This is a genomic window from Bacillus sp. N5-665 (assembly GCF_022637375.2).
Taxonomy (GTDB): domain Bacteria; phylum Bacillota; class Bacilli; order Bacillales; family Bacillaceae_G; genus Bacillus_A; species Bacillus_A wiedmannii.
Window position 1 is genome coordinate 4,209,550 of record NZ_CP093325.1, and the last position, 230,686, is coordinate 4,440,235.

General features: G+C 35.9%; 236 protein-coding genes, 1 tRNA gene, 4 pseudogenes, 2 riboswitches and 3 other annotated features (1 of these 246 cut by a window edge). Of the genes and pseudogenes, 82 read left to right on the top strand and 159 right to left on the bottom strand.

The window, feature by feature from the left end; translation table 11 throughout:
- Positions 1-155 precede the first annotated feature (155 nt).
- Positions 156-734 carry a GNAT family N-acetyltransferase gene (locus MNO09_RS24200; RefSeq protein WP_000619522.1) on the top strand — a complete coding sequence of 193 codons (579 nt, stop codon included), beginning with the start codon at positions 156-158 and terminating at the stop codon, positions 732-734.
- A gap of 37 nt (positions 735-771) precedes the next feature.
- Here the strand turns inward: MNO09_RS24200 and MNO09_RS24205 are convergent, their stop codons facing one another.
- Positions 772-1,374, bottom strand: a complete 603-nt coding sequence (locus tag MNO09_RS24205) for a histidine phosphatase family protein (protein ID WP_000703110.1) — start codon at positions 1,372-1,374, stop codon at positions 772-774.
- 88 nt (positions 1,375-1,462) lie between these two features.
- The gene (locus MNO09_RS24210) at positions 1,463-1,618 is read right to left on the bottom strand and encodes a hypothetical protein (protein ID WP_002096778.1); all 156 of its coding nucleotides are present in this window, start codon (positions 1,616-1,618) and stop codon (positions 1,463-1,465) included.
- Positions 1,619-1,882: 264 nt separating this feature from the next.
- Between MNO09_RS24210 and MNO09_RS24215 the strand changes: the two genes are divergently transcribed.
- A complete protein-coding gene (locus MNO09_RS24215; protein ID WP_001165081.1) occupies positions 1,883-2,068 on the top strand; it encodes a YkvS family protein in 186 nt (61 codons plus the stop codon).
- Positions 2,069-2,123: 55 nt separating this feature from the next.
- Here the strand turns inward: MNO09_RS24215 and queF are convergent, their stop codons facing one another.
- The 4 genes from queF to queC are packed head-to-tail and all read right to left on the bottom strand — an operon-like array spanning position 2,124 to position 4,502.
- Positions 2,124-2,621 (bottom strand): preQ(1) synthase, encoded by a 498-nt coding sequence (queF, locus tag MNO09_RS24220; RefSeq protein WP_000918895.1) that lies wholly within the window; start codon positions 2,619-2,621, stop codon positions 2,124-2,126.
- Positions 2,622-2,639: 18 nt separating this feature from the next.
- The gene (gene queE, locus MNO09_RS24225; RefSeq protein ID WP_000036302.1) at positions 2,640-3,356 is read right to left on the bottom strand and encodes a 7-carboxy-7-deazaguanine synthase QueE; all 717 of its coding nucleotides are present in this window, start codon (positions 3,354-3,356) and stop codon (positions 2,640-2,642) included.
- A complete protein-coding gene (gene queD / locus MNO09_RS24230) occupies positions 3,349-3,840 on the bottom strand; it encodes a 6-carboxytetrahydropterin synthase QueD (protein ID WP_000368411.1) in 492 nt (163 codons plus the stop codon). The genes queE and queD overlap by 8 nt, the downstream gene beginning before the upstream one ends.
- Positions 3,840-4,502: a 7-cyano-7-deazaguanine synthase QueC gene (gene queC / locus MNO09_RS24235; protein WP_000711595.1), complete on the bottom strand. Its 663-nt coding sequence runs from the start codon at positions 4,500-4,502 to the stop codon at positions 3,840-3,842. The genes queD and queC overlap by 1 nt, the downstream gene beginning before the upstream one ends.
- A gap of 93 nt (positions 4,503-4,595) precedes the next feature.
- A riboswitch (PreQ1 riboswitch) is annotated at positions 4,596-4,639 on the bottom strand.
- A gap of 207 nt (positions 4,640-4,846) precedes the next feature.
- Here queC and kinB point away from each other — a divergent pair.
- The gene (gene kinB / locus MNO09_RS24240; RefSeq protein WP_002096779.1) at positions 4,847-6,055 is read left to right on the top strand and encodes a sporulation sensor histidine kinase KinB; all 1,209 of its coding nucleotides are present in this window, start codon (positions 4,847-4,849) and stop codon (positions 6,053-6,055) included.
- Between the two features lie 11 nt (positions 6,056-6,066).
- Here kinB and MNO09_RS24245 read toward each other — a convergent pair whose 3' ends face one another.
- The 4 genes from MNO09_RS24245 to MNO09_RS24260 all read right to left on the bottom strand — a co-directional run bounded on the left by MNO09_RS24245 (position 6,067) and on the right by MNO09_RS24260 (position 9,257).
- Positions 6,067-6,183, bottom strand: a complete 117-nt coding sequence (locus tag MNO09_RS24245; protein WP_000038254.1) for a DUF6254 family protein — start codon at positions 6,181-6,183, stop codon at positions 6,067-6,069.
- 100 nt (positions 6,184-6,283) lie between these two features.
- Positions 6,284-6,817: a DinB family protein gene (locus MNO09_RS24250; RefSeq protein ID WP_000941959.1), complete on the bottom strand. Its 534-nt coding sequence runs from the start codon at positions 6,815-6,817 to the stop codon at positions 6,284-6,286.
- 139 nt (positions 6,818-6,956) lie between these two features.
- Positions 6,957-8,651, bottom strand: coding sequence for a M3 family oligoendopeptidase (locus MNO09_RS24255; RefSeq protein ID WP_000008594.1), 1,695 nt, complete (start codon positions 8,649-8,651; stop codon positions 6,957-6,959).
- A 159-nt stretch (positions 8,652-8,810) separates the two neighbouring features.
- The gene (locus tag MNO09_RS24260) at positions 8,811-9,257 is read right to left on the bottom strand and encodes a MarR family winged helix-turn-helix transcriptional regulator (protein ID WP_000203345.1); all 447 of its coding nucleotides are present in this window, start codon (positions 9,255-9,257) and stop codon (positions 8,811-8,813) included.
- A gap of 194 nt (positions 9,258-9,451) precedes the next feature.
- On the opposite strand from MNO09_RS24260, the gene MNO09_RS24265 reads away from it, so the two are divergent.
- Positions 9,452-10,948, top strand: a complete 1,497-nt coding sequence (locus MNO09_RS24265) for a sensor histidine kinase (protein WP_088106963.1) — start codon at positions 9,452-9,454, stop codon at positions 10,946-10,948.
- Between the two features lie 29 nt (positions 10,949-10,977).
- On the opposite strand, the gene MNO09_RS24270 is transcribed toward MNO09_RS24265, so the two are convergent.
- Positions 10,978-11,259, bottom strand: a complete 282-nt coding sequence (locus tag MNO09_RS24270) for an aspartyl-phosphate phosphatase Spo0E family protein (RefSeq protein ID WP_000495533.1) — start codon at positions 11,257-11,259, stop codon at positions 10,978-10,980.
- 397 nt (positions 11,260-11,656) lie between these two features.
- On the opposite strand from MNO09_RS24270, the gene MNO09_RS24275 reads away from it, so the two are divergent.
- Positions 11,657-12,427 carry a divergent polysaccharide deacetylase family protein gene (locus MNO09_RS24275; RefSeq protein WP_001234117.1) on the top strand — a complete coding sequence of 257 codons (771 nt, stop codon included), beginning with the start codon at positions 11,657-11,659 and terminating at the stop codon, positions 12,425-12,427.
- Between the two features lie 67 nt (positions 12,428-12,494).
- Here the strand turns inward: MNO09_RS24275 and cbpA are convergent, their stop codons facing one another.
- From cbpA to ykzP, 11 genes are all read right to left on the bottom strand, one after another.
- Positions 12,495-13,118: a cyclic di-AMP binding protein CbpA gene (cbpA, locus tag MNO09_RS24280; protein ID WP_001264216.1), complete on the bottom strand. Its 624-nt coding sequence runs from the start codon at positions 13,116-13,118 to the stop codon at positions 12,495-12,497.
- 124 nt (positions 13,119-13,242) lie between these two features.
- On the bottom strand, positions 13,243-13,872 hold the full coding sequence (locus tag MNO09_RS24285) for a class II aldolase/adducin family protein (RefSeq protein ID WP_000895989.1): 630 nt from the start codon (positions 13,870-13,872) through the stop codon (positions 13,243-13,245).
- Positions 13,873-14,120: 248 nt separating this feature from the next.
- On the bottom strand, positions 14,121-16,379 hold the full coding sequence (locus MNO09_RS24290) for an NEAT domain-containing leucine-rich repeat protein (RefSeq protein WP_000750359.1): 2,259 nt from the start codon (positions 16,377-16,379) through the stop codon (positions 14,121-14,123).
- A gap of 429 nt (positions 16,380-16,808) precedes the next feature.
- A complete protein-coding gene (locus tag MNO09_RS24295; RefSeq protein WP_000117659.1) occupies positions 16,809-17,591 on the bottom strand; it encodes a DeoR/GlpR family DNA-binding transcription regulator in 783 nt (260 codons plus the stop codon).
- A 40-nt stretch (positions 17,592-17,631) separates the two neighbouring features.
- Positions 17,632-18,816: a saccharopine dehydrogenase family protein gene (locus tag MNO09_RS24300; protein ID WP_000862179.1), complete on the bottom strand. Its 1,185-nt coding sequence runs from the start codon at positions 18,814-18,816 to the stop codon at positions 17,632-17,634.
- A complete protein-coding gene (phnW, locus tag MNO09_RS24305) occupies positions 18,813-19,910 on the bottom strand; it encodes a 2-aminoethylphosphonate--pyruvate transaminase (protein ID WP_088106961.1) in 1,098 nt (365 codons plus the stop codon). Before phnW ends, MNO09_RS24300 begins: the two co-directional genes overlap by 4 nt.
- A 15-nt stretch (positions 19,911-19,925) precedes the next feature.
- Complete coding sequence (phnX, locus tag MNO09_RS24310) at positions 19,926-20,720, bottom strand: phosphonoacetaldehyde hydrolase (protein WP_088106960.1); 795 nt, start codon at positions 20,718-20,720, stop codon at positions 19,926-19,928.
- Positions 20,721-20,741: 21 nt separating this feature from the next.
- The gene (locus MNO09_RS24315) at positions 20,742-22,499 is read right to left on the bottom strand and encodes a putative 2-aminoethylphosphonate ABC transporter permease subunit (protein WP_000425408.1); all 1,758 of its coding nucleotides are present in this window, start codon (positions 22,497-22,499) and stop codon (positions 20,742-20,744) included.
- Positions 22,500-23,501, bottom strand: a complete 1,002-nt coding sequence (locus MNO09_RS24320; protein ID WP_000006169.1) for a putative 2-aminoethylphosphonate ABC transporter ATP-binding protein — start codon at positions 23,499-23,501, stop codon at positions 22,500-22,502. It lies immediately after the preceding gene.
- Between the two features lie 20 nt (positions 23,502-23,521).
- Positions 23,522-24,598 carry a putative 2-aminoethylphosphonate ABC transporter substrate-binding protein gene (locus tag MNO09_RS24325; protein ID WP_000750911.1) on the bottom strand — a complete coding sequence of 359 codons (1,077 nt, stop codon included), beginning with the start codon at positions 24,596-24,598 and terminating at the stop codon, positions 23,522-23,524.
- A 228-nt stretch (positions 24,599-24,826) separates the two neighbouring features.
- Entirely contained in the window at positions 24,827-24,979 is a 153-nt protein-coding gene (ykzP, locus tag MNO09_RS24330) for a protein YkzP (protein WP_000240799.1), read from the bottom strand.
- Positions 24,980-25,126: 147 nt separating this feature from the next.
- On the opposite strand from ykzP, the gene MNO09_RS24335 reads away from it, so the two are divergent.
- Entirely contained in the window at positions 25,127-25,462 is a 336-nt protein-coding gene (locus MNO09_RS24335) for a DUF3905 domain-containing protein (protein ID WP_002096783.1), read from the top strand.
- A 38-nt stretch (positions 25,463-25,500) separates the two neighbouring features.
- Here the strand turns inward: MNO09_RS24335 and MNO09_RS24340 are convergent, their stop codons facing one another.
- From MNO09_RS24340 to phaR, 5 genes are all read right to left on the bottom strand, one after another.
- Positions 25,501-26,850: a TrkH family potassium uptake protein gene (locus tag MNO09_RS24340; protein ID WP_001204688.1), complete on the bottom strand. Its 1,350-nt coding sequence runs from the start codon at positions 26,848-26,850 to the stop codon at positions 25,501-25,503.
- A 24-nt stretch (positions 26,851-26,874) separates the two neighbouring features.
- Positions 26,875-28,068, bottom strand: a complete 1,194-nt coding sequence (locus MNO09_RS24345) for an NAD(P)/FAD-dependent oxidoreductase (protein ID WP_000772556.1) — start codon at positions 28,066-28,068, stop codon at positions 26,875-26,877.
- A 94-nt stretch (positions 28,069-28,162) separates the two neighbouring features.
- A complete protein-coding gene (gene phaC / locus MNO09_RS24350) occupies positions 28,163-29,248 on the bottom strand; it encodes a class III poly(R)-hydroxyalkanoic acid synthase subunit PhaC (RefSeq protein ID WP_000206842.1) in 1,086 nt (361 codons plus the stop codon).
- An 83-nt stretch (positions 29,249-29,331) separates the two neighbouring features.
- Positions 29,332-30,075 carry an acetoacetyl-CoA reductase gene (locus MNO09_RS24355; RefSeq protein ID WP_000250411.1) on the bottom strand — a complete coding sequence of 248 codons (744 nt, stop codon included), beginning with the start codon at positions 30,073-30,075 and terminating at the stop codon, positions 29,332-29,334.
- Between the two features lie 153 nt (positions 30,076-30,228).
- On the bottom strand, positions 30,229-30,711 hold the full coding sequence (phaR, locus tag MNO09_RS24360; RefSeq protein WP_000566955.1) for a polyhydroxyalkanoic acid synthase subunit PhaR: 483 nt from the start codon (positions 30,709-30,711) through the stop codon (positions 30,229-30,231).
- Between the two features lie 198 nt (positions 30,712-30,909).
- Here phaR and phaQ point away from each other — a divergent pair, with 198 nt between their 5' ends.
- The 7 genes from phaQ (at position 30,910) to MNO09_RS24395 (ending at position 36,384) form a co-directional block, all read left to right on the top strand.
- Positions 30,910-31,362, top strand: coding sequence for a poly-beta-hydroxybutyrate-responsive repressor (gene phaQ / locus MNO09_RS24365; protein WP_000903018.1), 453 nt, complete (start codon positions 30,910-30,912; stop codon positions 31,360-31,362).
- Positions 31,363-31,404: 42 nt separating this feature from the next.
- Positions 31,405-31,929, top strand: a complete 525-nt coding sequence (gene phaP / locus MNO09_RS24370) for a polyhydroxyalkanoic acid inclusion protein PhaP (RefSeq protein ID WP_000448584.1) — start codon at positions 31,405-31,407, stop codon at positions 31,927-31,929.
- Positions 31,930-32,030: 101 nt separating this feature from the next.
- A complete protein-coding gene (locus MNO09_RS24375; RefSeq protein ID WP_001067917.1) occupies positions 32,031-32,474 on the top strand; it encodes a MaoC family dehydratase in 444 nt (147 codons plus the stop codon).
- A gap of 147 nt (positions 32,475-32,621) precedes the next feature.
- A complete protein-coding gene (locus MNO09_RS24380) occupies positions 32,622-32,807 on the top strand; it encodes an alpha/beta-type small acid-soluble spore protein (RefSeq protein WP_000241212.1) in 186 nt (61 codons plus the stop codon).
- A 114-nt stretch (positions 32,808-32,921) separates the two neighbouring features.
- Positions 32,922-34,241 carry a TrkH family potassium uptake protein gene (locus MNO09_RS24385; protein WP_088106958.1) on the top strand — a complete coding sequence of 440 codons (1,320 nt, stop codon included), beginning with the start codon at positions 32,922-32,924 and terminating at the stop codon, positions 34,239-34,241.
- Positions 34,242-34,279: 38 nt separating this feature from the next.
- A riboswitch (yybP-ykoY riboswitch) is annotated at positions 34,280-34,445 on the top strand.
- A 90-nt stretch (positions 34,446-34,535) separates the two neighbouring features.
- Positions 34,536-35,330: a TerC family protein gene (locus tag MNO09_RS24390; protein ID WP_000383306.1), complete on the top strand. Its 795-nt coding sequence runs from the start codon at positions 34,536-34,538 to the stop codon at positions 35,328-35,330.
- 202 nt (positions 35,331-35,532) lie between these two features.
- Entirely contained in the window at positions 35,533-36,384 is an 852-nt protein-coding gene (locus MNO09_RS24395; RefSeq protein WP_000893044.1) for a formate/nitrite transporter family protein, read from the top strand.
- Positions 36,385-36,411: 27 nt separating this feature from the next.
- Here the strand turns inward: MNO09_RS24395 and MNO09_RS24400 are convergent.
- The 9 genes and pseudogenes from MNO09_RS24400 to MNO09_RS24440 all read right to left on the bottom strand — a co-directional run bounded on the left by MNO09_RS24400 (position 36,412) and on the right by MNO09_RS24440 (position 44,570).
- Positions 36,412-36,724: pseudogene (locus MNO09_RS24400) on the bottom strand (cyclic-phosphate processing receiver domain-containing protein).
- Between the two features lie 14 nt (positions 36,725-36,738).
- Positions 36,739-37,461, bottom strand: coding sequence for a prepilin peptidase (locus tag MNO09_RS24405; RefSeq protein ID WP_000495729.1), 723 nt, complete (start codon positions 37,459-37,461; stop codon positions 36,739-36,741).
- A gap of 112 nt (positions 37,462-37,573) precedes the next feature.
- Positions 37,574-38,284: a LutC/YkgG family protein gene (locus MNO09_RS24410; protein WP_088106957.1), complete on the bottom strand. Its 711-nt coding sequence runs from the start codon at positions 38,282-38,284 to the stop codon at positions 37,574-37,576.
- The gene (locus tag MNO09_RS24415; RefSeq protein WP_000061930.1) at positions 38,284-39,705 is read right to left on the bottom strand and encodes a LutB/LldF family L-lactate oxidation iron-sulfur protein; all 1,422 of its coding nucleotides are present in this window, start codon (positions 39,703-39,705) and stop codon (positions 38,284-38,286) included. Before MNO09_RS24415 ends, MNO09_RS24410 begins: the two co-directional genes overlap by 1 nt.
- 16 nt (positions 39,706-39,721) lie before the next feature.
- Positions 39,722-40,441, bottom strand: a complete 720-nt coding sequence (lutA, locus tag MNO09_RS24420; RefSeq protein WP_000869144.1) for a lactate utilization iron-sulfur protein LutA — start codon at positions 40,439-40,441, stop codon at positions 39,722-39,724.
- Between the two features lie 168 nt (positions 40,442-40,609).
- Positions 40,610-41,266, bottom strand: a complete 657-nt coding sequence (locus MNO09_RS24425; RefSeq protein ID WP_000594434.1) for a FadR/GntR family transcriptional regulator — start codon at positions 41,264-41,266, stop codon at positions 40,610-40,612.
- 261 nt (positions 41,267-41,527) lie between these two features.
- Positions 41,528-42,928, bottom strand: coding sequence for a sensor histidine kinase (locus MNO09_RS24430; protein WP_000494801.1), 1,401 nt, complete (start codon positions 42,926-42,928; stop codon positions 41,528-41,530).
- A gap of 3 nt (positions 42,929-42,931) precedes the next feature.
- Positions 42,932-43,603: a response regulator transcription factor gene (locus MNO09_RS24435; protein WP_000049878.1), complete on the bottom strand. Its 672-nt coding sequence runs from the start codon at positions 43,601-43,603 to the stop codon at positions 42,932-42,934.
- Positions 43,596-44,570 (bottom strand): YncE family protein, encoded by a 975-nt coding sequence (locus MNO09_RS24440; RefSeq protein WP_001234161.1) that lies wholly within the window; start codon positions 44,568-44,570, stop codon positions 43,596-43,598. The genes MNO09_RS24435 and MNO09_RS24440 overlap by 8 nt, the downstream gene beginning before the upstream one ends.
- A gap of 136 nt (positions 44,571-44,706) precedes the next feature.
- Between MNO09_RS24440 and MNO09_RS24445 the strand changes: the two genes are divergently transcribed.
- The 4 genes from MNO09_RS24445 (at position 44,707) to MNO09_RS24460 (ending at position 49,969) form a co-directional block, all read left to right on the top strand.
- Positions 44,707-45,822, top strand: a complete 1,116-nt coding sequence (locus MNO09_RS24445; protein WP_000898634.1) for a CdaR family transcriptional regulator — start codon at positions 44,707-44,709, stop codon at positions 45,820-45,822.
- 117 nt (positions 45,823-45,939) lie between these two features.
- Positions 45,940-47,352 (top strand): glycolate oxidase subunit GlcD, encoded by a 1,413-nt coding sequence (glcD, locus tag MNO09_RS24450; protein ID WP_070168561.1) that lies wholly within the window; start codon positions 45,940-45,942, stop codon positions 47,350-47,352.
- The gene (locus MNO09_RS24455) at positions 47,349-48,677 is read left to right on the top strand and encodes a (Fe-S)-binding protein (RefSeq protein ID WP_078182924.1); all 1,329 of its coding nucleotides are present in this window, start codon (positions 47,349-47,351) and stop codon (positions 48,675-48,677) included. Before glcD ends, MNO09_RS24455 begins: the two co-directional genes overlap by 4 nt.
- Positions 48,678-49,141: 464 nt before the next feature.
- Positions 49,142-49,969 carry a CAP domain-containing protein gene (locus MNO09_RS24460; protein ID WP_000747579.1) on the top strand — a complete coding sequence of 276 codons (828 nt, stop codon included), beginning with the start codon at positions 49,142-49,144 and terminating at the stop codon, positions 49,967-49,969.
- Positions 49,970-50,009: 40 nt separating this feature from the next.
- On the opposite strand, the gene MNO09_RS24465 is transcribed toward MNO09_RS24460, so the two are convergent.
- The 11 genes from MNO09_RS24465 to inhA1 all read right to left on the bottom strand — a co-directional run bounded on the left by MNO09_RS24465 (position 50,010) and on the right by inhA1 (position 63,146).
- The gene (locus tag MNO09_RS24465; RefSeq protein WP_000241832.1) at positions 50,010-50,615 is read right to left on the bottom strand and encodes a DUF1648 domain-containing protein; all 606 of its coding nucleotides are present in this window, start codon (positions 50,613-50,615) and stop codon (positions 50,010-50,012) included.
- A gap of 91 nt (positions 50,616-50,706) precedes the next feature.
- Positions 50,707-51,630, bottom strand: coding sequence for an RluA family pseudouridine synthase (locus tag MNO09_RS24470; protein ID WP_241950062.1), 924 nt, complete (start codon positions 51,628-51,630; stop codon positions 50,707-50,709).
- 100 nt (positions 51,631-51,730) lie between these two features.
- Complete coding sequence (locus MNO09_RS24475) at positions 51,731-52,147, bottom strand: YodN-related protein (RefSeq protein ID WP_000490304.1); 417 nt, start codon at positions 52,145-52,147, stop codon at positions 51,731-51,733.
- 101 nt (positions 52,148-52,248) lie between these two features.
- Entirely contained in the window at positions 52,249-54,441 is a 2,193-nt protein-coding gene (locus MNO09_RS24480) for an MMPL family transporter (protein WP_000856429.1), read from the bottom strand.
- Between the two features lie 111 nt (positions 54,442-54,552).
- On the bottom strand, positions 54,553-55,200 hold the full coding sequence (locus MNO09_RS24485; RefSeq protein WP_000727811.1) for a phosphatase PAP2 family protein: 648 nt from the start codon (positions 55,198-55,200) through the stop codon (positions 54,553-54,555).
- 59 nt (positions 55,201-55,259) lie between these two features.
- The gene (potD, locus tag MNO09_RS24490; protein ID WP_000772499.1) at positions 55,260-56,309 is read right to left on the bottom strand and encodes a spermidine/putrescine ABC transporter substrate-binding protein PotD; all 1,050 of its coding nucleotides are present in this window, start codon (positions 56,307-56,309) and stop codon (positions 55,260-55,262) included.
- Positions 56,310-56,347: 38 nt separating this feature from the next.
- Positions 56,348-57,148 carry a spermidine/putrescine ABC transporter permease PotC gene (potC, locus tag MNO09_RS24495; RefSeq protein ID WP_000714200.1) on the bottom strand — a complete coding sequence of 267 codons (801 nt, stop codon included), beginning with the start codon at positions 57,146-57,148 and terminating at the stop codon, positions 56,348-56,350.
- A gap of 6 nt (positions 57,149-57,154) precedes the next feature.
- On the bottom strand, positions 57,155-58,003 hold the full coding sequence (potB, locus tag MNO09_RS24500) for a spermidine/putrescine ABC transporter permease PotB (protein ID WP_000715495.1): 849 nt from the start codon (positions 58,001-58,003) through the stop codon (positions 57,155-57,157).
- On the bottom strand, positions 58,000-58,983 hold the full coding sequence (gene potA / locus MNO09_RS24505) for a spermidine/putrescine ABC transporter ATP-binding protein PotA (RefSeq protein WP_088106956.1): 984 nt from the start codon (positions 58,981-58,983) through the stop codon (positions 58,000-58,002). Before potA ends, potB begins: the two co-directional genes overlap by 4 nt.
- A 236-nt stretch (positions 58,984-59,219) precedes the next feature.
- Complete coding sequence (locus tag MNO09_RS24510; RefSeq protein ID WP_000116791.1) at positions 59,220-60,587, bottom strand: aldehyde dehydrogenase; 1,368 nt, start codon at positions 60,585-60,587, stop codon at positions 59,220-59,222.
- A gap of 171 nt (positions 60,588-60,758) precedes the next feature.
- Positions 60,759-63,146 carry a M6 family metalloprotease immune inhibitor InhA1 gene (gene inhA1, locus MNO09_RS24515; protein WP_001035922.1) on the bottom strand — a complete coding sequence of 796 codons (2,388 nt, stop codon included), beginning with the start codon at positions 63,144-63,146 and terminating at the stop codon, positions 60,759-60,761.
- 342 nt (positions 63,147-63,488) lie between these two features.
- Between inhA1 and MNO09_RS24520 the strand changes: the two genes are divergently transcribed.
- Positions 63,489-63,623, top strand: coding sequence for an anti-repressor SinI family protein (locus MNO09_RS24520; RefSeq protein ID WP_000276217.1), 135 nt, complete (start codon positions 63,489-63,491; stop codon positions 63,621-63,623).
- Between the two features lie 79 nt (positions 63,624-63,702).
- Positions 63,703-64,026 carry a helix-turn-helix domain-containing protein gene (locus MNO09_RS24525; RefSeq protein ID WP_000578867.1) on the top strand — a complete coding sequence of 108 codons (324 nt, stop codon included), beginning with the start codon at positions 63,703-63,705 and terminating at the stop codon, positions 64,024-64,026.
- A 75-nt stretch (positions 64,027-64,101) separates the two neighbouring features.
- Here MNO09_RS24525 and calY read toward each other — a convergent pair whose 3' ends face one another.
- The 6 genes from calY to MNO09_RS24555 form a co-directional block, all read right to left on the bottom strand.
- Positions 64,102-64,695 (bottom strand): biofilm matrix protein CalY, encoded by a 594-nt coding sequence (calY, locus tag MNO09_RS24530; protein ID WP_000053717.1) that lies wholly within the window; start codon positions 64,693-64,695, stop codon positions 64,102-64,104.
- 297 nt (positions 64,696-64,992) lie between these two features.
- Positions 64,993-65,817 carry a DUF4047 domain-containing protein gene (locus MNO09_RS24535; protein WP_000921207.1) on the bottom strand — a complete coding sequence of 275 codons (825 nt, stop codon included), beginning with the start codon at positions 65,815-65,817 and terminating at the stop codon, positions 64,993-64,995.
- Positions 65,818-65,951: 134 nt separating this feature from the next.
- A complete protein-coding gene (locus tag MNO09_RS24540) occupies positions 65,952-66,539 on the bottom strand; it encodes a CalY family protein (RefSeq protein ID WP_000172832.1) in 588 nt (195 codons plus the stop codon).
- A gap of 62 nt (positions 66,540-66,601) precedes the next feature.
- Positions 66,602-67,171, bottom strand: coding sequence for a signal peptidase I SipW (gene sipW, locus MNO09_RS24545; RefSeq protein WP_000767786.1), 570 nt, complete (start codon positions 67,169-67,171; stop codon positions 66,602-66,604).
- A gap of 191 nt (positions 67,172-67,362) precedes the next feature.
- Positions 67,363-68,649, bottom strand: a complete 1,287-nt coding sequence (locus MNO09_RS24550; protein ID WP_078182922.1) for a D-alanyl-D-alanine carboxypeptidase family protein — start codon at positions 68,647-68,649, stop codon at positions 67,363-67,365.
- Positions 68,650-68,804: 155 nt separating this feature from the next.
- Positions 68,805-69,032 carry a hypothetical protein gene (locus tag MNO09_RS24555; RefSeq protein WP_000251865.1) on the bottom strand — a complete coding sequence of 76 codons (228 nt, stop codon included), beginning with the start codon at positions 69,030-69,032 and terminating at the stop codon, positions 68,805-68,807.
- A gap of 285 nt (positions 69,033-69,317) precedes the next feature.
- On the opposite strand from MNO09_RS24555, the gene MNO09_RS24560 reads away from it, so the two are divergent.
- Positions 69,318-69,542: a hypothetical protein gene (locus MNO09_RS24560; protein ID WP_000090228.1), complete on the top strand. Its 225-nt coding sequence runs from the start codon at positions 69,318-69,320 to the stop codon at positions 69,540-69,542.
- A gap of 189 nt (positions 69,543-69,731) precedes the next feature.
- Positions 69,732-69,804 (top strand) — tRNA-Val (locus MNO09_RS24565).
- A 64-nt stretch (positions 69,805-69,868) separates the two neighbouring features.
- Here MNO09_RS24565 and MNO09_RS24570 read toward each other — a convergent pair.
- The 6 genes from MNO09_RS24570 to MNO09_RS24595 all read right to left on the bottom strand — a co-directional run bounded on the left by MNO09_RS24570 (position 69,869) and on the right by MNO09_RS24595 (position 72,258).
- Positions 69,869-70,465 (bottom strand): hypothetical protein, encoded by a 597-nt coding sequence (locus tag MNO09_RS24570; protein WP_140399211.1) that lies wholly within the window; start codon positions 70,463-70,465, stop codon positions 69,869-69,871.
- 219 nt (positions 70,466-70,684) lie between these two features.
- Positions 70,685-70,954, bottom strand: a complete 270-nt coding sequence (locus tag MNO09_RS24575; protein WP_001195377.1) for a hypothetical protein — start codon at positions 70,952-70,954, stop codon at positions 70,685-70,687.
- A gap of 18 nt (positions 70,955-70,972) precedes the next feature.
- The gene (locus tag MNO09_RS24580) at positions 70,973-71,332 is read right to left on the bottom strand and encodes a hypothetical protein (protein WP_001036553.1); all 360 of its coding nucleotides are present in this window, start codon (positions 71,330-71,332) and stop codon (positions 70,973-70,975) included.
- A 125-nt stretch (positions 71,333-71,457) separates the two neighbouring features.
- Positions 71,458-71,640, bottom strand: coding sequence for a DUF3976 domain-containing protein (locus MNO09_RS24585; protein ID WP_001178300.1), 183 nt, complete (start codon positions 71,638-71,640; stop codon positions 71,458-71,460).
- 28 nt (positions 71,641-71,668) lie between these two features.
- The gene (locus MNO09_RS24590; RefSeq protein WP_001109910.1) at positions 71,669-72,046 is read right to left on the bottom strand and encodes a hypothetical protein; all 378 of its coding nucleotides are present in this window, start codon (positions 72,044-72,046) and stop codon (positions 71,669-71,671) included.
- A gap of 2 nt (positions 72,047-72,048) precedes the next feature.
- Complete coding sequence (locus tag MNO09_RS24595) at positions 72,049-72,258, bottom strand: helix-turn-helix transcriptional regulator (RefSeq protein ID WP_000428520.1); 210 nt, start codon at positions 72,256-72,258, stop codon at positions 72,049-72,051.
- An 823-nt stretch (positions 72,259-73,081) separates the two neighbouring features.
- On the opposite strand from MNO09_RS24595, the gene odhA reads away from it, so the two are divergent.
- The 5 genes from odhA (at position 73,082) to MNO09_RS24620 (ending at position 82,891) form a co-directional block, all read left to right on the top strand.
- Positions 73,082-75,949, top strand: a complete 2,868-nt coding sequence (gene odhA, locus MNO09_RS24600; protein WP_088106953.1) for a 2-oxoglutarate dehydrogenase E1 component — start codon at positions 73,082-73,084, stop codon at positions 75,947-75,949.
- 133 nt (positions 75,950-76,082) lie between these two features.
- Positions 76,083-77,342, top strand: a complete 1,260-nt coding sequence (gene odhB / locus MNO09_RS24605) for a 2-oxoglutarate dehydrogenase complex dihydrolipoyllysine-residue succinyltransferase (protein ID WP_000569906.1) — start codon at positions 76,083-76,085, stop codon at positions 77,340-77,342.
- 125 nt (positions 77,343-77,467) lie between these two features.
- Positions 77,468-79,387 (top strand): putative thiazole-containing bacteriocin maturation protein, encoded by a 1,920-nt coding sequence (locus tag MNO09_RS24610; protein WP_001061542.1) that lies wholly within the window; start codon positions 77,468-77,470, stop codon positions 79,385-79,387.
- Positions 79,384-81,333 carry a TOMM precursor leader peptide-binding protein gene (locus MNO09_RS24615; RefSeq protein ID WP_088106952.1) on the top strand — a complete coding sequence of 650 codons (1,950 nt, stop codon included), beginning with the start codon at positions 79,384-79,386 and terminating at the stop codon, positions 81,331-81,333. Before MNO09_RS24610 ends, MNO09_RS24615 begins: the two co-directional genes overlap by 4 nt.
- Positions 81,334-81,349: 16 nt before the next feature.
- Complete coding sequence (locus MNO09_RS24620) at positions 81,350-82,891, top strand: SagB family peptide dehydrogenase (RefSeq protein ID WP_088106951.1); 1,542 nt, start codon at positions 81,350-81,352, stop codon at positions 82,889-82,891.
- A 30-nt stretch (positions 82,892-82,921) separates the two neighbouring features.
- On the opposite strand, the gene MNO09_RS24625 is transcribed toward MNO09_RS24620, so the two are convergent.
- From MNO09_RS24625 to MNO09_RS24635, 3 genes are all read right to left on the bottom strand, one after another.
- Positions 82,922-83,332: a DUF3908 family protein gene (locus MNO09_RS24625; RefSeq protein ID WP_000996799.1), complete on the bottom strand. Its 411-nt coding sequence runs from the start codon at positions 83,330-83,332 to the stop codon at positions 82,922-82,924.
- Positions 83,333-83,571: 239 nt separating this feature from the next.
- Positions 83,572-84,060 carry a GNAT family N-acetyltransferase gene (locus MNO09_RS24630; RefSeq protein ID WP_000498239.1) on the bottom strand — a complete coding sequence of 163 codons (489 nt, stop codon included), beginning with the start codon at positions 84,058-84,060 and terminating at the stop codon, positions 83,572-83,574.
- A 99-nt stretch (positions 84,061-84,159) separates the two neighbouring features.
- Positions 84,160-85,494, bottom strand: a complete 1,335-nt coding sequence (locus MNO09_RS24635; protein ID WP_001110256.1) for a CoA-disulfide reductase — start codon at positions 85,492-85,494, stop codon at positions 84,160-84,162.
- A gap of 200 nt (positions 85,495-85,694) precedes the next feature.
- On the opposite strand from MNO09_RS24635, the gene MNO09_RS24640 reads away from it, so the two are divergent.
- A complete protein-coding gene (locus MNO09_RS24640) occupies positions 85,695-86,117 on the top strand; it encodes a hypothetical protein (RefSeq protein WP_241950063.1) in 423 nt (140 codons plus the stop codon).
- Positions 86,118-86,158: 41 nt separating this feature from the next.
- Here MNO09_RS24640 and MNO09_RS24645 read toward each other — a convergent pair whose 3' ends face one another.
- The gene (locus MNO09_RS24645; RefSeq protein ID WP_001099920.1) at positions 86,159-87,391 is read right to left on the bottom strand and encodes a zinc ribbon domain-containing protein; all 1,233 of its coding nucleotides are present in this window, start codon (positions 87,389-87,391) and stop codon (positions 86,159-86,161) included.
- Between the two features lie 19 nt (positions 87,392-87,410).
- A complete protein-coding gene (locus MNO09_RS24650; protein ID WP_000389019.1) occupies positions 87,411-88,196 on the bottom strand; it encodes a zinc ribbon domain-containing protein in 786 nt (261 codons plus the stop codon).
- Positions 88,197-88,391: 195 nt separating this feature from the next.
- Here MNO09_RS24650 and MNO09_RS24655 point away from each other — a divergent pair, with 195 nt between their 5' ends.
- On the top strand, positions 88,392-89,225 hold the full coding sequence (locus tag MNO09_RS24655; protein WP_000424503.1) for a hypothetical protein: 834 nt from the start codon (positions 88,392-88,394) through the stop codon (positions 89,223-89,225).
- A 14-nt stretch (positions 89,226-89,239) separates the two neighbouring features.
- Here the strand turns inward: MNO09_RS24655 and MNO09_RS24660 are convergent, their stop codons facing one another.
- The 10 genes from MNO09_RS24660 to trpE all read right to left on the bottom strand — a co-directional run bounded on the left by MNO09_RS24660 (position 89,240) and on the right by trpE (position 98,426).
- Positions 89,240-89,923, bottom strand: coding sequence for a DUF2278 family protein (locus tag MNO09_RS24660; protein ID WP_001978345.1), 684 nt, complete (start codon positions 89,921-89,923; stop codon positions 89,240-89,242).
- 90 nt (positions 89,924-90,013) lie between these two features.
- Entirely contained in the window at positions 90,014-91,513 is a 1,500-nt protein-coding gene (locus MNO09_RS24665) for an L-lactate permease (RefSeq protein WP_000996218.1), read from the bottom strand.
- A 110-nt stretch (positions 91,514-91,623) separates the two neighbouring features.
- The gene (locus tag MNO09_RS24670; RefSeq protein ID WP_000946155.1) at positions 91,624-91,983 is read right to left on the bottom strand and encodes a DUF4029 domain-containing protein; all 360 of its coding nucleotides are present in this window, start codon (positions 91,981-91,983) and stop codon (positions 91,624-91,626) included.
- Positions 91,984-92,057: 74 nt separating this feature from the next.
- On the bottom strand, positions 92,058-92,834 hold the full coding sequence (trpA, locus tag MNO09_RS24675) for a tryptophan synthase subunit alpha (RefSeq protein ID WP_000537818.1): 777 nt from the start codon (positions 92,832-92,834) through the stop codon (positions 92,058-92,060).
- Positions 92,835-92,837: 3 nt separating this feature from the next.
- On the bottom strand, positions 92,838-94,031 hold the full coding sequence (gene trpB / locus MNO09_RS24680) for a tryptophan synthase subunit beta (protein ID WP_001105013.1): 1,194 nt from the start codon (positions 94,029-94,031) through the stop codon (positions 92,838-92,840).
- On the bottom strand, positions 94,028-94,642 hold the full coding sequence (locus MNO09_RS24685; protein WP_000865135.1) for a phosphoribosylanthranilate isomerase: 615 nt from the start codon (positions 94,640-94,642) through the stop codon (positions 94,028-94,030). Before MNO09_RS24685 ends, trpB begins: the two co-directional genes overlap by 4 nt.
- Positions 94,639-95,400 carry an indole-3-glycerol phosphate synthase TrpC gene (trpC, locus tag MNO09_RS24690; protein ID WP_000536681.1) on the bottom strand — a complete coding sequence of 254 codons (762 nt, stop codon included), beginning with the start codon at positions 95,398-95,400 and terminating at the stop codon, positions 94,639-94,641. Before trpC ends, MNO09_RS24685 begins: the two co-directional genes overlap by 4 nt.
- Before the next feature lies 1 nt (position 95,401).
- Entirely contained in the window at positions 95,402-96,427 is a 1,026-nt protein-coding gene (gene trpD, locus MNO09_RS24695) for an anthranilate phosphoribosyltransferase (protein ID WP_001067358.1), read from the bottom strand.
- Positions 96,424-97,011 (bottom strand): aminodeoxychorismate/anthranilate synthase component II, encoded by a 588-nt coding sequence (locus MNO09_RS24700; protein ID WP_000636340.1) that lies wholly within the window; start codon positions 97,009-97,011, stop codon positions 96,424-96,426. The genes trpD and MNO09_RS24700 overlap by 4 nt, the downstream gene beginning before the upstream one ends.
- A complete protein-coding gene (gene trpE, locus MNO09_RS24705; protein ID WP_002203426.1) occupies positions 97,008-98,426 on the bottom strand; it encodes an anthranilate synthase component I in 1,419 nt (472 codons plus the stop codon). The genes MNO09_RS24700 and trpE overlap by 4 nt, the downstream gene beginning before the upstream one ends.
- 52 nt (positions 98,427-98,478) lie before the next feature.
- Positions 98,479-98,723: a binding site (T-box leader), on the bottom strand.
- 42 nt (positions 98,724-98,765) lie between these two features.
- Positions 98,766-99,003 (bottom strand) — a binding site (T-box leader).
- A 306-nt stretch (positions 99,004-99,309) separates the two neighbouring features.
- Here trpE and putP point away from each other — a divergent pair.
- Together putP and MNO09_RS24715 are read left to right on the top strand one after the other, a co-directional pair.
- Positions 99,310-100,788 (top strand): sodium/proline symporter PutP, encoded by a 1,479-nt coding sequence (gene putP, locus MNO09_RS24710; RefSeq protein ID WP_000107193.1) that lies wholly within the window; start codon positions 99,310-99,312, stop codon positions 100,786-100,788.
- Positions 100,789-100,950: 162 nt separating this feature from the next.
- The gene (locus MNO09_RS24715) at positions 100,951-101,349 is read left to right on the top strand and encodes an Ig-like domain-containing protein (protein WP_000878738.1); all 399 of its coding nucleotides are present in this window, start codon (positions 100,951-100,953) and stop codon (positions 101,347-101,349) included.
- Between the two features lie 24 nt (positions 101,350-101,373).
- On the opposite strand, the gene MNO09_RS24720 is transcribed toward MNO09_RS24715, so the two are convergent.
- Both MNO09_RS24720 and MNO09_RS24725 read right to left on the bottom strand, forming a co-directional pair.
- Complete coding sequence (locus MNO09_RS24720; protein WP_000395654.1) at positions 101,374-101,769, bottom strand: PH domain-containing protein; 396 nt, start codon at positions 101,767-101,769, stop codon at positions 101,374-101,376.
- Positions 101,770-101,845: 76 nt separating this feature from the next.
- The gene (locus tag MNO09_RS24725; protein WP_088106949.1) at positions 101,846-102,757 is read right to left on the bottom strand and encodes a DMT family transporter; all 912 of its coding nucleotides are present in this window, start codon (positions 102,755-102,757) and stop codon (positions 101,846-101,848) included.
- Positions 102,758-102,960: 203 nt separating this feature from the next.
- Here MNO09_RS24725 and MNO09_RS24730 point away from each other — a divergent pair, with 203 nt between their 5' ends.
- The 6 genes from MNO09_RS24730 (at position 102,961) to exsF (ending at position 108,184) form a co-directional block, all read left to right on the top strand.
- Positions 102,961-103,692, top strand: a complete 732-nt coding sequence (locus MNO09_RS24730; protein ID WP_001076857.1) for an alpha/beta hydrolase — start codon at positions 102,961-102,963, stop codon at positions 103,690-103,692.
- A gap of 92 nt (positions 103,693-103,784) precedes the next feature.
- A complete protein-coding gene (locus MNO09_RS24735) occupies positions 103,785-104,303 on the top strand; it encodes a YjcG family protein (protein WP_000765870.1) in 519 nt (172 codons plus the stop codon).
- A 1-nt stretch (position 104,304) separates the two neighbouring features.
- On the top strand, positions 104,305-104,727 hold the full coding sequence (locus MNO09_RS24740) for a GNAT family N-acetyltransferase (RefSeq protein ID WP_000543285.1): 423 nt from the start codon (positions 104,305-104,307) through the stop codon (positions 104,725-104,727).
- Positions 104,728-104,826: 99 nt separating this feature from the next.
- Positions 104,827-106,893 carry an ATP-dependent helicase gene (locus tag MNO09_RS24745; protein ID WP_070168551.1) on the top strand — a complete coding sequence of 689 codons (2,067 nt, stop codon included), beginning with the start codon at positions 104,827-104,829 and terminating at the stop codon, positions 106,891-106,893.
- Between the two features lie 143 nt (positions 106,894-107,036).
- Positions 107,037-107,513 (top strand): spore coat protein CotY, encoded by a 477-nt coding sequence (cotY, locus tag MNO09_RS24750; protein WP_002096791.1) that lies wholly within the window; start codon positions 107,037-107,039, stop codon positions 107,511-107,513.
- Between the two features lie 167 nt (positions 107,514-107,680).
- The gene (exsF, locus tag MNO09_RS24755; protein WP_000492937.1) at positions 107,681-108,184 is read left to right on the top strand and encodes an exosporium protein ExsF; all 504 of its coding nucleotides are present in this window, start codon (positions 107,681-107,683) and stop codon (positions 108,182-108,184) included.
- Between the two features lie 77 nt (positions 108,185-108,261).
- On the opposite strand, the gene MNO09_RS24760 is transcribed toward exsF, so the two are convergent.
- Together MNO09_RS24760 and MNO09_RS24765 are read right to left on the bottom strand one after the other, a co-directional pair.
- Positions 108,262-108,447, bottom strand: coding sequence for a hypothetical protein (locus MNO09_RS24760; protein WP_033657682.1), 186 nt, complete (start codon positions 108,445-108,447; stop codon positions 108,262-108,264).
- Between the two features lie 101 nt (positions 108,448-108,548).
- Positions 108,549-108,908: a DUF1360 domain-containing protein gene (locus tag MNO09_RS24765; RefSeq protein WP_000899661.1), complete on the bottom strand. Its 360-nt coding sequence runs from the start codon at positions 108,906-108,908 to the stop codon at positions 108,549-108,551.
- Between the two features lie 125 nt (positions 108,909-109,033).
- Here MNO09_RS24765 and exsY point away from each other — a divergent pair, with 125 nt between their 5' ends.
- Complete coding sequence (gene exsY, locus MNO09_RS24770) at positions 109,034-109,492, top strand: exosporium assembly protein ExsY (RefSeq protein WP_001277728.1); 459 nt, start codon at positions 109,034-109,036, stop codon at positions 109,490-109,492.
- Between the two features lie 60 nt (positions 109,493-109,552).
- On the opposite strand, the gene MNO09_RS24775 is transcribed toward exsY, so the two are convergent.
- The 10 genes from MNO09_RS24775 to MNO09_RS24820 form a co-directional block, all read right to left on the bottom strand.
- A complete protein-coding gene (locus MNO09_RS24775; protein WP_070168550.1) occupies positions 109,553-110,083 on the bottom strand; it encodes a spore coat CotO family protein in 531 nt (176 codons plus the stop codon).
- 141 nt (positions 110,084-110,224) lie between these two features.
- Entirely contained in the window at positions 110,225-110,995 is a 771-nt protein-coding gene (gene fabI / locus MNO09_RS24780; protein WP_000421885.1) for an enoyl-ACP reductase FabI, read from the bottom strand.
- A 109-nt stretch (positions 110,996-111,104) separates the two neighbouring features.
- Positions 111,105-111,959: a dTDP-4-dehydrorhamnose reductase gene (rfbD, locus tag MNO09_RS24785; RefSeq protein WP_070168549.1), complete on the bottom strand. Its 855-nt coding sequence runs from the start codon at positions 111,957-111,959 to the stop codon at positions 111,105-111,107.
- An 11-nt stretch (positions 111,960-111,970) separates the two neighbouring features.
- The gene (gene rfbB, locus MNO09_RS24790) at positions 111,971-112,942 is read right to left on the bottom strand and encodes a dTDP-glucose 4,6-dehydratase (protein ID WP_070168548.1); all 972 of its coding nucleotides are present in this window, start codon (positions 112,940-112,942) and stop codon (positions 111,971-111,973) included.
- A gap of 16 nt (positions 112,943-112,958) precedes the next feature.
- Positions 112,959-113,504: a dTDP-4-dehydrorhamnose 3,5-epimerase gene (rfbC, locus tag MNO09_RS24795; RefSeq protein ID WP_000869423.1), complete on the bottom strand. Its 546-nt coding sequence runs from the start codon at positions 113,502-113,504 to the stop codon at positions 112,959-112,961.
- 8 nt (positions 113,505-113,512) lie between these two features.
- Positions 113,513-114,250, bottom strand: coding sequence for a sugar phosphate nucleotidyltransferase (locus MNO09_RS24800; RefSeq protein WP_000676171.1), 738 nt, complete (start codon positions 114,248-114,250; stop codon positions 113,513-113,515).
- A gap of 14 nt (positions 114,251-114,264) precedes the next feature.
- Positions 114,265-114,945, bottom strand: a complete 681-nt coding sequence (locus MNO09_RS24805) for a glycosyltransferase family protein (RefSeq protein WP_000651509.1) — start codon at positions 114,943-114,945, stop codon at positions 114,265-114,267.
- Between the two features lie 12 nt (positions 114,946-114,957).
- A complete protein-coding gene (locus tag MNO09_RS24810) occupies positions 114,958-115,644 on the bottom strand; it encodes a glycosyltransferase family protein (RefSeq protein ID WP_000100683.1) in 687 nt (228 codons plus the stop codon).
- A complete protein-coding gene (locus tag MNO09_RS24815) occupies positions 115,641-116,330 on the bottom strand; it encodes a class I SAM-dependent methyltransferase (RefSeq protein WP_070168547.1) in 690 nt (229 codons plus the stop codon). Before MNO09_RS24815 ends, MNO09_RS24810 begins: the two co-directional genes overlap by 4 nt.
- A gap of 152 nt (positions 116,331-116,482) precedes the next feature.
- Complete coding sequence (locus tag MNO09_RS24820) at positions 116,483-117,583, bottom strand: glycosyltransferase (RefSeq protein WP_000932898.1); 1,101 nt, start codon at positions 117,581-117,583, stop codon at positions 116,483-116,485.
- Positions 117,584-117,748: 165 nt separating this feature from the next.
- Here MNO09_RS24820 and MNO09_RS24825 point away from each other — a divergent pair, with 165 nt between their 5' ends.
- The 7 genes from MNO09_RS24825 to MNO09_RS24855 all read left to right on the top strand — a co-directional run bounded on the left by MNO09_RS24825 (position 117,749) and on the right by MNO09_RS24855 (position 125,119).
- Complete coding sequence (locus MNO09_RS24825; RefSeq protein ID WP_098717654.1) at positions 117,749-118,645, top strand: BclA C-terminal domain-containing protein; 897 nt, start codon at positions 117,749-117,751, stop codon at positions 118,643-118,645.
- 122 nt (positions 118,646-118,767) lie between these two features.
- Positions 118,768-119,613, top strand: a complete 846-nt coding sequence (locus MNO09_RS24830; protein ID WP_070168545.1) for a TylF/MycF family methyltransferase — start codon at positions 118,768-118,770, stop codon at positions 119,611-119,613.
- A gap of 140 nt (positions 119,614-119,753) precedes the next feature.
- Positions 119,754-120,512 (top strand): class I SAM-dependent methyltransferase, encoded by a 759-nt coding sequence (locus tag MNO09_RS24835; RefSeq protein ID WP_001004737.1) that lies wholly within the window; start codon positions 119,754-119,756, stop codon positions 120,510-120,512.
- A 6-nt stretch (positions 120,513-120,518) separates the two neighbouring features.
- On the top strand, positions 120,519-121,454 hold the full coding sequence (locus MNO09_RS24840; RefSeq protein WP_070168544.1) for a glycosyltransferase family 2 protein: 936 nt from the start codon (positions 120,519-120,521) through the stop codon (positions 121,452-121,454).
- Between the two features lie 146 nt (positions 121,455-121,600).
- Positions 121,601-122,761 (top strand): FtsW/RodA/SpoVE family cell cycle protein, encoded by a 1,161-nt coding sequence (locus MNO09_RS24845; RefSeq protein ID WP_000654715.1) that lies wholly within the window; start codon positions 121,601-121,603, stop codon positions 122,759-122,761.
- A 74-nt stretch (positions 122,762-122,835) separates the two neighbouring features.
- Positions 122,836-123,576 carry a bis(5'-nucleosyl)-tetraphosphatase PrpE gene (gene prpE, locus MNO09_RS24850; protein WP_088106947.1) on the top strand — a complete coding sequence of 247 codons (741 nt, stop codon included), beginning with the start codon at positions 122,836-122,838 and terminating at the stop codon, positions 123,574-123,576.
- A gap of 154 nt (positions 123,577-123,730) precedes the next feature.
- Complete coding sequence (locus tag MNO09_RS24855; RefSeq protein ID WP_070168543.1) at positions 123,731-125,119, top strand: peptidase G2 autoproteolytic cleavage domain-containing protein; 1,389 nt, start codon at positions 123,731-123,733, stop codon at positions 125,117-125,119.
- A 48-nt stretch (positions 125,120-125,167) separates the two neighbouring features.
- On the opposite strand, the gene MNO09_RS24860 is transcribed toward MNO09_RS24855, so the two are convergent.
- The 4 genes from MNO09_RS24860 to MNO09_RS24875 are packed head-to-tail and all read right to left on the bottom strand — an operon-like array spanning position 125,168 to position 127,933.
- On the bottom strand, positions 125,168-126,061 hold the full coding sequence (locus MNO09_RS24860) for an RluA family pseudouridine synthase (RefSeq protein ID WP_001079117.1): 894 nt from the start codon (positions 126,059-126,061) through the stop codon (positions 125,168-125,170).
- A 15-nt stretch (positions 126,062-126,076) separates the two neighbouring features.
- Positions 126,077-126,874, bottom strand: coding sequence for an NAD kinase (locus MNO09_RS24865; RefSeq protein ID WP_000673190.1), 798 nt, complete (start codon positions 126,872-126,874; stop codon positions 126,077-126,079).
- Between the two features lie 18 nt (positions 126,875-126,892).
- The gene (yjbM, locus tag MNO09_RS24870; protein ID WP_001081480.1) at positions 126,893-127,531 is read right to left on the bottom strand and encodes a GTP diphosphokinase; all 639 of its coding nucleotides are present in this window, start codon (positions 127,529-127,531) and stop codon (positions 126,893-126,895) included.
- Positions 127,532-127,561: 30 nt separating this feature from the next.
- Positions 127,562-127,933 carry a UPF0738 family protein gene (locus MNO09_RS24875; RefSeq protein WP_001180000.1) on the bottom strand — a complete coding sequence of 124 codons (372 nt, stop codon included), beginning with the start codon at positions 127,931-127,933 and terminating at the stop codon, positions 127,562-127,564.
- A 146-nt stretch (positions 127,934-128,079) separates the two neighbouring features.
- Here MNO09_RS24875 and MNO09_RS24880 point away from each other — a divergent pair, with 146 nt between their 5' ends.
- The 4 genes from MNO09_RS24880 to MNO09_RS24895 all read left to right on the top strand — a co-directional run bounded on the left by MNO09_RS24880 (position 128,080) and on the right by MNO09_RS24895 (position 130,534).
- Positions 128,080-128,658 carry a CYTH domain-containing protein gene (locus MNO09_RS24880; protein WP_070168542.1) on the top strand — a complete coding sequence of 193 codons (579 nt, stop codon included), beginning with the start codon at positions 128,080-128,082 and terminating at the stop codon, positions 128,656-128,658.
- 180 nt (positions 128,659-128,838) lie between these two features.
- Positions 128,839-129,237 (top strand): globin domain-containing protein, encoded by a 399-nt coding sequence (locus MNO09_RS24885; RefSeq protein ID WP_000043382.1) that lies wholly within the window; start codon positions 128,839-128,841, stop codon positions 129,235-129,237.
- On the top strand, positions 129,237-130,130 hold the full coding sequence (locus tag MNO09_RS24890; protein ID WP_000360654.1) for a ClpXP adapter SpxH family protein: 894 nt from the start codon (positions 129,237-129,239) through the stop codon (positions 130,128-130,130). The genes MNO09_RS24885 and MNO09_RS24890 overlap by 1 nt, the downstream gene beginning before the upstream one ends.
- A 230-nt stretch (positions 130,131-130,360) precedes the next feature.
- Positions 130,361-130,534 carry a hypothetical protein gene (locus tag MNO09_RS24895; RefSeq protein ID WP_002096793.1) on the top strand — a complete coding sequence of 58 codons (174 nt, stop codon included), beginning with the start codon at positions 130,361-130,363 and terminating at the stop codon, positions 130,532-130,534.
- Between the two features lie 129 nt (positions 130,535-130,663).
- Here the strand turns inward: MNO09_RS24895 and pepF are convergent, their stop codons facing one another.
- The 4 genes and pseudogenes from pepF to mecA form a co-directional block, all read right to left on the bottom strand.
- Entirely contained in the window at positions 130,664-132,490 is a 1,827-nt protein-coding gene (pepF, locus tag MNO09_RS24900) for an oligoendopeptidase F (protein ID WP_000003387.1), read from the bottom strand.
- 50 nt (positions 132,491-132,540) lie between these two features.
- Positions 132,541-133,756 (bottom strand): annotated as a pseudogene (locus tag MNO09_RS24905) (competence protein CoiA).
- A gap of 80 nt (positions 133,757-133,836) precedes the next feature.
- Entirely contained in the window at positions 133,837-135,381 is a 1,545-nt protein-coding gene (gene cls, locus MNO09_RS24910; RefSeq protein WP_000799207.1) for a cardiolipin synthase, read from the bottom strand.
- A 72-nt stretch (positions 135,382-135,453) separates the two neighbouring features.
- On the bottom strand, positions 135,454-136,137 hold the full coding sequence (mecA, locus tag MNO09_RS24915; RefSeq protein WP_000350712.1) for an adaptor protein MecA: 684 nt from the start codon (positions 136,135-136,137) through the stop codon (positions 135,454-135,456).
- 342 nt (positions 136,138-136,479) lie between these two features.
- On the opposite strand from mecA, the gene MNO09_RS24920 reads away from it, so the two are divergent.
- Positions 136,480-137,154 (top strand): TerC family protein, encoded by a 675-nt coding sequence (locus tag MNO09_RS24920; protein ID WP_000362605.1) that lies wholly within the window; start codon positions 136,480-136,482, stop codon positions 137,152-137,154.
- Positions 137,155-137,203: 49 nt separating this feature from the next.
- Here MNO09_RS24920 and spx read toward each other — a convergent pair whose 3' ends face one another.
- Positions 137,204-137,599, bottom strand: a complete 396-nt coding sequence (spx, locus tag MNO09_RS24925; RefSeq protein WP_000258267.1) for a transcriptional regulator Spx — start codon at positions 137,597-137,599, stop codon at positions 137,204-137,206.
- Between the two features lie 592 nt (positions 137,600-138,191).
- Here spx and MNO09_RS24930 point away from each other — a divergent pair.
- A complete protein-coding gene (locus MNO09_RS24930) occupies positions 138,192-138,395 on the top strand; it encodes a hypothetical protein (protein WP_000559978.1) in 204 nt (67 codons plus the stop codon).
- A 28-nt stretch (positions 138,396-138,423) separates the two neighbouring features.
- Here the strand turns inward: MNO09_RS24930 and MNO09_RS24935 are convergent, their stop codons facing one another.
- Positions 138,424-140,070, bottom strand: a complete 1,647-nt coding sequence (locus MNO09_RS24935; protein ID WP_000728618.1) for a peptide ABC transporter substrate-binding protein — start codon at positions 140,068-140,070, stop codon at positions 138,424-138,426.
- Between the two features lie 353 nt (positions 140,071-140,423).
- Here MNO09_RS24935 and MNO09_RS24940 point away from each other — a divergent pair, with 353 nt between their 5' ends.
- Positions 140,424-141,869, top strand: a complete 1,446-nt coding sequence (locus MNO09_RS24940; protein ID WP_002096798.1) for an MATE family efflux transporter — start codon at positions 140,424-140,426, stop codon at positions 141,867-141,869.
- A 131-nt stretch (positions 141,870-142,000) separates the two neighbouring features.
- Here MNO09_RS24940 and MNO09_RS24945 read toward each other — a convergent pair whose 3' ends face one another.
- The 5 genes from MNO09_RS24945 to MNO09_RS24965 all read right to left on the bottom strand — a co-directional run bounded on the left by MNO09_RS24945 (position 142,001) and on the right by MNO09_RS24965 (position 147,715).
- On the bottom strand, positions 142,001-142,936 hold the full coding sequence (locus MNO09_RS24945; RefSeq protein WP_000166352.1) for an ABC transporter ATP-binding protein: 936 nt from the start codon (positions 142,934-142,936) through the stop codon (positions 142,001-142,003).
- A complete protein-coding gene (locus tag MNO09_RS24950) occupies positions 142,929-143,972 on the bottom strand; it encodes an ABC transporter ATP-binding protein (RefSeq protein ID WP_000854348.1) in 1,044 nt (347 codons plus the stop codon). Before MNO09_RS24950 ends, MNO09_RS24945 begins: the two co-directional genes overlap by 8 nt.
- An 18-nt stretch (positions 143,973-143,990) precedes the next feature.
- Positions 143,991-145,007: an oligopeptide ABC transporter permease gene (gene opp3C / locus MNO09_RS24955; protein WP_000974097.1), complete on the bottom strand. Its 1,017-nt coding sequence runs from the start codon at positions 145,005-145,007 to the stop codon at positions 143,991-143,993.
- Positions 145,004-145,933 (bottom strand): oligopeptide ABC transporter permease, encoded by a 930-nt coding sequence (gene opp3b / locus MNO09_RS24960; RefSeq protein ID WP_000534165.1) that lies wholly within the window; start codon positions 145,931-145,933, stop codon positions 145,004-145,006. The genes opp3C and opp3b overlap by 4 nt, the downstream gene beginning before the upstream one ends.
- 126 nt (positions 145,934-146,059) lie before the next feature.
- Positions 146,060-147,715 (bottom strand): peptide ABC transporter substrate-binding protein, encoded by a 1,656-nt coding sequence (locus MNO09_RS24965; protein WP_070168540.1) that lies wholly within the window; start codon positions 147,713-147,715, stop codon positions 146,060-146,062.
- Between the two features lie 319 nt (positions 147,716-148,034).
- Between MNO09_RS24965 and MNO09_RS24970 the strand changes: the two genes are divergently transcribed.
- Both MNO09_RS24970 and trpS read left to right on the top strand, forming a co-directional pair.
- Entirely contained in the window at positions 148,035-148,415 is a 381-nt protein-coding gene (locus MNO09_RS24970) for a DUF3899 domain-containing protein (RefSeq protein ID WP_001044992.1), read from the top strand.
- A gap of 105 nt (positions 148,416-148,520) precedes the next feature.
- Positions 148,521-148,737 (top strand) — a binding site (T-box leader).
- A 74-nt stretch (positions 148,738-148,811) separates the two neighbouring features.
- Positions 148,812-149,801 (top strand): tryptophan--tRNA ligase, encoded by a 990-nt coding sequence (trpS, locus tag MNO09_RS24975; protein WP_000110999.1) that lies wholly within the window; start codon positions 148,812-148,814, stop codon positions 149,799-149,801.
- Between the two features lie 282 nt (positions 149,802-150,083).
- On the opposite strand, the gene MNO09_RS24980 is transcribed toward trpS, so the two are convergent.
- The 7 genes from MNO09_RS24980 to MNO09_RS25010 form a co-directional block, all read right to left on the bottom strand.
- Positions 150,084-150,830 (bottom strand): YjbA family protein, encoded by a 747-nt coding sequence (locus tag MNO09_RS24980; protein WP_000966120.1) that lies wholly within the window; start codon positions 150,828-150,830, stop codon positions 150,084-150,086.
- Positions 150,831-150,973: 143 nt separating this feature from the next.
- Positions 150,974-151,762 (bottom strand): DUF2268 domain-containing putative Zn-dependent protease, encoded by a 789-nt coding sequence (locus tag MNO09_RS24985; RefSeq protein ID WP_000513285.1) that lies wholly within the window; start codon positions 151,760-151,762, stop codon positions 150,974-150,976.
- A gap of 106 nt (positions 151,763-151,868) precedes the next feature.
- Complete coding sequence (fabF, locus tag MNO09_RS24990) at positions 151,869-153,107, bottom strand: beta-ketoacyl-ACP synthase II (protein ID WP_000412643.1); 1,239 nt, start codon at positions 153,105-153,107, stop codon at positions 151,869-151,871.
- 31 nt (positions 153,108-153,138) lie between these two features.
- Entirely contained in the window at positions 153,139-154,071 is a 933-nt protein-coding gene (gene fabH / locus MNO09_RS24995; RefSeq protein WP_001100551.1) for a beta-ketoacyl-ACP synthase III, read from the bottom strand.
- A 231-nt stretch (positions 154,072-154,302) separates the two neighbouring features.
- Complete coding sequence (locus tag MNO09_RS25000) at positions 154,303-154,479, bottom strand: ComZ family protein (RefSeq protein ID WP_001986215.1); 177 nt, start codon at positions 154,477-154,479, stop codon at positions 154,303-154,305.
- A 53-nt stretch (positions 154,480-154,532) separates the two neighbouring features.
- The gene (locus MNO09_RS25005) at positions 154,533-155,405 is read right to left on the bottom strand and encodes an NAD-dependent epimerase/dehydratase family protein (protein WP_000486167.1); all 873 of its coding nucleotides are present in this window, start codon (positions 155,403-155,405) and stop codon (positions 154,533-154,535) included.
- Between the two features lie 29 nt (positions 155,406-155,434).
- A complete protein-coding gene (locus MNO09_RS25010; RefSeq protein ID WP_000028696.1) occupies positions 155,435-156,169 on the bottom strand; it encodes a lipase family protein in 735 nt (244 codons plus the stop codon).
- 156 nt (positions 156,170-156,325) lie between these two features.
- Here MNO09_RS25010 and MNO09_RS25015 point away from each other — a divergent pair, with 156 nt between their 5' ends.
- Entirely contained in the window at positions 156,326-156,508 is a 183-nt protein-coding gene (locus MNO09_RS25015) for a YjzD family protein (RefSeq protein WP_001211113.1), read from the top strand.
- 38 nt (positions 156,509-156,546) lie between these two features.
- Here MNO09_RS25015 and clpB read toward each other — a convergent pair whose 3' ends face one another.
- Together clpB and MNO09_RS25025 are read right to left on the bottom strand one after the other, a co-directional pair.
- Entirely contained in the window at positions 156,547-159,147 is a 2,601-nt protein-coding gene (gene clpB, locus MNO09_RS25020; RefSeq protein WP_000365366.1) for an ATP-dependent chaperone ClpB, read from the bottom strand.
- A gap of 211 nt (positions 159,148-159,358) precedes the next feature.
- The gene (locus MNO09_RS25025) at positions 159,359-159,538 is read right to left on the bottom strand and encodes a YjzC family protein (protein WP_000531420.1); all 180 of its coding nucleotides are present in this window, start codon (positions 159,536-159,538) and stop codon (positions 159,359-159,361) included.
- A 492-nt stretch (positions 159,539-160,030) separates the two neighbouring features.
- On the opposite strand from MNO09_RS25025, the gene MNO09_RS25030 reads away from it, so the two are divergent.
- The 3 genes from MNO09_RS25030 (at position 160,031) to MNO09_RS25040 (ending at position 161,283) form a co-directional block, all read left to right on the top strand.
- Complete coding sequence (locus tag MNO09_RS25030; RefSeq protein ID WP_001041226.1) at positions 160,031-160,840, top strand: Cof-type HAD-IIB family hydrolase; 810 nt, start codon at positions 160,031-160,033, stop codon at positions 160,838-160,840.
- A gap of 104 nt (positions 160,841-160,944) precedes the next feature.
- Complete coding sequence (locus MNO09_RS25035; protein ID WP_000516816.1) at positions 160,945-161,085, top strand: hypothetical protein; 141 nt, start codon at positions 160,945-160,947, stop codon at positions 161,083-161,085.
- Positions 161,086-161,283, top strand: coding sequence for a DUF3813 domain-containing protein (locus MNO09_RS25040; RefSeq protein ID WP_000527398.1), 198 nt, complete (start codon positions 161,086-161,088; stop codon positions 161,281-161,283).
- Between the two features lie 34 nt (positions 161,284-161,317).
- Here MNO09_RS25040 and MNO09_RS25045 read toward each other — a convergent pair whose 3' ends face one another.
- Positions 161,318-162,175, bottom strand: coding sequence for a YitT family protein (locus MNO09_RS25045; protein WP_000364455.1), 858 nt, complete (start codon positions 162,173-162,175; stop codon positions 161,318-161,320).
- A gap of 100 nt (positions 162,176-162,275) precedes the next feature.
- On the opposite strand from MNO09_RS25045, the gene MNO09_RS25050 reads away from it, so the two are divergent.
- Both MNO09_RS25050 and prsA read left to right on the top strand, forming a co-directional pair.
- A complete protein-coding gene (locus MNO09_RS25050) occupies positions 162,276-162,407 on the top strand; it encodes a DUF3941 domain-containing protein (RefSeq protein ID WP_001120851.1) in 132 nt (43 codons plus the stop codon).
- A gap of 130 nt (positions 162,408-162,537) precedes the next feature.
- Positions 162,538-163,395 carry a peptidylprolyl isomerase PrsA gene (gene prsA / locus MNO09_RS25055; RefSeq protein WP_070168539.1) on the top strand — a complete coding sequence of 286 codons (858 nt, stop codon included), beginning with the start codon at positions 162,538-162,540 and terminating at the stop codon, positions 163,393-163,395.
- Between the two features lie 52 nt (positions 163,396-163,447).
- Here the strand turns inward: prsA and MNO09_RS25060 are convergent, their stop codons facing one another.
- Positions 163,448-164,302 (bottom strand): CvfB family protein, encoded by an 855-nt coding sequence (locus MNO09_RS25060; protein ID WP_000281275.1) that lies wholly within the window; start codon positions 164,300-164,302, stop codon positions 163,448-163,450.
- A 238-nt stretch (positions 164,303-164,540) separates the two neighbouring features.
- Here MNO09_RS25060 and MNO09_RS25065 point away from each other — a divergent pair, with 238 nt between their 5' ends.
- Complete coding sequence (locus tag MNO09_RS25065; RefSeq protein ID WP_001040146.1) at positions 164,541-165,032, top strand: YajQ family cyclic di-GMP-binding protein; 492 nt, start codon at positions 164,541-164,543, stop codon at positions 165,030-165,032.
- A 530-nt stretch (positions 165,033-165,562) separates the two neighbouring features.
- Here the strand turns inward: MNO09_RS25065 and MNO09_RS25070 are convergent.
- Both MNO09_RS25070 and MNO09_RS25075 read right to left on the bottom strand, forming a co-directional pair.
- Positions 165,563-166,450 (bottom strand): helix-turn-helix domain-containing protein, encoded by an 888-nt coding sequence (locus MNO09_RS25070; protein ID WP_070168538.1) that lies wholly within the window; start codon positions 166,448-166,450, stop codon positions 165,563-165,565.
- A 381-nt stretch (positions 166,451-166,831) separates the two neighbouring features.
- On the bottom strand, positions 166,832-168,133 hold the full coding sequence (locus MNO09_RS25075; protein WP_050552146.1) for an alpha-amylase family glycosyl hydrolase: 1,302 nt from the start codon (positions 168,131-168,133) through the stop codon (positions 166,832-166,834).
- A gap of 213 nt (positions 168,134-168,346) precedes the next feature.
- Between MNO09_RS25075 and MNO09_RS25080 the strand changes: the two genes are divergently transcribed.
- Positions 168,347-169,579 carry an ammonium transporter gene (locus tag MNO09_RS25080; protein ID WP_001055859.1) on the top strand — a complete coding sequence of 411 codons (1,233 nt, stop codon included), beginning with the start codon at positions 168,347-168,349 and terminating at the stop codon, positions 169,577-169,579.
- Between the two features lie 186 nt (positions 169,580-169,765).
- Here MNO09_RS25080 and MNO09_RS25085 read toward each other — a convergent pair whose 3' ends face one another.
- The 4 genes from MNO09_RS25085 to asnB form a co-directional block, all read right to left on the bottom strand.
- Positions 169,766-170,062: a hypothetical protein gene (locus MNO09_RS25085; protein ID WP_002096801.1), complete on the bottom strand. Its 297-nt coding sequence runs from the start codon at positions 170,060-170,062 to the stop codon at positions 169,766-169,768.
- Positions 170,063-170,191: 129 nt separating this feature from the next.
- Positions 170,192-171,658: a catalase KatB gene (gene katB / locus MNO09_RS25090; RefSeq protein WP_001069186.1), complete on the bottom strand. Its 1,467-nt coding sequence runs from the start codon at positions 171,656-171,658 to the stop codon at positions 170,192-170,194.
- 59 nt (positions 171,659-171,717) lie between these two features.
- Positions 171,718-172,677 carry a ferrochelatase gene (gene hemH, locus MNO09_RS25095; RefSeq protein WP_088106945.1) on the bottom strand — a complete coding sequence of 320 codons (960 nt, stop codon included), beginning with the start codon at positions 172,675-172,677 and terminating at the stop codon, positions 171,718-171,720.
- 187 nt (positions 172,678-172,864) lie between these two features.
- A complete protein-coding gene (asnB, locus tag MNO09_RS25100) occupies positions 172,865-174,712 on the bottom strand; it encodes an asparagine synthase (glutamine-hydrolyzing) (RefSeq protein WP_000333990.1) in 1,848 nt (615 codons plus the stop codon).
- Positions 174,713-174,952: 240 nt separating this feature from the next.
- On the opposite strand from asnB, the gene MNO09_RS25105 reads away from it, so the two are divergent.
- On the top strand, positions 174,953-175,507 hold the full coding sequence (locus MNO09_RS25105) for a DUF2777 domain-containing protein (RefSeq protein WP_000616065.1): 555 nt from the start codon (positions 174,953-174,955) through the stop codon (positions 175,505-175,507).
- A 129-nt stretch (positions 175,508-175,636) separates the two neighbouring features.
- On the opposite strand, the gene MNO09_RS25110 is transcribed toward MNO09_RS25105, so the two are convergent.
- A complete protein-coding gene (locus tag MNO09_RS25110) occupies positions 175,637-176,002 on the bottom strand; it encodes a YisL family protein (RefSeq protein ID WP_000233492.1) in 366 nt (121 codons plus the stop codon).
- Between the two features lie 150 nt (positions 176,003-176,152).
- On the opposite strand from MNO09_RS25110, the gene rocD reads away from it, so the two are divergent.
- Together rocD and MNO09_RS25120 are read left to right on the top strand one after the other, a co-directional pair.
- Positions 176,153-177,343: an ornithine aminotransferase gene (rocD, locus tag MNO09_RS25115; RefSeq protein WP_000616651.1), complete on the top strand. Its 1,191-nt coding sequence runs from the start codon at positions 176,153-176,155 to the stop codon at positions 177,341-177,343.
- Between the two features lie 110 nt (positions 177,344-177,453).
- Positions 177,454-177,738, top strand: a complete 285-nt coding sequence (locus tag MNO09_RS25120) for a hypothetical protein (protein WP_000926860.1) — start codon at positions 177,454-177,456, stop codon at positions 177,736-177,738.
- Positions 177,739-177,772: 34 nt separating this feature from the next.
- Here the strand turns inward: MNO09_RS25120 and MNO09_RS25125 are convergent, their stop codons facing one another.
- Positions 177,773-178,672, bottom strand: a complete 900-nt coding sequence (locus MNO09_RS25125; protein ID WP_001241733.1) for a fumarylacetoacetate hydrolase family protein — start codon at positions 178,670-178,672, stop codon at positions 177,773-177,775.
- A gap of 246 nt (positions 178,673-178,918) precedes the next feature.
- Between MNO09_RS25125 and MNO09_RS25130 the strand changes: the two genes are divergently transcribed.
- The 7 genes from MNO09_RS25130 to gerPF all read left to right on the top strand — a co-directional run bounded on the left by MNO09_RS25130 (position 178,919) and on the right by gerPF (position 181,180).
- Positions 178,919-179,098, top strand: coding sequence for an aspartyl-phosphate phosphatase Spo0E family protein (locus tag MNO09_RS25130; protein ID WP_000462847.1), 180 nt, complete (start codon positions 178,919-178,921; stop codon positions 179,096-179,098).
- A gap of 95 nt (positions 179,099-179,193) precedes the next feature.
- The gene (gerPA, locus tag MNO09_RS25135) at positions 179,194-179,415 is read left to right on the top strand and encodes a spore germination protein GerPA (protein ID WP_001111187.1); all 222 of its coding nucleotides are present in this window, start codon (positions 179,194-179,196) and stop codon (positions 179,413-179,415) included.
- A gap of 14 nt (positions 179,416-179,429) precedes the next feature.
- Positions 179,430-179,636 (top strand): spore germination protein GerPB, encoded by a 207-nt coding sequence (gerPB, locus tag MNO09_RS25140; protein WP_001055456.1) that lies wholly within the window; start codon positions 179,430-179,432, stop codon positions 179,634-179,636.
- A gap of 68 nt (positions 179,637-179,704) precedes the next feature.
- The gene (gerPC, locus tag MNO09_RS25145; protein ID WP_001070745.1) at positions 179,705-180,319 is read left to right on the top strand and encodes a spore germination protein GerPC; all 615 of its coding nucleotides are present in this window, start codon (positions 179,705-179,707) and stop codon (positions 180,317-180,319) included.
- Between the two features lie 6 nt (positions 180,320-180,325).
- Complete coding sequence (gene gerPD / locus MNO09_RS25150; RefSeq protein WP_001102341.1) at positions 180,326-180,520, top strand: spore germination protein GerPD; 195 nt, start codon at positions 180,326-180,328, stop codon at positions 180,518-180,520.
- Between the two features lie 15 nt (positions 180,521-180,535).
- Positions 180,536-180,922, top strand: a complete 387-nt coding sequence (locus tag MNO09_RS25155) for a spore germination protein GerPE (protein ID WP_000902339.1) — start codon at positions 180,536-180,538, stop codon at positions 180,920-180,922.
- Between the two features lie 42 nt (positions 180,923-180,964).
- Positions 180,965-181,180: a spore germination protein GerPF gene (gene gerPF, locus MNO09_RS25160; protein WP_001141570.1), complete on the top strand. Its 216-nt coding sequence runs from the start codon at positions 180,965-180,967 to the stop codon at positions 181,178-181,180.
- A gap of 79 nt (positions 181,181-181,259) precedes the next feature.
- Here the strand turns inward: gerPF and MNO09_RS25165 are convergent, their stop codons facing one another.
- The 6 genes from MNO09_RS25165 to MNO09_RS25190 all read right to left on the bottom strand — a co-directional run bounded on the left by MNO09_RS25165 (position 181,260) and on the right by MNO09_RS25190 (position 191,238).
- Positions 181,260-181,547, bottom strand: coding sequence for an RNA polymerase alpha subunit C-terminal domain-containing protein (locus tag MNO09_RS25165; RefSeq protein WP_000447115.1), 288 nt, complete (start codon positions 181,545-181,547; stop codon positions 181,260-181,262).
- Positions 181,548-181,559: 12 nt separating this feature from the next.
- Entirely contained in the window at positions 181,560-185,285 is a 3,726-nt protein-coding gene (gene addA / locus MNO09_RS25170) for a helicase-exonuclease AddAB subunit AddA (RefSeq protein WP_000572284.1), read from the bottom strand.
- Positions 185,282-188,797 (bottom strand): helicase-exonuclease AddAB subunit AddB, encoded by a 3,516-nt coding sequence (gene addB / locus MNO09_RS25175; protein ID WP_000058581.1) that lies wholly within the window; start codon positions 188,795-188,797, stop codon positions 185,282-185,284. The genes addA and addB overlap by 4 nt, the downstream gene beginning before the upstream one ends.
- A gap of 116 nt (positions 188,798-188,913) precedes the next feature.
- On the bottom strand, positions 188,914-189,477 hold the full coding sequence (gene lepB / locus MNO09_RS25180; RefSeq protein ID WP_000751908.1) for a signal peptidase I: 564 nt from the start codon (positions 189,475-189,477) through the stop codon (positions 188,914-188,916).
- 197 nt (positions 189,478-189,674) lie between these two features.
- Positions 189,675-190,268, bottom strand: coding sequence for a TVP38/TMEM64 family protein (locus MNO09_RS25185; protein ID WP_000347517.1), 594 nt, complete (start codon positions 190,266-190,268; stop codon positions 189,675-189,677).
- A gap of 388 nt (positions 190,269-190,656) precedes the next feature.
- Positions 190,657-191,238: a competence protein ComK gene (locus MNO09_RS25190; RefSeq protein WP_000444424.1), complete on the bottom strand. Its 582-nt coding sequence runs from the start codon at positions 191,236-191,238 to the stop codon at positions 190,657-190,659.
- Positions 191,239-191,521: 283 nt separating this feature from the next.
- Here MNO09_RS25190 and MNO09_RS25195 point away from each other — a divergent pair, with 283 nt between their 5' ends.
- Positions 191,522-191,707 (top strand): hypothetical protein, encoded by a 186-nt coding sequence (locus MNO09_RS25195; protein ID WP_000391440.1) that lies wholly within the window; start codon positions 191,522-191,524, stop codon positions 191,705-191,707.
- Positions 191,708-191,959: 252 nt separating this feature from the next.
- Here the strand turns inward: MNO09_RS25195 and cspA are convergent, their stop codons facing one another.
- Positions 191,960-192,163, bottom strand: a complete 204-nt coding sequence (gene cspA, locus MNO09_RS25200) for an RNA chaperone/antiterminator CspA (RefSeq protein ID WP_000301522.1) — start codon at positions 192,161-192,163, stop codon at positions 191,960-191,962.
- Between the two features lie 374 nt (positions 192,164-192,537).
- Here cspA and MNO09_RS25205 point away from each other — a divergent pair, with 374 nt between their 5' ends.
- A complete protein-coding gene (locus MNO09_RS25205; protein ID WP_088106942.1) occupies positions 192,538-193,329 on the top strand; it encodes a phosphotransferase in 792 nt (263 codons plus the stop codon).
- 91 nt (positions 193,330-193,420) lie between these two features.
- Here MNO09_RS25205 and aceA read toward each other — a convergent pair whose 3' ends face one another.
- The 12 genes and pseudogenes from aceA to MNO09_RS25260 all read right to left on the bottom strand — a co-directional run bounded on the left by aceA (position 193,421) and on the right by MNO09_RS25260 (position 204,577).
- The gene (gene aceA / locus MNO09_RS25210; RefSeq protein WP_000787349.1) at positions 193,421-194,698 is read right to left on the bottom strand and encodes an isocitrate lyase; all 1,278 of its coding nucleotides are present in this window, start codon (positions 194,696-194,698) and stop codon (positions 193,421-193,423) included.
- 23 nt (positions 194,699-194,721) lie between these two features.
- A complete protein-coding gene (aceB, locus tag MNO09_RS25215; RefSeq protein WP_000107301.1) occupies positions 194,722-196,311 on the bottom strand; it encodes a malate synthase A in 1,590 nt (529 codons plus the stop codon).
- A 215-nt stretch (positions 196,312-196,526) separates the two neighbouring features.
- Positions 196,527-197,297 carry an S-layer homology domain-containing protein gene (locus tag MNO09_RS25220; RefSeq protein ID WP_116480629.1) on the bottom strand — a complete coding sequence of 257 codons (771 nt, stop codon included), beginning with the start codon at positions 197,295-197,297 and terminating at the stop codon, positions 196,527-196,529.
- A 138-nt stretch (positions 197,298-197,435) separates the two neighbouring features.
- Positions 197,436-198,092: an S-layer homology domain-containing protein gene (locus MNO09_RS25225; protein WP_000727108.1), complete on the bottom strand. Its 657-nt coding sequence runs from the start codon at positions 198,090-198,092 to the stop codon at positions 197,436-197,438.
- A 359-nt stretch (positions 198,093-198,451) separates the two neighbouring features.
- A complete protein-coding gene (locus MNO09_RS25230) occupies positions 198,452-199,354 on the bottom strand; it encodes a DMT family transporter (RefSeq protein WP_000482318.1) in 903 nt (300 codons plus the stop codon).
- A gap of 213 nt (positions 199,355-199,567) precedes the next feature.
- A complete protein-coding gene (locus tag MNO09_RS31085) occupies positions 199,568-200,521 on the bottom strand; it encodes a methyl-accepting chemotaxis protein (RefSeq protein WP_417852388.1) in 954 nt (317 codons plus the stop codon).
- A 42-nt stretch (positions 200,522-200,563) separates the two neighbouring features.
- Positions 200,564-201,295 (bottom strand): annotated as a pseudogene (locus MNO09_RS31090) (MCP four helix bundle domain-containing protein); the annotation flags it as partial.
- A gap of 135 nt (positions 201,296-201,430) precedes the next feature.
- Complete coding sequence (locus tag MNO09_RS25240; RefSeq protein WP_001233330.1) at positions 201,431-202,699, bottom strand: M48 family metallopeptidase; 1,269 nt, start codon at positions 202,697-202,699, stop codon at positions 201,431-201,433.
- 134 nt (positions 202,700-202,833) lie between these two features.
- Positions 202,834-203,022 carry a hypothetical protein gene (locus tag MNO09_RS25245; RefSeq protein WP_000949426.1) on the bottom strand — a complete coding sequence of 63 codons (189 nt, stop codon included), beginning with the start codon at positions 203,020-203,022 and terminating at the stop codon, positions 202,834-202,836.
- 11 nt (positions 203,023-203,033) lie between these two features.
- Positions 203,034-203,333, bottom strand: a complete 300-nt coding sequence (locus MNO09_RS25250) for a hypothetical protein (protein ID WP_002096806.1) — start codon at positions 203,331-203,333, stop codon at positions 203,034-203,036.
- A gap of 31 nt (positions 203,334-203,364) precedes the next feature.
- Complete coding sequence (locus tag MNO09_RS25255) at positions 203,365-203,721, bottom strand: hypothetical protein (RefSeq protein ID WP_000750607.1); 357 nt, start codon at positions 203,719-203,721, stop codon at positions 203,365-203,367.
- A gap of 1 nt (position 203,722) precedes the next feature.
- Positions 203,723-204,577, bottom strand: a complete 855-nt coding sequence (locus MNO09_RS25260; RefSeq protein WP_078182908.1) for a CPBP family intramembrane glutamic endopeptidase — start codon at positions 204,575-204,577, stop codon at positions 203,723-203,725.
- A 134-nt stretch (positions 204,578-204,711) separates the two neighbouring features.
- On the opposite strand from MNO09_RS25260, the gene MNO09_RS25265 reads away from it, so the two are divergent.
- Both MNO09_RS25265 and MNO09_RS25270 read left to right on the top strand, forming a co-directional pair.
- Entirely contained in the window at positions 204,712-205,416 is a 705-nt protein-coding gene (locus MNO09_RS25265; protein ID WP_000272689.1) for a response regulator transcription factor, read from the top strand.
- A 9-nt stretch (positions 205,417-205,425) separates the two neighbouring features.
- Positions 205,426-207,168 (top strand): sensor histidine kinase, encoded by a 1,743-nt coding sequence (locus MNO09_RS25270; RefSeq protein ID WP_001010474.1) that lies wholly within the window; start codon positions 205,426-205,428, stop codon positions 207,166-207,168.
- Positions 207,169-207,365: 197 nt separating this feature from the next.
- On the opposite strand, the gene MNO09_RS25275 is transcribed toward MNO09_RS25270, so the two are convergent.
- A complete protein-coding gene (locus tag MNO09_RS25275) occupies positions 207,366-208,268 on the bottom strand; it encodes an AraC family transcriptional regulator (RefSeq protein WP_000446838.1) in 903 nt (300 codons plus the stop codon).
- A 137-nt stretch (positions 208,269-208,405) separates the two neighbouring features.
- Here MNO09_RS25275 and MNO09_RS25280 point away from each other — a divergent pair, with 137 nt between their 5' ends.
- Both MNO09_RS25280 and MNO09_RS25285 read left to right on the top strand, forming a co-directional pair.
- Positions 208,406-208,891: an RNA polymerase sigma factor gene (locus MNO09_RS25280; RefSeq protein ID WP_000823984.1), complete on the top strand. Its 486-nt coding sequence runs from the start codon at positions 208,406-208,408 to the stop codon at positions 208,889-208,891.
- 5 nt (positions 208,892-208,896) lie between these two features.
- Positions 208,897-210,015, top strand: a complete 1,119-nt coding sequence (locus tag MNO09_RS25285; protein ID WP_000501951.1) for an anti-sigma factor — start codon at positions 208,897-208,899, stop codon at positions 210,013-210,015.
- 40 nt (positions 210,016-210,055) lie between these two features.
- Here MNO09_RS25285 and MNO09_RS25290 read toward each other — a convergent pair whose 3' ends face one another.
- Complete coding sequence (locus MNO09_RS25290; protein WP_000017201.1) at positions 210,056-211,435, bottom strand: MFS transporter; 1,380 nt, start codon at positions 211,433-211,435, stop codon at positions 210,056-210,058.
- 135 nt (positions 211,436-211,570) lie between these two features.
- Here MNO09_RS25290 and MNO09_RS25295 point away from each other — a divergent pair, with 135 nt between their 5' ends.
- Positions 211,571-211,903 carry a winged helix-turn-helix transcriptional regulator gene (locus MNO09_RS25295; protein WP_088106941.1) on the top strand — a complete coding sequence of 111 codons (333 nt, stop codon included), beginning with the start codon at positions 211,571-211,573 and terminating at the stop codon, positions 211,901-211,903.
- Positions 211,904-211,942: 39 nt separating this feature from the next.
- Here the strand turns inward: MNO09_RS25295 and MNO09_RS25300 are convergent, their stop codons facing one another.
- On the bottom strand, positions 211,943-212,920 hold the full coding sequence (locus MNO09_RS25300; protein ID WP_000587082.1) for an HD domain-containing protein: 978 nt from the start codon (positions 212,918-212,920) through the stop codon (positions 211,943-211,945).
- Positions 212,921-213,260: 340 nt separating this feature from the next.
- Between MNO09_RS25300 and MNO09_RS25305 the strand changes: the two genes are divergently transcribed.
- Both MNO09_RS25305 and MNO09_RS25310 read left to right on the top strand, forming a co-directional pair.
- On the top strand, positions 213,261-213,614 hold the full coding sequence (locus MNO09_RS25305) for a DUF5412 family protein (protein ID WP_001225806.1): 354 nt from the start codon (positions 213,261-213,263) through the stop codon (positions 213,612-213,614).
- Positions 213,615-213,795: 181 nt separating this feature from the next.
- Entirely contained in the window at positions 213,796-214,686 is an 891-nt protein-coding gene (locus MNO09_RS25310; RefSeq protein WP_033657826.1) for a CPBP family intramembrane glutamic endopeptidase, read from the top strand.
- A 138-nt stretch (positions 214,687-214,824) separates the two neighbouring features.
- Here MNO09_RS25310 and MNO09_RS25315 read toward each other — a convergent pair whose 3' ends face one another.
- Together MNO09_RS25315 and MNO09_RS25320 are read right to left on the bottom strand one after the other, a co-directional pair.
- Positions 214,825-215,931: a metallophosphoesterase gene (locus MNO09_RS25315; protein ID WP_088106940.1), complete on the bottom strand. Its 1,107-nt coding sequence runs from the start codon at positions 215,929-215,931 to the stop codon at positions 214,825-214,827.
- Between the two features lie 146 nt (positions 215,932-216,077).
- Positions 216,078-216,995, bottom strand: coding sequence for an alpha/beta hydrolase (locus MNO09_RS25320; protein WP_000301562.1), 918 nt, complete (start codon positions 216,993-216,995; stop codon positions 216,078-216,080).
- A gap of 168 nt (positions 216,996-217,163) precedes the next feature.
- Between MNO09_RS25320 and MNO09_RS25325 the strand changes: the two genes are divergently transcribed.
- Complete coding sequence (locus tag MNO09_RS25325) at positions 217,164-217,709, top strand: TetR/AcrR family transcriptional regulator C-terminal domain-containing protein (RefSeq protein WP_088106939.1); 546 nt, start codon at positions 217,164-217,166, stop codon at positions 217,707-217,709.
- A gap of 489 nt (positions 217,710-218,198) precedes the next feature.
- Here the strand turns inward: MNO09_RS25325 and MNO09_RS25330 are convergent, their stop codons facing one another.
- From MNO09_RS25330 to MNO09_RS25385, 12 genes and pseudogenes are all read right to left on the bottom strand, one after another.
- A complete protein-coding gene (locus tag MNO09_RS25330) occupies positions 218,199-219,203 on the bottom strand; it encodes an ABC transporter permease (protein ID WP_000263306.1) in 1,005 nt (334 codons plus the stop codon).
- 1 nt (position 219,204) lies between these two features.
- Positions 219,205-220,083, bottom strand: coding sequence for an ABC transporter permease subunit (locus MNO09_RS25335; protein ID WP_000723897.1), 879 nt, complete (start codon positions 220,081-220,083; stop codon positions 219,205-219,207).
- A 308-nt stretch (positions 220,084-220,391) separates the two neighbouring features.
- Entirely contained in the window at positions 220,392-220,574 is a 183-nt protein-coding gene (locus MNO09_RS25340) for a hypothetical protein (protein ID WP_001104600.1), read from the bottom strand.
- A gap of 5 nt (positions 220,575-220,579) precedes the next feature.
- The gene (locus MNO09_RS25345; RefSeq protein WP_001002422.1) at positions 220,580-221,170 is read right to left on the bottom strand and encodes a MauE/DoxX family redox-associated membrane protein; all 591 of its coding nucleotides are present in this window, start codon (positions 221,168-221,170) and stop codon (positions 220,580-220,582) included.
- The gene (locus tag MNO09_RS25350) at positions 221,167-222,876 is read right to left on the bottom strand and encodes an ABC transporter ATP-binding protein (RefSeq protein ID WP_241950203.1); all 1,710 of its coding nucleotides are present in this window, start codon (positions 222,874-222,876) and stop codon (positions 221,167-221,169) included. Before MNO09_RS25350 ends, MNO09_RS25345 begins: the two co-directional genes overlap by 4 nt.
- A gap of 689 nt (positions 222,877-223,565) precedes the next feature.
- Positions 223,566-223,727 (bottom strand): hypothetical protein, encoded by a 162-nt coding sequence (locus tag MNO09_RS25355; RefSeq protein ID WP_000073169.1) that lies wholly within the window; start codon positions 223,725-223,727, stop codon positions 223,566-223,568.
- A gap of 1,232 nt (positions 223,728-224,959) precedes the next feature.
- Positions 224,960-225,160, bottom strand: a pseudogene (locus tag MNO09_RS25360) (S-layer homology domain-containing protein); the annotation flags it as partial.
- Between the two features lie 99 nt (positions 225,161-225,259).
- Complete coding sequence (locus MNO09_RS25365; RefSeq protein WP_000435468.1) at positions 225,260-225,511, bottom strand: hypothetical protein; 252 nt, start codon at positions 225,509-225,511, stop codon at positions 225,260-225,262.
- 112 nt (positions 225,512-225,623) lie between these two features.
- Positions 225,624-227,156 carry a fatty acid--CoA ligase family protein gene (locus MNO09_RS25370; RefSeq protein ID WP_001055158.1) on the bottom strand — a complete coding sequence of 511 codons (1,533 nt, stop codon included), beginning with the start codon at positions 227,154-227,156 and terminating at the stop codon, positions 225,624-225,626.
- Positions 227,157-227,302: 146 nt separating this feature from the next.
- A complete protein-coding gene (locus MNO09_RS25375; RefSeq protein ID WP_000832623.1) occupies positions 227,303-227,746 on the bottom strand; it encodes a hypothetical protein in 444 nt (147 codons plus the stop codon).
- A gap of 173 nt (positions 227,747-227,919) precedes the next feature.
- The gene (lplA, locus tag MNO09_RS25380; protein ID WP_000897292.1) at positions 227,920-228,909 is read right to left on the bottom strand and encodes a lipoate--protein ligase; all 990 of its coding nucleotides are present in this window, start codon (positions 228,907-228,909) and stop codon (positions 227,920-227,922) included.
- Between the two features lie 9 nt (positions 228,910-228,918).
- Positions 228,919-229,653, bottom strand: a complete 735-nt coding sequence (locus MNO09_RS25385) for an MBL fold metallo-hydrolase (RefSeq protein ID WP_000784673.1) — start codon at positions 229,651-229,653, stop codon at positions 228,919-228,921.
- A 180-nt stretch (positions 229,654-229,833) separates the two neighbouring features.
- On the opposite strand from MNO09_RS25385, the gene yhfH reads away from it, so the two are divergent.
- A complete protein-coding gene (gene yhfH, locus MNO09_RS25390) occupies positions 229,834-229,962 on the top strand; it encodes a protein YhfH (protein WP_000567010.1) in 129 nt (42 codons plus the stop codon).
- A 39-nt stretch (positions 229,963-230,001) separates the two neighbouring features.
- On the opposite strand, the gene MNO09_RS25395 is transcribed toward yhfH, so the two are convergent.
- Positions 230,002-230,686: the 3' portion of a LacI family DNA-binding transcriptional regulator gene (locus MNO09_RS25395; RefSeq protein WP_000103724.1), read on the bottom strand. It continues 332 nt past the right edge of the window; only the last 685 of its 1,017 coding nucleotides appear in the window; its start codon lies beyond the right edge, outside the window; it ends in the stop codon at positions 230,002-230,004.

Sequence of the window (230,686 nt, forward strand, 5' to 3'; positions counted from 1 at the left end):
TTTTCATTATTCACAAACGATATTACTTTACTATATGTCCACTAAATATCATATACTAACATAGCTACTTCTCTATATCAAACATTTCGACATTCAATTATGCAAAGTTCCATACCACTATGCTACAATATATAAATAGAACTAGGAGGGATACTATGATTCGGAAAGCAAAAAAGACAGATGCGAAGGCAATTGCGCCTTTATTGTATAACGCTCTGCACGAAATTGCTGAAAAAATCACAGGTAGCACTGTTGAAACAGAAGTATTACTAGGACTTGAAACATGGTTCTCAAAAGAGAGAAATCGACTGAGCTACGAAAACTGTTTTGTATATGAACAAGACGGAATTGCGGTCGGAATTATTGTCGCTTATCACGGTAGTGAAGCAACAATGCTTGATGCGCCAATTGTTCGTCACTTAAGAGAATTACATAAAAATGAGTCGATTACGTTAGAAAAAGAAGCTGAGCTTGATGAATATTACATTGATACATTATCAGTTTCAAGTGCATATGGCGGAAAAGGAATTGGTTCTAAATTAATTGAAGCTGCTGAAATCCATGCAACTGAAAAGGAGTATGAAAAAATCGCATTACTTGTTAATTTAGAAAACAAACGTGCCTATTCACTATATGAAAAACTAGGTTATAAAAAAGATCAAATCGTTATGCTTGTAGGCGAACCTTATGCACATCTCGTAAAAACATTAAACATCAAAATTTCTATATCTTAACATAAAAGCACACGATTTATATATAAATCGTGTGCTTTTATGTTAATTTTGTATTTAATACATTTCCATCCATCGCTTCGTGGAATGTATAGGTTGTACATCCCCATGGCTTCCTATGTAAAATAGGAGAACCAGACCATCCCATCGCTCTCAGCTCCGCACCAACCATTGCATTAATGTAATTATGACCTACAAGAGCAATACTTCCATGTACGAGAGCATAACGGTGTAATAAGTAAGCTGCTTGCCTTGCCCTCTCTCTTACTTCCTTATAAGACTCAACACCTTTATGGTAACCAAGTATCCATAATGTTCGCCCGATAAACATCCATACGTTAGGTTTACATTTCAACCATGTTGGAGCATAAAAACTCGTCGGAATTTCAGCTTCCCTAAAAAGAGAATTTTGCATAAAAGATAAAGAATTCATTAATTCAGCTGCTGACTGTATAGCACACCTTTGATCACTCGTTACAATCAACTTTGCTGCTTCAACCGCTTCCATTGTTTCCATTGGTATAGGTGCTTTTTCTGTTATAGTATGTAAGTCATATCCTTTCATCCATTCATGAAAGGATGTAACCGTCATTGGTTCTATAGTACGATCTAAGCGGCCATGACGAATAAAAGAAATCTTCATTCTTTCCACTCTCCATTCATCACTTACGAACTCTATTATGTACTATTTTTAAATATCATACCACGCAAAAAAAGAAAGTTATACACCTTTACATATCCCCGCCACTCTCATGTGTGACCCCAGCATGTATACCATCCATCCCATCAAAATATGTAGTCGTTTCATGATGACGAATCTTTTTTAAATTTATATAAGAAAATACAAATAAAGTTAATGCTATAACACTCCCCACAAATTCAAACATCATTTTACCGCCTCTAATTTCTCCCACTTTAGTAGGTTATTGTATATTTTTCATTATACCCCTATATAAAGATACACGCATTTAAACCGTTCTTTTTTTCTAATAACTTGGAGTTCTTGCATATTTTCTTACAAAATGTGAATATTTTTCGAATTTTTACTTTGGAAACATTTACAAACTAGACAATATGGTTCAAAATAAGAGGAAATAAAAAAAAACCAAAATTATTCTTTTTTTGGAAAACTGTAACAAGGAGAGTTGCTTATGCAGATCGCAGAAACTGGAGATATCATTGAATTTAAAGGTGGAATGCAAGGCCGTGTTCAAAAAGTAAATCAAAACTCCGTTATTGTAGATATAACAATTATGGAAAATTTTAGAGAACTAGATATGGAACCTCTTACAGTTGTAAGTCATAAAAACTATACTGTCATTAATCAAAATGCATAATATAATAGAAAGAAAGGATCTGTATGTTATACAGATCCTTTCTTTCTATTATATATTAACGATTATCAATTGTTTCTGGATATAGATCATGGTTCATCATGCGGTAGTCTGCCATTTGTTCATACTTCGTGCCTGGGCGACCGTAGTTGCAGTAAGGATCAATTGAAATCCCTCCACGTGGTGTGAATTTCCCCCATACCTCAATGTAACGCGGATCCATTAATTTAATTAAATCATTCATAATAACGTTCATGCAATCTTCGTGGAAGTCACCATGATTGCGGAAACTAAATAAATATAGCTTTAAAGATTTACTCTCTACCATTCTTTGTTCTGGAATGTAGCTAATATAAATTGTTGCAAAATCTGGTTGACCTGTTTTCGGACATAAGCTTGTAAATTCAGGGCAATTAAATTTCACAAAATAATCACGGTTTGGATGATTGTTATCAAATACCTCTAAAATTTCTGGGCTATATTCAAATAAATATTTTGTATTTTGATTTCCTAATAATGTTACATCTTTTAAATCTTCATCTAATCTTCCTGCCATTTTAAACATCCCTTCTCATTATACTCCGCGTTTATTTCCCCATACTAACGCATGAAGCTGTGGCAATACTTTTGCATTATTCATTTCTTTACAGTTAACCGCTTTTTCAATAAGCCACTCATATTTATCTAATAATTTTTTAATCAACATCGCATCATCCACAGTTTTTGTATCATCATTCCCTACTTGTAAGAAGAATGGAACATCTGGATAACGTTCGTGCATCTTAACTGCATACTCAAAGTCATAATCGTCAAATACTACTACCTTTAAACTAATATCTTTTCCTGCTAGTTTCTGAATAACAGCATCTAACTTCTGAAAATCAGTATTCATCGTCGAACTTGGTGGTTTTGGAGAAATCGTTATCTCATCAATTTGAAGTAACCAATCTTGCCATTTACTCCCTTGCGTTTCGATTGCCGTCCGCATTCCATTCTCTTTTAATATAGAAAGAAGAAACTCAATATTTTTCAACAATGCTGGATTTCCACCTGAAATCGTAACATGAGAAAAATTTTCGCCACCAATTTCTACAAGCTCGTTCCAAACGTCCTCTGCTGTCATCTGTCTAATTTGTTCCTTAGCCGATCCATCCCACGTAAAAGCAGAATCACACCATGCGCAACTATAATCACAGCCAGCTGTACGGATAAACATCGTCTTTTGTCCCACAACCATTCCTTCGCCTTGAATAGTCGGACCAAATATTTCTAAGACAGGAATTTTACTCATCGAGCATCCACTCCCGTCTTACTTCCGCATAACTAGTTGGCGTCTCGAAAAGACGAACAAATTCAACACGAGCTCCTTTATATTCGTTCGCACGATTATCTTTTAGTAATGCTTCTGCCATCTTTTCATAAATCCAAACGACCATGTTTTCAGCAGTCGTATTCATTGCTGGTAACGTTTCGTTTAAATAACGATGGTCTAAATAAATTTCTATTTCATTCTTCCAAATTTCTTTTATATCTCCAAAGTCAATCGCAAGACCTATTTCATTTACATATCCACTAATCCCAAATACAACTTTATATGTGTGACCATGTAAGTTTTTACATTTCCCCTCATAACAGTGTAAATGGTGTGCTGCATCAAATGTAAATTCCTTGCTGACCATTACTCTTTTATTATGATATTTGAGCTGTTTACGCTGAATATCCTTGTCCATTTTTTGCAAATTTTCTACGATGCGAAATCCAAAGAAATTATCCATTAGTTATTTGCTCCTTCGCGTTCTTGTAGGTACGTATCTAATCCTGCTTTACGAAGCTGACATGCTGGACATTCACCGCAACCATCACCAATGATTCCGTTATAACATGTTAATGTTTTTTCTCGAACAAATTCGAATGCTCCAAGTTCATCTGATAATTTCCATGTTTCCGCTTTATCAATCCACATAAGTGGTGTATGAATTACGAACGGATAATCCATGGATAAATTTAAAGTAACGTTTAACGATTTCACAAACACGTCACGGCAATCTGGATAACCACTAAAATCAGTTTCACATACACCGGTTACAATATGACGTGCCCCAACTTGTTTTGCTAATACAGCAGCAAATGATAGGAATAGTAAATTTCGTCCATCTACAAACGTCGATGGCAATTCACCTTCTTCATGTGTAATCTCCATATCCGTTCTAGTTAACGCATTTGGAGCAAGTTGATTTAATAGACTCATATCTAGTACCGTATGTTTAATTCCTAGCTCTTTTGCAATTTCCGCTGCACAATCAATTTCTAGCTTATGACGTTGATTGTAATTAAACGTTACAGCTTCTACTTCTGCAAACTGCTCTATTGCCCAAAATAAACATGTCGTACTATCTTGTCCTCCACTAAAAACAACAACTGCCTTTTCTTTTTTCATTTCACTCATTCTCCTTCTCTACTACGAATAAGAAGAAAGAACGTTCTTGAACTGTCACAATAAAAAAACAAAACAATACCTAAAGATATTGTTGTTTCCATAGTTTTTTATAGAGGGAGTTCGCGAACCTCTCCCGTGCAATGCACGGAATTCCTTCTTTCATTGACAAAGCTTATTGTAACATATTGTATACTACCATAAAAAATTTCTGATTTTTCCGCTATTTTTCATTTCATTTCTTTCATTTTATAGTATGATTAATTTAATGCGAGAAGAGAGGAGGCATACCACTGAAACCCTTTATTATTTATCTCTTTCTAAATATATTATTCATCCTTGTTACAATGCTCGTATACCATCTATTTTGGAATCAAAAAGGGAAACGTTCTCCTAAATTAAATTCAGCTATATTTATTGCATTATGTTGCCTCGCTACCATACTATGTATTACTTTCGGAGCAAAAACAAATTATGGATTTCAATTTGATATGCGCCATATCGTATTAATTGTCGGTACATTAACAGGAGGCCCTATTGCTGGTGCTTCCATCTTAACTGTATTAAACATATACCGCTTCTTATTAGGGGGAATAGGTGTTTTCCCATCGCTTATCGGTTCTATCCTTCTATTTATTGTCCTACTATTTACATATAAAGTTTTCAATCGAACTTCTAATCGTATAAAAGTAGCACTTGCCATTATCTACAGTCTCACATACGGATTTAGTTGGATACCTTTCTTCCTTTCAAAGGTTACAAATAAGACTGATTATATACCACATATTATTGTGTATGAGTTATGTACGATACTTGGTACGATACTTATTTTATATTTACTACACATATTACAAACTCAAGTTCGTCTTCAAAACGAACTTATGAATGCTGAAAAGTTTCATTTAATTGGAGAAATGGCAGCGTCCATTTCTCATGAGATTCGTAATCCATTAACTTCAACAAAAGGATTTTTACAACTTTTGCAGTCAGATACATGCACTGAGCAAGAGCGAAAATTATATATCGACATAGCCATTAACGGAATCGAACAAGCAAATCACGTTCTTACAGATTATTTAACCTTTGCAAAACCAAGTATTGAAAAAGAACAAACATTACAGTTAGAAGAAGAACTACTACACGCATTAGCGTTAATTACACCTCTTGCTAATTTAGCAAATGTGCGTACTCATTATATAAAGCAAAGCACTTCTTTTTTTATCGCGGGAGAAAAACAAAAACTAAATCAATGCTTGTTAAATATTTTAAAAAACTGCATTGAGGCCATGCCAAAAGGCGGTGATCTTTATTTCTCATTAGTTCCTGATCATAAGCATATTCAGTTATATATAAAGGATACAGGAGTTGGTATGGATCAAGAACAAGTAAAACGCCTTGGATCCCCTTTCTACTCAACGAAAGAAAAAGGAACTGGTCTTGGAATGATGGTCGTATTCAGTGTTATTCAAGCTATGAACGGAAAAATTGATATTATAAGCGAAAAAGGTACAGGTACAACCTTCTTATTAACTTTTCCACTCATACAAAAAACGTGATGAAATACTCATCACGTTTTTTCTGTTCCTTCAACTAATTCAGCAAAGGCTTTCACTTTACCATGTGGTTTTTGATTTTCTTTACGTGCTTTCCACGCGCGCTCTTCTTCTTTCTTTTTCTTGGACATACTTTTCAACTCCTTCTGTTCTTTCTCCATGTAGTATTCCAAAATAAGAAAGAAAACTATGCACGCATCAAAAAAGAAGTGGTCTCCCACTTCCTTCTGATTATCGTTGCAAAATTGCGTGTTTCGCCTCTTTTAACTGCGTAAGATGTCTTTGTTCATGCAAATCAAGAAATTGAACCCACTGATACAAATTCAAATCATTAAAAATAGGATGCTTTAATCCATTTTCAAATAAATCTTTTTCATCTATCACACTATGAAGCGCGTGTAATAGTTCTTGTCGTGAATGCTCTAGTAATTGAATTCCTTGCTGTTTTTTCATTAAAGTTTCTGTTGGTTCCATTTGCTGAGGAGCTTCTCGTTTATGTGTGCGATCAAGCGTAAGTTGGAGGTCTTTAAATGGAGTCGTGTTTCTTTCATTTTTTTGTAAAGCATATACAAGGGCAGATGTAACTGATTGTTCAACTAAATGCAAGTGATGCAAAATTTGAATAATACTCCATTTATCACGGCGTGGCTTTACATTCACTTCTGTATCATTTAACATTTCAATTTCTGATAATAGCGTGCTTCGAGTAGACTTTAATGAGTTCACCAAACTTTCTAAACTCACATCCATATTAGATTGAAGCATACTTCTTTCCCCCCTTTTTGTTGGTGAAAAGAGGTGCTCCTTATTAGAAACACCTCTTTAGTATTCTGAATTTTCTTTTATTATCTCATCATTTTCTCGTTATGTCGATGTTAAACATGTGAAAAAAAGCGCATGTTTTTTACAATTTTGTGTCGTCAATCGCACGTAGCCACGCTTCAATTTCTGTAATGACACTTTTCACACAACCTTCAGCAAATGGTGATGTTAAATTTGCAACTTCTACTAATTCCAAGAATGATTTACTTCCACCTTGTTGACACAGATTCACATAATCTTCCCATGCCTCTTGTCTATTATCTCTTGCACGTTTCCAAAATTGCAGTGCGCAAATTTGTGCTAATGTGTAGTCGATATAGTAGAACGGCGAGCTATAAATATGACCTTGACGTTGCCAGAATCCACCGCGCTCTAAATAATCATTATCTTCATAATCACGATGCGGCAAATACTTTTTCTCTATATTACGCCATGCTGTCTTACGCTCTTCTGGTGATGCTTCTGGATTTTCATATACATAATGTTGATATTCGTCAACAGATACACCATACGGTAAAAACAGAAGTGCTGAACTTAAGTGAGAGAAATAATATTTATCTGCATCTTCTTCAAAGAATGACTTCATCCATGGCCATGTAAAGAATTCCATACTCATAGAATGAATTTCACATGCTTCATACGTTGGCCAATTGTATTCTGGAATTTCAAACTTACGACTTTCATATACTTGGAAAGCATGACCAGCTTCATGTGTTAATACATCAATGTCGCCAGATGTTCCGTTGAAGTTTGAGAAAATAAATGGCGCTTTATAATTCTCAATATATGTACAATATCCGCCACCAGCTTTTCCTTTTTTCGCAACTAAATCTAATAAATCATTATCTAGCATGAAATTGAAAAATTCATCCGTTTCAGCCGATAACTCTTTATACATCGTTTTCCCATGATTAACAATCCAATCCGCATCTCCTTTTGGAGTTGGATTACCAGTAGCAAACTCAAAGTTTTCGTCGTAATATGCTAACTTCTCTACACCGATACGTGCTTGTTGTCGTTTTCTTAATTCCGTTGTAACGGGAACGATATAATCAAGTACTTGCTGACGATAATTCGCGACCATTTCCGCATTATAATCTGTACGGTACATTCTTGCATATCCAAGTTCAACAAAGTTTTTGAAACCTAAAGATTTGGCGATTTTCGTTCTCACTTTAACAAGCTCATCATAAATACGATCTAACTCTTGCTCATTCTCAGCTAAAAATCCGTAATATGCTTCACTTGCTACTTTACGTTCACTTCTTTCTTTCCCTTGCATAAATGGAATAAGCTGTGATAACGTTCTTTCTTCTCCTGCAAAGTCAATTTTTGCAGATGCCAATAACTGCGTATATTGTGAAGACAATTTATTCTCTAATTGTAAATCTTTCACAACTTCATCAGAGTATGTTTTTAAATCACACTCCGCTAAAGCAAATAATTGCTTTCCATAATACGCTTCTAATTCTTCACGGAATGGAGAATGAATTAACGCATTATAATACTTTGTACCATATCCTTGTACAACTGGAGAGAATTCATCAAAGAAATCTTGCTCTTCCTTATAAAAAGCATCTGTCGTATCAACAGAATGACGAATGTAACAAAGATTCCCCATTGTACCGAAGTCGTTGCGAATTTCATTAATTGAATTGATGACTTGTTTTTGTTCTTCTACCGTTTTTACGTTATCAAACTTCTCTAAAGCAACAGTAAACTTTTCTTTTAATTCTTCAATATTTGGCCGTTTATATTCATAGTCTTTAAATGACATGAACGAGCCTCCTCTCCATTATGTGCATCCTTATATAATTCAATGCTTACGTACAAATCTCCTCTTATTCTTCAACAAAATACGGCAGATGCTGTCATAATTACATGTAAACAAAAGAGCCTTGGATTTCTTTATCCAAAGCTCTTTTGGAACATACTATTATTTTTCATATTTTCCAATCTTTTTTAATAGATCAAGTAATTCATCCTTTTCCTCTTTCGTTAACATTTCAAAAGACTGATGTATAACTTGCTCATGCCCTGGAAAAATAGAAGCAATAAAGCTCTCTCCAGATTCAGTTAGTTGTGCATAAATAACACGTCTGTCATTCGGGCACGGAATTCTCTTTACTAGTCCCTTTTTCTCTAGCTTATCTACAACATATGTAATGCTGCCACTAGCTATTAAAATACGCTCACCAATTTGCTGAAGTGGTTGACCGCCTTTATGATATAGCAGTTCTAATACAGCAAATTCAGTTGGATTTAACCCGTTACTTTGTATAGATTTATTTGTAGTATCCATAACAGATCGATGTACACGAGATAATGCAATAAATACTTTTAAAGATTGAGAAATATCTTCTCGTTCATTATTTGATGTCATACAACTTTCAACCCTTCACTTAAATTCTCAGTAATAAAAAGAAAAAACAACTTAGTACTTCATGTAAATTCCGAATGAGTATTCACTCATTCATTTCCTCTCCCCAAATATATTATGAATGATTCTTGAATAAAAACATGACAATTTTAACATAGTTTATATATAATGATAATAAAAAAGAAGGAGTACCAAATTTGAAAGTCAAATTCCACAGCATAGTTTTATATATATTGCTTGTTATCCTACCAACAATAGGAATTGGTGCTACATTTTATTCATATCATTCGTATAAAATGAAACAGGAAAACAAACTATCTGCTCACACGGTTCTCTTTTTATATAGAGACTATTTAGATCATCACCTTGGTGAAGCAATTTCCGCATTAGAAATGCTCTCAAAGGTCGTAGGAACCGAGACTGGAAATATAAATGGAGTTAAACAAATTGTACATGATACAGATGGAAACGATGCACGTTTTTCTGGTTTATATTACGCTACACCAGAAGGCATCATTACAATCGCATCCGAAGGCGACCGACCACCTGTTGATGTCTCAGATCGCAAATATATTCAAGACGTATTGCAAACGAAGAAAACAACTGTATCATCAGTCATTACAGATCGTGTTCTTGGACATCAAGCTATTATGATTGCTTCTCCCATTTTCAATAAACAGAAGGAAATCTCAGGCTTATTGTTAGCAAGTTTACGCTTTGACTACATTTCATCATCTTTAAATGCCATTAAGCCACAATACCATTTTGAAGTAACTGATAAACATGATGTAGTTTTTCTCACCGATGATAATAACGAAACAAGTGATGCGCATTCTAATATGCTTACTACCCCACTCAAAAGATTAAATTGGAAGGTCTCTGTTTCTCCATTGCCTATCCATCAAAAAACTTTATATCAGTGGGTTGCAATAGAGTGTATAGCTACTTTATTTTTAATGTCTATTTTATTTTTACTTGCTCAATATATGTTGTTAAAACGTCAAACAAAACTGGAAAGACAACAAAATGAACTACAAAAAATTGAATTGGTTGGAACTTTTGCAGCTAGTACAGCCCACGAAATCCGTAATCCTCTTACCGGAATTAAAGGGCTCGTCGCTCTATTAAAAGAGAAATATAAAGATGAACAAGATCAGTTTTATTTTTCTGTCATCGAACAAGAAATAGAACGGATTAATGAAATTGTAAGCGAATTTCTTATTCTTGGAAAGCCAACTGCTATCATTGAACAAACATATGATGTGAGAACCATTCTAAATGAGGTAGCATTAATTATTCAATCTGAGGCGAATCTACATAACATTGTGTTCCATTTACATTTGCCAGACCATCCTGTTCATATCCGTTGCTCAAAAGACCATATGAAACAAGTGGTTTTAAACATTACAAAAAATGCAATTGAAGCCATGAATTCTGGTGACACACTGACCATTTCCGTAACAAACAATGAAACACACGCACAATTGAAAATTACAGATAATGGAAAAGGGATTCCAAAACATATTCAAAAACACCTCTTTCATCCGTTCTTTACTAATAAAGATACTGGAACCGGTCTTGGACTTGTCATATGTAAACGAATTGTAGAGATGTACAATGGGCATATTTTTATTGATAGTATAGAAAACGAAGGAACGACAGTTCATATCGAAATTCCGTTACACCTAGTATAATTATCCTTATCCCAAAAGGGTAATTATACTTATTTCATAAAACCAGCCACAAGCATTCGCCAAAAATTACTTGATTTCCCTTCATATCCAATTTGAAAAATAGGTACCTTTATAATTGATAACCATTTTGGTGTTTGTTTTTCTTTATAACGCTGGTACTGTAAAATAAGCTTGTCCAATTCTTGACTCACTTGAATTGTCTCCATACTATTTAACCCACTTGTTAAACCTAATTGAATCATTTCTTCACGTTTCATATGAATATCACGTGAAAGCTTTTCTAATGTGTACTTCCTTTTTACAGTAAACATTCATATCCCCCTTATTATACTTCCATGCTCTCAACTTTACTTCTCCATTGGCCTTTTAACTACTTAATCATATTTGAATTTGAAGAATCAGAAAATTTAACATTTTCTCCCTGTAATTTACAAATCTTTACCCTCACTTTGAGAATTATTACAAATTATTCTATCTTTGTAAATACATTCGCAATAATAGACATTTTTTTCATCTTCTTTTTTTACAAATACCAATTAAATAGCGGATTTTCTATTTTCCATATACTTTTCTTCGACATTTTTTGTTTAATTTATATAAAAACGCAAAACATAATGATGATTGATAAAGTGAAATTTAATCATTGGGGATTTTGTCCATTCCTCACTGCTCGCAAATAGCGGGATAAAATAGAAAGGAAATATTTATATGCGCAAATATACGATTGCATTGCTTATATTTACTATGTTCTTACCATCCTTCTTGTTTCCTGTTCAAGCAAAGGCACATACAAACAAAGTCGCTATTGTCATTGATGACTTCGGCAATAATATGAAGGGGACTGATAAAATGTTATCACTTCCTATTCCACTGACTGTTGCCGTTATGCCTTTTCTCCCTTCCACAAAGGAAGATGCGATAGCTGCTCATAAGAAAGGGCACGAAGTTATTATACATATGCCAATGGAACCTATTAAAGGTAAAAAAGAATGGCTTGGACCAAAAGCAATTACAACTGATTTAAGCGACGAAGAAATAACTAACCGACTCGAACAAGCGATTCAAGAAGTGCCACATGCAATTGGCATGAACAATCATATGGGATCAAAAGTGACCGCGGACGAAAGAATTGTACGACTTATACTTGCAGCTTGTAAAAAACACGGTTTATTTTATTTAGATAGCAAAACAAATCCTAAGAGTGTTGTCCCAAAAATCGGGAAAGAATTAGGAGTGCCCATTATTGAAAATCAATTATTTTTTGATGATGTGTATACAGCAGCCCATATTTCAAAACAAGCCCAATTACTCATTAAAAAACTTCAAGAAAAACCGATTATGGTTGCTATTGGACACGTTGGACCTCCAGGTGAAATTACATCACGTGTTATAGAAACTTCTATTCCTAAAATTCGCGAACATGCAGATTTTATTTTTTTATCTGATTTAGCGTTATCTCCGCCTCCTGTTTCAAAATAAGATTCATTACTCACACTAAAAAAGGTACCAATCTGCATATAGCAAATTGGTACCTTTCCTTTTCACCTTAAATATAATCTACATGACTCACCCTGAATCCTTTTTTCTCTATTTTTTCGATTAATTGCTTTAATCTTTTTTCATTTAACTCATCTGCTATATTTACGATAACGCGGCGAATATATTGATCACCGTTATCTAGCGTAAATAATCCACCGATATTAAATGCTTTCAACAATGTCCCAAGTTCTTTAATCGTTCCCTTACAATCTTGTGTTGCAATTGTTAATATATAACCACCCGTCCGCATACCGAATGAATCTTCAATAACATCAAATATATTGGAATGCGTTAAGATACCGACAAATTCATTATAGTCATTTAGCACAGCTAAAAATGGAAGTCGACGAATAACATAAAATGCTCTAAAAAAAGAATCCTTTTCAAAAATAAATGCAGAGGAATCTCCCAGCATCTGTTCCGTACTTAATTTCTCTAATCCGCTATTACACTTCTTTTCTAAAAGATCTACTTTATAAATAATCCCTATAAATTTCTTTTCATCTTCTGCTAATACAGGGATTGCTCGAAATCCCGTTTCATTCATAATGCGCAAAGCCTCTTCACCTGAATCGTTCATTTTGCAAAATGTTACTTGCTGTTTTGGCAGAAAATGATATTTAACTCGCAAAATATGTTCCTCCTTACATGTCAACATGTAATCTATATATAATAAGGAGACCTATATTTTATGAGTGAAATTATTTTTAAAACGCTTTCATTTTTTATTGACTTGTAACGACGTCACAAACATTTTATATAACAGAGCTCTTTGCACCTTTTATCATTAACAACTTTACATGGTAATTCATTAAATATTCTATACCCTCTAGCCATTTTTTCGCTTCTTCTGGAGTTTTCCCCCACACAATCATGCCATAATTATGAACAAGAACTACTCCTCCACCTTCAATAAAATTCGGTACATTATTTTCTAATAAATCAGCGAATTTTTTCTCATCTTCTACAATGGGAATTGTCATTTCTGTTATACCTTCTTTTCCAAAAACACGTTCCACGCTACGTTTATCGAATGTTACGTCCCCTTCTTCTCCATATAACTCTGATATTAAATGGCTATCTACAGTCTGCACTTGTAAAATACATTCTGCACTACTTTTTTTATAAATATCCGCATGCATAAACGATTCTGCAGCTGGTTTTTCTTCATTTTCAAATACTGGCTCACACATACAATTAACAACAATAAAGTCTTCTTCTGAAAATAACCCTTTATCTCTTCCCTCAACGTTTACTAAAAAAGTTAACGGCTCTTTTGACGTACAGAGTGATAAACTAATTTTTGTACCATAAAACCAATCACGAAGTGCCAATTCAGATTTCACATCTTTTAATTCATTCCATTTCTTTAGAAAAAATAACATTTCGTCACCCCCGGCATAATATTTATATAATGTTCGAATCCTTTCTATGTAAAAGGAGTATTTTTTGATTATTCTAAAAATTTAATTGAATTATCACATGAGAACGCCTTTTTGTCAATATAGTTTCACAGCTCTTCTTTAAAATGGGCCCTTCATATATCTATAATTCTGTCTATTCCCTATTTCATTTTGTACATAAAAAATACGTTATTCTTTTTAAATCAAAGAATAACGTATTTTCTCATCTTTTATTTCTTTATTGCATTATATAAAAACTGTGCATATTGTTCACGTGTTACGAAATCATCACCTAAAAAGTTTCCTTTTCCATCACCTTTTGATATATTATTATCCGCTAAAGCTTTCACATATCCTTCTGCCCAATGACCTTTTGGCACATCAGTAAAGCTCTCTACACTCTTTTCACTTCCCTTTAACTGAAATACTTTTTGTAATACTACTGACATTTCATATCGAGTTAATACTCCATCTGGACGGAACTGACCATTATCGTATCCAGTCATAATACCGGCTTGTGCAACTGACTCAATAGCCCCTTCATACGCATTTCCTTTCGTATCTATAAACTTAATTTTTTCTTCCAGATTACGCTCCAACTTCAAGTACTTTTGTATTAAAACTGCTACTTGACCACGCGTAATATTGTCACCAAATCCAAATTCCCCATTTCCATAACCTACAAATAATTTTTCTTTCGCTAAATGATTAATTGCTTTCTCTGACCAATGGCCCTTTGGTACATCTTTAAACTCTATTACTTCTTCAGCTACTTTTTCATTTACAACCTTTTGAATCACAGAACCAGTGAAGAAAATACCTGTATCTGCAAATGGATCTTTCACTCCAAATTCATATACTTTCTCACCTGGTGTACTCCATTTCACTACACCATTACTATACGTACCACCTTCACTCTTCAGACGGATTTTTGTAGATACTTCACCGTCTTTTTCGTATATAGGTACTTTCACTTCTTTATTTACTTCTGTATCCTCTAAAAAGACTTTTTGATTTTGAACATTGATATAAGCCTTCTTACTTAGTTCTATTACTGGTCTAACATCGCGGATTTCATTTGCAACAAAACTTAAATATACTAACTTATTCAACTTACTAACTGGCGATAAGTCTGAAATATAATTTGCTTCTAAATCAAGTTTTTGTAAGTTTACTAGATTTGATAATGGAGTAATATCCTTTAACTCATTATTAGGTAAATCTAATTCTGTAAGCTGAGTCATTTTAGCAAGTGGTGTCACATCTTCAATTTGATTTTTACCGATAAATAATTTATTTAATTGATTCATTTGATCAATACCCGATAAATCTTTAACTTTATTACGTGTTAGTACTAAATCTTTTAAAGGTAATGAATATAACGGTTTAATATCTTCAATTTGATTACCTGCTAAAGTTAAGTATGTTACATTTTTCAACGCGCTTAATGGAGCAACATTCGTAATTTTATTATTTGCTAAATTCAAGTAATCTAGTTGTTCCATTTTCGCTAATGCTGTTACGTCTTCTATTTGGTTGCCTGATAGATATAAACTTTTTACATTTTTCATTTCAATGAGTGGTGCAACGTTTGTAATTTTATTATTACTCAGATCAAGAGATGCTAAATTATCCATCTTAACAAGTGGTGTTACATCTGAAAATTCATTACCACGCAAAGCTAAATGATTTAATTGCTTTAAATTCGCAAAGAACGATGGATCTGTTATCTTCGCATTCGCAACTGTTAAAGATTTTAAATTTGGCATATATTTTAATGCACTATAATCAAGAATCTCATTCGTGTTTAAAAACAAGTCCTTTACTTGTAATAACTCCTCTTTCGTAATTGGTGTATTTAAATCTTTTCTATTAAATACTTTTTTATTAACAAGTTCTCTTAATTTGTTATCTGTTATCATATTTTGACTATCAACTGGATGATCCGTTTCCGTATTGCCTGAATTAGAGTTATCATCTGGTTTCTCTGTTTCTTTGTCACCTACAGTTGGATCTTTAATTTCAAATTGAACTTGATATTTGTGATCATATCCGATGGCAGGAATAAGTATATGCATTTGCATATTATGCTTCTTCTCAAATTCGCCAATTTCAAATTGGACTACTTTCGTTCCATTTTTCCTCTTATCTTCTGATAAAACTTTCACATCTTGAAATACACCAGGTTGGTTTTTATCCTCTATTCTAAGATATTGAAAATAATCGCTATCTTGTATTGTTACAGTAACGATTTTTTTCCCATCTTCAATTGCTACTTTAGGATTTTTTATGTACTGAGAAACCATAGATGGCTCATCTTTTTGATCCTTATATATTTTAATCTCAGTATCGTATGTACGTTCACTAGCTGCTGCCACCGACTGGTTTGCTTCAGCTTTTAGTGCTGCTAATGCTGGAGTAGAGTATGTAGCAAATGGAATTGCTAATGTTGTGGCTACTACTAGCGCCTTAATATAACTTTTTTTCAAAATAATATCCCCTATCATATATAATTTTCGCAATTGATAAATGTTATCAATTGTCTACAAATAAATGATAATGAATATCATTATCATTGTCAATGGTAATATTACATTAAGTTTATATTTCCAAAGATAAAAAATAAAAAACCCTTTAATCAAAGGGCCTTTTTACCTAGCGTATGAAGAATTTCACTTTTTTCTTTTTCATTAATAAAACCAATTTTTTGCAAAATATTTGCATACAATACAAGTTTATTATATATCCGTTCTGACATGCTTCTCCCTTCTTTCCTTCGACCAACTTTTTTTGTATTGGTAAATTATATGAAAGAGATAAGAAAATGTGTCCACTTTTTGCATACATACAAATCTTTTATCCCTCTATTTGCGGACAGTAAAACTCCCACCTCAAAAATAGGTGGGAGTTCAATTTATTTAGCAAATTGTCCATTGAATATTATGATTTTTGACTTCCTCTTCAAAACTATAGGGCATTTTCTTATCACAAATTACATGTTGAATACGTGAAAATGCTGCTATTCGGTAATTTCCTTTTACCCCTACTTTTGTATGATCACATAAAATATATGTTTTCTCCGCTAATTTCAGCATCGCTTCTGACAGTTTCGCCTTTTCTAATTCAAAACTAGAAACCCCAAAACCAGGTAACAATCCATCAATCGAAACGAATGCTTTATGAAAATGAAATTGCTGGATTACTTGCTGCGAAATAGAACCTGACACACGTGAATGCTTTGGAGATACTTTTCCACCAATAAATAAAACTTCACCGTGAAACATCTTTTTATTAATAGAAGAAATTAATTGTGTAGCTACTGGAAATGAACTTGTTACAATCGTTAAATTTTTACGATGAACAAGATATGGCACCATTTGAAGTGGTGTACTTCCATCATCAATCGCAATCACATCTCCATCTTCCACAAACGTTGCTGCTTTATACCCAATTCTCTTCTTCTCTTCTATATGCAGCATCTCTCGTTCTAACATTGGTGCCTCTATTCCAGCTCCCGGAAGTTGCACGGCTCCACCATACACTTTCTTCAACTTCTTTTCACGATCCAATTCTTCTAAATAACGACGAATCGTCTCTGTTGATACAGCAAACTCTCTTGCTAACTCTGAAACTTTTACTTTCCCTTTAAACTCTACCTTCTCAAGAATGGTTCGCTTTCTTTCTTCACCTACTACAGACATAGCTTCACCCCATTGATTTCTACCTCATAAACTGCCTTACTTATACAAAGTTATAACTTTCTTTTTCAGTGAAAACTTCTTCATGAATATGAATACCACGTTTTTTTAGTTCATCAAAAATAATTTGTGGATTTACAAAAGCTTCCTCAGGTGTCACAACACCAACTTTATTTACATTCCCTTTTGCGATTAACTCTGTAGCAATCCCAAATGGAATACCGACGTTTCTCGTATAAGCTCTTAATTTTTCCCATCCTACAACAGAACCATCAGATAACGGGTGTGTATGATATAATACGTGCCTTTGTTTCTCATTATTTTTCATACCTATTACTTCTACATGAAGTGCATAACCGTAAATTTCTGTTTCTTGCCCTTCTTTTGATTGCAATAAATACTTCGAAATACAATCCATAATGCCAATTTCTTTCCCATTTATGTCAACCCGATCATTACGCAATATACCATAATCATATAAAGCACGTACGAGCTGCATATTTTTCTTTGGCCAAGTTCCTCTCGTCTCTATCAGTTTGACGCCTTTATGTTCTAGTGCTTTTGCTAACGTAATCGTTTCAGAATGCGGTATTATATACTGCGTTGCCTTACCATAAGGCGCCGGTAATTCAATTTCTCTTGGACGCGCAAAAGGAGGTACTTGCTTAAATTCACCATCTTCATATACTGTACGCGATGGTAAATGTGGATCATATTCATATGTCGTTGTTTCTGTAATGGATGCAGAAAAAGCAATTGGACGGTACGAGCCATGACTTACACGTACTGACTCTACAGTATCTAGCTGATTTGTTGCATGCATTGCCATCATTTGCGTTACACCTGGCGTCATACCAAAACCAGGTAGACACGTTTTTTCATTTTGAGCAAATATAGAATGAGATTCATTTTCTTCACCAAACCCATTCAAATTCACACCGTGACAACCTGCTTCTGCAATACATCGAGTAGACAATCCATTTAACTTAATTGTCGTACCGTCCATTACAATGTCATAACCTTTCATTTTTGCAACCGTATCCTCGTGATTCGTTACATCTACTTTCACAAAATCAACACGAGGATCGTTGAGCCATTCTACTACTTTCAGGCCCTCTTCTTCATTAAAATCAGCTACTGTAATCACCTCAAAAGATGAAAATTGCACTAAATCTAAAATTGCTTCACGACAAATTTTACCTGCTCCACCTAAACAAAATACTTTCAACCTATAACAACTCCTTTAGCGATACTATAAACTAAGCGATTGATATCTGCCTCATGTACATCACCGATATTTCCAATGCGGAATGTATCTACTTTTGAAATTTTACCTGGATAAATAACAAACCCATCACACTTTAATTCATTATATAACTGCCCAAAATCGAACCCCTCTTCTGGATAAATGAAGGATGTAATAATAGGCGATTGATATTTTTCATCTACTAGTGGCTTAAATCCGATTTCTCTCATTCCATTCACTAATATTTTTTGATTGTTATAATATCGATTGTAACGCGCTTCTACTCCGCCCTCTTTTTCTAATTCAAGTAGTGCTTGATAAAAAGCGTGTACAACATGTGTAGGTGACGTAAAACGCCATTTCCCATTTTGATTTTCCATCGTTTCCCACTGATCAAATAAGTCTAATGATAATGAACGTGCCTGCCCTTTACATTTCACCAATTCATCGCGCTTTGCAATAACAAAGCCGAATCCAGGAACCCCTTGAATACATTTATTCGCACTACTAATTAGAAAGTCAATTTGCAACTCAGCGATATCTATTTCAATACCACCAAAACTACTCATTGCATCAACCAGTGTTACTTTTCCGTATTGCTTCCCTAATTTACATACATCTACAATTGGATTGATAATACCTGTTGTTGTTTCGCAATGAACAACTGCAATATGTGTAATCTCTTTATCTCGTTGCAATATCTTTTCTACTTCTGCAATATTAGTAGGCTCCCACTCTTCTGTTTGACTGACCACCACATCTATATGTAACATCTCTGCCATTTGTACAATTCGCTTACCATACGCACCATTTGTACATACGAGCAGCTTTCCATCTTTAGGAACGACAGATCCAATCACTGCTTCAACTGAAAACGTACCGCTTCCTTGCATGAGAACAGTTGTATATGTCTCTTCTTCCTTCGTTGCTAACGATACAAGCTTAGCTCTTACCTCTTGTACCATTGTGCTATATTCATCATCCCACGTACACCAATCGTATAACATAACTTCTTTTACTGTTTTGGTTGTTGTTAATGGTCCAGGCGTTAATAATAAATAGTGATTTTCAGTCATGATCCTATTCCCCTTTTATGAAATAATAAGTTCTTGTTTCTCGATATGTTCCATTACGGTTTCAAGTTCCTGCATCGTTTCTATCGTAAAGTGCGCCCCATTTTCAACGAAACGATTGCGAACTACTTCTATTTTTTCACGAAGTTCTACCGGATCCATATTCTCCACTTCCTCTTCAGTTAAGCCGAGTTCGCTACTGCCAAGAATTACACCAACTGTCCACATACCAGCATTTCTTCCCTCTTTCATATCTGATACCGTGTCTCCAACTTTTATCATATGATTCATTGGATATACACCAAGCTCCATCGCATTTTTATAGCACATCCACGGATACGGACGACCTGCTGGAACATCATCTGGTGTTACAAGAAAATCAGGTTTATACCCTTGTAGTGCTGCTTCTTTTGCTACAATGTCCATCATTTCTCTCGTATAACCAGTCGTTGAACCAATTTTAATTCCTCTTTCACGTAAAGAAGCAATCACTTCTTTTACGCCATTAATCGGCGACGCATAGCGCGGTAAAACAGCGAAGAGAATCTTTTCGAATTCTTCATACATCTCCTGAATGTCTGCTTCTGTTGGTAATTGTCCGAAAATACGATTCCAATCACTCGCAATACGAGGCATCTCTGTTAATGCCCTAACATGATCAATTTTCAATAATCCCATTGGCTTACGGGCTTCTTCTGCAGTAATTGCAACACCGCGTTTATGGAAAATCTCCATAAATACTTCCAGTGGTGCAAAACATCCGTAATCAACTGTTGTACCTGCCCAATCAAAAATAACTGCTTCTACTTTCATTCAATCCATCACCCTTCTTATTTATCTTTTTTGCCATTGTGACGTTCGGTTACGAAGTGCTTTCGTTCCCCATTCATATACAACTCTCACTACAATATTTGTAACAACAATAAGTACACTCATTGCAGCTGCTGGTGCTACATTTCCTGCATCATCCATATTTACAATTGATACGGCAGCTAGTTTAAAATCAGCTGCATACAGGAATACAACTGCTGAGACGGTTACCATTGAATTTACGAAGTAGTACATTACCATTTCTAAAATGGCTGGTAAACACATCGGTACCGTAACTCGAAAGAATGTTTTATAAAACGGTATCCCCATCGACTGTGAAACAAGTTCAAACTCTCGATCTAATTTCTTTAAAGCTGTCGTTGCCGTAACAAATGTTACAGAATAAAAATGAATGATATTGACTAGTACTAGCACAGCAATTGTTCCGTATAGAGAATGGAACGGGTTCGTTACGGAAAGTCCAAAGATTTGTATTGTTGGTTGACTAAAGAAGAAGACGTAGCCTAACCCAAGTACTAAACCTGGTATCGCTAAAGGGACGATAGAGAAAAAGTAACCTGCTTTTCGGAAAAATTGTAGCTGATCTATTTTCTCAATCGCATAAGCGAACATAAATGTTAAAACCGCTCCAATAACCGCAGTAATTGCTGAAACAATTACGCTATTTTTAAATGCTTCCAGTCCATCTCCTGTTAAACTGGAAAAATTAAAATGCTCAAATGTAAAGCCCATATTATATGGCCATACTTTCACACTTGCAGCAATACCAACTGCCACAAATAATAGAATGATCATAAGCGTTACTACGCTACAATATACGAATGAAATAACATCTCGTTTCTTATTATTTATTATTCTGTAAGGTACTGATTTGGAAGATAAGAGATTCGCCTGCTTTCTTTGCGTAATGCGATCAACTGCAAAGGCAAATATAGCTGGGATTAATAAAATCATTCCGACAGTTGCACCCATCGGCATATTTTGCTGCCCAATTACTTGCTTATATACATCAGTAGCAAGTACATTATATTGTCCACCAACAATTTTTGGTGCCCCAAAATCAGTGAAACTAAGTGTAAACACAACGAACATCGCACTAATTAATCCGTACTTTACACTAGGTAAAGTAACAGTGAAAAATTGCTTTGTTTTACTCGCTCCTAACATATTAGAAGCTTCATATAAACGATAATCAGAGCCTTGAAAAGCAATTAATAATATAAGAAATGCTTGCGGAAATGTATACATGACTTCAGCCATTACAATTCCTACTGGTCCATATAAAGGGATTTGTATCCCTTCAAACAAACCAAACATTCCTTTCGTTACTAACCCTTGATTACCAAATAAATATGTAAGTGCGATACCATGCATCATCGTTGGTGCGAATAATGGTAACAAAGCAATATATTGGAATACACGCTTTCCAAACACATTCGTACGAGCGATCGCATAGGCGTAAGCGAAAGCGAGTGTCACTGCAATAATTGTTGTCGCGCCCGAAATCCATATCGTATTTTGTAATGATTGAACTAGCGTTGGTGTTGTAAAATATTTACTGAAATTCGCAACACCAATGAAAGCTCCATCTTTATCATAAAAAGCTTGTGTAAACAATTGTAATAAAGGTAATACAAGCATGATCAAAAACGCGAGAAGCATACCAATAATTAATAGTCTTTGTATCCACTCTTCTTTACCGATACGTCTCTTAATCTTTTTTTTCGTACTTTCTACCTTGAAATCTTCTAACATCTCCATCTATACAATGACCTTCTTTCCATATGACAACATATGATTTTCTGAGAAAGAGATTTGAATCGGCTTTCCTTTTCTAATTGCGGTTGCTTCTACTTCTGATGCCAATATATCCACTACAATTTTCTCGTTATAAAGATGTGTGTTTTCTTCTACGACCCGCACTTCCGTCCGATATACAGATCCGCGAAATTCCATGCTTTCCACAACCGTTTTAATACCATCCTTTTGTACAACTGTTACATGCTCAGGACGAATTGCATGTTCTTCATTGTTTTTCGAAAAGAAATTAATAGAACCAATAAAATCTGCCACAAATGGATTGGCTGGTCTTTGATAAATCTCCTCTGGTGTGCCAATCTGCATAATTTCCGCATGATTCATTACAACAATTTTATCGGCCATCGTTAATGCCTCTTCTTGATCATGCGTAACCATAATAGTTGTTACTCCTACTTTTTCTTGCAAATCACGCATTTCTCTACGTAACTTTTCACGCACTTTTGCATCTAAAGCAGATAATGGCTCATCGAGTAACAAAATATCCGGAGACAGAGCGAGCGCACGTGCAAGTGCTACTCGCTGCTGTTGTCCACCAGACATTTGAGCAGGATATTTATCTTTTACATTCAGCAAATCTACAAGTTCTAACGCCTCTAGCGCTTTCTCTTTTACTTCTGCTTTTCCATATTTTTTTGTCTTTAAGCCGTATTCAATGTTTTCAAGTGCTGTTAAATTCGGAAATAACGCATACGATTGAAACACCATTCCGAAATTCCTCTTTCCAGGAGGTAATGCTGTAATATCTTTTCCATCCACAGCTATACTACCTGTTGTTGCCTCTTCTAGCCCTGCTAAAATTCGAAGCAATGTTGTTTTCCCACAACCACTTGGGCCTAATAAACATACAAACTCATTTTTTTTCACAGTAAAAGAAATATCTTTTAACGCTGTAAATGCATCAAACTGTTTTTGAATATGTTGAATTGATAAATATTCGCTCATTTTTTCTCTCTCCCACTCACTTACTTTTTCGGTTCTGCTTTTTGGCCAAACTCTTTTTCCCATTTTTCTAAAATTTTGTCGCGATTTTCTGCTGCCCATTTAAAGTCATTCTTTTTGTATAACTTTTCTGTCACATCTTTAGGGAATCCATCTGGAAGTTTATAATCATTTTTTATTGTCGCGAATCCATTTTTCTCAAAGTATAACTTCATTACATCATCAGTAATTGCCCAATCTAAAAATGCTTGCGCTAATTTTTCATTTTTTGCATTATCTTTTTTAATAAGTGCGTTCGCTTCTACTTCCCAACCTAATCCTTCTTTCGGCAATACAACTTCAACTGGTGCACCTTTTTGTTTCTCTTTCAAAGCACTATAAACCATTGATACGCCAACTGGATATTCACCTGCGCCTGCTAATTTCGCCGGTTTTGAACCTGAATGAGTATAAGTTGCCATATTATCATGAAGTTTTTTCATGTAATCCCAGCCTTTATCTTCACCCATAATTTGTAACCATGCAGAAACTGTTAAAAATCCTGTTCCAGAAGAAGCTGGATGTGGCATAATAAGCGTTCCTTTATATTCTGGTTTCGTTAAGTCTTCGTATGATTCTGGCATCGGTAAATTTTTCTTCTTTAATTCTTCTTTATTTATAGCAATCCCCGTCATAAATGCCGTATTACCTACCCATTTTTCTGGTTGCTTATCATCTTTAAATTGCGTAAGAACACGATCTGCTCCTTTTGGAGAGTAACCTTTTAACATATCTTTTTTATCTAAAGCTAATAGACTAGACGCTGCTGTTCCCCATACAACATCTGCTTGTGTATTTTTTCCTTCAGCTAGCAATTTCGCTGTAATAACTCCAGTTGAATCACGAACAATGTTCAGTTTCACATCTGGATACTTCTGTTTAAAAGAATCAAGATAAATTGGTACAAGTTCTTCTTCAATCGCTGTGTAAACAGTTAATGATCCAGATAATTTATCATCCTTTACTTTTGCCCCAGCACTTTCTTCTTTCTTTGCACCACAACCCATTAATAACGAAAATACCATTCCAGTTGCTACAGCTTTAAAGATTGTTTTTTTCACTGTCTCTCTCTCCTTTTATAAATCTTATGTACAACTCCAATATAAACAACTAGTGTAAAAGCAGTATTAAACCAACATTAATCTTTTGTTTGTTGTTTGTTTTTGTGTAATACGTTGCTACTTCTATGTTTTTTCGCATTTTTCTGCCAATAACGAACACTAAATTTACAAATAATTAAAAAAACCTTTATAATCCCACAAAAAAATGAGGCGTTTGTAAAAAACGCCTCATTTTTGTTTACCTTTTTTTGAATTACGATTTGCATACTTCGCGCTATTTTCTCCTTCATACTCTAATGCAAATTCTGCATCTGGTAAGCTTTCTTTCGGAGTTTTATTATTGTTGATTGCCGCATTTTGTTTCACTTTTCTTTTTACCAATACATTCACCTGCTTTCAAGAATTCACTTTCTACTCTAGTTTGAAGCAACATTAAATAATTATTACTGGCAAGTGTTAACAAGTACATAAGAGCCACTAGATGGAAATACTACCTATGAAGAAAGTATTATAAAAGGAGCGATTATTTTGAAGAAGAAAGATAAAGTTCAGTCACCAATTTTAGATGAAACGCTCCCGCATCAAATGAATTTCCCATCTTTTAAAGGAACAGGAAAGAAGATGCAACAACCTTTCATAAATCAATATGACGTCGTAATCGGAGACAGTAAATATGATTCCGAGAATAGTCCACTTCACAATTGGAGTGATGAAGTAGACCCTGCCATTATGGCTGGAGAAGAATGGATTCATCCTACAAATGATATTGGGTGGATTTCAGAAGAAAATCAAGAGTTGCTAAAAAAAGAAGTGGATAATAAGAATGACGCTTTTATGCATCCGCAATTTGGCATTAACGACTAAAAAACCATTCTACCTAACATAGGTAGAATGGTTTCATACTATCCAATAATAATTCTCTCTTTCGGGTATTTATAGCGAGGTGGCTGTTCTCTTCCCCCACTAGCCAGTATAAATGTTAAAATACCGACACGCCCAATAAACATAAGTACAATGAGTACAAGTTTACCAACAGTTGTTAAATCTGGCGTAATACCTGTCGATAGTCCTGTCGTCCCGAAAGCAGAACACACTTCAACAATCAAACTCATAAGCGGTACATTTTCCGTAATAGATAAAATAAAGAGTGCTGTGGCACATAATAAAATCCCCATCGTCATAACGACAGATGCTTTCAGCACGTCCTCTTCATGTAGCTGACGTTTGAAGACTCTAACTGTTCTCCCGCCTCTTGCAAAAGTGTATAACGATAATATACTAACAGCAAATGTTGTTGTACGTATTCCGCCCCCAACCGAACTTGGAGATGCCCCTATAAACATTAATATACTCATAAATAAAAGCGTCGGTTGTGACAATTCACGTATATCCATTGTAGCCAGTCCACCACTTCGCGTCGTCACAGATTGAAATAATGTATAGAAAACTGTTTCATGCCATGACTTCCCTGCTAAAAACTGATTTCGTTCTAGTAGAAAAATCATAATTGTTCCAACGATAACGAGTGCAAAAAATGTCGTTGTCGTCAATTTTGTAAACAACGAAAAGCGGAATAGTTGCTGTCTCCTTTTACTAAAGAATTGCTTTACTTCCATTAACACCGGGAAGCCAATCGCTCCTAAAATAATAAGTAACATATGAATCATTTGCACAATATAATCTTTTTTGTACGGAATTAGTGATTGTCCAGTTAAATCAAATCCTCCGTTCGTAGTTGCACTAACAGCGGCAAAGAAACCGTGGAAATAAGCTTCTTGCCAAGTTGGAAAATAAAGTAGAAATCTTGTACCTAATAGTATTGCTCCAATAAGTTCTATCGAAATAATTACAATTAAAATAGAACGCATCAATTCTACAAGGCCTGATAAATTCCCTTGATTATGGTCTGCCATAATGAGTCTTCTTCTCTGCAAACCGATTTTTTTCCCCGTTATAATCCAAACAAATGTACCAAGTGCCATAATTCCTAAGCCGCCTAATTGTAAAATAAGGGCTAACATAATAATTCCTGCCGTAGTAAATGTATCTGAAATTGTAACAACAGACAGTCCCGTAACACTTACCGCACTAACAGATGTAAAGAGGGCATCGATAAATGTCCATTTCACACCAGCCTTCGTAACAAACGGGAAACTAAGCAATATCACCGATACAACTACTGCTAATAAATAAAACAAAACAATAAGTTGTACAGGACGTAATTTTTGTAAAAACTTTTTTATATCTCTCATTCCATCACTTCGCTACCTTTTTTTCTATCGATTAAATAAAGAAAAATCTTCACTTTCTTTATTTGTAAATAACTGCTCAAATAATTTGGCAAATACCATTCCATACACAGTTCCATTACCTCCATACGGCAATGCGTAAAATAAATTATGTATCTCTTTGTCTTCTTTTAAAATAGGGAGACCATCATGACTACCGCCAAATGCTGCCGCCCAATAGTACTCTGCCTGTATATTCTTATACTGCGGGAACATCTCTTTTACAATGTTAATAAGGATATCACGCTTATGCAATAATTTCGTATCACCGATTGTTTGAATTTTCATCGCTTCATCTAATCCGCCTACAATAATACGGTTTTGATACGTTCGAAAATATAAGTAAGGCCGTGCTGTTTCCCAAATTAATGATTGTTCATGCCAGCCTTCAAATGAATCTACCTTATTTGTCACCACTGCATATGATGTTTCCACTGTTGTATTTTTTTCTTTCTTTCCGAAAAGTGCTTCATATCCTGTCGCCATAATAATATTCTTTGCTACAATTTGATTTCCTGTTTTCGTGTAACAAATTAAATCATTTTGGCGTTTTTTTATATGTATGGCCTCTGTATGCTCAAGTATAGTAGCTCCCATTTGATTTGCTTTATGCAAAAGGCTATGCGCTAATAAATACGGATTCACTTCGGCATCACCATGCGTATATAACGCTGCTTGTTTTATAAATGAATACTTCTTCTTCATATGTGAATCGGTAAAATATTCAACCGGGAATCCATAATGGCGTAACGTATTATATTCTTCTTGTAAAAACGATACATCCTCATTTCTACTTGCATAATACAAACTACTTCGCGGAATAAACTGGGGATCAATATCGAGAGTCGGTACAACTTGCTCCATTGTTCGTAGCGCTTCGTAACAAAGCTTATATGCTCGTACCCCTTTTTTTTCACCAAATGTATGAATAAGTGAAGTTAATGATTTATCATGAAGAAATTGTAGTAAACCTGTATTAGCAGCTGTGCTACCACAGGCGATTGCTCGTTTTTCAATGAGCGTAACACGCATTCCAATTTTCGCTAACGAATACGCTATATGAGCACCTGCTTCTCCGCTTCCGACTACAAGCACATCACATATCATATCATTTTCTAACGCTGGATAACAAGGTATAGAAACTCCTGTATTCCAAAACAACTTACCAGTCATAAGTTTCATAATTATACTCCTAAAATATAAATTTCTCCTTTCTATCTTTTGTTATTTCCCATAAAAAAATCCAACTAACATACGCTAGTTGGATTTTTTATTTTTAATTAGAACGCTCCTCCAGCCAATTTCCAACCGTCGGATATGTTTGTTTTACCGCTGTTCCACCGTAAACGATCGACATATGTCCCGTTGGTAAACATACATATTGTTTATCTGTGCTAGAAATATGATCTAGCAAAGCTTCTACTTGGCATGGCAGGGCGATATGATCACGTTTCGCAGAAATATTTAAGACATTCGCCTTAATATTTGCAAGGTCTACCTTTTGTCCGCGAATAACGAGTTCACCTTTCACTAATTTATTATTTTGATAAAAATCACGAATCCATTGTCTATACGATTCACCTGGGAATGGAATACCGTCACCAACCCACTTTTGAACTAATTTCCAGCTTTCGACGAAGCGCTCATTTTCTGAACGATCGAGTAAAGCAACATATGGACCTACAAAGTTTGTAATTGGTTTTAACATCTTATTTCCGAAATCAATCATTTCTGGCGGAATATTTCCGAATGTATCAACCGCTTTATCTAAATTGAAGTATTTCTCATCTAATAAAGGACCGTATAATCCTGTTTCGGAGAAATCAAAAGGACTTGTCATAAAGATTAAGTTGCGAATTGGCATGTGCGGATGAAGTGCTGCATAAATAGAAGTTAGCGTTCCACCCATGCAATAACCAAGTAAAGAAATCTCGTCCGATTTCGCAGTTCTCATTACTTTCTTCACTGCTTTTGCAATATAATCAAACACGAAATCATCAAATTTCAAATGACTATCTTCTAAACCAAATGTGCCCCAATCAAGCATATACACATCAAAACCACGATCTACTAAATATTCCACTAAACTATTTCCTGGAGTTAAATCCATAATATACGGTTTATTAATAAGCGCGTATATTAATAGGATTGGAACTCTCTGTGTTTTTTCTTGTTTTGGAATGTAACGATACAGCTTCGTTTTATTCTTCGTCCAAATAACTTCTTTCGGTGTTAAACCAACTTGTGGTTCTGGTTCGCGTAATAAAACTTCGCTCGCTCTTTTCACACGGCGATATGCTTTACGATATTCTTCTGGGTACAACTCCAATTGCTTTTCCCATTCCGTTACGAATGTAGTCATTTTTCTATCTCCTTTTCGGTCGATTTATTTCTAAAAAAAAGAAGTGCATTCCTGCTATGGATATGCACTTTTTTCTTACTTCATTACATGTATAATCCGCCGTTAATGTTTAATTGCTGACCTGTGATATACGCACCGTCACGGCATAGATATACTACACCTTTTGCAATTTCATCAGCTTGACCAAAACGTTTTTTCGGGATTTTCGCAACGATTTTTTGACGCACTTCTTCTGGTACTTCTGCTACCATTTCAGTATCAATAAATCCTGGGCAAATTGCGTTTACAGTTACATTTGTTTTTGCAAGCTCTAATGCTAATGATTTTGTAAATCCTAACATACCTGCTTTTGCTGCAGAGTAGTTTGTTTGTCCAAATCCACCAGCTTGGCCAATAATAGAAGAAATACTAATGATTCTTCCTTCTTCTGCTTCCGATATGTATGGAAGTACCGCGCTTGTTGTATTAAATACACTGCTCAAGTTCACGTCAATTACGCGCTCCCAATCTTCACGATTTAATTTTTTGAATGTACGATCTCTTGTAATACCAGCATTATTAACAAGAATATCAACTTTACCAAAATGATTCACAGCTTCTTCTACAAGTCTGTTTGCATCTTCTACTTTAGAAACATCCGCTTGAACTGCATAAACGTCATGTCCTTCTTTTCCTAATTCATTTACTAAGTTTTCAGCTGCTTCTTTACTGCTGTTATAGTTAATAACTACTTTTGCTCCCTCTTGTGCTAATGCTACTGTAATTGCTTTTCCAATTCCTTTTGCCCCACCTGTTACGATTGCTACTTTGCCATTTAATTGAACCATTTCTTTTCCCCCTTAAATGAATTTGTGAACGATTGTTATGAATCATTTTGGTACTCATATGAATAGAGTCCATATATTAATTATGTTTCGTTGTTTATATATGAAAAAGAGATTCTCCCTTTCCCTTTTGCACGTTATAAACAAACGCTATTATCATTTTTTATTTTCCGGCTTATTCGCAGGTTTTACTTCTTCTTTTGCAGGTACTTGTAGTTTCTCTAGTACTGCATTTTGCTTTTCTAGTAACTCTAAAATTTGATCAACTTTCGTTTCTAGCGTGCGAATATCTTGTTTTACTTTCGTAACATCACGCTTTAATGTAGGAGCTTGTCCTAATGAATCCACTTTCTCTTCTAGAATTTCCTCAATGTTATCAACTTTATTTTCTAAATTGATAACAAGCGTAGCTACTCTAGCGATATCCTCTCTCGTCGGCACATTCACCTGTTCTAAATAATTTTTTGTCGTATCATTTAATGCTTTTTGATAAAACAAATTCAAATCTAGAACGCTGCCCATCCAAGCAGAATATTCTTCTGTTTTAATTGTTTCATTGAGCGCTTTTCCCCAAAATGTTTCGGTTTGTTCATAAGCATTTTTCCATGCTTGCAATGGATCGAATTTTTGATCAATCACTTCGCCTACACTCCCTTTTTTGTTTTTGAAACAATTCAACCTATTCACTATTTTCTAATATTCTGAATAAAACTTCAAGTCTATATTTTATTTTTCTTTATTTTCCAATAAATGTGTTGACATTAAAAACAGATAGGTGTAAATTGCACTTATAAGCAAAAAATTCCATCTAACTGATTCATGAGGTGATGCACAATCATGCTACATAATGAACCAGAACACCCAGAAAGTTTGGAAAAAAACCAAGCGAAACAACCAAACTCCATGCCAAAAAACTTCTTAGTTCCTTTCTTACTTCTCTGTCTAAAAGACTGGAGTCTTCATGGTTACAAACTCATTCAAATGCTAATGGACATCGGCTTTTCTTCTGTTGACCAAGGTAATGTGTATAGAACACTACGCAAATTAGAAAAAGAAAACCTTATTTCTTCTACTTGGGATACAAGCGAAGGCGGGCCAGCGAAACGAATTTATTCTTTAACAGAATATGGAGAGCAATATTTAACAACATGTGCGACTTCTTTTGAACATTATCAAAATATGTTGCGGACGTTTTTTACGTTATACACCAATGCATTCTTTCCATTTTCTACTTCTCCAGAAAAGGATGAAAAGGATTCTTCATCTTCACCTGGTGGTACAGCAGAGTAATCTGCGTTCACAATATGCAAAAAAACATTTGGAGGTCAAACAATGGAAACTAAGCCATACGAATTAGTCGATGCATTTTGGAAAAACTGGTCTCAATCTCTTTCCCTCTTCTCTTCAGCTGGGAAACAATTAGAGCAACTTACTTTAGAAACTTTAAAACAACAACAAGACGCTTTGCATAAATTAACATCAGGAGTAGATGAACTAGAAAAAGAACTACAACAATTCACTGCTCAGTTCAATAACCAATATACAGATTACGTGAAGCAATTAACTGGAAACTCCTTAAATGATCAAATTAACGAGTGGCAAGGAAAATGGAATGAACTTTCTACTCAAATGCACCAACTTACTGTTTCTCCTACGAAAACATCTTTGTCTATTCTTACTCAAACTAGCGGTCAATTTGAAGAAACAACAAAACAATTTATCGAACAACAACAATTACAACGTGACGAGGTTCAAAAACAGTTAGATGTTTTTTTGGGAGAGTTCAAGTCCAAACAACTAGAACTCGCAAAGCAGTTCGAGGAAAACTCAAAAAATTTATTTACTTCCATCAAGTAAGAAAGATGTGGGAGCTAACTGCAGCACAAACAAAACTCTTTCTTCCTCCTACTACATCAAGATGGCTGGCATTTTTCGATATGGAAAAGAAGGAGGCCAAAATGAATCCATTTCAAGAAGCACAAACTGTTCCGGAGCTTCGTTATGATGAGATTCAAGTCGGTGATCAAGCATCCCTTACAAAAACTATTACGGATGAGGACGTTATTAATTTTGCAAAATTGACTGGAGATGTGAATCCTATTCATATTTTAGATTCTTTTGCAAAAACGACAATGTTTAAAGAACGTATTGCTCATGGCATGCTCGTTTCCAGTTTCATTTCGACGATTCTTGGAACGAAACTCCCTGGCAAAAACACGATTTATTTATCTCAAAACGTTTCATTCCGTGCTCCTGTCAAAATTGGTGATACACTTCGCGTTGTGGCAGAAGTCATTAAAAAACGAGACGATAAAAAAATCATTACGTTGCAAACAAACATATATAATCAATCCGGTGATATTGTCGTGGAAGGTACAGCGACAATACTGAAAAAAGAGTAGCAAATTTGCTACTCTTTTTTCTATCCAATAACTTCTAATCACACCGATTACTTCCGCGTATGAGTACGTCGTTTCCACATAAAATAACGTTACCAGTTTAGATAGGTACTTAGCTGAACTGGACTACTTATAAGGATGTGTATCAACATGGTAAAAACAAACAAATTACTAGTTCCAGGTGCAGAACAAGCGCTTGAACAATTTAAATATGAAATCGCACAAGAATTCGGTGTTAGCTTAGGTTCTAATACAGCATCTCGTTCTAACGGTTCAGTTGGCGGTGAAGTAACGAAACGACTTGTTGCTTTAGCTCAACAACAATTACGTGGATAATACTATACCATATGGCTTAGAGGCAGATATTCTCTGCCTCTTTCTATTTTTAACATACATAATCGTGCTTTTTCACATACTAGTAAGAGCAAACTGAAAGGAACGATATGTAACATGAAACGGATTAATATTAGCATGAGTCCTCCCCGTGTTCTTACTTTGTCTTTTATTATGTTATCAATTATCGGTACATGCTTATTAAAGCTACCAATTGCTACAACAACGTCTATTTCATGGCTCGATGCTTTATTTACAACCGTTTCTGCTTGTACGGTTACAGGGCTTGGTGTTGTAGACACAGGAAAAGTATTTACCTTATTTGGCCAATGTGTCATTTTAACGCTTATACAAGTGGGCGGACTTGGCATTATGAGCTTTGCCGTTTTAATTGCGATTATGCTCGGCAGAAAAATTGGTCTTCAAAACCGAATTTTGTTACAACAAGCGTTAAATCAAACGAACATTGGTGGCGTCATTCGTCTTGCCAAAGCATTATTTTTATTCTCTTTTACAGTCGAATGTATCGCTACTTTAATTCTTTCTTTTGAATGGGTACCAAAATACGGGATTGCTAAAGGGGTCTATTATAGCTTTTTTCATTCAATCTCTGCTTTTAACAATGCTGGTTTTTCTGTGTGGAGCGATAATTTAATGTCCCATTCTCATAGCATTCTTGTCAATCTCGTTATTTCTTCCCTCATTATTTTAGGTGGAATTGGTTTTACAGTAATCGTAGATATAAAAAGAAAGAAAAATTTTAAAAACCTTACATTACACTCAAAACTTATGCTCTCTTCTACTCTAATCGTCAATATTATTGCGACTGTTTTTATTTTTATATTCGAGTTCCACAATTCCCTTTCTATGAGAGAATTTACCCCATTTGAAGAAGGAATGGCCGCTTATTTCCAGGCGGTTTCAACTCGTACTGCCGGGTTTAATACAGTTGATATTTCTGTATTATCAAAGCCTTCCCTACTATTAATGATGCTCCTTATGTTTATTGGCGCTGGTAGTGCTTCAACCGGTGGTGGAATTAAGTTAACAACATTTTTAATCATGTTTTTTGGGGTGTTTAAATTTTTACAAGAACAAGATGATATTGTCGTTTTTAAAAAATCTATTAAAGATACTCTCATTGTCAAAGCATTGACCATCACTATTATTTCCATTTCATTTATCTTTTTTGCTATTTTAATTTTAAGTATTACTGAGCGAGTTCCTCTATTGATGAGTGCTTTCGAAGTATTTTCAGCATTTGGGACTGTGGGTCTCAGTATGAATTTCACACCACACTTAACTATGATCGGAAAAGCTATTATCATCTTTATGATGTTTTTTGGGAAAATGGGACCTTTAACATTGGCTTTTTCATTTGCACGTAAAAAGAACCGAAAAATAAAATATCCAAATGAAGATATTTTAACAGGTTGACAACCGTATAAATTATCCATATAATGAGAGTACAATAGCATATCTCCAAAGGGGAGTAGCGTCCAAGAATATTTCTTGGAAACAAAGTCGTCATTACGTAGAACTTAGTTCTTCCGGCTTTGTTGGCATTTTCATTACATATGTCTAGCAAGACCTTTGCCTATTAACGGCAGAGGTCTTTTTTGTATTAATTTCCAAATTCTTCCAAAGTTAATAGGCAGGAGTATGGGGAAACTAAATAGTGGGGAAATTCTTCACTTATTTAGTACTTATAGAAATGAGAGGAGAATGTACATGGATGTATCATTATTATTGGAGTATGGTTGGGTATTACTCATCCTAATTGCACTAGAGGGGATTTTAGCGGCTGATAACGCTCTCGTTCTTGCAATTATGGTAAAACATTTACCAGAAGAAAAACGAAAGAAAGCACTATTTTACGGATTAGCGGGGGCATTTGTTTTCCGTTTCGGATCGTTATTTATGATTTCGTTCCTAGTCGACGTATGGCAAGTGCAAGCAATCGGTGCCATTTATCTTATGTTTATCGCTGGTAATCACTTATTTAAAACGTATGTTAAAAAGAATTCGGATGAAGACACAGAAGAAAAAGAAGCAAAGAAAAAACAAGAGAACTTTTGGTGGACTGTATTTAAAGTTGAGGTTGCTGATATCGCCTTTGCAGTTGATTCAATTTTAGCTGCTGTTGCATTAGCAATGACTTTACCAAAAACAGGCTTAGGTACAATTGGTAGTCTTGATACTGGGCAATTCGTTGTTATCTTTGTAGGTGGACTTATCGGATTAATCATTATGCGATTTGCAGCAACTGCTTTCGTACAAATATTAAAACGTAAACCAGGACTTGAAACCGCAGCATTTTTAATTGTAGGTTGGGTTGGTGTGAAATTAGCAATTTATACATTAGCACACCCTGCATTAAATGTAATTCCGCATTCATTCCCAGAATCTACGCCATGGAAACTTACATTCTGGATTGTATTAGTTGGAATCGCAGTTGGTGGCTGGTTCTTCTCGAAAGAAGTAGAAGTAAAAGTAGAAAAGAATTTAGACGAAAAAGCGCTGTAATTACAGCGCTTTTTCTTTTTCCCTTCCCCCTCTCAATGTCCAGAAAAAATTCCATTATACTATCTTTTGTAAACGTTTTCTTAATCTATGTATGTCCTTTTTGTGAAACATTGCACAAACTTATTGAAACTAAGAACGATTCCATGTACTTTATTCATATAAGGAGTATTTATAGATGATGTACTAAAGGAGCGTATTACTCATGCTAGAACAAGGATTAGATTATGTTGTCAAACTGGCTAAGAGCAAAAAACAAATGCTAGATACAAACCCGATGCAATATTTCATTCGTGCCGCACTTGCGGGTATTTATATCGGTTTTATTATTGTACTATGTTTTAAATTAGGTAACTTTTTTCACATTGCAGATTCACCAGCAACTTATTTAGCTGCTTCTATGTTTTTCGGAATTGCTCTCGTTCTTATTATATATGGCGGTGCTGAATTGTTTACTGGAAACACAATGTACTTCACTGTAGCAACTTTAAGAAAAGAAACAACGATTTCTGATACACTTCGTAACTGGTTCGCTTGTTATGCAGGGAATTTAGCTGGAGCTTTATTCTTTGCCTTACTATTTTATGCAACTGGAATTTTCGAAGCAATTGATCACGGCCATTTCATGAATAAAGTAGTAGAAGGAAAAATGAATACACCTACAATGCAATTATTCTTTAAAGCAATTTTATGTAACTGGCTTGTATGTCTTGCGTGTTTCTTACCTTCTCAAGTTAAAGGTGATACAGCAAAAATTATGATGATGATGCTACTCGTTTTCACATTCTTCTTATCTGGTTACGAGCATAGCATTGCAAACTTATCACTGTTTGCTCTATCTTTAGTTTCACCGCATCCGGAGACAATTTCTTTTGCAGGTGCTATTCATAACTTAATTCCAGTTACAATCGGTAACATTATTGGCGGGTCCGTCTTTGTCGGTATGGTATACCATTACTTAACAAAGAAAGTACCTGACGTGAAACAAGAAGAAACTGAATTAGTAGCAGCTCAACAAGAAGAAATCATTCCGTTACAAGCACATATGAAACATTAAAAACTCCAAAGTTTTACTTTGGAGTTTTTAGCTCCCCACATATTTAACAACAAGGTGCGGATTAATTTCTCCTTCTTCCTTTCCCTTATTAATTCTCTGTTTCATCTTGTGCATACCGATGACATCATTCGTATGAAGGTGAATTTCATTTACATATAAACCCTCTTTACAAAAAGCCTCTAGAAAATCTAATCCATTTCTTTCCCCCCCATCCCATATTAAAATCAAGGGAAAGAATATTCACATCATAATCCCGAACCATGTGCAAAGCACATTCTACTGTAGTGGCGGGCACATACCCGTACGGACAACTTCTTTGATCATCCATATATACATTCATTTTCTATCCCCTCTCTATTTTATATACGTGACCAACATGTAACATATTGCTCCAAGACTAATAAAAGGACCGAACGGAATTTGGCTCCTCATTTTCATACGTTTTAATACTATACCAACTCCAAAGAAACAAAGACTAAAGCAAGATGCTAAAAATAAAATCATAAAAATCCCTTTCAGTCCCACTATAAATCCAAGTAACGAAAGTAATTTTATATCCCCTCCACCAAGCCCTTCTGGATATATCTTTTGCATGCAATATAACAAAATGAATATAACGCCACTACCAACTATACTATCTGTCCAAGTCACTAACGGTACAAAAATACATTCTAAAATGAGTAAACAGGCAAACCAAGCTAAAATACGATTTGGGATTAACATATATATGTAATCTGTAACTGAAATAATAAGAAGTAGCGAAAATAGCGATAAAATGATGATAAGCTCTCGTTCCACCCCAATCATATATACAGTAAGAAAAAATATCATTCCGGTTACAAGTTCAAATACTACGTACAAAATTGAAATTTTCCTCTTACAATTCGTACAACGTCCCCGTTGTATACAAAATGAAATGATTGGGATCAATTCTTTTGGCTTTAGCACATACTTACAATAATGACAATGTGAACGAGGGGTAATGATAGACTCACCTAGCGGCACTCTCATCGCAATTAACATAAAAAAAGAACCAAACACCATCCCCACTAACAATGCATATAAATAAGTGAACATCCCTTCCTCTCCTTTCCAGAAGAACATAGCAAAAAAAGGAGAGAAATTCTACTTCATATTATTTCTATTCTATTAAAAAAGCAGGCCATTTTCTGGCCTGCTTTCCCCTCTTTTATACGATGAAATATACTGCTTTTAATGGTCCGTGTACTCCGACAACAAGATTCATTTCAATATCTGCCGAGTTACTAGGTCCTGTAATAAAGTTAATACAAGATGCTACTGCCTCGCCATTTTCTACACGTGTGTTCATATCCTGAACAGCTTGTGTAATACGAGGCACAAGTGTTTCACGTGGAATAATAGCAAAGTAAACAGTTGGTAAAAAGTGTAAAGAACGACCTTGACCTTTATGACTTTGTACAACAATCGTACCAGATTCAGCTAAAGTATAATCACTAAATGCGATTCCAATATTCGCTCTTTCTGCGATACGCATATTCTCTTCTTTTTTCTCAGGATCCCATACATTCACTTCAACATTTTGCTTTGGAAGCTCTTCTTTAAATAAAGAAGTCAATCCATAAGAATCAAAACGTTCATCTGCCGATAACATAATAGGTCCCCCGCCGTTTTCCACGATTACTTTTTGAATATCTTCACGTAAACGGTCGTTTGTCGTTTCCACTACAGTTGTATGAATGTTTGTACATTGATTTTTAAATACTTCTAACAATTCTTCTTGTAAATAATCTTTTAGCGTTTCTACATTCACATTACTTTTCCATGCTGGGCGCTTTACGCCTTCCGTTTTCCGCTCACGTCCAAGTTCTTTTGCAATATTATCTAGAAAGGACTCACGGTTTTGAATTAATCCTGTCATTATTTGTCCCCGCCTTTCTTATGATCTTTATACCAATCACGGAATCGTTCTTTACTTGGAGCCGGGAATTCACGAATATCTGTCCAGTTTTTAAGTGGCCCAACACCTTTTGATACACGGTTGCCAGATGTAAATGGACTCATTGCTGCTGGCGCCATTTTTGATCCCATTTTATATAAAGCTGCTGAAGATGCACCCATACTAAACATTTTCATTGCTAATTTTTCTGCAAGTGGTGCACGTCCTTCTTGCTCAACAATTACTTGACGATGTTTTAATAATAAATCATGCAATGGTATTTTTACTGGACAAGCTTCTGTACACGCTCCGCATAAACTAGAGGCATATGGAAGCTCTTTGTAATCATCATATCCGCCTAAAAGTGGTGTTAATACCGCACCGATTGGTCCTGAGTATATAGAACCATACGAATGTCCACCAACGTGACGATATACAGGACATACGTTAACACAAGCAGCACAACGAATACATTGCAATACTGAGCGGAATTCAGATCCAAGAATTTGAGAGCGGCCATTATCAACAACAACTAAGTGGAATTCTTCTGGTCCATCTACTTCCTCTTCTTGAATTGGTCCCGCTACAGTTACATAACTTGTTAATTTTTGCCCTACTGCACTACGACATAGTAAACCAACTAAAACATCTAATTCTTCCATTGTCGGAACCATACGTTCCATACCCATTACTGCAATTTGAGTTTTCGGAATCGACATAACAAGATCGGCATTACCTTCGTTCGTTACTAAACAAAGAGAGCCAGTATTTGCAACTGCAAAGTTACAACCTGTCACACCAATTTCTGCATCCATAAATTTCTCACGAAGTTGTTTACGAACAAACTTTGTCATTTCATATGGATCATCAGAATTTTCATAGCCAAGCTTTTCTTTAAATACATCACGAATTTGCGTTCTGTTTTTATGAAGTGCGGGCGCAATAATATGTGAAGGTGGATCGTTATCTACTTGCAAGATATACTCTCCTAAGTCACTTTCTAACACTTCACAACCAATCTCTTCAAGGGCATGATTCATACTAATTTCTTCAGTTACCATTGATTTTGATTTTACAACTTTCTTCGCTTGTTTCTTTTTTGCAACGTCTTGAATATACTTTGCTGCTTCCTCTTTCGTTTTCGCAAAGTACACATGTCCGCCTCTTTTTGATACATTTTCACTTAACTGCATTAAGTAATAATCAAGATTTTCTAACGTATGTTGGCGAATTTGTTCACCTAGTTCACGCCACTCTTCCCAGTTTCCTAATTCGTCCGCTGCTTTTAAGCGATTCGTATATAAGCGCGTTTGCGCAGAAGATACTGCTCCGCGCATAAAAGAATCTTGAATTCCATCGCCAACGCGATCATTAAATTTTTTCTCACTGATTTTCATAGACATAGCTTATGTTCCCCCTTCATGAGCGACTATTTAGTACCTCAGCAATATGCATTACTTTTATTTCTTTTCCTAAACGCTCAATACGTCCGCCAATGTTTAACAAACACCCACAATCTGCACCGATTAAATAATCAGCACCTGTTTCCATTGCACTATCTACCTTTTCATCTACCATTTGCTCAGAAATTGGAGTCATCTTCACTGAAAACGTTCCCCCAAACCCACAACAATTTTGTTCGTTTGGCAGTTCTCTCACAGTTAATCCTTTTACGTTTGATAATAAAATTCCTGGTGCCTCTTTTACTCCAAGCAGGCGTGTCATATGACAAGATTTATGAATAGTTGCTATCCCTGGTAAGCTTGCACCAACATCTGTCACTTTTAAAACATCTACAATAAATTGTGTAAATTCATATGTTTTATCGGCAACCTTTTGTGCACGTTTAGCCCACTTCGGATCATCTTTAAAAACATGCGGATACTCATGAAACATTGTCGCACAAGAACCAGATGGTGTAACGATATATTCTGCATCTTCGAAAGTTTCAATCATATGTTTCATCGCTTCTTTTGCTGCTTCTACATGGCCGCTATTATAAGCAGGCTGACCACAACAAACTTGTGCTTCTGGAAATTCAATTTCACAACCTAAACGCTCCAACACTTCAACTGTTGCTTTGCCGACGTTTGTTTCAAACATATCGACTAAACAAGTAACAAATAAAGTAACTTTCATAATTATTACTCCCCCTTTTTACAACTCCACCAACAAACATATGGTCATCAGATGACTAAGAAAAGAAGAAGTAGGCTCAACCATGGCCTATCCTCTCCCTCTTCTAAAGAAAACGCTTACTTAATCTTCCTCTATTTTATCAAAAAATTTGATTTTTAAAAGATTAAATTACGAATTTATATCGTTTTTACCTGTGACAATATGTTCTACATTTGTTAAATGATCTAGCATTGCTTGCTGCGCTAATTCTACATCTTGCTTTAACACTGCATCATATATAACTTGATGCTCTTCTATAAGTCGTTCTGATGTTGTTTGTTCACCATATAAAATAATGCGTCTTGATTCACCAATCGTTTCAGCAATCATCTCTGAAACGTGATTCATGAGTTCAAGCAAAATGTTGTTATGCGAAGACTCCGCAATTCCCATATGGAACTGAAAATCTGCTTTTTCGCCAGCCTTTTCATCTCCAATGCTCTTTGCCATTTCATCTAACCAATGCTTCATATTTTGCAAATTATCTTCCGTACGTTTTGCCGCAGCTGCTCGAACTGCCCCCACTTCAAGCACCTTTCGTACTTCTAATAAGTTCAAAATATCTTCTTTCTTCATTAATAATTTATTGTTTAATGATTTTGTTAATGAAGAAGAATCGAAATTCTTCACATATGTACCTTCTCCTTGTTTCATCTCAATTAAGCCCATTGCTCTTAGCGCACTTAGCGCTTCACGAACAGCAGATCTACCAACTTGAAACTGCTCAGCTAATTGATGTACAGGAAGTAGTTTGTCACCAGGTTTTAACGTACCATTTTTAATCATTGTTAAAATAGCTTCAGATACTTCTTCGTAAATCTTTTTCGGTTTAATAGATTTGTACTCCAGTTAAATCACCTCAGTATCTTCCAAACAACAATTGAAACGATTTATAAGAACTTTGCATCATAACTATTTTAGAACGAATTGGTAAGAAGTACAAATGTTTTGTTCATAAAATCGTCAAATTTTTAATATTTATTCGATATTAATTTATATGTATTCCTCTATTCGTTTGCACTCATGAAGAAAAGCATGTCCTTCACGTTAGAACATGCTTTCTTCAACTTGTATTTTCAATTTAATACTAACCGTCGTTCCATGCCCTTTTTCACTTTCAATTCGCCACTGTCCATCATGTATATGAACAATTTGTCTAACAATGGCAAGGCCTAAACCTGTTCCACCATGTTGACGACTTCTCGCTTTATCAACGCGGTAAAAACGTTCACCAAGATTTTCTAAATGCTCTGTTTCAATACCGATTCCTGTATCTTTTATGTTTAATTCACAGTAATCATCTATCTGCCTGAGTGTTATCACAATATCCCCATTTTGATTTGTATACCGTATCGCATTATCTAACACGTTATGAAGCACTTGTTGCATACGATCCTCATCAATCATTACAATGATTTCTGGATTTAAATTTGTTGAAATACGAATTTTCTTTTCTATAAACTTAATCTCATACGTATCTAACACATCTTCAATCAGTTGTGAAAAAACGATAGGTTGTTTCTTTAACGGAAAATGTTCACCTTCTAATTGTGCTAAATCTAATAAATCATGAACGAGACGCTGCATACGACCCGCTTCTTTATGAATGAGCTGTGTTACTTTTTCCTGCTGTGGTCCCTTCGCTACACCATCTAAAATAGCTTCACTATATCCTTTTATATAACTAAGCGGTGTTCTTAGTTCATGCGAAACGTTAGCTAAAAATTCCTTACGCTTTACGTCTTCTGTCTCTAAAGAATTTGCCATTTTATTGAATGCTTTTCCTAATCGTCCAATTTCATCTTCGGAAGAAATTGTAATCCGTTCTGAGAAATCTCCCGTAGCCAAATGATTGGCAACTCGTTCCATTTGCGAAAGCGGTCTCGTAATAGCAATAATAATCTTTCTACCAATCCATATTGTCAGTAAAGTCATAGCAAGTGCTAACGGTGCTAAAATAAGGCCCATATCATATATTAAGTCTTTTATACTTTTTAAAGGAATATAAGAATATACAATGCCAACTAACTTTTTATTTTCTAAAACAGGGATGACAACCCCCATAATATTTCGGTCAAAATGTTCCTCATACCCTATCTTTGTCACAGTTTTTCCATCTAATAATGCTTGTCTGTCCCCTTCACTTATAAGAGAATGATGATGCACATCAAAAGGTAAACACGCGCTTAAATCACGCGGATTAGATACGAAAAGAACATCTGAACTAGATATTTGATCAAATGCTCTTACTTTCTCTTCAAAAGTTGCTATTCCTTCACGCTTATCATATTGCGCAGCAAGACGCTTCCCTTCCATTACTAATGAATCTTTTAAATTATCAACGTATAGTTTTTCATACGAGTATAAAGATACAAAATAAAGAAAGGAAACTGTTACACATACTGCACATACTACTGTAAGCCAAAGCTTCTGTACCATCGTAAACATACGTTACACCTCAAATTTATAGCCTACACCCCAAACCGTTTGAATGTAGTTTCCACTTTCTCCAAGCTTCAAACGCATCGTTTTCACGTGCGTATCCACTGTTCTTGTACTTCCGGCATAATCATATCCCCATACCTTTTCCAGCAATTGTTCCCGGCTAAATACTTGTCCCGTATGTTGGCAAAGAAAATAGAGTAAATCAAACTCTTTTACTGTAAGAGAAATTGGCTCACCATCAGCCTCAATCTTCCTACTTTTTTCATTAATAAGGATCGGTCCAAACTGAATCTCCTCTTGTTGCTCTTGCTTTGTATAACGTCTTAACACAGCTTCCATACGAGCAATTAATTCTCCAGGACTAAATGGCTTTACAATATAATCATCTGCTCCCATACGTAAGCCGTTCACCCTATTCCACTCTTCACCTTTTGCTGTTAAAAATATAATTGGTACATCCGACGTTTTTCTAATTTCTTTACAAACTGAAAGTCCATCCATCTCTGGCATCATAATATCTAATACAACGAAATCATAATGATCCGTCTCTAATTTTTTTAGCGCCTCTTTTCCATTTTCAGCTTCTCCCCACTCGTATCCGAAATTATCTAAGTACATTCCAACAAGCTGCCTCATATCACTTTCATCATCTACAACTAGCACCCTATATTTACTCATTGTCCTTCCCTTCCCTCTCTATGAGTTGAAACGGCCCTTTTCCGACTTTAATTGTTTGTTTTATTTTCAAACTCTTCATATCCATGACGCACAATTCATCACTATCATAGCTTGCTACGTATCCTTCTGCTCCGCTCTTCAAAAATGCAAATGGATTCGATCCTACTTCTACAGAAGCCACCTCTTTATACGTGCGAACATCAAACTTTCTAAGCGTATTCGAACCGTGACTTAATGCATATACATTCTTATTATCCTTCGTTATATTCACAGGCATAAACGGAGCATGTAAAGAACGTACCATTTCTCCGCTCTGCAATGAATACACTAATACTTTCTCATTGACTTGATTTCCATCACCATGTCCGCCAATCCATATTTCTTTCCCATCTGGGCTAATTGTCGCTCCCGTTGATGCTGGGGGAATCATAAAGGATTGTATCACTTCTTTTTTCTTTGTATCAATGGTCGTTAGCTTCGTATCATAAAAATTTAATACCGATAACTGGTTATCGTGCTCTACCATCGTTATTGGCCCTTTTCCTGTTGATACACTCCCTGTCTCTTTCCCTTTTATCGTAAAGAACCTTACCTTTTGAGCAGTTTGATCAGCAGCAAATAATTGTTTTTTATCCTCGGATACAATCACATTTACAATGCCTTTTCCAGTTTTATATTTGTCCACTTGCCTTCCTTCTGCTAGTGAATATACATACATGTACTCTAACTGCTTGCCATATACAAGTATGTCCTCACCGTTTGGAAGTAGTGCAACTCCTGCCATTGGTTCATTAAGTTCCCATGTCGTAATTAACTTTTTAGTTTTTTCATCAACAAAACTGATACTACCTTCTTTTATATTCGTTGTTATAATAACACTTTTATCTTTAGCAATCGGTGTATATGAACTTCCTTGACACCCTACTAATAGAAATAAAAAACAGAGAAGAAAAACATACTTTCTCAAAAGATTCCCTCCATCTTCGGATGATTTCGTTATAATTGTAAAATAACAAATAAATGTGTGGAAAGTGTGAAATTTTCCTTTCTTACTGCATTTACATATATAATGTACAACAAATAGAATTTGAGGTGTGCAAATTATGCTTTTTCCTGATTTAGCGAATAAAATTGTACGAGAAGTACGCAGACTAATTAAAGAAAATATTATTATCATTAATATACAAGGTGTTATTATCGCGAGTACAGATGTAGAAAGAATCGGCCAATTTCATGAAGGTGCACTCCGGTGCGCGAAACAAAAGAAAACTGTCATTATTACAAAAGAAGATGAACGACGTTTGCAAGGCGTAAAGGCGGGTATGAACCTCCCCTTACTATTTCATGACGAAGTAATTGGTGTCATTGGAATTACAGGCGAACCTGAAAACATTTCACAATACGGGGAAATATTACGTAAAATGACCGAACTACTCATTCACGAAAACTACTTTTTAGAACAACTAGAACTTGAACACCGTTCTTATGAAGCATTTGTCTTTGATTGGCTTCAAAATACAGACTGGTCTCCAAGCTTTCTCGATCGTGCAAAAACACTTGGTATTGATTTATATAAGAAGAAACAACTTATTTTGTTCTCTATCGATCAAAATGACACGATGCTTCAGCGTAAGATTTGGCAACACATACGCAATCTATTAACAAAGGAGCATCTATTTGTTCGTTGGGGAAATGATCGATTCATTTTATTTACAGCCACAAACTCCAAAGAGCAAACGTATCAATTTTTAAAAAGATTAAAACAAGACTGTGAAACTTTGTTTTCTATTCCTTTATATATTGGGATTGGACAATCCGTTACACCAAGCAATATGAACTTATCATACGAACAAGCATTACAAGCTCTTTCCGTATCAATTGAAACGAAAAAAATTATATTTAATGAAGATTTACGTTTAGAAATGTGCTTACAAGATATTTCTGCTGAAACGCGGGAACAGTTTCTAAGGCGTACGATCGAAAACTTACTATCATCTCCTGAGCTTATGCACACTTTACGCTTATTTATTGATTATAACCAATCCTATAAACAAACAGCTGAACAATTACATATACACATTAACACATTGCATTACAGACTTAAAAAGATTGAGGAGCATACAGGGCTTGACCCGAAACAATTCAAAGACTTAAACATTTTATACTTCTCGCTCCTCATATTAGATAATCATACAAAAAAGAATGATAAAAAAGATTAATCTTTAGATGATTATACATAGAAAGAATCCCCCAACTTTTTTATCATTATAATGAAAGCACTGTTACAACGTTTTTTATGATGACTAAATACGTTAACAGTTTGAGGGGGATTTCCAATGTTAGAAAAGCAAATTATTCATTCATTCGTATCCATTGTTGGCAAAGATAATGTAGATACATCCAATATGGGGCGTTTAACGTATAGTTATGATGCCACTCCAAACTTCCAAGCAATGCCTGATGCAGTCATTGCTCCTCGTAATACAAATGAAGTAGCTGAAGTGTTAAAAATATGTAACACTCACAAAATCCCTGTATATGTCCGCGGTTCTGGAACAAACCTTTGCGCGGGGACATGTCCACTTGAAGGCGGTATCGTCCTTATCTTCCGCCATATGAATAACATTTTAGAAATTGATGAAGAGAATTTAACAATTACTGTACAAGCTGGTGTAATTACACTTGATATTATTAAAGCGGTAGAAGAAAAAGGTTTATTTTATCCACCAGATCCAAGCTCGATGAAAATTTCTACAATCGGCGGTAACATTAATGAAAACTCAGGTGGATTACGCGGATTAAAATATGGCGTAACACGTGATTATGTGATGGGTCTTGAACTTGTCTTACCAAATGGCGATATTATTCGTACTGGCGGTAAATTAGCAAAAGATGTAGCTGGTTACGATTTAACTCGTTTATTTATCGGTTCTGAAGGCACACTTGGCGTCGTAACAGAAGCTATATTAAAACTTATTCCTATGCCCGAAACGAAGAAAACGATGCTTGCACTATATGAAGATATTAATGAAGCTGCACGTGCTGTTTCTTCTATTATTGCAAATAAAATCATTCCAGCGACACTTGAGTTTTTAGACCAGCCGACAATTGAAGTAGTAGAAGAGTTTGCACAAATCGGTTTACCAACTGATGTAAAAGCAATTTTATTAATCGAACAAGATGGTCCGCCTGAAGTTGTCAATCGAGATATTGAAAAAATGGCTAACGTTTGCCGCTCTATGAATGCAGTCGATGTTCGCATTGCAAAAGATGAAGCGGAAGCAGATGCGCTTCGGACAGCTCGCCGTAGTGCACTATCAGCACTTGCAAGATTAAAACCTACTACAATATTAGAAGATGCAACGGTACCACGCTCACAAATAGCTCCGATGGTTGAAGCTATTAATGCGATTGCAAAAAAATATAATATTCCTATTTGTACGTTTGGGCATGCTGGCGACGGCAACCTACACCCAACTTGTATGACAGATGCTCGTAATGAAGAAGAAATGCACCGAGCTGAACAAGCTTTTGCTGAAATATTTGCGAAAGCAATTGAACTTGGTGGCACAATTACTGGTGAACATGGTGTTGGTGCGATGAAAGCTCCTTATTTAGAAATGAAATTAGGTAAAGAAGGTATTGCTGCCATGCAAGGAATTAAACAAGCCTTCGATCCAAATAACATTATGAACCCTGGCAAGATGTTCGCGAAAGACACTCGCAAAAGAGTGGTGGTTGAACGATGACAACATTAAATAAAGAAAACATTCAAAAAGAATTTAAAGAAAGATTAAGTGAAGATGAACTACTAAACTGTATGCGATGCGGTTTCTGTTTACCTACTTGTCCTACTTACATTCAATCTGGATATAAAGAATCACATTCACCACGAGGACGTATCGCAATAATGAAAGCAGTCGTTGACGGTTTAATCGAACCAGATGAAGATGTTGAAAATACATTGAATGTTTGCCTTGGCTGCCGTGCTTGTGAACCTGTTTGTCCATCAGGTGTAAATTACGGACATTTATTAGAAGAAGCTCGTGATATTATAAATCAAAACAAAAAGTTCTCGGTGCCAGTGAGAGCCGTTCGTAAAGTCGTTTTTGAAGGGCTCTTCCCGCATCAAAATCGAATGAGAACATTAACAGGGTTAATCGGATTTTACCAACGTTCCGGTTTACAAACACTAACACATAAAATGGGTATTATGAAGTTATTCCCTGAAACACTTGCAACGATGGATCTCGTTTTACCAAAAGTCCCTAAAATGAAAGCAATGAAAGATCGTCCTGAATTTTTACCTGCTGAAAGTACAAAAAAGAAACAAGTTGCATTCTTCACAGGCTGTTTAATGGATACGATGTTTTTAGAAACAAATAACGCAACGATGAAACTTCTTCAGTTAGCTGGTTGTGATATCGTTATTCCGAAAACACAAAGTTGCTGCGGTGCATTACATGGGCATGCTGGTGAGAAAAGTGGAGCAAAAGAATTAGCGAAACGCAATATAAAAGCATTCGAAGATTTAAATATCAACTATATTATTACGAATGCTGGTGGTTGCGGAGCTTACCTCGTAGACTACGATTATCTTTTAAAAGATGATCCACAGTGGGCAGAACGTGCAAAGCAGTTTGTTTCTAAAATTAAAGATATTACCGCTATTCTAGTAGAACTAGATTTCCATAAACGAAATGACTTACGACTCACACCGCAAATTATTACGTATCAAGACTCTTGTCATTTACGCAATGTTATGCGAACATCTTCAGAACCTCGTATGTTACTAGAAGCAATTCAAGGCGCAACATACCGTGAAATGAAAGATGCGGATCGCTGCTGTGGTTCTGCTGGTATTTACAATATTGTTCATTCAGAACTATCCATGGAATTTCTAGATTATAAAATGGACCGTGTACATGAAACAGAAGCAGCAACTATTGTTACTGCAAATCCAGGTTGTCTACTACAAATGAAATTAGGCATCGAACGAGAAGGACTTTCTCATAAAATGAGAGGAATTCACATTGTAGATTTATTATTAGAAGCAATTGAAACCAACTCGTAATAACTCGTAACATACGTAATAATAGAAAAACGGCTATCTCCTTCGTCTATGTAAAGAGATAGCCGCTTTTTTGTCCGCTACAAGATTAAGAATATGTTACTTTATTATAAAAAAGAACAACAGAAACATTACAGTTTTGTAAAAATCAATCCAGTATATTCCTCAAAAAAACGCTCAAATCATTGATACAATAGGATTCTTCATTTTCAATATAGGTACATTTATCCAAAAACCCCCTCTTAAAACGAAGTATAAAAATGCTGAAAATTCCTTTTATACTCTATGTTTCTCTTATTTTTTCCCTTTTCTTCACTTAGGATAAATTAGGTAATTTTAAAGTCTATGAATTTTTTTCCATCTTTTTTCTCGCAAATTGTATGCTACGATGAATTTGTCAGTCAGACAGGCTGTCAAAACAAATCGTGTGAAAACAAATTAAAACTTTATATAGGGGGACACACATCATGAAAAAGCGTGTTTTATTATCTGTAGCTGCTGCAACAGCTCTTACTTTAGGAGTATCATCTTTAGATGCACAAGCTGCAACTGTACAACCATCTAACATAAAGGTTCAAAATATTCAGCATTCAAAAGTGATGATGAAGCAAATGAGCCAACAAGAATTACAAGCATTCTTACAATCTATGGGCGTTGAGTCATTAGCACAATGGCAACAAGGAAATTTCCAACCAAACTGCTTCATTCCTGGTCAACAACCAACTGAAAATGTTGTAACTGAGCAACCAACAGCTAAGCCAGAAACTCAAAAGCCCGCTGAGCAAAAACCAGTTGAGCAAAAGCCTGCTGAAGAAGTTCAAAAACCAGAAGCTCAAAAACCAGCTGAAAACAACAATACTCAAAAACCTGCTGAACAAAAACCTGCTGAGCAAAAGCCTACTGAAGAAGCAAAATCTTTAAGCGAATTCGAACAACGTGTTGTTGAATTAACAAACGCTGAACGTGCAAAACAAGGCTTACCAGCACTAAAAATCGATACTGAATTAAGCAAAGTAGCACGTGTTAAATCTGAAGATATGCAGAAGAATAACTACTTTGATCATAACAGCCCTACATATGGGTCTCCATTTGACATGATGAAGAAATTTGGTATTTCTTATACATCTGCAGGTGAAAACATCGCTCAAGGCCAACGTACACCTGAAGAAGTAGTACAAGCTTGGATGAACAGTGCTGGACACCGTGCAAACATCTTAAATAACGGCTTCACCCACATCGGTGTTGGCTATGTAGAAAGCGGCAACTACTGGACACAACAATTTATTACGAAGTAAATAGATTAAAAGAGTCTTCTCATAATGAGAAGACTCTTTTTTACGTTTCATAACTTTCTATTATGTATGAGTACAATATGTAGAACATAAACAAAATAGAGCCACAACTTATTACACTAAGTAACACATAAAATCCCCATTTCAAGTTCAAAAACAAGGAAAACAATATACTACATGCCATCACTTGAAAAATCCGCCTACTCACTAAACGAATTTTTTGTAATTTGACTGGGTCCTTTTCCGTACTCTTAACTTTTTTAAATCCTTTACTAAGCATAAAAAGAAACATACTAATTCCAATTGTTAGTCCTGTCTGAAAGGATATCATGCTTCCAAAATTAATAAAGAGAATGAGCATATGGATAAACAACATAAATAAAGTAATCGTCTTTAGAAATCCACTTATAATGACATACTCGCCTTCATTAAGCTTATATACATAATGTGAAATAATATACACGAATCCATGTAAAAAAATAATAAGACAAGGAATAAATGCTATAACAACTTGTTTACTCATAAACTCGTTTGGCTCACCCTTTTCATTCCAATGTACTGCCATAAGGTTTGGTAAGTATGGATAGAGGCATAGAGTAACTAAAAGACAAGCGAAAAATATTCCTAGTATATATTTATATTTGACCAAGTGATTCTCACCTCTCTTTTCTCTTAACGGCTTCGCTTCTTTTAGAGAAATTCCTGCAAGAATCTACTTTTCTCAAATTTAAACTTACACTTTATGCATTCATTCTTTGAAATTCTTTCATTGTATTATTTAATTTTATTGGAAATGGTACATCCACTTCGATCTCTTCTTTCGTAATTGGATGCAAGAAATGAATCTTCATCGCATGTAATGCTTGCCTGGACATATATTTCGTTTGTCCACCGTATAATACATCTCCAACTAATGGATTACCATGATAGCTCATATGAACACGAATTTGATGTGTTCTACCTGTTTCTAATTGTAACGTTACGAACGTAGCATTTTGTTTTTTAAAATACTTCTCTACTTTATAATATGTGATTGCTTGGTCCCCCTTTGGAGAAACACGTCGTCTCGTCGCATGATGGCGATCTCTTCCAATAGCTGCGTCAATTGTTCCTTGCTTACCTTTTACTTTCCCTTCCACAAGCGCCGCATATGTTCTTTTAATTTTTCGTTCCATTAATAAACAATCCATAATTGCACCAGCAATTCTATGCTTAGCAAACACGACACCACCTGTCGTATCTTTATCTAACCGATGAATATGACGAACCTTCGTCTCTAAACCTTGCATTTGAAAATGAAAAGCAACAAGGTTTGCAAGTGTTCCCGTTCCACCTTTTTCCGCAGGATGCGTATCCATCTTCTCAGGCTTATTTACGATGAGTACGTGATCGTCTTCATATACTACATCTAATTCACCATATTCAGGCTCTACATCGTATTCTTCTTCCATAAACATATGCACTTGTAACTTATCGCCTTCTTTTAAAAGCTCATTCCATCTTCTCTGTTCTCCGTTAACGGTAATACCTTTTTCCATACGAAGCTGATGTAACAACTTTTTCGGTATTTCCCATTCTATTTTTAATAACGAATCAATACTTATGCCATTCCATTTCGCTGGAACAGTAATTTCGCACCATTCGCCCTTCTTCTTCGTTTCCATACTGTATCACCTTATTTCTATTGATTCTCTCATTGTAACGGAAAACACAATTTGATGCACCGTCAAAAATAGAGGACAGTCTTATAGTAGACTGTCCCCCTCACGCTCTACGCCGTTTCATTTCCTGCAATACTTCTTCCGCTTTTTGCTCATACGATAAATCTTTAAAGAAATCCGCCAATCTTTTATAATCATTATACGTATCTAATAAGTCATCAATTTTTTCTACTTTCATCACTTGTTGTTTTTGCTTCATTTTTACTGGATAACGATAGCCTGATACTTCTTGTATTTTGTAATACTCATTCTCTACTTGAATGACCTTTACAAGTTCCTCCTCTTCCGCATCCATCGTATACCCATCAAAATCTCTAAGCAATTCATAAATGATATGAGTCCATTCATCTTTTGGATAATATCCTTTTTCTAACCGATAACCGACAATGCGATACATATGCCCATCGTTTTCTGCAAACTGTACTGTATCATTTAGCTTAAACTTAAAATAACGAAACATTGCCTTCACCTACTTATATGTAATGTTCTTATCACATACTATTTGCAAAATGTAGGTCTTGCTATTCATAAAAAAATACTCATCTATAAGATGAGTATTTTTTACGATGATTTTTCTCTTTTCTTTCGAAATGGTAACCACCAGTTCCAATCTCCAAACAGTTTCATTAAACTTGGTACAAGCATAAGACGAATAATTGTTGCATCAAGGAATATCGCTAATGCAACACCAAGCCCCATTTGCCGTACTGGTAAAATATCAGTAAAGGCGAACGCACCAGTTACAACAATCATAATTAACGCAGCTGATGTAATGATTCTACTTGTTGACACAAGTCCTTCTAACGTCGCTTGATCGTTATCTCCTGTTTCTTCATACAGTTCATGAATACGTGAAATAAGAAAGACTTCATAATCCATGCTAAGCCCAAATACGAGACCGAAAATGAAGATAGGTAAGACAAATAGAACAGGACTCGCTTCTAAACCAAAATGCCCACCTTCAAATAACCAAACAACAATTCCGATTGTTGCACTTAAACTAAGTATATTCATAATAATCGCCTTAATCGGAATGAGTATAGATCGGAATGCAAATAATAATATAACAAAGGTCGATCCAAATATAACAGACATACCAATTGCAACTTTATCTTTAATTTCATCTTCTAACTCTTGTTGGAACGTCGTCATCCCGCCTAAATAATACGTAACATCTGTTTCTTTATAATTTTGTTTAAAATCACGAACCCACTGTTTAGCAGTTTCAGTACGTGGTTTTGTTTTCAAAAAGATTTCTATCGTCGTCTTATTTCCTTTCGTATATGCTTCAAATATAGGAGCTAGTTTCGCTGCTTCTGGCGACTCTAACATTCCAGCAACTTGATCTGCTTTCATACCAGTTAACTCGTCGTATAAGCTTCTCACTTCATATACTTTCTTATCATCTTTTAACTTTTGAACGACTTCTTCTATCTTTTGTAAACTTTCTTTTTCTTTCATATCTTTTTTCGTCTCTACTACTAACGTAACATCAGCATGTTTTTTTGCAGTTTTATTAAATGCCTCTTCGTACTTCTCATATGCAATTCTTGTATCACTTTGTTTAGGTAGAGCTTCTACGTCAGGGAACTGCAAATTAGCTGTACGTAACGGTAATAAGCAAATCACAATAAATGTTGTAACAACAATAATCATTGCGATTGGATGTTTCATTACAAATTGTGCAAACTTACGCCACGCCTTTGCCGGCGTATGCGCTACTTGATTCTTTTTTAATATTCGTTTCCCAATTAATGATAATAGCGCTGGAAGAAGTGTGAGTGAGAATAAAATACTCATAATCACAACAATCATTCCGCTAATTGCGACAGACTGAATATAATCGATTTTAAAGAAAAATAAGCCGGATAATCCAACAAATACACATAATCCTGAAAATACGATTGCGCGCCCTGCTGTCTGATATGTAATTGCGATCGCTTCTTTTACCGTTCGCTTTGCAACTTCCTCTCGAAAGCGATTTACAAATAATAGTGCAAAATCAATAGATAGCGCAAGTCCAATCATGGGTGCAACATTTAACACAAAGATAGATAGTTCCTTATCGCTACCTATAAAGTATAATATGCCCATCGTACTAATAACACTAAGTGCCCCATTTACAATTGGTAAAATAGATGCCAAAAGACTACCAAATGAAAATAGTAATACGAGAAATGCAATTGGTAACCCAATCATCTCTGCTACTTTTAAATCATTTTGCGTTCTTTCATTAATCTCTTGATTAATTTTTGGAAACCCTGTAGGCGTTACTTTTAATGCTGCATTACTTTCCTTTTCGATTTTATCAGCAAATTGCAATGTCTTTTCCATTCGTTCTTTATTTGTTTTCCCGGAAAATAAAATTGTCGCATAGCCGATATCATCTTGTAACATTTCTTTATTTTGCACTGGGTGATGGAAAGATTCATATGTCTCTTTCTCTTGTACATTCTTTACAATTCCCTCTACTTGCTTTTGAAATTCCTCATGTGAAGCACCCTTATTTTTTTCAAAAACGAGTAGAAGTGTGTCTTGAGACCTCTTAAAATCTTTATCTAAAATTTCTTTCGTTTTTTGATAGTCCCCTTCCGTTTGGAAACCATCACCACCTAATACTCCCGGCAGCTTTGGAGCGAAAATACCGAGTGCGATCGCAACCAATAGTAATGCTACAATTACTGTATAACGAAACTGATACAAAAAAGCTCCTAATTTCCCCCACTTATCTACTTTATGTACATTTGTTTTCACACATTTTCACCTACTTTAAATAATTCAATTGTCATTTATACTGTATCACATCTTCGTACAAACAAAAAACGTCTGGAAACACTATATTGATAGTTTTTCCAGACGTTTTTTTTATCTCTCTTTATTAAGTCCCAATCTCTCCGTAAGTAAACGATGGCAGTAAATCGCCATAATTAACAAAATACCACCTACGCAATAACCAGCTAAAATATCAGTTGGATAATGTACATTTAAAATAACTCTACTTAATCCAATCGATACAATTACTATTCCCATCAAAATCGTTATAACATATTTCCCTGTTACACTCTTCAAATTTGCCGCAATGATATAAGTAAGAAATCCGAATGTCATAATAGATAACATTGCATGCCCACTAGGGAAGCTATATCCAAGCGCATCCAACGCTTCATTTAACGACGGACGCTCTCTTTTCACAATTTCTTTTATCCCTTTATTAACAAGATGTGTTATTAAAATGCCCATTGGATACACGATCATCGCAGCATAATAACGTTTTCTCCAAAAAACAAGTAAACTTATAGCCAGCGTAGTTACGATCCCGATAGCAGAACCTAATTTTGTATAGTGTGAAAAAAATGTAAGCGAACCTTCTGTTTGTAATCCTTTTACTAATGCTCGGACATATGTATCCATCACTGTAACGCCACCCGCATGTACACGCCAAGCCACAATGCCAAATACAGCAAGTAATAAAACGATACATACTACCTCATATTGATGCAACTTCTTTTTCAAGCGATTTCCTCCTACTATGAAAAAATGCGATTTCTATTTTAGAAACCGCATTTCCTTACTTATTTACCTTTTGTTTTTAACTCTGTCCAGTAACGATCATAGTCTTTTAGCTTATCGTCTACATCAACAAGCCATTCTGTACGATCTAATTCTTCTTTCGTTAAGAAGATCATATGATTATCACGATATTCTTTACTATGAAGAGGATGAGCTTTTTCATTAGGATTACTGTATCCAATTGACTCGTAGTTTTTCACACTTACTTTTTCATCTAATAAGTAGTTCATAAACTTCTCTGCAAGCTCTTTGTTTTTCGCACCTTTTGGAATTGCTAACGTATCAGCCCAAATTGTGCCACCTTCTTTTGGTACAACGTACTCTACATCTTTATTATCTTTTGCGATAAACGCTGCATCTCCAGACCAAACTGTTCCGATCCAAGCATCTTCTGTAATGAATTTTTGTTTAATATTATCTGTATCAAATGCTAATAAGTTTGGAAGCAGCTTCTTTAAATCATCTGCTGCTGTCTTTAACTGTGTATCGTCTTTCGTGCTGTTTGAGAATCCATGCTTTTTAAGACCCATTCCTAACACTTCACGAGAATCATTTAATAAAGTTACATGCCCTTTATATTTTTCATTCCATAGGTCAGCCCAGCTTGTAGGAGCTTCTTTCACATACTTTTTATTGTATGCAATACCTGTTACGCCCCAAGTATATACTAAAGAATATTTATTCTCTGGATCAAACGCCGGTGTTTTGAAGTTAGAAACCATATTTTCGATATTCGGGATATTCTTTTTGTCTAACGGCGCTAATAAATCCATTTTCGCCATTGTTTTAACCATGTAATCAGACGGCTGAATTAAATCATACTTCGCGCCACCTGCTTGTAATTTCGCAAGCATTTCTTCATTACTTGCATACTTATCATAGTTAATTTTCACGTTATATTTCTTTTCAAAATCTCTTAGTACTTGCTCATCAAAATTGTCAGCCCAGCTATAAATGTTTAACTCTTCTTTCTTTTCACCACAACCAGCAAGTACACCAGCAACAAGGCTAAAGCTAATTGCTGCGCCGGCTAATCTTTTCATTAATTTCATCGGTTTATTACCTCCTCGTACTTTCTATATCGTTCGTATTATAAAGGAAGGTGTCCTCCAGAGTTTTCTTCACCATCTGCACCTTTGTTACGGAAGATTTCAGATAGAACCATTAATCCTACGATAGCTACAATTAAAATTGTAGAGAGTGCATTAATTTCTGGTGATACTCCGCGCTTAACCATACTGTAAATGTATAATGGCAATGTTGTTGATCCTGGTCCTGATACGAAGAAACTAATTACAAAATCATCAATTGATAATGTGAATGTTAATAATGCGGCTGAAATGACCCCTGGTGCAATTGCTGGGAACGTTACAAAACGAAACGTTTGCCACGGCGTTGCTCCTAAATCATTCGCAGCCTCTTCTAAATCACGTCCCATACCAGAAAGACGTGCTGCTAAAATAACGACAACAAATGAAATACTAAATGTAATGTGCGCAATAATAATTGTTGTTTTACCAAGTTCCATACCTAATTGACTAAATAAGATAAGTAAAGATAATCCCATTAAAATATCAGGAATTAAAATTGGTAAATACACAAGGCCGTTAATAGCCCCTTCATAACGATATTTATAACGATGTAATGCAATCGCGAAAATCACACCAAGAACTGTCGTTACAACCGTCGTTACGATCGCAATCGTCATACTATTTACAAACGCATCAATAACATCTTGCTTTTGAAATAAATCTGTATACCAATGGAATGTAAAACCTTCCCATTCCGCATTAATGCGAGAATCATTGAAGGAATATACCATTAAAACCATCATTGGAAAATACAAGAACAATAAAATTAACCAAGAATAAGAAACTAAAAACTTCTTCATCTTTGCCTATTCCCCTCCGTTTCCATCATATTTATATACTTTCGTTGCACGATAATATAAGTAAATTAACAGAACAGAGAATAGAACAACAATCATAGATAACGCAGATCCAAACGGCCAGTCACGCGCTCCTAAGAATTGATTTTGAATTACGTTTCCGATTAATGCTACTTTCGATCCACCCATAACGTCTGATACAACAAACATTCCGATAGAAGAAACAAACACTAAAATAGAACCAGTAGCAATCCCTGACATCGTCATTGGTACTGTTACATTCCAAAATGCCTTTGCTGGTGTTGCTCCTAAATCATAAGCTGCTTCTAGCTTACGCTTATCAAGCTGCTCAATCGCTGCATACACCGGTAAAATCATAAATGGTAATAAAGAATAGACCATTCCGAGTATTACAGAAGGTGTGTTATATAGTAAATTTAAAGGTTCACTTATAATACCTAGTTTCAATAGCAATGTGTTTACAAGACCTTGTGAACGTAAAATAACAATCCATGCGTATGAACGAACAAGGAAGTTAATCCAAAACGGGATCGTTGCCAATAATAAAAGAATTGAACGGTATTTGCGATCAACAATTGTAATTGTATAAGCAAATGGATAACCAATTACTAAACAGATTACTGTTGTAATAACTGCAATCTTAACAGTTTCCCATAACGTTCCCATGTATAGTGGATCAAACACACGAGCTATATTCTCTAACGTAAATTGCATTTCCACTGTCCCATATGCCCCGCGCTGCATAAAGGCAAATGCCAATACAAACAGAAGGGGAATTAGGAAGAAGATTAACAGCCACGCGACTGTCGGTAGTGCGAGTAATTTCCCTTTTTTCAATTTAAGGTCACCTCGTCCTCTTGCTCCCAGCCTACGTATACATTATCTCCAATGCTCCACTGCGCTGCTTCTTCAGCAGTTTGATATGCCATTATTAATTCTGATGTTTTCTCGTCACGTACATATAGCTTTTCCATATTTCCAACAAACTCAACGTCTTCAATATGTCCAAGATGGTATTCTTTTAAAATCGGCTCTTCAACCGAACGTACCTTTACGTTTTCAGGGCGAATTGCTACATAGCCTTCCCCATTTTTCACAATATTATTTTCACCGATAAATGTCGCAACGAACATTGTTTTCGGCTTATTGTAAATTTCTTTCGGCGTTCCAATTTGCTCAATATGTCCTTTATTCATAACGACAATACGATCACTCATGCTCATCGCTTCTTCTTGATCGTGCGTTACGTATATGAATGTAATTCCTAAATTACGTTGTAAGTTTTTCAATTCACGTTGCAAATCTTTTCTTAACTTAAAGTCTAACGCCCCAAGTGGCTCATCTAGTAATAATACACGCGGGTTATTTACAATCGCTCTCGCAATTGCTACACGCTGCTGCTGTCCACCAGAAAGCTTTGCAGGTTTACGATTACGGAACTCAAGTAACTGCGTTAAACGCATTGCCTCTTCAGCACGCTCTTTCTGCTCTGCTGCCGGTACTTTCTGCATTTTCATACCGAAACAAATATTTTTCTCCACATTCATATGTGGGAATAGCGCATAATGTTGGAACACTAAGTTCATATGACGCTTATATGGTGGCAAGTCGTTAATCTTTTCATCATCTAATAAAAGATTCCCTTTAGTTGGCGTTTCAAAACCTGCGATCATGCGAAGTAACGTTGTTTTCCCGCAACCACTCGGCCCTAAAATCGTTAAAAATTCCCCTTCTTTAATGTCTAAAGAAAGAGGTGGGATAATCACTTGATTTCCAAAATGTTTTTCTACTGCTTCAACTTTAATAATCTTTTTCATTTTCCCGTCCTATCTACCTTAAATTTTAATTTTTATATTCATGAATAAATATTTATGTTTTATAGACTATTTTTTGTTTCGATCCAAACAAAAATGGTTGTTTAGCAGCGTTCTCTTCTATTCTTTATGTAGTATGTTTGATTCATTTTTGCATGATACATATGTCGAACAGAAAAACCCCTTCCATTGCGAAGGGGCTATTATCATACGGCTAGGCCTACTGATAAACACCATCATCATTTTAACAACTTTCGTATGAATTTTAAAGCACTTTTTGTAGAAGAGTAACGAATTTTCATATCGAATGCCGTAGATTGGGCTAAAATGCTTTTATAATGTGAAAAAGTCCGAAAACTTTCTTCCCCATGATAACTACCTAATCCACTACTTCCAACACCACCAAAAGGTAAATATGGCGTTGCAAGATGATAGACAACATCATTAATACAGCCTCCGCCATATGAAATATTACTTGTCACTTTCTTTTGTATTTCTTTATCTTCAGAAAATACATATAACGCTAACGGCTTCGGATGTTGCTGAATTGTGCCAATTACCTCTTCTATGTTGTCGTATTCTACAATTGGTAAAATCGGACCAAAAATTTCATCTTCCATAACAGTACTTTGCCATGTAACATTCGTTAACACTGTTGGTTCTATATGTAAAGTTTCTTTTTTATAGTTCCCACCGATTACCGTTTTACCATCTTTCAAAAATGCACATAAACGTTCAAAATGACGTTCAGTCACAATTCGTACATAATTGTCATTGTTTAGTGGATCTTTTCCATACTGCTCCGCAATTTCGTGTCTTAATGCCTCGATTAACTGTTCTTTCACCGAAGTATGCACATACATATAATCAGGCGCTACACACGTTTGCCCCGCATTTAAAAACTTACCCCAAACAATTCGTCTTGCTGTTACATCTATTTTTGCATCTTTATGTACAATACATGGGCTTTTTCCCCCAAGCTCTAACGTGAGTGGCGTCAACCGTTTCGCTGCTGCTTCCATCACAACTTTTCCAACACCGACACTACCTGTAAAGAAAATATAATCAAACGGTTCCTTTAACAATTCCGTACTCTTTTCTACACCGCCTTCTACTACCGCTACAAGCTCTTCTTGGAATAATTCCTCTAACATCCTCGTAAGCACTTCGGAAACGTTTGGCGTTAGCTCTGACGGCTTTAAAACAATTGTATTTCCAGCCGCCAACGCTCCTACTAGAGGTGCAATTGCTAATTGAAACGGATAGTTCCACGGTGCAATAATAAGTGTCACACCGTACGGTTCAGGCACTACTTTCCCCTTTGATCCAAAGTGAGTGAGTGCTGTTCGAACCCGCTTCGGTTTACTCCACGATGAAATATGCTTCAATTGAAAGGAAATTTCTTTTAATACATATCCAACTTCCGTTGTAAACGACTCATGAACTGACTTATTTAAATCTAATTTCAATGCCTGAAATATCTCTTCTTCAAAGCGCTGAATGCCTTTATAAAGCTTCTTCAAATTATTCTTTCTCACTTCTATACTTCTCGTATGACCATTATAAAAATATGCCTTTTGTTTATTTACAATAGAAGAAACACTCATTCATTCACCTTCTCCCACTATTTTTATCCAATTCTTTCATTATTTATATAGACTTCATATATAATAAATTTCTATTCGTAAAGTTACATTATATATAATTTCTTCTTGCATATAAAATTCATTGCTCACAAAAAAACTACCGAAAGAAAATCTTTCGGTAGTTTTACTGTATTAACGATATAAACGAACAGCACCTGCAGAATTATCATCAGCTTGTCCTACTACTTCAAACTTCAGGCCAAGATTCGGTAAAATACGTCCTGCATCTGGAATCTGTTTATTAATATACGTTTTCGAATCATCAAACTTCGGTACGCCTGCTAAGCCATTATACGTATACGTTCCGCGCGTTGGAGATACAACTTTCCAAGCTGGCGTTTTATCAAATGAGAACGCCGCATCAGCGATTTGGAATCGTGTACTACTTGCTACTGTTGGTTTACCATTTAAAGTTCCAACAATTGCTTCTGGATGAGAATCAACTACGCCAAGGAAACCATGTCCTGGATGTAAACCAACCCAGTTATCTGTATAAGCTGAGTCTGCATACCATACAACCATACCTGTGTTGTATTCTGGACCGCGAGCATATTTCAATGCGTTATCTGAACCAGCATAGTTTCTCCACTCTACATAATAGTTATGTTTTTTCTTCTCTGTTCCATTAGATACAGCGAATCCATCTAATTTGAACTGCGGTGTACCTTCTGCATCATCAGAGAATACTACTTTACCGTCTACATTTAGTGATGCATTATCAAGTAGGAAACCGTTTAATGCTAAACCACCATCTGTAATGTACTCAAATGTTAATTTTACTTTCTTACCTTTGAATTGGCTTAAATCGTATGATTTGTCAATCCATTTTCCATTTGTTGAATGTGCATTTCCACTATTTGCTTTCTCACCAAGTTTTTCGATTAATGTTTGCTGACCATCTTCTGTTACAGCATGTACTTCAAGGAAATCATACTCTGCTTCAATTTCATACAATGACTTGAAATCAAATTTCGCAGTCGTTGCATTTGTTAAATCGAACAGTGGCGTCTCCATTTTTGTGTGAAGATTGTCACCTTTTGTGCTGTAGTAATACTGCTTACCAAATGCTGGAGCAATTGTTTTTATATCTTTATCTGGCAAGTTAACACGAATCATACCTGGGCGGTTAGATTTCGTAACACTTTGGTCTAAATATGTTGCTAGACCGATACCTTTATTTAATTTCTCGTAATCTACTTCTACGATATTTGCCCAGTTACCACCGATTGTTTTTTGGAAAAACTCTTTATTTTGTGGTGAGAAACTCGTTGGCGTTGTTCCTGCAATGTTACCAGCCCAGCTTCCGCCACTCATAACAGACCAAGCTTGAATTGGTTCACCGTCACCAGTATAGTCAGTATCATACTCATCTGGAAGACCTAAATCATGACCATATTCATGTGCGAATACACCAACTGCGCCATCTTCTGGTTCAATTGTGTAGTCGAATGCTGCGATTTTTCCGCCCCAATATGGAACTTTCGCTTGTGTGCCTTCAATTGGGAATGGTTTTGGTCCAACAGTCCAGCGATGTGACCAAATTGCATCGTCACCTAATTTACCGCCGCCTGCTTCTTGTCCAACACCCGCATGGATAATCATTAAGTGATCGATTAAACCGTCCGGTTGTTTTTGATTTCCATCGCCATTTACATCATATTGATCGAATTGGTCAAACTCTGATAAATCAATACCGCTATCTACAGCTGCTTTTAATGCATCTTTTACTAAATCACGTGGTCCTTTTGGTCCTTTATTATCATGACCTGTCGCACCATCTGCACCGTAATCAGCAGCTTTACCAGGAACTGTTAACCATTTTGTAACTGTTCCGTCTACTGTATAACTACCGCCAGATTGCTCTTCGTAATATTGTTTAAACGTTTCGATTTTGCTACCATCCTCTAATGCGAATGGCTCATTACCGAATAACATTTTTTCATAATGTTCTTTGTTAAAATCGTCAGTATACATATAACCAGGTTCTTTATCAATATTGTTATGTTTAAAGTCAGCGTACTCTACAAGTAAAACGAGTACTTTATCTTTACGAACTTCACCGTTATATTCTTTTCCCTTTGCTGGAGAAGTTGGTACTTTACCATTTAGACCACCCTTAACTGGGCCTGTCGCTGCAGGTGTTCCTGTTGCTGGTTTGTCTAACTTTTCTTTCGTATCAGCTTTCGCATCTTTCACTTTCTTTAAAAAGTCAGATGCTTCTTTCGTAAGTGGGTCCCCATTTGATACTTCTTTCCCAGGATTTTCACCCTTTTTGTTCTCTACGTATTTTTCGACGGCTTTCTTTGTTTCTGTCTCTGAAGCCTTCGAATCAATTACCCCACGGTTTTTTAGCGCATTTGCTAAACGTTCTTCTGGAATTAAATGATCATCGACTGGGCTCGTAGCTGTCTTATTCACAGGTGTTTCAGCATATGCAGACTGGCCACCCGCTCCGAATGAAAGACCTAACACAGCTGTCAAAGCGATTGATGACAAAACTTTGAACGGTTTCTTGTTCATCCCTTATTTCCTCCCCTAATAAAAAATATGTATTACAAATTGAATTTTATTAAAAATTCAATATTTTTTCAATATTTAGTTATATTATGTAATTTTTTTAACATATTTGTAAAAATTCCATAGTTAGCATACGAATATATCACAATTCAACAATGTTTTCTGAAAATATTGAAAATATTTGTCAGAAACTTTATAATCGCCATAGAGGGAATTTAATGGGGATTTTATCTTTGTTTTATCTACAAAATATTTGATAATTCACTATATAAAACACAAAATGCGATTGCATTATCATATATTCTGTAGCAGCAGTTATGACCGATAATTAGGGAGGAATTACATTTGTACAAAGATAAGACTGACGCACTGGACCAAGAATGGATTGATTTAATACTTGAAGCTCTAGACGCTGGTATCGCCCTGCAAGATATCGAACATTTTTTCCAACGTATGAAGCCATCCAGTCAGGCTCAATAGGCTTGTTCTTTTTAACGAAGTTTATGTTATAATAATGACATCATAAGACGACTACATATTGATAGAAAGGTGCGCAAATATGATTGGAGAACGTATAAAACGCCTTCGCTTACAAAAAGGTATTTCATTAACTGAACTTGCCGAAAAAGCTGGTGTTGCTAAATCTTACATTAGTTCTATAGAACGTAATTTACAAAAAAACCCTTCCATTCAATTTCTTGAAAAAATCGCAGCAGTTCTACAAATTCCAGTTGATACTCTACTTCATGATGAAACAGCAAAGGAAAATCACTTAGACTCCGAATGGACACAACTCGTTAAAGATGCGATGAGCTCCGGCGTCTCCAAAGAACAATTTCGTGAATTTCTTGAATTTACCAAATGGAAGCACGATCAAAAATAATAAATAGAAAGAAGTGCTTACAACCAGCACTTCTTTTTTCTTTATAAAAAAAAGCGGGGAGTCCCCGCTTTTTTATTATCTTTCAGTGCCTTCTTCTTGGTTAGCATTGAATGTCCATTCTAAATTCAATGAATCACCTTGGAAAATATTTTGGTCTTGTCCATTATCTACGAATTCAAACTGTACCCATAAATAATCCTCTGTACCAGCTTCTAATCCACCCTTTTCTCCCCACTCAGGAGCAAAGATGTCTTTAGCTAAAAGATCTGGATCAGTTTTTTGTAAGTCTGCTAAAGTTGTTTCATATACAGGCTCACTTTGTTTATCCCAGTTCCAAAGGAATTTCACTTTAACGTGCTTACCAAAGTCTTCACCAGCATTATCGCCTTTTGCATCTTTCACAGTATACTTTGTTGCTAGTTTAACGTCTTTAATTGTTAATGAACCGCTATTCTTTAATAAGAATTCTTTCTTAACAGAATCCCCTGGTTTTAAATCTTTAATATCTACAAGCGTTTTAGGGTCTAATGTAAGATCTAACGTCCCAGCTGCAAATGTATTATTTGATACTTCTTTATCGCTAAAGAATGCAAACGTTCCTCCACCAATTAAAGATAACCCCAATGCTGCTGATGCAACTCCCATACCTAATTTCTTTTTCAGACTCACAATCAATTCCCCCTAGCTGTTTTTTATATTTTTGTCTCTTATTTTTCAATAAGAGATATAAAGAAAACTATATTAGCTTAGCTAATGTTTGTTCTCTTTTAAAAACCTTAAGTTCATTATAACGAACATAACTCTATAAATACAACAAATATTTATTAGTATTTTCAATTATTTTTATTTCTCAATATTATTTTGTTTTTTCTGAATTTTTATGTTTATATTTTAAGAAATACAATAAGTGCGGGGGCAAATACTCCCTCACACTCATATACATCATTTTTTATATCGGTCGTCAGTTTATTCTGATGATTTCTCATTATGATCTGTGGTAGTAGCCTTTTCATGAGTTCCTTGCTCAGGCTTTTTAGCTGTCTCTACTTGTTTCTGTTCTTCTATCTTCTTCTGTTCTTCTGCTTTTTTCTGCTCTTCTACTTTCTTCTGTTCTTCTACTTTCTTTTGCTCTTCCGCTTTATTCTGCTCTTCTACTTTCTTTTGCTCTTCCACTTTATTCTGTTCTTCTACTTGTTTCTGTTCTTCTACTTTCTTCTCCTCTTCTGCCTTCATTTGAACTTCCGCCTCTATCGCATCATTTAATTGTTGGTGAAGAATCTGAATTTGTTCATCAATCGCTTGCAAACTAACTTCTTTCGCAATATAATCGTGGTTCTCTTTTATACTATGAAAACCTTCATTCACATATAGGGCTACTTGTTGAATCGATTCACTTTTATTCACTTTTAATTCTTCTTGTATTTGATTATAAGGAGCTTCGATTGTAGTATATACATTTTGCAGCGCTTCCTCCTCAGAAGCAATTTTCTCACGTCCTTGTTGCCACACTACAATTGCCTGTTCAATTTCTTCTATAGAAGTTACTGCCAACTTCCCCTTCATTTCTCCATACTGATGCTCAATAAACTGTTTATGTTGCTCAGCTTCCTCTTTTAACGTATCAACTGTCTTTGGAAATATAATCGCTGTAGAAAGAGCGGCTTCCACTTTCTTTTCATTAATAAATGCAGCTTCTGTATACGTCATTATTTGAGAGCCTAAATAAAACGTAATGGAGCATATACAAGGCAATATAAGCATCTTTTTTAATTTGCGAGGTGTTTTCAGCATCTTAATCTCTCCCATCGAACAAAATGTTCTCTATACAGAACGTTACTTTTATTATAATAAAGAACGATACAAAATGATAGCTATATACTAGAAAAATAGAAAAAGGACTATCCATTTGATAGCCCTTTTTAATATTATTTTGCTTCACCTTCTGTTTGTTGTGCATCAAACGTCCAAGTTAAATTTAGTTTATCGCCTTGGAATTCATTTTGGTCTTTTTTATTATCAACAAACTCGAATTTCACTGTGAATTTATCAGACTTACCTGCAGAAATACCTTTTTCATCCCAGAACCAAGCAGCTAAATCATTATCTACCGCTGTAAGTGTGTCACCCTTCAATTTATCTAGCGTTGTTTCTTTTACGATTGTTTCATGCTTGTCTACATTTTTTAAGAATGTTACTTTAATATGTTTACCAAAATCATCTTTATTGTCGCCCTTCGTATCTTCTACCTTATAATCTGTTTTCAATAGAACCTTTTTAATATCTAAAGATCCTTTATTTTCTAGTTTAAAATCTCTTTTAATTGTATCGCCAGGCTTTAAATTCGATACATTAACAACTGTTGATGGATTTAATGCTAAATCCAGTGTACCAGCCGCAAATGTATTGTTTGACACTTCTTTATCACTGAAAAATGCAAATGTTCCTCCGCCAACTAATGCAGCTCCTAATACAGCTGATGCGATACCCATTCCTAATTTTTTCTTTAAAGTCATGTCCATATCCCCTTAATCTATATATTTGTTAACTTCCTAAACGGAAAGTATAACCAAACGAACTAGACGGATTGTTCTACTTTTTTCTCTTTCTTTTCTCCGTCAATGCTACGAATCGCACCAAAAATAGAAATCGCGGAATAGCCTAATAAAAAGACTCCTGGAATAATAAGAAGCAATGCAGCTCCAGCCTTTGAACTAGCATAATTTAATGCATATCCTGCATAAGGAACTGTAATATCTGCATATTTCCCAATTACATTCTCCGCACGTACTGGTTCTAAATCAGGACCGTTGTTGTTATCACCTTTTGTTTCATACATTACTTTTCCATTTGTATCTTTCACACCGATAATACGGTGAGTGATAATTTTTTCATCTTTCTCTTTAAAGGTAATAACATCACCTTTTTGATATTTAGAACCATCTTTCGTCGGTTCTATCGCAATGATTGATCCTGTTAAAAATGTCGGTTCCATTGATCCTGATAGCACTGATTTAAATTGATATCCCATCACTGTTGGATCTCCGCCACTCGCTTTTGACGAAATAACTACAAAAGCTAAAAAAACCATTAATGCAAATAAAACAAATGAGATAACGTTGCTAATCGCTTTCCAAATTAATTTCATCGTCTCTCTCCCTCTCCGTTGTTTTATATTATTTGGAGTATATAATACCCAACTCGTTCTCTAACAAGAACACAACTAAATAATATAACGAACAATAAATAAATGCAATAAGAAAATTTACAATTATTAGTTATTTTATATATACAAAAAAGACTGTGACAAAGTCTCTTCACAGTCTTTTTACTAGTAATTTATTTTTCTTCTGATTTCATTCCTGTTGTATTTCGGCGTAGCACTACAAATAAAATGGCTCCAAATAGTACAGCGGCACCTATCCCAATGCTTATTATTTTCACATTTGATTCATTTACTTCAGGCGTACCCGTATCTTTTTTAGGCATCGCAAAAGTAACATCTTCTTTTGAAAGAACATTTATCGTCGCAATTGTTTGATTATTTTTCGTGATGTCAACTGCACCAACTACCTCACCACGATGAATTCCTTTATGGTACAAAGAATCTTTATCTAATGAAGCCACACGGAAAATCGTCCTCACATTTTTACCTTCATCTTTTTTAAGCATAAGCTCTGCACTTTTTTCAAGCTCGCTATCAATATCTTTATTTAAATACGTTGCCTTTTGATGCCAGCTATGTTTATCTAATACAGTTTGCTTCACAAATTGACCGAAAGAATAGTCCGCCATCTGCTTCAAATCTTCATAAATTTCAGGTCTTTGGGAAGCCATTACTACATTTATAATGCGATTGCCATCCTTCTCATTTAATAGAACGAGTGTATTACGCGCTTCATTTGTAAAACCCGTCTTCCCGCCAATGCTATATGGATTTTCAAAATAAGTAGACTTATTAAAAATAGACACCGTCTGTCTAGATGTCGTAACTGTCGTTCTTTTCGTATTCATCGCTTGCAAAATTTCAGGATATTTTTGCACACCTCTCGTAATCATAGCCATATCATACGGCGTCGTATAATGGTTTGGATCATGCAATCCATTTGGCGTTACAAAGTGACTATCTGTAGCCCCTAATTGCTTTGCTTTCTCATTCATCATATAAGCGAAATTCTCAACATTTCCGCCAATACGCTCCGCAATCGCATAAGACACATCATTTGCACTCAGCACCATTAAAATCATAAGCGCAGTATTTCTATTAATCGTCTCACCAGGTTGAAATTCAATTTGATAATTACTCTTCTCTTGATCTAATGCTAATTGTGAAAACGTAAATTGATCCTCTGGCTTCGTATGCTCCATAAGTAAAATCGCTGTTAACACTTTCGTCATACTAGCCGGAAATGCACGATGATGTGCGTTTTTGTTATACAAAACATCTCCAGTTTTCCCATCAATCGTAGCTGCAAACTGACTAAAAACATTTGGTCCTTCCGCAGGTGGTGGTGCCACTTGTTCTGGATTCACTCCAACATTCGTCTCAGCACGTAACGTCATAGGTGTCAAAAAAAATAAACAAATAACAGTAACAAAAGCCAAAATTTTCTTAAAGTTTACCATATGACTCTCCCTTTTCACTATACTCTCACAGCTTAAAAACTGAATCTACCAATCTATATGTAAATTGTATTAAATTGGAAGAATATTCACTGTTTTTTACTATATCATACTTTTACGATAAAGAACATAAATATACAATAAAAAATAAGAAGGAATTACTCTTTCTTATCCTTCTCATCAATCAATGAATCTATTAAATTTTGACTAGCTTCCTCGGGTGTAATCTCATCTGTCATCCCCATAAACGACCAGCCTTTAGAATCGACCCACTCAACAAACTCTTGTAAAAACTCATCATGTGTAACATCCACATCAAGAATTGAGCCATTAATCGAAATCGTTCTATTTCTAGATACACGCATCTTGAACGTTTTCCTTACCATTACAATAATTCTCCCTCTACTCTTGAATAATTATAAAATAATCTTGTATCTCTGTTATACATGATTTTAAGTAAATTGTAAAAAGGATATATTGGCCAATTTGCATATTGAAGCTGAAAATCTATCATCCTGCAAAAACATGAAACGATATGTAATTGATCATAAACGACTAAATAAATCCACATAAAAACAAAACAACTTACATTTTATGACACCAAATACAAATGCCTTTCGTACAATAGAATGGTATATACTAGAAGAAACCTTAACATGAGGAGGAACTCTATGGCGCGTTGTACATATTGTAAAACGAAGTGGACAATAAAAGATGTATGGTCGATACTCGTGACATTTGAAAAAGATTGTCCGTATTGTTTTGGGAAGCAGTATCTATCAAAGAAAACATTGAACGCTATGCCAGAACTTATTAGCTTACCTTTACACTTCTTATTCCCTTTTCTTGTTGATTTAAGTGATGAAGGTCCTTTAGATTGGTATCGAAAAAAATAATATAACCACTTTATTCGAACTCACTTTTCATTACATTATCTTCTTATGTATTCCTTAATACACGACTAGCGCCATTCCAACTACTTTCCCTTCAAAAATCTAATATAAAAATATTGAAAAATTTCAGTTAATTATATATAATTGCTTTAGCATAACGATTAAAGATGCTATTACATACGCATTTTTGAAGGTCCCGTAGCTCAGCAGGGAGAGCGCCACCTTGACAGGGTGGAGGTCGTGAGTTCGAGCCTCTCCGGGGTCATAACAAAAAGAGAAACCATATCAACCTTCTACGTGATATGGTTTCTCTTTTTTATCTAAGCTAATCACTTCCCGCCAAACATCTTCTCCAAAGACTTCGCATTAGCAAACAATACTTCTTTCAAGTTATCATCTGCAACGATTTTATAGTCGCCATCTTTGTTTTTCTTTAAGTTCAATGTAACTTCGCGAGTTACCATTGCTGCATCTTTATCTGCTAAGTTTTTGACGATAGTTGATGTCATTGTTTTTTCGATTGCTTTTTCAGATTGCTCTTTGTCTTCGCTAAAAGCGCTAGCGAAGGCCATTGGCATAACTTCTCCCACTGCTTTTGTTACAGCAACGGATAGATCTGCAGATGTAATTTTCACTTTCACTTCTGCTTTGTCATCTTTTTTCGATACTTCTTCTGGCTTTTCAAATTTAAAGTTTTTCGTAATTGCACTCAGCATTGCTTTTGCCTCAGCATCATCTGTTTTTTCATTTAGTTTATTAAATTCCTTGTCACTCTCAACAAATGTACGAGCCTTTTCAACATCATCTTTTTGTATCGCTGTTAAAAATTCTTCTGTCGTATCTTTCGGATTTGCACATCCTGCTAAAACTCCTACTGTTAATCCTATTACCATCATTAACAGCAATAATTTTTGTATCTTTTTCACGTTCATTCTCCTCTTATCTTTTCTAGTAAGTCATCACTATATAATAGTATGAAACTGACATTACAAACATTTTTTAGTATAGCATTTATATGAGTCATTCGTTTCTATTTTTTCAAACGTCCCCTCTTTCCATCTCATAACGCTCACTACTCTCTATTAAAAATTTGTTTCTTCATTATAAATAGCAAAATAAAAACCAGCAACTTTAAGATTGCTGGCTTATCTATTATTCATATTCGAAAAAACAATAACAATTGCTCCAAGTACATAATGCCCTGCTACCATCCACATACTCCGATCAAAGATCATAAGCGATAACCAAAGCGATATATTAATAGCAGCAAATAATACATATAAAATGACGTCTCTCTTTTGTAGCGCCTCTCTATTCATCAAAATATAAATTGCACCGATTGGCGGAAGGATGAAGCAAAGGAAAAAAACAAACATTTTTCTTAACGACCATGGATATGAAGTTACTGTCTGCATATGAGTCTCCTTTTCACTTTATAGTACATGTAACATCGGTCTTACTACTCTATATTCGTCACTATCATGCTCCTTTATGATTAAAGGTGAGTGAGGATTTTTTTCTTCTTCTATCATTGTGAATACTTCTGTTTTTTCTTGTAATGTGTTGGATTCACTGTTTTTAGTAGGTTTTTTACTTATTTCGATTTTCTTCGTTACTTCTCCGAGCCTTTGCCCGACTTCTTCAGCTTTAGCAGGTTCATTCGTAACGTAGTATTCCTGGCCCTCCCATACTAACATAGGTGGCACTGGTTCTCGTTTGTTACATATTATATAAGTAATACTAGCTATAAGTAGTAGGCATGTTAATAAAAAGAAGATAGTTTTTTTGTTCATATAGTATGCTCCCTATCTATCATTTTATTAAATTATATAATATCCATTATATGTAGTAAATGGATATCTTGGTAATTTTCGGATTTTATACCAAAAAGAAAAACCTTACTCAAGTAAGGTTCATTCTATAGTGACTGATTTATTAAAACGATCATTACGATGATCGCTATAAACATAACGACTAAACAGCCGATCATTTTATAAAAGCCTCTTTTCGTTAACGTCCCACCTTGAACGTCTTTCCGAATAAATAAGAATACGGCTAAAAATAATACAAGTCCAATGCCAAAAGCATACATCATTTGCATATGTTAATCTTCCTTTCTCTCTTCCATCTTAATATCTTTTCGATAAAACAACAAATGAGATAAAAACTGTACTCATCGTAAGTGCCATAAGTATGTTTAATAGTTCAACCGCAGATAGTGTAATTACGTGTAGATTTAAACCGAAAGAGAAAAGAAGGTAATATGCCGTTAGCGCAAAAAAGCTGAAGAACATTCCTTTATAACGAATGAGTTTCATTCGCTCATCTTTTTCTTTAAATTGCGGATGTAAGTAACTTAGGCAGAAACTCATAATCATCATCCCAAGCAATGGATAAGTTATTTCTGGTGGTGCAGAATGCGTCATTATACCTGTTAATATCATAAATCCACTCATGAATAGAAAAATAATTCCCATGATTACAAAGTACTTTTGTGAATAATTCATCCCTATTCCCCCTCTTCTTTTCCTTCATAAATAAATACATGTTCTATCGTTGTCTGAAATGTTTTTGCTATTTCAAATGCTAACGGAAGTGATGGATCGTATTTTCCCTTTTCAATTGAAATGATGGTTTGTCTGGAAACTCCAAGTTTCTCAGCCAATTTTTCTTGAGATAGTCCAAAATTTTTTCGGTATTCGACCATTTTATTTTCCAAGGAAATTTCTCCCTCCTCCCTTATATCGAGTATAAATGTAAAGCAAACTTTACGTCAAGTTTCCTTTACATTTATTTTGTTTATTTTTCGTTCTATTTATATAGAAGAAACTTTTTCATTTTCAGCACGTCTATTTTGAAATGAAACATGGAACACTGTAATGAACCGTTACTATATCTCCTCCTCTCTATTTTTAAAATTTAATATCTCCCTATTTGTTTTATCCTTTTAAAATATTTCATTCATCTCTTTATTCCACGAAATGCGTTATTGGTTTTACGGTGTTTTTCGTCATATTTATAGAAACTAACTGTTTATGAAGCATTTTTTATGTTTAGCAACTTTTTTTGTAGAAATCCTTCACTTTCCTTTCAATATTTAACACTATCTAAATAAAGTTTACGATAAATTCATAATTTTTTATTTTTTATACTATATTCCGTTATATTGTTGTATAATATCAATGAAAGCGCTTATTATTTCAATATACATAATTCGAACTCATTTTTATCAAAACATTCTAATTATTATACTTATATTTACATGCAACAATTTTAGTTATTCGTGTAGGTATACCAAATATATCCACCCCATTTTTCTGTAAAATTACTTTATAACATGAAAGATTAACTTGGGTGATAAGTTATTGTGAATGTTTTTTTACAAAACAGATAAGTAATAGTGTTTGGTATTATGTAAATTATTGTAATAACATAAGAGTAAAGAAAACATTTACATTGATTATTGATTCATCAATTATTGAAAAGAGCAAAATGCACCTTTTGTAAGGAAAAGGATTATATGCATTGGGAGGTTTAAACAAATGACGAGGAAGAATACAACGACAAACCCTTGGACCAAGTTCCATGGTCCGAACCTTGGTTATGTTATTGAGCAGTATGATCTTTACGTAACTGGAGCAGGTTCTGTTGATCCGGAATTACAAGAGCTTTTTGAAATTTTTGGAGCTCCTTCGTTTCAAGATGATGTCGTAACAGGGGACAACACAGCAACACATTTTTCTCCTCAAAACACAGGGAACATTGAAAAAATTCTTAAAGTCGTTCAGCTTGTTGAACAAATTCGTTCATTCGGGCATACGTTGGCTCACATCAATCCGATGGAAGATGCTGCTAATGGACAATCTCTTCTTGAGAAAGCAATGAACGAACTGAGCGATGCTGACTTGAAAGCGATTCCAGCAAAAACAGTATGGCAAGATGCACCAGAAGGTATTCACACTGCACTTGATGTAATTCATAGATTAAAAGACGTTTATACAAAATCTTTAGCTTATGAATTTTCTCATATACAAGATAGTGAAGAACGCGCGTGGTTGCATCAAATGGTGGAATCAAATTCATTGCGTCAACCACTATCAAATAAAAAACGAACTGCTCTTTTAAAACGTTTAACAGCTGTTGAAGGTTTCGAGCAATTCTTGCATAAAACATTCGTTGGGCAAAAGCGTTTCTCTATCGAGGGCGTTGATATGCTTGTACCTGTTCTAGATGAAATTGTTCTAGAAGGTGCAAAGGGCGGCGTAGAAGATGTCATGATTGGTATGGCTCACCGCGGTCGTCTAAGCGTACTTGCACACGTATTAGAAAAACCATATAGTCACATGTTTGCTGAGTTCAAACATGCAAAAATAGAAGGCGCAGTGGCAAATTCTGGCTGGACTGGCGACGTGAAATACCATTTAGGTAGAGAACAAGTCGTTAGTAACGAAGAAGTTAGCACTCGCGTTACATTAGCAAATAACCCAAGTCACCTTGAGTTCGTTAACCCTGTTGTAGAAGGTTTTGCACGTGCGGCTCAAGAGAATCGTAAAAAATCTGGTCTTCCAGAACAAGATACTTCAAAATCATTCGTAATTTTAGTTCATGGTGATGCTGCATTCCCTGGTCAAGGTATTGTATCTGAAACGTTGAACTTAAGCAGATTGAACGCGTACCAAACAGGCGGAACAATTCATGTTATCGCAAACAATGCAGTTGGTTTTACGACTGATAGCTATGATTCTCGTTCTACGAAATATTCAAGTGACCTTGCAAAAGGTTTCGATATTCCGATTGTTCACGTGAACGCTGATGATCCAGAAGCTTGTCTTGCTGCTGCTAACCTTGCGATTCAATATCGTACATTGTTCAAAAAAGACTTCTTAATCGATTTAATTGGTTACCGCCGCTACGGTCATAACGAAATGGATGACCCAGCAGTTACGCAACCACAAGTGTACAAAAAGATTAAAAATCACCCAACTGTAAGAGCGATTTATGCAGATCAATTACAAGCTGCTGGTGTTCTAAATGCAGATGAGGTTGAAACAATGACTCAGTTTATACAAGAGCAATTAAAATCTGACTATGCACAAGTACCGCCAGCTGATACGAGCGCTGCAACAATTCACGTTAAAGTGCCAGATGTTGTTGCAAAAGGCATTCAGCCAATTGATACTGGTGTTGAGATTGACTCACTTCGTGCAATTAATGAAGGTCTACTATCTTGGCCAGAAGGCTTTAACGTATATCCGAAAGTGAAGAAAATTCTTGAACGCCGTAAAGACGCTCTTGAAGAGAACGGTAAAATTGAATGGGCACTTGCTGAGTCATTAGCATTCGCTTCTATTTTACAAGAAGGTACGCCAATTCGTTTAACTGGTCAAGATTCACAGCGTGGTACATTCGCGCACCGTCATATCGTATTACACGATACTGATACAAATGAAACATATTCACCATTACATCGCTTACCAAACATTTATGCATCCTTCTCTGTTCATAACAGTCCGTTATCAGAAGCTGCTGTTGTTGGTTACGAGTATGGTTATAACGTATTCGCTCCAGAAACTCTTGTTATGTGGGAAGCGCAATATGGTGACTTCTCAAATACTGCGCAAGCATTATTTGATCAATATGTTTCAGCTGGAAGAGCAAAATGGGGTCAAAAATCTGGTTTAGTTCTTCTATTACCGCACGGTTATGAAGGTCAAGGACCAGAGCATTCTAGTGCACGTCCAGAGCGATTCTTACAGTTAGCTGCTGAGAATAACTGGACAGTTGCAAACTTAACGAGCGCGGCACAATACTTCCATATTTTACGTCGTCAAGCATCTATCTTAGGAACAGAAGCTGTTCGACCATTAGTATTAATGACGCCAAAGAGTTTATTACGTCACCCACTTACGCTTTCAACTGCTAGTCAGTTAAGCGAAGGACGTTTCCAACCTGCTCTAGAACAAGAAAACCTTGGTACAAAACCAACTAAAGTAAAACGTCTTGTTTTAAGCACAGGTAAAATGGCGATTGACTTAGCAGCAGAAATTGAGTCTGGTAAACATGAGTATAACTTAGATGAAGTTCATGTCGTTCGTATTGAACAGCTGTACCCATTCCCTGCTGAGAAAGTTCAATCTATTATTAAACGCTTTAAAAACTTAGAAGAAATTATTTGGGTTCAAGAAGAACCTCGTAATATGGGTGCATGGCATTACATGGCTCCAATTCTGTTCGAACTTGCTGGAGATAAAGTGAAAACAGGTTACATTGGACGCCCAGATCGCTCTAGCCCATCTGGTGGCGATCCATTCGCTCACAAAGCTGAGCAAGAACTAATTGTTGCACACGCTTTAGATGTAAAGTATAACTTCCGTCAAGATAAACAAGAAATTGAAGTTTTCAGCAACTGAAAGTAACAATGAAGGTTTCTAGCTTGCTCCCCGGACAGATATTTTGCCCGGGGGGCAGGCTAACAAATGGAGATTACCGAAGACAAAAGAAGAAAAAACACACCGTTAGGCAAATAAGGGGAGGACATTTAAAATGATCGAAATTAAAGTACCTGAGCTTGCAGAATCTATTACTGAAGGAACTATCTCACAATGGCTTATCAACGTAGGCGACAAAGTTGAGAAAGGTGGCAGCGTTGTTGAGCTTGAAACTGATAAAGTCAATGTAGAAATCATTGCAGAAGATTCAGGTATTGTATCGAAGTTACTAGGCGAACCTGGGGATACAGTTGAAGTTGGTGCAACTATCGCAATTTTAGATGCAAACGGAGCACCAGTTGCAGTAAGTACACCTGCACCGGCTGCTGAACAGCCAAAACAAGAAACAACTGAAGCACCGAAAGCTGCGGCACCAAATGCTGAGCAAACTACAACTTTACAAGGTTTACCGAATACGAACCGTCCTATCGCATCACCAGCTGCTAGAAAAATGGCTCGTGAATTAGGTATCGACTTAAACGACGTACGTAGCACAGATCCACTTGGACGTGTGAGACCACACGATGTACAAGCTCATGCTGCCGCACCAAAAGAAGCACCAGCTGCTCCAAAAAGTCCAGCTCCTGCTCCAGTTGCAAAAACGGAATTCGAAAAACCAGTTGAGCGCGTGAAAATGTCCCGCCGCCGTCAAACAATTGCAAAACGCCTTGTAGAAGTTCAACAAACATCTGCAATGTTAACAACATTTAACGAAGTTGATATGACTGCAATCATGGAATTACGTAAAGAGCGTAAAGATGCTTTCGAGAAAAAACATGATGTACGTCTTGGTTTCATGTCATTCTTCACAAAAGCAGTTGTTGCAGCATTAAAACAATTCCCATTATTAAATGCTGAAATTCAAGGCGACGAGCTTATCATTAAAAAATTCTATGATATCGGTATTGCAGTAGCAGCTCCAGATGGATTAGTTGTTCCAGTTGTACGCGATGCTAACCAATTAAACTTCGCTGAAATCGAAAGTGAAATTCGTAATTTAGGTATGAAAGCACGTGACAACAAACTTTCATTAAAAGAACTACAAGGTGGTACATTCACAATTACAAACGGGGGTGTGTTCGGTTCTCTAATGTCAACACCGATCCTAAACAGCCCACAAGTTGGTATTTTAGGAATGCACAAAATCCAAGTACGTCCAGTTGCAATTGATGCAGAACGTATGGAAAACCGTCCAATGATGTACATCGCTTTATCTTACGATCACCGCATTGTTGATGGTAAAGAAGCAGTTAGCTTCCTTGTTGCTGTTAAAGATATGCTTGAAGATCCAAAATCATTATTATTAGAAGGTTGATAGATTAATAATCTATTAAAGGCTGTAGAATAAATTATTCTACAGCCTTTTTTTATTGCATTCATACGGGACAAATTTCATAACATAAGCTAATAATGTATGCCTAAAACGTAAGGAGGATTAAAATGAATAACCTTCCAATTGATGCAAAACTTAAAGCAAATAAGGATACTTTTTTCCTCCCCGACTCAAACGGGGGTGTCTATTTTCGAAATAATGCCAGTTCATTTCGTATGGACGGTGATGGAATTTACAACTGGATTGAAAAATTAATGCCAATGTTTAACGGGAATTATTCTTTAGCAGAAATAACCGATGGTCTCCCTCTCCCCTATCAAAATCGTGTATTTGAAATTGGAGAGATTTTATATGAAAATGGTTTCGTTCGGGATGTAAGTCAAGATGCACCTCATGAATTAAATAGCGCATTACTTGATAGATACGCTTCACAAATTGAATTTTTAGAAGCTGATTCTCATTCAGGCGCTCTAAAATTCGAAACGTATCGCGCGGCAAACGTCCTTATAATTGGTTCTGGAGATATGCTTACTTCCTTAGTTTCTTCTTTATTAGAATCAGGATTACCTACCTTTCATTACCTTGTTACAGATTATGAGGAAACAAATTACGATCGCATTCATGAGCTAATAGAACTTGCACATGAAGTGGATGATCATGTCCTTGTTGAGGAAATAGATACGACAATTGATCGTCCCCTGCATGAAGTTTTCGAGCCTTTCGACTGGATTTTGTATGTTTCTCAAAATGGAGATATTGAAGGCCTAAGAGCAGTTCACACGATTTGTAGAGAAGTAGGAAAGAACTTCATACCTGCCGTCTGTTTATCAGCACTTGGTATAGCCGGCCCTATCGTAACAGCTAATCGTGAAGAATGCTGGGAATCCGTATGGCATCGGCTACATGAAACAACTTTACAAAATGAACATTCATCAGCATCATTTTCACCACTTCCATCTGCAATGTTAGCAAATATAATCGTATTTGAATTACTTAAGCATGTCGCTGATGATTCTTACCGAGAAAAAGAACCACAATTCTTTTTATTAAATTACGAAACACTCGAAGGAGCATGGCATCCTTTTATAAAACATCCTCTCGCAACTGATGAAAGTTTTACAATTGATACGATAGAAAATCTTTCTGAACAACTTGAGCATCGATCCAACCAACATACCTCAACTGATTTATTCCGCTTTTTCGACTCATTAACTTCTAAAGAAGCTGGTTTATTCCATGTATGGGATGAACAAGATTCATATCAATTACCGTTATCACAATGCCATATTCAAGTAGCTACTCCACTATCAGATGGTCCTGCTTCCCTCCTGCCTCTTATGACTTGTGGTGGTTTAACTCATAATGAAGCGCGCCGAGAAGCTGGTTTAACAGGAATTGAAACATATGTAGCGGAAATTATGCACCGCCTTATTCCTGAACATAATGATATCGGTATTGGCGCTGGAGAAACGATGACAGAAGGTGTATACCGGGCGCTACAACAACATTTAAATAATAAATTGTATGAGCGGCAGTCACATATGCTGGAAGAAATTACGACGATTGATTTAACTGAAATTCATGATAAACATTGTAGATTTTATTACGATGCTCTCTCTACAATTCATGAAACACCTAAAATAGCAGTAAGCGAAGAGATTCTCAGCTTCCCTGTCGTTTGGGTCGGTATAAATGATCGCTGGTACGGTGCATCTAATATTAATATGACGTTAGCGTTACGAAACGCACTACAACTATCACTTCTTCATATTCAAAATGAAGAGACTCCTTACAGAGCTAATATCTTGCCTGAATCCTCTATTATTTTATATGACACGGATTCTTTTAGAGTGGAAATACAAGCGGAAGAAGAAGTTCCAGGTGTGCAATCTGTGCAGCTTGCCTTGCAACATTTAGAAGAACATAATTTTTATCCATTCGTGTTTGATTTAGCCATTGAATCATTTTTGAAAGAAAACTTAGATGGTGTGTACGGTGTATTAATTGCAAAGGAGGACAGTCTATGACTCAAAATATATTGCTTATAGGAGATGGCCTTCTGGCAAACTATGTACACGATCAACTATGCAATCAATATTCTATCATTCGCCAACATAGCCTTACAGAAGAACTCCCTGAAAATATTCATCTCGCTCTCGTATTACATGATGGCTCTCCTTCTGCTATTCATCATGATGCCGAGCTAATTTTTCGGTCGAATCATATTCCATGGTTACGCGGGTTTACTTCATTTGGTGAAGGTGTTATCGGTCCTTACATTCATCCCCCTGCAACTGGTTGTTCCCACTGCTCTGATGGGCGCCGGTTTATCGCTGGCTTTGATCAACAAGAAATGTGGGAACTACAGCGGAAATATGCATTAAAGACAGATAATGTAACGAGGCGTGATGTACGTGCCACCCAAAATGGCATGTTACAAATGTGCCATCTTATTCGTGCAGAAACAGAGAAAATATTAACTCATAACCATTCCTCTTTAGAAAATGAACTCATTTTACTAAACTTACAAACACTGCAATGTACGCGGCATTCTTTTCTTCCAGATCCGCTCTGCCCTGTATGTAGCAATTTGCCTGATGATACGGCAGATGCAGCAACGATTTCATTACAACCGAGCTTAAAAACAAGTGATGCAACGTATCGCTGTCGTTCCATTCATGAACTAAACACATTTTTAACGAGAGATTATTTAGATTATCGGGTCGGTATGTTGAACGGAAAAATGCAGCATTCTTTATTACCATTTGCTGACGTTATTATAAACATGCCATTAATGTTTGGAAATGAAGGTGTTGCAGGCCGAACTCATTCATTTGCAATGAGTGAAGCAACTGCTATTTTAGAAGGTTTAGAACGATATTGTGGTATGTCACCTCGAGGAAAAAAGACGAATGTACACGGCAGTTTTCGTGAGTTAGAGGATCATGCACTGAACCCCCTCTCTCTCGGTGTACATACAAATGAACATTATAATCGTGATAGTTTTCCGTTTAAGCCATTTGATCCTGACTACGAACAAAACTGGGTATGGGGATATTCTTTATTACAAAACCGGCCGATTTTAGTTCCTGAATCAATTGCTTATTATAGCCTCGGTCATCGTGATGCTTTCGTGTATGAAACATCAAATGGATGTGCCATTGGTGGTAGTTTAGAAGAAGCAATTTTTCATGGCATTTTAGAAATTGTAGAGCGTGACGCCTTTTTGCTCACTTGGTATACAGAATTACCTCTCCCTCGTCTTGATCTTAGTTCAGCAAATGATACGGAATTACAATTAATGATTCAGCGGCTGTACACGATTACTGGGTATGAGTTACATGTTTTTAACGCAACGATGGAACACGGTATCCCAAGCTTATGGGTAATTGCGAAAAATACGCGTGAAAATGGAATGAACGTTGTTTGTGCGGGAGGCTCTCATTTAGACCCTGTCCGCGCTTTAAAGAGTGCCATCCATGAAATAGCAGGCATGTTACTAATAGCAGACGATGAACTCGAACAAAAAAGAGAGCATTACGAAAACTGCTTACACGATCCTTATCTCGTTAATAAAATGGAAGACCATAGTATGCTGTACGGATTAAAAGAAGCAGAAGAACGTCTTCATTTTCTTTTACGTGACGATGCCCCGGTGCAATCGTTCCAAGAAATGAACGGGTTACAATCAGTTGATTTAGATTTAACATCCGATCTTCATCAACTTTTAAACCGTCTGCAGCAGTCTGGACTTGAAGTAATCGTTGTAGATCAAACAGTACCTCTTATAGAAAAAAACGGATTACATTGTGTAAAAGTCATTATTCCAGGCATGCTCCCGATGACGTTCGGTCACCATCTTACTCGGGTTACAGGACTAGATAGAGTATATACAGTACCGATGACACTTGGATATAGCGCTGAGCCTTTAACGAATGAACAATTAAATCCACATCCGCATCCGTTTCCATAGTAAAGGAGGGGATTCTATGCAGCTGGATACTTTTTTACATCATCTCCATTTTTCTATAGACGAAATTATGCCGAACCATGAAGTGGACTGGGAAGATGCACCGCTTCCTTATAAATTATATCGAAATGTACCTGTTATCCCTCTCCCTTTAGAAATACCATTATCTTTACCTAACTCTTCTACTACACCAACTTTGAAGGAAATTGGTCATTACCTTTGGTACTCATTCGGTTTAACACAGTTATGTCAGCTAAATAGCGAGAAAACTTTATTCCGAAGATCTATCCCTTCAGGTGGTGCTTTGTATCCAAATGAATTGTATATATATTTAAAGATTGATGATTATCCAGACGGTATTTACCATTACGACGCTGCGCATCACCGACTTATCTTACTTCGGGAAGGAAATTTCGATTCTTATCTTTCGGAAGCACTCGGGAATCGTTGTAACATACAGTCTTGTTTTGGTGCTGCATTCGTATCCACTATGTTTTGGAAAAACTTCTTTAAATACAATAACTTTTCATACCGTCTTCAAGGCTTAGATAGTGGTGTTCTCATCGGACAATTACTTGCGTGTGCCAAACAATTCGGCTACACAAATGGCGTATATTTTCAATTTCTAGACCGTGCAATCAATCATTTACTCGGATTGTCAGAAGGCGAGGAAAGCGTATATGCTGTTGTTCCTTTAAGTACAGAACCGCAAACTAATTGGTTTCACAATGATTACCGTGAAAATAAAACAGTTACTTCTCATGAGTTGTTACAGCAAATTCCGCCGTTAGCACACGAATATTTTGTTCGATCAAAGCAAGTATATAAACATCCTATGCTAACAAAAATAAATGAAGCTTCTATGATCGAATCGACAACAAACTTCCACACACTACATCATGAAGAGCACTATCAACATCATGCGTACGCTGTACAGTTGCCGCAAGTAGAACGGTTATCGTATGATTTCTTACAACTTTGTAAAGAACGGTATTCCCCTGATGCTGACTTCACTTTAACGAAATGGGATGCAGCAGGGCTCGCTACTTTACTACAAGAAGCGAGCCTCGCCTTCCCTTATTACAACGACCTTGATGGTCAGTATGTAAATGAAAATGCGCGCGTCTCCTTATATGGATGTTTTTATAACGTAAAAGATATAGAAAACGGCGCTTATTCTTATAACAGCAAAAATCATTCCATACAGCCACTTCGATATGGAGACCTTCGTTATCCCCTTCAATCCAGTATGACGATGGATAACGTAAATCTTTTTCAAGTACCGCTTTGCCTACATGTAGTCGGAAAGAAAGATTACTATACACGTGCATTAGGCTATAGAGGATACCGTATTCACCAAATGGAAGCTGGTATACTCGTTCATAAACTCGTTTTCGCCGCGACCGCGATGGGGATGGGCGGGCATCCATTACTAAGTTTTGATACAAATTCATGTGATCAGTTATACGGGATAGATACTGGAACTGAAACGTCTCTCATTCAAATTCCTGTTGGGGCGTATCGAGCGCGGAATTGGTTAAAAGGGGATTTGCGTAATTAGAAGCACGCCGGTGGACGGCGTGCTTTTTTACTAGATTAATTTAAAAATACTCTTAATTTGTCTCGCGAATAACCAATTTTTCGTACCGTAGTTATCATTTAAACTATCTAAATTGATAGATTGTCCATTAGCAAACTTTAATTCTAACGTTGTATTTTTGTCATTTGTTTTTAAGTTGCTATGTGTAATTGCTTCATACTTTAATTTTTCGATTTCAACATATTCATCTTTTTCTTGTCCAATCACGACATGATCTTGGAAGAAGAACAATACTTCTACTTTCTTACCGAAACAAAATACATTTTTCGTATAAATTAATGTCGCATTATCAAGTCCGATGCATACTTCTTTCATCTCTTCTACAACGTTTCCAAAGTCTTCTTCTTGTCTTGCATTTGATTCAGCAATCCATTCTTCGATTGTTTTCATATTAATTGCCATACTGTACCCCCTGGTTCGTCCATTGCTTTATTTAAAAATAAATACTATATGAAAATATAAGCGATAAGCACTATGTTTTCAAGGGTGAACGGTATATTCGAAATAAAGTGAAACTTTAATTAGTGGAGGTTTTCTTCATCCCCCACTGATTATCACCCCTCACTAATCGGGCTCTTACTGCCCGCAAATAGTGGGATAAAGTTAAATTTCAAAGTAATCTACTAGGGGCACCGATTTTATTATATTTTAAACGTTTGAACGAGACATTCTTCATCATCGATTAACTTTGTTTTTTCATCAAATTCGATGTTTAGCCCCCTATATACTTTCTTCCAAAAAGAAACAGCTGGTACATTTTTCACAAGTTCGATAACGAAATATTGTCCTCGTTTCTCTTTTAGTACATTCTCAATAACTTGTTTACCGATTCCTTTTCCTTTGTACTGATTCAATATGAAAATGTCATTTATGCCAAAGTCGTTTTCCTTCTTCAAAAACGGGCGTTCCAACAATAATAAAAATCCTACAATACTATTTTCAGCTTTTATAAAATACGGAGTGATTCCGTCATTTTCCCAAAACATGTGTAAATCTTCGTATTCAAAAAATCCATTTGCCCCAATCTTTATATTAGGAGTGAATGTAGAGAGGTCATGAAGATATAGTGCGTACAAATTACGTAATATTTCTTTTTCTGATTCTTGAACTGTTTGAAGTGTTACAAACATTTTTAATATCCCCTTCCCTATATGTAACTGTTTCTCCCTCTTTATTATTCGCTAAAAAAGTTTACCTACCTTTGCAAAAAAAATAGCACTTAAAAAGTGCTATTCTGCTCTCCTTGCCGCTTGCTGAATTGGATCCCAAACACTGTTATATGGCGGTGCGTAACTTAAGTCGACATCTTCTAACTCGTGAATGCTCATTTTATTGAAAAGCGCCATTGCGATTACGTCAATTCGCTTATCTACACCTTCTTCTCCAATTACTTGTCCGCCCAATAATTGTTTTGTGTCCGACCGATATAGTAATTTCAAGTGAAGTGGCCTAGCACTTGGATAATAACCGGCCATATTTGTTGAATCTACATGAACCGTCTTATACGGGATGTTTAGCCCTTTCGCTTCTTTTTCATTTAAGCCTGTTCTTGCGAGCGTCAAATCCATAAATTTAATAATACCTGTTCCTAACGTTCCTTTGAAGGCTCTTCGTTTATCAAGCATATTCAGTCCAGCGAGTCGGCCTTGTTTATTAGCAGTCGTTCCGAGCGGGATATGATCATGAATTTCCTTTATAACGTGGTAATGTGTTGCGCAATCACCAGCTGCATATACGTCCTGCACATTCGTTTGCATATATGCATTTACTTCAATTGCTCCTTTATGATTTGTACGTATATTTGTTCCTTCAAGAAAATCAGTATTTGGCTTCACTCCAACCGATACTAGAACAAGATCTGCTTTATACGTCCCTTTATCCGTTTCAATTTGTTCCACTCTTTCATTTCCTTTAAACGCTTTTACATTTTCATTCGTTAAAATTTCAATATGATGTTTATCTGCTTCTTTATGTATATATTCAGCCATATCTGCATCATAAATCGTACCGATATGATCATTTCTCTCAATCATTCTTACTTTCTTACCAAGTTCGACGAATGTTTCTGCCATCTCCAGTCCAATCGCACCACCGCCAATAATCGTTACATCCTCAACTTTATTCGTTTCTAGCGTTTTTAATATACGCTCAGCATCAGGAATTGTTTTTAAAAGATGAACGCCTTGCAAATCTCGGCCTTCCCATTCTGGCATAACAGGACGCACTCCAGTCGCAATTAATAAACGATCGTACGGAAATTCAAAAACCTCTTTCGTCTCCGTATGCTCTGCGTACACCATTTTCTTTTCCGTATCTACTTTCGTTACTTCATGACGCACTTTCGCATCAATTCCGTATTTATCACGAAACGTCTTTACATTACGCGCGATTAATTTTTCCGTTGAAGCGATAGCACCACTAATGACATACGGTAATCCACACTGAGCGTACGAATAAATTTCACCTTTTTCTAACGTTACAACATTTGCATTTTCATCACTTCTAACAATTTGCATAGCTGCACTCATACCAGCTGCATCTCCGCCAATAATGACATAGTTCACTTTACCACTCCTTCTTTTTTACATACCTCTTTACGATTTCCATATTTTTCAGAAATAACACCTACTTCCATTGTAAAGAAAGAGCATTTCATCTTCAAATTTGGTGCACAAACCTATGCCTTAATAGGTAGCCGTCGTGTCTTATAAACAACATGTTTAATATGCTATAACAGTTACTATTGAAAGTAGGTGAAACATACATGTGCGCCGGCCTTCTCGCCCAGCTTCCAGATGAACCGCAAGAACCGAAACCCGCCCTCTCACTTGACCAAGAATTTTCCATTAATGCAACAATATATAGTGCTCGTGCTTGGTTATCTAACGATGATACGTTTGCGCAAGATATTTGGAAAGCTACCCAATTTGCTTCAGCATCACATGCTGGCAAGTCCATCTTTCCAGTCGGTTCTGTTAAAATTATGAACTTTTCTGATGATACAATAACCGTTACTGCCTCACCAGAATCAGATCGTGCGCTCAAAATAGTCGTACCACCCCATTCCGAGGCAGCTCTAACGTCTGGTCCATTATCCCATATACAAGCTAGTACATCAGGAGGATCAAGTAAAGTCACATTTCTCTTTCACATCTTTTTCTCAAGGGATCCTGGTTCAGATAAATAACCATAAAAGGTACAGTTATGCACTGTACCTTTTTCACGTGTTTATTCTCTTGATCTGATCAATTCAACATTATAAGTTTCAATATCTGTTAGCTTTCCTGTAAAATACGGATTTTCTCTATACCAAGACTGTTTTGAAAAATACTCTTGCATATCTTTCGTTTGAAACATATGTCCATGTCTTGCGTATATTTCGTTTCTCGCTATTTTCAATTGTTCTTTCGATAAATATGTTAAGTCCGTACTCGTTAATTTTCGAATATCACTATCAGGGAAGATGAAACCATTATATACATACCGAGTCGTAGGCGGGGTAAAATTGTAAACAACTGTTTTTTCTGTACTTTTCTTTTGGAATGGAAGGTTATAAGACGGAAGTGCCGTTACCGTTTCTACCTTCGTCGTTTCCCTTCCATTTTCTCCATTTCGTTCTAAATAAATCGTCGTACTTCCATCAGTTGCTACCGGTCCCCACGTAATTTCTTCCCCAGCCAGCGCTGTAACTGGTTTTTGATTCACATACAATGTTGCACCAGGTGCATTCGTTTGCACTGTAATATATTGCCCTTGCAACGTTAAATCTATCGTTACGTTATTTTGACCTTGTTTCATAAGTACAACCTTTTCTTCACGTGATAGTTTTACATAGTCATTTTTATATTCTGCTTGAAACACTTGAGCCCCTGGAAGAAACGGGCCATATTGCTTCTCAAACTTTTTGTCATCAGACTTATCAATTTCTTTTCCGTTCATTTTTAAAGATGTACCTTTTTCATTTGTAAGCACCGTCGTATAATACGTCTTCGCTTTCAATTTATACCGATCAAAGATAAAGAAATACTTTCCGTCTTTCGTTAACGAAAAATCTGCTTTTTCAATTCCATCCCTCTGTTTTTCACCTATCCTCAAATGTTCTTTCAATTCATCCACGTAAGATGGGTTTTCTTTTATATACGAAAAAAGTGGCATTAAACTCTCTCTCGTTACAATAACTGATGGATCATCTGCCGTGACGATTTCAGCTAACTTCTCCCCGTCTCTCTCTTGTACAATAGTAATCATTCGATCTACTTGTGCCGCCTGCTTATAATACGATGATCCGTACAAATACAGTCCCACAATCACTACAGCAAGTAGTGCTAAAAGTATAATGCCAACTTTTGTACCGCTGCTCATTTTCTTCTTTACCACAAGGTTTTCCCTCTTCTGACCGCAGCTTTGACAAAATTGCACACCGTCTTCAAGCTGATTCCCACACTTTGTACATACATTCATCCATTCAACCACCTTTTCTTTAGAGGCCAGTTAATCCCTGAGTAATGGTTTGAATTATCGTGCTAATGTAAGACCAAAGTACAATGAACGTTGCGATTCCAATTAAAACATTTGCGATAATAAGAGTGTAAACAAGATCTAATCCGCCGTTGTCTAATTTTAATATGGCAACAGTTACACTAATCCCTATATAAGTTGTAGCTATAGATAATAATATCGGTAAGAAAAAAATTAATAGAAAACTAAAAAGAAAAGTAAGAACTAATATAGCGATAGCCGGCGTTGCTATCGTTCCCCATACGCCAAATACTTCAAGAAATGAAAAAGAAGATTTCATCATCTTACCACTTACAAAAATAATAAATCCGACAAACGAAGTTAAAATCAATAAAAAGAAAAAGACCGTTACAGCTTCTCCAAAAAATGTAAGAGTAGAAACATCTGGCACTAACGTTCTCGTAACTGCTGCCCCAGCACTCATCATTCTATAAAAAATACATGCCCCTAAAAAACAAATAAGAACAAGACTTACAATTCCATTTCGTACTTCAACCTTGCCGCTTTTCATAATCGCTGTCGGTGCTTTGAAAGCATGTTTAAAGAACTGAAAATAGCCACTTGCAAACCGCTTCGCTTGCTCTACTGTTTCATTTTGTCGAGTTTCCTTTGCTGGTGCTACGCGTGCTTGTTGCTCACCTTTTTCTTGTGCACCACTCGCTACTGCTTCCTCCGTCAACGAATGTCCACAATTCCCGCAAAACTTTGCCTCTGCTGCATTTTCCGTCTGACACGCCGGACATTCCATTCTCTCATCCCTCCTTAAGTAAATACCATATAGGGTGTTACAAGTTCAATATATGACTTGGGACATAAAACATGACTACAAGAAAAAGATTATGAAATCCTTCTTTCAAAAGAAATATATGTGCTAGCAATCTTGAAAAATAATGCTATTATGAAACAGAACAAATAACATTTTTAATAGATTGGATGACTGGCAATGGAATTGGTAAACTCAATTTTTCAAATACTCCTTACAAGCATAATCCAATTATTTTCTTTAATTGGCGTTATCATTGTAATTGGATTTCTATTAGGCTATTTAGAATCTCTCACACGCATGTATTGGTCGAGAGCTTTCGGAAGAAAAGGATTCCTTTTAACGGCGTGGATCGGTGTTCCTATTCATGAACTTGGACATGCCATTATGTGTGTACTATTTCGTCATAAAATTGTAGCAACGCAGTTTTTCCCAACGGATACAAGTCAAGGTGCTTTAGGCTACGTACAACATCAATACAATCAAAAAAGTGTATATCAACGAATTGGGAACTTCTTCATTGGAATCGGTCCTATTATTTCCGGTATTACTGCGTTAATCCTTTTAATGCGCTATTTCGTACCAAATTCATATTTCTTATTTAATACAACTCTCGAAAAAACAATCGCTTCTACTTCTATTAATATAGAAATGGTTCAAAACATGCTTTTATCGACGTTTGTATTATTGAAAAGCTTATTTACAATAAGCAATTTATTGAATCCTTCCTTTTGGCTATTTTTATTTATCGCCATTTGTATTTCTGCACATATCGCTTTAAGTAAACCAGATATTAAAGGATCAATAGACGGTGTTATCGTCATGTTTATCTTTTTATTTTTATTCAACATAATCGCAGGACTATTTCAGTACGACAGTAACCAGCTCATTGGAAAAATGATGAAGTATAATATGTATCTCATTGCATTTTCTAGTGTAGCATTGCTGTTCTCTTGTATTTCTACACTTGTTAGTTTTGGGTTTTATAAAATAAGAGAAGGGCGTTCGTTGTGAACGCCCTTCTCTTATCAATTATTTCCTTTATAATCACAATGTTCAACCGGAACACGAGCATGTCCCTCTTCATCGGTACACCATGACTGCGATTGGAAGGCAAGAAAGATACCAATCCATTTTTCTTCCTTTTCAAAATGAATGAGTATTCCTCCGTCTTGCCATATACCATTATCACCTTTCCATTTCTCTACATTTCCTTGATTCATGTGAATATCATGTATCCCGTTTCCTGGTTCGAAATGAAAGTAAGAATCGGGTGTATTTTCTTCTGGTCCCCATCTTTCACCAAACGCGTAAATAATTGCTTTTTCTTCTATTGCTCGTTTTATATAACGTTCTATTTTTTCATTTAAATCATTATCCACTCCTGCTTTTTCAGCAGGTAAAGGAATCATTTGTTTCGAATCAAATACATTACCTCTTACGTAGTCTAAAGCTACTTTCGGTTCATTGTTTTTTATTTCTGTAAAACCAAATGGTAATGTCGGTAAAATATGAATCGCCTCTGACCGAATATTGTCGCTCGCAAAATATAAAACTTCTGACGGGTAACTTTGCGACTTTACGTTAATTGCAATACGATAATCTACTTCTGCTTCGCCTTGTAAATGAACTTGATAATGAGGTGTTTTCCCTTTTCCAATCTTTGATTGTATAACGGTACCTTTTAACACGCCGTAGTTTTTTAGGGGCATACATTTCATCTCCTATTCATTTAGTAGAAGCTTTTCATATTTAAAACATTATCCAATCATAAAGAAAATCCTCCTATGTTAGGAGGATTTTTAATTTCTCAACATATACCAAACAATAACCTCTACCACTACTAGCAAAATTGCACCAAAGATCATTAGCGTCGTCTTCTTTAACAATTCATTTTCACGATAAGGAATGTTACATAAATACGCCCCTAGTGTAATCCGTGACGGGCAAGCGATTGTCGCTACTGACGATGCGGTGTTTTGCAGTGTTGTGACATATTGCCACGGAAGCGCTACGTTTTGCGCAGTTTGCATTTGTAGTTTTATAAACATCGCATTTGATCCGGCGTTACTACCTGTTAAAAAGCCACCGATTCCGCCGATAAATGGGGCAACGAAAACGAAAAACGTTCCAAATGTTTCACCAGCTGTTTTTGCCAGTAATGCATGCATGCCAGATGCACCCATTAGTTCTGAAATGGCGATAAACATCGTCGTTGTAATCGCAAAAGGAATCCATTGTTTTATCGTTTGCGAGAGTGATTGTTTAATAATATGAGATGGAATACGGAAGAAGATAATAGTAAATAAGCATGTCATACCGAGCCAAAATCCTGGTGAATATAGTAGCTCTAGCTTGTAAGAGTATGATTTCAAATCAAGAACGGCATATGATCTGAATACATCATGTAATGCTGGTACAAGGCGAGAAAGCAAAATACAAACAGTTAAGAATATATAAGGGCTAATAATTTTTATAATAGATACTTCTCTCTCCGTTGCTGCAGCATGTTCTGTTATTAAATTTTGCTCACTTTTTCCTTTTAATTTAATGATAAGAAAGCCAAATGTAATTGTAACGATAGAACTTAATATACCTGCTAGTTCAACACTTACGTATGCGTTAGAAAGATAGATTCCGAGAGAAAATAATAGAAAGAAACCGAATCCTTCTTTCCACTTTTCAATTACGGCCCGCCAGCCACCAACAACGTGTAAAGAAAGAATGACGAAATAAGCAAACATCGGAATACTTAGTAGTGCCGTATTTGTACCAAGTGTTGTAAGCGGCATATTTATTAGCTGCGAACCGATAATCGTACCAGTTGCCATTGCGCCCCACGAACTAGCTAGTAAACCGATAAATGAAAGCAGTACAGCCTGAAACGGTTTATAGCCCAATGAAAGAAAGATAGGTGCTGCAACCATGAAGCCAATTCCGAATCCACTTACTGATTCGATTAGCGGACAAATACCAAAACACATAAGGAGCATTTGTAATAAACGATCGTGCGTCACTTCTTCTAGAAAACGTGCTACTTGATCGATGTACCCCATTTTGTTCATGAGGTGAAATAAAAAAATACCGAAAAACAAAACGTACCCGACAATAAAACAAATTAACCAACCTTTAATCGTTGCGTGCACAGTTTCACTTATCCCTAGTTGAAACGTTGGCGAGAGTAAAACGATTCCAACAGACACAACGTAAGCAATTAAAGAGGACCTTAATGACGTTTGTTTAAATAAAAATAAACAAATGAAAATCATCATAATTGGGATAAGTGCCAACAATATGGCCATGTTATCATCTCTTTTCATTAAAAATACAATTTTTAACTATTATATAACAGATGTCATATTTTTCAATTGTTTTTACAACAGTTGTAAAAAAGAAGCCAAACGGCTCCTTTTCACTCCCATTTTCTATTATCCTGAAAAACCGTCTGCTGTCCGACTATTTTGTCTAACACAACAAGCACAAGATAAGCACATATTACTTGCAATACAACGTTACCAAATTTCATTAATTCAAATGCATGGATCCATCGGAATAATTCATTTAATAATACAATTGAAACGATACTAAATAGTTCTATACTAATCGAAAATATACATATTTCTAAAATAGATTGCTCTTGAATGCGAGTTAAGTTGGAAAAGATGAATACATATCCTAAAAATAGAGCCATCAACTCTATTTTCGTCATGCTAATGAGCCAAGCGTATAGTGGTACGGTTAAAAGAAGATATAGTAGTTTTCGTCTTAGCATGCTTTTTCACCCTCTAATTTATATGTATTTTCTGTATATTTTAACATTTATTACACAAAACAAAAAGAAGAGACTCACGCCTCTTCTTTTTGTTTTACTGCCTGTATTAACTCACATATTTCTTCGCGTTTTTCATTTTCTAACAGCTCAATGACCTTACTTCCAACGACAACTCCGTCACATATTGTAATCATTTCTTCTACATGTTCCTTCGTTGAAATACCAAACCCTGCCACTACCGGTAAATGCGTATGTGATTTTACTTTTTCTAAGTAACTATGAATCTCATCTTTAAAGTTTTGACGTACTCCTGTTACGCCCGCTACTGTAACAGCGTAGACGAATCCTTCTGATTCACTCGTAATTTTTTCGATTCGCTCAATTGGGCTCGTTACTGTAACGAGTGGAATTATCGCAATGTTTGCCTCTCGAAGTAACGGGGCAATAATATTTTGTTCTTCATACGGTAAGTCTGGAACGATGATGCCGTCTACACCTGCTTCTATACAGTTTTCGATGAATCGTTCTTTTCCGAATGCGAGTACTGGATTTAAATATGTCATGAGTACAAACGGAATTTGTACTTCTTTCCTTACCTCTATTAATGCTTGAAAAATGCCTTTTAATGTTACACCGCTATCTAGCGCTCGTTTCCCTGCTCTTTGAATCGTTGGACCGTCTGCGACTGGATCTGAAAACGGGATGCCGATTTCAACGATGCTCGCTCCTGCTTCATCTAGAAAACAAATTCTTTCTTTTAATTTTTCAAGGCCACCATCTCCGCCCATTACGTACGGAATAAATGCTTTCTTACCATTTTCAAACGCTGCTTTTATTTTTTCTACTCCCATTTTTTACACCTCTTCCATATAACGTTTTATACTCTCTACATCTTTATCCCCGCGACCAGATAAACAAATGACAAGTCCTTCGTCTTTCTTCATTTGCGGCGCTAATTTTAATGCGTATGCGACAGCATGTGAGCTTTCTAACGCCGGAATAATCCCTTCTTTTTTCGTTAATAATTGAAATGCTTCTAACGCTTCATCATCTGTAATCGAATGATAAGAAACGCGGCCAATATCTTTTAGCAAGCTATGTTCTGGCCCAACACCCGGGTAATCGAGTCCTGCTGAAATAGAGTGAGCTTCTTGAATTTGTCCTTCTTCATTTTGCAGAAGATACATCATCGATCCGTGTAAAACGCCAACGCTTCCTTTCGTTAAAGTAGCTGCATGCTTTTCTGTATGAACGCCTTTTCCAGCTGCTTCTACGCCGTAAAGAGCAACTTCTTCATCGTGTACGAACGGATAAAACATACCCATCGCATTACTCCCACCACCAATACATGCAACGACTGCTTCCGGTAACTTTCCTTCTAACGCTTCATATTGTTTTTTCGTTTCTTTCCCAATTACACTTTGAAAATCACGAACAATTTGCGGGAATGGATGCGGTCCAAGAACGGATCCCATAATGTAGTGCGTATCATGTACGTGTGAAACCCAGTAGCGAAGCGCCTCGTTTACCGCATCTTTTAATGTACCGCTACCTGCGGCTACGCTTTCTACTTTCGCTCCGAGTAATTCCATTCGGAACACATTTAATTTTTGACGTCTCACATCTTCTTCTCCCATAAAGATGACGCATTCTAATCCGAGTAGGGCACATACAGTAGCGGTTGCCACTCCGTGTTGTCCTGCCCCTGTTTCAGCGACAACTTTTTTCTTGCCCATTCGTACTGCAAGAAGTGCCTGACCAATTGTATTGTTAATTTTATGAGCTCCTGTATGGTTCAAATCTTCACGTTTTAAATAAATCTTTGCACCGCCGCAATACTTCGTCATATTGTCAGCGAAATAAAGCGGTGTTTCTCTTCCGATGTATGTCTTTAAATAATGATTTAATTCCTTTTGAAACGCTTCATCTTGCATCGCTTCTTTATATGCTTCTTCTAGTTCTAATACAGATTGCATTAACGTTTCTGGAACGTATCGTCCTCCGTATATACCGTAGTGACCTTTTTCATCTGGATATGCGTAATTCATTTGGAACACTCCTTCGCTTTTATAATAAATTGTTTTATTTTCTCTACATCTTTCTTTCCTTCTGTCTCCACTCCGCTACTTACATCGACCATGTATGGCTGAATAGTTCGAATCGCTTCTTCTATATTAAGAGCGTTTAATCCACCAGCTAATATCGTTTTCTCTCGCGACTCTTTTGACATATGTGCGAGTAACTCCCATGAAAATTTCTTTCCATTTCCCCCGTGAAACTTTTCTTTCGGACTATCAAACAATATATAATCCGCTTCATATGTTTGAGCGTTTTTCATATCTTCCTCCGAAGTCACTCCGAGCGCCTTTATAGACGGAATATTCAATCTTTTGATTTGATGATTATCTTCATCCCCATGTAGTTGCACATGCGTTAACCCACACTCATCTGCAATTTCCTGGATCACTTCTACTGATTCATTTACGAAAACACCAACCTTTAACACGTTTGCTGGAATCTCCTGAATGATTTCTTTCGCTAGCCTTGGAGTAATTTTTCGCTTACTTTCTGCAAAAACAAATCCGAGTGCATCAGCTCCGTATTCGCAAGCACGTTTTGCCGTTTCAACATCAGTGATACCGCAAATTTTCACTTTCATATGTTCACCTTACAATCTTCAAAAAAGGTAAGAATAGAAGATGATGTCATAAGTGCTTCTCCAACTAATACACCTTTCGACCCAGCTCGTTTGACGCGAATAATATCTTCTTTTGAATGAATCCCGCTTTCACTAATCCAAAGTAAATTCTCCTCGTTTAATCGTTTTCCAAGCTGTTCTGTTTGGCTTAAATCAACTTCGAATGTTTTTAAATTACGGTTGTTAATACCGATAACGTGCGGATTTAATTGGATCGCAATTTCTAATTCCTGTTCATCATGAACTTCAACAATTGCTTCTAATCCTTTTTCTAGTACGTAGCTATACAGTTCTTTTAACTTCTCTTTCGTTAACGCCGCTACGATTAGTAAAATAATATCTGCGCCAGCTTCATACGCCCTATCAATTTGAATCTTATCGATTATAAAATCTTTACATAAAAGCGGAATGTTGCTTTCTGCTCTTGCCGTTTGTAAATCATGAAATGACCCTTTAAAAAATTGACCGTCTGTTAAAACAGAAACTGCTCCTGCGCCGCATTCTTCATATGTTTTCACTTGTTTTCGTACATCAACGTGTAAATTGATATCTCCTTTTGATGGTGATGCTCGCTTTACTTCTGCAATGACAGTAAACTGCTGTAATGCTTCTACAAGTGAATGTGTCTTTCTATTTTCTTTTAATGGTGTATATGTTTCATATAATGCCGCAACTTCCTTTTTCTTTTGGTCTACAATTTTATCTAAAATCGTCCCCACTTTAATTCACCCTTTCTAATTTTTCATTACTTGCTGCAATTAATAAGTTTAGTTTGGCTAATGCTTTTCCTGAGTCAATACTATGCACCGCTAGTGTAATTCCTTCTTCAATCGTTTCTGCTTTTCCATTTGCGAAAAGAGCTAGACCTGCATTTAATAAAACAGTATCACGGTAAACACTCTTTTCTCCACTTAATACGCCAAGCGTAATCTTTGCATTTTCTTTCGAATCCCCACCTCTAATCTCTTCGTTTTTCACTATTGAGAAACCATATTTCTCAGGATCAATACTCGTTTCTACTATTTCATTATCTTTTAAAATGACAACATGATTCTCTCCTTGTAATGATGCTTCATCTAAAAATCCACTTCCGTTTACGACAAGCGCTTGTTTTCTTCCTAGTTTCTGTAATACTTGCGCAACTGGTAGTAACATATCTCGTTTATAAATGCCGACAAATTGTGTTTCTAAATTTACCGGATTTGTTAAAGGACCAATTAAATTAAAAATCGTCGGCACATTCAATTCTTTTCTTATTTTCATAATGCGTCTTAATGCTGGGTGCATCGCTGGCGCGAATAAAAATGCGATGCCGACATGCTCTAATAAATAATCAATTTCGTTTGGCGTACTGCTAATATTTACACCGAGTTCTTCTAATAAATCTGCACTTCCTGTTTTACTGGATACAGCACGGTTACCGTGTTTTGCAACCTTTACGCCAGCTCCTGCGAGTACAAATGCCGATGTTGTACTAATATTAAACGTTTGGGCACCGTCACCACCTGTCCCGCAATTATCCATTGCTCCTTGTATATGGTTCGAAAACGGTAATGCCTTTTCACGAAGAGCTCGAACAAGGCCGTATATTTCTTCTGCCGTTTCACCTTTCGCTTTCAGTAAGACTAAGAAAGCTGCAATTTCACTTTCTAATATGTTTTCACTTAATAAAAGTAGTCCTGCTTTATACATTTCCTCTTCTGTTAAATGTTGACCCTCCACTAATTTACGAAGATAGTTATTCATACTCTTTCCTCCTCTTTTACTTCTGTTAAAAAGGCACTTATTAACTTTCCGCCTTCTTCTGTTGCAATTGATTCCGGATGAAACTGTAGTCCGAATAGCGGATAATAATTGTGACGAACTGCCATAATTTCTCCATCGTCCATCGCTGTCGCAAGTATGTCAAAACACTCTGGCAAACTCGTTTGTGCTGCAACAAGAGAATGGTAGCGCATCGCTGTTAGCGGCTGTGTCACGTATGAAAAGATTGACGTTCCGTTATGTTTCACACGAGATGTTTTCCCATGTTTAATGCGCTCCGCTCTAACAATGTCTCCTCCGAATGCTGATATAATTGCTTGATGACCAAGGCAAATACCTAATATGGGAACGTTCTTATAAAAATGACGAATCACTTCGATACAAATGCCAGCATCCTCTGGTTTTCCTGGTCCTGGTGAAAGCACAATTCCTGTAGGATTCATCCCTTCTAGCTGTTCTATCGTTATTTGATCATTTCTTACGACTACAATATCTTCTTCGTATTCACCTAACAGTTGATACAAGTTATATGTGAATGAATCATAATTATCAATTAGTACAATCATTTCATTACCTCCAATAGTGCTCTCGCTTTATTTAACGTTTCTTCATATTCAGCTACTGGGTCTGAATCATAAACAATTCCCGCTCCTGCCTGAACGTATGCTTTTTCATCCTTTACGACCATCGTTCGAATGGCGAGTGCCATATCAAGATTTCCAGAAAAACTAACATACCCCACTGCACCGGCGTATACATTTCTTTTTTCATTCTCTAGCTCATTTATAATTTCCATCGCTCTAATTTTCGGAGCTCCCGACACTGTTCCTGCTGGTAGGCAATACGCTAATGCATCAAATCCACTCATTTGTTTTCGCAATGTTCCGTAAACTTCAGATACAATGTGCATAACGTGGGAGTATTTTTCTACTTTCATATATTTATCTATCGTCACGGATCCAATTTCACTTACTCTGCCAATATCATTTCGCCCAAGATCTACAAGCATCATGTGCTCCGCTCGTTCTTTCTCATCTTCTAACAGTTCTTTTTCAATTTCCGCATCTTGCTCCTTCGTTTTCCCTCTCGGCCTCGTACCCGCAATTGGATTCGTCATCACCTTATCTTCTCTAACTGATAACAAGCTTTCCGGCGAAGAACCGAGTACAACATAATCTTGAAAATCGATATAGAACATATATGGTGACGGATTGGCAATTCGAAGTTTTCGGTATAACGCGAATGGATCACCGATACATTCACTTTGCAAACGCTGAGATAATACGACTTGGAATATGTCCCCGGCCCCAATGTATTCTTTCGCCGTTTCTACCATCGTGCAAAATTCTTTTTCTGTTATAGAAGAAGTGAATGATAATGTTGATCTTATTTCAGTTACTTCTGCTTCTTCTCCTTGTAACACTTCCTCTTTGTATACTTGCAATCTTTCATATACTTCTTCATAAGAAGCTGCATCATCTTCCCTGCATACATATACAAATGATAATTTTTGGCGTAAGTGGTCATACACGATAAACTCACGGTACAGTAAAAGGTGTACTTCCGGAATATTCAATGGATCGTGTAAATCTTCTCCAATGTTTTCATATTGCCGAATGACGTCATAACCAATATAACCAACTGCTCCTCCGCAAAACGGGAATGGACTGTCTACTTGAGCTGACGCGATTTCTTCTTCTAACACTTGTAGTACGTTACCTTGCAACTTTTCTGTTTGGCCGTAAATCGTTCGTTCTACTTCCGTACCAACACTTTTCACTTCACCATATGGATTACATCCTAAGTAAGAATAGCGTCCTTTATCTTGATGAAGCTGCGAACTTTCTAATAAAAACTTTTTCTTTCCTTTCATACGTCTATATAAAGAAATTGGCGTAATGCTATCTCCTTCTTCTTCAGAGATTACTAAAAATGCTCTTCCCTGTTCTTTTTTCTTCATAAATTCCTCTTTTGTCATCATGCCTTTCACCTCAATCTGAAAAATAAAAAAGTCCCCTACATATCGAAAATATGTAGAGGACGATAAATTTACCGTGGTACCACCTCATGTTGGACGCAAAAGCATCCCGCTTTGTTCAGGTACAAAATATATACCTTATCCTTGTAACGGCGGAACCCGGGTTGCCTACTGAAAATAATTGTTCAGCATACCTCTCGTAAGCCCATTCCGTATATAGCACCGCACCGGGCTCCCACCTATCCCCGGCTCTCTGTAACGTCTCCAATATACGTACTCTTCTTACTTCAACGATTTCATTTATTTAATTTTTTGTACACAAAAAGGGAGTACTCATCCTATAGAAAGGACGGGTACTCCCGTGGTGCCACCTTAATTCGTTACGAATGTAACGCACTTTACCGTATCAAAAACAATACGTGTCTCTTGTATCGATGAGATCATGTCGCCAAAGCCTACTTCTTTCGTTTCGGTTTGGAAGCTCCGAAGCCCATTCCACATCAATCCCATACTGATTCGCACCAACCATCAGCTCTCTGACATGTTCATCATGTGTACTCTTCTTCATCAACGCTTGCATTTTTTTAAGTTGCACTCATTATAGACCTGACTTTTTTCACAAGTCAATACTTTTCAAAAAAAATTATTTTTCTTTCCTTTCAATATTATATTGACAAAACAACCTCTTTTTATGTAAATATAATAAATACTCTATTAAAAATAAGGTTTTTTGTATGAATATTATATATTAAAAAAATAAAATGATGGCAAAAAACGCTTACATTTCTGAAAATTCGTATTTCTGTATGGATTTTTCAGAATAATCATGATAGATTATAAATATGCATAACGCATCAAAAGACATGACAAAAGGAAGGGGAACTACATGAGTACGCAGATGTTAACTTTAACTTCTATCTCTATTTACATGCTCGGGATGTTAGTAATTGGCTATTTCGCCTATAAACGAACGTCCAACTTAACAGATTATATGCTTGGCGGGCGTACACTAGGCCCCGCAGTAACAGCATTAAGTGCTGGAGCAGCTGATATGAGTGGTTGGCTTTTAATGGGCTTACCCGGTGCAATGTTTAGCGTTGGATTAAGTAGTAGTTGGATTGCGATCGGCCTAACATTAGGCGCATACGCAAACTGGATCTATGTCGCTCCTCGCTTACGTACCTACTCTGAAATTGCAAACAACTCTATTACTATCCCAGAATTTTTGGAACACCGTTTCCACGACAAATCCCATATGCTACGCCTAGTATCTGGACTTGTTATTATGATATTTTTCACGTTTTATGTAGCTTCAGGATTTGTCTCTGGCGCTGTATTATTTGAAAATTCATTTGGACTCAATTACCATGTTGGTCTTCTTATCGTTGGTGGAGTTGTCGTAGCTTACACATTATTTGGTGGATTTTTAGCTGTAAGTTGGACAGACTTCGTGCAAGGAATCATTATGGTAGTCGCTCTTATTCTTGTTCCAGTCGTAACAATTATGCACGTAAATGGACTTGGTCCAGCATTTGAAACAATTAAATCTATCGATCCAGCATTATTAGATATTTTTAAAGGTACTTCTGTATTAGGAATTATTTCATTATTCGCATGGGGCCTTGGTTATGTTGGACAACCACATATTATCGTACGCTTTATGGCGATTTCTTCTGTAAAAGAAATTAAAAGCGCACGACGTATTGGTATGAGCTGGATGATTTTCTCTGTTGTCGGAGCTATGTTTACTGGCCTTATCGGTATTGCATACTATTCAAAAGCAGGTTTAAAACTTTCTGATCCAGAAACGATTTTCGTTGAACTTGGCACTATTTTATTCCATCCACTTATTACTGGATTTTTATTAGCAGCTATTTTAGCAGCGGTTATGAGTACAATTTCATCTCAGTTACTCGTTACTTCTAGTGCTATAACAGAAGATTTATATCGTACATTCTTTAAACGTTCTGCTTCTGATAAAGAACTTGTATTTGTCGGTCGTATGGCTGTACTTGTTATTGCATTAGTTGGGTGCGCATTAGCGTTTAAACAAAATGATACGATTTTAGCTCTTGTTGGATACGCTTGGGCTGGATTTGGTTCTTCATTCGGACCTGCTATTTTATTAAGCTTATATTGGAAACGTATGACGAAGTGGGGCGCACTTGCTGGCATGATTTCTGGTGCCGCTACTGTTATTATATGGACTCAGTTTAAATTCTTAAAAGAATTCTTATATGAAATGATTCCTGGTTTCACTATTAGTTTACTAGTAATCGTAATTGTTAGTTTACTAACACAAGCTTCAAAAGAAATTGAAGAGCAATTTGAGGATTTCGAAAAACAACATAGTCATAATCTATAAAAGAAAGCTCTGCTGTTATCATATCAGCAGAGCTTTCTTTTTATGAAAGTTCGACAATCTTCTACTCGAATTTAACAATTTCTTTATGTTTCGTTAAATTAAACATAACACTACTCCTTTATAGTAGTACTATCAGCACTTATACAGAAAGGGGACTCCAACATGTTAGCAGCTTTCCAGCAACAACAAACACGAAAATTTTCACCTATTACAAATACTTCTGCGTCTTGTTTGAACGTACAACCTAATCCACCTAAAATTTCAATCGCTCCTTCTGTTATTTCAGTCATTGGTGTTCATATGGAAAAAAATAAGTTGAAAGTAAGAACTGGACAAAGCACTGATTTATCAGCTTCCGTTTTGCCAGTGCAAGCAACGAATAAAGAACTTATTTGGACAAATATGAATGCTGATGTTATCACAATGTATCCAAAAGGTGATACAGTAACGATTACTGGAAAAAGTGCCGGAAGAGCAGTCATAATTGTCACAACTGCTGAAGGAAAGTTCCGTGACTTATGTATTATTCATGTACAACCTTATATGACAAATCCAAAGTAAAAGAGTGGCTTTCTAGCCACTCTTTTACTTAATTTCAATGTGTGAATTTTTACTTGTAACAAGATTGATGAATTGGTCTTTATCTTTAGGAGAAATAATCTCTGTTTTATGTGCGCCGTAAACAATTTCAAGTCGATCAAATGACAATGCATGAGCAGCTATTGGATTTTTCGTATTTGAAATTTGTTTTATATCTTGTATAAATATGCGTTTTTTAACGAGACCTGATCTAATTGTAATTGTTTCTTCTCCGACGATGTATTTTGTCGAAAACCAACTCCACATAAATAATATTGCTAACGGAAGTGTAAAAAATAAAAGAAAATATTCTCTTCCTACAAATATGGGGGCAAAACACGCTCCAATGACAACGAAAAAAATCGGGTATAACCATACATCTTTTTTTGATGGAAATTCCACTAAACTCCCCCTCCTTCAACTAAATTTCTATAAAACAAAAAGAGAAGTATCACAACTTCTCTTTTCTCCTCTAACATTATATTTCCTGTGTATAAGCCGGTTCGTTCACTACATTTTTTGCTATTCGTTTTTGTTGCTGTAGTAAGAAAACAGATACACCAAACAATACGAGCATGCTACCGATAATTTGCATGGCATTTAGTCTTTCACCTAGTAAAAAGAACGCTAATATAGATGCTCCAACTGGTTCTCCTAAAATACTCATTGAAATTGTTGTTGCATTTACGTAGTTTAATAACCAATTATTAATGACGTGTGACACTGTTGGCACAACTGCAAGTAAAAGAAAAACGGTCCAGTCCCACTTCGTATAACCTGTAAAAGGCACTTGCAATACTATATTATAAATCCCCATAAAAATACCTGCGAATGCAAAGACTGTAAAGCTGTAAATCCAGTGTGATACTTTCTTTACTGTCGTTTGCCCGATAAATAAATAACCAACAACCGCTATTACACTTAAAAAGGATAATATATCTCCATAAATTGCTTGTTCACTTAACCCTAAATCTCCCCACCCAATACACATTACGCCTAGTATCGCTATTCCCATTGTAGCAATGGCTGAGTATGTTGTTCTTTCTTTAAATAAGAAAAAACCTCCAACTAAAGATACGATTGGTTGAAGCGCTAAAATAATCGTCGAACTAGCAACTGTCGTATGCTTTAAAGATTCAAACCATAAAAGAAAATGAAGCGCTAAAAAAAAACCAGATCCAATTAAAAATCCCCAATCTTTTATTTGAATCTTACTAAACTCTTTCCGTTTTTTCCAAACGATAGGCAGCATAATAAGCACGATAATCCATAATCGATACATACTTAATATTGAAGATGGTGCTGAGGACATCTTTACAAAAACTGCTGCGAATGAAATGGCTATAATGGAAATTGCTAATGGTAGTGCGATTGATCTTTCTTGTTTCAAATTCAGTCTCCCCTCTCACCTGTCAAAAATCCCACTTCATTATATCCGTTTTCTTTCACAACTTAAATACTAATTTTTTAGATTCTTCGTACCATTATGGTAAAATAGAAACGAAAGCACCTATTAGTGAATATTTCTTTCTTTTTCACTACAAGCGTCGCTCTTACAATCATTACAGTAAATTTTTATTTAGGGGGATCCACATGAATCAAACAATAGGGAGAATTGAAGAAATTTCATTTTATAGCGCATCACTTCAAGAAGATGTTACACTTCTCGTTTACTTACCGGTAAATTACACACCACTGCACAAACATACAGTTGTAATTGCACAAGATGGTAGAGATTATTTTCAGCTTGGTAAAGCGCACCGTGTACTTGAGCGCCTTCGTGAAACTGAAGAAATTGACCGTACAATTATTGTCGGTATTCCATATAAAAATGTACACGATCGTAAAGAAAAATATTTCCCAAATGAAGTGAAAAACGCTGCTTATATTCGTTTCCTTGCTCATGAACTTGCACCATATATCGATGAAAATTATCCAACTTACCAAATGGGAAAAGGTCGTGTGTTAATTGGTGATTCTCTTGGCGGGACAGTTTCCTTCATGACTGCACTTATGTATCCGCATACATTCGGTAAAGTCGTTATGCAATCACCATTTGTGGATGAAACAGTGATGAGCTTAGCAAAAGACTTCAAAAATCCGGAGGCGCTAGACCTTTATCATGTCATTGGGACAGAAGAAACAGCTGTAAAACGCACTGATGGACAAGTTTCTGATTTTGTACAACCGAACCGTGAGCTCAATACGCTTCTGACAGGTAGAAATTTCATCACGCATTACGAGGAGTTTGAAGGTAACCACACGTGGAAATATTGGCAAACTGATTTACCGAAAGCTTTCTCTCATATTCTATCAATGAAATAATAGAGAGCAGTATTCAGAATAATTTGATATAATAGATTAAGAGATTTATTTTCTCAAAATCTAACTAGACTTACAAAGGGAGGAATTGGAACATGAAATTAGGCATTGTAATTTTTCCATCTAAAATGATTCAAGATAAAGCGAACGGATTGCGTAAACGTTATGATCCGCACTACGCATTAGTTCCGCCACATATTACATTGAAAACACCCTTTGAGACGCAAGATGAACAATTAGAATCGATTGTAAAAGAGTTACATACAATCGCAAGTAAAACGAACCCTTTCACCCTTCATGTCGGAAAAGTTGGTTCATTCGCACCTGTTAATAATGTTCTTTATTTTAAAGTAGAAAAAACACCTGAACTTACTTTCTTAAATGAGGAAATGCATAGCGAATTCTTTATACAAGAACGCGAGTACGCTTTCGTACCTCATTTAACAATCGGACAAGGCTTATCAGATGCAGAGCATGCTGATGTATTAGGTCGATTACGTATGAAAGATTTCTATTATGAACAACCAATTGATCGCTTCCATCTTCTATATCAATTAGAAAACGGAACGTGGACTGTATACGAAACATTCCACCTTGGAAAGGGGAACAACTAATTTGCACGCACAGATCGTACAAACGGACGAACAACTAAGAGATGCATTCTCTGTACGTAAACAAGTATTTGTAAATGAACAACAAGTTTCTGCTGACGAAGAGTATGATGAGTTTGAAGAAACTTCAACACACGTTGTTATATATGATAATGATGTTCCAGTTGGTGCTGGTCGTTTTCGCATACTGGATGGAATAGGAAAAATGGAACGTATTTGCGTACTAGCTTCCCATCGTAAAAAAGGCATTGGAAAAATTGTTATGGATGCACTTGAAGCGTATGCGAATGAAAACTCGCTACCAAAATTAAAGTTGCATGCCCAAACACATGCTGAAGATTTCTATAAGAAACTTGGATATGTAACGAATTCTGATGTATTCATGGAAGCAAATATTCCTCACATCGTTATGATAAAAGAATTGTAATTTGAAAACAGGAGGTATCCCCTCCTGTTTTTTACATTGCTATTTTCTTTTTCTTCCGCTAAAGTTAAATGTTGATGCTATAGTTTTGAAGGTGAATATATGACACAAGAAAAATTTTCACAAAAATCATTAACGCACGCTGATATTCCGCGTGCAACATACCATATTCCAAAAACATCTACCCATTTAATTATGGAAGAAGATGCAGATGCGGCGTATTTTCGCGCTCTCGAACAACAAAATGTTTTTTTAAATGAAAAACAATTAGAGGCCGTACGTACGACAGAAGGCCCTGTTCTTACATTAGCTGGTGCCGGAAGCGGGAAAACATCTGTTTTAACAACCCGCGTAGGTTATTTAGTAAATGTAAAACAAGTTCATCCACGAAATATTTTATTGCTTACATTTACACAAAAAGCAGCTGAAGAAATCCGAAACCGTGTAGCAAATTTACCAGGTATGAATCGTGCTACAAGTAGCTACGTTGTTGCTGGTACATTCCACTCTGTCTTTTTAAAATTGCTTCGTAGTCAAGGATATAATCAGCAAATTTTAGCAAACGAAAAACATAAACAAATTATGATAAAGAAAATCTTGAAAGAATTGCGTCTAAAAGACGATTATGATGCTGAAACAATGCTCGCTATGATTTCACTTGAGAAAAACAAATTGAATCGTCCGAAAGATGTAAAAGCAAAAACACCCGTTGAACAAGAGTTTAAAGAAGTATACGAGCGTTTTGAAGAAGTAAAACAACGATATAATTATATTGATTTCGATGACATCTTATTAGAAACATATTATATGTTAGAAAATAACGTTCCTTTGCTTACCCAATTACAACAACGGTTCCACTATATTGAAGTAGATGAGTTCCAAGATACATCGTATGCACAATATGAAATTGTAAAATTGTTAGCCACGCCAAGAAATAATTTATTTATCGCAGGTGATGACGATCAGGCGATATATGGCTGGCGAGGAGCAAGTCACCAAATTATTTTATCTTTTCCAAAAGAATTTGATAACACTACGATTATCGCACTTAATACGAATTATCGATCCAATCCTTTTATCGTCGGACTTGGAAATGAAGTTATCAAACTAAATCAGGAGCGGTTTGATAAAGAGCTATATTCTGTGCGTGAAGAAGGTGTACAACCTTTTTACGCAAGACCTGCTACGACTCTTGATGAAGCAAATCAAATTTTGCAGCTCATTCAAGAAAAAGTAGATAGCGGCGAACGCAACTTTAAAGATTTTTGTTTACTGTATCGCACACATTCTGTAAGCCGTTCGTTACTTGATCAGCTTACAATTCACAAAATCCCGTTTATTAAGCACGGGGCGAGTCAATCATTTTATGAACATTCTTTAATTAAACCTGTATTAGATCATTTAAGACTGGTGATTGAACCGTTTCGACTAGAATCACTTTCAAATATATTGCCAACGATGTATATCGGGCGTGATGATTGTATTTCATTTATTGAACGTGAACAATGGAAATATGGTGAGGGGCGGTTCCCTTCTCTTCTTCATTTCTTATTATTAAATCCTAGCTTAAAACCTTTTCAAGTGAAAAAGGTAAATGAGCGTATCGATTTTATTAAATTTATAAAAGAATTAGAACCGAAAAAAGCATTAAAAGAAATTATTCATGGTAAAGGAAAGTATTTAGAGTACTTACAAAGTAACGATCGTTCTTCCTTTACGATGCATAAAGATATACAAGAAGAAATGTTAGAAGAATTAATGGAGTCAGCAACTCGTTTCACCGATATTCCAGCATACTTACAATTTATTGATGAAGCAATTCAAGGTCAAAAAGAAATGGAAGCATTAAAAACAATGCCGGAAAAAAATGCTGTTTCGCTTATGTCTATTCATAACGCAAAAGGCCTTGAATTTCCATGCGTCTTTTTACTTGGAGCGAGCGATGGTATTCTCCCCCATACTTCTTCTTTAAAAGATGCAAATGATCGTGTTACAGAGACTTCTGAAGCTTTAGAGGAAGAACGCCGACTACTTTATGTCGCAATTACACGTGCGAAAGAAGAACTTTACATTTCCTCTCCTCAATTTTTTAGAGGTAAAAAATTAGATATCTCTCGTTTTTTATATACTGCGCGAAAAGATTTATCTGAAAAGACATCCACTAAATAAGGATGTCTTTTTTTGTATTGCATTATGTACATCCCTCCTAATATAAATTACCTGTTTTCGTCATGATAATTAACGTAATATCAACCATATCTCATTCATATTGTAATAGTGTATGTCAGAACTCACGATAAGGAGTGAACATAATGAGCTGCAATTGTAACGAAGACCATCATCATCATCATCACGATTGTGATTTCAACTGTGTATCAAATGTCGTTCGTTTTATACATGAATTACAGGAATGTGCAACCACAACCTGTGGATCTGGTTGCGAAGTTCCATTTTTAGGAGCACATAATAGTACATCTGTAGCAAATACACGCCCTTTTATTTTATACACAAAAACTGGAGAACCTTTTGAAGCATTTGCACCAACTGCAAGCCTTTCTAGCTGCCGATCTCCAATTTTCCGTGTCGAGAGTATAGATGATGACGACTGTGCTGTATTGCGTGTATTAACTGTAGTATTAGGTGATACTTCTCCTGTACCACCTGATAATGATCCAATTTGTACTTTTTTAGCTGTACCAAATGCAAGATTAATATCGACCAACACTTGTCTTACTGTTGATTTAAGTTGCTTCTGCGCTATTCAATGCTTACGTGATGTTACGATTTAAAACTAAATAATGAGTTAAGCATGGATTGGGTGGCAGAATTTTCTGCCACCCAATCCATGCTTAAAAGGTATTATTATGTATTTTTTATAAAATTGGGAACTTGTCTAGAACATAGAACCTGTCCTTTTCATTAACTGAAAGTAGAAACAGATAAAGGAGTGAAAAACATGTTCTCTTCTGATTGCGAATTTACTAAAATCGATTGTGAGGCGAAACCAGCTAGTACACTACCTGCCTTCGGTTTTGCTTTCAACGCTTCTGCCCCTCAGTTCGCTTCATTATTCACACCATTACTATTACCTAGCGTAAGTCCAAACCCAAATATTACTGTTCCTGTAATAAATGATACAGTAAGTGTCGGAGATGGCATTCGAATTCTACGAGCTGGTATTTATCAAATCAGTTATACATTAACAATTAGTCTTGATAACTCACCTGTTGCACCAGAAGCTGGTCGTTTCTTCTTATCATTAGGTACGCCAGCTAACATTATTCCTGGATCAGGTACAGCAGTTCGTTCTAACGTTATTGGTACTGGTGAAGTAGACGTATCCAGTGGTGTTATTCTGATTAACTTAAACCCTGGCGATTTAATTCAAATTGTACCAGTTGAGTTAATTGGAACTGTAGACATCCGTGCTGCAGCATTAACAGTTGCACAAATTAGCTAGTAAAAAGCGGTATTTCTTCCTTAGAAATACCGCTTTTTATATTTATAATAAAAAACACTCACAGTAATATGAGTGTTTCATTCTTCATAATGTTTTATTGTGTTCTTCTTTTTCCCGCAATTACATCCCTTTTTCTTCACAAATCCTTGTTGTTGTAATTGTTCTTGGTATGCCTGTTGTTGTGCTTGGTGTTGTTGCTGTATATGATACCATTGCTGCAGGTCATATGAATTTTGCCTTGGACTATTACTCACAGCAAACATCTCCTCTACTGTCAATTCTGTCTATTTACTATATGAACAACTTTTTATTTCCGTTCCCTCATTCTTTTAAACTCCGCTTTTTCTCGTATTATGAAAATATATTATTCTCCTATAAAGTATCCTGTAATCGTTTCAATGATTGCTGCTGCTCCTGCAATAGCTAATAATGCAAGTAACGGCTCTGCAACGATAGGAATCCAATTATATAAAACTAATAAAAAAGCACTAACCCATACACCTGTACACCAATAACAGCTTAATAATTCTCCAATCCATTTTCTTAATCCTTTACCTTTTACTTTTGTAAAAGTTGATACACTTCCATCCGGCTCTGTAATCTCTAATTCATCAATAAACGGTCTTCGCAAAAAAGCTGTAATTTTATCATAAACAATTAAACGGGTGAGCCTAAAAGCAGCTAACGCGAAAATGAAAAATAAAAGCCAACTTGTAAACAGCATGATTCCACCTTCCCTTATCTTCTTTCGCCTATTTAAAAAAAAAGCTCTTGAGATTGTGACCAAATCTCCTCGACTCCAATATCTTATTAATGTAAATACAAACAAGAAGATAAGGAGTGACATTAATGAGTTGTAACGAAAATAAACACCATGGCTCTTCTCATTGTGTAGTTGACGTTGTAAAATTCATCAATGAATTACAAGATTGTTCTACAACAACGTGTGGATCTGGTTGTGAAATTCCATTTTTAGGAGCACACAATAGTGCTTCAGTAGCAAATACACGCCCTTTTATTTTATACACAAAAACTGGAGAACCTTTTGAAGCATTTGCACCAACTGCAAGCCTTTCAAGCTGCCGATCTCCAATTTTCCGTGTGGAAAGTGTAGATGATGATAGCTGTGCTGTATTACGTGTATTAACTGTAGTATTAGGTGATACTTCTCCTGTACCACCTGATAATGATCCAATTTGTACGTTTTTAGCTGTACCAAATGCAAGATTAGTATCGACTAACACTTGTCTTACTGTTGATTTAAGCTGCTTCTGTGCGATTCAGTGCTTACGCGACGTTTCTATCTAATAAGTGAAGTAAACTAAAAAACTATTGGGGTGGTAGAAGATTTCTACCACCTTTACATATTTAAAAGCCGGCCATACTAATCGATTGGATATCATCTATAGACAACTTAATATCTCTCATACTATTTTGCGGCATAATGGATACAATGCCATTACGATACGATATGATTGATCCAATATAAGAAACTGTAGCCGTTTTTATTCTGCACCTTACTTTCGGAATGTAATGAGGACGGTTTAATAAGAAATGAATTTTCTCATCATTATTCATATCCTTAAATGATTTATTATACGGAACAGTTCTAACTGGCTCTTGCTGTTCTTGTACTTGTTCCTCTTCTTCTATTTTTTCTTCTACTTGTTCTTCTTGTTGCTCTTCTTGTTGTTCTATTACTTCTTCCACAGCACTACTTACAGCATTTTCGTTTCTATTACTTCGCTCTTTTCGATCCTCATTTTCAAAGTTTGTTAAGATAATCCTTTTTATTTTCGGTGCAGCAAGTTCCATACTTACTTGCGCAATATATAACAACGGTTTTCCAACTGTTGAACTTTTATTTTTATTCTTCACACTCGTCCCTCCCACTTCCATACGTAGCTGAATAAATCGTGTACTATTATAGTTATATTCATAACGTGGTAAGAACTTTCGTTAAAAATCATTCTTTCTAAGAACAAATAAAAAGGACAATCTCAACATTTAGAGATTGTCCTTTAAAAATTAAAATTATATTTATCCTAGGATATGATACCCTGAATCAACGTGAATGTTTTCTCCTGTTACGCCGCGTGCTAAATCACTGAATAAGAATACTGCTGTATCCCCAACTTCTTCTGGAGTTGTTGTACGACGAAGTGGTGCGCGCTCCTCAATTTCTCTTAAGATTGAGTTAAAGTCGCCTACACCTTTTGCAGATAACGTACGAATTGGTCCTGCAGAAATAGCGTTAACGCGAATGCCATGTTGGCCTAAATCGTTAGCTAAATATTTTACACTCGCCTCTAATGAAGCTTTCGCAACACCCATAACGTTATAGTTTTTCACAACGCGCTCGCCGCCAAGGTATGTTAACGTTAAAATATTTCCGCCTTCTGTCATTACTTTCTTCGCTTCTCTTGCTACAGCTGTTAAAGAGAATGCACTAATATTTTGTGCAAGTAAAAATCCATCGCGAGAAGTATCTACAAATTCACCTTTTAAATCATCACGATTTGCAAAAGCAATACAGTGTGCAACACCGTGAATTGTACCAACCTCTTGCTTGATTGTTTCAAAGCAAGCTGTAAGTTCTTCATCATTTGTTACATCACAAGGTAATACAAGTGATTCTTGTCCTTCTAATGTGTCCGCTAATTCACGAACGTTTCTTTCTAAACGTTCTCCTGCATATGTGAATATTAATTTTGCACCTGCATTATGCAAAGAGCGAGCAATTCCCCACGCAATACTTCTTTGGTTCGCAACGCCCATAACAACAAATGTTTTCCCTTGTAATAGTTCCATGATATATCCTCCCAGAATTACTTATACTTGTTATTAGTACCTGATACTATAATTATAGTACCATAAAACCTCTTAAAGGCAAACAAAAAAGTCATTAACTTAAATTTTGTTAATGACTTTTTGTTTCTATAAAAAACCGCTCTAATCCTTCTTCCCAAGAAGGCATTTGTGAAAAACCATTTAATCGTAGCATGTTATGTTGGAAAACAGAATATTTCGGTCTCGCTGCCGCCGCTCCAAATTCTTCGGTTGAAACAGGTAATACATTCACTTTCATATTTGCATCCGAGAATATTTTTTTTGCAAATTCAAACCAAGAACATGAGCCTCTATTTGATACATGATACGTACCGTATAAAGAAGTGTGAATGAGCTTATTAATCATCACATTTAAATCCGCCACATAAGTAGGAGAACCAATTTGATCCGCTACAACAGATAATTCTGCTCTTTCTTTTCCTAACCGCATCATCGTTTTCACAAAATTGTTTCCATACTTACCATATAACCACGATGTTCGAACGATAAAATATTTATTATGTAACTCTTTGACAAACTGCTCTCCCGCATACTTAGAAGCCCCGTATACATTTATCGGTGATGGATTATGAAACTCATGATAGCCATCTGGTCTGTCACCTTGAAATACATAATCGGTACTAATATAAACTAACTTTGCCCCTACTAATTGTGAAGCAACCGCTACATTGCGAGCTCCTATTGCATTTATTACATAAGCAAGGTCTTGTTCTTTCTCAGCATGATCAACCTTCGTATACGCTGCACAATGAATAATTATATGTGGCCTTATCTCTTGTACCACTTGCTGCATTCGGGATATATTTGTTATATCTAGTAACTTTTTATCAAATGGATATATGTCATATTCTTCAGGATTTAACTCTTCTTGTAGTTGCTTTCCCAATTGACCATTTGCTCCCGTTATGATAATCCGTTCTTTCATTTATATGCCCCTTATTTTTCTTTTAGTGGTTTCCACCATTCTATATGATGTTCATACCATTCCACCGTTTCTTTTAGCCCCTGTTCAAACGTATACTGCGGTTCCCAACCGAGCTCATTCTTCATCTTTTGTGCATCAATCGCATAACGACGATCATGACCTAAACGATCTGTAATATACGCAATATCTTCTTTCGTTTTTCCTAAGAGAGAGATAATTTGTTCCACAACATCTATATTCGTTTTTTCATTATTTCCACCTATATTATATACTTCTCCTATACGTCCCTTATGCAGAACAACGTCAATCGCACTACAATGATCCGTTACATGTAACCAATCTCTTACATTTAATCCATCGCCATATAACGGTAGTTTTTTTCCTTCCAGCGCATTCGTAACCATTAACGGAATTAACTTTTCAGGATATTGATACGGCCCATAGTTATTGGAGCAACGCGTTACTATAACTGGTAATTGATATGTTTTATAATAAGATAAAGCTATCATGTCGGCGCTCGCCTTGCTTGAAGAGTATGGACTATTTGGAGCTAACGGGGTTTCCTCGGTAAATCGCCCTGTCTTCCCTAAAGAGCCGTACACCTCATCTGTTGATACTTGCACGAGTTTGATATGTGGATATTTTTTTACTAATTCTAATAAGGTGACTGTCCCAATTACATTTGTATCATAAAAAGGGATCGGATTTTCAATACTACGGTCCACATGTGATTCAGCTGCGAAATTTACAATCACATGGACGTCTCGCTCTTTTATGACATGCTCTAGCAGCTCTCCATTTTGAATTTCCCCTTTTACAAAAGAGTAATTCGGATGCCCTTGAAGAGACTTCACATTATTTAAATTCCCGCTATATGTTAATGCGTCAAAATTAATAATTTTATATGTTTCATATCTTTGTAACATGTAATTAACAAAATTACTTCCAATAAATCCGGCCCCACCTGTTACTAATATATTCATATAACAACTCTCCTACTCAAAAGCTATCTTCACATTCCTGAAGTAACGGTAATATTCGATCTTTATCAGACAAAATAGGACTCGTTACCGGCCATGGAATTGCTAATTCTTTATCTTCCCAAAGTAACCCTGAGTCATGTTCGGCACTATAATACTCATCTACTTTATACATAACAATAGTATGCGGGACAAGTGTACAAAAACCATGTGCAAATCCTTTTGGCACTAATAGTTGCCGGTGATTATCCGCGCTTAAAATATATCCTCTCCACTGTTTAAACGTTGATGAATCTTTTCGCAAATCAACGATAACGTCATAAATTGCTCCTTGCATAACTTGAATAAGTTTCGTTTGTGCTTTCGGATTCTTTTGAAAGTGTAATCCCCGAATCGTTCCCGACCTAGCTGAATAAGAGACATTATCCTGTACAAACGAATACGTAATCCCTAATATTTCTAGCACCTTCTTATTATAACTTTCTGTAAAAAAGCCACGCTCATCTCCAAATAACCTCGGTTCTAACAATTTCGCGTCGGTAAAATTTGTTTCTACAACTTTCATATTCTCACCTATTCTCCGTTAAACTGTTTCCCAAAGTTTATATCCTGCGCTAACGTATTCGCCCTTTGAAGTGAACCATGAGTTCCTGCATCAGTCCACCAACCGCTCATTTCATTATAAGTAAGTACCCCTCGTTTTAAATACCAATTATTGATATCTGTAATTTCAAGTTCTCCCCTCGCGGAAGGTTTTAATTCTTTTATATAAGAAAAAACTTTCGAATCATACAAATAAATTCCTGTAACTGCATAGGAACTTTTTGGCTCTTTCGGCTTTTCTTCAATTTCAATTATTTTTCGGTTTTGAATATTTGCTACACCAAATCTCTCCGGATCATCTACAGATTGTAGCAGTACTTTCGCACCTTCTTTTTGATTTGCAAACTCTTCAACGTACGGACGAATATCATCTGAAAAAATATTATCCCCTAATATAACTACCATACGATCTTTCCCGACGAAATCCTCACAAAGCCCTAATGCTTGTGCAATTCCCCCAGCCTTATCTTGCACACGATACGTAAAGGACACGCCAAACTCTTGACCGCTTCCTAAAAAACTAACAACATCTCCCATATGCTCTTTACCTGTAATAATCATAATATCTGTAATCTCGCATTGTTTTAGCTTATATACCGCATGATATATCATTGGATAACGTCCAACAGGAAGCAAATGTTTATTTGTTACTTTCGTTATTGGATATAATCTCGATCCAGTTCCACCTGCTAAAATAATTCCTTTCATCCTGCATCTCTCCCTTATGATGGAGATAGTATATCTTTGTAATGTTCTACAAACACTTTCCGATACTTCTCATATGTATCCGCATCAAACTCATCCCCGTTGTAATGAATACACCATAAATTTGCTTGATTAGGGATACCAATTAAATAACCCGCCTTTTGAAACTCTAAAGACTGCGACACATCATAAAAGTGGAATCCTTGAAACAAGTCTTCTCGCCATGGAATATCATATTGTGTGGCCATTAATAATCCATCAATTGCCTGAACTGACATAAATGATTGATTCTTATAAAACAGCTGATCCAAATTTAATAATTGATAATTCTGTCTTCTGTACTCAATCACTTTCCCTACCAAATTTTTTCCTTCCCACCATATCCCGTTGCTCGGTAAAAATTGAGCACCAGCTACGCCAATTAAACCAAGTTTTTCATTATCTTTAAAAAGAGAAATGAGTGTATAAAACATCTCTCGATTAATAAGATAAGTATCTTGATGTATATAAACCTTATACTTCGCGGGATATGAAAGTGCTCGGTTATATGCACTTGCCATACTTTTCGCATCTCGTATCGGAAAAATTTGTACGACATAACCAGGGGGAACAAAAAGGTTTTGTATTTGTCTCTCGCATTGTTCAAATAGCTCTTCATTATTTATACAAACAACGACTAATATTGTATGATCCTTCATCTTGTAGCCCCTCTATTCGTCTTGATTTACATCTGACATATAGTGCTCTACAAATATCTTTCTGTACTTTTCATAGTTGGTCATATTCACATCAATATGATAATGAATGCACCACGCATCACGCTGTACAGGAACCCCAACTGTATAGCCAGCTTTTCTAAATTCAAATGATTGAGATACATCATAAAAATCAAACCCATCAAACAAGTCTTCCCGCCACGGAATATCGTATTGCGTTGCCATTAATAATCCATCAATACATTCTACAGGCATAAATGTTTTTGACTCATGGTACGGCTTTTCTTGACTTGCCATATAATATAAATCATTCATATAACCAATTACTTTCCCAACAACTCCTCTGCCTACATTCCATGTTCCATTTGGAGGAACATATTGGGCTCCAACCATACCGATCATTCCAAGATGCTCATGTTCCTGAAACAATTGAAGTAATCCATATAAAAATCCTACATTTACAATGAAAACATCTTGATGTATATACACTTTATATTTTGCTGGATGCGAAATTGCTTGATTATATCCGCTCGTCATACTTTTCGCATTCCGAATCGGCATAAACTGTATCGTATATCCTGGAGGAACTGGCAATTGTAATATATGTCGCGCACATTGTGCATACATTTTTCGATCATTTATACACGTAACAAATAATATTGTTTTATCTGCCGTACTCATAATTGTGATTTTTCTGCTTCAATAATATATTGAAATACAACCGTCTCAGCCATGAAGCCACTTCCAAGACGATATTTTTTACAAATTCCATATAACTCCTCGATAAGCGGTTCATACATTTTATGATCAACATATACACGATCTACTTTACTAATCGAATAACCTGCTTTTAAAAACATTCGTAGCATTTCATTAAATGTAAAGAAACGAATATGTGTTTTATCTAATAGACCATATTCTGTATACGTCCAGTTTCCAGCGAGTAAGGGAGCTAATACTGAAATGTGAGAAATGTTCGGTATACTAGCCAAAATTACACCATTTTGCTTTATATATGGTTTTACTTTTTCTATTACAGCCCACGGATCAAATAAATGCTCTAATACGTCACCAAATATAACGCAATCAAATTGCTCCTCCTCATACGGCATATCCATTGTTTCTATATCGCCTAAAACAACATGATCTAGTTTTTCTTTTGCTTGTTCTGCCGCCTCTCGGAATGCCTCAATTCCTGATACATGTGTGCCATTTTCTTTTATGGCAGCTCCCAATGCACCACTCGAGCAACCTATATCAAGAACTTCTTTCCATTCCTTTTTTATATGCTTTAATAAATTCGGATTCACTGCATTATAATAATGCCCGGACTTTTCTTCGTATAAAGAATTTTTTGGGGAATTCATTTTACACACTCCTTATGCAAATTGAATTTGAAATATAAATCTCATCTAAAGTCTATAGATGTAACCAGTACTGGTTACATTGCCGATACTTTACTATATAGCCAATCTATTAGAGTTAGAATCGTGATACATCATTTCTAGAAAAACGCAACCTACAACGATTTATATTGTTTATCAAAAACACTCCGAAAATATTTGCGGTTATATTCAATTGCAGCATTATTCGGAACATAAGAAGCTGCTAATTCATTGTAATAATAAGCTTTATCTTGCTCGCCTAACTTGCTATAACAAATACACATTTGTAAATAGGGAATCCATGTGTAGCTAGCTGGACTGTGAAAAGGACTCTCTGTTGCCATTGTCACTTCTGTTGCAAGTTTAAACCAAAAAATTGCTTCATTGTATTTTTGTTGATCCATATATATATATCCTATTCTTGTACAATTCTCTCCTCTAGGGACATCATACCGAAATGACTTTACACAAGATTCAACTGCCTTCTCCCACATTCCAAGCTTTGCATAGCAATCTCCTAATTTACCACATGCATAAATTTTCTCTTCATACCAACCTTCATCTTGATTAAGAAATGTTTTATAAAGTAAAACTGCATCATCATATTTTTGATTATCCATAGATTCATTCGCGTAATAAAACAAATCTCTCGGACTCAATTCTTCTCCAGCTGCTACAGCATCCTGAAAAATTTTCAAATTGCGGTTCGTTACTTTCTTTTCTTTTTTATGCGTAACCGCAACATTACTATTAAAAATCTCACCAAAAATAGCTAAATACTCATGCACCTTTCCAAACCATTGAAATTCTTTTTCACGCTTTACAAGCCGATATCTTTTTGTACAATATAAAGGTTTCCCATTAGAATCCATTACAAGATGATAAGGCATCGAAACAGCATCCACATTAGAATCTAATTCTTTTTTTAATAGCTTCAATGCCTCTTGAGCATCTTCTAATAACACATCATCAGCATCTAGCCATAATATATATTCTTGCGTTGCTTTTGAAAAAGAAAAATTTCTAGCTGCCGCAAAATCATTAATCCATGGAAAGTCATATATGTTAGAGGTATATTGAGCTACAATTTCTTTCGTTCGATCAATGGAACCTGTATCAACTATAATAATTTCATCAACGATTTTTTCTACTGCGTCTAAACATCGACCGATTGTATCTTCCTCATCTCGAACAATCATACATAAACTAATTGTAATTCCTTGCTTGTTCAACATAATCACCCTCTTCCAAATCAATCATATGTTATACATACAATAAACTTTCCACTTTTTTAACTTGCACAAGCAGTTTAAGATTTCTTTTCAATAATTCAAATGTCCGTGTCATTTTCTTCCGGTTTTGCATCTACTATATAATGAACGCTTTATGGAGGTGAATTTATGTCAAATAATAATTATTCAGATGGATTAAATCCCGATGAATCTTTATCAGCTAGTGCATTTGACCCTAATCTTGTAGGACCAACATTACCACCAATACCACCGTTTACCCTTCCTACCGGGCCGACTGGACCGACTGGACCAACTGGGCCGACTGGGCCAACTGTACCAACTGGACCTTCTGGACCAACTGGACCGACTGGACCAACTGGACCAACTGGGCCGACTGGACCGACTGGACCGACTGGACCAACTGGACCAACTGGACCAACCGGGCCGACTGGACCGACTGGACCGACTGGGCTAACTGGACCGACTGGACCGACTGGGCTAACTGGTGCTACTGGTGCTACTGGACCGACTGGGCCAACTGGTGCTACCGGACCGACTGGACCGACTGGTGCTACTGGCGCTACCGGACCGACCGGACCGACTGGACCAACTGGACCAACTGGACCGACTGGGCCGACTGGGCCAACTGGACCTTCTGGCTTAGGACTTCCAGCAGGATTGTATGCCTTTAACTCAGCTACAGTTTCTTTGGCTCTTGGGATTAATGATCCAGTACCATTTAATACCGTTGGATCTCAGTTTGGTACGGCAATTTCTCAAATGGATGCCGATACTTTCGTAATTAGTGAAACTGGCTTCTATAAAATTACTGTTATTGCTTATACAGCGGCAGTAAGTTTATTAGGAAGTCTTGGGATTCAAGTTAATGGAGTTAATGTACCGGGTGCGGGCACAAGCTTAATTTCACTTGGAGCTCCTATCGTTATCCAAGCCATTACACAAATTACTACAACACCATCACTAGTTGAAGCAGTTGTTACAGGAATTGGATTATCGCTAGCTCTTGGTACAAGTGCATCAATTATCATTGAGAAAATCGCTTAATTTTGTACGTAGCAGTAAGACTGATATCAGTTTTACTGCTTTTTCATTGTTAAATTCAATCATTAAATCTTTCTTTTCTACATAGTCATAATGTTGTATGACATTCCGCAGGAGGCACTTATATGGAAAATAAATCAGCTGTTCAGCTTTATCTTGAGCTATTAAAGAAAACAATTTTATTTGAAATATGGTTAGAATACGAACCATACTTACCTGCTTCGTTACATATATCTAAAGAGCTATCATATGAACCAGTTACAGTTCCGCTTCCTTTATTTCTTAAGCAATACGTAGAAAATCACAATTTGAAAATCGTTGATCCTAACGTTTCAAAAAGTGAGCGTCAAGGTGGCAATGATTGGCCAAGAGCAGCACACAGTATGGTTGGCCGAAAACGTATGAATCAATTACATGAGGCTATGGAAACTGTTGTAAGGGAAAATATAGAAGGTGATTTTATTGAAACTGGTGTATGGCGCGGAGGATCATGCATTTTTATGAATGGTTTTTTACAAGCAAACAACATTACGGATCGTACTGTGTGGGTTGCCGATTCGTTTGAAGGTCTGCCAGCACCTAACTTAGAACAATATCCGAAAGATTATGGTGATTATTTGCACACATTCGATTACTTACGAGTTTCTTTAGAAACAGTGCAAGAAAACTTTAGAAAATACGATTTATTAAATGATCAGGTGAAATTTTTAAAGGGTTGGTTTAAAGATACCTTGCCTTCAGCACCGGTAGAAAAAATTGCAATTGCTCGCCTTGATGGTGATATGTATGAATCAACGATGGATAGTCTTGTAAACTTATACGATAAAGTTTCAACAGGCGGCTATATTATTATTGATGATTACGGATTGGTAACATGCGCAGAGGCTGTAACAGATTTCAGAAATGAAAGAAACTTACAAGCTCCTATTACTAAGATTGATGATTTCGGTATTTATTGGCGAAAAGAATAGAATATAATTTTATTTTTTGAGGGGTTCTATTACACTACTTATTCATAAGAACTAATTGTGTAAAGTTCCCCTCACTATAAATGATTAACTTATATATACAATAGAAATCCCCTACTTTACTACAAGGACGGAGTGAATGTATGAACGAAAACGAGAAAAAAATCACATTAATTCCACCCCCAGAACTCGTTCAATATGTAGGTGGTGATTTTGAAGAAGTTGGAAAAGAGTTTATGCAGTATTTTATTGAAATTGGCAAATTAAAATCAAATGAAACAGTGCTAGATGTAGGCTGTGGTATTGGCCGAATGGCGGTTCCATTAATGAACTATTTAAGCGATGAAGGTACTTATTATGGATTTGACTTATTCAATGCAGGAATTACATGGTGCAAAAATAACATTTCTACACGCCGTAACAATTTCTATTTTGAACATGTCGATATATATAATCAATTCTACAATCCCGATGGAAAAGAAGATGCTTCCCAATACAAGTTTCCATATGAAGATGAATCATTCGATTTTATTTTTTTAACGTCTGTATTTACCCATCTCCTTCCGAAAGAATTAGAACATTACGTATGCGAGATTGCACGAGTTCTGAAAAAAGATGGGAGATGTTTTATTACTTTCTTTTTAATTAACCCTGAATCATCCTATTACTTAAATGTAGGATTAAGTACGTTAGGTTTTTATCATCAAATTGACAATTGTTATGTTCTAAATAAAGATATCCCTAATTTCGCAGTTGCCTATCCTGAGGACGATATTCGTACCCTATTAAATAAATATGGGCTAGAAATACAGTCCCCTCCTCACTATGGTTCATGGTGTAGCAGAACCGAACACACAAGTTATCAAGATATTATTCTTACACAAAAAACTTCTGAAAGGTAGTTGTATATGAATAATATAAAAAATCTGCCTCTCGTTTCCATCCTTATTCCCACCTATAATCGACCACATTATTTTAAAATTGCTTTAGAAAGTGCATTAGCGCAAACGTATTCAAATATTGAAATTATTATAGGGGACGATAGTACAAATAATGAAACAGAAAAATTAATATACAGACATTATTTACATAAGCATAAACATATAACATACATTCGAAATGCCTCTACTCTAGGACAATTTAATAACGCCCTTATGCTCTTAGAACAGTCAAATGGAGAGTACATAAATTTCTTAATGGACGATGATACATTTTATAATAATAAAATCGAAAAAATGATGTTTTATTTCCAACAAAACCTCAATAAAAATCTCGCACTTATCACATCCTATCGCGCTTGGATTGATGATAATGGAGATATAATTGAACAACATCCCTCCATGAAAAAATTATATGATGAAGATACTCTACTAAATGGGAAAGATTTTGGAAACCGTATGCTTATGTCAGGACAAAATATTATCGGTGAGCCTACAATCGTACTCTTTAGAAAAAGCCTATTAACGGAACCTTTCGGCACTTTAAATGGCAGAAAATATGGTTGTAGTGTTGATATGGCCTCTTGGATAAGTTTACTTTCAAAAGGTGATGCGATGTATATAACTGAGCCCTTAAGTTCATTCCGTCTTCATACTGGACAGCAAGTACGTAACAAATTCCTTGAGGGCTGTGAAGATTTTTCTCAGCTCGTTTTAACCTCGAAAAAGTATGGTTTCTTACAAGACGCCAAGTATTATAAAAAAGGTTTGATAAGAGCTTACGGATGGTATAAAAATGCGACCAAATTTTACGATCTATTTCCAAACCTCATTCCAGATAAAAATACACATGCACGACTTTCTTATTGTTTAAATATCATTACAAAAGAGCTCCGTGCAATATAGTCCATCACAAGGGAGGAGCTATTCCTTCCTCGTGATGTATGACTTCCCACAAATAGTGGAATAAATGTATGCATAGTCTGCTTGTATATTATTTTTATCATGAAATGATCCATATACTTACTAGGCGATAGAAAGGAATACATACATTGAAAGATCCAAATTCTCAATATCAAATAGACTACGTATTACTATTCATCTTATTTGCCATTGGGACTGTTAGTTGCTTTGCAATTGCAAGTGCACAAGCCTCTTTACCACCATTTTTGCAAAGCGTAAATTTTGTATTAAAGCAAATCCAATGGTACTTCATTGGATTTATAGCCATTGGTATGATTATGATTATTGATTTCGATCGTTATCAAAAAATTGCTTGGTATTTATATAGCTTTGCATTGGTACTACTTATTGGACTAGAACTTCAAGTACCAGGTGCCGTTACAATTAAAGGTGCTACCGCTTGGTACAGGCTTCCCGGCATCGGAAATTTCCAGCCGTCTGAAATCATGAAATTGTTTTTAATTATCGTCACTGGACGAATTATAGCAAATCACAATGAGAAATATTTTTTCCGGACAATACACGGCGATTTTTTATTACTCGGAAAAATATGTGCAACAAGTTTGCCACCCCTACTACTTATTGCAAAGGAACCTGATTTAGGAAACACAATGGTAATTTCAGCTATGCTCGCAGCAATGATACTAGTTTCTGGTATACGTTGGCGGTTTATTTTCGGATTAGTTTCCGGTATTTTTGCAGCTGGCGTTACATTAACGTATATTTTTTTTACTCACACAAAATTCTTTAAAGCACACATTTTACAAGAATATCAACTAAATCGCTTCTACGGCTGGTTAGCACCATACAAATATGATGCACAAGGCTATCAATTAAGACAAGCTTTCTTAGCTACTGGATCAGGGGAAATGCAAGGAAAAGGTTGGGAAAATGGACAAGTATACTTTCCAGAACCACATACAGATTTTATTTTCACCAATGTCGCTGAGCAATTCGGCTTTTTAGGCGCAAGTGTCATTATTTCACTTTTTTTCCTACTTATTTTCCGCATGATTCATATCGCCTTAGAAAGTAATGACCCTTTCGGTAGTTACATCTGTGCTGGTACAATCGGAATGTTTACTTTTCAAGTATTTCAAAATATCGGGATGACCATCGGATTACTACCTATTACAGGAATTACATTACCCCTTATGAGCTATGGAGGAAGTTCCTTACTCACATACATGATAGCGATTGGATTCGTTTTAAACGTTCGCTCAAGAACGAAAATCTTTATGTTTAAATGACGAGCAAAAACAGTATATTTTTATCTCTATCCTTTTTTAGATATACTAATGAAAAATATGGTGGAGGTTTAAATATGAAATTTGACATTATAGGGGATATTCATGGATGCTTTCAAGAGTTTCAAGATTTAACGACGAAACTCGGATACAACTGGAATAGTGACCTGCCGTTTCACGCTGACCAACGTAAGCTTGCATTTGTTGGTGATATTACAGATCGCGGCCCTCATTCATTACGTATGATTGAAATTGTATGGGAACTTGTCATAAATAAAAAAGTAGCTTATTACGCTCCGGGAAATCACTGTAATAAACTATACCGTTTTTTCCTTGGGCGTAATGTGACAATCGCTCATGGACTCGAAACAACTGTTGCCGAATATGAAGCACTGCCTTCTCATAAACAAAACATTATAAAAGAAAAATTTATCACCCTTTACGAGCACTCTCCTTTTTATCACGTACTCGACGAGAAAAGGTTAATTGTATGTCACGCTGGAATTCGGCAAGATTACATAGGAAGACAAGATAAAAAAGTACAAACCTTTGTATTATATGGCGATATTACAGGAGAAAAACATGCTGACGGCTCTCCTGTCCGTCGCGACTGGGCACAAGAATATAAAGGAAAAGCTTGGATTGTATATGGACATACACCCGTTAAAGAACCTCGCTTCGTAAATCATACAGTCAATATTGACACTGGCGCTGTATTTGGTGGCAAACTAACCGGACTACGTTATCCTGAGATGGAGACCGTTTCCGTCCCTTCCTCCCTGTCTTTTGTCCCTGAGAAATTTCGCCCAATTTCATAACGATCCTTATATAGATATCATTCACAAATTACGAGGATTACCGTATCATTTAGGCGGCTCTCCTATAAAAACTAGGTAAAGTAATTAAAAAAAGATGCAATAAAGTGCATCTTTTTTTAATTACACGGCATATACTGTCGCAGGAGGTGACAGAATGAAGAAAAAATCTTCTAAACAAAAAAGAAAATGCCCGCCTTTTTATCTGCCCATGTACGGAATTAACAACTGGTGCAGCATTCGAGCTGCAGCTTTAGAAGAACCGGACGGACAAGGGGCTTCCCCCAAAAACAAAGCTAAACCAAAATATGTCTCTTTAGAAAATGCTGTAATGAGCCGCATAATCGATAATAGAAAAACAAAGATGCAGCAAAAAAATAAACCTCTCTCTACTCACACTGAACAGATTGTGCCTTCTGAGCAAACAGAGAAAAATACAGAAGAAGACATCCCTGTAGCAATAAATAAAAAAGTAGAATCAGAAATTCCAGCTGCTATTATAAATCAAGTGAAAAAAATAAGAGAAGCATTAGCACCATCCAATGATATACAAACAGAAAAAACGATCATAATTCAAACTCCTACACCTGAAAATACAAAAGTAAAAAAAGGGGGACGGTATGCACATGCAGAGGGGCTTCACTCTAATGCAGAGGGTTCAGCTTCACATGCAGAAGGACTTCTTACACACGCAAAAGCTTCTTTCTCTCATGCGGAAGGATCAAAAACGAAAGCAACTGGACATAGTTCCCATAGTGAAGGAAGTGAAACGACAGCAGGTGGCTCTTATTCTCATGCGGAAGGTAAACATACAATCGCTTTAGGAGAAGCAGCACATGCAGAAGGAACCTCGACTATCGCTAACGGATTCTCTTCTCATGCGGAAGGTAATCATACATCAACAGCTCATTTTGCAGGTAGCCATATTATGGGGCGCTTCGGCACTGCAGAAGAATCTTATTCTTGGTTTATTGCAAACGGCACAAATGAAACCGATCATAATATCGGTGCAAAGTGGCTTGCTCATAATGGGGAAATGTATATTGATGGCGCTTCTTACAATGCAAGTGGAACTGATTTTGCACAAATGTTTGAAACAATAGACAATAATTTTATTGATGTAGGTTATTTCGTTACATTTAGTAGCGAAGAAAAAATTCGGATCGCTACTTCAAACGATTCATTCATTTTAGGAATATCTAGTGCAACCCCTGCCCTTATAGGAAATAGCGGTGCTTTAAGTTGGCAAAAACGCTATAAAACAGATAACTTTGGAAAACGCCAATATGTGCGTACGGAATCGCAAGACATACAACCTCTTTTAAATACAGGATGGGATCCGACTTGCAAATATATAGCAAGAAAAGATCGTACCGAGTGGCTTCCTGTCGGATTAATTGGACAAATGTTAGTACGTGATGACGGCACTTGCGAAACGCATGGATATTGTCGTCCAAATAACGATGGCATTGCTACAAAATCCGAAAGTGGCTTTTTCGTTATAAAGCGCACGGGTGAAAATCAAATTTTAATATTATTCCGCTAAGAAAAAAGGGAACAAAATTCTTCGTTACATAAGAATTTTGTTCCCTTTTTAAGTATGCCTTAATACCTCTTCCATATCGCTTGGAATCGTTGTAGTGAAAGACATTTCCTTCTCTAAAATAGGATGATAAAAAGTCAAAGATGTACTATGAAGTGCTTGACGTTTTATCACATCTCTTCGTCCTCCATATAAATCATCACCAAGTAACGGGTGGCCTATATGAGCCATATGTACACGAATTTGATGCGTTCTTCCGGTCTCAAGCTCAAGTGATACATGCGTCTTGTGATTGGCGCTATCCATCACTCTAAAATGAGTAACTGCTCTTTGCCCATTTTCACAAACGGTTCGCTCAATAATGCTATCCGATTTTCGTCCAATCGGTGCATCAATCGTTCCTTCTCGTTCTATCATCTCACCGTGAACAATTGCTTCATATGTTCTTTTCACAGCTTTTTGTTGATGCTGTTTCGATAAAAGATGATGCACGAAACGATTTTTTGCAATAAGCATAAGCCCTGAAGTATCACGATCTAATCTTGTTACGATGTGCACTGTACTTGCAAGATGCTGCTTATCATAATGAGATAAGAGCGCATTCGCAACACTCCCTGCCGGATGTTCTCTAGACGGAATCGTTGACATGTTCGCCTCTTTGTTTATGACAAGAACCGCATCATCTTCATATACAATACATAAAGGGATATCTTCTTTAATCATCCCTTCACTTCTTTCTTCCACTGGAAAAAAGACACGTAATTCTTCACCAGCTTGCAACTGATGACGAACACTCGCATGTTGATTATTTACTTCAATAGCTCCGCCGCGAAATTTTATATCCGTTAAGGCGGCTTTAGAAATCCCTTTTGTTTTTAAAAATTCTCTAACTAAAGTTCCCTCTTCGGCCGATTCAATATCCCATTTCAATGTAAATCTGTTCAAATATATAAACCCTTTCTATTTATCTGCAACAAACGAGTCACGAACCCGTTTCCAGAACGGGAACGGACGGAAACGAACAAATCGTACTTTCTCGTTTGCAACGCGATACTGGATTGATTTCACATCTTGATGAACCATCGTTAAATGGTCCACCGTAATTTGTAAGTTCATTCCTGCAGCCGGCTTCAACACACATGTATGATGCTTCGGCAATACGAGTGGCGAGCCTACAGTACGAAACACGCGGTTATTAATAGATGCCATTTCTGCAATTTGAATCGCTTCAATAGAAGGGTGAATAATCGCTCCGCCAAGCGCCTTATTATACGCAGTACTTCCCGAAGGAGTAGAAATACAAAGGCCATCTCCGCGGAATGTTTCAAAGTACTCTCCGCGTATTTCTACTTCTGTTACTAATGTACCTTCTGCACTTTTTACAGTTGCTTCATTCATCGCCAAATACTGTGATTCTTTACTCCCATTCACATAGCGAATAATCACTTCTAAAAGCGGATATTCCACCACTTGGAATGGTGTTTTAGCAATTGCAATTACTAATTTCTCTACTTCTGTCGGTAACCAATCTGCATAGAAACCTAAATGCCCTGTATGTACACCAACAAATGCTGTTTCATCCAATCGATTATAATAACGATGAAACGCATATAAAAGCGTTCCATCTCCCCCAACAGAAATTACAATATCGGGTTCCTTTTCATCCATTATAAATCCAAAATCTAGCAAGTATTCTTTCATCGTGCTTGCCAGTGTATCTGATGATTGATCTCCCTTTGACATAATTGTAAATTTCATCGCCCAACACCCTTTAGTTTATGATTCGGAATCTTTCGTTTCTTGTTTTCTTGAAAAAGCTTTCTGCGCTTCTTGAATCTCAAGACGAATAGAAGACATTTCTTCATCTAATAAAAACGCCGCTTCCGCTGCGCGTTGCAAGCGTATTTTAATATCTTCAGGAAAACGTCCACTATATTTATAATTTAAAGAATGCTCAATTGTTGCCCAAAAATTCATTGCTAACGTGCGTATTTGGATTTCTACCAATACTTTTTTTTCTCCCTGAATCGTTTGAACGGGGTAACTAATGACAACGTGATAAGAGCGATAGCCGCTATCTTTCTTTTGCGTGACATAATCACGTTCTTCCACGATTTCAAAGTCATTTCGTTTTCGAAGATATTCTACAACAGGCTTAATCTCATCAACAAATTGACACATCATTCGAAGGCCCGCGATGTCTTGCATATCTTCTCTCAGCCGATCTAGCGGTACATTTCTCTTCTCCGCTTTATCAATAATACTAGCAACCGACTTTACCCTTCCTGTTACAAACTCAATTGGAGAATGCTCTGTTAACATTGCAAATTGAGTACGCATTCCTTTTAGTTTCACTTTCAGCTCTGCCACCGCTTGATGGTAAGGTGCTAAAAATTCTTCCCAATTTCGATTCATTTCAACCACCACCAAAATCAATCCATTTGCTTATAGAAATACTTTTTCTACAGCAGTTACTAGTTCTTCTCCGTAATTTGCATTACCTTCAATATTTTCAACTAAATATTCTACTTCTTCTTTTAAATTTTCTAATTCCATTTCAACGTCATTCACACGAACGAACATTACTATATCGTTATTCATCGCTTCATGCATTGCTTCCCAGCATGTGTGCGGAATACTTACATAAATGAAAGATGATTCGTTTTCTAAAATATATAAAAATGATAAATTGTCTGAGTCTACAAGTACGTGATTACGCGCACTTAACTCCTTTACCTCTATTTCACTATTTTCCGCACAAAAAATAAGCGCATTCTCTCTCTTTTCTACGCTCTTAACTTGAATTTTATTTTGCATGCTCTAACTCCTCCATCTCAACTTCCTGTCTTACTTAACAGTATTATTGTATCATAACATGGACGCAAACAAATAAAACATTGAACCAAATTTATGAAAAAGCGATAATGTGTAAAGAATTATTTTTTAAAAGGAGCGCGCATACAATGACACAAGAAATTGAAATTGAATTTAAAAATATTGTTACAGAAGAAGAATTCGATACATTATGTAAATCATTCTCTATTGAAGTATTTACGGAACAGGTGAATCACTACTTTGAAACACCGGGCTTCTCGTTAAAAGAAGCTGGCTCTGCACTTCGTATTCGTCATAAAGGAGAAACTTATACATTAACATTGAAACAACCTGCAGAAGTCGGCTTGTTAGAAACGCATCAAGTCGTAACAGAAGCCGAAGCAAGAATGATGATGGAAACAAACGTAATCATTTCAGGGGCTGTAATGGATCAACTACACAAATTACAAATTCCTGTTTCCACTTTAACTTATATGGGTAGTTTAACAACTGAAAGAGCCGAAACACTATTTGAAGGCGGAACGCTTGTCTTTGATCATAGTTTCTATTACAATCACGATGATTATGAAATTGAATTTGAAGTGCAAGATGAAGAAACAGGAAAAGCTGCATTTATTCATTTATTAAAACAGCACGACATACCAATCCGTCATACAAATAATAAAGTAAAACGCTTTTTCCTTGCCAAACAAAACAAAGCACGCTAAAGTGAAAATTCCACTAGTGAATACGTTCTACTAGTGGATATATCTCACTTTTTAAAAGGAAAAGATTCTTTTACATTTGAAAAATAAGCAAAGAACGTTATGAAGGCTGTTTATTTGCCCTCTAGAACATTCCATTGCTACAATAGATATACATTTCATGGAAAAAGGAGTTTATAAAGGATGAGCAAGCAACCGATGACACCATTTGAAGCAATTGGCGGTGAACAATGCATTGCAATATTAGTAGACACGTTTTATTCCTATGTCAGTAAACACCCTGACCTCTCTCCCATCTTCCCGGATGATTTAACAGAAACCGCTAGGAAGCAGAAACAATTTTTAACGCAATATTTAGGTGGTCCTAATTTGTACACTGAAGAACATGGTCATCCTATGTTAAGAGCACGCCATCTTCCGTTTGAAATTACTCCAAAACGAGCAGAGGCTTGGCTATCATGTATGGAGCAAGCAATGGATGACACAGGAGTGCACGGTCATATAAGAGAGTTCGTTTTTGAACGTTTAGCGTTAACTGCTCAGCATATGGTTAATACTCCAAACGAAACAGGTGAAGTGTAATGGATAAGCAGGAAGCAAAGCATATAAATATGCCATCTCCTTCCGCATGTGAGCATAAGTCTGTAGAAGCATATTTATTTATTGATCCACTTTGTAAAGATTGCTGGGAAATTGAGCCCTTTATTATTAAACTATGGCTTGAATACGGGAAATACTTCTCTATTCGTCATATCGTAACTGGAAAAGTGGACGGAACGAACGCTTCCTCACACAAATGGAATAAACCTGCTAATATTCGATTTGTGTGGGAAAAGACAACAAGTTTACAAGGTTTTTCATGTGATGGAAAGGTACATATGCAAGAAGCATCGTCAACACCATATTTAGTTTCGATGGCAATTAAGGCAGCGGAGTTACAGGGCCGAAAAGCAGGTTCGAAGTTTTTGCGAAAACTCCAAGAATACATTTTCCTTGAAAATGTATCAAACCCTGACTGTGAATTATTACTTGCATGTGCAAGAGATAGCGATATTGATGTAGAAGAATTTAAAAAAGACCTACATTCCGCTAGCGCAAAAAAAGCTTTCCAATGTGACTTAAAATTTACAAATGAGATGCATATTACAGAAATACCTTCTCTCGTATTCTTTCATGCGAATTCAGATGAAGAAGGTATTAAAATCGCTGGAACTTATTCCTACGACGTATACGTACAATTATTGAAGGAACTTGTAAAATGTGAAATTGAGCCAGAACCATTACCACCTTTAGAAGTGTTACTAGAAGCAACGCAATTTATATCTTCAAAAGAAGTAGCATTTATATATGACTGCTCACAGCAAGAGATCGAGCGTGAACTGAAAAAATTACAACTGAAACGAAAAGTACAAATGATTGACGTAAAATGTGAGCGTTATTGGAAATGGATAGCAAAAGAAAAAGACCTGGTGTAAAACACCAGGTCTTCTTCTTTACGGCTTATAAAAATATTAAAGGGGATGGGAGAAATTTTCACGTTCAAACAAAGGGGTATATGTTTGTATGTGAATTCGTTCACGCTTATTATATTACAAGATTCGACGTCAGATGACAACCCCTTTTGTCGAATTTCACACTTTTGTCACATTCTAAACGTTTTCATTTCTGAATAAGCTATAAAAAAGCTATTTTGGAGGTGTTCTGTATGAAAAAAACGTATATTTTACTTATCTTACTAGCTGTCATCGTTTCTTTTTTCTTGTACATCCTCTCTCTACTACAAGCTTTTCCTAAAATTATTGCCTTCCCTCTTTTATTTGTAGTCATTGTCATCGCTCTCTCTTATTTCAACCATAAAAAACGATTTAAAGGGTTTTAACTACAAAAATCACCTGTAAAAATGCCTTCTAATTTAGAAAAAAGAAAGAAATTCACCTTATTTTTTCGACAAATATCGACAAAAATATTTAAAACAAAAAAAGACGAGGTAAATTCCTCGTCTTTACAATTACTTCTCTTCAAATAATAATGCTTCTAATTCATTTAATTTCTCTTCAAATACTTGTAGCGCTTCTTTTACCGGTTCTGGAGATGCCATATCTACTCCAGCTTTTTTCAGCACTTCAATTGGATAATCTGAGCTTCCTGCTTTTAAGAACTCATTAATGTAACGTTCTACTGCTGGTTGCCCCTCTTCTAAAATTTGTTTAGATAAAGCCGTTGCTGCACTAAATCCTGTTGCGTATTGGTATACGTAATAGTTGTAGTAGAAGTGCGGAATACGAGACCACTCTAAACCAATTTCTTCATCGATTACTAAAGCATCACCGAAATATTTCTTATTTAAATCATAGTAGATCTCCGTTAACATGTCTGGCGTAACCGCATGTCCTTCTTGTACTTTCTTATGAATAATATGCTCAAACTCTGCGAACATCGTTTGACGGAATACAGTACCACGGAATCCTTCTAAATAATGATTTAATAAGTATAGACGCTCTTTCTTATCTTCTGTCGTTTTTAATAAATAATCGTTTAGAAGTGCTTCATTACAAGTTGATGCTACTTCCGCAACGAAGATTGAATAATCACCGTATACGTGCGGCTGCGTCTTTCTTGTATAGTAACTATGCACGGAATGACCGAACTCATGAGCAAGTGTATATAAATTATTTACATTATCATGCCAGTTCATTAAAATATACGGATTTGTTCCATATGCACCAGATGAATATGCTCCGCTTCGCTTTCCTTTATTCTCATACACATCTACCCAGCGATTTTCATATGCTTCTTTTAAAATGTCAACATACTCATCACCAAGTACGTTTAAAGACTTTAATAACATGTCTTGTGCTTCTTCATACTTCACGTTCATTTTCACTTCTGGTACAAGTGGTGTATATAAATCATACATATGAAGCTCATCAAGTCCTAGTGCACGCTTACGAATATCAATGTAACGATGTAGCAAGTGTAAATTATCATTTACAGATTCAACAAGTTGATCATACACCGCTTCAGGAATATTATTATTACTTAATGCAGCTTGACGTGCAGAATCGTATTTACGAACACGCGCATTGAAATTATTACGTTTCACAGCTCCGCTTAACGTGCTTGCAAATGTGTTCTTATATTTCCCGTATGTTTCATATACAGCTTTGAATGCATCTTCGCGCACACGACGATCATCACTTTCTAAAAACTGAATGTAACGACCATGTGTAATTTCCACTTCTTCTCCATCCTCACCTTTAATAGATGGGAATTTCAAATCCGCATTATTCAACATACCAAATGTATTACTTGACGCACTCATTACTTCAGATGCTTCTGCTAATAGAGCCTCTTCCGCTTCAGATAATACGTGCGGGCGTTGACGCGTAATTTCTTCTAATGCATGTTCATATACACTTAAGTCTCTATTTTCTTTCAAGAATGTTTGCAGTGTATCTTCTGAAATCGATAAAATTTCAGGCACAATATATGCTGTGCTACTAGATACTTGTGAATATAAATTTGTTGCGCGGTCATTTAACGCTTGATACACAGAGTTTGTTGTATCTTGATCGTAACGCATATGTGCATATGTATATAGCTTACCTAATCGCATTGAAATTTCGTCTTCATATTGCAATGCTTCAAGTAAATTGTTCGCAGAGTCACCAAGTTTCCCTTTAAATTCAGTTAACTTCGGTAATAGCTCTTTAATAGCTTGGAATTCTTTTTCCCATTCTGCATCTGTTTGGAAAATATCTTCTAATCGCCACGTACTTGATTCTTCAATTTCTTTGCGATCTGGTAATGTTTTTGCTGTGTTTTGTTCAGACATCCTTTAAGCCCTCCTTTAAATATCTCTACTTACATACAATTCGATTTTTCTTATGTAATTCCTTCACGATCAGTCTTTATTATATCCCCTTTTCCTTCTCTCATGTTGTACTTTGCCTCAAATAAAGATAAGGCATACGCTAAGCAAATTTCATCATATTTCATAACTTCCTCCTCTGTTTTTAACATAACTACCTCTCTTTTTTTCCGGTACTTATAAGTCCCTACTTTCTGCAATACACCTGTATAACATAAAAATGTCATATATTCAGCAACTGCTACTTTCCATATATGCCGTGAAAAGTACGGGAGCATGCGCCTTTTCACATACATTTTCACATAACTACATACATATTGAAGGGAAATACAATCCCCTACCGCAAGCTCACCTATACACTTTATATATAGAAAAGCTTGCCATATAAATGGATTTGTTTGAAAAGCAAATGAGGACGGGAGTGGCACACCGATTTCAGAAGGAAAATTTGCTGGGGTACATTTACATTGATATAAGAGGCGTAATAGTGACTTATGATTGTAATTCCAAATCGGCAGAGCATTTTGCCGAAAATAGCTCTTTCGCTTTTTCCATTCCTCACCTAATGTTTCTTTTCGGAAAGAGACGGGAGAAAAGAGCATTTCAAAAGTAGTCGTTTCAGTTGGTAAATAGATAATATGTGAGAAACGCGCATTTCATAAATGATTTTTGTTTCGAACAGAAGAAAATAAGAAATGGCTGAGGATAAGATTGTAAGGAGAAAGCCATAAGTGAGGAGAATTTCATCCAATATGCTGATTGCCTTTTCAATTGATTTCCACCAATGATCCAAATGACCTGTATACCAGCTCGCCAATACGAATAGGTTCGTTTGTACAGCTGCTCTATAGAAAGATTGGCGCATTGGTATTCAATCGCAATTGTTCTCCCTGCTCTCTCTATGAAAATATCTGGTCGTTGCTGAATTTCTGGAAGATAGTGCTCTATATACACAGGAAAGTTTTGACGTTTGAACCACCTATATAACAATTCTTTACCGTGCATATGATACATAGATTCTGCTTCATAAAAGGCAAGACACGCGTCCATTTTCTTATGAGCAAAATGCCAACTTTTTTGTTTCCCTAATTTCATTTGCACTTCCTTCCCGCAAGCTATGCAAAAGAAGCTTTCCATTTTACGCATACGATGTAAAAGCTCTTCATCATGATGATAGAGTAGATGAATTTTTTCTCCGTTTTCTCTTTTGGCGATAAACATCGGAATCACACCCTTTCAGCTCCTTATATTCTACAATTTATTACAAATTCCTTTTAAAAAAGAGATGTCCCAATTTCGGACATCTCTTTTTATAATAAAGGTGATAATAATCGATACGTCGATTCAACAATTCGTCTATGAAGACGCCTTTTATGAAAACGATCGACATGAATTTCACTTGATTCTTCTATATCCTCTTTATAATCTTGAACAAGTTTTCGAATGCTGTCTGTATCATATAAAAAGGCATTTACTTCAAAGTTCAAATGAAAACTTCTCATATCCATATTAGCAGTCCCAATTGAAGCTAAATCAGAATCGACAATGACAACTTTACTATGGAGAAAGCCTTTTTCGTATTCATATATCTTTACCCCTGCATCTAAAAGCTCTGGAAAGTACGATCTCGATGCGTAAAAGACGGTGCGCTTATCAGGCTTACTCGGCATTAACAAACGAACATCAATACCAGCAAGTGCCGCTACCTTTAATGCGGATAAAATATCATCATCCGGAATGAAATACGGCGTCGCAATCCAAATGGATTTCCGCGCAGAAGCAATCATGGCAAAGTATAAATGTTTAATTGTTTCCCATTTATTATCTGGTCCACCTGCAACGAGCTGTACGCCTCCCCAATGATCACCCTCAACTGCTTTCGCTTGTAAATATTCAGGGGCCAGCACAGCCTCACCAGTCATATAAAACCAATCTTGAAGGAAAATAAGTTGCAAGCTTTGAACAGCTTCACCACGCAAATATAAATGCGTGTCTCGCCAAAAACCGAAATATTTATCCTTTCCTAAATATTCATCACCAATATTTAATCCACCGACAAACCCTTCGTTTCCATCAATAATAACGATTTTCCGGTGGTTTCGATAATTAATCTTATCGTTTAAAATCGGAAAGCGCACAGGGAAAAACGGAATCATTTCTACTCCTGCATCATTCAATTCTTCAATATATGAATTCGATAATCTAAAACTTCCAACCGCATCATATAAAAAACGAACGACAACACCTTCTTTTGATTTCTGTATTAAAATATCTTTAATTTCTGTTCCAAGCTTATCATCACGCACAATGTAATATTCCATATGAATGTGGTGTTTCGCTCGTTTTAATCCATCTAAAATGGCCTGAAACGTTTCATCTCCATTTGTTAATGTTCTCGTTTCAGTTTGAAATGAAATATTTAAAGCGCCTAAGCGGTCCGCTAAACGAAATAACAGCTCTTGATGCTTATGATTGCGCAAAATCCGTTCTTCGTAATCTTCATGCCCCTTATACTGTAAAAATGCTTGTTCATCGAGCAACGCCTTCTTTTGGAACATTCTCTTCCTCCGAAAGTTCTGTCCAAATAATAAATAAGCGAAGAATCCAAATACCGGAAAAATACCTAACACAATGAGCCATGTAAGTGTTTTAGACGGATGACGGTTCTCTAAGAAAATAACGCAGCCAATTAAAAATGCAGATACCGTAAATAAAATACTAATAATACCTAAAATCGAAACATCTTTTATCCCAATTACATCCGAATAAAATGCTACATCAATAAACATACGTAACGAAACAAATAATGCGAACAATAGTAGAACAAAGAAAATCAACTTTAATGTATTTTTCATCTCTTACCTCCTTACTAAGAAAGCTTTCCTATTCTTCATATAAAAAGCCGATTTCATACTACAGAAATCGGCCTACGTTTTAGCAGGAAAATTATTGCGAATTGTTTCAAGCGCACGCTCTTTCACAATTTGTTTCCCATACTCACTTACACGATGAATTGTTAAAGTTGATTCTTCTCCGTATTCTAAAACAATACTTAAAATACGATCAATTTCTTCTTCATCATGTAGCACTTCATCGAATTCCACATATACATAATAGCGGTTCTCAAATGAATACAGCTCATCTTTTATATCTTCAAAGATAAGACGGTGGCTTAATGAAATTACATCTTCAAAATCATTAAACTTAATTAAAAAGCCAAACGTACCATCTTCGTTAAAGTTTGTTCCTGCTTGTTCTTCTACCTCTTCCACTAATTCTTGCTGGAATAATGATTCAATGCCTTCATCTAGAGGAATGTCTATAATTTTATCTACACCTATTGGTAGTTCTAGCTTTTGTCCATCCTTTGAAAGCTCTGCTTTCGTTACAAGTACTTCAATCCCTTTATCGACTGCTTGCACTTGAATCCATAACGGTCCATCAATAAAGAAATCATCATGATCACGAGCTTCGTCCATCATCTCCCAAAAGAGCTCTTCACTTCGTTCGCGGTCATACCAAATTTCTTCACGATTAAACCCTCTATCCTCTATATCAATGTACGTAATAAAAAATTTCATCGTATGGTCATTAATTCTTTCAATATCCAAAATACAACTCTCCCTTCCTGCTTAGAATTGTTATGAAGGGATTCCCCACTCATATGACAAATCAATAGATTCTTGTACTCTCATTTTATGATAAGATTCTCCAGAATGGAAATAAAATCGATTTATTTTACAAAAATAGTTATATGCCTATCTTCATTCGACCACCTACACAAATATATCATTATAGCGATTTCTCACTTATGAAAAATTTGGACATACATTTCCACCCTCCCCCGTACACTGTAATAAAGTGAAACTTTTATTAGAGAAGATTATTTAGTCTCTCTCTTCACCACATACATACAGTTCGCTTATTAAAACATCATAAATGGAGGCAGACGAATGGACTTAGAGTTTTTAACATCTGTACTAATGATTGTCGGTATCGATGTTGTATTAGGTGGTGACAACGCAATCGTCATCGCACTAGCTAGCCGAAATTTACCTGAATCGAAACGAAATAAAGCCATTTTGATTGGTACTCTTTTAGCAATCGTACTAAGAATTATCCTTACTATACTAGCTGTCTATTTACTCGACATTCCATTTCTACAACTTATCGGGGGCGTTTTACTTACATTAATTGCAGTAAATTTACTAACTGATAATAGCAACGATCTTTCTGCTATTCAGGGGAAAACAACTTTATTTCAAGCTGTGCGTACAATTGTATTCGCGGATCTCGTTATGGGGTTTGACAACGTTATTGCCATTGCAGGTGCAGCTCACGGAAGATTTTTACTCGTAATAATCGGCTTACTCATTTCTATCCCGATTATTATTTGGGGTAGCAAACTTATTTTAATACTTATGGAACGCTTTCCATTCCTCATTTATTGCGGAGCAGCGATTCTCGCCTATACAGCAGGAAAAATGGTTACACATGAAGACAGGCTTGCAACGTTCTTTCATAATAATCCAAATTTCACCACAAGCATGCCTTTCTTATTCATTTTCACTGTTCTATGCATCGGTATTATCGTGCAACAAGTTCGATTACGAAACGTGAAACATTAAAAAAAACCTTCTACTATATAATAGGTAGAAGGTTTTCATATTATTATAATTAATTTACAAGACGCTGTGCTTCACGTAATTGAAACGTTCTTACTGTACGTGGTAAGAAACGACGGATTTCGTCTTCATTGTAACCTACTTGAAGGCGTTTCTCGTCAATCATAATTGGACGACGTAAAATCCCTGGATAGTCACGAATCATCTTATATAAATCTTGAAGTGGTAAAGACTCTAAGTTTACATTTAATTCTTGGAAAACTTTCGAACGAGTAGAAATAATCTCATCCGTTCCGCTTTCTGTCATACGTAAAATCTCTTTAATTTCCTCAATCGTTAATGGATCTGAGAAAATATTACGTTCTGTATAAGGAATATGATTTTCCTCTAGCCATAATTTCGCCTTTCTACAAGACGTACAGCTTGGAGAACTATATAATGTTACCATACAAAGCTCACTCTCCTTAAAGAGTACAAATTCTGTACTAATTACAGTTTAAATTTCTAAATTCAGCAATTTTTTGCGATACCTTGTCTTAAAACAAAGTGCAAAAATCGCATTTCATGTAAGCAACAACTTTTAGCAAACAACAATTACTTTTAATAAGTAACTTCTATAATCATTATACAATAGATTTTGCAAGAAATATACAGTAAATTTCCTTCTAATTGAGAAAACTCTTCCGTGTATTCCACTGCTATGTAACATGATCACACTCACTTCATCTGTACTTTAACAATACCTCCAACCCTCTTAACGCTTGCTTTTCATAGATTATTCATATGATATATAGTTATTTTCCCAGAATCTTTCCTATAAAAAAGAGAACGTTTTCTTACCTTTTCTTGATAAATCAATTAAGAAATGTAAGACTATACAATTGAGAATTAAAAGGAACATTTGTTCTTATTTTAACAAATATTCTCATTCATGTCTATACGATTTCTAAAATAAATCAATTATTTTTCTGACATTTCTTTCTTTTTTACCTTTTATCTCATACAATAAAAATACAGACAGGCAAAGGGGGAATTTGCAAATGATTGCTTTTTTTATTGATTTTGTCACGGTTGCTGCCCTCATCATCGGAATAACAGCATTGATTGGTGTCATTACAAATAGCATTGGTGAAAAACTCTTTGGCGGAAAAGAAAAGATGAAGTTTGTTAATAAAAGTTTGGATGTGCAATCCGGCTGGAATCAAGTTGGCGGGAAAGGTATTTATAAGAAACGTACGTATTAAAAAAAGCAGGCAATCACCTGCTTTTTTCTTATTTCTCTACTGACGCCCATTTAAAGCTTAAATCGCCGCCATATTTATGGTTGTACATATTTTTAATTGATTCCCTTTGTATATATGCTCTACCACGTTGATATACTGGAACAATTGCAGCGTCATCAAGTAACATTTTCTCTGCTTCTAGTAAGTTTTTCCAACGAGCATTTACATCGCTTCCATCTTTCTTCGCTTTCATGATAATTTCATCATATTTCGGATTAGAGTATTTCATTTTATTTTGCGATCCGTCCGTCACAAACATATCAAGGTATGTAACTGGATCTGGGAAGTCTGCACTCCATCCAGAGAATGACATCACATAATCGCCCGCATCTTCTAGTTTTAGTTTTTGCGCAAATGGTTGTTGTTTAATTTTCACTGTTAAACCTGGTAAATTCTTTTCTAATTCACCTTTTAAATATTCACCTGTTTTCTTCGATAATTCAACATCTTCATTTAATAACTCTAATTCGATTTCATTTTTACCAAGCTCTTTTTTACCAGCTTCCCAATATTTCTTCGCTTCTTTCACGTTTGGTTTTACAATATCTCCATTTACAGCACGGAAGTCTTTCTTATCTGGCCCTTTAATGAAGTTATCAGGAATTAATCCTGTTGCTGGCTTAGAACCGTTATTTAATAATGTATCAACGAACGGCTTACGTTCAAAAGCAAGTGAAATTGCTTTACGAATATTTTTATTTGCTAAAGCTGGGTCTTTTTGATTTAAACGAAGGAAGAATACAGATGTATCTTCTACTGTTTGGAAATCTGGTTTTCCTTTATATTTATCGATGAACTCTGCTAATAACGTCGCTCGATCGACTGCGTTTGTTTCATATAAATTAATTGGCGTAGACGTATCTTTTACAATATTAAAGTTTACTTCCTCAATCTTCACTTCTTTATTGTCCCAATATGACGCGCTCTTTGTCATTTTAAAGCTACGTTCATGTTGCCAATCACTTAATGTAAATGGTCCGTTATAAAGTGTTGTATTCGCTTCCAAACCAAACTTCGTACCTTGCTCTTTCACAAACTTTTCATTCACAGGATAGAAGATTGGATATACCATTAAATCTACAAGGTATGGAATTGAATTGTCTAATTCCACTTCTAATGTATGATCATCAATCGCTTTTACGCCTAATTGATCTGGACTCATCTCTTTTTTATTAATTTTCTCTGCATTTTTTATATCATACATAATGTACGCTGATTTCGCAGCTGTATCTGGGTTAATCGCTCTTTGCCATGCGTATACGAAATCCTTCGCCGTCACAGGTTCACCATTTGACCATTTTGCGTCTTCACGTAATTTAAATGTATATTTTTTACCGTCTTCTGACTTTTGGAATTCCTTCGCTACACCAGGAACTAGCTTATCATCTTTTCCTAAACTGTATAAGCCTTCCATCGTATTAGTCATTACTCTTGAAGAAACTGCATCAGCTGATAACGCTGGATCCATCGTTGGAATTTCTTGTGTTTCAATTAAGTTAATAACTTGCTTCGCACCGCTTTTCCCGCTATCCCCTTTTGCGTTCGCTTGCGGCTCATCTTTTTGGTAGCTACATGCCCCTAACATCATGCTCATCGCTACTGTTGATACTACAAAAACTGGCATCTTTTTTTTCATACTTCCACCCTCCACAAAAAATGTTAGCCCTTTCATTTTCAAACAAATAGAAATATATATATGTTCTAACAATTCATATTATACATACAAATATATTTTTTGTATATTTATATTTCTATTTTATTAAAATTTTCTGTAAAAAAATAAACCTTTGTAAACGTTTCATATTGCCGATTATCCTTACTAAAGTGTTAATAATAACTGTTTTTATATTTTTCTAAATTATCAGAGAAAAATAAATTTTATATATCATAATACTTTGTGCATAATTATCCTTCTCTATTTATCATAAAATGGCGCTCCCTTCATAATAAAGATATGTAGGTTAAAATGAGTGCAAAGGATAAGAAAGTATGTTACGATACACTTTGCTAAAAATAGATATCGGTAAAGAGGGGACGGACATGACAGCAATTCAGGCAAAAAACGGGCCGACAGAGAAATTAAGTTTATTCTTATTAACATGGCCTATTTTTCTAGAAGTTTTTCTATTTATGTTAATGGGGATCGCTGATACTTTCATGTTAAGTGCATTATCAGACGATGCTGTATCTGGGGTTGGTGCAGCGAATCAATACCTCCATATCGCTATTTTGGTACTTGAAGTCATCGGGAACGGCGCAGCTATCGTCGTATCTCAATACCTCGGTTCCAAACGTTTTATGGAAGCATCTAAAATATCAGCTTTAGCCGTCACATTAAATTTAGTGGTCGGACTCGTTATAAGCGCTGGTTTTCTATTATTTTCAAAACATATGATGATGACAATGAACTTACAAGGCGATGTACTCATGTATGCACAAAACTATTTATCCATCGTCGGAGGAGCTATTTTTCTTCAAGCTATTATTAATTCATTAGCTGCAATTATCCGCGTACACGGCTTCACAAAGCAAGCGATGTTTATTTCACTTGGAATGAATATTATTCATATCGCTGGAAACTACGTACTCATTTTTGGGAAATTTGGTTTCCCAGAGCTCGGTGTACAAGGGGCTGCCATTTCTTCTGCTGTCAGCAGATTAATCGCACTTATCGTTTTCTTCTGGTTACTGTACCGCGTTATGGAATACCGTGTGAAATTACAATATTACTTCACCTTATCTAAAGAATACATCGGGAAAATTTTAAAGATCGGGATTCCATCTGCATTTGAGCAGGTTATGTATCAAGCTTGTCAAATTGTCTTCTTATACTATGCAACATACTTAGGAACGGAATCATTAGCGGCTAGACAATACGCTACGAACATTTCTATGTTCACTTATTTATTCGCGATTGCGATCGGTATGGGAACAGCCATTATTATCGGACGCCTCGTTGGCGGTGGTGAAAAAGACGAAGCGTATGAACGCGTATGGAAAAGTGTAAAGTGGGCAATTGGAGTCACTTTATGTATGGTCGCTCTCGTTATTACATTCCGTACACAATTAATGGGACTATTTACAGATAATCCGCACATTATTACGTTAGGTGCATCAGTTCTTTTACTAAGTGTACTACTTGAAACGGGACGTACAATGAATATCGTCATTATAAATTCACTTCGCGCAGCTGGTGATGCAAAGTACCCCGTTTTAATCGGTGCATTCTCTATGGTGTTAATGAGTTTACCACTCGGCTACTTTTTCGCCTTCCATTTAGATATGGGGCTCGTTGGTATTTGGCTAGCGATTGCTATTGATGAATGGACACGTGCCATCATTATGTTCTTCCGCTGGAAAAGTAGAGCGTGGGAACGTTATGCACTCGTTAAACCTGAAGAACAAGAGGAGAGTGTTTCTGTTCAGGCACAGTAATACTCGTTTAATTAAAATGCATTCATCGGAAAATAACATTTATATTCACTTACCGACAAATGTTAACAATACAACTGTTTATAGAATAGAAAAAGAGCCATCCTTCTGTAGCGGAAGAATGGCTCTTTTTCTTATTGATAAATCTCTTTATATTTCTTATACTCTGCTTCAGAACATAATACGAAATGTCCTGGGCGAATTTCACGCATTGTTGGTGCTTCACTAGCATAATCATGCTGAGATGGATCGTATACGATACGTTTACGATTGCGCTCATAATCTGGATCTGGAAGCGGAATTGCTGATAATAGTGATTTCGTATATGGATGAATTGGATTCGCATATAACTCTTCACTTGTTGTTAGCTCAACGATTTGACCACGGTACATTACGCCGATGCGATCACTAATGTATTTTACCATTGATAAATCATGGGCAATGAATAAGTATGTTAAACCTTTTTCTTTTTGTAACTTTTTCAGTAAGTTTACAACTTGCGCCTGGATTGAAACATCAAGTGCTGAGATTGGCTCATCGGCAATGATAAATTCAGGTTCTACAGCAAGTGCGCGAGCGATACCGATACGTTGACGTTGTCCACCTGAGAATTCATGCGGGAAACGGTTTGCGTGCTCTTTATTTAAACCAACTGTGATTAATAATTCATGAACACGGTCCATACGCTCTTTTTTGCCTTTTGCTAATCCGTGAATATCAATACCTTCTGCAATAATATCCCCTACTGTCATACGAGGGTTTAATGATGCATATGGATCTTGGAAAATCATTTGCATTTTACGGTTGAACTTCTTCAGTTGTGCGCGTGATTTTTTACCATGTACATTTTCACCATCGAACAATACTTCACCAGCAGTTGCATCATATAAACGAATAATCGTTCTTCCAGTTGTCGATTTACCACAACCTGATTCTCCTACAAGACCAAATGTCTCTCCGCGGTAAATATCAAATGAAATATCATTAACCGCTTTGACAACACCACCACTCACGTCGAAGTGCTGCTTTACATTTTTTACTTCAATTAATTTCTCACGTTGTTTAGTCATGTTGTTCACCTGCTTTCATTTGAAGAATGCGTTTTTCAACAACTGCCGGCGGTCTTACTTCTGGAGCTTGCTCGTGAAGTAACCAAGTTGCCGCGTAGTGTGTATCACTTACTTTAAATAAAGGTGGGTCCATTTCAAAATCAATTTTCAGTGCCTGCGGGTTACGTGGTGCAAAAGCATCTCCCTTTGGCGGCTTTAATAAATCTGGAGGCGTTCCAGGGATTGCATATAACTCTTCTTCTGAACCATCTAAACTTGGCATAGATGCGATTAGGCCCCAAGTGTACGGATGTTTTGGATTGTAGAAAATTTCATCAACCGTTCCAATTTCAACAACTTTACCAGCGTACATAACTGCTACGCGGTCCGCAACGTTTGCCACTACACCTAAGTCATGCGTAATGAAAATGATTGCCGCTTCTGTTTTTTGCTGAATGTCTTTCATAAGCTCTAAAATTTGCGCCTGAATTGTAACGTCTAACGCTGTTGTCGGCTCATCGGCAATTAATAATTTCGGGTTACAAGCTAACGCCATCGCAATAACTACACGCTGTCTCATACCACCTGAGAATTGGTGAGGATATTGTTTTAAGCGCGCTTCTGGATTCGGAATACCTACAAGGTCGATTAATTCTAACGCAACTTTACGTGCATCTGCTTTACTCATCCCTTGGTGTTTAATAAGGCCTTCCATAATTTGATTTCCAATGGTCATCGTTGGGTTTAATGATGTCATTGGATCTTGGAAAATCATCGCGATATCTTTACCGCGCACTTGTTGCATTTCTTTTTCTGTTAATTTCGTTAAGTCACGACCTTCAAATACGATTTCACCGTTTTTAATACGTCCTGGAGGATTCGGAATTAATCCCATTAACGCTTTAGAAGTAACTGATTTACCAGAACCAGATTCTCCTACAATCGCTAATGTTTCTCCTTTTTTCAAATCAAAAGTAACACCGCGTACAGCTTGTACTTCACCTGCATGTGTATCAAAGGAGACTTGCAAATCTTTTACCTCTAGCAATGTTTTCATTTTTACTTCTCCCCTCTTTTACTTACGCATTTTTGGATCTAACGCGTCGCGTAATCCGTCTGCCATTAAGTTGAATGCTAAGATTAACATACTGATGACAACCGCTGGGATGAACATCATATGTGGATACGTTTGAATTGATTTATAACCATCGTTTACAAGAGAACCAAGTGATGCGAATGGTGGCTGAATACCTAAACCGATAAAGCTTAAGAACGCCTCACCAAACACTGCTGTTGGAATTGTAAACATTGTCATTACGATAATTGGTCCCATTACGTTCGGGATTAAGTGTTTTACAATTAACTGTGTATTTGTTGCACCTAATGTACGAGATGCTAATACGTATTCTTGATTTTTTAATTTCAGGATTTGTCCACGAACGATACGCGACATCCCTATCCAACCTGTAATCGCCATTGCGAGTGTAATTGACCATATACCAGATCCCATAATGATTACCATTAAAATAACGATGATTAAGTATGGAATACCGTTAATAATCTCCATAATACGTTGCATAATATTATCTACTCTACCGCCATAGAACGCTGAAATACCTCCATAAGCAACTCCAATTACTAAGTCAATCGCCGCTGCTAAAAGAGCGATATATAATGATACACGCGTACCTTCCCATGTTCTTGTCCATAAATCGCGTCCAAGATCATCTGTACCAAACCAGAAATACTCTTTAATATCACGTTTTTCATATTGGTCAACACCATATTGATCTGTACCGTCAAATGGTAGCCAATGAACATTTTCAATAACAGGAATTTTCGGTGGTAATTTCGCACGACCTAAGTCTTGCTCTTTATAAGAATGCTTACTTACCATCGGTCCTAAAACTGCTAGTAATATAATAAGCGCTAATAAAACGAAACCGAACATCGCTCCTTTATGTTGGAACAAACGTCTTCTTACATCTTGCCAAAACGTTAAGCTTGGACGGGCAATGACTTCATTATCCACATTATTTTGATTGGCTTGTTGAAATAAATCTGGAGATAATTTTTGTACATCTTTCATCATTTTTTCCCTCCCGCTAAACGAATTCGAGGATCAATAATTCCGTATAAAATATCGACAATGAAAATAACTAAGATGAAAATCGCACTATAGAAAATTGTAGTTCCCATAATAACTGTATAGTCATTTACTGTAATAGATTTAACGAACTGTTCCCCCAGTCCTGGTACAGCATATATTTGCTCAATAACTAATGTCCCTGTAATTAAACCTGCAACCATTGGTCCTAAAATTGTTACAACTGGAATTAACGCGTTACGAAGTGCGTGTTTGATAATGATAACGCCTTGGCTAATTCCTTTCGCTTTCGCTGTTAAAATGTAGTCAGCTTGCATAACTTCAATTAACTCTGCACGAGCGAAACGTGCGATTGTTGCGATAACTGCCATCGATAAAGCGATTGTAGGCATTACGGTAAACTCTGGTCCTTTCCAGAATGCTACTGGGAACCATCCAAGTTTTACCCCTACGAAATATTGTAGTAATGCGGCGAATACGAACGATGGTACCGACATCCCGAGTACGGAAATAATTGTCGCCCCATAATCGACCCACGTATTGTTACGAAGTGCCGCAACGATTCCTAAAATTAAACCGATAAATGTTCCTAATATAATCGCCTGTAAACCAAGTTGTGCTGATGGTCCAATGCGATCCACAATCATATCTGTTACTGGACGGTTATCATATTGGAATGATACCCCTAAATCACCTTTTGCTAAGTTACCTAAGTAACGTGCATATTGAACTGGTACTGGATCATTTAAACCATATTTTTCAAGAATGATTTCTTTTTGTGCCGGTGATAGTTTCTCCTGGTTTTTAAGCGGAGAACCCGGAAGTAATTTCATCAAAAAGAAAGTCAGTGTAGTAATTAAAAATAATGTCAAAGCCATGTACACGAAACGTTTTAATACATAACGTCCCATAGTCAAGCACCTCCCCGTTTTTCTCAAAAGCAATAAGATAGTTTAAAATATTCTTACTTTTATTTTTTTAAAATAAGAGCATATGCCCATCATAGGCATATACCCTAGTAAACGATGGAAAAAAGATTATTTTTGTTCAACAGATGCCCATTTGTAAGTTAATTTACCACCATAGTTAATTGGGATAATATCTTTTACGGCACCTTTTACTACATACGCTGAACCTTTTTGGAAGATTGGAGTGATAACAGCATCCTCTTTAATTAACATCTTCTCTACTTCTAATAGGTTGTCCCAGCGTGCTTGTAAATCTTTTGTATCTGTTTTAGCTTTTAGAATTAACTCATCATATTTCTGATTAGAATAGCCTGTTTTATTTTGAGAACCATTCGTAACAAACATATCTAAATATGAAATTGGATCTGGGAAATCTGGTCCCCAAATACCAAACGCAATATCATATTGCTGAGAATCTTCTAATTTATTTTTTTGTGCGAATGGCTGCTGTTTAATTTTAATCGATAAACCTGGTAAGTTCTTTTCCATCTCACCTTTTAAGAATTCACCAACTTTTTTCGCATCTTCATTATCGAAGTTTAAGAATTCTAGTTCGATTTTATCAGTGCCAAGCTCTTTCTTCGCTGTTTCCCACAGCTTTTTCGCTTCTTTTGGATCTGTTTCAACTAACTTTCCATTTTCAGCTCGGAAATCTTTTTTATTCGGACCTTCAGCGAAATCTTTTCCAACAAATCCATAAGCTCCAATTGCACCATTATTCAAAATAACTTTCGCAATGTTATCACGGTCAAAGGACATTGAAATTGCTTTTCTTAAGTTTTTATTGCTTAAGTATTGATTACTTTGATTAAATCTTAAGTAAGCAACCCCTGCTTCTTTTCTTGTGTGGAATTCTGAGCTTTGTCTAAACTTATCAACAAATTCTGAAGATAGAGCCGCACGATCAATCGAGTTTGTCTCATATAAATTTACATCAGTAGATGTATTTTTTACAATATTAAAGTTAATTTCTTCGATTTTAACCGTTTTATTATCCCAATATGATGGGTTTTTCTTAAACTGGAAGCTTTGTTCATGTTTCCAATCACTCATAACAAATGGCCCATTATATAATGTTGTATTTGCCTCTAATCCAAACTTCTCACCTTGTGCCTTTACAAAGTTTTCATTTAGTGGATAAAATACTGGATACACTGTTAAATCAACAAAGTAAGGAACGGGATTATCTAATTCCACTTCTAATGTATAGTCATCAATTGCCTTTACACCTAATTGGTCAGCAGGTAATTCTTTTTTATGAATCTTCTCTGCATTTTTAATGTCGAACATAATGTACGAATACGTCGCTTTTGTATCTGGATTTACTGCTCTTTTCCATGAATACACAAAGTCTTTTGCTGTTACAGGTTCCCCATTCGACCATTTCGCATCTTTTCTTAATTTAAATATGTATTTCTTCCCATCATCTAACTTTTGAACATCTTCAGCAACTCCTGGCATTCTCTTTTGATCTTTGCCGATACGATATAAACCTTCCATCGTATTATTTAATGCTGTAGAAGATGCAGAATCAGATGCTAATGATGCATCCATTGACGGAATTTCAGATAACTCTGTTAAATTAAGAATCTGCTTTCCATTACTACTACTCGTAGCATTTTCTTTCCCTTTTGCTTTTGCGTCATCTTTTTGGTAGCTACACGCGCCAAGCAACATACTTGCAGTTAACGTCGATGCAAGTAATAACGGTATCTTTTTCTTCATGTTGTGTTGCCTCCCCTAATTGCACTTCCTGTACCCTCACTTGTAAAAAAGTAGAATTGAAAGAATAATCTCCAAGTTTCTACAATTTTCATTATACATATAATATAACAATTGTGAATATAGTTTTTTGTTTTTTTGTTAAAATTTTTAATAAAATATTTATTTTTTTATTTTTTTGTAAAGGGATACGTTAACATTGCTACCATCATCTTGAAATCAGACCTTTAATTGCGTATAATTTTCAAAAAATTAATTCTAGTACATATTATAGCTTTTATAGTATAATAATTCTAGTAATATTTTGACGGAGGGGAACATTTTGAATAAAGTTTTTTTTCATACTTGTATACTAATTTTCATAGCGATAATCGCTTCTAGTATTGGCGCATTCCTCGTTTCATCGCAATTTTTGTTGAATTTTGTCAACATATCGTTTTATGTCGCACTATTTTTTATTCTTATAGGCGGTTTTTTATTCATATTTCAAAATGGATTTTTTAACGTAACAATTTACGCCTTCCAAAGAGTATTTGGTACGAACAAAAAAATTGAGTCTTTAATTGAAGAAGTAGAGGAACCTGTCGATAAGAAAGAACGTATTTATAAAACATATTCATTCAAATGGACGTATCCAATTTGCATTACCGGTATCGTTCTTGGGTTGTTCTCGACCCTCATTAGCTTTACTATTTTGATGTAGTTTGCAAACACTATCCCATATGATATAATAATCAGCAAAACATTTTGTTATAAAACTTTAGTTCTTTCATATTAAAAGAGCTTAGGTAACAATAAATAAATTTATATGTATGCGATGATAAAGAAGAGTACATATTGAGGCAATTTCAGAGAGCTTGTGGCTGGTGTGAACAAGTAATTGCGCAGTATGGAATGGGCTTTTGAGCACCAAACCGAACCGAAAGTAGTAGGCTTTGGCGTTATATCCAAACGTTATTATGGATTAGAGAGATTTCACAGTAGTGAAATAATTAGGGTGGTACCGCGGTCCATTCGTCCCTATAGTTTTTGGGATGAATGGGCTTTTTTGTTTGCCTTCTCTTCCCCATCACGCATTCAAATTTAGGAGGAATTACTTATGTCAGTTATCTTTTCTGGTATTCAGCCGAGTGGAACGATTACACTTGGAAACTATTTAGGAGCTATGAAGCAATTTACAGAGCTTCAAAATGAACACGACTGTTATTTCTGTATTGTAAACCAACACGCGATTACAGTACCTCAAGATCCCGTACAACTTCGTAAAAACATTCGCAGTCTTGCTGCACTTTATGTAGCATGTGGCATCGATCCTGAAAAAGCTACTCTATTTGTACAATCAGAAGTACCAGCACACGCTCAACTAGGATGGATTATGCAATCAGTTGCTTACGTTGGAGAATTAGAGCGTATGACGCAATATAAAGATAAATCTTCTGGTAGAGATTCAGTTCCAGCTGGATTACTAACGTATCCACCATTAATGGCTGCTGATATTTTACTTTACAACACTGAAATCGTACCTGTTGGTGATGATCAAAAACAACATATGGAATTAACACGCGACCTAGCAGAGCGTTTCAACAAACGCTTCCGTGAAGTGTTCACTGTCCCTGAAATTCGTATTCCAAAAGTAGGAGCTCGCGTTATGTCATTAACAGAACCTACGAAAAAAATGAGCAAATCTGATCCGAATCCAAAAGCAATGATCAGTATGCTTGATGAACCAAAAACAATTGAAAAGAAAATTAAAAGTGCTGTAACTGATTCTGAAGGTATCGTGAAATTTGATAAAGAAAACAAACCTGGCATCTCTAACTTATTAACAATCTACTCTTCATTCTCTGGAAAAACAGTTGAAGAAATCGAAGCAATGTACGAAGGAAAAGGATACGGCGACTTCAAAGGCGACCTAGCACAAGTAGTCGTAGAAGCAATTCGTCCAATCCAAGACAAATATAACGAACTAATCAACTCACCAGAACTAGACGAAATTCTAGACAAAGGTGCAGAAAAAGCAAACCGCGTTGCATTCAAACAACTACGCAAAGTAGAAAACGCAATGGGACTAAGTAGAAAACGTAGGTAACTTATAAAGCGGAAGCGGCTCGTTCAGAATGTGAGGGGGATGGAGCTCCTGACGTAGAGGCGGGTTTTGCCTCGCAGGAAGGCGCGAAGCCACCGAACATTCTTGCCGCTGGAGCTGGATTTCTATATAAAGCGGAAGCGGCTCGTTCAGCTCTGACTAGCTAGGGTTCTTTCGCATAGAAGACGCTTTTTGTCTTCTTATGCGGAAGGTTCTTAGACGCGAAGGGCTAGGAGCCGGAGCTAAGTTACAACAAATTAAAAAAACCGCCAATTGGCGGTTTTTTTAATTTACCTTTTGCTCGTTTTCCATTTCCCATAACTTTTCAAAAAATGGCTGTCCTTTTACAAGACGCTCGCATAATTGTTCGTGCTTCTCAGACCAGCCTGTTTTCGCTTCATCATACAGTTTAGCCCAAATATCTTCAAATTCCATATGTTGAACCATTCCGTATGCTGATGGATCCCACTCTGTGAACCAATAGCGAATTTCCGCTGTGTTTTTCGTTGTATGTAATTGATCTAACGCCATAAATAATAATTGTTTCAGCTGTCTTTCTTTACGAGTTAAGCCATTCATAATGAAAGGTGATGGTGATAAAATATGATGTTCTTTTTCCATTTCTTCTACTTGGAACTCATACTTTTCTGCTTGTACGTTTTCTACCATCTCATATACCATCTGCTCTTGGCGCGGTATAAGTCTGCTCTTTCGAATTGGTACATTGTAACCAATTGTGTCGATCGCAATAATTCCTTTTCCATCTGTAACAACAAAGCAATACTCTTGCTGCAAACGTTCATGATTTTTACGAATATATGCCTTATGATGTACGTCTTCCAACATTTTTTGCGGAAGCTCTAACAATTCGTCCTCGATGTAATGATATAATGTGGCATCTACTTTTAATAATGGCACTTGATCTAATAGCTCAATCGTATCATCTTTCCGCCATTCGTAAAAATGACAAACGTTATACCCATTCTCTTCACCTTCAAACCAATTTACCCATACATCATGTAGATATAACATTCACTACCCCTCACTTCACTACTGTTTGTATCAATCATTATGTTCAATTTTTCTTAACTTTATTCCACCTAAGGAAATATATTCTAATTATTATTTCTTCTTCTATTAATACTAAAAAAAACAGGAAATAGAGCTCCTGTTTTTTATATATGAAATGTATTTGCTTTATTCAATATTTCTTTTGCATCTATAGATAATAAAGAAAGTGTATCTTCTCCTTCCAATGTTACACAATCTTTGACAATATGAAATCCAAGCGCATAACCAAGCATCTTCGGATAAGAGTGAAATCCATTTAATAAGATGTCGTGCTCCCTTGTTCCTCGTTTTATACTTATTCTTTCATGTACAACATTTTTCCAATAATAAATAGCCTCTTCTTTTGAAAGATACGTCGTCCACGGTGCATTGTTTTTTTCTGAATATCTTTCCGTTACCGCTTGCTCAGCTAGCCCTTCCATAATCATCGTATCAAGTAATGTATATTCTGTTTCTTTCGTCTCAATTTGATGTAACCTGCATATGTGATGATATTCATGCGCCAATAACACCTTTAATTCTTCCACCGAATTCCGTCCACATACGAATAAGAAAATAACATGACGCATAGATAATCCAGCCCTACCGTTATACTCTTCTTGTACAGTTCGATTATAGGAATCTGATAATAAAATAAAGACAGGGACATCTGGACCTTTTAACCAATTTTTTAGTTTCTCATACTCCGTACGTAACTCTTTCCAAATTTCCTTTTTCTCTAACTCTTTAATTTCCTGTTCTCCTCGCATAACCGGGCGATACATACCTTTAGAAATTAAAAAGCGATACAATCTTTCTTTTGGCAGCGGGATATACTTCGTAAACTTCTCACACAGCTTTTCTGGCCGTCCATAATATAGATGTAACCACTCAGCAGTTTCAACAATCCCCATCTTTATCCCTCCTTTTTCTTATGTATATGCAAAAGGAGAAAAAGGCGTAAAAATAAATAAGGAGTTTTTTCGTAATATGCTACGAAAAAACTCCTTATTTCATCTATTATTTATACGATTTAAATACTAATACTGCGTTATGACCACCGAATCCTAGTGAGTTACTTAATACTGCATTTACTTCTTGTTGTCTCGCTTTATTCGGTACGTAATCTAAGTCACATTCTGGATCTGGTGTTTCATAGTTAATTGTTGGAGGGATTACTCCGTCTGTAATTGATTTAATTGAGAAGATCGCTTCAACAGCACCAGCTGCTCCTAATAAGTGACCTGTCATTGATTTCGTTGAGCTAATTGCTACTTTGTACGCATGCTCACCGAACGTTTCTTTAATTGCCATCGTTTCATACTTTTCATTCGCATCCGTACTTGTACCGTGCGCATTAATGTAATCAATATCTTCTGGCTGTAGACCTGCATCCGCTAAAGCTTGACGCATTGCACGCACGCCGCCTTCACCGCCAGGAGCCGGCATTGTAATATGGAATGCATCGCCAGTTGCACCATAACCAGCGATTTCCGCATAAATGTGAGCACCACGAGCTAATGCGTGCTCTAATTCTTCAAGAATTAAAATACCTGAACCTTCACCCATTACGAAACCGCTACGATTTTTATCAAATGGACGGCAAGCTGTTGCTGGATCTTCATTAAATGTTAATGCTTTCGCTGAACTAAATCCGGCAAATGCCATACTTGTTAACGGCGCTTCTGCTCCGCCTGTTATCATTGCATCAGCATCACCGCGTTGAATCGCTTTAAATGCATCACCAATTGAGTTTGCACCAGATGCACAAGCCGTTACAGAACAAGTGTTAATTCCTTTTGCTCCTGTTGCGATCGATACTTGACCTGCTGCCATATCTGGAATCATCATTGGTACGAAGAATGGACTCACGCGGCGCGGACCTTTCTCAGTAAAAATCTTAAATTGTTCTTCGTATGTTTCCATACCGCCAATACCAGAACCAATCCATACCCCAATTCGAGGTCCGTTTTCTTCTGTAATTTCAAGCTTTGCATCTGCAACTGCCATTTTCGCTGCTGCTACTGCATATTGTGTAAAGCGATCCATACGGCGCGCTTCTTTTTTATCAATATATTTCTCGACTTCAAAGTCATTAATTTCTGCTGCTACTTTTGCTGGAAATAGTTCCGGATCAATTCTTGTAAGTCGTCCGATTCCAGATACACCCTTTTTAATGTTTTCCCACGCTGTTTCAACATCTGTTCCGATCGGTGTAACAGCTCCTAGTCCTGTAATTACGACCCTCTTTTTCTCCATACAAAATACACTCCTTTTTTTCTCTCAGTCCTTATTTACCCCAACGAAGAGCAACTGCTCCCCATGTTAATCCGCCGCCGAAACCAACAAGTATAATTAAATCACCATCTTGAATACGTCCATTTTGCAATTCCTCTACCATTGCAATTGGAATTGAAGAAGCTGATGTATTACCAAACTTTTCAATTGTCATACTCATTTTTTCTTGTGGTAAATTTAATCTCTCTCTTGCAGATTCCATAATACGAATATTCGCTTGATGTGGTACTAAAAAATCCACATCCTCTTTCGTAAGTCCCGCTTTTTCTAACACGCGAAGACAGGAATCACCAAGTTGGCGAACAGCAAATTTAAAGACTTCTCTGCCGTTCATCATAACATACTCGTCTTGATAAAGATGCTTACCGCCGCTTCCGTCTGCTCCTAATTCGAAAGATAGAACGCCTCTTCCTTCTGAAACAGCCCCCATTACGATAGCACCGGCTCCGTCTCCAAATAGTACTGCTGTATTTCGATCATTCCAGTCTACAATTTTAGATAGTTTATCACTACCAACTACTAATACATTTTTATAAGTTCCCGTTTGAATAAATTGCTGCGCTGTAATCATTCCGTACATAAAACCAGCACACGCTGCACTTAAATCCATTGCGGCTGCGTGTTTTGCGCCAATGGCTTCTTGAATGACACAAGCTACTGCTGGGAATGCGCGATCTGGTGTTACTGTTGCCACTAAAATCAGATCGATATCCTCTCCACTAATCCCGGCATCTTCAAGTGCTTTTTTAGAAGCCTCTACCGCCATATATGAAGTATCTATTGTATCATCGGCAATGCGTCTTTCTGCAATTCCCGTTCTCGTACGAATCCATTCATCAGATGTATCTACGATTTTCTCTAAATCGTGATTTGTGACTACTTTTTCTGGCACATATCTTCCGATTCCTAAAATGCCCACGTTCACATCGCAGCCCTCCGTTTTATATCAATTATTATGACTTGGTACTAATTTTAAAACATAAATGTATTTTTGTCTAGAATATATTTCAGCTAAAACATAAATCCAGCATTATTCACTTTATTGTTTATTAAAAGAAACAGAAACATACCTTTCCTCTTTCTTTTGAAATATAAAAAGGCCCGAACCGCTTCTATCCACGGTTCGAGCCTCTCTTCCCTTCCAAAAAAGAAGGTTTTATTCTTTATCTGCTTTCCCAAGCTCATATGCTTCGTTCATAACTTTCATCAATAACTCTAATACTGGTTGTGCTTTCTCCATATCAAGCGCAATTCCATTATCATCTAAAATGGCCTTTGCTTCTGGTAAATGCTTCATTGCGATTTGTAAAAATTGCATGCTTTTCTCATTCATATTATGTTCTTCCTCTCCATTAAAACTTTCACATACATAGTGTAACACGCTCGCTATCCTTCGTATAACTCTTTATATTTTTTCATATGTGCCAATTGTTTATTTAAACCGTATTCTAACGGAGTATTTCTTTTTATCGAAATAACCTCGACAGTATCATCTCTTTCTTCCTCGCTCTTTTTATGCACTTTATCCGCTGCACGTAAAAGGTTCATACCTTTTTTCCATAATGACTTTTTACCACTAAGTAAATTGTATATGCCGAGATGCTCCTCGTTCATTCCATTTTCCCATAAGTATTCACATACATCTTCCACGTACAATAGATCACTTCCATTTTCCTCACTCGCATAATGACACTCTTTCTCATCCAGTTCTGATAAAATGAGCTGATGATACATCATAAAAGATGGTTGCCATGGCCCATATAATGTAGGAACTCGAAATACACTATATGGTGCCTCTCCTTTTTTCAATCCTTCTTCCACTTTCGAAAATAAACGTTTATTTTCAGATTCATCTACGTTTCCTACTTCAATAGAAGAAATTAGATTTAACTTCACTTTCTGTTCTGCACACAGTTTTATAATCCGCTTTAAATACTGTAATATAACTCTTTCATTCCGAAAACCACTTTGTTGATTTGGCTCATACAAGCAAAAGTAAACCGTATCGAACTTCTCTCCTTCTACTGATCTCCATCCATCTTCATCTCTTATCGAATAATACGTAAATAACGCATTTCGTCCAATCAACAATAACTTCTCCTCATTAATTTTTGTCATATTCTCGAATTCATCAAAATCAAGACCGTACACTTCTACTTCTTCTGCAATCATTTTATTCACAAGGTGATAACCTACAAACGTAAGTGCACCTATAATTAGCACGCGCTCCATACCACCAACCCTTTCTCCTTGAAACAAATAGCTCCTCATTTATGTATATGGGAGCTTCACAATTCTTCTTCATATTTTTTAAAGAAATCAGTCGTTTGCCTAACCATTTTATATTTCACATCTTGCAGATGGAATAAGACAGAAGTATCGCATTGATTGAATTGCCTCATTTTCTCATATTTACGTAACAACTGTTTTCTTCCTCTTTTTTCTTGTGTTGATACGAAAACTTTAACAGGTACACAAGACGGAAGAAGCGTAAATGATTTCTTATTTATTTTGGATTCTAATTCTTCTTCTTTGGAATCATACGCCAAACTTAATTCCTTCACTAATCTTTTGTAAAAAAACTTATGCTCTTTTTCAAACTCCACATATTCTGGTAAATCTAAACACGGATTTAACATAATGACAGAGCGTATACATTCAGGGTATTTGTTCATCATTTCAAGTGCTACAAGTGCACCCATACCATCTGCCATAATGTGCATTTTCGTATTTAATGTCTCTTTTCTCAAAACAACGTCATATAAGCGTTTTGCTAGACGAATAGATTGATCGTTTCCCCAATGCCTTCCATATAAATTAGAGGAAAAGACCGTATAGCCTTCCGCAATAAGGCCATGTAAAAAATAAGATCTTCCTGCATGCTGTGTCCATAAACTTGTACCATTCTCAATAAAGTAGTTGTAATCACCGAGAAGCATAACAGAAAATCCATTTGGCTTCTCCGGTAAATAAATGACACATGGTTCTTTTTCTAAATAAAAAAAACGTTCCGTAATACTCATTTTTCCCCCGCCTTATTTTCTAAACGTATAAAAGTACTCTTCTATAATGTATGAACGGAATGCAAATTTGCGTTGAAAAATCTACAAATATTTTTCTATATTCTTTTTTCAATTGTGTTACAATAAGGACAGATTGAACGAATAGAGGTGTAAAATATGCGTTTCATTTGGGCATTAATTTGGTCGTTCGCGCTTGTACATATGATGAGCTACGTAATCGGCTCTATGACTGGCGGTACATACGATTTTAACCAAGCGTCTATTTTCTCAGTTGTTCTTGCGGTATTAGTACTAGCAATTTCAGCTACAATTCCAAACGAGCCAGTAGAACAACACTAAAAAAAGAGTCCGGATTTTATCCGAACTCTTTTTTTATTTTACTTTACATGAACGACTAATTCGTTATTTTCTACATCAACAACTACGTGACTGTTATCAGTAATCGTTCCTGCAATTAATTCTCGTGCTAATTTCGTCTCAACTTGACGCTGTACATATCGTTTTAATGGACGAGCTCCGTACATCGGATCAAAGCCAGCTTCTACAACAAACTCTCTCGCTGCGTCTGTTAATTCTACCGTAATATGACGGTCAGCTAAACGACCTTGTAATTCTTTTACAATTTTATCAACAATACCTTTAATTTCATTCGTTGTAAGAGGTTTGAATAAAATAATTTCATCGACACGGTTTAAAAACTCTGGTCGGAAATGTCCTCTTAATTGCCCCATTACAAGTTCTCTTGATTCCTCTTTAATTGAGCCATCTGCTTCTAATCCATCTAACAAATGAGCAGATCCTATATTTGAAGTCATAATAATAACCGTGTTTTTAAAGTCTACTGTACGTCCTTGAGAATCTGTAATGCGTCCATCATCTAACATTTGTAATAAAATGTTGAATACTTCTGGATGTGCTTTTTCGATTTCGTCTAACAAAATAACTGAATACGGTTTACGTCTTACCGCTTCTGTTAATTGACCGCCCTCTTCATATCCAACATATCCAGGAGGCGCACCAATTAAGCGTGACACAGCGTGTTTCTCCATATATTCAGACATATCGATACGAATCATTTGCTCTTCACTGTCAAATAACGTTTGTGCTAATGTTTTTGCAAGCTCAGTTTTACCAACACCTGTCGGTCCTAAGAAAATAAATGAACCAATTGGACGATTTGGATCTTTAATACCAGCGCGCGCACGAAGAACTGCGTCTGATACAAGGCTTACCGCTTCTTCTTGACCGATAACACGCTCTGATAAAATTTGCTCTAAGCGTAGTAATTTCTCGCGTTCACCTTCAACGAGTTTTGCGACAGGAATACCAGTCCAGCGTGAAACAATATCAGCAATCTCTTCTTCACTTACTTCCTCACGTAATAAACGATTTTCCTGTTTATTATGTGCGCCCATTTCTTCTGCTTCTTTTAATTCTTTTTCGATAGCTGGAATTTTCCCGTGACGAAGTTCTGCTGCTTTATTTAAATCGTAATTTCCTTCTGCTTCTTCTAACTCACGGCGCAAGCGCTCTAAATGTTCACGTAAGTCACGCACTTTATGAATGTCTTCTTTTTCTTTCTCCCATTTCGCTCTCATACCACTTGCAACTTCTTTTAAATCCGATAATTCACGTTGCAACGTTTTCAGGCGTTCTTGGCTACCAAAGTCCTTCTCTTTTCCAAGAGCCGCTTCTTCAATTTCTAACTGCATAATACGACGCGTTACTTCATCTAATTCTGTTGGCATAGAATCAATCTCTGTTCGAATCGTTGCGCACGCTTCGTCAACAAGATCAATCGCTTTATCTGGTAAGAAACGATCCGAAATATATCGATCTGATAAAACGGATGCTGCTACAATCGCGCGGTCATGAATATTTACACCGTGATAAATTTCAAAGCGCTCTTTTAAACCACGTAAAATGGAAATTGTATCTTCAACAGTTGGTTCTTCTGCTAATACTTGTTGGAAACGTCTTTCTAGCGCTGGATCTTTCTCAATATATTTACGATACTCATCTAACGTTGTCGCCCCGATACAATGCAGTTCACCGCGCGCAAGCATCGGTTTTAACATATTTCCTGCGTCCATCGCACCTTCTGTTTTACCAGCGCCGACGATTGTGTGAAGTTCATCAATGAATAATAAAATGCGGCCTTCACTCTTTTTAATTTCATTTAATACAGCTTGCAGACGCTCTTCAAACTCACCACGGAATTTCGCTCCAGCTACAAGTGCACTCATATCTAATGCGAAGATTGTTCTATCTTTTAATCCTTCTGGTACATCCTTCTTCACAATACGCTGTGCTAATCCTTCAACGATTGCTGTTTTACCAACACCGGGTTCACCAATTAAAACCGGGTTGTTTTTCGTTTTACGTGAAAGAATGCGGATTACACGTCGAATTTCACTATCGCGACCGATAACAGGATCAATTTTCCCTGCTCTCACTTCCGCCACTAAATCACGACCATATTTTTCTAACGCTTCATAAGTTGCTTCTGGATTTTGACTAGTCACTCTTTGATTCCCCCGAACTGTCATTAAAGACTGTAATAAGTTATCTTTTGTAATGTGAAATCTTGTAAGTAATTGATTTATATCGCCTTTTTCTTCTGAAAAAGCAAGCAATACATGTTCAACTGAAATGTAGTCATCTTGCAATTTCTCTGCTTCTTTTCCTGCTCTTACAAGTAGTTGTTGCAGAGCACCTGTTATATATAATTTCCCTACTTCTGCACCGCTTCCCGTTACAGAAGGTTTTTTCTTAATTAAACTTTCGGCGCCTTGCTTTAACGCTTCTATATCGACATTCATTTTTTGAAAAATACGCACTGCTAACCCATCTTGCTCTTCTAATAATGTAAACAAGAGATGAATAGTATCTACTTCTTGATGATGATGAGATACCGCTAAAGATTGGGCACTCATAATCGCCTCTTGTGTTTTTGTTGTCATTTGATTTAAGTCCATCTTTACAGTCCCCCAAATGTTTGACTTTCTTTGACCTTTGATTTGATTATACGCCAACTGACTTTTTTATACAATAATTTTGCTTATGTATTTTCAAACTTATTATTGGAAAAAGAAAAAGGGAACATTCATTATACAGTTGAAAAATATACGGTAAATGAAATTATAATTTGTAACGACAAAAAAGCCGCAATAATGATTGCGGCTTCTGTTACGGTTTTCTTTTATACGTCCACTGACGGTTATGATTCGCGTTATCTGGAAACTTTTCACCCGCAGTTAATTTCACCATTTGCGGATCTTTTACCATACTTCCTGTTTCACCAATTTCTACGTAAATGCCATCGTTTGGCGCTTTTTGTCCAGAACGAAACCTGCGATTTTGTCCCATTTCCATTCTCCTTCCATGACGTCTTTGCCTCATTAGTATATCCATTTTAAAAGAAAGCTTTTCTGTCATGTTTAGGAAACAAGTACTACATTTCGTTCTCGTACATATACATGAATGACACAAGCATAGGAAGGGATTTCTTTCCTATTTGTAGAAAAAAAAGAAACCAACCTACTATAGGCCAGCTTCAAAGGAGAGTCAAACATATACGAGAAGATTACATATTCATTATAAGCCTCATCATACGAGCAATGTAACCCTTTTCACAATTTGTACATAATGAAAGAAACATTGTTTGAACTTTCTAAAAAGATATTGACTTTTCTTAATTTCCAGCGAGAAATAGTAGACACCGCAGCACTTTGCGACGTAAGATGGATATATAGTGAACTTTCCATCTTTGGTGTTCTCACCCAGTTTAACCTCTTATTTCTGCATATTAAAAACGGAAATACAGATAGAAACAAAAAAATTATTATAAGAGGTGAAATTATGAATAAACAGCATTTAATCGCATTAGACTTAGACGGCACTTTATTGACAGACAACAAAATAATTTCCACTCGAACAAAACATACAATTGCAAAAGCAAAGGAACAAGGACATATTGTCGTTATTTCAACAGGACGTCCATTCCGTGCTAGTTTTGATTACTATAAAGAACTCGGTCTTAATACACCAATCGTAAACTTTAACGGCGCTTACGTACATCATCCTCTTGATTCAAAATGGGGAACACATCACTCTCCTCTTGAGCTAGCAACAGCGCAAGAAATTGTCCGAGCTTGCTTTGATTTTGGCGTGAAAAATATATACGCTGAAGTAATGGACGATGTGTATGTTCGTGAAATTGATGAAGATAAAAAACATATTTTCGAATTCGGTTCTCCAAATATTTTTACAGGAGACTTATTAAATACTCTAAACGATCATCCAACCTGCTTATTAATTGACGCACATGACGAGCATTCCAGTGCAATTCGTCAACATTTAACTGATATGCATGCTGAAGTAATCGACCATAGAAAATGGGGCGCACCTTGGCCGATTATTGAAATCGTAAAAAGCGGGTTAAATAAAGCTGTCGGATTACAAAAAATTTCTAGTCATTACAACATTCCACAAGAGCGAATTATCGCTTTCGGTGATGAAGATAACGACTTTGAAATGATTGAATTTGCTGGTCATGGCATCGCAATGGGTAATGCAATTCCTGAATTAAAATCACTCGCAAATCATACGACATTAACGAATGAAGATGATGGTATTGCGCTATATTTAGAAGAGGTTCTTGGGTTGTAATCTAAAAATTCCCTGCTTATAGTTTTTCGCCAAACGCTCATACTATAATTAGACGCCGGATTATCGCGTCGATTGTTTTCAGCTAAATAAAGGGGGTTTTTCGAATGGGTAAAAAGAACAAATCAAAACGTTTTATCCAACAAGGAGCCGATGCCGTTATGAAGCATGATGCAAGATTCCCGTACAGAGGTACATTAGCTGAGGCAGAAAAAGCGAGAAGTAACTCTTCTTTTGGAGGGGTTTAAATGGGGAACTTACTATTCCAACAAGCTAGAGATGCCGTTGCAAATGCCGTATCTTGTTCAAGCGGTACTGAGCAACAAGATCTCGTATATAGGGCAAAAAACGCTTTGCACTCTGCTTACGCAAACTCTTCAACAGCTGAAAAAGTTCAGCTACGCGAAATGCAAGAGCAGTTGCAAAACATTACGAATTTACATTAAAGATAAAGAGGACCAGCTTTGGTCCTCTTTATCTTTAATCTTTTCGAAACAAGCCAAACACCCCAACCGTCTGTAATACGTTCGTAAATGCACCTGGGTCCACTTGCCTAATAACCCTTTCTAATTCATACAACTCATAACGCGTAATAACAATCATTAACATTTCCTTATTTTCATTTGTATAAGCGCCTGTTGCTGGTATAGTTGTAATCCCCCTCACTAAGCGAGAATGAATCGCCTTTCGTACATCTGCCCCATTCTTCGTAACGATTAATGCTGTAATCTTCACATGACGCGTATGAATCGCATCGATAATTCGCGTTGATACATACAAAGTCACCAAAGTATATAATGCTTTTTCCCATCCATACACATAGCCAGCGGCGATAATGATCAGTGCATTAAAGAAGAAAAAATACGTACCGACAGGCTTGTCTTTAATCTTTGATAAAATCATGGCGATAATATCTAAACCACCTGTAGAAGCCCCCCACTTTAAAGCAATTCCTACTCCAATCGCCGAAATAATCCCGCCAAAAATCGCATTCAATATGATGTCGTTCGAGACTGCCCTAACCGGGATAATTTCTAGAAACAAAGTCATAAATACAACGCAAAGAAAACTAAAGAAAGTAAAGGCCTTTCCAACCTTTTTCCATGCTAAAATAACGACGGGAATATTAAACAAACTAAACAATACCCCCGTTGATATGTGAATAGATAAAAAGTCCCCTAATATTTGTGATAACAATTGAGACAATCCAGCAAAGCCACTCGCGTACACTTTCGCTGGCGTTAAAAATAAATTCATTCCAATCGCGTTTAACAAACCTGCGACAATTACAACGATTAACTTCTTTATAAGTTCGGTATAATTCAACTTCAAATCCATTTCTAATCCACCTTTATTATTCATGAATGCACTGCTATACATAGTCTTTACGAAAAAGGAAATGATAAACGTACAACGGTTAGAAATGGAGTTGATACATATGCCACATACGAGTGATAACGACAAAAAAGCACGCGATAATAATGCAAAGCGTACACAAAAAAATGAGCAAGAACAAAAAAATATTCAGCAAGGTAAGCGTGCCTATTCTAAAAAGACTGATCACCTTTGATCCCATCGTACATCAACAATATTGTTGATGTACTTTTTTTACATTTTACAGGGAAAAAACATTAAAAATTCACTTCATGTTCACTTCTATATTCTACAATAGCGATAACATATTCGGATGAGGTGTTGGCATGAGAGGGAAACACATTTTCATTATTACTGCACTAATAAGTATATTAATGCTAGCTGCTTGTGGACAAAAAAACAGCTCAGCTACAGTCGCTACAGCAACAGACTCAACCATTAAGAAGAGCGACTTCGAAAAACAGTTGAAAGATCGTTACGGAAAAGACATGCTATACGAAATGATGGCACAAGACGTTATCACGAAAAAATATAAAGTATCTGACGATGATGTAGATAAAGAAGTACAAAAAGCGAAAAATCAATACGGAGATCAATTCACAGCAATACTCGAAAACAATCGTTTAAAAGATGAAGCTGATTTCAAAAATCAAATTAAGTTCAAACTTGCTATGAATGAAGCGATCAAGAAAAGTGTTACAGAAAAAGACGTGAAAGACCACTATAAACCAGAAATTAAAGCGAGTCATATTTTAGTAAGTGACGAAAATGAAGCGAAAGAAATAAAGAAAAAATTAGATACCGGTGCTTCATTTGAAGAATTAGCAAAACAAGAATCACAAGATCTACTATCAAAAGAAAAAGGTGGAGACCTTGGATACTTCAATTCAGGCAGAATGGCGCCTGAATTTGAAACAGCTGCCTATAAACTAAAAGTCGGACAAATTAGCAATCCCGTTAAATCACCAAACGGTTATCATATTATTAAATTAACTGATAAAAAAGAGTTAAAGCCCTATGATGAAGTGAAAGACTCTATTCGTAAAAACTTAGAAGAAGAACGTATTGCCGACCCTACATTCAGTCATAAGTTAATACAAAAGGAATTAAAAAAGGCAAATATTAAAATAAATGATAGTGACTTGGAAGATACGTTTACTCTTGCGCATGAGCAAGGGAATTAAAAAAGCACCGCCTTATTTTTACAGCAAAATAAGGCGGTGCTTTTTATTTAATTTACTTCTTAAAATACGTCCAACCTTCTTCTTGATAAATCTTTTCTTCTTTCATCAACTTACCAAGCGCGCGCTTAAATGCAGCTTTACTCATGTTGAAACGTTCTTTAATGTCTTCTGGGTTGCTCTTATCCCAAAATGGCATTGCTCCGCCTCGTTCTTCCATATATGCATAAATTACAGTAGCATCATCTTCCATTCCTTCTTCTTTACGAGGAAGAAGTGAAATGTTAATTGTACCGTCATCTTTCACGTCAATAATACGGCCAGTTACACGTTCACCGATGCGGACTTGTTCTTTTCTTTCAGTATGGTGTAAGAAAGCACGGAAATGCTCATCAGTTAGTATGAATGAACCAACTTGAAGTGAACGATACACACGTCCATTTACGTTTTTATTACGCATAGATGGCGTCGCATCTACGATAATTTCTTGCATATCACTGTCTCTTGCCGGAAGAGCGATAAGGCGATCTCGATTCGTTAATTTTAACGTACAATATAATTCGTCTCCAACTTCAGGCCATACTGGCATATAAATCGGGAACTCATCAGCTGGGATTAGTATATCTTTTGATACACCAATATTAACAAACACACCTAAACTAGGAATAACTTCTACAACCTTTACCCAGTTCCAATCAAAAGTTGTAATAAGTGGCTCCTTCATTGTTGCTGAAACACGATTTTGATGATCAAGGTATAAGAATACATCAATCGTATCGCCTTCTTCAATTTCTCCAACTAATTCGTTTTTATGTAGGAAAATTTCTTCCTCTTCATTCCCAACCATATATCCGATTTCCGTTTCGCGTAAAACAGTTACCTGTTCAATCGCTCCTAATTGTAAATACATATTTTTTAATTCCCTTCTATATATATAAAATTAACTTTTTTATCTTTTTATCATTCCAAACAAAAGTTAATTATAACACGATTTTTCCTTTATTTGTCCAACTGCCCAAAATTCACTATAATAAAATGAGGTTACATAAATATAAGTATGAAAACACTTAAGTCCAGACTCGTTTTCAGCTATACTTTAGTATGTACAGTACATAAAAAGATTAGAAATTTATTTGGAGGTGCTAACTATGGCAAAAGATAGTTCTTTTGACATCGTTTCGAAAGTAGAATTACCTGAAGTAACAAACGCAATTAACATCGCATTAAAGGAAATCCAAAACCGATATGACTTTAAAGGAAGTAAAAGTGATATTAAATTAGAAAAAGAAGTACTAGTTTTAACTTCTGACGATGAGTTCAAATTAGACCAAGTAAAAGACGTTCTAATTTCTAAGCTTGTAAAACGTAACGTTCCAATTAAAAACTTGGATTACGGAAAAGTTGAAGCTGCGACTGGTAACACTGTTCGCCAACGCGCAACACTTCAACAAGGTATCGATAAAGATAACGCGAAAAAAATTAACAACATCATTAAAGAAATGAAATTAAAAGTAAAAACACAAGTACAAGATGACCAAGTACGTGTTACAGCGAAAAGCCGTGATGACTTACAAGCAGTTATCGCAGCAGTTCGCAGTGCTGACTTACCGATTGACGTACAATTTATTAACTACCGCTAAAAAGAAAAACATCCTCTGTGCAGAGGGTGTTTTTCTTTTTAGCTTGTAGAGAAAATATTACAAAGTCTAAGCTTACGAGCAATCAGATTTTTAGAATGGGTATTTAATTATTATGCATAAACGAAGAAGATCCTTTTAATAATCGGCACAAAAAACCTCCCCCCACTCAAATGTAACAATTTATGAGTATAAGAATATTTTCCACCCTTTCATGTAATGTAAAATTAGTAAGGAATTTATTTTTCGAAAAAATGTTAATTAAACAAGAGTTAGAAGTGGTTATTTGAAGAAATTAATACTATGTTTTTTATTAACTACATTCTGTCTATATATTGCAGGGTGTTCTAATAATATAACTACACCCGGGGATACACCTAAAACTTCAACACCTGCGAAGTGTAAATACATCAACAAAGCTTGGTATAAGAAACCTATAAAATGTAATAATTGATGATATAAGTTATAAAAAAAGACACCATAAGGTGCCTTTTTTTATAGAAATTAATAAGATATTCATCAGAAATTATGAGTCATTTTTTATTTTGTTTTTCAAAATATTTTTCTTTAACTATTTTGATCAGATTTTCTTTTTCTGTTAGTTCAAAGATAAATAATGCTTTTTTCATGTTATCAGCTACATCTTCTTCATTATATTGTTTCAGCTTTAGTAAATTCCAACCTTTTCCATAATATAATTCACCTAATAAATATAACGTGTTTAGATTAATAGCTAATTTGATACCCATATCATTGTATTTTATTGCCTCTTCATGTTGATTTGCATGACCTAAAATTTTGGCTAAATTAAAAATGATTTTTAATTTAATCTCTTTATCTCTAGGGAAATCTAACTTATTAAAATTAGTTAAACATCTTCTTAGTATATTAATACTATTTTCATACTCTTTATTTTCCCCATAAAATATAGCCATTGACTGCATAATATCTATTTCTCTTTCTGATAAAAAATCACCATTCGTTACAGTTAGTTTTAATGCACTATTTAAAAGATTTAAAGCAGTTTTTATTGATTTATTCACATGAAATATAGCAATTGCTTCATGCCATATTAGAAATTGTTTATCTTCTTTTAACTGGAAATTACTTTCGTTTTTCTCTTGTTTCACTATTTCATAAAGTTCACTATATTGTTTTTGCTTTGTACAATCTCTCATTACATATTTTACATTTTCTACATATTTTAGTTTTTTGTTTTGAGTTAGTGCGAAAATATTATTTGGATCAATACCAAGTCTTTCAGATAATTGATATAACAATATGCTAGATGGATAAATCATACCTTTTTCTATTTTGCTAATTTGACTTTGCGAACATATTCCATGACACAATTCAGATTGTGATATATTCTTTTTCATTCTAAGTTCTTTAATGGTAATACCCAAATCGTAAAATTCCATTTTTCCTCCTCAAATATAGCCCTCAATGAGTAACAGAATATTTTTCACCCTTTAATGTAATGTAAAATTAGTATAGTTGCAATTATTGTTTGTTCTATAGGTCTTTTCACTTCTTTGCTCAGCTGCATTTCGAGGCGAGAGTCTTCCTTTACAAAAATAGTAGAATACAATGAAAACGAACTGTCACCTCACTCATAAGAAGAAAATGATTTAGCGAAACTAATCCTTCTATAGAGACTAATACATATCCATCATAAGGAACTTCTTCTCTTTTTTTATCGGTTCTCACACAAAAACAGGCTAGGGAGATAGTCTTCTCCTTAGCCTGTCCCCTCTCATTAGAGGAGTTTTCGTACTTATTAAGAACAACACATCCATTACTCATTTCCGTCTCTTTTTAACCGCAATTAAAAACACAATAAATAATACGTTCACACCGACTATTAAGGAGATAAATAACCAATTCACACCTGTTTCTCCGCTAATTTTATACACATTTGATTCTTCGCGCTTTAAAACAAGATAAAACTTTCCGTTTTCTTCTCTTATAATTTCATCTTCTAACAATCCTCTTAACTCTTGTTTTTCACCAATCGCACTTACAGGCAAAGCAACTTTTTGTGTTTCTTTCGTATTATTAATCGCTACTAATGTTACATCATCTTTATACTTTCGTTTTAGTATACTCATTCCATCTTTATCGTATAAAAGCTCAAACGTTCCATGGCGTAGAGATGGTCTCGCTTGTCTAAGCTCACCGAGTTTCGTTATGTGCTGCACAAATTTTTCATCTGATTTGAAATCCATTAATCGTCTATTATCCGGAGTATCCCCTCCATCTAATGCAATTTCAGTCCCGTAATAAAAATTCGGAATACCTGGTGATGTTAATAAATATGTAAGGGCTAGTTTCAAACGAGATGGTGGATAATTCATATTCTCTTTTGCAATACGGGCAAACCTTTTTGTATCTTGATTATCTAAAAATGTAACGGATTCCCCTTCTTTTTTACTCACATCATATAAAGGTTTCACCGATACATCTACTTTAGAAAACGATTCTACTATTTTTTCGTTATATTCACTATCTTCCTTTGTCATAATACGAAAATCTTTCTTTATCACTTGCATATCTTTTTGCACGTCATCCCAGAAAGAACGCGACTTTTTTTCACTATGTATCACATAACTTCCATCTAAATCGACTTCTTTGATCCACCATTTCATCGCGTCGATGACTTGTTTTTCGTTTTCCCCAAGCGGAAATTGAAGTACAACTTTCATTCCTTTTGCGCGCGCTTCTTGTACAAGTTCTTTCACATCATTTCCTGTTCCGAAATGTTCATTTACCTTTTGAAAATTACGCACGTCTAACCCATCATACTTTCCACTTTCAAAAAGCGGAGAAAGCATAACAGCGGTAAAGCCCATTTCTTTTATGTAATCCAGTCTTTTTATAATCCCTCTTATATCTCCGCCCTGATATCCTTCTAAATTGCCAACTTCTAACTGTTTGTCATTTTTCGGTTCTCCATTATTGAAGCGATCAATCATAATGGAATATATGACTTCGTCTCGCCACTCTCTTTTTTCATCTGCAAACGTATGTATTGGTACAAACAAAACGACAGCTAAACAAAAACAAATGAATAGTTTCCTAGTCCGTATTTTTTCCACACGCATCCCCCATATTTTTTAATTGTAAGAATATTATACCAATTTTCCGAACGAATCGCATACGTTGATTTCATTCCCCTCAAAATACTTCATGTCAGATTTTCTAACATGAAGTATAAAGTTTTCTGAATTTTTAGTTGATTTTTCATTTCGTTTCGAATATGATATGAAACATAACAAGTTGATGTTATTTTTTCTAACATTATAGGAGGAGAGAGAATGAATATGGGAGATACGGTTTTTATGTTTGTAACAACAGTAATGGTCATGTTAATGACACCAGGATTAGCACTTTTTTATGGGGGCATGGTTCGCAGTAAAAATGTACTTAGTACGACAATGCATAGTTATAGCGCAATGGCTATCGTTTCGATTCAATGGATTGTGATCGGCTATTCTTTATCATTCGGACCAGATTGGCACGGACTTATCGGTACACTCGATTGGTTGGGTTTAAACGGAGTTACCTACGCACCAAATCCAGACTACTCATCTACTATTCCTCACAATTTATTTATGATGTTCCAACTCATGTTCGCTATTTTAACTCCCGCTTTAATTTCAGGTGCATTCGCCGAAAGAATGCGATTTTCTGCTTTCCTTATTTTCATCCTCCTATGGACAACAATCGTTTACAACCCTGTCGCTCATTGGGTATGGGGCGTTGGCGGGTGGCTAAGAGAACTTGGCGCGTTAGACTTCGCTGGTGGTAACGTCGTTCATATTACATCTGGCGTGGCCGGCCTTGTATTAGCTATTTTCCTTGGAAAACGAAAAAACATAAACGGTACTTCTCCTCACCATTTACCATTCACAATGTTAGGCGCAGGCTTACTATGGTTCGGCTGGTTCGGTTTTAACGTCGGAAGTGCATTATCTTTAAACGACGTAGCTTTAACTGCATTTATCAATACAAATATAGCCGCTGCTGCCTCTGCATTAACTTGGATGCTTTCAGAATGGTTCTTCCAATCAAAACCGACTGCGATGGGAGCTGCTTGTGGTGTAGTTTCCGGTCTAGTCGCTATTACACCAGCTTGCGGGTTCGTTACACCTTTCTCCGCTCTTCTTATCGGAGCAATTGGCGGCGTATTATGCTTCGGAGCAGTCTTTTTCTTAAAAACAAAATTCGGATACGACGATACACTTGATGCATTCGGATGCCACGGTATCGGCGGAACTTGGGGCGGTATTGCAACAGGACTATTTGCAACTACTACTGTAAATGCTGATGGCGCGAACGGATTATTTTACGGAAACGCTGCTTTACTGTTTAAACAACTTGTAGCAATCGGCGCAACATACGCATTCACAATCATAATGACGTACGCCATTATTAAAGCGATTAACTTCTTCCTCCCTGTTAGGGTAGATGAGCATGAGGAACATATGGGACTTGATATTTCGATGCACGGAGAGAAAGCTTATGAGTATACAGAGCGAGTGAACTAAAAAAAGAGATGCAATCTATTAGTAGTAGATTGCATCTCTTTTTATTGTACTTACCAGCATTGGATACCCCACCCAGTATTCCGGTAAATATATCGGCGATTCTCCGGATATCTCGACGATTTTTTAAATATATCGATTTACCAACAAATTCCGACATGACGAAACTGAAGAATACTCCGGTATAACTTACGAATCACCATACTTACTTTTATTCAAACTTAATATAATAAGAAACGCAATTGCTATTACAGCTAAAAAACGAACCGGATTAAACGGCGTTCCTACCGTTTCATTAAAACGATGATAAATAAAAGGGATTATCTCAAGTACCATTAGCCCCATCGCAATTTTAAATGTCTCAGCCATCGCTTTATTTTTTATAAACGTAGCACGCTCATCACCTTGTTTTCCAATTGCTATAAACATTTTTATAATAGCAAACACCACAAACAAAAAGACACTTAGCGCAATAATAAAAATCAAAACATCCCTCAAAAATACACCTCATATATGTAAAACTTATTTGACAAGAGTATAACATCTTTCACTCTGTATGTAAAACATCTTTTACACATAAAAAAAGACGACCGTTTAACAGTCGTCTTTTCCTACTTATTTCGGAGCATTTCCCACATATTGCGTAATATCAACATTTAAAGCTTGCGCTAAACGCATTCCGTAATCGTGATCTGCACGGAAGAAGTTACAAATGGCCAGTAATTTTGTGCGCTCATTTACGTCTTTTAAGTCATTTGTTAAGTTTGCAATTAAATTGTCTTGCTCTTCTTTAGAGAATGAACGGTAACGCTCACCTGCTTGTTTGAAATCATTTGGTTTGTCAATTTTTTCACGAGATACATAGCCTTCTACTTTCATAGTTGAATCGCGGTAAGCTTTGTCTTCAACTGGATTTTCAGTATGACGGCTCGGTTCGTAGTTAATTGTAGATGGGTTTTGATTGATTTGCATCGCACCATCACGTTGTTGATTATGAACAGCTGCGTACGGGCAGTTTACAGGAATTTGTAAGTAGTTCGCACCAAGACGGTAACGCTGTGTATCTGGATAAGAGAATAAACGACCTTGTAATAATTTATCTTCAGATGGTTCAATACCATTTACAGTTGCACTTGGAGAGAACGCCACTTGTTCTACTTCAGCGAAGAAGTTTTTTGGGTTACGATTTAACGTCATTGTCCCTACTTCAATTAACGGGAAGCGATCTTCTGGCCATACTTTCGTTGGATCTAGCGGATCAAAGTCTAAAGAATCCGTTTCATCTAGTTGCATCACTTGTACGTGTAAATCCCACTTCGGATAATTTCCTTTTTCGATTGCATCGAACAAGTCACGAGTTGCATGGTTGAAATCTTTCCCTTGTACTTCTTGCACCTCTTTTGCACTTAAGTTACGTACACTTTGCTGTGGTTTCCAGTGATATTTAATGTAGACGATTTTACCTTCTGCATTAATCCATTTAAATGAATGGACACCGAAACCTTCCATTTCACGATAGCTTGCTGGTGTACCGTAATCAGAAAATACCCACGTCATCATATGTGTAGATTCCGGACTTAACGTCATGAAATCCCAGTAACGATCTGGTGTTTGAACATTTGTATCAGGTGCTGGTTTTAAAGAATGCACCATATCAGGGAATTTAATTGCATCACGAATGAAGAAGACCGGTAAATGGTTACCTACGATATCGTAATTTCCTTCTTCTGTATAGAATTTAACAGCGAACCCGCGTGGGTCACGAGCTGTTTCTGGAGAACCTTGACCATGAATAACCGTTGAGAAACGAACAAATACAGGCGTTTCAGTTCCTTCATTTTGTAAAAATGCTGCTTTCGTATATTGCTTCATGCTGTTTTTCGTTACGAACACACCGTGAGCACCTGCACCACGTGCATGCACAACACGCTCTGGAATACGTTCACGATCAAAGTGCGCAAGTTTTTCTACTAAATGATAGTCTTCTAATAATACCGGTCCACGGCGACCAGCTGTACGAGAATTTTGGTTGTCTCCAACTGGAGCACCTTGGTTTGTTGTTAAGCGATTATTTGGATTCATCTAGGGGGATCCTCCTCTTTCTTTCATAGTAATTATTATTTATTTAAAATCATTATAAACTAATTATTATTCAAAACTAAATTCTTGTCAACCATTCCCTTCATTTTTTTGGAAACAATTTCAGCTAAGCAATCGATGAATACAGATTGTGAATTCGGCATATTTGGTCTAAAATATGCGACATTTAATTCATCAGTTACAACTTTACACTCATAATCGTTGTCATATAAAACTTCTAAATGCTCTGCCACAAAGCCAACTGGGCAATATATGAAAGATTCATATCTACGCTCTTCAAATAAATCTCTCGTTAAATCTTGCACATCCGGACCAATCCATGGGTCAGGCGTATTTCCAGCACTTTGCCAACCCGTTGTATAGTTTTGAATATTGGCAGCCTCCGCAATTAAATCTGCTGTATGCTGCAATTGCTCCACATAAGGGTCCCCTGCTGTAATAATTTTTTCTGGCAAACTATGTGCTGAAAAAATTACGACTGCTTTCTCTTTATCTTCAATCTTTGTAAATGTTTCTTTTATTTGATCTACCCAATACGAAATAAACTTCGGTTCATCGTACCATTGTTCAATCGGTTCAATAACAGGACCACCGATTTCTTCCGAAAGACGAATAGCACGGTCATTATATGCTTTAATGCTAAATGTAGAATAATGCGGTGCTAATACGATACTAATCGCTTGCTCAATTCCATCGCGCTTCATCTCTTCTACTGCATCTTCTATAAATGGGGCTATATGTTTTAATCCTAAGTAACAAGTAAATTCATACTCTGTAAATATATTATTCATAGAATCTGTTAATTTATGCGCTTGCTCTTTCGTAATTTTTGCAAGTGGTGAAATTCCGCCAATCGCTTTATAGCGCCCGATTAAGTCTTGGAGTGCTTCTTCTGAAGGTTTATGCCCATGGCGAATATGTTTATAGTACGCTTCTACATCATCTAATGATTCTGGCGTTCCATACGCCATTACGAGTAAACCTATTTTTTTCTTTGTCATCTATATAACACCTCAATTTTATAAATGAGAAGCTTTTTCAAGAACATTTGTTTCCAATTATAACAACTAATAATAAGTACGTCAAAATAATTATTCTAAATAAGTATTATTTCTAATATAATTTTGAATTTTATTTGACAATTTCTTTAATAAAAAGCGACTTACATAAAAGTAAGTCGCTTTTCTTCTATTCTTTAATATTTACCCCATATTCTTTAAACCAAACGTGAATTTGCGCTAAGTGAGCTAAAAGTTGCGGCCCAGTCATTAATTGACCGAACCAAGGCGATTGAAATGCACTACCGCCTGACTCAATTAATCCGCTCAGCTGTTCTTTATCAAATAGTTCGTGCAAAATTGAGCCTTTATCCGTTAATAAATCTTGTAGCCATACTGTTACTGCTTTCGTATAGTGCGGATTATGCGTTTTCGGATATGGGCTCTTCTTTCTATATAGGATGTCATTTGGAAGTAACCCTTCTAACGCTTTACGCAATAGACCTTTTTCGCGGTTTTTATACATTTTCATTTCCCAAGGAATATTCCACGCATATTCGACAAGTCGGTGATCCGCAAATGGAACACGTACTTCTAAGCTTGCCCCCATACTCATACGGTCTTTTCTGTCTAATAATGTTGTCATAAACCATACCATATTCAAGTAAAATAGTTGTCGTCTCTTTGCTTCAATTGGGCTTTCTCCCTCTAAAATAGGAACTTCTTGAATGGATTCTTCATAACGCTGCTGTACATATTGTTGTAAGTTTAATTTATTTCTCCATTCTTTCTTTAGCAGTTGTTCACGCGCTTCTGTAGAGCGCATCCACGGAAACGCACTCGATTGTAAATCATCTTCTCTATAAAACCACGGATAACCACCAAATATTTCGTCTGCACATTCCCCAGATAAACCGACGACAAAATCTTGTTTAATTTCGCGGCAAAACCATAATAATGACGAATCGATATCTGCCATACCAGGCAAATCACGAACGAGTACTGCTTCTGTTAAATACTGTGCTAATTGTTCATTTGAAATGACGCAGCGATGATGGTTTGTTTGAAACGTCTCAGTCATCAAATGAATAAATGGCGCATCTGAATTCGGCTGAAACGCATTCGCTTTAAAGTATTTGTCATTATCTTCATAATCAACAGAGTATGTGTGTAATTGCCCTTTTCCTGACCTTGCATATTCTTTCGCAGCAATTGCTGTAATCGCACTCGAATCTACACCTCCTGATAGAAAAGTACATAGTGGTACATCCGAAACGAGCTGCCTTGTAATCGCATCTTGTAATAAAAAGCGTGTTTTCTCTACTGTTTCTTCAAAAGAATCTTCATGTTTTTTGCTTTCCACATTCCAATATCTCCATATACATAAACCGTTCTTTGAAAATGTCATCGCATGCCCTGGACGTAATTCTTTTATACCAGCATAAATGCCATGACCAGGTGTTCTAGACGGCCCAAGACCGAATATTTCGGATAATCCTTCTAACGTTACTTCCGCCTTCACATCTGGATGCGCTAATATCGCTTTTAACTCTGAACCAAATAGTAATCGCCCACTATCATATTTATAAAATAGCGGTTTTACACCTAGTCGATCTCGTGCAATAAATACTTGTTCTTTCTGTTCATCCCATACGGCAAACGCATATATACCGTTTAAATGATCGACACATTCTTCTTTCCATTCAATATACGACGCTAATAGCACCTCCGTATCCGAATGACCTTTGAACGTATATCCTCTTCTTAATAATTCCTTTCGAATATCTTCTGTATTATACAGTTCACCGTTATAGCAAATTGCATAATTCGTTTCGTCTTTTAAACAAGTCATCGGTTGTTTACCACCCTCAGGATCAACAACGATTAACCGTTTATGCCCAAATGCGACATTGCCTTTAATCCAAACTTTATTATCATCTGGGCCACGTTTCGCTAACGTCTCAGCCATCTTCGTAACGACGTCCCGTTCTCCTTCTAATGAGCGTTTATAATCCACCCATCCTGTAATCCCGCACATACGAATCATCCTTCCATCTTATTTCTTTTCCTAAACGAGCAGTAATCCCCACCTTAGAGGTGCGGATCAAAAAAATGAAAAACTTAACGATAACCTACTATCCACATATGGAATAGCATTTTCACTCAGTAAAACGTGTGTTATTGTATGCCCACCTATGTCTAGATGTGTCTAGTTATAAAGAATGCCCGAACTGTCTATAACAGAAATAACTACTTTTTTATTAAGGAGAAATCATATATGATACAACGTAACCATATTTTATATAACCAGCCACGCGCTCATACAGTCGGTAATGTAGAATATATAAACAATGAATGGGTATTCTTTGATGATGAAAATGATGAAGCATTTTTATTAGAAGATATTGCCGAAGATGGCTTTGAAATTTTGTATCACAACAACTGGCTACCAGCTCGTTTCTATGAACAAGATGTATTACAAATCGCCAACGAACAGCACCATTTGCAAAACGGAGAAATGATACGAATTCGAAAGAAATTACTTCTTAGCTATACGGAATGGCTTGAGGAATTACCTGACTCTGTCTTTACGTTATTAACCGAATCATTGCAATCCCTTCACTACTCTTTATATGATTGCATGTATTGTCATAATTATTTATCTTTCTTACCGAAAGAGGAAGCATGCGAAGGAGTAAATATTCTTTTGTTTGATAACGAAGAAATGATTTGTACACTACAGCACCATTTCGTCCGTCACGCTACGTCAAATAAAAACATGTTTCGTTTTACGAAAGTAAACGGAGAAGAGTTGCATATCGATGCAACATAAAGTGAAACTTTAATCAGTGGGGTATCCCCCACTGATTATTAGCCTTCACCAATCGGGTGTTTACGGGATGAAATAAAAAACCACCTTATCTCCCAAGTCTTTGAGATTATAAGGTGGTTTTATTTTTTATTAGAATACTTGCCAGCCAATCGGTAATTTCAGTCCAAGGTAAAATACTGCTACTAGTGCAACAATAAATAGTCCCCAAACTGCCCCTGTTGCTTTGTTCTTGCTCATTTTTACAAGAACCATTTCCATTCCACCGATAACTAAAATACCAGCTACCATTTTTAAACCATACCACATGTGCATGTTACTTGTTGCAGTCTTCATAATACCCATGTACAACATGAAACCTGTCACAATAATGATAATGTACATAAGACGAAGCCCCATATGTACACCTTTACCTTTTCTTCCTGCTGAATAAAGTGAATACGCAACGAAGAATAAAATTAAACCTAACGCCCATGCTGTAATATGCATATGTACCATCGTATCCCCTACCTCCTCTTTTCACACTTTTTCACTCTATATGATAACATGTTCATTTATTTTCAGGAAATGTTTCGCTTTTTTACATTTAAATGATATAATATTTAGAGTATTTACAAACTTCTTGTAATAACAAAAGGGGGAACAATCATGATTCAAACTAAGGATATTATCGAACTTACAGACACATACGGGGCAAATAACTATCACCCACTTCCAATCGTTATTTCTAAAGCAGAAGGCGTTTGGGTAGAAGATCCTGAAGGAAACCGCTATATGGACTTATTAAGTGCATATTCTGCAGTAAACCAAGGTCATCGTCACCCAAAAATTATTAACGCTTTAATTGACCAAGCTAATCGTGTTACGTTAACTTCTCGTGCTTTCCATAGCGATCAATTAGGTCCTTGGTACGAAAAAGTTGCGAAACTAACTAATAAAGAAATGGTACTTCCAATGAATACAGGTGCAGAAGCTGTTGAAACTGCAATTAAAACAGCTCGCCGCTGGGCTTATGATGTGAAGAAAGTAGAAGCAAACCGTGCTGAAATCATCGTTTGCGAAGATAACTTCCACGGCCGTACAATGGGTGCTGTTTCTATGTCTTCAAACGAAGAGTACAAGCGTGGATTCGGTCCAATGCTTCCTGGCATTATCGTAATTCCTTACGGTGATTTAGAAGCGTTAAAAGCCGCAATTACACCAAATACAGCTGCATTCATTTTAGAGCCAATCCAAGGTGAAGCAGGAATTAACATCCCACCAGCTGGTTTCTTAAAAGAAGCTCTTGAAGTATGTAAAAAAGAAAACGTTTTATTTGTAGCAGATGAAATCCAAACAGGTTTAGGCCGTACTGGTAAAGTATTTGCTTGTGATTGGGACAATGTAACTCCTGACATGTACATACTTGGTAAAGCACTTGGCGGCGGCGTATTCCCAATCTCTTGCGTAGCAGCAAACCGCGACATTTTAGGCGTATTCGAGCCAGGTTCTCACGGTTCTACATTCGGTGGTAACCCACTTGCATGTGCTGTTTCTATCGCAGCTCTTGAAGTGTTAGAGGAAGAAAAATTAACAGAGCGTTCTCTTCAATTAGGCGAAAAATTAGTTGGGCAATTAAAAGAAATTGATAACCCAATGATTACTGATATTCGTGGTAAAGGCTTATTCATCGGTATCGAATTAAACGAGCCAGCTCGTCCTTACTGTGAACAACTAAAAGCAGCTGGTCTATTATGTAAAGAAACACACGAAAATGTAATTCGTATCGCACCACCTCTAGTAATCTCTGAAGAAGATTTAGAGTGGGCGTTCCAAAAAATTAAAGCGGTATTATCGTAATAATAGAGAGGTTGTCCTACATGTTGGGACAACCTCTTTCTTTTTATATTGATTTATACTAAAATAAAATTGTAATTTTCTGTATTTTTATTTTAGAAAGCAGGTGCGATATGTTATTACGATATGGTAAACATATTAACTATTTAGCTACATCTTTTATTTTAGTTACATTCTTTGGCTTCCTAATTTCCGTAACATTGCTTAGCCACTACTCCACTTCTACTACATTCACACTACTGAAAGCATCATTTTGGACTGCTGTTATTCTTACTATCATTGGTTTTGGACGAGAAAAAAGCGCACTTACGGTTATATTATTTGGTATTTGTACACTTGCATTCGTTGGTCTTTACACTTTTTCGGTTATCGATTACCTCTATCATCCAAGACCATAGAAAAGAGCTATCTTTTCACAAGATAGCTCTTTTTTCATTTCACTACATTTCGCAAAGTACCAATTCCTTCTACTGTAATAACCACTTCATCACCAGCATGCAAAAACTTCGGTGGTGTGAAACCTTTTCCGACACCAGCCGGCGTTCCTGTTGCGATAATATCGCCTGGCTCTAACGTCATTCCTTTACTTATCGTTGAAATGATTTCTTCTATTGAAAAAATCATTTTATTTGTATTTGAAGTTTGCCTTACTTCCCCATTTACTACCGTTTCAATGTGTAACGCATTTGGCGAACTAACCATTGATTTATGAATTAAATACGGTCCCATCGGACAAAATGTATCAAAACTTTTTCCAAGAAAAAATTGTTTATGCTTCCGTTGAATGTCGCGAGCAGTTATATCATTTATAATGGTGTAACCAAAAACATGCTCAAGCGCTTTTTCTTTTTTTATTTGTTTCCCTCGCTTACCGATGATGATAGCTAGTTCTCCTTCATAGTCTAGTTCATTCGTTGCGTGAGGATGACTATTAATTTTTTCATCCATTCCAATAACTGTCGTCGGCGCTTTCGTAAAGATCATTATATTTTCTGGAATTGACTCTACTCCGCCCATTTCTATCGCATGCTCACGATAATTTTTTCCAACGCAAAGAATATTCTTCCTTGGCCTTGGAATTGGCGCTAATATTTTCACCTCAGTTAACGGATAATACGCTGCCCCTTCATTTTCCTTCGCCCAATTTACAATATCACATATTTTTTCAAAGCATTCGGTTCCTCTTTCAATACACTCTAACATTGTAATCGGAATCGTAACCTTTTCCCCTTTTTGTCTTTGCGCTTCTCTTACATGCAATACCTTTTCTTCCTCTTCATCCACAACACCTACAAATACCTTTTCTTCTTTTTTCGCCGTTACCAAACGCAATATTTCCACTCTCCATCCTAAAACTCATACCCTTTAATTGTATTCGCATCCGTAAGAAAAAAACCTTCTCATGCACGCTAATTTTTACAATATTCTTCTCCTATCCTATTCGTCACTCCTTTATATTTGGCATAAAATGTAGAAATTTTACTTTTTTTAGCGAAGGTATTTCTTTTTTATGGGGTTTTTGTATAATATGTACTACATATATACTAAAAATTTCATTTAGAGATGGAGCCGATTTCAATGTTTGAGCAAGCGATTGAAAAAAAACGTGAAAAAATGATTTATTTTGCTGAACGCTACGGAATGACTTCTCAAAAAACAGTGGATTGCAGCCAAGAACTGGACAGGCTCTTAAATGTAATTTGGCATGTACATACGGATTTTCACCCTAATCAAACACTCAATACACACACGCAATAACGTGTGTGTTTCTTTTATAAAAAAAAAAACACATTTTATTGAAAACGCCCATACAATAGTAGAAAAGAAAATTTTAAAAACGAAAGGTGTTTTGTATGCCAGCTATGGTCGGACATATTCGTATCGTCAATATTGGATCAAGTGGTATTTTTCATATTGGAGATGTATTTGCGATTAGGCCTATTAGTTATTCACGCGCTTTCGCCGGGGCCGGCTCTTTTAATGTGGGAGATAACGTTTCTGTCTACAATTATCAAAGCGCAACGACTGTCAATGATTCAGATGTAATTGATCAAGCGATAATTGGTTCAACTTAGAGGAGGCGATTGCATTGAATCTTTATGTAAACCAAAGCATCATCATTAATAGCATTAAAATTGATAGCATTACAACCTCTTCTGTATTCCAAATTGGTACTGCAGGAAGTATTAAAGCTCTATCTAAATTCTCAAATACTGGCGGATTTACAGAGCCCCTTCGCCCATTGCAGGCGAAAGGACAAATTATTTCTATCAAACCATCAACTAGTTCTTCTTAAGACATCCTTGTCATAAATATATAGCAGGAATATTTTTACCCTCCCTACTGAAAAGGAGGTTTCACAAAATGAATCAAGATATATATACTTACTTACACCAACTTCAACAAGCTCTTCAAGCACAACAAGCAACCATCCTTCATCTAGAAGATCAAGTGCGTCTATTACAAGAAGAGCTTACCGAATTAAAAAATCGCCCCTCCTCTTCTGTAGGAAAAGTGGAATACAAATTCGATCAATTAAAAGTAGAAAATTTAAATGGCACTTTAAATATTGGTTTAAATCCGTTTTCAGCAAAAGGACAGCAAATTGAAGATTTTCAAGTGGATACAGAAACGTTAAAAGTAAATCCTGAAACAGATACAAACCCTGATTTTTACCAAGGTATCCTTCAAGAAATGCATCGTTACTTAGATGAAGAAGCATATAATCGAATTCTCCATTTTGAACAAGAAGAGAGAACGCCGCTCGATGAAATGTATCGACAAATGATGGTTGATGACATAAAAAAACAGATGGAGCATAGGCTTCCTTATTATTTATCACAAGCACAATCATACGAAGGTTCTTCAACAAATCCAGATTATTTACGCGATATCATTCTCCAAGCAATGAAACATGATATCGACAAAGCCTTTCTATCTTTTATTCAACACATACCGGGCAATTTCCGAAAGGAGTAAGTATGTATGAATGTTAACGTTGTAAATCGCGAGTTAAAAGTCGGACAGATTAAAATGAACGGTGTATCATCATCCGCACTCTTTTTAATTGGGGATGCAAATTTCCTCATACTATCTTCTATTCTTGATACACCATTTGAAACTGTTACAGAGGGTCCATTTGTACCATTAGTCACAGATGTCCCTCCTACTCCAGGTTAAGGAGACTGAGAAATTATGTTACATCATGTGTCTGTTGTCCAAAATGTTTCTATTATTTCTTTAGGGATTACTGCTGTATTTCAAGTTGGAGATGCAAATCAAATGGAGTTAAAAAGTAGGGCTCTTGCCGTCCACAGGGAAATTCCTTGTTATATAAAAGACGAAGGCCGCTTAGACGCATTTGAAATCTTTACAGATGAACACATCACAATCCCAAAACGAACGACAGATGTAAAATTAAACATTGTAAATGAATGCCCTTTTATTGAAGTAAACAATGTTGAATTGCGAACACTTTTAAATTCTGGTTGCTTTCAAATTGGAAATGTTGATTATGTTTTTAATAACTCTCGTATTATGCAAATCCGCCAATATATTACGGATGAACCTTCCGCACAATAATTCATATAGTAATTAAAAAGCTTAGTAAAGTGGGTGGATAGTATGCCTTCTGTTGTTGGAAATCTCGTCGTTCAAAACAGTAATGGTTCGTTCAATTTAGGGGATTTTTATAACGTGTCTCCGAAAGAGAATACGAAAGCTTATAATGGATCCGGAGCTTCCAATGTTGGATTTGTCGTAAACACTTTTAGCGGCGTTAGTGCAACAAATACGTTTGATTCTGATGTGGCCGATCAAGATCAGATTGGAACAGCGTAAAAAAAGTAGGAGATATTCTCCTACTTTTTTCTTTTATCTCATTCAAGATTATCAAAAAAAACACTGTTTACTGTTTCATTTATTTAAATGATAATCCGCTCTCCTCCAAAGCCTTTCTAAGCTTCGGCAAAGATGCTGGTCCCATACCATGTAGTTTTAAAATTTCTTTTTCACTATACTTTGAGAGTTCTTCTATAGTGTGAATTCCATGATGTTGCAACGCATTTCGTGCTGGTGATGAAAGAAGTGAAAGAAACCCTGTTGTTGGTTTCTTTTCTTTCTCACAAGCTGGGCAAGTTGGACAATCGCTACTTTTATAGTATTCATGTCCTTTTTCACACGTTCTTAACGTTTTTTCCGTTTCCATTTTCAAGTCCCTCTATTCCTCAACTTTTACAACATGATTGCCATCAAAGAAGTATAAGCATTTCTCTTTCACAGGATGTTGTAAGCTTTTTTCAAGTGCCTTTGCATATAACGAAAGCTGCACTTTGTATCGATCTTCTAAAATTGGTTTTGCTTGATCGAATCCACCTGGGAACTTTCCTTCAATCGTATCCGTTTTAAAATCAATTAAAGTGATACCATCTTCCTCTTCAATCATGCAGTCGATAACCCCTTGGACAAGTATCGTTTCGTCACCCTTACCTTGCCAATCTTGATACGCCTCTTCTGCTGCAAGCATCATCGTAAATGGTACTTCACGCTCAACACTTTTCGCCGCTAATACCCTCTTACCTAGGTCACTGTCAAAGAATGAAATCACTTTTTCAATTGCTACTTCTTCAGCTTGTTCGAATGTTAATAATTCCTTATTTACCATTCCGGCAATTTGCTCCCGAATCACTTCTTCTGTAATCGGCTGCTTCAAATCAACATGCTGCATAACAGCGTGAACCGCCGTACCTCTTTCAGCATACGTTAATCCTTTTTTTTCCATAAAACGAGGACGCGTTTTAATTGGTGCACGCAGTTTTTTAATAAAGGCATTATCGCTACCTTCTTCTGATTGGTAGTTTCTCTTTATTTCTGTCACAGACTGTTTCGCACGGTGAGATGTTGCTTCCTCATATCCGTACTTCCACATTAATCTGTTATGCACTTCTTCTTTTCGTTCACTTTCTAACGGAACAGCTTTTTTCTCACGAAGTGCTTCTAGTAATTCTTGTTTCTCTTCTTGAACCGGTTCTGGTGCAAGTAACGTTTTGCCGTCAACAACTTCTACTTTCCAGCTCGTGTCATATCCATAAATTTCACCCGGAATGCTTCCTTGCCCTAATTCAAGAAGCATTTCACTATCACGATGTCTATATAATGAAGGTGCAATCCAATCTAAATAACAGGACGCTCCGGCACGTATATGGTCTGGTAATAACCATTCACTATGCTCCCTTGCATCGAGCCATTTTTCCATTTCTTTATTGGCATCTTTAACCGTTCCAATTAAAATTAACTTCTCTTTCGCACGCGTTAACGCTACGTATAACACGCGCATTTCTTCCGCGATTAATTCCATTTTCATTTTACGCTTAATTGCTAGTTGCGATAATGTCGTATATTTAATTCGTTTACGAGGATCGATAAATTGTGAACCGAAACCGAAGTCTTTATGCAGTAAGAAACGTTTCATTAAATCTTGTGTATTAAAACGACGACCTAGTCCCGCTACAAATACGACTGGGAACTCAAGTCCTTTACTTTTATGAATCGTCATAATACGAACGACATCTTCTTGTTCACCTAAAGCTCTCGCCGTTCCCATATCATCACCGCGTTCTAAAATACGCTCAATAAAGCGTAAGAAGCGGAATAATCCTCTAAACGATGTTGCTTCATATTGTCTTGCACGGTCATAAAGTACACGCAGGTTTGCTTGCCTTTGCTTTCCGGCTGGTAAACCGCCGACAAAATCGTAATAACCTGTCTCACCGTACACTTTCCAAATTAAATCAGAAAGTGACTGTTGACGCGCGAATTCACGCCATCCTTGCAGTAAGTTATAAAACCACTGTAATTTATCATGTAATTCTTTTTCTTCTTCAAGCGGTGCCCCTTTTAAGAATGAGCTCATTACTTCATAAAACGAACCTTTCTTTCCGTGAGCACGAAGCGTCGCAAGTTCTTCATCATTTAGTCCAACGATTGGTGAACGAAGTACGGCGGCAAGCGGAATATCTTGCATCGGATTATCGATCACGCGGAATACGTTCATCATAATATTTACTTCTGTCGCTTCAAAGTAACCAGTCGCAAGATCAGCGTATACTGGAATTCCTTGCAGCTTTAACTCTTCCATAATTTGCGGCGCCCACGGCATAGAGCGAAGTAAAATAACGAAGTCACGGTATTGTACAGGGCGCATACTATCCGTTTTACGATCATACACTTCATAACCTGAATCAACCATCGCTTTAATACGCTGCGCCATAAGACGAGCTTCAAGTTGTGCTTTTTCTACTTCCGCACCTTCTTCTCCGTCTTGCACTTCTTCTTCTGTTTGCTGAATACATAGTAGTTCAGCCGCTACATCTTCACCTTCTGGATAGCTAGCACCTAACTTTAATTCAGCGTCAGCATCGTAGTCGATTTCTCCGACTTCTTCGCCCATAATTTGTTTGAAAATAAAGTTCGTACCTGCTAACACTTCATGACGACTACGGAAGTTTTTCGCTAAATCGATCTTCATTCCGCCGCCTAATCCTTCTTGCGTAAAGCGTTTATACTTTCCTAAGAATAGTCCTGGTTCTGCTAGTCGGAAACGATAAATCGACTGCTTCACGTCACCTACCATGAACAAGTTTCCTTCACTCTCAGAATCTTTCGTTACGAATTTAATAATGGATTCCTGCACAAAGTTCGTATCTTGATATTCATCGACTAGTACTTCAGCAAATTTATTACGATATTGAAGCGCTACTGCTGACGGCTTCATTTCACCGTTTTCACTTTGTTCACTTAAAATTTGTAAACAGAAATGCTCTAAATCTGTGAAATCGACCATTCCTTTATCTCGCTTCATCGCTTGGAAACGCTCTGTAAATACTTTTACAAGCTGTACGAGTTTTTCTAATACAGGATGCATATCTTGAAAATCTCGTAAGAAACTTTCAGGTCTGCGGCTAAATAACTCTTCTTGTAATTTCTTCACTTCATCTTTCGCTTTATTACGAAGAGAGTCTACTTGTTTTACAACATCCTCGTTGTAATCACTTTTCTTAATACGCTTTAACGTTTGCCACGATACATTTTGCATCGCTTCATACACACTTGTCCACGACTCACAAGCAGCTGATGACAACGTTCCAAGTAAAACTGCATCTGCTTGCAGGGTTTCAACGCGGGGCGCCGGACCGTCAGGAAACATTGCGAGTTCAGTCGCTTTACGAATATGTGCCTCTGCTGTTTCAAGCTGGAATTTCACATCTTCTAATAAGTAAGAAGCATACACTAAATCTTCAATTGTCTTTCCTTCCACGTCGTATGCTTCTACTAATTTATCGAGCCATTTTTCCGGATTTGGATGCGCTCTTGATTCTGTATGAAGCGCTAAAATCATACGCTGTAAGTCATCATCACTACGGTCACTCGTATAACGATCAACGAGTTCAAAGAAAATACTATTATCTTCAATTCCGTACTCTTCTTCTAATATGTCATCTAATACTTCTTCTTTTAACAGTTCATTTTCCGTTTGATTCGCAATGCGGAAACGAGGATCCACATCAAGCATGTAATAGTATCCTCTAATTACTTGTAAACAAAAGGAATGGATCGTCGAAATAGAAGCTTTATTTAATAAGCTAAGCTGCTTTCTTACGTGCTGCGATCCTGGCTCATCAATTAATACTTTTTCTAGTGCTTCCCCAATTCTGTTTTTCATCTCTTGCGCCGCTGCATTCGTAAATGTTACAACGAGCAGGCGGTCGACATCGACTGGGTTTTCTTCATTTATAATCTTTTTAATAATACGTTCAACTAATACTGCTGTTTTCCCTGATCCAGCTGCTGCTGCGACTAATATATCACGTCCGTTCGCTACAACCGCTTTCCACTGGTCATCCGTCCACTGACTACCTTCTGGTTTTTTAGGCCAATTTTCAATCATTCTCCGCCAACCTCCTCTCTAATTTTCTCCATCGCTTCGCTATCTTTCATATCTTTTAGCGTACGGAACTGGTTATCTTCAAGTGATTCATCGAACTGACAAACAGATTTGAAGTTACAGAACGTACACGCCGCTTTATTCCCCTTCTTATAAGGAGCAATATCAATAACGCCTTCTGTAATGTCTTTTCCGATATTTTCAAACGTATGGTGTACGTATTTTTGCAGTACGTTAAACTCTTGTTCACTTGCAATGCTTGAACGCGCACTAAAGCTACCGTCTTTTTTCAAACCAGCAGAAATAATATCAGAACTTCCTGTTGAAAGTTTGTTATCCATTAAACGCACAACATCAGCGTCTCCTAGTACGAGACCTTTCATTTTAAATTTCTTTAAAATCTCTTTCTCAATTTCTGCTTCAGATGCGTCACCTTTCATCTCAACGATCGGGTTATGAATATGGAAGTACAGTACACCAGCCGGTGATGCCGTGCCGCCTTTTTTCATCCACGTATGTGCATTTGAAGTAACAACATCTAAATACGTTAACATTTGAAGTGCTAATCCGTAATACACTTCCGTTAAATCTAACGCTTTTGAGCTTGATTTATAGTCAATAATACGTAGGAACGTTCCGTTTTCATCTTCCGCCTTATCAACACGGTCAATACGACCAACTACTTCCATCTTTACACCATTTGGTAATGAGAATTCCATCGGCGGAAGCGATCCTGTACCGCCCATACCGAATGGCACTTCTAAATCAACTGGTACGAAACCGCTTGACTTCGCATGTTCACGAAGAATGATTGATGTACGGAAAATGATTTGTTGTAGTTTTTGTTTTAAATAGAAATGACGATTTGAACTTAATAAAATTTGTCTTTGTAATAACGGTGCAATCTCTTCTATTACTACAGCCGAAAGATGCTCACACTCTTTTATTGATAAATCCGCCCAAGTACGGTTTTCACGTAATAGCCTGTCCGCAATTCTCTTCAGCGCTGCATGGAATAGTTCCCCGATATCTGGCGCATCCAGTTTGAAAATATCACGCTCTCTTAAGGATAAACCGTGCTGCGCGAAATGAGCATATGCGCAACGGTTAAATAGTTCCATACGAGATACGCTTCCTTTTATTTTATCTCCGTATAAATCTCTACTTACAACTGTACTTAGCTTTTGCGCACGATTTCGGTAGAATAAACTTGATAATACGCGGCTACTTTTTTGTTTCCATTCATCTGAAGTTACGTAGAAGTTATATACATCCCACCAAAAATCTAAATTCCCTTCAAATCCATATCGCTTCCACGTTTGAAGTTGCTGCATAACATATGACAACGTTACTTCTGGCGTTGCTACATATGAAATTTGTTCCGAACGTGATAAATCATTTACGTCATTTGTAATAAATGTATCTTTCACATCAGGGAACATTCTTTTTACTTTCTTAATAAAGCTAGACGCAAGTAACGTCTTCCCTTCTTCATCTGCAAGCGGGCATGAAATATATAATTTCTCAGTTGCTCTCGTTACCATTTGATACATAACGAACTGTTCTTCTAATAAGGTTTGTCTCGTCGTTGGTGCTAATTCGATACCTGCAACGCTAAGAACATCTCTTTCTTCATCAGAAAGCATCCCTTCATCCATCGGTGCTGCTGGAATAACTCCTTCATTCACGCCAATGACAAATGTTGCTTTCACATTTGATAATCTTGAACGATCAATATTAGCAATTAACACTTGGTCTAATGACGGCGGAATGTTTGCAAATTGAAGCGCCTCAAGACCTGTCGACATAACATCTGTGAACATAGAAAGTGACATTTTCTCTTCGCCAAGCATCTCAACGAATGTATCAAGAAGACTCATTACTTCTTCCCATACTTGCTCATGATCTGTCGCAAATAAGAAATCTCCGCTCTCTTCTGCACGAATACGTAATGCTTCTAGTTTTTTTGGAACGTCTAGCTCTTCTAAAAATAAATAAACAGCTTCGCACATTTGCATAACTGTTCCCGCTCGCTTCAGTCTTTTTTGCATACGAATAACAGGCGTTCTTACAACGTCGCGCAGTCGATTTATTCTCTCTTCCATTTCACGTTCACTGTCTGTAATCATCTCGTCCGTATCGTCAAGAGAACGATAGCGGCGATACATCCACGGATCCTCAGAAGTCCATCTCTTCCCTTGTACACCGTACGCTAAACAGTAGTTTTCAAACTCATCCATCTCTTCGCGCATCGTTTCTTTTCTTACGTCTAGTGGATATAAAAGCTCTGTTTTCACGCAGCGGAACACTGCATCATAACGCCAATTTCCGCTAATAATCTCGAGTGCAGAACGAATGCATTCTACTAGCGGATGATGTGACATCGGGCGTTTTTCATCGATGAAGTGCGGGATATTATAATCTGTAAATAGCGTTCGCATCACATCGTAATAACTTTCTCCGTTACGAAGAAGGACTGCAATATCTCGGTAACGATAGTCTTCATCCGCCACAAGTCTACGAATTTCACGCGCAACACCTTCTACTTCAGCTCGTAAATTCGCTGCTGTACTAATCGTTACACTTGCTTCTCCGTGAAACTTTTCATTTGGACGTGCTTCGTAATGAGTTTCTAAATGCGCTAATGCTTGCGAATGAAAGCGCGGTTGTTCCATAAGTGGAATTGTTTTTTCAATTTCTATCTTCTCTTCACGCGCCACTTGCTTTATTTTTTCATACGTTAACGTCGTTTCATAAAATAAATCTAGTTCATTTACTGGCTGCGCTAACGTTTTTTCATCTATCGTTAACGTGATCGTAACTCTCGCGCCGCAAATCATAAGCTGTCTTAAAATTTCTAGTTCTTGCGGTGAGAACGAATGAAATCCATCTATATAAATTTCAGCCCCATTTACATATTCAGACTGTGGAAGCTTTTCGACTAACAATTGTAGGTAGTCTTCTGAATCCAAATATTTTCCGATTAAAGCACGTTCAAAATCATCATATAATAGTTGTAAATCATACACTTTATTCGCTAATAGCTTTTGTTCTGCACTGCTACTATGTGCGTCTAATTGTTGCCACATTTCATATACGTTAGATGGCGTCACATTGTAACGTTTAAACTCCGCAATCATACTACCAAGATGTTCAAAGAAACCGTTTTGCTCCGCTGCTTTTTGGAACACCGATAATCCCTCTTTACGAGACTCAACAATTTTACGAAGCAACATATGTACGCCCGCTTCATCAATGTGAAGACGACTCGCTCCGCCGACTTCTTGCAGCACCTTCCACGCTAATCGTGAAAAACTAAAAACTTGTGCCCGAATAGAACCTCTTACATCCTCACTCCCGATTAACGCCTGCTGCGTTTGGAATGTCATCTGTTCTGGCACAAGATATAATATTGTCTTCCCTCTTGGGCGTTGCTTTAACTCTTCCTGCACTTCGTGTAAACAAAGTGTACTTTTTCCACTTCCCGCTCTACCAATCACAAATCGAAGTGACATGTAACCCCACCTTTCACTTACATAACGAACGTTAGTTTGCTACTATAATTGTATTATAGTACACGAAAAAAGACAAACAGAGTAGTTTGTCTTTTTCTATACTTCTACCTATTATATCAACCTTTTGAAAAATTCGTTTGCACCTCTTGAATTGGCCAATATCGTAAATCAACTTTACCGACAACTGTATCAGCTTTTACAAATCCAAAGTGTCTACTATCCCAGCTCCCGAGGCGATTATCACCTACTACAAAAATATATCCAGGCGGCACCGAATTTTCTTTCGTTAACTCTTCTAGTTTAAAATCACCCGTTAGTTGTCGTCCATTTATCTCTTTCTTATATGTCTCTAAATAAGGTTCATCCACGAATTGTCCATTTATATACAGTTTATCATGCTTATATTCAATTTGATCCCCAGGTAGACCGATAATTCGTTTTACGTAGTCCTCTTTTTTATTCGCATGAAACACAACAACATCAAACCTGTTCAAGTCCCCTACTTGATAACTCACCTTATTTACAACGAGCATATTGCCATCTTGCAATGTCGGCATCATTGACTTCCCCTCTACAACGTACGTTGAAAAGAAAAACGTTCGAAAAAATACAGCTAATAATACACCAATTAAAATTGTTCGTATCCACTCTATGCCTTCTTTTTTCAAAGTTTTCTTCATCAGCTTCTCCCCTTATCCTTTAATAATGAAGCCTGCATTTATAAAGTGAAACTGAATCGGCGGGAGTTTTGTTCATCCCCACTCCTTATCAGCCACACCAATCTAGCATTTACGAGCAACAAGGCTCTCACCTATCCAACCGAATTTTGAGGTGGGAGTTTTACTGCCCTCAAATAGCTGAATAAAGAAGACTATTCTTAATGTAGTTCTAACTTTACTTCGATTTTCTTACCGACATACCATAAAATAAAAATACCAATTGCTACAATGACTGATTTCACCGGATTATGAATAAATGACATTAAATCATGACCGATATACGTTAAAATAAAAATCATCACAAGCTTTCCGAACGCGAGCGCAAGTCCAAACTGCTTTACACTAATGCGAGATAAACCAGCGACAACATTTATAAGCGCAGACGGTGTAAACGGAAAACAAAATATGACGAAAATTGGCGCAAAGCCTTTCCTTTCAATCCACCCCATTGCCTTTCGTACTCTCTCATGCTTATTTACAAAAGAAAAGAAACGACTTCGACCAAAATGGCGGATAATGAAAAAGACAAGTAAGGCGCCCATTACTGATCCAAGCCAAGAATAAAGAAAACCGAGCCAAAATCCAAATGCAACAGCATTCGCCAGTACAAATACGATGAGTGGCAATGCCGGAATCAGCGCTTCTATCATCGGTAAACCAATACCAAGAAGTGGTCCGAACGCTTTATAGCTTTCAACAATATGATCCATATTTTCTGGTGAAAAATACTCTTTGATTGTCTGAAAATCCATTCTACACTTTACCCCTTTACTCTAAGTACTACCTCTACTGTATCATTGCTTATATGAAAGAGGAAATGGTAGATACGACATATGGAGATGTAATTATTAAGTTTCCATACCTTCCATGAGAATTCCTTCATTATTACGCTATGATAATCTATCAATATTCGACAAGACGTTTTGCGATTTTGGAAATGATCCTTTTGTTTTAGTGGTAAATTCCTTGTTAACTGAAACTATATCGGCGATTTTCTGAATATATCGATTGTAACTCGCATTTTATCAGCGATTTTTCAAATATATCAACCACAACTCGATTTTTATCAGCGATTTTTCGAATATATCGACTTACCGACAAAAGCTGACAAATAAAAAAGATGGGGGTTCCCCCATCCTCTCACATTTCGCCTTCCTTAACAAAATACACTTTCTCATATGCTGGTTTTAATCTAGATTCCTCATTTTTATCAATTAATTTGAAGGAAGGATTTCCTTGTTTTTTTCTACGATCTTCATATTCAGTACGCAATTTCGCTGTACGATTTTGTTGATTTTCAAAACTACTTTTTGATATTTCTAATTTCACAGCAAAGCCATTTATAAATCTAACAATGACATTTCCATCTTTTAACTCTTTATTACTTTCAATATAAAAATGAGACAACCAAGCGCACTCTTTTCTAGAGTAAGAATAAGTAGGGAAAAAATAAAGTTGATCTGTTGGACTAATCGCAATCGGTGCTTTATGTGTAATATGAGTTAACTCTTTCGTTCCTTCTTTTCTGCCTAAGAAACTAGAGCCATGCTTGCGGCAACTTCTTTCTATAATATCTAGGGGCTTTTGAAATACGAAAAAAGAATCTTCCATCTCAACAACTCGTGTAACAATTTTCTTCTCACTTAGAATAACAGGAAGTAAGGCCATTGTATTTTTATTTACCACATAGTTTTCGACATAGCGTTCTACTTTACTTTCCATATTCTACTGTCTCCTTTTTTCCATTTATATTAGCAGCTGCATATATAATTTTAGCATCTATGAAAAGGAAATGGCTTACAGATTCCGCTTTTTTACAATACTTTATCATTTATCAAACATCTTTTAAATTTAAAAATAACAATATGGTGTTCTTGTAATAAAAACCTCTACAAAATGTATTTATACTACCGATAAATATTTACAACTACTTCCTCATTTCGCATCATTACAACAATTAACTTTGCTATAATTAAAAGGAAAATCCAATATATGGAGGTCTACTATGGAAGAAAAAGAAATGCAACCAACGATTCAAATGAAAAATAGCAGCATTGTGATCGTGAAAAACTCATCCAGCATTATATTCGGCTTATTTTTCATTCTACTATTCTTTGCAAAGCCTTTTCGTAAATCGAAATGCTCTGAATGTAAGAAACGCGAAAAGAAAAAGATTGGAAAAGAAGAGTAAAAGGCCTTCCATTTGGGAAAGCCTTTTACTCTTCTTCATCCTCAAAAAAACGACTATTTTTTCTTATTCATCTAAAACGAGCGAATGAGATTTCTTCAATCGTATTGTGTAGATCTTCTTTATTCCCGCTACGGACATCAAGTATGACTTCATTTGTATACTTTTCCCTCAAATATAATCATTATGCTCGTATATTACAACAAAAAAAGGGATGGCAGCAGCCATCCCTTTTTTCCATAATAAACTATAAAATTATAGTTTGATTACGTTTTTAGCTTGAGGTCCACGGTTACCTTCTTCGATTTCGAAGCTAACTTTTTGACCTTCTTCTAAAGATTTGAAACCTTCAGTTTCGATTGCAGAGAAATGTACGAATACATCGTTTTCGCCTGGAACTTCGATGAAACCGAAGCCTTTTTCGTTGTTAAACCATTTTACTTGTCCTGTTACTGCCATAATTATTTCCTCCTAAAGAAAACACAATTTATTTTAGTCTTCCTGTATAAAAAAAGAATCCACACATTATCAAACACGAAACATAAACTAGTTCTCACATACTTTTTCTCGTTCGTTTTTCGGCACTTGATAATATATGGATTGCTTAATTTAACTATTCAACTGACTTCATCATAGCATACTTAAAATAAAATGTACAATCTTTTTTGAAAATAACTGACAAATTAAATTGATTATACATTCGTAAATAATTGATTTTAGTATGTGCGGATTTCACTATGAAGTGAACACAAACATCATTTGAATACGATTACATCCCTTGTTCTGAAGTGTTACAATATAATCGTACAGTCGTTATATTGGAGGGGGATTCTATGTCAAACTACGCCAACGAAGAAAAACTTACAGGGGGAAATGTATCAACTGTATATCGTTCTGAAAATACTGTTCGGCGAGAATTAAAGCCAGGCAGTGCAAAAATTCATACATTATTACAACACTTAGAAAACAAAGGGTTTCATCATGCTCCAAAGTTTTTAGGTGTAGATGAAAAAGATAGAGAGATTTTATCCTTTATTGAAGGAGAAGCTGGGAATTATCCGTTAAAAGAATATATGCGGTCTAATGCTGTTTTAAAAGAAATAGCAAAGATGCTCCGCCTTTATCATGATGCGGTAAGTGACTTTCCCTTATCAGATGAATGGCAACCGATGGATCTTACTCCAAATAACATTGAGGTTATTTGCCATAACGATTTTGCCATATATAACATTATTTTTCATGACGAGAAACCAGTAGGTATTATTGATTTCGATGTTGCTGCTCCTGGTCCAAGAATTTGGGATATCGCTTATACGCTTTACACTTGTGTACCTTTAAGTAGAGTGTATTATACAGAATCGGGTGAGGCAGTTCATTATGAATCGGAACAACATGCTAGCCGTATGAAAGAAAGCGTGAAATTGTTTGTCCAGTCCTACGGTAAAAGTATGGACGAAGATTACTTAGGAATAGTGTTACTACGATTAGAAGCATTATGTACATATATGAAAAGAAAAGCACAAGAAGGCGACTTGAATTTCCAAAGAATGATTGATGAAGGACATTTAGAGCATTATGAGAAAGATATGAAGTTTATTCGCGATCATAGAGCTGAGTGGATTTGATAATATCGTCTTTTTTGTCGGTAAGTCGATATATGTGAAAAATCGTTCCGAAAATAACAAGGGGCACCCTTCAAAAAGGGGCCCCTTCCTTTTATTTCGTAAACTGTGCTTCTTCTGTAGATCCTTTTAGCGCTGTCGTTGATGAAGTACCGCCTGTAATAACTTGCGCTACTTCATCAAAGTAGCCTGTTCCTACTTCGCGTTGGTGACGAGTTGCAGAGTAGCCGTGTTTTTCTGCTGCGAATTCTGCTTGTTGTAGTTCAGAGTACGCAGCCATGCCGCGCTCTTTATAGCCGCGTGCTAATTCAAACATGCCGTAGTTTAACGAGTGGAATCCAGCTAGTGTTACGAACTGGAACTTATAACCGTAAGATGCGATTTCTTTTTGGAAGCTTGCAATTGTTTTCTCATCTAGTTTTTGTTTCCAATTAAATGAAGGTGAACAGTTGTATGCAAGCAATTTCCCTGGATGTTCTTTATGAATTGCGTCCGCAAATCGTTTTGCATCTTCTAAATTTGGTTCAGATGTTTCACACCAAACAAGATCTGCATAAGGAGCGTATGCTAAACCACGTGCAATCGCTTGATCGAGACCTGCTTTCGTACGGTAAAATCCTTCCGGTGTTCTTTCACCTGTAATAAATGCTTTATCAACCGGATCAATATCGCTCGTAATTAAATCTGCTGCATCCGCATCTGTTCTTGCAACAATAATTGTCGGCACTCCCATTACGTCTGCTGCAAGGCGTGCCGAGATTAAATTACGTACCGCTGTTTGCGTCGGTAGTAATACTTTTCCGCCTAAATGGCCGCATTTTTTCTCTGAAGATAATTGATCTTCAAAGTGCACACCTGATGCACCTGCTTCAATCATTCCTTTCATCAGTTCAAATACGTTTAATTGTCCGCCAAATCCTGCTTCTGCATCTGCTACAATCGGCACGAAATAATCTGTATCATCGCTTCCTTCCATATGCTGAATTTGATCCGCACGTTGCAGCGTTTGATTAATTCGTTTTACTACAGCAGGTACACTGTTCGCTGGATATAAACTTTGGTCTGGATACATATGTCCAGACAGGTTCGCATCCGCAGCGACTTGCCATCCACTTAAATAAATTGCTTTTAGCCCAGCTTTCACTTGTTGCATCGCTTGGTTTCCTGTTAATGCGCCAAGTGCGTTAATGTAATCTTCCGTATGAAGCGATGACCAAAGCTTTTCAGCACCGCGGCGCGCTAATGTATGTTCAATATCAATTGACCCGCGCAGGCGAATTACATCTTCTGCTGCATACGGACGTGTAATCCCTTTCCAACGTGTATCCAGTTCCCAGCTCTCTTGTAATTTCTCGATTCTTTCGTTTTTCATTTGTTCCATCCCCTTTTCATTTTTTATAAAATTTCATAACCCGGTAATGTTAAAAATGGTACGAATTCATCATTCCGAACGAGATTTGTAAACAACGTTGTCGCCTCTTGGAATCTCTCTTTCTTAAAGGCTTCTTTACCAATCTCTCTTTCTATTTTTGCTAGTTCTTCTTCTTTTAGCTCTTCCATCAATTCAAGCGTAATATTACGACCGTCATTTAGCTTTCCACCTTCATGACGAATCCATTGCCATACTTGTGCTCTAGAAATTTCCGCTGTTGCCGCATCTTCCATTAAGTTATAAATTGGTGCCGCTCCCCGTCCGCTTAACCAAGATGCGATATATTGAATGCCTACGCTAATATTTAGGCGCAGCCCCTCTTCTGTAATCGTTCCCACTGGTACTTCTAATAAATCCTTTTCTGTAACATGTATTTCTTCACGTTTTCTAAAAATTTGATTCGGTGTTTTCATAATGTGATTAAATACTTCCATCGCGACTGGTACAAGCCCCGGGTGGGCAACCCAAGTCCCGTCATGACCATCTAAAGCTTCACGCTCCTTATCTGCACGCACTTTTTCAAAAGCTGCTTCATTCGCTTCTGGATTGTTTTTAATCGGAATTTGCGCTGCCATTCCTCCAATAGCTGGTGCATTACGGCGGTGACACGTTTGAATGACTTTCAAAGAATACGCGCGCATAAACGGCGCCGTCATCGTGACTTGCGCTCTATCTGGAAGTAAAAATTTATTATGATTACGGAAACTCTTTAGAAAGCTGAAAATATAATCCCATCTTCCGCAATTTAACCCAGCAGAATGATCTTTAAGCTCATACAAAATTTCATCCATTTCAAACGAAGCGTGAATCGTTTCCAGTAACACCGTCGCTTTAATCGTTCCGTTTGGAATACCGATATATTTTTGAGCAAATACGAAAACATCATTCCATAACCTTGCTTCTAAATGGCTTTCCATTTTCGGTAAGTAAAAGTATGGACCGCTTCCTTTTGCTAAAAGAGCTTTCGCATTATGGAAAAAATAAAGTCCGAAATCTACTAAGCTACCAGACATATTCTTCCCATCAACTTGCATATGTTTTTCTTCTAAATGCCATCCTCTTGGACGCACAATTAATACTGCTGTTTTACTATTTAAACGATATTCTTTTCCATTTTCATTTTTATGTGAAATCGTTCCCTGCACTGCATCTCGTAAATTTATTTGACCTTCAATCGCATTTTCCCAAGTTGGTGAATTCGAATCTTCGAAATCTGCCATAAAAAGATGCGCTCCTGAATTTAAAGCGTTAATAACCATCTTTCTATCTACTGGTCCTGTAATCTCTACGCGGCGATCCTCTAAATCTTTTGGCAATTGAGCAATTGTCCAATCCGCTTCACGTATGCGCTTTGTTTCTTCTAAAAACTTCGGAAACTCTCCTGCATCAATTCTCTTTTGTTTCTCCGCACGCTTTTGTAAAAGTTCTATGCGGCGCTTATTAAAATTTTCATGTAGTTCCTTTAAAAAACTAAGCGCCTCAGGTGTCAATATTTCGTTGTACGCCGGTAACATTTCTCCGGGCAATGTAACCCGTGAAGTTTGCGTCGACATATTAGCATCCCCTTCTTAAACTGTTTTATAACAGATTTGATTTTATGTTTTATATTATATAACAAATCTTCAGAAAAGGAAGTTTTTTTTGAAAATTCATTTCATTTTTTTCAAAATACCTTTCTTTCGCGCTTTATTCCATACAAAAAAGGCCACTGTTATACAACAATGACCTTTTTGTATTATTTCCCAAAACCCGATTTACTAATTAAAGCTTATTGCTGTCCTTGTTCCATGTCATGCAAAATTGCTTTGTATAAAAACTGTGCGTATTGTTCTCTTTTTACTTTCATGGATGGGCCGAATTTATTATCTCCGATTCCCGCCGTAATACCATTTGTTTGAATTGCACTAATTGCATTTGTTGCCCATGAATTTGCTGAAACATCATTAAACGTATGAGATCCCTTCGCCTGTAAATCAAAAGCATTCGTAAGAACTTGCGCCATTTCCGCACGAGTTAACGTTGCTTTCGGTCTAAAGTTTCCATGCTCGTCTCCCATAAAAATTTCTAGTTCCGTTAAAGCTAATATCTCTTCAATAAAGTTTGTTGAGTTTTCATCGATATCCCCATATGGGTTTTCATATTCATCTTGTTCTTCTATATCAAATACACGATAAATTAAAGCTGCAACTTGCTCACGTGTTACGTCATCTCCAAAACCGAAAATTCCATCCCCATATCCAAAAATAATTTCGTTTGCCGCTAAATTATGAATTGCCTCTTCTGACCAATGTCCTTTTGGTACATCTTTAAATACAATTGGATTTGTATTTTGTAACGGTGCACTTTCTGCTTTTACATTGTTACTCTCTGCTGAGAACAACACCCCACCCATAATTGTTAATGCCGTAGCTGTTTTTAATAATTTTTTGCTCATCAAATTATCTCCCCAATATGTATATGTTTTTTTAAAAATATACATAACAAATGGTATAGTGACAATAGATTTTCCGACACATTTCGTGACGTTTTTGTGAATCATATTACACATCATGTCCTTTTTACAGGGTTGATTATAAAGCCCATGTATAACAATAAAAATACATAAAAACGAATAATAATTCTTCTGTAAACAAACAAAAAAGCACAAATAGTTCTATTTGTGCTTTCCTATTTCACGCTATTTCCAATCCTCTTTCAAATGATAATTAATAATCGCATTGTTTATAAATTGAGCATATTGTTCTCTCGGTACAGGGCGATTTAAGTCATACATACCTTTTCCAGTTCCTGTCACAACTTGATTAGATTGCAGTGCACTAATTGCCGCTTCTGCCCAATGTCCTTTTGGTACATCTTTAAATGTGTGCTTTTGTTTTGCTTCGAAAGCATATGCCTTTTGAAGCGCTACTGCCATTTCAGCTCGAGTAATTGGTGCTTTCGGTCTAAAGTTTCCGTTTGCATCACCTTTAAAAACACCACGTTTTGTTAGCGCCAAAATTTCCTTTTGGAAATCAGTTGAACTGCCAGAAATATCTTTGTATGGATTCGCTATTGCCCCTTCGTCTTTCATTTCAAGTGTTTTGTAAATAACTCCAGCCACTTGTTCACGTGTTGTAAGGTCTCCAACACCATACTTTCCATTTCCGTATCCAACTATTATTTTATTATAAGCTAAGTCTAAAATAGCATCATATGCCCAAAATCCATATGGAACATCATCAAATACAATCATTTCCGGATATTCTTCCGCTTTTACAGGGGCCACATTCGTTCCTGCAAATATACCGCCTACCATTGTCGCAATCATCATTACACCCAATATTTTTTTCTTCATTGTCCTCTCTCCCTATTTCTATTTTATGTTAAATAGAAAAATAATAGATAATACGAAGTTATCCATACTACATATGAAGTATCTTCAAATAAAATGAACTTCATTATTTCAGGAGTATTAATTTGTTGGTGAATGTAAGATAAAATGCAAATCTTCTAGAAGAACCATTTCGACTACCTTTCTGCTTTATACCTCCTTCTTTCTTATTTCAAAAAGGAAGCTGTCACATCTAAGGTGCTATATATTAAAAATTCTACAATCTCTTTGTGAACTCCTTTACATTTTTAAATTTCACTTTATTGACACAAAAAGACGCAAATAGTATATATTTGCGTCTTTTCAATATCGTTTGATCCGAATTATAAAGTAGCACTTTCCTTCATCGATAATTCATTTTCTGTTCCCTTGCGAAAAGTAAATGCCATTCCTACAAATATAAGAACAATCCCTACTACTTGCATACTAGTCGGTCTAAAGCCGGTAAAGACTGTATCTAATAATATTGCAACCGCAGGATCTAAAAACACTAATACCGAAATTAATCTCGTCGATAAACCTCTTAAACTGTCAAAAAATAAGTAATATACAAATCCCGTATGTATAAGTCCTGTTGCTGTGATCATCATCCAGTTCATCTCTGTTAACCCTTGAAACTTTCCAAAGTCTACGAATGGTAGTAATAAAAATATACCTAAAAATGTTTGTAAAAATGTCATCGCATATGCACTCGTATGCTGAATTCCTTTTCCTAATAAAGTGGTAAAAGCATAAAATAAGGCTGCAAGAAGTGCCCATACCATTCCAGATGACATTAATTTCTCTAACGACATACTACCGTCTACTCCAGCGACTAAAACTGTACCGATAAAACAAATGACAATGGACATAACCGCAAATACTGTAAGTCTCTCTTTAAATACAATACTACCAATCATTAATACGATAATTGGTGCAAGATGGTAAACTGAAATCGCAATTGTAATTGACATAACTTCAAACGCTTTAAATAAAAATACCCAGTTAAAAACGAGAAATACACCGCATGCTAATATTTGCATTACTTCTTTTTTATTCCATTTCTCACTTTTATACTGTCCTGTTACGAGCCAACATAATGCTAAAAATATAGTCGCACAAATGCAACGAACGAATACTAATTCAAAAGACGGTAAACCTGTTTGAGTAGAAAAAAATCCAATTGATCCGAAAATAGACATCGAAAGGATCATTTTTATAGCTGGCATTGATTTTTTATTAAACACCCTTTCTCTCCTCCTATAACCTACCTTTTACAAACGAAAAATCTCCAAAACATTACGTATTATTATATATTAGAATTGGAAAATTGTAAAAAATTAGAATATACAAAATAGCATCCTCACAAAATTCCCATAAAAAAGATCATCCTTTTTTACATAGGATGATCTTTTTATTCATTGAGAAGAATTTTTCTATATTAAAACTTAAATATACTACTACTTTTGAAGAGTAAATTGGGCAACTATTTGTTTTAATCTCCCTGCTGCATTATGCATATGTTCAATTGAAACCGAGATCTCTTGAACAGATTTTTCTTGCTGTTGAATAGACTCTTTTACCCTATCAGTTCGGTCAGATGATCTTTGGGATATTTGAGCCATGTCTTCTGCAGAAGCCGAAATCTCTTCACTACTCGCTGCAATTTCATCTGTAGACATAGATACCGTTTGAATTTGCTCAGATACTTGCTGTACTTTTTCTGTAATTTTTCCAAATACTTTTTCTGTATGCATTACTACTTGTGTACCTGCCTGTACCTCATTATCTACTTTCCCCATCATATGTACCGTATGGTTCGTTGTTCCCATAACTTGAGTAATAAGCTTCTCAATTTGTTTTGCAGAATCACTAGATTGTTCTGCTAATTTTCTTACTTCGTCTGCCACAATTGCAAATCCTCTACCACTTTCCCCAGCACGTGCAGCCTCAATTGCGGCGTTTAATGCTAATAAGTTAATTTGAGAGGTAATACCTTGCATAACATCAATGATTTTAACAATTTCTTCTGATTGTTCTTTCATAGTCTCTACTTGTTTCACACCGTTATGTACTGAATTTTGGATTGTATCCATCTGTTGAATCATTTGTTTCATTAATTTGTTACCACTCTCTGCATCTAATGCTGATTGAGCAGACAATTCATTTACAGAGGATGATGTATTCACTATACTCTGCATTCCTTGTGTCAACTCTTCCATCGCACCCGCAGTTTGCTCCATTGCTTGCATTTGACTCTCTGCGCCATTTGCAACTTCTTCAATATCTATAGTGATTTTCTTCGCTGCACCACTAGATACTTCCGATGCAGATACTACTCCGTCTGCATGTTGGAATAAAAGTTGAATATTATTCTCTACTTCTTGCATATTTGTTCTTAGCCCTGCAATCATCTCGTTAAAATCACTTACTAATACACCTAATTCATCCTTAGCATTATACTCACCATGTACAGTTAAATCTCCTTCTTTTGCTCTTTCCATCATACGACTAACCGTTTGTAAAGGAGCAACTATAAGCTTGCTAATAATATAACTTACTATACATATAATAACTGTAGTAACTACTACAAGAATGATAAAAGTAATAACGGACCGATCTATCATTTTTTGAGAATCTTTAAATACTTGGTCAGCTAAATTTGAAACATACGCTTCTAGATCTACAGCATAACTAGCTAACTCTACTCCCTTCGGTTTTAATTCCTTATGAAATTCGTTTACCATTTGAGATTCATTTGTTACCTTCGCTTTATCAAACAACTTCTTATATGTCTCCATATAACTTGGCAAAGATTTCTTCATCTTCTGAAACAGTTCATCCTCTTGCTTACTTAAATTGAAGCCATCATCATATTCTTTTAATAAAGAATCATATTTTTCAAGATCCTTTTCAACATTACCAATAATCCCCTCTTTATTTGTCCCCTCATTTGGTGACGCTGTAATTAATTCTAGTAAGTTATACTCTAGTGAATTTTGTGTACGAAGCATTCCTTCTAATAAAACTACAGAATGTTGATAATCATCTACTACAACCTCTGTATCATGCTTAATCTTATTAATAGAATTAATTGCTACGCAGCTCATAATTACCATGCTCAATACTGCTAATGAAATAAGCGATAATAATTTATATTTCACTTTTAAATTTTTTAAAAAATACATTTTTTCACCTTTATTCCTTTATATATAGATTTTTAGAATTTTATAGCTTATTATTCACAAAATCGCAATAAAAAGCAATGATAAATATTCCCAATATCAAACTTATATCTCTATAAAAAAGAAGTAGCATAATAGCTACTCCTTTTTGCTTTGTTTTTCATATTGTTCAAACGTATGAATTCTTTCGAAAATTGGTGGATGTGTGTATAGGAAAAACTTCACTAACGCAGGCGGATTTACTTGGCTTAAACTCGTTTTTGATAAATATTGAAACGTTTTTACACCAGATTTCCCATCTTTCGTTATATCTAAAGCATATTGATCTGCCGCTCGTTCTTCTATACGAGAAACATAGTTTGTTGCTGGCTGTGATGCAAAAGAGAGTACAGAAGAAATTAAGAAAAATAAAGGTAAAATCGAAAAACATGCTACTTTTGAAATTTGCAGCGTATCTCCCCATTTTCGAATACACATATTTATAATACGGCTAATGAGATACATCCCTATAAACGATAGCAACACATAACTCGCAACGCCCCAATATATATGTTTCATAACATAATGCCCCATTTCATGGGCCATTATAAATAAAATCTCTTTATCTTTTAATTGCTTAAGCGTTGTATCCCACATTACAATACGAGCGTTAGGGCCAATTCCTGTTACATATGCATTTAATGCATTCGTTTTTTCCGACATATTTACTTCATATACATGTTTAGCTGGAATGTCAGCTTTTTCTGCTATCGCTAAAATTTTCGTTTCTAATTCTTTATTTTTCAGCGTCGAGAAGTCGTTATACAGTGGATCAATAACGACAGGCTGTATGAATGTTAAAAAGATTGTAAATGGAACAGAGAGTGCCCATCCCGCTAGCCACCATCTCTTAGGGAATTTACGAATGAGCCATAACAGAACAGTAACTACGATTAACATCGTCGCATAACTCTCCCAAAAACCGATAACATGATCTTTTATCCAGCTTTGTGTACTTTGCGTTGAAATGCCGTAATCAACGGATACTTTTCGGCTAATCCATTGCATCGGCAGGGCTAGAACTGTTGTGAGTAGTGATAAATAAAAGAAATAAATCGCAACTTGCAGGACACTTATTTTCGTCGTTTCCTTCGACCATTTCTCAAACTTTCTTGAAACACCGAGCACAAGTACAAATAATAAAATAATCCATTCAAGAGGCGTCGCTAAAAAGTACAGTAAGTTTTTCACGCGCGAATAATCTTGGCTTAGCGTAAGCTCCCTTGCATTCATAAACGTTTCTGGATCTGCCTTTGTTCCTTTATATATTTCCGGAATCAGTTCATGATTCCATCCAAATAAATACCAATATATAAGCAACGCAAACCCAACGTACAAAAAAAGCGACCACCCAATAACCTTCCTCACGCTATTCCCTCCTCTATGCTGCCTGTCTATTATTATTGTAAGTTCGTACATGCTAAATTAGAACAAGCTTATTACGCGAATTGCTCGAGATCCTTTTATTTATATAAAAAAACTCTTCTACAAAAAGAAGAGTTTTACCTACCTTTAGACACTTTCTTCGGTTCATACTCTGGGATAAGAAACGTACTTACAACCCAACATATTAAACCAGCGCCTTTTATATAGCGTATATATTCATAGTCCTGAAAAAATAACGTCGTTACAATAAGTGTAAAAAATCCAATTAAAACTAGTACGTATCCTAGTTGCTTTTTAGATAACATAACGTGTCTCCTTAAGGAAGTACATCCACTAATAAACTAAAATCTTGTAAAGAAAAAGAACTATATTTCATAATACCTTGCACTGCTAAAAGTAAAATAAGACCAGTCACACACATATAATTAATGCTTTCTTCACTCTTTTTTTCAGCAACTATTCCGCCGCTTATACATAATATTCCTAACAAATGGAGTGCTAAATACATAAAGAAATAAGCTTCCTCCCAGCGAAGAATAACATTGACTGTCGTGATCAGCACAATACTAAGCAAAATCAAATAAAAAAACTTATTTGATGATATTGTTTCATTCATATAATTTTATACATCCCTTTCAAATTTCGAATTAATGATGTTTCAAAGCTATAAAGTAAATGATAGTTTTCATACTATAAAACAAAAGGAAAGCCACTATTACTTTCTCGAATACTTTATGAACCCACATATACTTCTCTTCATTTTTTTTGAAGATGCGCTTCATCATTTCTTCTACAATTAAACCAAATATTAGTAAAGCCCCTAACACAATAAGAAGAGAAATAATATTTTCTTTTAAATGAGTACTAGAAAATAAGTAATACTCTGGAAATACAATCGTATCTACTACAGGTTGCAACCAATGGCAAAAGCTTTTATCACACATATCTGTAAGAGACGTAGATTCTATAATGTCTTTCAATATTTTTTCAAACGTTTTCTTCATCTTACTTATCCCCCACTACGTCTGAAAAACTCTTTTCTTGCTCTACATATATAGCTGGCATTTCTTTACTCCAATATTTGCGGTTAACAAATAAAAAGATGAGTACTAAGTTTAATCCCGTCATAAAAATAATAAGTCCTGGAAAGAACGTCGTATAATTTGAGAAATCTGCAAAACTCATTATCTCTTCTTTATTTATTAGAAAAGAAGCACCGATTACAAATGCATTGTTTAACATGTGAATAGCAATTGGCATGAGTAAGCTATTTGTACGAATATATACGATCGATAGTACAACACTAAATACTACTGCGCCTAGGAAATCAACATGTAGCAACGCAAACAACATCGCTACTACAATGATCGCTATACTCGTTCCCCATTTTGCTGCAAAGCGTTGCAGTAAAAATCCCCGAAAAACAAATTCACCAATAATTGGTGCGATGAATACGACCATAATAACTTGATATACATAGCCCCCTGTACTATCTATAATCGGTTCACGTAATGCGTTCATAATAAATTCCGGTGTAATCCACGCAAAGCTATACATGTACAAAATAAGATACCCGTAACTAAATACGCATAACATAATCGCAATGTATAAAACTTGCACCAGGTTAAATGTTTCATTTTTATTAACAAATAATGAAAAGGAAACACGGTGTTTTCTATACTCATAAAAAATCCATGTAATCGGAAGGATGTAGAATATAAGAATATTTATAAAAGCAGAATTTTGCATATGAAATGTATTTTCTATCAATTCATTACTGACTCTTGCAACTAAAGTTAATAGTGCAAATACAATTAAAAAATATCTAGCTCGCATCGTTTGAAACGGATTCACACTCATCTCCTCCCCTATGTTACTTTTATCATATCATTTGATTCTTAATTTTTTGCGAAAGAAAACCTTAAAATTTCCTTAAAAATTCCATAAGTTACAGAAAGGTGATATGATATTCGAGGAAATTAGGAGGGATTTTTATGTATGAAGCAAATATTTTGCTCGTTGATGATGAAACAGCAATTTTACAATTATTAACTACCATTCTTGAAAAAGAAGGTTTTTCTCATATTACAACTGCAACATCAGCTGAAATAGCGTTATCTCTCACGCAGCAAAACGATTACGATTTAATTATTTTAGATGTCATGCTTCCTGGACAATCTGGTTTTGATATTTGTCCAATCATTCGCCAAAAAACAGATTGCCCTATCTTCTTCCTCACAGCTAAAACATCTGATGTAGATAAAATATCTGGATTTTCACACGGTGCAGATGATTATATTACGAAGCCATTTAATCCACTTGAAGTAGTAGCCCGTATGAAAGCACAACTCCGAAGACATATGAAACAAGCAGTACCAAATGAACAAAAAGCACACTCCAGTTCGTTTGGCAGATTTGAAATTGATCGATATTCCGCAGAACTTACAGTAGATGGACATGTTGTCGAATGTTCCGCCCAGCTATTTCAGCTACTACTCTTCTTTTGCGAGAATCCGAACTACGTATTTTCGAAAGAAGAAATATACGAAAAAGTTTGGGGAGCACCTGCCTATAATGGCGATGATAATACCGTTATGGTTCACATTCGAAAACTACGTGAAAAAATTGAACAAGACCCAAGTAAACCAGAATATATAAAAACCGTTCGCGGACTTGGCTATAAGTTCATTACAAAGTAGGGTGACAATATGAATTTTAATAAACGACTTATTATCCAGTTTATCATGCAACACGTATTTGTTTTAGTTACATTACTGCTTGCCGTAGTAGCTGCTTTCACTTATTTAATTTTCCTTGTTACTAGTACTTCATACGAACCGAATATTCCAGACGCTGATAATTTTATGATTTCAAAATATATCTCTTCAGAAGATGGCGATATTTCGTTAAAAGCTGAAGTAAAAGACTTAATTAAAGAAAAAAATGATTGGATTCAAGTTGTAGCGGAAAACGGAAAAATTCTCTATCACTTTAATACGCCGAGTGACGTACCAACATCTTATACGAAAACATCTTTATTCTCATATATACAGAATCATATAGAAAGCCCTTATACATTTACATATTGGGAAATTGAACTAGAAGAAAAGAACGTACTTGTTATATACGGCGGTATGTTAAAAAGCAATGTATTACTGAAAACAATACAGAAAGAGCACCCGTCTGTATCTACGGATTCGTTCACATTAACAGAAGAAGAAAAACAGTTACTTTCTAAAGAAAAAGCAGCACTTCAAATCTTTAATAGTGATGGCGAAGAAGTATTCTCCTATCCAGCTGGAAAGAAAAAAACGTTTTCTGCCATACAAGCTGCTCTTAGCGAAAAGGAACCGTGGAATCATAAAGAAAACACGTCTAGCTTTTACGACACAAATAGCAATTATCTTCTTGTTGTAACTGCCAAAAATGAGTACTACTATCCAGATGATGAAATAGACGATGTATTTACTAAAAAGTTTCTAATCGGATGTGGATTAATCCTTCTTATCGTATTTGTTTATTTAGTCATTCTTTCTATTTGGTACGGTAATAAATTTGGAAAACCATTATTACATGCGATGCGCTGGCTTAAAAATATAGCTGGTGGAAAGTACGAAGAGCCTGTTAGTAAAAAAGGGAAACCTGTCAGGTTCCGGCGATCTGGGAAAGAAAAATGGTCATTCCGCTTATTTAGTGATGTAACAAATTCACTAGAGCACCTTTCTATTACACTCAAAAAAAATGATGCAATGAGGCAAGTACTGCAGCAAACACGTGAAGAATGGATTACCGGTCTCACACATGATTTAAAAACACCACTTAGTTCTATATATGGCTACGCATTATTACTAGAATCACAGCAGTACAACTGGACTGATCGCGACATTCAACAATTCGGCAGCGTTATGAAAGAGAAATCTCAATATATGACGACATTAATCGATGACTTAAGCTTAACGTATCAATTAAAAAATAACAGTCTTCCTGCGCAGCACGTAAACATTGAAATGAATCAATTCGTCCAAAAAGTATTATTACAATTTATTAATAATCCGACACTTCAAAATCAAAATATTGAATTCGTACCGAGCTCAAATAAAATTCAATATTTCATTGAAGAAAAATGGTTCCAGCGTATTATCGAAAACTTACTCGTAAACGCTGTAAAACATAATAATGAAACGACAAATGTGAGCGTAAAACTTTCCCAAAACGCTACTTCATTTACACTCTCTATTTCAGATAATGGAAAAGGAATGGATGACAAAACGAAAGAGCTTCTATTTGAGCGATATTACAGAGGAACCAATACAGAAGAAAGCAACATCGGAACTGGGCTTGGCCTTGCTATTACGAAACAGCTCGTTCATGCTCATAACGGAACGATTTCTATTGATAGCGAACTTGGAAAAGGAACAACGATTATACTTGTGTTCCCGTTTCATTCGTAGAAAAGACGCTATGTGGCGTCTTTTTTTTGGCGGAGTTCAGAGGTAAATGAAATTATATCGGTGATTTTTCAAATATATCGGAGCAACTCAAAATATATCCGCGGTTTTCAAGATATATCGACTTACCGACAAAAATCATCAAATATAGCAACCTATATGAAAAAAGCGAACCACTCAGTGGCTCGCTTTTCTTTCTATTATTTCTTCTTCACCGGTATCCAAAGTTCAATTTGAGCGAACTCACTTTTATCTGCATGGGAACGCTCATCGTATAGTTCAAATTCATTAACGCCGCAATGTTCGTATCCTGAATGCGGGAACCATTCTGAAAATACCGCATTCCACGTTTGGTGGATAGACGATACCATTTCGTCATGAGGAACTTTCGGCGTTGTAAATACAGCATATGTCGCTGCTGGGAAAGTACGCTTCGCAACTTCATTTGGTACATTTTCAAAGCCTGTAACTTCCATTCCGATAATATAAGTGAAGTCGCCTGTTTCTAAATTAAAATCAGTACATAATCCAAGCTCTACCCATTGGCTCGTATCTTTCCGATTCGGAATTGTCGTTCCAAGATCTTTCTGTAAATATTCTTGCCAAAATGCTGGGATGTCTTGATGGTTTTTCCCTTCTTTACTTGTCGTCTTCAGTTCATAGCCCGCCATTAAAAATTCTGGTTTATTTACAATACGATATTCCATTTGTATGCCTCCTAAATACGGATTTAATTTTCTTTGCTTTACATTCACGCTGTAATACATCGGTGTTTCAATTTCTTGTTTTCGATATTCACTCGGTGTCATTTGAAATATTTTTTTAAAGGCTCTCGTGAACGTTTCATGAGATTGAAAGCCATGCTCAAATGCGATATCAATAACTTTTTCATCCGTATGAGAAAGTTGATAAGCTGCCCGGGCTAGCCTCCTCTTTCGAACATACTCCATTACTGTATCACCTACTAATGCCTGAAATACACGATGAAAATGCGACTCAGAAAAACCTGCAATACGCGCTAAATTACGCAGCGTCTGTTTTTCCATTACATCTTCTTCAATATAATCAATTGACCTTTGAATTTGTGTCTCATAGCTTTCCATCTCTGTTCACCCGCCTTATATGTATTATGATAAAAGAGAATCCTATCCAATTCTTGACGTTTTTTACTATAATTCCATGAAAAATTGTAACTTTTTTATATGTATTTCGTTGTTATGTATGAAGGGAGGGAAATGTAGTGAAACGCAAACAATCATTAGAAGACATTTACTCCGAGCATATGCAAGATTTATTTCGCTATCTTCTCTCCCTAACCGGAGATTCCCACTACGCGGAAGATCTCATGCAAGAAACATTTTACCGAATGCTCGTCCATATTGACTATTATAAAGGAGAAGAAATTAGGCCGTGGTTATTTACGATTGCCTACAACGCCTTTATCGATTGGTATCGAAAAGAAAAAAGATATAAAACAACGACAATTACAGAATTCCATTTACCAAACGTACCAAGTACAGAGCACTCTTATTTCGTAAAACATGAAATTGCTAGTTGGTTAGACAGCTTATCTTCTCTCCCCCTTGAAAGACGAAATGTGTTACTACTACGAGATTACTACGGATTCTCGTATAAGGAAATAGCCGAGATGACTGGTCTCTCACTAGCGAAAGTGAAAATTGAATTACACAGGGGACGAAAAGAAACGCAAAGCATAAAGGAGTGATCAGGATGGGTTGTACAAAGTTTAAAAAACTATGGGAGAAGTACGAAAACGGAACGCTCACGCATGATGAACAAGAGCAGTTAGAAAGTCATATTGAGACATGTGAAGAGTGTGATGCTTACTTAGATGAGTTGCTTTCAAAAAGTGAACCAATAAAGAAAAGACTACTACCACAAAATCTTAAAGTCCCGTTTTGGAAAATAAAATGGAAACAGCGTTGGCAAACCGTTAGTTTTGTCCTCGCTGTTTGTATAGCAATCTATTTTGTTGATCATTTTTCATCTTCTTTTTATTTCTATAATATGAAAAAATTAGCTGAAGTAGATGAGATTCCAGCACTCGCACTAGAAGCAACCATGCCAAATAGTCGTTCCACTGGAGGCAGTACAAAAATAAAACCCTTTTTTCGTACAGAAAATGAAATGAATTTAGTTAAAACTGTCGGCAAAAAAGAAGTTCAATTCGGTACAGTAACAACGAAAAGCTTCTTATCTTCTGTAACTGTTACAAATAAATCTTGGGCAAACAAATTGAATTACTCTAATCTTTATTTTGTTCATCCAAAAATAAAACAAGGTGATCACTTAAAAAAATCGTCTAAAAAAGTTTGGGATACACTTACAAAAGTACATGAAGGAACCGTTGCAGAAGTAGCAATTTCTTTTGACAAACCATATACGTTAAAAGAACTAGAATCCATACTATATAGCATATTTGAAGCACAAGAAATGCCACCAACTCCTGTATGGTACGCTTTAGACACAGGACAAGAGAGAATAGATGAGGAAGATTTCATCCTACATGGCGGAGAGGTTATCGGATTTCCAGAACATATAAACCTCCCTGATAGTGAAACAGAACGACCGAAGACAAAAGAAGATGAAGTAATCGAAATGATGCGCATTCTTTCTGAGCATAAAAAAACTGTAAGTAAAACTACTTGGACTCCTGAAAAAGATCTGAACTTAGATAAGCGCTATCAGTATGTAAAAGATAACGGTGTCAAAGTATACGGCATTGTCATTACTGGCCCGTCAAAAGAGTTATTAAAATTACAAAACTCACCGAATGTGCGTTATGCGACTCTTGGAGATATTGAGGTTTGGAATTGGTTTGATCAGTGATGTGAAAAAGTAAAGCATCTAGGGGTGATGCTCTACTTTTTTATTTCCTCTCCACAAACTTCCAAACTAACATTGTTGCACATAAATAGGCGATCCCCATTACTAAAAAACTATAGCTTGCCCCTCTGTACCAATTCGATGATTCATTTAAAATGATTCCCATAATTGCTATACCGACTAATGCACCAATTTGACGATTTACATTTAAAGTTGCCCCAGCCATATTTCCATTTTCACGACCGGCAGATTTCATTACGATTGTAGTCATGGCAGGCACTGCTATACCGATTCCAAGATTAACAATACTGTATATGAATGCAATTCCTATATAACTCACATTATTTACTAAAAGCATTAATAATAAAGATCCTATACTAGCTATAAATAACGCTATGAATAATAACGATTTTGAGCTAAACTTAGTCACCATTTTTGCAAATAATACATTCCCAATAACAAATACGCTCATCATCGGCAATAGTTGTAATCCTGCTACAAACGTGCTTGCTCCATATGCTTTTTGCAAAAAGAGTCCAAACATAAATATGCCACCAAATAACGCAAAGTTTATTAGAAATCCAACTATATTCGCCGAGGTAAATGTCTTGTTTTGGAACAATACTCTTGGTATAACCGAGTTTTTTGATTTTCGTTCTGCATAAACAAAGAGAATAGTAGTTAATACCGTCCCCACTACCCCTCCTAAAATTTGAAACGAGGACCATCCGTAACTTGGCCCTTCAATTAGAGTAAACGCCAACAATGTTATTGCAATTATACCGATTAAATGATTCGCTATATTTATTTTCTCCTTTTTCGGTAATACATTGGGAATAATTACAAAGGCCATTAGAACACCAATAACCCCAATTGGAAGGTTTATAATAAAAATGCTCCGCCAACCAAATGTATTTACTAAAAGACCACCAATAAAAGGACCTGTACCAGAGGCGATAGAGACAATTGCCGACCATATCCCAAACATTTTAGCTCTCTTCTTTTCATCTGGAAATGATACTACTAATAAGCTAAGTGAACTTGGCATAAATAAAGCCGCTCCAACGCCTTGAAGTACCCGGCCGATAATAAGAGTGTTCCCATTTGTGGCAATCGTACATAAAAGAGAGGCGAATACAAAAATGATTAAACCAACCATATACATATTTTTTGCTCCATATTGGTTAGCCAATGCCCCTCCAGCGAGTAATAATACCGCAAAAGATAAAATATATCCGTCAACAATCCATGTTGAACTATATAATGTCATTCCTAATGTTTCTTGAATATTCACCACCGCAACATTTACTACTGTCACATCTAACGTAGCCATAATAAAACCGAGTGCCAAAGTTATTAAAATGACGATACCAGATTTCTCTTTTGTTTGAACATCTAAATTTCTACTAGCCACCCCACTCACTTGCTAACTCCCCTCTCAAAAATTAGTAATTTACCTATATATTCCTTTAGAACTATAATAAAGAAAGTACTTCATTTATAAAAGTACTGATTTTTTATATAGTACCTATACTTTTATATAGTAAGGAGTGTTTATATGGAAAATGTAAATGAAGAGATTTTATTAAAATGCCCCATTGAAAAAACAATATCTGTAATAGGTGGAAAGTGGACTTTCTTAATTTTAAGAGATTTATTTTATAGTCCTAAACGTTTTGCTGAGCTTGAAAGGCGTCTAAGTGGCATTAGCCCACGCACACTCTCTCTTCGCTTAAAAGAACTTGAACAAGAAAATATTATAAAGAGAACAATCTATTCAACTATGCCACCTCACGTGGAATATTCACTAACAAAAAAAGGGGAAACACTCCGTCCTATTTTTGACGCGATGAAGGACTGGGGAAATGCGTGGAAAATATTAGATGAATAAAAAGAAGGTATCATCTTATGTGATGATACCTTCTTTCTGTTAATCCGAAATCACCTTCACATACATCCCTCTCACCGCTTTTTCATAAGCGACCTCGCTCATCCGTTTTATGTTTTCTGATACGACAGACGATGAAACAACTTTACCTTCATGAAGTAACGGCGGATCAATGAGACGCACTTTATTTTTCTGATACAAATCATAATTGTTTCTATCTTCTTTTACTTTTACATTCGGATGAACTTTGCTTAATAAAGCATGTACTTCTGGATCACTACATTGCTGTAATTTCGAAATAAGCGCATCATCTTCAAGAAGAAAATCATCTGCATGAATAATCGTTTTATGAAGAGCTAACTTTAACGTTTTCGCTAACATATCATTTCCGTAAATATTCATTGGTTTCATAAAGAAATCGATTACTTCTTTGTAATATGTTTCTGCAAACCATTCGGCTATTTCGATATTTTGAAGGACCATTTTCCCATCTACTGCGATAATATCCGCTAAAAATCTATGAACCTCTTCTAAAGAAATATATCCGTATGTATACATATCTCGTAACGTATAATCCACTCTGTCTGCGCATAATTCTGGTGCTGATCTTTCCAGTAACGTCCACTTCGAATCATCTAATAAAATGTCCTCATAGTTATAACCATACTTTGAAAGAATCGCTGGAATTTCTGAGTTTTTCACGACGGAACTAAATATCTCTTCATGATAACTTTCACCCTCATTATGAAAAACGTAATCAATCACGTGTGAAAAAGCAGTATGTGATACGTCATGCAGTAAACCTGCAATTTGCTCTTCTACTGAACCACCTAGTTTCTTCACTAACAACATAACGCCAACTGAATGATCAAAGCGCGTTACATTCCATTTCTCGTTCATTAAATAACTTGCACCGTTTTGATGAATGCCTTTCAGCCTTTGCACAGGCTTGCTTAAAATTAATTCTTTTACTACTTGACCCACTTTAAATTCTCCGTATAGTACATCTGATATGATCACTTATAATCCCCCTTTATTTCAGCCGAGTCTTATAATCGTACCTCTTTTATGAAATCAACATCAATATAATTATTAAATCTAAATATATTGATGTCTAGTTTTTAATGTTGTATATTATACATGTCTGTTATTTCTGTTATTTCTTTTAATTCATTTTTTATTGAGTGCTCCTTATATGGAGCCTTTTTTTATTGAAAAATATGGGGACTTTCATTCCAAATCGTGAACAGGACGCTAGAAATAAAAACGTACATATTCCGGCAAGAAAAAGGATAACATTGCCAGTTTTATTCTATTTTGATTTAATACAGGTATAGCTATTAAGGGAAAGAGGGGAAACATGAGAAAAATTTTCTTCACCATTCTATTCATCATTATTGTATTAATTAGTTTAGGATATTGGAAATTCTTCACTTTATCTGGGCTCTCAGGTGGTGAAAAGATTCAATCTATCCACTCACCAAATAAAACGTATACTTTACATATATACAGGCATAATGGCGGCGCAACGACTAGCTTTGCTATAAGAGGAGAGCTTGTAGCAAATAATAAAAAATTTATGAACACGAAAAATATATACTGGAATTATCGTGAAGAAGATGCAACTGTACAATGGTTAGACGATCATACAGTGATGATTAATAAACATAAATTACATGTAGAGACGGACACGTATGATTTTAGAAAAAACTAGTTTTACAATCGTACTCAATACTAGAGAAGCGTTTTTTAACGTACAATGCTTTATAAAATTACTTCCTTGAAAAATATTCAAATCTATTTAATCATATTGCCTAAATACTGATAGATGTAAGGAAATGGCCGGAGTTAAAGGTAAAGCAGTTTACAGTTATAGTACGAAAGGTTGGGAATCTATGGACAGTTATTTTCCAAAAATGGGGAAGTTAATTGGTGGATTATGTGTACTTGTCATTTTACTTTCATCCTTTTGGCTTATATGGATTGGCGAAACAAATATTCGTTATAGTGGGGATCATAAGGGCACGATGCCTTTTTGGCACAAGTGGGTCCCTGTTATGATCGGTATACTCCTTATCCGTTTCTTACCGTTTCATCATAAAAACTATAATCCTCTTCAACAGTTTGAACCAAAGCGCATCATGATTCAAGCTATTGTCTTGTTCTTGAGCGGATCCCTCTTCACAATTAGTCTTCTCACCACGAACTTTGAAGGGATGGCATTACAATTTTGGTTTATGATATTTAAAATTATTTTATTATTATTCACCCCATTTATGCTTCTTTTGTTTTATAAAAGTAACTCCAAAAAAGAACGACCAAAATCTGTAAAAGCAATAGAGAATAATAGATGGTATCGTTTTACACCACTTATTGTCATTATAATCTGGGGTTACTTCAACTTCTTTTCTACATTCTCTACACCTTTTGTTTCAGCTAGAATGGAACCCACGGTATTAATATTAATTTTACTTGTAGGATTTCTTATAAATAGTGTACTTGAAGAGTTTTTTTATAGGGTTTGGTTGCAAACACGTTTGGAATTATTACTAGGTACTTGGCCGGCTATCCTTCTTACATCATTGTTATGGGCGAGCTGGCATATCGCATTACACGGCTCTGGTCATTGGGATATTGATACCGCTACGGTTATTGTGAACCATGGTATCGTAGGTCTATTCCTCGGATATTTGTGGGCACGTTATCGTAAAGTATGGGCAATTATTATTGTCCATGGACTAATTAATGCACATCCACTACAACTAATTGAAATTTTATTCACGTAACGGGCGCGATTGCGAAACAAAAAAGGATTATACATATTAGTCATGTATAATCCTTTTTTCCAATTCAAATCCTAGTAACGGATGAAATTTTCAGCTTAATGCGTGTGTGATTCTACTTCTAAATAAAATTTTATAACACTATTCAAACGTAACTTCCACCTGCACAATCTCAGATCTACTTCCAAGTCGAAGCGGTGGTCCCCAGAATCCGAAACCAGAAGAAACAATCGCGTGGAATGCACCTTTTTGTGCGTATCCCCAGTCTAATTCGTACATTCTTCTCGTTACAATATGATTCGGCGCCATTTGTCCGCGGTGCGTGTGACCGGATAATAGTAAATCGACGCCAGCATCCGCTGCTTGTTTCAACTCAAATGGTTGGTGATCCATTGCGATAACTGGCATGGATTTATCTACCGTACTCATTAAACTTTCAAAACTTTGGCGATCTCGCTCTGTTTTATCTCTTCTTCCAACGATATAAAAATGATCTTCAATTGTAATCCCTTCATCTAAAAGAATACGAATATCAATCTTATCCATCTCTTGTAAAAATTCCGGAACCGCTCGTCCGTAATATTCGTGGTTTCCTAACACACCATATACGCCTAATGGAGCCTTCATTTGTTTCATAATTGGCCCCATATTTTTTTGAATGAACACACCTGGATGATCATCGATAATATCTCCTGGCAGTAAAATAATATCAGGCTCCATCTCATTTACATGACGGACAAGTCTTTTCAAATGCGAAACGCCAGATAATTTACCGAAATGCATATCCGAAGCCATCGCAATGCGTAAGCTTTTACGTCCCTTTACTTTTTTCGGTATGTGCACCTCGTACTTTCTAACTACTGGGCTATATGCGTTGAATACCCCATATGCAAAAATGAAGATGAACGCAAGTAACACGGCCGTTCCTGTCCAAATAATTGCCGTCTCTTTCTCCATTGAAAACTGTAGAAGGAAAACTGTAATATCCGCAAGTGGCAACAACATAAGCGCGTATTGTATGACCGCAAACCAAATTGAACCTATTGTTCGTAGAAATGGCAAAAACTTAAACACTTGCACGAGAATGTACGCATATGAAATAAAACCGACTACGAAAGCGTAATATCCCCAAGATTCCCAGCCAAACACCGCACTGAGCCAAACCCAACCGTTCCAGCCGATGTAAAACATGAGTAGTGTGTATACAATTAAAATAGTAAATATATTGAAATAACGAAAATTCTTCACAGATAGCCTCCTTCTTAATTTCTTCTATTATATCTTGTTATGCACGTTTAACGTAAATATTAAGCACAGCAATCTTTACAATAAAAACCTCTAACTGCTAGATGCAAATCTAGCAATTAGAGGTGCAATTCAAAACAAAATTACTTTTACAGATTTTCGTTATAGAAACTTGTTAATTTTTCAACTGCAATTTTTACTGGTTCTGGTTGGTCGTATAAATCGTAATGACTCGCACCTTTCACAACAAGTAAATCTTTTTTCTCTGAAGCTGCTTTCTCATACAACTCATGACCATCTTTATAAGAACCGAATGCGCCTTGCTTGCTGCCGACAATAATTTGTAACGGCTGTGTTAATAATGTATCTGCTAAATGGAACGCATCAAAACCAATTACCGATCCCATGCTCGTAAAATTTAACTTATTTGGAGAGTTAACACTTTGCCCTCGCGGTGTTGTATAGTACTCAACTGCTTCTACAATATCTATATCCGTCATACTTGCTGCCTTTAATTCCTCCTGATTTTTAGGAATCCAGTTTGTAATCATTGCCTCTGCTCCGCGCGCTTCAGCAGTACGTTGTTTACCAATCGCCTCTAACACCCCAATCGGATCAGCTTCACGGTTTAATCGCCCAATATTTGCACCAACAACTGTGCCAACTGCTTTAATACGGCGCTCTGTCATTGCGGCATTTACCGCATAACCACCGCCTGCACAAACCCCTAACACACCGATGCGTTCTTCATCTACATAAGGGAGAGTAGTTACATAATCCACTGCTGAGCGAATATCTTCAACGCGCGCAGCTGGTTCTTCCATATATCTCGGTGCCCCTTCACTTTCACCTTGATACGATGCATCAAACGCAAGCGTAACATAACCTCGTTCTGCTAATTTCTCCGCATATAATCCTGCTGTTTGATCTTTACAGCTACTACCTGGATGCACACAAACAATCGCTGCATTTTGTTTCTTTTCCTCAGCACCTACAGAAATATTTAAAATGCCTGCAACTCTTAATCCTCTTGCATAAAAATGAACATTTCTCTTCGTAACTGCCATATATAAAACCACCCTTACTTTACTTTTAATTTACACTTGTGAGAGTTAATACTCACGTGTATATTTATAATAAAGCGAGTAACCACTTGTTTCAATGACCACATTTACGCATTTGGGTGATAATACACACATAACGAAATATGTGTATCAATAACGGAGGAACATCATATGGAGAAAATCGATAGAAGAATTATAAAATCACAAAACGCCATTCAATCCGCATTTATTGAAATGTTAATTGAAGATGGCTTTGATGAAATTACTGTAAAAAACATTACCGAAAAAGCGAACATCGGAAGAAAAACTTTCTACCTACACTACTTAGATAAGTACAATTTATTAGATAAAATTGTGGACGACCATTTAAATCAATTAAGAGAAATATGCAATATAAAACAAACAAAAGGCTATATAGAAGGAACTGTCATATGGTTTGAATACTTCAAAGAACACAAACCATTTTTCGCATCGTTATTTAGAAGCAACAGCACATTATCATTCCAGAAAAAGTTCCTAACGTTCATCATGGGTGAACTAGAAAAAAAATTAAACACAAATACGTCAGTAAATAAAAACATTGATACACACATCGTCTTAAAGTTTTTAGGAACAGCTGTCATGGGTATTTTGGAATCTTACGTGTTGGATGAGATTGATAATGATGTTGAGTATGTTGCGATGCAGGTTGGGGAATTGATGAGGAGGAATATATAACGGTTATGAAAAAGTGCACCCAGATTGTTGGGTGCACTTTTTATATTTATTACCTCACATATTAATTGCATCAACAGAATACAGCGTATCGTCCGTCTGAAAATACATAGCAAATCCGCGGCTATAATAAGTACCAAATTGAATTGGTTCTCCAAGTTCATTACGAAGATTCATATCATGCACATGATTATTATTTAAATCATAAACAAATCCGTCCTACATTATTTTCATCATATTTGTACGTTGCAAATACTATATTTTCACCCTTAACTGTTTATATATAAGATATTTATAAAAAAGAAAAGCTGATATCAGCTCTTCTTTCTACAATTTATTTTTCATTTAATTTTCACCATCCATTTCCTCTGCTGTCTCAGATGAAAATTCTTTTAGGTTTTTTCAATATCTCTAGTTTTTTCTTCATATAAATATCCCTTTTTACTAAAAAAGATGTTTTAAGCTCCCCTATAGGAATATATTTCTCCAATACTATTTGTCATCATAGAGTGTAAATGAATTAGCGGGGAGTTGTTGTGTAAAATTAGAAGTATTGAGTTGTTCTATTGGTTCTTGAGATGTTTGTTTCATGTGTCGTTTTTCAAATGCTAATTGTATCCTTTGTAGCATAATATGTGCTGTAATAATAGTCAGGATGAAAAATGTAATAGGAACCATTGGAATCCACGGTTGAACAGAGAGGGAACGAAAATAGAGACCAATTAAACCTGACCATTCATTGCTAACTGACTCAACTTCATTTCCGTAGAAAAGAATTGTACCACCAAAAAATAATTCTAAAATACCAAAATGAGAGAAAATGATTAAAGTTTGTACAAATTGTTGCATCATGACAATGATTAGAATAGGAAATATATTCGGAAATATGTGTTTTATAGCGAGATGAAATTTGCTTCCTCCTAATATTGTAGCAGCTTCTATAAATTCTTCATTCAGTATCTTTTTTGTCTCTTTTGCAAAATAAAATATAAGAACGGGTAAAGCGAGAATGACTAAGACTATGATTTCAAAGGATGCTCGTTCAAAGAAAGAGGGAACTGGAGACCCGTTTTGAAAACGCAATACTGTATCAAGAATAAAGTAACCAATGAGGGTCATTGGAACAACTGTAAAACAATCAAAGAGAGCTTCAAGTGTCTTAAAACTTTTTCTTACATAAAAAGCGAAGAATAATCCAATTGCTAGCCCGATAAATGTTCGTAGAAATGCTATCAATAACGATATACCAATGGTCCATTTCGCTCCATCTACTACTCTATGTAATAAATCAAATCCCTTCATATCCGTACCTAACAGAAAAGTGAAAGAAGGGGGAAATGGTGCTGCTTGTACATTACCACTTTCATCATATAGAATAGATGTTTGGCGAACTTTCCCATCAAAGAATATGGAATTTCCGATGCTTACTATGATTAATAGAAGCAAAAAGGATATACAAATTATGAAATACTTATCTCTTTTTAAATGGGCCCACATGTTAAGATTCTCCTTTCAGTTCATCAGGTATGAAAATATTGAAAAGCTTAAAGACAATAAAGATAGGAATGTAAATTAAAAACAATGTAACGCAAAATATTTCAGGTGCTGGTTCTAATTCAGTATTATACGTTTTTAAAAATGTGAAAATACCTTGAACATTGAGTAAATATTCAATAATGTATAAATTAGATAACATATACCAAATATTTGTTTTTGAGAAGTAGAGAGTACTTAAAAAGACGTTTCTTAGAACGTGATGATTGAGAATATAAAACGTGTCAAATCCTTTGGCGCGTGCTAGCAAGGTATAATCTTTTTGTAATTCATTTTCAAAACGTAGCAATAGTAGCTTGTTAAACATAAGAATAGTTGGAAAACTTAAGCAAATAATCGGAAATAGTAAGATTGAGTTGTCTTTTGTACCAGCTATATTTGCGATTAAAAAGTTTGTCTGTTTATAAATCCAAACGACAAGTAATTGGAGACACAAAATAATAAAAATATCAGGAATTGCTTCTAATAGTAAAAAAAATGATTTTATTCTTTCTCTTTTTTTTACAGGGAGTAGCAACAAGGCATAAACAGTCATAAAAGAAACTAATACGGAAATAAAAAGAGCAGCTAAAAAGATAATAACCGTGTTTCCATATTGAATTAGAATTTGAGGAAATAGGGGTTTTGCAAATTTCGTGTAAGTTAATGGATCCCACCCTATTAATTTAGAGGTGACGTCCGTAAGTGTGTGCAGGTAATTGTTAAAGTCGATCTTCATCCCAATAAATAAGTGCGGTAATGTGCCGATAAATATAATGATAATAAACGATAAGAATAGGTGGAACGGTATCGTTAAATATGTTTGTGCAGAAATTTTTTTCATGTTAGCCTAACCTTTCCTATAAAGTGAAGCTACCATCAGTAGAGAATCTCTACTGATGGTAGCCTAATGAACCAGTTTTTACAACAAATTCAGGAAAAAGAAACACTTCATATACTTGAATTGAAAGGGAACAAATTTTTATTCCTTATTTATTAGGGGTGCTAAATGTTTTTTATAAACAAATTACATCGCTAAACCATTTAAAGTGAACTGTTCTATAAAAGAAATTTAAGTAACTACTTTACTTTCTAAATGTCAAGATATGAAGTTTAGTTTATGTAGACTCAAAGGTTAAAAATTTTTATTTATTAGCTTTTCATTAACTCTTCTTTGTTTATCTCCATATTTGTCTTAGCAGAATTTTTAAATTCGATTATATTTACTTGATTTTGGAATTTATTCAAGAAGTCTGTTACTAACCTAATTAACAAAAAGAAAATAATCATTTGGATAATCATGCAAGCCCAAAGTAAATAATCCGTCCAGTTCATATCTTTCACTCCTTTATTTGTTTTGTAAGATATAAAAAATGATTCATACTACGATAAATTGTGAATGTTGAGTTTAAAATTGCTATTAATAAAACTAAGAATGTTGATAAAAGTATAGAGAAGATTCCATTATGATTGAAAATTAGTGATATATCCTTTTCATATATAAGAAGAGATTGCAAGCTGAAAAAATCTGTTTCATTTTTAATAAGGAAAATAATTAATCCTACTAAAAAAATATTGCGAAACACTAAAGTCCAAGATAAGTTATGATCTCCTACAATTCCACCACATCCGCAAGAAATATTGGTTCTCTTCCTATATAAATTAACAATGATTCCTATTGTATACATAATTAATAAAAGTAAAAGTATAGCGCCTACCCAAAGCTGTAATAATCCTAGAATGAGTGAAATGGAACAAATTAACGCAAGGCTTACTTCCATCCTAGAAAAGAATTTTATGAATTTTTTGGGGAGGATTTTATATTGCCCTACAATGACAACGTGTTTGCTAAAATGTAATAGTTTACTAATAGAGGACGATAGAAAAAGAGTACCTATTAATATCCTTAAAATTAAGATAATTTCATTCATATTAAAACCTCATCAAGTTTATTTTGATATAGAGTTGCTTGGGTTGTGTATAATTCATAGTATTTCCCTTTTTTCAGGAAAAGCTCTTCATGAGTACCGAACTCAACTAATTCACCATTGTCTAATACAACAATTTTATCTGCTAATTTAGCTGCAGACATTTTATGAGAAATCATAATTGTAGTTTTCTGGTTAGTCAGTAATTCAAATTTATCAAAAATTTCTCTTTCTGAAATAGGATCTAACGCAGCAGTTGGCTCATCTAGAATCATGATATTACCATTTTTAAATAACGATCGAGATATTGCTAATTTTTGCCATTGACCTCCTGAGAGCTCTTCCCCCTCTTGTAAAAATCTCCCTAATGGAGTGTTGTATGCATTCGGGAATAGTTGGATATCTTCATGGATTCCTGACTGCATAGCTACATTTTTTAGTTTTTCATCATTATTTATTTCGGAAACATTACCAAGAGCGATATTTTCTCTTATGGTTAAATGGTACTGAATAAAATCTTGAAACATTACTGTCGTGTGCTCTCTTAAAGAATGTAATTGAATTTTGTTAATAGGTATATTATCAAAATATATATTTCCAGATGTAAGTGGATATAGTCCAAGCAGGCATTTTATTAATGTAGTTTTTCCAGATCCATTATGACCGACTATTGCTATCTTTTCATTAGGTAATATAGAAAAAGATACATTTTGTAAAATTTTATTTTTATTATTAGGATATGAAAAAGATACATTTTCAAATCGTATGCCATATTGTAAAACACTAGGAAATGGTACTTGTTCATCGGTATTTATTTCATCCTCATCTAGTGAATCGATATAATGGAAATAGTCATATATATATAATACATCCTCATATAATTGAGCCAAATTAGCTGAAATGTTATGTAATGCATTTTGTGTACTATGTACTGCTTGTCCTATAGAAACGAAGTCACCAATTTTAACAGCAGATTTTTTAATGAGCCAAATAATAATTCCGGCCGAACCACAATATGAAAGAGCTACTAGCAAATCTAAAAATATTTCCGCTTTACTTTTGGTTTTTAAGAAATTTAAAGAATAACTCATATTTTTATTATATTTTTTTTCCCATCTTTGTATGAAGTACGTATGTAAGTTAAAAATTCTAATTTCCTTAATCGTATCTTTTTGCATTAACAAGTTCTCTATATAATTTGTCTCCCTTAAGAGAGGAGTGGTTTTTTTTGTAAGTTCAAACCCTTGTTTACCGAGATATGATTTTATGAAAAGAGCTGGAAAAAAGGTAATACTAGCAACTACAGCTAAACTCCAATGAATAGAGAATAAAAAAATAATTAAAGATGAAATGGTTATTAAAGATTGTGCAATTAAAAACAAATTGTTAATTGGTGATAGTAGACGTCTACCGGTATTTGATTTTATTCGATTGGTATAGTTATAAAAATCAGGATTATCAAAATATGAATACGGTATTTTAAATGTCTTATAAGCAATCTCTTCAGTTAAAAATTTAGTGAGCTTAAAGCGCATATTTTCGTCAATATAATACTGGAATTGTTTAATGATAGTTTCAATTAATAATAGCAAAAATTGTAGTACAAGCAGAGTAATAGCTAATGTATAATTTTTATTTTCACTTGTAATTATGGTGGATACATTGTTAACAAGTTCTTTTGTAGTCCATATTGTAGCCACAGGTAACATCCCTAAAATAATCATGAATATGCTAGAAAAGCAAAACCAAATCTTATTGAGTTTCCAAATTAGTTTAATAGTTCTTAGTATGTAAGTAATGAACATATAAAAAACCCTCACTTTTTTTTCTTTTAGAGGACATTGTCAGATATTGGAGAAAACTTAGTAATAGTAGCTTTAGAATTGATACGTATAAATGTCGGGAAAACAAATATTTGTAATTGTTTTTTTTGAATCTCAGATAAAGGAAATATCGGAATCTTACAATGCGCTGGAATACTATTATTAAATTGATTGTATAAATCTGGGGTTTCGGAATATAAATATATTATTAGGTTATGTGATTTGTGCTTATTTTTATGAATAATTTCATTTAATTTTTCATGACATATTTTACATGATGCGGCCATTAACAAGATAATAGATTCATCATGGGTCGAGTAGGAATTTGGTAATTGTAATATATTGCTAATATCTTTTTTTATTAAGGAGTTTGATTTGTTCTGAATAAATTTTGTTTTGGGCAATAGAGCGAGCACCTTTTTTAACTTACTAATTTGTATAAGTAGAACTAATAGAAAAAGTAACCATATGAAAAATAATAGAAGATATACAATCATATTAAACGCCTTTCTATCTTTAATTTAATAGGATTCAAAGCTAAGAATTTTATATTCTTAGCTTTGAATTTTACACTTTTAGCAACAACCAACAGCAACAAAACGTCCGTTACCATAATGACGAAGTAGTGTGCGACTTCTTGTGCCACAATAACTATCATAGTCACAACCTTCTTCATAATATTGTGGACCAACAACCTCATTTTTTACCCCAAATAATTTTGCTAAAACATTACTCATACTAACAACCCCTTTTCAAATTATTGGTAATACATTACAAATTTTAACAATAAAAGACAGAATATTCAATATAAATAAAATTTTATCAAGTTTTTTAGTTTATAGCACATTAATTATAAAAAGAACCCATTTCACAATTGTTTCTTTTCCTGTTTGCCAGTTTTTCTAGTAGAGAAGACGTTAAATTACAGCGCCGTTCTTCAAAAAATAGTTATAATTTATTTTGAATAGAAAGATTTATAAATTTTCTCAAGTTTTTTCAGTTTATAGCAAATTAATTATAAAAAAGAACCTGGTTCACAATTGTTCTTTTCTCATTTGTTAATTTCCATCAATAAAAGCATTAAATTACAGTTGTAATTCATTTTGAATAGAAGGATTCATAATCTATCATATTTAACCCCTTATATCATTCCATGTATACTTGTATTTTCCATCTGATGTACGATTTCCACATCCAACGCCCGCATTATCTACACATTTTAGTACTCAAACCCTCCTGTAAACAATAGATACAAGAATATAGCTCCTAACCCTATCATAAATATTCTAAACAAATAATAGCTGATAGTTAGAAGGAACGGGAATACACCCGTGAAACTGAAAAGTGACATAAACATTCGGTTTTCTTTATAACTCTCTGTATCTATTTTAAATCCCAACCATATAAAGAGAATACTCATTACAAAAATATATAAATCAAGTATAAAATCTATTATCATCATTAACTCCCTTGTATATGTATGTAACAACCTCTCCGATATTTTGCTCATTCTTATATGATTTCGGTAATTCAAAGACATCTACTTTCTTCTCACCTAAAAATTTAATGAATTTTAGAAAGAAACTCAATTAAAAAAATGTAAGACTTTAAGGAAAGATAGCAATTCTGACTCTTTATCGACAATTTCCCGTTTTCTATTCCATAATTCATTACAACGAACTAAAATATTTTTATATAAGGATAATCATTAAATAAGGTGTAATATCTATCTTATTTACGATGAATAAATAGTGGAAAGAAAAGAAAAAAAATTAAATCCATCCCTCAAAAACAAAAATACGGTCTTACATAAGCTACTCCGTCTACGTTTGAAACGTGCTTATACTCTGGTGCTTCTAGTTCCACGGTTTCATATATAAAGGCCCCTTAGTTTGTATAATAGAAAAAAGGCACACAATCCATTCACAAAAGTGAACGTTGTGCGCCTTTATTTCTCACTCTATTTCATTTATTTCTTCAACTTATCCGTCTTCGCAATAAATTTTGCTGCTTCTGCGCGGCTTACCGCTTTATCTGGAGCCCAGCCATTATCTGTTCCAACTGAAATGTTTTCTTGGATTAAAATATTGGCATACTTCGCACCCCAATGATTGTTTAAGTCAGCAAATTCTTTTGGTAGTTTCATATTTTCATTTGTTTGCTCTTTATAAGTTTTAAAAATAACATCGTATGTATCAGCTACTTTTATATGAATATACGCAACACAACCACGTTATCGATAATAATTATCAATAACGCACAAAAAATATCATTTCCTACACAAATACGCCTTTCGTTCATTTTTAAACAGTAAATAATGTGCCGTATGAACTTTCCGTTCTAAATAATCGATAGAATACGAGCTTGATGGATCAACTAAATCACCTATCGCACCTGAAAGATGATCAATTACTTGCTGCAAAATTTCTAAGTTTTTCTTTTCACTTTCCGCGTTCATTTCATCCATAATGTCACAAATAAGGTATTGAACTCTCCGTAAACGTAATTCCTTTTGCTCCACGTATATCTCCTCCTTATTAGTCATATTACGGTTTAAATATATGGGGCTATAGCTTAACCAATTCTAAAAAATACAAAGGCAACCACCTTCGTAAAGATGGTTGCCCCTATTTTTAAACTTGCATCGCTTTTTCTTTTAACGCTCTTCTTAACAATTTACCCGTCGTATTCTTCGGCAATTCTGTTAAAAATTCGATACTCATTGGCACTTTATATTTTGCTAAATGTAACGTGCAATAGTGCATCAGTTCCTCTTCTGTTACGTGAGCTTGTTTCAAAACGACGTAAGCTCGCACTGCTTCTCCTAAGTTTTCATCAGGAACACCGATTACGACAACTTCTGCTACAGATTCGTGTGTATATAATACTTCCTCTACTTCACGAGGGTATACGTTATAACCGCCAACTAGGACGATATCTTTTTTACGATCAACGATATAGAAGTAACCTTCTTCATCCATTTTCGCTAAGTCACCTGTATACAGCCAACCATCTTTCAATGTCGCTGCTGTATCTTCTGGTGCGTTATAGTATCCTTTCATAACGTTAGGCCCGCGAACAATTAATTCACCGACTGCGCCAACAGGTACTTCTTCCCCAAGTTCGTTCACAATTTTATTTTCTACATGCCAAATATTTGTACCGATTGATCCTGGTTTACGCGGACGATCTAGCGGGTTAAAACAAGTAACTGGTGATGCTTCCGATAAACCGTATCCTTCTGAAACGATTACGTCAAAACGTTTTTCAAAGTTTTGCAGAAGAGCAACAGGCATTGATGCACCACCTGAAATACAAAGGCGAAGCGTCTTCACATCTTCTGCGCTTGCTTCTTCAAATAAATATAAATAATTGTACATTGTCGGTACACCAGCAAAAATCGTTGGCTCGTACGTGCGACAAATACGGAATACTTCTTTCGGACTAAATTTCGGTAACATTAAAATAGTTGCTCCGTTCACAATCGGCGCATTTACTGCTACTGTTAAGCAAAATACATGGAACATCGGCAAAGCCGCAACGACGCGATCATCAGCCGTATATTGTAAATACGACGCCACATCGCTCGCATTACTATATAAATTTTTATGTGTTAACATAGCGCCTTTCGGTTTTCCAGTTGTGCCTGAAGTGTATAGAATAACCGCTACATCTTCTTCATCTAGATCTGGGCCTTCGTAAGTTAAATCTCCAGCCCCTATCATTCTCGTAAACGTTTTCATTTTTTCGGTTTCTGTATGGTTAAAATCTGATGAGGTTTCGCATATGATGATGTTTTCAAGTGAAGGAAGTCTTGTTGTAAGAGATTGTATAACAGGTAGAAGGACGTCGAGTACGATGATTGTTTTTACATCTCCATTTTGTAAAATATAATGCATTTCGTCTGCTGTATAAATTGGATTAACTGGAATGACAGTTGCTCCAGCTTTCATTGTTCCGTATAAACCGACCAAAAAATGTGGTGAGTTTCCAACAACTAATGCGACATTGTCCCCTTTTCCAATGCCCATTTCTGCTAAATTGCTAGAAAACCTTGTGACCATTTTGTTTAATTGGTCATACGAGACCGACTGATCCATAAATATATAAGCCGGTTTATCCCCCTTCTTTTTCGCCGTTTCAGCCAAAGATTGAACGAGATTCACACAAACCCCACCTTTATAAAATTTAGAATATTTAAAAATTCTAAATTAATTATATTAAAAGAAAATTAAAGTAGCAAGTGATATTCCATTAACTGCATATACAACGATCACCTCCTATTGACTTTCTTTGGAAGGATAAGGGAATTTCATTTGTTAGCAAATGATGAAACGAAGGCTAAAATCATTTCAGGATAATATGCACTCATCTTTTCACTAAGTTTTTCTAGTTCCTCTTTATTCAAGCTCGTATGCTCCCCATATAAGTTGATTGCATCCGCTCCGTTTTCATGAAAAAACAATGTAACATATAATGTCGGTAACCCGGTATTGGCCTCATCTATCGACAAGACAAGATCTGGCGTTTTATTCACCGTACTAAACGTTTCATTTCTTTTCCATTTCTTATTTTGAAACATAGTTTGTATATCATCTATCTTTCGTCTGTTATCTGTGTGCGTAAAATATATGACATTATCCTTCGCTGGCTTTCCAATAGATAAAAGTGTGCGACTTGAGGGCGTTTCATCGTTACAGGCTGTCATTCCGATAACGAAGCTAAGCAATAATACGACGTACATTACCCTTTTCATTTCGAACCGCCTCCTTTTGAATATATATATTCCTTTATGAGGAGCAAATGTCCTGTGATTTTATGGTGAGTGAAATTATATCGGCGATTTTTAAAATATATCGACTTACCGACAAAACGTGACAATTTATGCAAAAAGAAAGAGGCTGCCCGTTACGGCAGCCTCCCTTATTTTTAGAAGAATAAATGTAAGAAATCTTCTGTTGTAATATTACCGAAGTAACGTACGATATCTACGCCTTCTAAAGCTACAGTGAATGCATCTTTATCAAATTGTACACCTGTTAGACGCTCTTCAATGTCATGCACATCTAGTGATCCGAAGAAATCACCGTAAATTTTACATTCTGTTACTGTTCCTTTTTTCACTTCAAGACGAACGTCAACTTGTCCAACTGGGAAGCGGTGTGAATGTTGTAAGTTGAACTTCGGAGATTTTCCGTAGTTCCAGTCCCAATTTTGGTAGCGTTCTTCAGAAAGTTTATGGATCTCTTTCCAATCATTTTCTGTTAATTCGTACGTTGGAATTTCTGTTTCCCCTTCGAAAATTGTTTCTAGAAGAAGTTGTCTAAACTCTTCTGTCGTCATTTTTTCGTTTAAGAATTCAGTAATGTTCGCAACGCGGCTACGGATTGATTTAATGCCTTTTGATTGAATCTTATCCATTTTTACTTTTAACGCTGATACGACGTGATCGATTTCAGAATCAAATAGTAACGTACCGTGACTGAACATACGACCTTTCGTTGAGAACTGCGCGTTACCTGAAATTTTTCTACCTTCAGCTAAAATGTCGTTACGACCACTTAGTTCTGCATTTACACCTAATTTACCAAGCGCTTTCGTTACAGGTTCTGTGAATTTTTTGAAGTTGCTGAAACTGTCTCCATCATCTTTCGTAATAAAGCTGAAGTTTAAGTTTCCTAAATCATGATATACTGCGCCTCCGCCTGATAGACGACGAACGACATGAATTCCTTGTTCTTTTACGTAATCTGCATTAATTTCTTCTACTGTGTTTTGGTTTTTACCAATGATAATCGAAGGTTCGTTAATGTAGAACAGTAAATATGTTTCGTTAATATCTAAATTCTTCACACAATATTCTTCAATTGCTAAGTTTATTCTAGGATCTGTAATCCCTTTATTATCAATAAATAACATCGTATCACCTCATGAGTTCCAAATGTAACCACTATGTGCTAGCGTAATGTGGCCACTGAAAATTTGTTTTACTTCTGTTACTAAATCAGATGTGTTTCCTGTATGTGGTAAATGCGTTAATAAAAGTTCTTTTACATTCGCATCTTTCGCAATACTTGCTACTTCTGTACTATTCATATGCCCTGCTTTTGCAGCTTCTTGATGTGCATACATATTACACTCACAAATGAAAAGATCAGCATCTTTTGTGAATGGAATAAATTCAGGAATATAACTGGAATCCGCGCTATATACTACAGCGTCACTACCAGCTGTAATACGCATCGCAAAACATGTAACAGGATGAACAGTTTTTAAGAATGAAATCGAGAACGGTCCAACTTGAAGTGTTTCTTCTGGATTGTACGCGATTCCTTTCGTATGCGGTTCATGCGTTAAAGAATGGAATCCATTCTCGTCAAACGTATGACCGTATATTGGTAATTCCGGTAGTTGCCTTGTTGTCGCACTCGTAATTAATCTCGCATATTGCAATACCCCAATATCTGCAACATGATCATGATGATAGTGTGACAGTACAACTGCATCTATATCAGATGGTGTTATATATTTTTGAAGCTGTGCTAGTACACCACTACCACAGTCGACAAGTAAACGAAAACCATCGTGTTCAAACAAATACCCCGACGTTGCTTCTCCCGCTTCTGGAAAGCCGCCCCAAAAGCCGACAACAGTCATTTTCATATGTATCCATCCTTTCTAAAACCGAGTAGGAATGCATGTTTCACTTACATTCTACATTGTTAACTATAATCCATTTCCTAAACTTTTTCATTATTTTTCAATTTTGTTATAAAACAGTTGTTGACTTTTATTTTTTGTACTAATACAATGATAGTAAGAAATGGAAATGGAGGGATTGACATGATCGATCAACCAATGGAGTTTTTCAGAAATTTACCGACGAAAACTTGTGCGCACTGTGGGAAAGAAATTGATGAGCAGCACGAAGCATACCATAACAAATGTGATGACTGCGTTCACGAAGAATAGTAGTTTATGAACATAAAAAAACCTAGCAGACATAGTCTACTAGGCTAATAACATCGTATCCTTCTTCATCGTTGAACCTTTCACCAAGAGCTCCAATTCAAACTCATACAATTCTTTTTGTCGATAATTTTTCGTATGGATTTTATCCATCATCAGGTCGACAACTTTTCGGGCCATCTCATCGATTGGCTGTTCAATTGTCGTAATACCTGGCTCAGTAATCTGTGATAATATTTGATTATCAAAACCGATAACAGCGAGATCATCTGGAATACTCCAGTCATGGCGTTTTGCCTCTGAAATGATTCCAGCTGCAACCTCGTCACCTCCTGCCAAAATCGCGGTAGGATTTTTTTTGTCCTTTAATACTTCATGGAATATTCTCTTTCCATCATCCCAAGAGAAAGCGTTTTCAAGAAAATCGATCGCTTCTACTTGGCGGCTCTTCTCAGTTATGGCACGTAAAAAGCCCATTTTTCGCTGCTGGCTAACCACTTTGGTTTCGTTACCACGGCAAAAAATAAGATTACGATATCCTTGTTCTAACACATGCTTAGCAGCTATGTATGCTCCTTGCGCATGATCAAACTTCACTGTTGGAACATTTGCTTCCTCAATATATTCATTACATAACACGATTGGACCGTGCTGTAAGTATGGCTCTACATCTTCCCACGGATTTTCTAGTGAACATAGAATAATCCCATCTACTTGTTTCGTAGAT

Coding starts and splice junctions, on each gene's coding strand:
- MNO09_RS24715 (WP_000878738.1), top strand. CDS start 100,951: ATGTTAGCAGCTTTCCAGCAACAACAAACACGAAAATTTTCACCTATT.
- MNO09_RS24575 (WP_001195377.1), bottom strand. CDS start 70,954: ATGCAGACAGTAACTTCATATCCATGGTCGTTAAGAAAAATGTTTGTT.
- putP (WP_000107193.1), top strand. CDS start 99,310: ATGAGTACGCAGATGTTAACTTTAACTTCTATCTCTATTTACATGCTC.
- MNO09_RS24560 (WP_000090228.1), top strand. CDS start 69,318: ATGGCGCGTTGTACATATTGTAAAACGAAGTGGACAATAAAAGATGTA.
- addA (WP_000572284.1), bottom strand. CDS start 185,285: ATGATTGAAAATTGGCCTAAAAAACCAGAAGGTAGTCAGTGGACGGAT.
- exsF (WP_000492937.1), top strand. CDS start 107,681: ATGTTCTCTTCTGATTGCGAATTTACTAAAATCGATTGTGAGGCGAAA.
- MNO09_RS24210 (WP_002096778.1), bottom strand. CDS start 1,618: ATGTTTGAATTTGTGGGGAGTGTTATAGCATTAACTTTATTTGTATTT.
- MNO09_RS25075 (WP_050552146.1), bottom strand. CDS start 168,133: ATGCGTGTGGAAAAAATACGGACTAGGAAACTATTCATTTGTTTTTGT.
- MNO09_RS24375 (WP_001067917.1), top strand. CDS start 32,031: ATGAATCCATTTCAAGAAGCACAAACTGTTCCGGAGCTTCGTTATGAT.
- MNO09_RS25030 (WP_001041226.1), top strand. CDS start 160,031: ATGAATAAACAGCATTTAATCGCATTAGACTTAGACGGCACTTTATTG.
- MNO09_RS24380 (WP_000241212.1), top strand. CDS start 32,622: ATGGTAAAAACAAACAAATTACTAGTTCCAGGTGCAGAACAAGCGCTT.
- asnB (WP_000333990.1), bottom strand. CDS start 174,712: ATGTGCGGGATTACAGGATGGGTGGATTATAAACGCTCATTAGAAGGA.
- MNO09_RS25325 (WP_088106939.1), top strand. CDS start 217,164: ATGGAGAAAATCGATAGAAGAATTATAAAATCACAAAACGCCATTCAA.
- MNO09_RS24425 (WP_000594434.1), bottom strand. CDS start 41,266: ATGATTAAAAATGGTACGTTAAAACCTGGTGACAAACTACTTCCTGTA.
- MNO09_RS25335 (WP_000723897.1), bottom strand. CDS start 220,083: ATGAAAAAAATTTCTGCACAAACATATTTAACGATACCGTTCCACCTA.
- MNO09_RS25110 (WP_000233492.1), bottom strand. CDS start 176,002: ATGGTACATATGCATATTACAGCATGGGCGTTAGGTTTAATTTTATTC.
- cls (WP_000799207.1), bottom strand. CDS start 135,381: ATGAAAAATACATTAAAGTTGATTTTCTTTGTTCTACTATTGTTCGCA.
- queD (WP_000368411.1), bottom strand. CDS start 3,840: ATGGATAATTTCTTTGGATTTCGCATCGTAGAAAATTTGCAAAAAATG.
- MNO09_RS24535 (WP_000921207.1), bottom strand. CDS start 65,817: ATGCTGAAAACACCTCGCAAATTAAAAAAGATGCTTATATTGCCTTGT.
- phaP (WP_000448584.1), top strand. CDS start 31,405: ATGGAAACTAAGCCATACGAATTAGTCGATGCATTTTGGAAAAACTGG.
- MNO09_RS24215 (WP_001165081.1), top strand. CDS start 1,883: ATGCAGATCGCAGAAACTGGAGATATCATTGAATTTAAAGGTGGAATG.
- MNO09_RS24620 (WP_088106951.1), top strand. CDS start 81,350: ATGCAGCTGGATACTTTTTTACATCATCTCCATTTTTCTATAGACGAA.
- MNO09_RS25355 (WP_000073169.1), bottom strand. CDS start 223,727: ATGAGTAATGTTTTAGCAAAATTATTTGGGGTAAAAAATGAGGTTGTT.
- odhA (WP_088106953.1), top strand. CDS start 73,082: ATGACGAGGAAGAATACAACGACAAACCCTTGGACCAAGTTCCATGGT.
- MNO09_RS24270 (WP_000495533.1), bottom strand. CDS start 11,259: ATGTTTACTGTAAAAAGGAAGTACACATTAGAAAAGCTTTCACGTGAT.
- fabF (WP_000412643.1), bottom strand. CDS start 153,107: ATGGAGAAAAAGAGGGTCGTAATTACAGGACTAGGAGCTGTTACACCG.
- MNO09_RS24930 (WP_000559978.1), top strand. CDS start 138,192: ATGATTGCTTTTTTTATTGATTTTGTCACGGTTGCTGCCCTCATCATC.
- MNO09_RS24880 (WP_070168542.1), top strand. CDS start 128,080: ATGACACAAGAAATTGAAATTGAATTTAAAAATATTGTTACAGAAGAA.
- MNO09_RS25015 (WP_001211113.1), top strand. CDS start 156,326: ATGCGTTTCATTTGGGCATTAATTTGGTCGTTCGCGCTTGTACATATG.
- prsA (WP_070168539.1), top strand. CDS start 162,538: ATGAGAGGGAAACACATTTTCATTATTACTGCACTAATAAGTATATTA.
- MNO09_RS24920 (WP_000362605.1), top strand. CDS start 136,480: ATGGACTTAGAGTTTTTAACATCTGTACTAATGATTGTCGGTATCGAT.
- phaC (WP_000206842.1), bottom strand. CDS start 29,248: ATGACTACATTCGTAACGGAATGGGAAAAGCAATTGGAGTTGTACCCA.
- MNO09_RS25270 (WP_001010474.1), top strand. CDS start 205,426: ATGAATTTTAATAAACGACTTATTATCCAGTTTATCATGCAACACGTA.
- lutA (WP_000869144.1), bottom strand. CDS start 40,441: ATGAAAGTTACTTTATTTGTTACTTGTTTAGTCGATATGTTTGAAACA.
- MNO09_RS25025 (WP_000531420.1), bottom strand. CDS start 159,538: ATGGGACAAAATCGCAGGTTTCGTTCTGGACAAAAAGCGCCAAACGAT.
- prpE (WP_088106947.1), top strand. CDS start 122,836: ATGAAATTTGACATTATAGGGGATATTCATGGATGCTTTCAAGAGTTT.
- MNO09_RS24630 (WP_000498239.1), bottom strand. CDS start 84,060: ATGTTTGTAACACTTCAAACAGTTCAAGAATCAGAAAAAGAAATATTA.
- MNO09_RS24840 (WP_070168544.1), top strand. CDS start 120,519: ATGAATAATATAAAAAATCTGCCTCTCGTTTCCATCCTTATTCCCACC.
- MNO09_RS24385 (WP_088106958.1), top strand. CDS start 32,922: ATGAAACGGATTAATATTAGCATGAGTCCTCCCCGTGTTCTTACTTTG.
- MNO09_RS24250 (WP_000941959.1), bottom strand. CDS start 6,817: ATGCTTCAATCTAATATGGATGTGAGTTTAGAAAGTTTGGTGAACTCA.
- addB (WP_000058581.1), bottom strand. CDS start 188,797: ATGTCACTTCGATTTGTGATTGGTAGAGCGGGAAGTGGAAAAAGTACA.
- MNO09_RS24655 (WP_000424503.1), top strand. CDS start 88,392: ATGGAATTGGTAAACTCAATTTTTCAAATACTCCTTACAAGCATAATC.
- MNO09_RS24315 (WP_000425408.1), bottom strand. CDS start 22,499: ATGGAGATGTTAGAAGATTTCAAGGTAGAAAGTACGAAAAAAAAGATT.
- MNO09_RS25035 (WP_000516816.1), top strand. CDS start 160,945: ATGGGTAAAAAGAACAAATCAAAACGTTTTATCCAACAAGGAGCCGAT.
- odhB (WP_000569906.1), top strand. CDS start 76,083: ATGATCGAAATTAAAGTACCTGAGCTTGCAGAATCTATTACTGAAGGA.
- MNO09_RS25010 (WP_000028696.1), bottom strand. CDS start 156,169: ATGAGTATTACGGAACGTTTTTTTTATTTAGAAAAAGAACCATGTGTC.
- spx (WP_000258267.1), bottom strand. CDS start 137,599: ATGGTAACATTATATAGTTCTCCAAGCTGTACGTCTTGTAGAAAGGCG.
- MNO09_RS24405 (WP_000495729.1), bottom strand. CDS start 37,461: ATGTTCACTTATTTATATGCATTGTTAGTGGGGATGGTGTTTGGTTCT.
- MNO09_RS24665 (WP_000996218.1), bottom strand. CDS start 91,513: ATGGCCATATTGTTGGCACTTATCCCAATTATGATGATTTTCATTTGT.
- MNO09_RS24430 (WP_000494801.1), bottom strand. CDS start 42,928: ATGTTTACGATGGTACAGAAGCTTTGGCTTACAGTAGTATGTGCAGTA.
- queC (WP_000711595.1), bottom strand. CDS start 4,502: ATGAAAAAAGAAAAGGCAGTTGTTGTTTTTAGTGGAGGACAAGATAGT.
- MNO09_RS24395 (WP_000893044.1), top strand. CDS start 35,533: ATGCTAGAACAAGGATTAGATTATGTTGTCAAACTGGCTAAGAGCAAA.
- MNO09_RS24735 (WP_000765870.1), top strand. CDS start 103,785: ATGAAATTAGGCATTGTAATTTTTCCATCTAAAATGATTCAAGATAAA.
- MNO09_RS24890 (WP_000360654.1), top strand. CDS start 129,237: ATGGATAAGCAGGAAGCAAAGCATATAAATATGCCATCTCCTTCCGCA.
- MNO09_RS24935 (WP_000728618.1), bottom strand. CDS start 140,070: ATGAAAAAAAAGATGCCAGTTTTTGTAGTATCAACAGTAGCGATGAGC.
- MNO09_RS24285 (WP_000895989.1), bottom strand. CDS start 13,872: ATGTTATTTTTTCTAAAGAAATGGAATGAATTAAAAGATGTGAAATCT.
- MNO09_RS24660 (WP_001978345.1), bottom strand. CDS start 89,923: ATGCCCCTAAAAAACTACGGCGTGTTAAAAGGTACCGTTATACAATCA.
- gerPA (WP_001111187.1), top strand. CDS start 179,194: ATGCCAGCTATGGTCGGACATATTCGTATCGTCAATATTGGATCAAGT.
- MNO09_RS25305 (WP_001225806.1), top strand. CDS start 213,261: ATGAGAAAAATTTTCTTCACCATTCTATTCATCATTATTGTATTAATT.
- MNO09_RS25320 (WP_000301562.1), bottom strand. CDS start 216,995: ATGGCAGTTACGAAGAGAAATGTTCATTTTTATGCAAGAGGATTAAGA.
- MNO09_RS24625 (WP_000996799.1), bottom strand. CDS start 83,332: ATGGCAATTAATATGAAAACAATCGAAGAATGGATTGCTGAATCAAAT.
- opp3C (WP_000974097.1), bottom strand. CDS start 145,007: ATGATGAAAGATGTACAAAAATTATCTCCAGATTTATTTCAACAAGCC.
- MNO09_RS25245 (WP_000949426.1), bottom strand. CDS start 203,022: ATGTTATCTAAAAAGCAACTAGGATACGTACTAGTTTTAATTGGATTT.
- MNO09_RS24295 (WP_000117659.1), bottom strand. CDS start 17,591: ATGTCTGTAGTAGGTGAAGAAAGAAAGCGAACCATTCTTGAGAAGGTA.
- MNO09_RS25165 (WP_000447115.1), bottom strand. CDS start 181,547: ATGGAAACGGAAAAAACGTTAAGAACGTGTGAAAAAGGACATGAATAC.
- MNO09_RS25295 (WP_088106941.1), top strand. CDS start 211,571: ATGGAAAATGTAAATGAAGAGATTTTATTAAAATGCCCCATTGAAAAA.
- MNO09_RS24610 (WP_001061542.1), top strand. CDS start 77,468: ATGAATAACCTTCCAATTGATGCAAAACTTAAAGCAAATAAGGATACT.
- MNO09_RS24390 (WP_000383306.1), top strand. CDS start 34,536: ATGGATGTATCATTATTATTGGAGTATGGTTGGGTATTACTCATCCTA.
- MNO09_RS25345 (WP_001002422.1), bottom strand. CDS start 221,170: ATGAATGAAATTATCTTAATTTTAAGGATATTAATAGGTACTCTTTTT.
- MNO09_RS24700 (WP_000636340.1), bottom strand. CDS start 97,011: ATGATTGTACTAATTGATAATTATGATTCATTCACATATAACTTGTAT.
- hemH (WP_088106945.1), bottom strand. CDS start 172,677: ATGACAAAGAAAAAAATAGGTTTACTCGTAATGGCGTATGGAACGCCA.
- trpE (WP_002203426.1), bottom strand. CDS start 98,426: ATGATGACAAAAGAGGAATTTATGAAGAAAAAAGAACAGGGAAGAGCA.
- MNO09_RS24950 (WP_000854348.1), bottom strand. CDS start 143,972: ATGAAAACATTGCTAGAGGTAAAAGATTTGCAAGTCTCCTTTGATACA.
- yhfH (WP_000567010.1), top strand. CDS start 229,834: ATGATCGATCAACCAATGGAGTTTTTCAGAAATTTACCGACGAAAACT.
- MNO09_RS25000 (WP_001986215.1), bottom strand. CDS start 154,479: ATGAATGAGAAAAGCATGCAATTTTTACAAATCGCAATGAAGCATTTA.
- MNO09_RS24415 (WP_000061930.1), bottom strand. CDS start 39,705: ATGTCTATGAAAATCAGTGAGAAAAAATTTAATGATCGCGTTGGCGAT.
- phnW (WP_088106961.1), bottom strand. CDS start 19,910: ATGACTGAAAATCACTATTTATTATTAACGCCTGGACCATTAACAACA.
- trpD (WP_001067358.1), bottom strand. CDS start 96,427: ATGAATAACTATCTTCGTAAATTAGTGGAGGGTCAACATTTAACAGAA.
- exsY (WP_001277728.1), top strand. CDS start 109,034: ATGAGTTGTAACGAAAATAAACACCATGGCTCTTCTCATTGTGTAGTT.
- MNO09_RS25385 (WP_000784673.1), bottom strand. CDS start 229,653: ATGAAAATGACTGTTGTCGGCTTTTGGGGCGGCTTTCCAGAAGCGGGA.
- MNO09_RS25120 (WP_000926860.1), top strand. CDS start 177,454: ATGTTATTACGATATGGTAAACATATTAACTATTTAGCTACATCTTTT.
- MNO09_RS24765 (WP_000899661.1), bottom strand. CDS start 108,908: ATGCTGTTTACAAGTTGGCTTTTATTTTTCATTTTCGCGTTAGCTGCT.
- MNO09_RS24685 (WP_000865135.1), bottom strand. CDS start 94,642: ATGAAAGTGAAAATTTGCGGTATCACTGATGTTGAAACGGCAAAACGT.
- MNO09_RS24865 (WP_000673190.1), bottom strand. CDS start 126,874: ATGAAATTTACAATTATGTCAAAGGGAGATCAATCATCAGATACACTG.
- queE (WP_000036302.1), bottom strand. CDS start 3,356: ATGAGTAAAATTCCTGTCTTAGAAATATTTGGTCCGACTATTCAAGGC.
- MNO09_RS24205 (WP_000703110.1), bottom strand. CDS start 1,374: ATGAAGATTTCTTTTATTCGTCATGGCCGCTTAGATCGTACTATAGAA.
- MNO09_RS24355 (WP_000250411.1), bottom strand. CDS start 30,075: ATGGTTCAATTAAATGGCAAAGTAGCAATCGTAACAGGTGGGGCAAAA.
- MNO09_RS24460 (WP_000747579.1), top strand. CDS start 49,142: ATGAAAAAGCGTGTTTTATTATCTGTAGCTGCTGCAACAGCTCTTACT.
- lepB (WP_000751908.1), bottom strand. CDS start 189,477: ATGAAGAAAACTTTGAAAAAAGAAGGCATAGAGTGGATACGAACAATT.
- MNO09_RS24525 (WP_000578867.1), top strand. CDS start 63,703: ATGATTGGAGAACGTATAAAACGCCTTCGCTTACAAAAAGGTATTTCA.
- clpB (WP_000365366.1), bottom strand. CDS start 159,147: ATGGACTTAAATCAAATGACAACAAAAACACAAGAGGCGATTATGAGT.
- MNO09_RS25185 (WP_000347517.1), bottom strand. CDS start 190,268: ATGGATTTTCAGACAATCAAAGAGTATTTTTCACCAGAAAATATGGAT.
- MNO09_RS24805 (WP_000651509.1), bottom strand. CDS start 114,945: ATGAAGGATCATACAATATTAGTCGTTGTTTGTATAAATAATGAAGAG.
- glcD (WP_070168561.1), top strand. CDS start 45,940: ATGTTAGAAAAGCAAATTATTCATTCATTCGTATCCATTGTTGGCAAA.
- MNO09_RS24940 (WP_002096798.1), top strand. CDS start 140,424: ATGTTACGATACACTTTGCTAAAAATAGATATCGGTAAAGAGGGGACG.
- MNO09_RS24345 (WP_000772556.1), bottom strand. CDS start 28,068: ATGAAACTTATGACTGGTAAGTTGTTTTGGAATACAGGAGTTTCTATA.
- rfbC (WP_000869423.1), bottom strand. CDS start 113,504: ATGAAAGTTGTAGAAACAAATTTTACCGACGCGAAATTGTTAGAACCG.
- MNO09_RS24775 (WP_070168550.1), bottom strand. CDS start 110,083: ATGGAAGTGGGAGGGACGAGTGTGAAGAATAAAAATAAAAGTTCAACA.
- opp3b (WP_000534165.1), bottom strand. CDS start 145,933: ATGGGACGTTATGTATTAAAACGTTTCGTGTACATGGCTTTGACATTA.
- MNO09_RS24615 (WP_088106952.1), top strand. CDS start 79,384: ATGACTCAAAATATATTGCTTATAGGAGATGGCCTTCTGGCAAACTAT.
- MNO09_RS25040 (WP_000527398.1), top strand. CDS start 161,086: ATGGGGAACTTACTATTCCAACAAGCTAGAGATGCCGTTGCAAATGCC.
- cotY (WP_002096791.1), top strand. CDS start 107,037: ATGAGCTGCAATTGTAACGAAGACCATCATCATCATCATCACGATTGT.
- MNO09_RS31085 (WP_417852388.1), bottom strand. CDS start 200,521: ATGATTGCAGGGCTAAGAACAAATATGCAAGAAGTAGAGAATAATATT.
- lplA (WP_000897292.1), bottom strand. CDS start 228,909: ATGTTATTTATTGATAATAAAGGGATTACAGATCCTAGAATAAACTTA.
- MNO09_RS24760 (WP_033657682.1), bottom strand. CDS start 108,447: ATGTTTGCTGTGAGTAATAGTCCAAGGCAAAATTCATATGACCTGCAG.
- aceA (WP_000787349.1), bottom strand. CDS start 194,698: ATGAAAAACGAAAGAATCGAGAAATTACAAGAGAGCTGGGAACTGGAT.
- potA (WP_088106956.1), bottom strand. CDS start 58,983: ATGAAAAAGATTATTAAAGTTGAAGCAGTAGAAAAACATTTTGGAAAT.
- MNO09_RS25310 (WP_033657826.1), top strand. CDS start 213,796: ATGGACAGTTATTTTCCAAAAATGGGGAAGTTAATTGGTGGATTATGT.
- MNO09_RS24510 (WP_000116791.1), bottom strand. CDS start 60,587: ATGAGTGTTTCTTCTATTGTAAATAAACAAAAGGCATATTTTTATAAT.
- MNO09_RS25050 (WP_001120851.1), top strand. CDS start 162,276: ATGCCACATACGAGTGATAACGACAAAAAAGCACGCGATAATAATGCA.
- MNO09_RS24730 (WP_001076857.1), top strand. CDS start 102,961: ATGAATCAAACAATAGGGAGAATTGAAGAAATTTCATTTTATAGCGCA.
- MNO09_RS24670 (WP_000946155.1), bottom strand. CDS start 91,983: ATGCTAAGACGAAAACTACTATATCTTCTTTTAACCGTACCACTATAC.
- cspA (WP_000301522.1), bottom strand. CDS start 192,163: ATGGCAGTAACAGGACAAGTAAAATGGTTTAACAACGAAAAAGGCTTC.
- inhA1 (WP_001035922.1), bottom strand. CDS start 63,146: ATGAACAAGAAACCGTTCAAAGTTTTGTCATCAATCGCTTTGACAGCT.
- katB (WP_001069186.1), bottom strand. CDS start 171,658: ATGAATCCAAATAATCGCTTAACAACAAACCAAGGTGCTCCAGTTGGA.
- gerPF (WP_001141570.1), top strand. CDS start 180,965: ATGCCTTCTGTTGTTGGAAATCTCGTCGTTCAAAACAGTAATGGTTCG.
- potD (WP_000772499.1), bottom strand. CDS start 56,309: ATGAAATTAATGAAAAGATTAGCCGGCGCAGCAATTAGCTTTAGCCTT.
- MNO09_RS24885 (WP_000043382.1), top strand. CDS start 128,839: ATGAGCAAGCAACCGATGACACCATTTGAAGCAATTGGCGGTGAACAA.
- MNO09_RS24640 (WP_241950063.1), top strand. CDS start 85,695: ATGTGCGCCGGCCTTCTCGCCCAGCTTCCAGATGAACCGCAAGAACCG.
- MNO09_RS24810 (WP_000100683.1), bottom strand. CDS start 115,644: ATGAGTACGGCAGATAAAACAATATTATTTGTTACGTGTATAAATGAT.
- MNO09_RS25195 (WP_000391440.1), top strand. CDS start 191,522: ATGGAAGAAAAAGAAATGCAACCAACGATTCAAATGAAAAATAGCAGC.
- MNO09_RS24815 (WP_070168547.1), bottom strand. CDS start 116,330: ATGAATTCCCCAAAAAATTCTTTATACGAAGAAAAGTCCGGGCATTAT.
- gerPD (WP_001102341.1), top strand. CDS start 180,326: ATGAATGTTAACGTTGTAAATCGCGAGTTAAAAGTCGGACAGATTAAA.
- MNO09_RS24585 (WP_001178300.1), bottom strand. CDS start 71,640: ATGCAAATGATGTATGCTTTTGGCATTGGACTTGTATTATTTTTAGCC.
- MNO09_RS24445 (WP_000898634.1), top strand. CDS start 44,707: ATGCTTTTTCCTGATTTAGCGAATAAAATTGTACGAGAAGTACGCAGA.
- pepF (WP_000003387.1), bottom strand. CDS start 132,490: ATGTCTGAACAAAACACAGCAAAAACATTACCAGATCGCAAAGAAATT.
- MNO09_RS24580 (WP_001036553.1), bottom strand. CDS start 71,332: ATGAACAAAAAAACTATCTTCTTTTTATTAACATGCCTACTACTTATA.
- MNO09_RS25065 (WP_001040146.1), top strand. CDS start 164,541: ATGGCAAAAGATAGTTCTTTTGACATCGTTTCGAAAGTAGAATTACCT.
- MNO09_RS25205 (WP_088106942.1), top strand. CDS start 192,538: ATGTCAAACTACGCCAACGAAGAAAAACTTACAGGGGGAAATGTATCA.
- MNO09_RS24855 (WP_070168543.1), top strand. CDS start 123,731: ATGAAGAAAAAATCTTCTAAACAAAAAAGAAAATGCCCGCCTTTTTAT.
- queF (WP_000918895.1), bottom strand. CDS start 2,621: ATGGCAGGAAGATTAGATGAAGATTTAAAAGATGTAACATTATTAGGA.
- MNO09_RS25220 (WP_116480629.1), bottom strand. CDS start 197,297: ATGATTCACAAAAACGTCACGAAATGTGTCGGAAAATCTATTGTCACT.
- MNO09_RS24590 (WP_001109910.1), bottom strand. CDS start 72,046: ATGAATTATTCACAAAAGTACTTTGTAATCATGGGAATTATTTTTCTA.
- yjbM (WP_001081480.1), bottom strand. CDS start 127,531: ATGAATCGAAATTGGGAAGAATTTTTAGCACCTTACCATCAAGCGGTG.
- trpA (WP_000537818.1), bottom strand. CDS start 92,834: ATGGGAGTAGAAAAAATAAAAGCAGCGTTTGAAAATGGTAAGAAAGCA.
- MNO09_RS24200 (WP_000619522.1), top strand. CDS start 156: ATGATTCGGAAAGCAAAAAAGACAGATGCGAAGGCAATTGCGCCTTTA.
- MNO09_RS24945 (WP_000166352.1), bottom strand. CDS start 142,936: ATGACTAAACAACGTGAGAAATTAATTGAAGTAAAAAATGTAAAGCAG.
- MNO09_RS24475 (WP_000490304.1), bottom strand. CDS start 52,147: ATGTTTCGTTATTTTAAGTTTAAGCTAAATGATACAGTACAGTTTGCA.
- MNO09_RS25275 (WP_000446838.1), bottom strand. CDS start 208,268: ATGGAAAGCTATGAGACACAAATTCAAAGGTCAATTGATTATATTGAA.
- MNO09_RS24820 (WP_000932898.1), bottom strand. CDS start 117,583: ATGTTGAACAAGCAAGGAATTACAATTAGTTTATGTATGATTGTTCGA.
- MNO09_RS24470 (WP_241950062.1), bottom strand. CDS start 51,630: ATGGAAACGAAGAAGAAGGGCGAATGGTGCGAAATTACTGTTCCAGCG.
- MNO09_RS25190 (WP_000444424.1), bottom strand. CDS start 191,238: ATGGAAAGTAAAGTAGAACGCTATGTCGAAAACTATGTGGTAAATAAA.
- MNO09_RS24985 (WP_000513285.1), bottom strand. CDS start 151,762: ATGGGGATTGTTGAAACTGCTGAGTGGTTACATCTATATTATGGACGG.
- MNO09_RS24895 (WP_002096793.1), top strand. CDS start 130,361: ATGAAAAAAACGTATATTTTACTTATCTTACTAGCTGTCATCGTTTCT.
- MNO09_RS24835 (WP_001004737.1), top strand. CDS start 119,754: ATGAACGAAAACGAGAAAAAAATCACATTAATTCCACCCCCAGAACTC.
- MNO09_RS25060 (WP_000281275.1), bottom strand. CDS start 164,302: ATGTATTTACAATTAGGAGCGATTGAACAGGTAACTGTTTTACGCGAA.
- MNO09_RS24745 (WP_070168551.1), top strand. CDS start 104,827: ATGACACAAGAAAAATTTTCACAAAAATCATTAACGCACGCTGATATT.
- MNO09_RS25255 (WP_000750607.1), bottom strand. CDS start 203,721: ATGAAGAAAACGTTTGAAAAAATATTGAAAGACATTATAGAATCTACG.
- MNO09_RS24435 (WP_000049878.1), bottom strand. CDS start 43,603: ATGAGTAAATATAGGGTGCTAGTTGTAGATGATGAAAGTGATATGAGG.
- MNO09_RS25330 (WP_000263306.1), bottom strand. CDS start 219,203: ATGTGGGCCCATTTAAAAAGAGATAAGTATTTCATAATTTGTATATCC.
- MNO09_RS25105 (WP_000616065.1), top strand. CDS start 174,953: ATGATACAACGTAACCATATTTTATATAACCAGCCACGCGCTCATACA.
- MNO09_RS25130 (WP_000462847.1), top strand. CDS start 178,919: ATGTTTGAGCAAGCGATTGAAAAAAAACGTGAAAAAATGATTTATTTT.
- fabI (WP_000421885.1), bottom strand. CDS start 110,995: ATGGAACTATTACAAGGGAAAACATTTGTTGTTATGGGCGTTGCGAAC.
- MNO09_RS25340 (WP_001104600.1), bottom strand. CDS start 220,574: ATGAACTGGACGGATTATTTACTTTGGGCTTGCATGATTATCCAAATG.
- MNO09_RS24245 (WP_000038254.1), bottom strand. CDS start 6,183: ATGTCCAAGAAAAAGAAAGAAGAAGAGCGCGCGTGGAAAGCACGTAAA.
- MNO09_RS24540 (WP_000172832.1), bottom strand. CDS start 66,539: ATGACTTTAAAGAAAAAATTAGGAATGGGTATCGCATCAGCTGTATTA.
- MNO09_RS24255 (WP_000008594.1), bottom strand. CDS start 8,651: ATGTCATTTAAAGACTATGAATATAAACGGCCAAATATTGAAGAATTA.
- MNO09_RS24875 (WP_001180000.1), bottom strand. CDS start 127,933: ATGCAAAATAAAATTCAAGTTAAGAGCGTAGAAAAGAGAGAGAATGCG.
- MNO09_RS25265 (WP_000272689.1), top strand. CDS start 204,712: ATGTATGAAGCAAATATTTTGCTCGTTGATGATGAAACAGCAATTTTA.
- MNO09_RS25155 (WP_000902339.1), top strand. CDS start 180,536: ATGTTACATCATGTGTCTGTTGTCCAAAATGTTTCTATTATTTCTTTA.
- MNO09_RS24455 (WP_078182924.1), top strand. CDS start 47,349: ATGACAACATTAAATAAAGAAAACATTCAAAAAGAATTTAAAGAAAGA.
- MNO09_RS24645 (WP_001099920.1), bottom strand. CDS start 87,391: ATGAATGTATGTACAAAGTGTGGGAATCAGCTTGAAGACGGTGTGCAA.
- MNO09_RS24650 (WP_000389019.1), bottom strand. CDS start 88,196: ATGGAATGTCCGGCGTGTCAGACGGAAAATGCAGCAGAGGCAAAGTTT.
- rfbB (WP_070168548.1), bottom strand. CDS start 112,942: ATGAATATATTAGTAACAGGTGGGGCCGGATTTATTGGAAGTAATTTT.
- MNO09_RS24275 (WP_001234117.1), top strand. CDS start 11,657: ATGCGCAAATATACGATTGCATTGCTTATATTTACTATGTTCTTACCA.
- MNO09_RS24550 (WP_078182922.1), bottom strand. CDS start 68,649: ATGGTAAACTTTAAGAAAATTTTGGCTTTTGTTACTGTTATTTGTTTA.
- MNO09_RS24825 (WP_098717654.1), top strand. CDS start 117,749: ATGTCAAATAATAATTATTCAGATGGATTAAATCCCGATGAATCTTTA.
- MNO09_RS24260 (WP_000203345.1), bottom strand. CDS start 9,257: ATGACATCAAATAATGAACGAGAAGATATTTCTCAATCTTTAAAAGTA.
- trpS (WP_000110999.1), top strand. CDS start 148,812: ATGTCAGTTATCTTTTCTGGTATTCAGCCGAGTGGAACGATTACACTT.
- MNO09_RS25260 (WP_078182908.1), bottom strand. CDS start 204,577: ATGAGTGTGAATCCGTTTCAAACGATGCGAGCTAGATATTTTTTAATT.
- phnX (WP_088106960.1), bottom strand. CDS start 20,720: ATGAAAGTAGAAGCAGTTATTTTTGATTGGGCAGGTACAACAGTTGAT.
- potC (WP_000714200.1), bottom strand. CDS start 57,148: ATGAAGAAGTTTTTAGTTTCTTATTCTTGGTTAATTTTATTGTTCTTG.
- aceB (WP_000107301.1), bottom strand. CDS start 196,311: ATGTCGACGCAAACTTCACGGGTTACATTGCCCGGAGAAATGTTACCG.
- MNO09_RS24555 (WP_000251865.1), bottom strand. CDS start 69,032: ATGGTAAGGAAAACGTTCAAGATGCGTGTATCTAGAAATAGAACGATT.
- MNO09_RS24830 (WP_070168545.1), top strand. CDS start 118,768: ATGGAAAATAAATCAGCTGTTCAGCTTTATCTTGAGCTATTAAAGAAA.
- MNO09_RS24965 (WP_070168540.1), bottom strand. CDS start 147,715: ATGAAGAAAAAGATACCGTTATTACTTGCATCGACGTTAACTGCAAGT.
- MNO09_RS24320 (WP_000006169.1), bottom strand. CDS start 23,501: ATGAGCGAATATTTATCAATTCAACATATTCAAAAACAGTTTGATGCA.
- sipW (WP_000767786.1), bottom strand. CDS start 67,171: ATGAAATTAATTTGGAAAGCGATTAGCAACGTTATCTCATTTGTTTTA.
- MNO09_RS24800 (WP_000676171.1), bottom strand. CDS start 114,250: ATGAAAGGAATTATTTTAGCAGGTGGAACTGGATCGAGATTATATCCA.
- gerPC (WP_001070745.1), top strand. CDS start 179,705: ATGAATCAAGATATATATACTTACTTACACCAACTTCAACAAGCTCTT.
- MNO09_RS25045 (WP_000364455.1), bottom strand. CDS start 162,175: ATGGATTTGAAGTTGAATTATACCGAACTTATAAAGAAGTTAATCGTT.
- MNO09_RS25070 (WP_070168538.1), bottom strand. CDS start 166,450: ATGGAATTTTACGATTTGGGTATTACCATTAAAGAACTTAGAATGAAA.
- rfbD (WP_070168549.1), bottom strand. CDS start 111,959: ATGAAAGAACGGATTATCATAACGGGAGCAAATGGTCAATTGGGAAAG.
- MNO09_RS24340 (WP_001204688.1), bottom strand. CDS start 26,850: ATGAGAGATATAAAAAAGTTTTTACAAAAATTACGTCCTGTACAACTT.
- kinB (WP_002096779.1), top strand. CDS start 4,847: ATGCTCGTATACCATCTATTTTGGAATCAAAAAGGGAAACGTTCTCCT.
- rocD (WP_000616651.1), top strand. CDS start 176,153: ATGATTCAAACTAAGGATATTATCGAACTTACAGACACATACGGGGCA.
- phaQ (WP_000903018.1), top strand. CDS start 30,910: ATGCTACATAATGAACCAGAACACCCAGAAAGTTTGGAAAAAAACCAA.
- MNO09_RS25225 (WP_000727108.1), bottom strand. CDS start 198,092: ATGAAGAAAAAAATATTGGGTGTAATGATGATTGCGACAATGGTAGGC.
- MNO09_RS25080 (WP_001055859.1), top strand. CDS start 168,347: ATGAATATGGGAGATACGGTTTTTATGTTTGTAACAACAGTAATGGTC.
- MNO09_RS25375 (WP_000832623.1), bottom strand. CDS start 227,746: ATGAAAAGGGTAATGTACGTCGTATTATTGCTTAGCTTCGTTATCGGA.
- MNO09_RS24980 (WP_000966120.1), bottom strand. CDS start 150,830: ATGTTATATCTACATGATGTATGGGTAAATTGGTTTGAAGGTGAAGAG.
- trpB (WP_001105013.1), bottom strand. CDS start 94,031: ATGAATTACGCATATCCAGATGAAAAAGGTCACTACGGTATATACGGA.
- MNO09_RS25250 (WP_002096806.1), bottom strand. CDS start 203,333: ATGAATGAAACAATATCATCAAATAAGTTTTTTTATTTGATTTTGCTT.
- MNO09_RS25285 (WP_000501951.1), top strand. CDS start 208,897: ATGGGTTGTACAAAGTTTAAAAAACTATGGGAGAAGTACGAAAACGGA.
- MNO09_RS24410 (WP_088106957.1), bottom strand. CDS start 38,284: ATGACAGGATTAATTCAAAACCGTGAGTCCTTTCTAGATAATATTGCA.
- MNO09_RS25350 (WP_241950203.1), bottom strand. CDS start 222,876: ATGTTACCTGTGGCTACAATATGGACTACAAAAGAACTTGTTAACAAT.